Raw genomic sequence first — 230686 nt, forward strand, 5'->3', positions numbered from 1 at the left:
GTCGTTATGTGCTGTTCACCCAACATCTACCCCAAGAGTTCTCCATGGCTCTGTCTCTGAACGGTCAACCGGTCTTGGCCGAAATCCAACAGGAGCATGCGAGCCCCCACAGTCACGATGAGACAGTGGGTTCGGTGGGCCTGCACCTGGCGGGGGATCTGGATCAGGAAAGGTTCGAACGTTGGGTGGTCTCCCTGTTGCGACGCAAGGGTCCCGACATCTTTCGTTTCAAGGGAATCCTGGCCCTGGCGGGTAAGCCTGAGCGCTTCGTGTTCCAGGGGGTTCATATGTTGTTCGATGGAAAGTTCGGTCGGCCATGGAGCAGTGAAATGCGTCAAAGCCAGATGATCTTCATCGGACGGCAGCTGGATCGCGCGGAGCTCGAAACGGGATTGGCCTCATGCAAGGCTTGAGCATGGCAACTCCTGTGGCGAATAGCGCTGAGCTGGCCTGGGCTACAGTCCTGGGTGAAAGCGTTGCCGATATCGCCTGGTTGCCCTCTGGTGAAAGGCTGTTTGCCGGTACCGCGGAGGGTGAACTGTGCGGTTACCAGGCAGACGCGGATTGCAGATTCCGCATCCAAGCCCACCAACGAGGTCTTACACGGATCTCTCCTTGTCCCCTGGGTAAGACAATCGCGACCACCGGTGAGGATGGTGGGGTGCTGCTTTGGTGGGCAGATACTGGTGAACGCATGCAGATCCTGGCGCGAGATCATGATTGGGCCGAGCATCTGGCCTGGTCTCCTGATGGCAAGACATTGGCCGGTGCGGCCGGTTCACGGCTCTATCTTCGCGATGCGGACGGCCGTACCAGCGAACTGGATGGGCATCCGGGGAATGTGGCGGCCATGGCCTGGGCGCCCAAGGGTCGCAAGTTGGCGACCGCCACCAACAAAGGGGTCTATCTATGGAATGTCGGCAGCCGGCAGCCGATACAGGTGTTGAGTTTTCCCGGCGCTGCTGTCTCCCTTGACTGGAGCCACAACGGTCGCGCCCTGGCGGTGGGGACCCAGGATGGTTTCCTCTACATCAGACTGCAGTTAGCCGGTTCCATACCGCGCCAACTCAGCATGAGTGGATATTCCGGCAAGGTCACTGGGCTTAGCTGGCACCCCAAACGTCTTCGTGTCGCCACCTGTGGCGGCAGTGATGTGGTGTTATGGGAACTGGATGCCACCAAGGGTAAACGACACGCGACCCTGTTACGGCGTCACTGTCATACCGTAACCATCCTCACTTACAGTCCTGACGGAAACCTGCTTGCCAGCGCGGATCGCCACGGCAGGCTCTGTATTTGGGATGAGGATGGCCTGGTGGCATTCGAGATGGAACTGGATACTGAGATTACTTCAATGGCCTGGCATCCCGGCGCCCAGCGGTTGGCCGTGGGAAGCGTCGATGGTGTGCTGCGCCTGTTTATCCTGGGGGAGCAGCGATGAGCCCCCTGCCTATTTACTGCTAATCGAGAGAGGAAACCATGAACAAGATCGAGATGACGGAAGCCATCATGACCGCCAAGAGCAAGTCAGGGCTTGGTTGGGAGGCCATAGCGGGGAAGGTTGGATTGGACCCCGTATTCGTGACGTCCGCCTGCCTGGGTATGAACTCGTTGAAATCGGAATACGCCGACAAGCTTTGTGAGGCACTGCAATTGCCGGGTGAGGTATCCACCGCCTTACAGGCCTTTCCCAACAAGAAATGGGATCAGATCGTGCCGACCGACCCGGTTATCTATCGTTGGTACGAAATCGTCGGTGTTTACGGCGAGACCATCAAGGAGATCATCCATGAGAAGTTCGGAGACGGCATCATGTCCGCCATCGATTTCTCCATGAGCATCGATAAGGAGGAGAACCCCGCGGGTGACCGGGTTTTGGTCGCCATGAGCGGTAAATTTCTGCCTTACAAGAGCTGGTAATGCGATTTTTACCGTGTGTGGAATACCTGCACCAGCTGATTTGCAGTGTCGCCGAGCCTCGGTTGGGCGACCCTTGAGAGACATGACTAAGAGGTAATAGATATGCACATCGAACCAGGCGTCGTTCTCGGCGCAAAAATGGCACTTGGCTATGTGACCGCCGCAGGGGCATTCCTGTATGCGGCAAAGCGTTCCCTGAAAACGATTGAAAAGGACGGGCTCGTTGCGCTCGCTATCCGGACGTTCATGGCGACGGTGCTGGTGTTCGGCTTTTTCGAGCTTCTGCCGCACTATCCGGTAGGCGTCTCCGAAGTGCACTTCATCCTTGGTTCGACCCTGTTTCTGATGTTCGGCGCCGCCCCCGCTGCAATTGGTTTGGCCATGGCCCTGATGTTGCAGGGGGTCCTGTTTGCTCCAGCCGACCTGCCGCAATACGGCATGAATGTCACCACCCTGTTGGTGCCGCTTTTCATGATCGATGTGCTGGCACGCCGTATCATTCCAGCGGAGACCGCATATATGGACATTGAATATATGCAGGCGTTCAAGCTATCCATGGTCTATCAAGCGGGTGTCGTGGCTTGGGTGGGATTCTGGGCGGTCTATGGTCAAGGGTTTGGGGCAGAGAATATAGCGCAGATTGCATCATTCAGCGCCGCGTACATATTGGTTGTGTTGTTTGAGCCGTTGGTTGATCTGGCCGTGCTTGCGGCGGCCAAGTCGATGTATCAATTCAAGGACAGCATGCTTTTTCAGTCGCGCCTGTATAAGGCTGCGTGCACGGCGAGCGCAGGATCTTAGACTGCCCCACCCGGGACTGGCGGCGGCATCTTTTATGTTGCCGCCGTCAGCGGGGGTTGTGCTCGATATTTGTCGCTTAAATCCTTATTTGCCTCTGGTTGAGAGTATTGTTAGTGTATGGGGTGTTGACTACCAAATGACTGACTCATCATGGAATCCAGGTATAGGGAAACGCCTGTAAGGGAATCGCTTCATTCTTACAGCCCGCATCGCTTTTTTGATACTAATCATGTATTTGCCAAGTCGGCCAAACGCCGGTTGGCGGTAATTCTACCCTGCTACAACGAACAAGCGGCGATCGCAAGGGTCGTCACGGATTTCCGTCAGGCCCTGCCCGAGGCCGTCATATATGTCTTCGATAACAGTTCGACCGACGGGACGGCGGATAAGGCGCGAAAAGCGGGTGCAATCGTTCGGCAGGTCAACCTGCCCGGCAAGGGCAATGTGGTAAGGCGCATGTTCGCTGATGTGGACGCCGATATTTACATCATGGCGGACGGTGATGCCACCTACCATGCTGCGAGTGCGCCATCGATGATACGGAAACTGTTGCACGATAACCTGGACATGGTCGTCGGCGTTCGCACTCACCAATCCAGTGAGGCGTACAGAAGAGGCCACAAATCAGGTAACCGCTTGCTGACCAGCACGACTACCAGCATATTCGGCAGCGGATTCACCGATATGCTGTCGGGGTATCGGGTATTTTCACGCCGTTTCGTCAAATCCTTTCCCGCCATGTCCCAGGGCTTCGAAATTGAGACTGAGCTTGCCATTCATGCACTCGAGTTGCGTATGCCATGCGGTGAAGTGAGTACACCCTATGGTACCAGGCCGGAAGAGTCGGAAAGCAAGCTACGAACCTATTCCGATGGATTTCGTATTCTCAAAACGATTATCAAATTATTCGCCATGGAACGTCCGTTACGCTTTTACGGTTTGATTGCGCTTGGTTTTATCGTGTCTGCGATTATCCTGGCTGTGCCGATTGTGGTCACCTATTTGGAAACCGGGATGGTACCGAGGTTTCCGACAGCGATTCTGAGCACAGGTTTGGTTATTACGGGAGCAATCGGTTTTATTACCGGGCTCATCCTGGAGACGGTCACCGTGGGCAGGCGGGAGATAAAGCAGCTGCACTATCTGTCCATGCCGCCTGTTTCCAGCATGAGTATGAATGAAGACTAGGCCATGAAACAGTTCGGTATGTTCGCGGTAGCCGGGACCATCGGCTATCTTGTCGATGTCGCTGTGCTATTACTGTGCAACCTGGTTATGGGGCCGCATATTGGGCGCCTTGTTTCATTCAGTGCCGCTGTCGTGACAACCTGGCTCATTAATAGAAAGCATACATTTTCAAATTCTGGGGATGCGCCATTGCGGCGTGAGTTTTCCCGCTATTTCACGACATCGATAGGTGGCGGTGCGGTAAATCTCTTAAGCTATTCGGCGGTAGTGAATGCATTGGATCTTTCGTCGGTCTGGTTGCCACTTGCGGTCGCGTTCGGTTCCCTGTCAGGTATGACGGTAAACTTTCTGCTTGCCAAGCACTTTGTATTTACTTATCCCAAGTAAGTTATGTATGCAAAACTTCAAGAACTTGAGTAGTACAAAGCGCCATATTTTTGTTATCAATTTTACAGGTTTTGTGGTAGCGGTTATCGCCGCTCTGTTTGTTCTCAATGCAAGTTATCCTGGATACCTGAATCCTGATTCCGTCAATCAGCTTACTCAAATCATTACCGGCAAGTTTAATGACTGGCAATCGCCATTCTCAACATTGGCATGGGCGGCGCTGGATACCATAATACCCGGGCCGTTTGGCTTTGTAATATTGGTAAATATGTTGGTATGGGGAAGCATCGCCATATTGACCTATCTTTTTAGTCGACGCATTGGTGCTTGGTCGCTGCTTTTTCTCGCCATCCCCTTTTTGCCCGGGGCGTTCAATCTGTTAGGTAATGTACACAAGGATGTGTTGTTGGCGGGATGGCTATTGTCTGCCAGTGTGTTCGGTTATATGGCACACCAGGATGGTGTGTCGAAGCGTAAAATCATAGTATTTCAGGTGATATCCAATCTTCTCCTGACTGCAGCGTTTCTGACGCGGTTAAACGCGGTTTTTGCCATTCTACCCCTCTTGCTTTACGTTAACCACGGCCTGGGTTGGCGCAGAAATATTCTGCTTGGCTTGTTCCTGTTGTTGATGATGCCTGTGCTGCATGGTGTGCTGCTGAAGCTGACACAAGCGGAGACTTTGCAACCGGGAGACAGTATCAAGACGTTTCACCTACTTGGCCTCTCATATGTTGAAGGCAATAATCTTTTTCCAGGCAAATGGAGTGATGAGCAATCCCAGAAAATAGTCGAGGCGTGTTATACGCCGGTACAGTGGGACACCGCCGCTTTTTGGGGTAAGTGTGGATTTATACATGAGGAACTGAGGCGCCAGAAGATTTGGGGCACTGACAAGTTGACCCACAAGTGGATCAAAGAGATCCTGCGGAATCCAGCAGGGTTTTTTACCGTCATGTCCGCCACCTTTCATAAAAGCCTGTATGATCCCAATTCCCGATCGATGTTTTACAAGCCGGGTAAGAACAAATTGTTCGATTGGGAAGTGAAGACAGACCCGCCGGGAATCACAACCAAATTGGTTCAATATTATGTGACCTCGTCATTGAATGACCGCCTGGGCAGGCCAATCGTATTTGCCATAGCCGCAATACTCGGACTGGGACTATTGACCTGCTTCCGGGGCGTAATTGATGAACATGAACTGTTTGCCATTGCAGTCATGTGCTCCGGGCTGATCAATCTTTTGAGTTATCTTTTGGTGACGGTATCAGCCGAATATCGATACTTCTATTGGTCCGGTTATTCGATATATATTGGTTTTGCGATTGCCGTAATCTCGATTGTTTCAAAAAACAATGATCGACAAGGCTATCTATTTTCCTATCGTATGAAACTGATTGTATTTGCATTGATAGGAATTGCTGTCGGTATGGTGGCTACTGCAGAGAGGCTGCCTGCCATCAAACGTCAAGTCAGTGTGACGCCTATTGATACTAAGCTTGTTACGGTTAAAAACATACGTCGAGCATCTACCCCCAATTGGATGGGTCATCGCATAGATGGTGTCGTGTCAAACCACAATTGGAATATTGACAGGGATGGGTTTTACAATGGGACTATCAGCGATGGTGTTCTTATAACCACGGTGCCCACCCACGGATTGGCAATTGAAATCGAATTCGGAACGGGACGGGAGATGGGAAGAGTACTCGTCGAATCAGGGCAGTTTGAAAAGGTTGTCGATCTATCCTCACCCCCTGCCGGGAGTAAAACTATCTATATCAGACCCTTATCGATGCATGGCATCGAGCAGCACGGTTCGCTATGGATGGGTCCGGCGTCGGCTGTTATATACAGTCTTGCCTCATTTCTTTTCTTGGCTTGGATCGGCAGACAGTTCAAAACGAATCGCCCTTGAGATTCTATTTCACGAGTGGCGAGATGGTGTTTGTGACTGATTCAGATAAAAAAGGGTGCGGCTGAGCCGCACCCTTGTATCTCTTCTGATGAATTGTTTAGCTAGCAATTCATCACACGGTGATAAGACCTGCACCGCACCCTGAGACCACGAGTCTGTTTTGTAGATACAGGCTATCACCGATTCTCTATAAACTGAATGGTATCGGAGTCCCTCCGGCATTACGGAGAGAGGCTGCATGAACAAGGTGAGTGAAGAGAATGAAAGCGATAATTGGCATTGATGTGAGTAAAAATAAGCTGGATTGTCTGTGGTTACGCAGTATCGAACCACGCAAGGTCAAGTCGAAGGTCTTTCCTAATACACCAGCCGGCCATGACCACCTACTCGATTGGTCACAAAAACAGACTGGTCAGCCACTGAGTGGGTTACGCTTTGTCATGGAGGCGACTGGCATCTACCACGAGCGTCTAGCCTACGGTCTGCATGAGCAAGGTGGTGAAGTCGCGGTGCTTAACCCGGCCCAGGTGAGAGATTACGCCAAGGGTATCGCGGTGCACACCAAGACCGACAGAAAGGACTCGCTGGTGTTAGCCTTGTATGGCGCCAAAGAACCCCTGCATCTGTGGAGACCGGAACCGGCAGAGATACGTAAACTCAAAGAGTTACTGTCACGGCTGGAGGCATTGCAAGGCGATATCCAGCGTGAACGCAACCGCCTGGAGAAGGCTTTGTCAGGGATCAGTCATCCAGAGGTTGGGCACTCCATCTCGACCGTGCTCAAAGGCCTGGAGCAAGAACAAAAGCGTCTGGAAGCGATGATCGATGAGCATATCGACACCCACCCCCAGCTGAAAAACGACCAGCAGCTGCTAGAAAGTATCCCAGGCATTGGCCGGACCCTCAGTCGAATCATGATGAGTGTCTACCGTGCCCGGGATTTTGAGCATGCTAGTCAAATGGCCGCCTATCTGGGAGTGGTGCCCATCGAGCATCAATCCGGATCCAGCATCAACAAGCGACCACGACTGTCGAAAGCAGGCAGCGCGAGGATCAGGGCCAAACTCTACATGCCTGCTATCGTGGCCAGTCTACACAACCCGACGGCCAAGGCCTTATACGAGCGGTTGCTCGCGAGAGGAAAATGCAAAATGTCCGCATTAGGAGCCGTTATGCGCAAATTAGTACATCTGTGCTTTGGGGTACTCAAGCACCAGCAAGTTTACTCCCCACAAGCCGCTTTATAGCTACTTGTGGGAGTAAGGGAGAGATGGTATCTACCCATAGCCAAACCTGAACTTGTTAACCAGCCGGCGGGATTGCCCGGTTAAGTCACGGCGGTGGTGTTGTCAGTCCCGAATGACGATCTCCACCCGCCGATTCTTCAATCGCCCGGCGCTGGTGCTGTTGTCGGTGATGGGTTGCGTTTCACCGAGCCCGATCGTGTCGATACGCGATCCATCGACACCGGCCTGCATCAAGGCGTTTTTGACCGAGTTCGCGCGTCGTTCGGATAGATCCTGGTTGAAGGCATCGCTCCCTACATTGTCGGTATGGCCCTCGACGAGCAGGGTCTTGTCCGGATACTCGGCAAGGAAGGAGGCGAGCTTATCGATCGTCGTCATAGCCCCGGGTAGGAGCTCAGTCTTGCCGGTGGAAAAAAGTACATCGCCAAGGGTCAGGACGATGCCGCGTTCGGTCTTCATCGCCTGCAGATCAGCAAGTTCCTGCCGCAACGCCTCCGCTTTGGCAAGCGCGTTTTCCCGCTCCATTAGAGCGGCCTCTTTCTCCCGCAGTGCTTCTGTCTTTGCCTGTTGTTCGAGTTGAACCTCGATCTCCCTTGCCCGCAGCCTCTCCTTGTCTTTGATTTCACCCAGCTCGGTGAGTCTGGCGGAAGCGGCCTTGCGCGCGGCGACCGATTTGGCGATTTCGACGCGGGTCTTCCCGACATAGGCCAGCGAGGTCATATCCTCTTCGGTTTCGGCTTCTGCGGCGCGGCTAATCGCCTGGTTGGCCCGCTCCAGTTCGGTGGGCGCGTAACGCAGCAATTGCTCCTCCTGTTTGGCTTCGGCGTAGGTCTGCTCGGCATCGAGCAGTGCCTGGTTCTTCTGCAGGGTGCCGCAGGCGGTGACGAGTAGCGCCAGGAATGTGGCGGTGATCCAGTTGATCATTGTTCGAGACATTGTAGATCTCCCCTAATCATTGGGTTTGCTTATGGTTTACCTGCTCCTGGCCCGCATGATCTCTTCACGCAACACCTGAATGCTGTTTTCCAATTCATTGACGGCCTTTTCCGCCTCGGCCTTCGAGGCGATGGCCTGCGCCAACTCCGCATCGGCCTGGGCCTCTTCCGCAAGCCTTTTCGCCTCCTCATACTCCTCTTTGGCAATCGCGGTTTCGGCGCGCTTCAGTTTCTGTTTGGCGCGATCGATAGCCACGGGGGCATGCCTCGTCGTCTCTTCGTTTTCAGCGGCCACCAGGGATGTTTTGGCGGCCGCCATCTCCGCAACCGGTTCAGGCGTGGAACTGCAGCCTAGGAGTGCGGTGAAAAAAAGAGCACTGAAAACGGGTAGTGTATGTGAACGCCATAGTCGGGAGGTGTGATCGATCATCATGACAATGTTCCTTTCTTGGTATATGTGGCTGTCCAGCGTGCATATATACATGTTGGATAGGTTCGATTATTAAAGTGAAAGGCTGCTTCGTCAACCTGTCATGTCTGTAACTTTAACTGATGTGCTGGAGTAGTGCATGACAAGCAGGGGGCGCAAGTCTTGGATCAATGTGGGATTCAGCCTGATCAGCACAGCAGCTGGTTGAGGAATCCGCCGGTGATGACGGTGTTTCGTCGCTCTCCGGCCGATAGGGTTTGAGGGCCCTTCGGCTATAATATTTAACGATTTTTAACGATGCGGAGAGAGTGCGACCACCATGCCGGGGTGTTGAGCGGCACCCTGACACGTGGTTTGCAGACGCTGATCACATTCCGATTGCGTCAGTGAAGATCTTTAATCAATGACTCACGGACGCTGGACTCAAGGTCGTCTACCGTATAATCATAGTTTGTATGATCAATACCCGCCGATAGGGCTGCCCCGCCTTTCAAGGCATCAATCATCGGCTGGGTCAGTTCAAAACGGAGAAAATGGACTGCTGAGGTTTTTTCCTCGGTGCTGCGTTCCAGGTCCTCGTTAGCGATAGGTCTGACCTTGTCGAAACCAGTGACCTGTACCCAGATGGCTTTCTCGATGCCGATCAGCCCGGCCAGTGCCTTCTTGCGCTCATCCACATCGTGATACTCCATCATAAATGTCGCCTTCCAATTCATCCCGTCCGGTATCAGCGGATTGTAGACGTCGAGTTCATCCTGAATGCCCTGTTGCTCGAATATCCGTTCGATCCGCAGCATCTCCTGAATCTGGTACTGCATGGTCAGTTCATCCTCGAAATAGAGCGCGGCGTGCGGACCGATGGGAAGGCGGCGACTCTTCTTATGGTCTATCACCTTGGCCCTGAATTGCTGACGAATTCGGGCATACTCCTCGAGGCTGTAGAGGTCGCTGTGTGAAAGATGGGTCATTAATCTCTCCTGTGTAATTTCTCATTTTTACAACCGGCCTTCATTTCCATGCGGCCGGGTTTTGATCGGTTTTGCTGTTGGATCTTGTCGGGTGGCATAAGGCGTCATGGCTACCGATTAGATTATTGTTAACAGGCACTAATGGGCTATATTTCATGAATGCCGGTCCTCTATTCGTGAGCAATGGTCTTGTCAGTGAAGAGGTAGTCTTTCAGCTCCTTGTCGAAACTGGGATCTTGCCGTCTGATCCACTCCAGCACCATGGCGGCATGCTCTTTCTCTTCATCCCTGTTATGGGCAAGGATGGCTCTCAAGCTCTCGTCGCTGCAGGCGTCCACGCGTTGGTTATACCAGTCGACGGCTTCCAGCTCCTCCATCAAGGAGACAATCGCCCTATGCATGTCACGGGTTTCGTCACTGAGTTGTTCCAGGGGTTCATGATAGCCTTCGTTTGACATGATTGACTCCTTGATTGATTAAACACCGTATGCGGTTCGCAACAGGGTAATGGGATGCTCCGAAGCAGTGCCGTCACGCAGGCCGTTTTCGATATGGCGGCCGGCCATCGGGCAGTCGCTGCCGTAGTGGTCGGCCTCAGCCTGTTTGACCCGGTTGACCACGGGTTTGCCGATCTTCATGGCATGCTGATGGAATTCGCTTTTGACAGCATAGGTGCCGTCATGGCCCGAGCAGCGTTCGATGGCGGTGACCTCTGTGTCGGGGATCAGGCTGAGCAGCTCCTTGGTCTTGGCGCCGATATTCTGCACTCGTTGATGGCAGGCGGCATGATAGGCGACCCTGCCAAGCCCCTGTTTGAAGTCGGTCTTCAGAAAGCCGTGCTTGTGACGAATCATCAGATATTCGAAGATATCGAATATCGCCTCTGCAACCTTTTTCACCTCGGGATCATCCGGGAATAACAGCGGCAGCTCCTGTTTGAACATCAATGCGCAGGAGGGGACTGGCGCAACGATGTCCCAGCCGGCATCGACCAGTTTGGCCAGTACCGGGATATTCGCATCTTTAGCGGTTTCCACGGCGTCGAGATTGCCCAGTTCCAGTTTTGGCATGCCGCAACACTGCTCTTTGTCAGCAATGGTGACCGGTATGTCATTATGTTCGAAGACGGCAACCAGGTCCTCACCGACCTGGGGCTCGTTGTGGTTGCCGTAGCATGTGCTGAACAGGGCGACCTTGCCTTTGGTGGTCCCGGCGGGTGTTCCCTCAGCGGCGCTGTTGATTTTTTCAGACAGCCGTTTTCGAAGCGGCTTGGCATGAAATTCGGGTAACTTCGCTTCGGGATGAACACCAAGCGCGTGATCGAGGATCTCGCGAAAGTTCTTTGCTTTGTTAAAACGATTGACGACGCCGGCAACCACCGGGATACCTGCCAGCTTGCCAAGATTGTCGGTACTGGTGAGGACCCGGTCGCGCAGTTTGACTTCGCCATTCTTATATTTGACGGCCTTGCCTCGCAACATCAGATGGGGAAAGTCGATGTTCCAATCATGAGGCGGTACGTAGGGACACTTGGTCATGTAGCAGAGGTCGCAGAGATAGCAGTGATCGACCACCTGCCAATAGTCTTTTTTATCAACACCATCGATCTCCATGGTTTCCGATTCATCCACCAGGTCGAACAGGGTCGGGAAACTGTGGCAGAGACTGACGCAGCGTCTACAGCCATGGCAAAGATCGAACACCCTCTCCAGCTCTGTCATGAGCTTCTCTTCGTCGTAATAGTCAGGATTTTTCCAATCGACCGGATGCCGTGTTGGGGCCTCCAGATTGCCTTCTCTCTGGTTGCTGGGTGCTGCTGCCATTAGTCTGCTCCTGATTGTGACAAAGGGCGGCCCTGAGGCCGCCCATGGGTCATCCCGAACCATGGGCTCAGAATGATGATTGGATATCAGTCCATTTCGTCCAATGCCTTCTGGTAACGGTTTGCGTGGGAACGCTCCGCCTTCGCCAGGGTCTCGAACCAGTCGGCCACCTCGTCGAAACCCTCATCACGGGCGGTCTTGGCCATGCCGGGATACATATCGGTATATTCATGGGTTTCACCGGCGACCGCTGCCTTGAGATTATCGCCGGTCGGGCCGATGGGCATTCCGGTGGCGGGGTCCCCACACTGCTCGAGATACTCCAGATGACCGTGAGCGTGGCCGGTTTCACCCTCTGCAGTGGAGCGGAAAAGAGCGGCAACATCGTTATATCCTTCGACGTCCGCCTTGGCGGCAAAGTAGAGATAACGGCGGTTGGCTTGGGATTCTCCGGCGAAAGCGTCTTTCAGGTTTTGCTCAGTTTGACTACCTTTGAGTTCCATATCTGGTTCTCCGAAATGATGGTTTATTGTGGATAAGTACGTCGAGCCGTACGGCCCTTCGCTGATGACTAGAATAGAGTTAAAATTGATTGGAATCGAGCGGTCTTTTCAATGATATTGATAGATAATGCCTAATAATTTAGGATCAAAATCAGGGGTCGTGGTCAAGTTTGTCCGCCAGGTAGCATAAGGAGCAAGCCCTTGATGCACGCAGGTCAAATCGAGCCTGACGATAACAGGGTGCTCTACTCGGCCTATTCTTTTTTTGTTCAAAGGCTTGGCAATTTGTGGGGTGTGTATTTATACTTTGGCGATGGACTCAAAAAGCAACAGCCCAATGGTGGATCGAGCACGTATCGACAAACTTCTCGATGACCACAACATCAATTTGACGAGGCAACGCCGTCTTATCGCCGACACGCTGTTCGCTCGTCATCAGCATGTTACCGCAGAGCAGTTGTTTGAAGCGGTGAAAAACACAGGCGCCAGGGTTTCTAAGGCCACCGTCTACAATACCCTTGGGTTGTTTGTCAGGAAGGGATTGGTACGCGAGGTCTTTATCGATTCGAGTCGTACCTTCTACGACTCCAATACCAGCCATCATCACCATTTCTATAATGTGGACACAGGCGATCTGATCGACATCAAGGAGCGCCTGGCGCCCCACTTCGTCGACAGTGATCTGCCGGCGGGCACAGCCATGGAGATTGTCGATCTCGTCGTACGGGTAAGAAACAGCTCCTAGGGCCTGTTAACACTAATCCAATACGCCCTGCTGGGGCTATTTTACCGCCACGGAACAAATCCTATCCATCACAGTTGAGACTGCGGACTGATCCGGCAAAACTGTTGATCTGCATCATTGTTTTAGAATTATTCTAATTCTAGTATAAACCCGCCTTTGTTTAGGGTTTTTGGTGTGGCGCAGGAAGCCTATGTCTACAAGTGCCTATAATAATTGAAAAAACCGGAACAATTACCCTATCGATGGAGAGTCAGGTCCGGTGAATGAAGCGGCAAAGGCTTTTCACGGCAGAGGATGGTTACATAAGTATTTCAACTATTGGGTAAAAAGCTATGATAAGCAAACAAATCGTTACGTTTTCACTTATGCTCGGATTTTCGACCTCGATTTTGGCTATGGATGAACCGATACAGCCCATCAAGCCGGTTCAGAATATCAATCTGGGTCAGGTTGAATTGGGTAAAAAGCTCTATTTCGATCCCCGTCTCTCTAAATCAGGATTTATTTCCTGCAACTCCTGCCACAACCTCAGTATGGGCGGCACGGATAATCTTAAGACATCTATTGGACACAATTGGCAGCAGGGTCCCATCAATGCACCGACAGTGCTCAATTCCAGCCTGAATGTGGCCCAATTTTGGGACGGCCGGGCGGCCGATCTCAAGGCACAGGCGGGTGGGCCTATCGCAAATCCCGGTGAGATGGCTTTTACCCATACTTTGGCGATCGACGTACTGACCTCGATCCCTGAATATGTCATGGAATTCAAGCAGGCCTTTGGTAGCGACAAGATCACGATCGACGAAGTCACACAAGCCATTGCGGAGTTCGAGAAAACCCTGGTAACACCGAACTCCCGTTTCGATCAGTGGCTATTGGGTGACAAACAAGTCCTCTCTCAGGATGAAAGGGCTGGTTATAAACTGTTTAAAGAGAGTGGTTGTGTCAGCTGTCATAACGGTGAGGCCGTTGGCGGCAACTCATTCCAGAAGATGGGTGTTGTGGAACCCTACAAGGCCAAGAGTCCGGCAGAAGGATTGAGCGCCGTTACAGGCAAGGATGCGGACCGCTTCAAGTTCAAGGTACCGACCCTGCGCAACGTGGAGATGACCTATCCCTATTTCCACGACGGTGAGGCCGAGACTCTGACCGAGGCAGTAGATGTGATGGGCCGCCTGCAATTGGGCAAGAAGTTCTCCGACAATGAGAACGCCCAGATCGTTGCCTTTCTTAAGACCCTGACAGGTGATCAACCTGCCTTCTTGATGCCGATCCTGCCACCTTCCACCGACATGACTCCGGCGCCTAAGCCTTTTGAGTAACCTGGGATCCGATCAATGCAGTTGACAGGGTTCCTCATAGCCTCAATGGTCTGATTTCATTTGACACCCCCCCTTAGGCAGGGGGGGAATCCATTCGCGTCGATTCTCCTGATTCACTATGTTCGCCACTCAACAGGATGATCTCATTGCTTGGGTATGGCCTGTATCCTGGTGGCGTAGTTTGCTGCTCCGTAGAGGGCGGTTTTGTCATTTAGAATCACCTTCACGGGCATCGACTGCATGATCTTTCGCATGGGTCCCTTGTCGAGGAAGGCCTCCATGAAAATGTTTTCCTGCAGCATGGGCAGGATCCGAGGTGCGATTCCTCCACCCAGGTAGACACCGCCTGTAGCCATGATTTTCAAGGCGTGGTTGCCCGCTTCCCGGGCATAGAGCCGGGTAAATAGTTCCAATGATTTTCGGCACAACGGGTCTGTCGAGTCGAGTGCTGCGTCGGAGATGGCGGGGGCCTTGCCGATTTTCTCCATTTGCTCATATAGCCATGAGGGTGTTGATATATCCTGCTGGTCGAGCAGATAGTCGTAGATGCTCTCCAGGCCCGGTCCGGAGACCAGACGTTCCCAGCTGACATGCCCGTATCTCTTCTGCAAGACCTGGAACAGCCCGAATTCCAACGGCGTGGTTGGACTGAAATCACTATGTCCGCCTTCCGAGGGAAAGGGATGGTATCGCTCTCCGCTCCAATACAGACCCGCTTCACCAAGACCAGTGCCGGCAGCGATGATGGAACGATTGCCAGTGGCCTTGTCAGCTCCGTGACTGAGGGTGAAGAAATCCTGCTCTTCGAGTGTCTCTATACCCCAGGCATTGGCTTCCAGGTCATTGATCAGTCGGGTCTGTTTGAAGTTGAATCGGTCGTTGATCCGGTTTGCGGATACTCGCCATGGCAGATTGGTCGTTTCACACACCTGATTGATCACCGGCCCGGCAATGCCAAAGCAGGCACGATCGACCTCCCCGGTGGATGTGTGTGTCAAAAAACGATGCAGCACGGCCTCGATGGAGTCGTAGGACCGGCTGGGATAGGTCTCTTGCAGAAGCAGGTTTAAAGGTGACTCAGAACTCGACTGATAGAGTGCGAGTCGTGTGTTGGTGCCGCCTATATCGCCTGCCAGTATCTGCATCTACTACCTCTTGTGTCATTACGCAGGGGCAAGAGAATACCCTGCTCCGGCTCAATTCTATACAAATTGGTTGAAATTCGCCCCTTAACGGTGGCTTTTGCCGCCACCGGGTGAGTAAACTAGTCACCATGGATGTTTCACCCATACTCGACCCCCTGAACGATGCGCAACGCGAGGCGGTAACCGCACCTGTAGGCAATCTGTTGGTGCTGGCCGGGGCCGGCAGTGGAAAGACCCGGGTGTTGGTGCATCGGATTGCCTGGCTGCTGGCGGCTGAGGCAGTATCGACCTGGTCGATCCTGGCGGTCACCTTTACCAACAAGGCCGCAAAGGAGATGCGCTATCGTATCGAAGAGCTGCTCGGTCAGCCATTGGGTGGTATGTGGGTCGGTACCTTTCACGGCTTGGCGCATCGCCTGTTGCGCGCGCACTGGAAGGAAGCGGGACTGCCGCAGAGTTTTCAGATCCTCGATTCCGACGACCAGTTTCGCCTAATCAAGCGCCTGCTGAAAAACCTGGATCTGGATGAGGCCCGCTGGCCACCGAGACAGATCCAGTGGTTCATCAATGGCCGCAAGGATGAGGGGTTGCGGCCCCAGCACCTGGATGATGGCGGCGATCCCTATCAACAGCAGATGATCCGTTTCTACAGTGAATATCAGGATGCCTGTGAACGGGGCGGGCAGGTCGATTTCGCGGAGCTGCTGCTGCGCGCCCATGAGCTGTGGCGGGAGAGACCGGATATCCTGCAGCACTATCAACAGCGTTTTCAGCATGTATTGGTGGATGAGTTTCAGGATACCAATTCGATCCAGTATGCCTGGCTCAGAATGCTTGCGGGACCGCGAAACAACCTCTTTGTAGTGGGTGACGATGACCAGTCGATTTACGGTTGGCGCGGTGCCCGGGTTGAGAATATCCAGAGCTTTCAGTCCCATTACGAAACAGTCAGGTTGGTACGCCTGGAGCAGAATTACCGTTCCACCGGCAATATCCTGAATGCCGCCAACGCCCTGATCAACAACAATCCTTCACGTCTGGGTAAGCAATTATGGACGCAGGATGGCGAAGGAGAACCGATCAAACTTTATGCCGCCTTCAATGAGATCGACGAGGCGCGTTTTGTCGTAGAGAGGATCCGGCGGTTTATCGATGAGGGCAACAGCCAATCGGAGGCGGCCATACTCTATCGCACCACCGCCCAGTCCCGTCTGTTCGAAGAGGCGCTGTTGCAGGCGGCTATTCCCTATCGCGTCTATGGCGGTTTACGCTTTTTCGAGCGGGCGGAGATCAAAGATGCCCTTGCCTATCTGAGATTGATCAATAACCCACAGGATGACGGAGCGTTCGAGCGGGCGGTGAATATGCCGCCGAGGGGAATCGGACCCAAGACAATGGATGCCGTACGTGCCCATGCCAGGGATTTTGATTGTCCCCTTTGGCAGGCTGCCTCGGAGCTGTTGCAGGGGGGCGCGATGGCAAAGCGGGCGGCAACTGCATTACAGGGTTTCCTCGACCTGACCGAAGAGCTTCGGGTGAATTGTGCGAACCTTTCACTGCCGGAAACGGTTGAGCAGGTACTGCTGGCCAGTGGACTGCCAAGCCATTTCGACAAGAGCCGCGATGGCAAGGGTATTGACCGCAAGGAGAACCTGGAGGAGCTGGTTAACGCTACCCGCCAGTTTGGCTACGAGGTGGATGATGCCGATGAAATGGATGAGCTGTCCACCTTTCTCTCCCACGCCGCATTGGAGGCGGGCGAGGCCCAGGGGGATCCCTCCGAACCCTGTGTTCAGCTGATGACCCTGCACGCGGCGAAAGGCCTTGAGTTTCCACTGGTTTTCCTGGTGGGTATGGAGGAGGGACTGTTTCCTCACAGCATGTCGGCGGATGATCCGTCACGCCTGGAGGAGGAGCGGCGACTCTGTTACGTGGGGGTAACCCGCGCGATGCGCCAACTCTACCTTTGTCACGCAGAGAGTCGGCGCTTGCACGGCAGTGACAGCTATCCCCTCCCCTCACGCTTTATTCGGGAAATGCCGTCGGAATTAATGTCGGAGGTACGAGCCGGCCCCGCAATCAGCCAACCGATATATGGCAGTCCACCCCACCTGGAGGTTGGCGAGCTGAGCGGATTCAGTCTGGGACAGCGGGTGCGCCACACCAAATTTGGCGAGGGTGTGGTATTGAATGCGGAAGGTCAGGGTCGCAGTGCCCGGGTACAGGTCAATTTCGAGGAGGTGGGAAGTAAGTGGCTGGTAGTGGCCTATGCCAATCTTTCTCCCTGTTGAGATCTGTCTTGTTCGGTAGAAGGGCTAAACTACCCCTTTGTACTTGTCTATAAATGAGGACTGTTTTGACAATTTCCGGCATTGCCGGGGCCGGTCACAGCGCCACCGGGTTATCGCGGGGCACTCTTGTCTGCGACGTCTGAAACGGAACAATGGATGTCATCGGTGATGGCGTTGAATCGTGCGATACCTGGAATCAGCCGGGATATGGTTGTTCATTTTGAATGTTCGATGCTCGATAAATAACATAAATGGAACAGGAGAGAGGTATGAAACGTCGTGAATTTATTAAGCGTGCAGGTAGCGGAACCCTGGCCGTAGGTGCCGGTATGGCAGGTCTCCGGGTCACTGAGGCGAAACCGCAGATCAAATGGAAGATGGTCACCACCTGGCCGAAAAACTTTCCAGGGCTGGGCACCGGCGCCAACAAGCTGGCTGAGGTGATCAATGAAATGAGTGGCGGTCGCATGCATGTCAAGGTATACGGCGCGAAAGAGCTGGTGCCGGCCTTTGAGGTGTTCGACGCGGTTTCGAGAGGTACCGCTGAGATTGGTCATGGCGCCGCCTACTACTGGAAAGGGAAAAGCGAGACCGCCCAGTTCTTTTCCACTGTGCCATTTGGCATGACGGCTCAGGAGATGAATGGCTGGCTCTACTTTGGCGGTGGCCTGGAGCTGTGGCAGGAGCTGTATAAACCGTTCGGCCTGATTCCCGCGCCAGGCGGCAATACAGGTATGCAGATGGGTGGCTGGTTCAACAAAGAGATCAACAGCGTCGGTGATCTGAAAGGCCTCAAGATGCGTATACCCGGACTCGGTGGTGAAGTGCTCAAGCGTGCCGGCGGGACACCGGTCAATCTGCCTGGGGGGGAGCTGTTTACCTCGCTGCAATCGGGTGCGATCGATGCTACTGAGTGGGTCAACCCTTACAACGATTTGGCCTTTGGTCTGTTCAAAGCGGCCAAATATTATTACTACCCCGGCTTTCACGAGCCAGGCACGACCCTTGAGGCAATCATCAATCAAAAGGCCTATGATGCACTACCCAAAGATCTGCAGTCGATCGTCATCAATGCCTGTAAAATAGCCAACCAGGAGATGCTGGCGGAGTATACGGCACGTAATCCGGCAGCCTTGAAGACGCTGGTCGAGAAGCATAAGGTGGATATTCGCGTCTATCCCGGTGACGTACTGGAAACGCTGCGCAAATATTCAAACGAGGTAGTGGAGGAGCTGGCTGCCAAGGATGCCTTTGCCAAGAAGGTGTATGACTCCTACATGAGTTTCCTCAAAGGCTCGCGTGAATGGGGGTCTATTTCCGATTTTGCCTACCTGCAGGCACGCGACAAGGCATAGTGCGACTATCGCAACCAGATTCACACATTAATCTTAATCCCGGCGGCACATCCTGCCGCCGGGGAGGTTGGAAGCAGGCCTGTCGCAATGGAGCGGTCTGAAGCATGTCATCGGATTCTCCGGCGCTTCCAGTCAGTGGTATGTTGAAACTGCCTCCGCTCTCTCTCTATGTCCATATACCGTGGTGCGCTCGAAAGTGCCCCTATTGTGATTTCAACTCGCATCCACAAAAAGGGACACTGCAGGAGAAGGCCTATGTGGATGCCCTGCTACAGGATCTTCGTACGGAACAGGTATCGGTTTCAGAACGACTCGTGCAGAGTGTCTTCATAGGGGGCGGCACGCCGAGCCTGTTTTCAGCGGAAAGTATCAGGCGGTTATTGTCAGGCATGGCAGGGTGTATTTCTTTGGCTGAAGATGTGGAGATAACCCTGGAAGCCAATCCCGGTGCGTTGGAGTCCGAACGTTTGCCCGGTTACCGGGAAGCGGGTGTCAATCGTCTCTCTCTTGGGGTACAGAGCCTGAATCATGAATCGTTGCAGGCCCTCGGTCGTATCCACGGTTCGGATGAGGCCTTTGCGGCTGTGGACAGGGCGGTCCGATGCGGATTCGAGCGAATCAACCTTGATCTGATGTTCGGCCTGCCGTCGCAGACTCCGGAGATGGCTCAGGCGGATCTGACGGCGGCCATCGGATTGGCTCCGGGACATCTCTCATACTATCAGTTGACGCTGGAGCCCAATACACCATTCTACCAATCACCACCCGAACTGCCGGATGAGGATAGTCTTTGGCAGATGCAACAGCAGGGGCATGAGAGGTTGCTGAAAGCGGGATTCGAACAGTATGAGGTTTCGGCATTCTCACGTCCGGGGGAGCGTTGCAGACACAATCTCAACTATTGGCGCTTCGGTGACTATATCGGTATTGGCGCAGGGGCGCACAGTAAAATCACTACCCGGGACGGCGTCATCATGCGGCGTTGGAAAAGACGCCATCCCAATGATTATCTGGCCGCCGGGGCAGGAGCACTGCCGTTCCTTCTGGGCGAGCGGGTATTACGGCCGCAAGACCTGACGGTCGAATTCATGATGAATGCGCTTCGTTTGAAAGATGGCGTGGAGGAGGAGCTGTTCAGCGCAACCACTGGCCTGGCTCTCGATTTCATACGGGAGTCATTGGAAACTGCGATCAAAAAAGGGCTGCTCCACTCCATTAACGGGCGGCTCTGCCCTACACCTTTGGGATTCAGGTTCCTAAATGAACTGGTCCCGATTTTTGAAGTTACCGACGCAACTTAAATTTATCTTTACATACCGGGTGTAAGGTATTAATTTAAGCGGACATCACAAAAATAAGAACTGATTCGGCTAAGGAGTTTTAGCGACCCCTCGTCTAATCTGGATACGCGAGCTGTTACGCAGGGAGCGCATCGGACCCAAAGATCCGATCTGATCACTAAGTCGGAGAAGCGGATTAGTGGTCTTTAGATTCCAGTCCAACTTGAGTATATGGGGGATCCGGCGCTTTCAGCGCCACGACGATGATATGCAACTGAATGGCAAAGTTGCTGCCACTATGGCGGTACTATTTCTATGCCTATTCACAGTGGACGTGTATCTGAATTATCGCCCGATCAGTGTTGGCGGAAATCCCGCAGCGGAATCGGTGGCGATCTCGCCTGCCGATCTACAACTCAATCTCCCACAACAGCAATCCAATGCCGATGAAGTCCCTTCTGCTGGCGTGGGGTCTGGTCCGCAGATAGAAAGCCATGCCAATAAAAACCTGATAGCCATCGTAAAGCAACGCTCCACCTTCTACGCACTGGGCTTTTTGCTTGGCTTGATCCTGTTTTCATGGTTATTGAACAAGAAGTTGCTGTTTCCCATATCACATCTCAAGCAGGTTGCGATGGAGCTTGCCCGAGGCAACTATCTGGCGGCAGCCAATCTGCCGGAGCATGACCAATTATCGCATGTCTCTCAAGCCTTCAAATCCATGGCTGAAGAGATTGCAAAACGCGAAGAGTTGGTGAATCGACAGAAAGCACTCTATGCTGCGCTTTCACAAACCAGTAAGATGATTCTGCGCAATCGATCGCCGCAGGTGCTTTTTGAACGTGTATGCGACATTGCCGTGACATTTGGCGGTTTCAATGCCGCATGGATTGGTGAGGTCAATGAAATAGGTAAAAATATCATGCCTATTGCCAGTGCCGGGATCAATCTGGAGAGTCTCAAGGCCTGCACATTCGATCTAGACCTGACGAATCCACAGGCAGACAGTCCGCTGGCTATCTCAGCGTATGGAAAGTGTCCGTCGGTAATTGATGAAATCGAAGTCGACCCTGGGAAAACGCCCTGGCATCGTTTAGCGCAGCTCAGCGGCAGCCGTTCGGCGGCGGTATTTCCCATCGTCACTAACCAACAGGTGGTTGCGACGCTTACTGTCTACGCCCAGGAGCGCCACTACTTCACCCTCACGATCCATGATCTGTTGGATGAAATGGTGAAGGATCTGGCCTTTGCGATAGAGAATTATGAGCGTACCCAAGCGCATAAGGTGGCACATAAGTCCCTCGAGAAATCCTCCGGCCAGCTTGAAGCGGTAAATAAAAAGATGTCGCTGATACTGGAGTCAACAGGGGAAGGCATATTCGGAATCGATGAGCGGGATGCCTGTACCTTCATCAATAAGGCGGCGGCGGAGATGCTGGGTTATCCCCAGGATGAATTATTGAATCAACAGATTCATAAACGGGTTCGAATGTTCGACGAGGCCGGGAAATCCTTCAATAGCGCAGTACTGCAGCGAGGCGAATCGGTTCGGGTCAAAGATGAATCTTTCTTAAGAAAAAACGAGACGCTTTTTCCGGTTGAGTATTCAACTTACCCGATTAAGGAGGAGGGCCGGTTCAAAGGTTCGGTGACGGTGTTCAGGGATGTTACTTCCACCCGTTCGATGATGCGGGAAATGCGTTTTCTTGCAACCCATGACTCCTTGACCCATCTGTTGAATCGCCATGCCTTCGATCAACGTCTGCGACAGGCATTCGCCAACTGCAGGGATCATGGAATGCAGCATGTATTGCTGTACATGGATCTGGATCAGTTCAAACTGGTAAACGATACATGTGGCCATGTGGCGGGGGATATGATGTTACGCCAGCTCTCTCACCGGCTGCAGCGCACCATCGGAGGCGATGATGTGTTGGCCCGTCTGGGTGGGGATGAGTTTGGTTTATTGATGGAGAATTGCCAGCTTGATCGGGCGCAACGCCTCGCGACCAAGATCTGCAGCGTGGTCAAGGATTTTCGGTTCACATGGGAAGGTAGAACCTTCTCTACCGGAGTGAGCATCGGTATCGTTGCGATAGGACCTAATACGGAAAGTCCCCACAGTGCGCTCAGTTCGGCCGATGCCGCCTGTTATGTGGCCAAGGATATGGGAAGAAACAGGATTCATGTCTTTCAGCCCTACGATGAGGAGATCAAGCGGCAGCAGGGAGAGATGCGTTGGGTGGGCAGAATCGAAAGCGCCATGGATCAACAGCGATTCTCTTTGTTGCAACAACCGATTATGTCCCTGCGCAGCTCGGCGATCGGCGATGAGCATATTGAGGTGCTGCTGCGTATGCAGGATGAGCGGGGCAAACAGATCATGCCGGGTGCGTTTATCCCTGCCGCGGAACGCTACAATATCATGGGAAGCCTTGACCGCTGGGTAATCAGTCATGCCTTCAGGTGGCTGTCGGAAAATCCCCAGCGTTTGGATGAGCTGGGACTCTGTGCCATCAACCTTTCCGGCCAGTCCCTGGGTGACGGCAGTTTGCACGAACATATCTTGGAGCAGTTGCGTAAATTCAACCTGCCTGCGGAGAAGATCTCGTTTGAAATTACAGAAACCGCGGTTGTCAGCCGGCTTGATCAGGCGGCTCGATTTATCAGTCTGTTGAAGCGCCGGGGATTTCGTTTTGCACTGGATGATTTCGGTACCGGTATGTCCTCTTTCTCCTACCTAAAGCGCCTGCCCGTTGATTACCTGAAGATCGACGGTAGTTTTGTTTCAAACATGGTGAATGATCCGGTCGACAAGGCGATGGTGGAGTCGATCAATGAAATCGGTCACCTGATGGGGCTACAGACCATCGCCGAGTACGTGGAGGATGATCAGACCCTGGAGCAACTGATCGATATTGGGGTGGATTATGCCCAGGGTTTCGGGGTTGTGCGTCCGATGCCTTTGCAGATGGCCGGCTCAGGTCCGCTCAATGCAGCCTAGCGCCTGTTCACACTGATCATTTCGGTGCCAGCAGGGTCTCTATCGAACTTATAAAAGTCTCTTTAATTCGCCCGTAGGTCGGTCATCAGTCGATTCGGCACTGATTCATAAAGGCTTCCAATCCTATCTCCTCTGCATAGCCCTTAAGCAATTTGGGTCTTGGTCCCTTTTCCTTGACTTCGAAAACCCGGTCGGGATTGTTCGGTAAGTTACCGTATTTCCCGGCCGGTATCTTTATGGTTGCAGCCGTTTTAGGGATTCGTTGACCCCGGCGTGTGGATCTCTTCTGCGTCGAGGGCTTTGTTTTGGCTTTTGTTTTGTCGGATTTACCCTCGATTTTCTGAATTATGCGGCTGACCCTCTTATAGTTGTGTCGTATATAGGCCTCGAAATTTATACCGTTATCTTTCAGTATCTTATCGATCTGGGTATTGGCGCTGGCAAGCGCCTTCTCGACTATTTCGGCCTTTTTTTGCTCATTTTCCAAGCGTGCAATCTTTGCTCTAAGGCTCTCGATCTCTTTCTTTATGTTCGACATACTTCCAAGCCCTTATAGTGATTTCCAGAAATTCGCGGTCAAAGGCCACATCAACGCAGTGATTCTAAGGTGGCTTTGGGATCAATAGCAAATGCGGCAATGGGGATAGATGCGTGAACGAGAACTATGAACCTGTGGCATGCGCCCACCACGAGACTTATCAGTATGCTGTCATGAGAAAGTTGATGTTGGATCTCAGCTGGCATGATGGGGCGGGTGTGAAGCATCGGGCGAGGGTGTTGCCGATCGATGTTGTGACTCGTGACAGGGCTGAGTTTTTAGTGTTGAAGCAGAAAGATGGGTCGATTGAGTCTGTTAGGCTGGATCGAATTGTAGGGGCATATAGTGTCGAAAGCGGTGAGAGCCTGCTGGTTTGACAGTGTATAGTCAAAATATTGTCATTTACATGGGTATTTCAATATGTCTATGAATTTATTGGAAAAACCCACTTAATTAGTTGCAATATCACGCTATTTCAGGAATTTCCATCGGGGACATAGTCGAGTTGCTGTGATAGCTTTTCCTACATAAGGAAGGATCAGGATTGATTGATGACGCAGCTAAGTAACCGAAACTTGGATTTCGATCGCCTCCTCAAGTTGGCAGAGAGGGATCCGATGCGTTTCGAGAACATGCGCCAAGCAGCCATCGATGATTTTATCTCCACACTGCCGGTAGAGAGGCAGAAACGGATGCGACAGCTGCAATGGCGGATAGACCAGGAACGCAGGAACCGGTCCCCTCTCAGTGCGTGTGTAAAGATCTCCAATATGATGTGGGATCACATGATCGGTCCAAAGGGCTTGTTGGGCTACTTACAGGGAGATGTCAAACTCAGAACCGGTGTAACCAAGAAGGGGTGTAAAATTCTGGATTTTCCGGTCAAGCCATCGCGCCAGTAACGAGACTTGCCTTGGCGAACGACTTGGCATATCATTCCGCTCTTTCCTGCCCCGGGAGGGCAGATCGTCAACGATGTCCTTCTCAATAGAGAGTCAGTCATGAAGCCGGATATTCATCCTCGTTACGAGGAGATCAAAGTCGTATGTAGCTGTGGTAATGAGATCCTGACGCGTTCCACGCTGGGTCAGGAGGAGCTCCATGTAGAGGTATGCTCATCCTGTCATCCATTCTATACAGGTAAGCAAAAGATCGTCGACACCGCTGGGCGTGTGGACAAATTCCGCAGGAAGTACAGCCGCTGATCCAGTACAGTGCCGCTATGTAGTTGCATGGCGTTCCTGATCGATATTTTAAGAAGGGCTCCGCTTTGCGGGGCCTTTTTCCTGTCCACGCTTATCGTCCCCTCCTTTTCCCATGCAGTAAGCTGCTCACCCTGTAGTGCCGGCCTGCTCGAAGTCTCCTCCATCTATGATGGTGATACCTTGCGTCTTGAGGATGGAACAAGGATTCGATTGATTGGCGTGAACACACCGGAACTTGGACAGGGGACAGCTGATGAGCCGAATGCTGAAGAGGCCAAACATCTGCTTGAAATATTGGTAAAGCGGAGCGGCGGTTCCGTCAGGATCTGTATGGATGCCGAACGACGGGACAGATATGGCCGTCTGCTGGCTCACCTGTACGATCATCGCGGCGATAGCATCAATCGTCAGATGTTAAAGCAAGGGGCCGGATATCTGGTCGCTGTCCCGCCTAACCTGAGAAACCATGAGTGCTACAAACATGCGGAAACAGAGGCTCGCAAGGGTGAGAAAGGCGTTTGGCGCTTCCCCATCGGTGATGCATCGAAACTGAATGGGAATGAGACCGGTTTTCATATTCTCAACGGATATATCAAGCGTGTAGGCCAGAGTCGCAGTGGTGTTTGGCTGAATCTTGATGGTGGATTGGCTTTACGCATAACCTGGAACGATTGGGAGGGATTTGGGATCGATGATCCGGAATCTCTCCTCTACACACCTCTCGAGGTGCGTGGATGGATCTATCATCGAAACGGCAACCAGCGGATACGGGTGAGGCATACCTCATCCATTCATTGGCTGGAGCGTGAATGAATCCTTCTCCGGAGCCCGTTATGGGCCACTCCAGCCAGTTGTTTGAGTGGTGTATCATACCGCAATCTCTGAGCGCGTCATGGAAGGCTTGATTGCGGCTGATGATTTCAGCATCTAAGTTAACAATTCTGGCAAGGGAGCATCCATGGCCATACATATCGGAATATTGACCTCTGGCGGTGACAGCCCGGGCCTCAATGCGGCAATCAGGGGTGTCGGCAAGTCGGCCACCAATTTCTACGATATGCAGGTGATTGGTATACGTGATGGATTTCGCGGCCTGGTCGAAAACCGCATCATGCAATTGGACGGCAACACGCTGTCGGGCATTCTCACCCGCGGCGGCACTATTCTGGGTACCAGCCGGGAAAAGCCTCACCGTATGAATTTCAACGGTAAACGTCAGGATATGACCGATGTTATCGTCAAGAATTACCAGGCCCACCACCTCGATGCGCTGGTCTGCATCGGGGGTGGCGGGACGCAGAAAAACGCCTTGCAGTTGATGGAAAAGGGACTCAACATCATCACGCTGCCCAAGACCATCGATAACGATGTGGCACACACGGATACAACTTTCGGCTTCGATACGGCATTGGGTATCGCCACAGACGCCATTGATCGTCTGCATAGTACCGCACACAGTCATCACCGCATCATAGTCGTCGAAATCATGGGGCACCGTGCCGGTTGGCTGGCCCTGGGGTCGGGCCTGGCAGGCGGCGCGGATGTCATTCTGTTGCCTGAGATCGCCTACGATATCGAAAGTGTTGCTGAATCGATCAGGGCTCGAGCTGTTGGCGGCAAGCCATTCAGTATCGTCGCAGTGGCGGAAGGTGCGTTGCCGAAAGGCGAGTCCGAGCAATATCGGATGCTCAGAAAACGGAAAAGTGAAGCCGGCAACAAGCGGGATCGCAAGAACGCGAAAGCGGAGCTGGCCGCGTTTGAGGCTGCCCACGCGAACCATACGGTTACCTTGTCCCGTCAACTTGAAGAGTTGACCGGGCTTGAATCGAGGGTGACCATCCTCGGTTATCTTCAACGTGGCGGCACACCCTCCGCCGCGGACAGGCTACTCGCTACCCGATTGGGAACTGCCTGCACCGATCTGATCTCGGAAGGTGTTTTCGGTGTCATGGTGGCGTCAAAAGGTGAAGTGGCCGTACCCGTTCCCCTGGCAGAAGTAGCGGGCAATAAGAAACTCGTGCCCACTGACCACCCTTGGGTGGTCAGTGCAAAACGGATTGGAATCAATTTTGGGGATAGCTAGAGTCTGTTGGCGCTTTATCAGGTACAACAGACCGGATCGTGTTGCTGTCAACAGGCCCTTGCCGCGGCACTTGTCACTCCAGCATGGAGGAGGCTAAAAGAGCGGTATGAATTTCCGCATCCCATTCATGACCGGACTGACAGTATGTGACATGGCGCCTACGTCATTCGTCATTACACCCACGTTTCGGGTGAGGTGATTCATATTGCCGTTCATACCCTGCACCTGGGTGGTAATGGCTTTCATGTTCTTGTTTGTCTGTGCCATCTGCTGATTCATTTCGGTAACGCCACCTGACATGGCATGGGTATCGTTGCCAATCGATGCAATATGGTGCCTTATCTGATTCATATCGGCGGACATGCTGGTCATGGAGCGTTCCATGATGTGAACCACGTAGAAGAGATAGATCAGGGCGGCGATTGCGATCAAAGTACCCGGCAAGGAAAAGAGCTTTATTCGCTGAATCCTGTACGTCTGCTCCTTCTCTATGGCTTCCAGTCTCTCCAGCAGTAGTTTCTCCTTCTCTTCCGTCTCTGAATGGCTCTGCTCGAAGGCCTGGGTCAGCCGCTCGCTGAACTCCTCGATGATCTTTTCCTGGTGATCTTCACGTTTACGGCTGTCCTTGTGGATCTTATCGAATACCGATTGCAATCCTTGCAGCAAGCCAGGCAGGACACGACTCTCGTTTGATGGCTTGGTTGACTCGACAGTCTGATCCTTCACATTTTTCACAGATACAGCCGACTTTTTTTTAACCGGCTGCTTTTTGGCAGCCGATTTCTTACGGGTGGTTGTAGCACTGGCGCCTTGCTTGGTTTTGGCGGGTGCGGCCTTTTTCTTACTGGATTGACTAGCCATTAGACTCTTCCGGATTTCACGCGAGTAAATTAGTTTATAATAAATATCTAATTTAATCTTGGATTCCCATCACGCTTTTTCCAGGGCCGGTTGGACCAGAGTTAACAGGCTCTAGAGTCACTCATGGCTCCGCCAGCAACCCATCGAGGACTTCGATTACTTCTTTGCTGTCCCAGTTGATGGCTCTGTTCGCGGTATAGCGTATCCGCCCATGCCGATCGATGATGAATGAGCTGGGAAAGCTGAACACCCGCCAGGCCAGGGATGTCAGCCCATTCCTGTCCATCAAAACCGGAAAGTCGACGGGCCTCTCCTCGAGAAATGCCTCTATCTCCTCTGCCGACTCGCGAAAATCGACCGACACTATACTGACATCCTGATTTTTGTAATGGGCCTGAAGTCGGTTCAATGAAGGGATCTCCTCGACACAGGGAGGACACCAGGTCGCCCAGAAATTGACCAGTCTAACCCTGTTGTCTAACCCTTCGATATCGAGGTAAATATCGTGGCTGTCTGCCAGTCGCAAGGGGGGTGCAGGTTTAAGTTGATCTACGGCCGTCAGGGTGTATAGGTTGCCGGTGGGTATCCGTGTCGGTTGCAGTGGTGTCTGTGTCGCGGATTTGGGGTGGCTATCCAGCAGTCTGGCCAGGCTGGGCAGTTGCCCGGGTATTCTGGCAACCATCTTTGCTTCCTGCTCGTCAGGTTCGCCTTCGCCCATGATGAACCAATCCCTTGCCTTTGGCACCAGGTAGACATAGGTGGGTGAACCTGCTTGCCAAAGGGCAGTGACCATTTGCTTCAATCGCCAGCGCTGACTGCCAAGTTCAGGTTGATAGATCACCAATGGCAGATTGGTGACGTTGAGTATTGGGTCCAGTTCCGGTATCTCTCCAGCCATCGGGGCAGCGCCGAACAGGTTGGGATAGAAGAGTATTGCGCCCAACAGTCGTGATGCTTTGCGGGTGCTTTGCCAACGGTTGACGCCCCGTAACAGTGGCAGTGGCATGCGATCGTAGCTGGCGAGCAAGATCTTTTTTGTGGTCTTGCTATGGGCGGCTTGAATGACTGCGGCAACACCCTCTCCATCGAGTGTGCGTACGTTCTCGCTCGAGCGGGGCAGAAAATAGGATTCCAGCAGATCCACGCGCCATATCTCAATTCCGGAATCTGTCAGCTGCTGCAGCAGACTATCGAAGAGAGGGCGAGGCTCGTCATGATCGAGCAGCCAGATCATAACCATATCCCCCGTCGCCTGGTTGATGTCGATAGAGATTTCATTCCCGTGACGATCGGTCACGGAATGTTCGAGGGCGATGATCGTCTGGCTGTTCAATAACAGCAGGAAAAGTATTATCAGGACTCGCATTATGGTGATGTTACCCACGGATTTGTGCTATGTGTAGTCTGTATAAGCATCCGAATGTGTGGTTTTTATGTTGAGGAGGAGAGAACAGATGAACAGGTTTGCAATGGCAGGGTTGCTGTGCTGTATTCCTTTTGCCGCCCTGAGTGCGGTTGTCGGAGAGGAGGTTGTGTACCATCACGGTGATACCCGGATGAACGGCTATCTTGCCTATGATGATGCGATCGGGAAAAAGCGTCCCGGTATTCTGGTAGTACATGAATGGTGGGGTCACAATGCTTATGCGCGTAGCCGCGCAGAACAGCTGGCTGCCATGGGGTACACGGCCTTGGCGGTGGATATGTATGGTGAGGGCAAACAGGCGGACCACCCCAAGGATGCGGGACGGTTTGCCGGTGAGGTGAAAAAGAACATGGAGACGGCGGGTGCCCGTTTCCAGGCAGCGACAGAACTGTTACAGAACCATAAAACGGTAGCCCGGAATGAGATCTCCGCGATCGGCTACTGTTTTGGAGGCGGCATGGTTTTGGAGATGGCAAGGCGTGGTCACGATCTCGATCTGGTGGCCAGTTTTCATGGCAGTCTGCCGACATCCGCACCAGCGGCGAAAGGTGCGGTAAAGGCAGAGGTTATGGTCTTCAACGGCGCGGACGACCCCTTTGTAAAGCCGGAGCATATAGAGGCCTTCATGGCGGAGATGGATCGGGCCGAAGTGAAATACAGCTTTACAAATTATCCTGGTGCCAGGCACTCATTTACCAACCCGGAGGCCGATGATTTTGGTAAGAAATTCGATTTGCCGCTGCAGTACGATGCAATGGCCGACAAACAATCCTGGGGTGCCTTGTCGAAGGCATTGGATGCGATATATGCGAAGTGAGCGCTGACCGTATCAATCCTTTACACACCTTACCCGGCGGCAGATGCTTTCGGCCCTGTTGTTCGCGTGAGTTTCCATATAAATCGCAAAGTGGATTTTTTCCGTGTCGATGGGTTCGCCGCGCTCCAGTGCTGTTAGCACCTCTTCGGGTAAGTGGCGCAACCAGGTCTGGACAAACCGGTTTTGTCCACCCTGAATTTCACAGCGTTCAGCATGGGCAAGCTGGTGCAGTAGTCTGATCGTCAAAACCGGGGCATGAGGGTTGGTCCAGACGTCGACTTGATCCTTGTTGGCACAAAAAATCATTCGACAATCGGTGAAACAACCATTTGTGAGGGCTTTGCTGTGCGCCAATCGGATGTTGCTGAGGTCGATGCCGGAGAAGAATACCGCCAGCTTATCCTGTGAGGCCTGCGGCAGGTGTGCAGGTGCGCCGGTCTGATGTCTTTCAACCTCACCGATGAGTCGTTTAAATTGATCCAGCAATTGTTGATTTTTGGAATTGAACAGTCTGCTTGATGACCTGTTGTGTCTGGGGCGTTCATGCCGCTTGTCGCGGCAGGCTGAAAAGCTTGGGCCGGTGCTGTGGGCAAAGCGTTCAATAACCTCGAATCCCCCGGGACACTCTTTGCGCGAAACGAAACAGGGTAGGCGGTTGGTTTCCCGATAGTCGTTGCAGACAGTAACCGCCATCTGGCGATTGCTGCGCTGTGCGGGCTCTATCTCCGCTTGGCTATTGCCAAAGATAAAGAGGGTCAGGCAGATTGTTGTGATATTCCGGAGGCGCATGGTTCGAATACCGGGTCTGCAAACTGCTAGGACCAAATCCTCAATCGTGAAGCCGGGACAATACACTTTACCCTTCAGCATAGACGCCAAAGGGTGAGATTTCATCTTATGTTCTGGAGGATCGGATAAAAGCCATAAAACGGCTTAGTGATGCATAACCGTCATCATGGTTCGTTGTTCAGTAGCTGACGCATTTCTGCAAAACGCTTGGCTTCATCCTGGTCGGCCTGGGGATAGCGCGGCTCCATCCCCTCCAGCGTTTTGCGGATAATGCGTGCAACCTGCCAGCGCATATAGGGCTTGTCGTCAGCGGGTATGGCATACCAGGGCGCCCAAGGCCTGGAAGTTGCTTCCAGGGTCTGGCGATAGGCATGCATATAGCTGTCCCAATGCTGACGCTCCTCCACATCTTTGATTGAGAACTTCCAGTTTTTTCGCGCCTCATCCAGTCGGGAAAGAAATCGATTGCGTTGTTCATCCTTGCTGACATTGAGCCAGAATTTCAGGATCACGGTGCCGTTCTCCGACAGGTGCCTCTCATATTGGCGTATGGATTCAAATCGTTGCTGCCATAGTTGATCGAGTCCATCCGGAATGTCGATACGCTGTGCTTCCAGGTACTCGGGATGCACCCTGACCACCAGGGTTTCCTCATAATAGCTGCGGTTGAATATACCGATGCGCCCTCGCTCGGGAAGGGCCTGTGTGGTTCGCCATAGAAAGTCGTGGTCCAGCTCCTCTTTGGAGGGCTGTTTAAATGAGAATACCTGGCAGCCACTGGGGTCGACGCCTGTCATTACGGCGCGGATGGTGCTGTCCTTGCCGGCAGCATCCATGGCTTGGAAGAGAATCAGAAGTGAACGTCGATCCTCTGCGTAGAGTCTGCGCTGGAGTTCGTCCAGTCGGTCGATCTCTTTTCCCAGGGCTTTCTTGCAGCCCTTTTTGCCTGGTGCGTCTTCCGGTGGTTCGGTCGTCAGGGTGCTCGGCTTCAGTTGGCCTTTGAACGGAACGAGATAAGGACTCATTACTGGCTTCATTTCTTATCAATCCTGTCGAGTTCTATAAGCAGCGCATAGCGACAACTTGGCTCGGTGCTGCTATAGGCAGTGTGTTTGTGGTGGCTGAGCAGCTATCAAGGTGCAACTTAACGGTCCGCTCGCTGAGCAGCACTCAAGTTAGCAATTCTGCCATAAGGCTTCCCATTTCTGCAGGTGATCTTACCACCTGAGCACCGGCATTTTCCAAGGCCTGGAACTTGGCTTCCGCAGTGCCCTTGCCGCCACTGATGATTGCTCCAGCATGACCCATTCGCTTTCCCGGTGGTGCGGTAACGCCGGCAATGTAGGCAACAACGGGTTTATTGATATGGTTTTTAATATACTCTGCCGCCTCTTCCTCGGCTGAGCCGCCGATCTCGCCGACCATGATGATACCTTCAGTCTGCCCGTCCTCTTGGAACAGCTTCAGGCAATCGATGAAACTTGTCCCGTTTATCGGATCTCCGCCAAGACCGACACAGGTGCTTTGACCGAGTCCGGCGAGTGTTGTCTGATGGACGGCTTCGTAAGTGAGTGTGCCGGAACGTGACATGACACCGACCCTGCCCGGCTGATGGATCGAACCCGGCATGATGCCGATTTTGCAGGCGCCTGGTGTAATGACACCGGGGCAGTTTGGACCGATGAGACGTGCATCATAGGATTTTAGGGCCTCCTTCACCTTCAGCATATCGAGGATAGGTATGCCTTCGGTGATGCAGGCTATTACCCGAATTCCAGCATCCGCCGCTTCAATGATCGCGTCGGCAGCGAAAGGAGGCGGTACATAGATCATCGTGGCATCGGCACCGGTGGTGGCGACCGCATCATGCACAGTGTCAAAGACCGGTCTGTCGAGGTGTGTCTGTCCCCCCTTGCCAGGGGTTACGCCGCCCACCAGCTGGGTGCCATAGGCAATAGCCTGTTCAGAGTGGAAGGTGCCCTGCTTGCCGGTGAAGCCCTGGCAGATAACACGGGTGTTCTTGTCGACGAGAATGCTCATTGTTTTGTTTATTCCTTGCTGATTGATCAGGCTGCTGCGGATACGGCTTTTTTCGCGGCTTCGGTAAAGTCATTGGCAGTGAGAAAATCGAGGCCGCTGGCTTCCAGCATTTCGAGTCCTTGTTGGGCATTGGTGCCTTCCAGCCGCACTACCACAGGCGCCGTGACGCCAATGGTGCGAGCGGCAGTGATAATACCTTCCGCGATCAGGTCGCAGCGGACGATGCCGCCGAAGATATTGACCAGCACCGTTTTGACCTTGGCGTCGGATAGGATCAGCTTGAATGCCTCTGTTACCCTTTCCGCGGTTGTCCCTCCTCCGACGTCGAGGAAGTTGGCGGGTTCGCCACCATGCAGCTTTACCATATCCATGGTCGCCATCGCGAGACCGGCGCCATTTACCATACAGCCGATATTGCCGTCCAGGGTAATGTAATTCAGGTCGTGTATAGCGGCGGCGGCCTCCTTTTCATCCTCCTGTGTGATATCGCGCAATGCCGCCAGCTCCTGGTGGCGGTACAGGGCATTGCTGTCCAGGTTGATCTTTGCGTCCAGGGCCACAAGATCGCCGGATGAAGTGACGATCAGCGGATTTATTTCGATCAGGCTGACATCCTTGTCCAAATAGAGCTGATACAGAGCCATCATTATTTTTGAAAACTGTTTGATCTGGCCGCCTGTCAGGCCGAGGCCGAATGCGAGCTTGCGGCATTGGAAGGGTAGCATTCCGGTTGAAGGATTGACCGTCGTTGTAAGGATCTTCTCCGGAGTTTCCGCGGCGACCTCCTCGATATTCATTCCGCCAGCGGCCGAGGCCATGAAAGTGATGCGTGAACGAGACCGATCCAGCAGGGCGCCCAGATAGAGTTCCCTGGCAATGTCACTCCCCTCCTCCACCAATATCGAATTCACAGGCAGTCCCTGCGGGCCCGTCTGCTTGGTGACCAGGGTCATTCCCAGAATCTCACGGGCGGCCTCTTCCACCTCATCCAGAGAGCGCACCAACTTCACTCCGCCCGCTTTGCCGCGACCACCGGTATGGGCTTGGGCCTTTACGACCCAGATGTCGCCGCCAAGTCCCTGTGCTGCGGTTCGGGCGTCGTTTGGGCTTGAGACGGACTGACCTTGCGGTACAGGAATGCCGTAACTGGCAAAGAGCGATTTTGCTTGGTATTCGTGTAGGTTCATGATGGTCCCTTTGGTGTTTTTTTACTTTTGCTGCCCTCTTATTAGGTTTATGGGCATATAAATCATATTATGAATGGAGAAGTCGGTTTTTTATAGTGCTTTGCACAAAAAATCCAGTTGGTATACGGCTTGGCAGTCAGTTGGTGCAATGAGGGTCAGTGGATTTGTGGCGCAAAATCGTGAATTAACAATCTTGATTTCGAGAATCATTACATTTTCAAATGTAACCATAATAAGGCGATAAATGCTTTTAAGTTCCGATAAATGACAGCAAAAGCTGCCATATTCTGTCTTCGTGCATAATGCCGCCTTAAGCTTTTTTTGAAGCAATAGCCATTGTTTGTTAGGGTACGCCTCCTTATGCCCGATTCTCTGGTTGTTTGTGAGGTGTCTGATAAGCAAATCGAGTCACTGTCGACTGCCGGTGGTTATGGGCTGCATTTTCCAACCATATGAGGGGTCTTGGATCGTGTTATTGATCTCTTGAGGAGACGACTATGCTGCTTAATTCCCAATCAACCAGATCATTGTTGCGCGCGGTAGATTTTGAGTATGCACCACAGCGCTTCACTGTCTACACAGCCCGTGACCTTGGCCGTATCGGTCAGCTGGAGCGCCTCCCCGCTGAGTTGCGTTACGAGATGAAGGTTGTCTCTTCTGTATTGCCGTTTAGGGTCAACGAGTATGTGTTGCGTGAGCTGATCGATTGGGAGCGTGCGCCCGAAGATCCGATGTTTCAGCTGACCTTTCCCCAGCGTGGCATGTTGTCGGATGCGCATTTCAACCGTATGGCGATGGCGTTAGACTCCGGATTGGAAAAGAAGGAGCTGCAGGTGGTGGCCAATGAGATCCGTGCTGAGCTCAACCCCCACCCGGCGGGACAGCTGGAGAATAATCTACCGCGGGACGAATATGGTGAGCCAATCAACGGCCTGCAGCATAAGTATAAGGAGACCGTGCTGTTTTTTCCCAGTCAGGGACAAACGTGCCACAGTTACTGCACTTTCTGTTTCAGATGGGCGCAATTCATCGGCGACAAGTCCCTACGTATTGCAACCACCGAGGCGGAAAAGCTCTACAGCTATCTGCGACACCATCCGGAGGTGACGGACCTGCTGGTGACCGGAGGTGATCCGATGGTGATGAAAAGCAAGCAGTTAAAGGCCTACCTGGAGCCGCTGCTCCACCCCGAGTTCAGTCATATCCAGACGATTCGTATCGGAACCAAGGCGTTGACATTCTGGCCTCATCGCTTCATTTTTGATGACGATGCCGACGAGTTGATTGAATTGCTTCATCATTTGGTATTGGCGGGCAAACATGTCGCCATCATGGCCCATTACAATCACTGGCGCGAACTGGATACTGACGTTGCCCGGGCCGCCATTCGCAGGGTACGGGCTACTGGGGCTGAAATCCGCAGTCAGGGCCCATTGTTAGCTCACATCAATGACAATTCGGACGATTGGGCAAAGCTATGGAATGAACAGGTAAAATTGGGAGTTAACCCTTACTATATGTTTGTGGAACGGGATACCGGCGCTCGTCGCTATTTCGAGGTCCCCCTCTACAGGGCATGGCAGATCTATCGTGATGCGATGAAGCAGGTTTCCGGATTGGGACGCACCGCCCGTGGACCTAGTATGAGTGCCGGCCCCGGTAAGGTAGAGATTCAGGGTGTCACTGAGATCAATGGAGAGAAGGTGTTTGTTTTACGCTTTATTCAGGCGAGGGATCACGATCTTGTGCAGCGGCCCTTTTTTGCTCAATATGATGAAAAAGTCACCTGGTATGATCAGTTGCGACCAGTTCAGGGACAGGCACTACCCTTTCTTGAGGCTGCGCGGTAAACCTGCATAATCACTTCCCCATGGTATTACGGCCATACATTGTCAGGGTGGCCGGTTGTGGATTGGGTTTGTTAAAAAGCAATAGTTATCATTAACATAATCTTGTTGATGAACCCCGTTGGCCTCGGGCTATAATTTTGTCACTTATAAAAATTAGTTATATTTATTTGACTGTTAATTTATACCACATGCGTTGTAGGGTATTGTCGGTTGTTAATGCAATGCACCGATCCTACGCAAGCCTTGAAGTAACTCACGGAGCACAACATGGCGGATAATCGAAAGACCTATACCTTGACGAATGACGAAACCGGGGTGTCGGTAAAGCTACCTGTTCGTGAATCGATCCAGGGTCCCCCGGCAATCGACGTTTCGGCGCTCTACAAAGAGGCCGGGGTCTTCACCTATGATCCTGGATTTATGTCCACGGCGAGTTGCCAAAGCAAGATTACCTTTATTCAGGGTGAGGTGGGTATTCTGGAATATCGTGGCTACCCCATTGAGCAATTGGCCGCTAACGGTGATTTCCTGGAGACCGCTTATCTGCTGTTGAACGGCGAGTTGCCGAACGAAGGTCAGCTGCGGGATTTCAATCAACTGATTAACCGCCACACTATGTTGAATGAGACCCTGACCCACTTCTTCGATGGCTTTCACTACAATGCGCATCCCATGGCAATCATGGTCGGTGTGGTTGGCTCACTCTCCGCTTTTTATCACGATTCGCTGGATATCAATGATCCAGAGTTACGCCGGGTTGCGGCTCACAGGCTGATCGCCAAAATGCCGACCATTGCGGCTGCCAGTTACAAGCATAACGTGGGCGAGCCCTTCATGTACCCACGCAATGAACTCTCTTACTGCGCCAACCTGCTTCACATGATGTTCGCTACCCCCTGTGAAGAGTATGAAGTGGATCCGGTTGCGGAAAAGGCGTTGAATCTGCTTTTTATCTTGCATGCGGATCACGAGCAGAATGCCAGTACCTCCACGGTAAGGCTTGCCGGCAGTTCGTTGGCAAATCCCTTCGCCTGTATCGCTGCGGGTATCGCATCACTGTGGGGCCCCGCTCATGGTGGCGCCAATGAGGCGGTTCTGGATATGCTGAGCGAGATTGGGGATGTTTCGCAAATCGACAAGTATATCGCCAAGGCCAAGGATAAGGATGATGGATTCCGCCTGATGGGATTTGGGCATAGGGTCTACAAGAAGTATGATCCACGTGCCGGCATAATTCGTGAGGTTTGCCATGAGGTATTGGAGAAACTGGCGGATGCGAACAATCCGATGTTCGAGCTGGCTCAGCGCCTGGAAGAGATCGCGCTGAATGATGAGTATTTCATCGAACGCAAGCTCTATCCCAATGTGGATTTCTACTCCGGTATTATCTATCGGGCACTGGGTATACCCAACAATATGTTCACTGTAATGTTCGCCATAGCCCGCACAGTCGGTTGGGTGGCGCATTGGCTGGAGATGATGGACGACCCGAGGCAGAAGATTGGGCGTCCGCGTCAGATCTACAAGGGTTACGCCAGGCGTGATTACGTGCCGCTAAGCGATCGATGATGTAAACAACGCATACTTAGGGCCGGGAGAAGTGTGGTTCAACCGGGAGTATCGACCAGTTGCTGCAGTTGTTTTATGCTCGCGCCCTGAATGGGCTGATTGTCCAGGGGATCCAATGGGTGATTGTGTGGGTTTTGTGCCGGCAGTACGACAAGCTCGAAACCGACGCCATCTGCATTGAAGATAAAACAGGGTACCGATTCCTTTCTGCCGTTACTGAACTGCAACCGGTGCTGCTTTTCCTGCCAGGGTATATGCAGATCACTCAAAGTGAAGAGCAGGTCTTCCGGGGTGTCGGCAAATAAGTGCAGTTTCACACTGCTGTTGCTATCGGCCGTGCCATCAAAAACAGCTCCCACTAACTTGGGATTAAATTGTATCAATGCCTGCATGGCGTTGAGTGCACTGAGGCGAAGTACACGCAGGGTATCAGTCTGCCTTTCACCACGAACCAGACGCTGCTGTTCCCTGAGGGCACTCTCCACCTCCTCGCGGGTAGGTAAAAGCTGGCGTTTAGTGATGCCGTACTTCGCCGCCGCCTTTTGGCAGGCATAAGTGACGTTGTCAGAGCGCAGCTCTGTCAGAATGCGTGCCGCCTCGTATGCGATTAGCCGTTGTAACTCACGTTTTCCTGTCCGCATTGCCGGTTAAAATGGGTCTTCAATAGGGGTTATGTTTGAAGGTGAGACGCTCCCTTCGTTTTGCCCGGTACGGCCCGTATCCGGCAATTTGGGGGCATTGTCTATTTCGAATACCTCGAAAATCGCGTTCGCGTTGCCGACACCCACAGGTTGGCCGGTGTCGACGTCAATCCGCATGGTAACCATCTTTGGCGGCATGTCCGGTATGACCTCTTTGATACCGTTTAGTGCCACTCGCATGTAGTCTATCCAGGCGGGAAGTGCTGCCCGGCCCCCTACTTCTCCACGGCCCAGTGGTTCTACATTATCGAAGCCGAGCCATGTGGTTGTGACCAGGTAGTGGTTGAAGCCATTGAACCAGGCATCACGCTGATCGTTGGTAGTGCCGGTCTTTCCCGCAATATCCATTCTACCAAGGGAGCGGGCCTTGCGGGCTGTGCCTTGCTGAATTACATCGCGCAGCATCGAATGCATCAGATATTGGTTTTGTTCGGTTATGGCGCGTTTGGCACAGCGTGGTATCACGCTTGCCGTCTCTCCATCTGCATTCTCTGTTTCCAATGGTGTTGCTTCCTCGGCGTGTTGGGAAGCTTTCTCGGCCAGTTGTCGCATCGACTCATCGCACACCTGGATCGGGTTTGCCTGATAGAGGACATTTCCCTGATCGTCGCGGATCGAGTCGATGACGTGTGGAGGTACATAAAAACCACCATTCGCCAGTACGCTATAGCCGCCAGCCATGGCGAGCGGTGTAACAGAACCGCTGCCTAATGCCAGTGAGAGGTCGTGAGGCAGATCATTTTTATCGAAACCGAAGCGGGTGGCGTATGTGATGGCATGCTTAATCCCTATCTTGCGCAACAGTCGTATGGAAACCAGGTTGCGTGAGTGCGTTAAAGCATAACGGAGTCGTGTGGGACCAAAAAATTTACCGCTATAGTTTTCCGGACGCCATACGGCCTCTAGGCCGTCATCTTCGAAAACCACCGGGGCATCGTTGATCAGGGTGGCAGGCGTAAAGTCTGCTTCCAGTGCGGCGGAATAGATGAAGGGCTTGAAACCTGATCCAGGTTGACGTTTGGCCTGAGTCACCCGGTTGAATTTGCTGAGATAAAAATCATAGCCTCCGACTAGAGCCATTATCGAGCCGTTGTATGGGGAGACGGAGATTAGTGCGCCTGCTGCGGCTGGAATCTGTGCCAAACGCCAATAGGGATCACCCTCTTCTGGGGTCTCATGGTAGAGGTAGATCAGGTCGCCGACCGAAAGGACTTCATGGGTTTGCTTGGGCGCCTTCTTTTTTATGTCGTGATCGACATAGGCACTTGCCCAGGATAGCCCCGGCCATTCGAGTGTTAACCGCTCGCCCTGAGCGGTTAGGGCCTCTGCGCTCTGCTCGCCAATGGCTGTAACGATGGCCTTCTTCATACTTGTGACTTCCGGCAGCTCCTCAAGCAGGGCGATCAGTTCGATATCTTCCTCGATGTCAGCGATATCGTAATGACCGGCAACTCCGCGATAACCGTGGCGCTTGTCATAGGATTGGATAGCTTGCCGAAGGGCGTGATTGGCTGCAGATTGTAGGTGGCTGTCGATAGTTGTGGTGATACTATAACCGCTGGTGTAAGCATCCTGGCCAAAGCGGCTGACCGCCTCCGCTCGGGCCATTTCCGCAACGTAAGGGGCCTCAACTTCGCTCGGGGTGGTATGGAGCTTGGCGGTTATCGGTGCGGCTTTTGCTGTGTCATACTCGAATTGACTGATATAGTTGAGTTCCCGCATGCGGCCCAGAACGTAATTTCGGCGCACCAATGCCCGTGCCGGGTCGGAAATGGGATTGTAGCGGGATGGGGCTTTGGGGAGCCCTGCGATCATGGCGATTTCAGAAAGCTCAAGTTTTTCTACAGGCCGGCCGTAATAGACTAAGGCAGCTGCACCGACGCCGTATGAACGGTGGCCGAGGTAGATCTTGTTAAGGTAGAGTTTGAGTATCTCCTCTTTGGAGAGCATCCGTTCTATCTTCAGTGCGAGAAATATCTCGTTGAGTTTTCGGGTGTAGGTTTTTTTGCTGCTGAGGAAGAAGTTCCTGGCGACTTGCATGGTGATGGTACTTCCGCCCTGTCTTCGCTCACCCGTGAGCAGAAGCTGTATGGCGGCACGGAGAATGCCTTGGTAGTCTACGCCGGGATGTTGGAAAAAACGGTCGTCCTCGGCGGCGAGGAAGGCGTTGATCATGATCGGCGGGATTTGATCGAAATCGAGTGGTTCTCGACGTTTCTCGCCAAACTCAGCAATGAGTAGGTGGTCGTTACTGTAGATTCGTAGGGGGACCTGTAGGCGGACATCTTTGAGTGTTTCAATGGATGGCAGCTTGGGTTCAAGGTAAAGATAGGCGCCAAAAAGGGTAACGGCACCTATCAATGACAGGCCGAATAAGAAGTAAACGAGGTATCTTAAGAGTCTGTAAAACGACTTCATGCGCTGGTTCACAGAATTAGTTTATCAGGGCAGACCAGAATGGTCCGTATGAAGGTCGATAGTCTAGCAAATAAAATGTGAGCATTATTAGCTCTTTTGTGAAAAAATGTCTTCACAAAAAAATCATTTGCTGCTATATAGTTACTTACTCTATTTAAAGAGAATCCTAGTTAAGTTCTGCGGCATAAGGATTGTTTAGGTAACCGCATGTCACTATTCGGAAGAAAAAAACCGCCTTTGATAGGCATAGATATAAGCTCTACAGCTATTAAGTTGCTGGAGTTGTCCAAAGCTACGGGGCGTAATGGCGCGAGCTACCGGGTAGAAGCCTATGGGGTCGAACCCCTGTCAGGTAACGCTGTCGTCGAAAAGAATATCGCGGAAGTCGATGCTGTTGGTGAGGCGATCCGCGCGGCGGTTCGGCGATCCGGCTCCAGGGCCAAACATGCAGCGGTAGCGGTATCCGGTTCTGCCGTCATCACCAAGGTCATCTCGATGCCGGCGGCCCTTTCCGACCAGGAACTGGAAAGCCAAATTCAGCTTGAAGCCGATCAATACATCCCCTATCCCCTGGAAGAGGTCAACCTCGATTTTGAGGTCATCGGCCCTTCAGAGAAAAATGCCGAATTGGTCGATGTACTGCTGGCTGCATCCCGTAGCGAAAATGTCGACGATCGTGTCGCCGCGCTGGAGCTGGCCGGACTCTCCGCCTCGATCGTGGATGTCGAGGCCTATGCCATGGAGAATGCCTGCTCCCAATTGATGGATCAACTGCCTGAGCATGGTGAGGATCAGACGATTGCCATCGCAGACATCGGCGCCACCACAACTACCCTGAATGTCCTGCACAACAACAAGATTATCTATACCCGGGAACAAAATTTCGGTGGCAGGCAACTGACAGAGGAGATCCAGCGACGTTACGGCCTTTCCATCGAAGAGGCCGGCATGGCTAAACGGCAGGGTGGCCTGCCGGACAACTACGTGCCAGAGGTACTGGATCCGTTCAAAGAGGCCATGGCGCAACAGGTCAGCCGGTCATTGCAGTTCTTTTTCTCCTCAAGTTCCTATAACAGCGTTGATCACATCATCCTGGCTGGGGGCAGCTCATCCATACCCGGTGTCGACGATCTGATTGAGGAGAAGTTGGGGACCCCGGCATCGGTAGCGAATCCGTTTGCCAATATGTCGGTTTCGTCCAGAGTAAAGCCGCAGGCGTTGAGTGCTGATGCACCGGCATTGATGATTGCCTGCGGTCTGGCATTGAGGAGTTTCGACTGATGGCGCGCATAAATCTACTCCCATGGCGTGAAGCGGAGCGCAAAGAGCGCCAGAAGGAATTCGGCTTGATGGTGCTGGCGGGGGCACTGGTAGCTGCCTTTATCGTATTCGGCGTGCACCAGCTCATCCAGAGCCAGATCGATGCCCAGAATGCCCGCAACGCCTATTTGCAGAAAGAGATCGCTGCTGTAAAGAAAGAGATCCGTGAAATACAGGATCTCGACAAAACCAAGCAAAATCTTCTGGCCAGGATGAATATCATCCAGGAGTTGCAGAGTAGCAGACCGCAAATAGTGCATCTCTTCGATGAGGTTGTAACCACGCTTCCTGATGGTGTTTTTCTCGATGAAATCGAACAGAAGGGGAGCAGCGTCACATTTACCGGGCAGGCGCAGTCGAATGCGCGCGTCTCGTCCATGATGCGTAATATCGACGACTCTGAATGGCTGGAAAAACCCGCTTTGGTGTTTATCGAGAGTAGAGAGAAGACAGGCACCGGTTACAGCCAGTTTAAGCTAATGGTGAAGCAAACCTCCCAGAATGCGGAGGTGGAAGAATGAGCATTATCGACGATCTCAATGAACTCGATTTCAATAATGTCGGGATTTGGCCAACACCGATTAAACTCGTCGTGGTCGTATTGGCAGCAGTATTGGTCTTGGTTGCCGGTTATTATCTGATTGTCGAGGATGATATAGCAAGCTTGGAAGGTGTGCAGAAAGAAGAGCAGAAACTACGTGCGGATTTCGCCAAAAAACAGAGAAAGGCAGCCAACCTCGATGCTTACCGAAAACAGCTGGAAGAGATGAAACAGTCTTTCGGTACCATGTTGAGACAGTTGCCGGACAAGACGGAGGTGGCCGAGTTGTTGGTTGATGTGTCCCAGACCGGGCTGGCGTCCGGACTTGAATTCGAGCTCTTCAAGCCGCTGGATGAGGTACCGAGAGAGTTCTACGCAGAACTGCCGATACAGGTCAAGGTGACTGGACAATATCACGAATTTGGCCATTTTATCAGTGGGTTGGCTGCTTTGCCGCGAATTGTGACGATTCACGATATCAAGATAAGCAGGACATCTAAAGATGATGCAAACGCCGATCTGCTGCTTGAGGCGACAGCAAAAACATATCGCTACCTCGATGAAGAGGAAGAAGGTCAATGAGTATGCGTATCCTCAACGACAGAATCCTGGTACTGGTTTCCCTTGTGGCTGCCGCCGCCCTGTCCGGGTGTGCAAATCCTAATCTTGATGAGTTAAGTGGATTTGTTACAGAGCAAAAATCGAAACCACCGGAACGTATAGAGCCGCTACCCGAGATCAAGCAGATAGAGACCTTTATCTACTCAGATACGGGGCGCCGAAATCCGTTTCTTGATGTCTACGGTGAACAGTCTGAAACGGCAAGCGTTGCAGGGAGTGGGGTCAGGCCCGATTTCAATCGGCGTAAAGAGGAGCTTGAGAGCTATCCGCTGGACTCCATTCGGATGGTTGGAACACTGGAGCAAGTCGGGGCCACATGGGGATTGGTGAAGACCAAGGAAGGGACTGTACACAAGGTTAAAAGCGGCAACTATATGGGCCAAAATCATGGTCGTATCCTGCTGATTTCTGAAGACAGAATCGAATTGACTGAGATAGTACAGGATGGTTCTGGTGGGTATATTGAGCGTCAGGCTTCGCTAGCGTTGGCGGAATAGTCAAGAGGAATTCGAGATGAGGGGTTTGCCAATGGCACTCAGACACAATTGGAAAAGTCATTCAGAAATGAGAGCAGCCAGGAGCATGAGGTTCAACGCCGCTATATTGCTCTTGACCCTATGGTGCGCACCGCTGATTGCTTATGCTGAGGCATCTCTCAAATCCATAGAGTTCTCAGCGCTGCCCGGTGACAGGGTTCAAATCTCATTGGGTCTGTCCGCACCAGTCGATGATCCGGTCAGTTTCACGACTGAAAATCCGGCAAGAATCTCGCTCGACTTCACCGGTGTCAGCAACGACCTGGGATATAAAACCAAGGTTATCGGTGTGGGGCCTGCTCACAGCATTACCGCATTACAGGCGGGTAATCGGACCAGGGTCGTTATCAATCTCACTTCACTGGTGGGATATAACACGGAGGTGCAGGGTTCGGATGTACTGATCACTCTCGATGTGAGCAACAAGGGGATCGGATCGGCTCCGGTCTCAAAAGCTCCCTCATCTGTCATGTCATCCAGCGGTGGTACATCGGAGATTCGTACCGACGGTTACAGCATCACCAATATCGATTTTCGACGGGGTGAAGCGGGCGAAGGGCGGGTGATGGTCACATTGACCAATCCCTCAACGCCGGTGGATGTTCGGGAAGAGAGCGGCAAGATCGTTGTCGAGGCCTTCAAGACCGATATCGATGCCTCCCTGGTGCAATCCCTGGATGTCATGGATTTCGCCACACCGATTACCAAGGTAGAGACCAAGCCGGTTGGGGAAAACGTAAGGATCGAGATTTCACCGACCGGTGAGTATGATTACCTGGCATATCAGGCCAACGAGGTGTTTACCGTTGAAGTAAGATCGCTGACGCGTCAGGAAAAAGAGGCGCTGCAAAAAGAGCGCCTGATATTTACGGGCGAGCGGCTGTCGCTCAACTTCCAGGATATTGAAGTCCGTGCTGTCTTGCAGTTGCTGGCTGACTTTACCGGTTTGAACCTTGTGACCAGCGACACTGTCGGAGGCCGAATAACCCTGCGCTTGAAAAATGTTCCCTGGGATCAAGCACTCGATATCATCTTGAAGTCCAAAGGCCTGACCAAGCGACAAATTGACAATGTGATCATGGTGGCGCCGACGGAAGAGGTGGCGGCGCGGGAGCAATTGGAGCTCGAATCACAACAGAAAATCGAGGAGTTGGCGCCGTTGCGTTCCGATTTCATTCAGGTCAATTACGCTAAGGCTGAGGATCTTGCGGCACTGCTAAAAGCTGAGGAAAACCGTCTGTTGTCAGAGCGCGGTAATGTTACTGTTGACGTTCGCACGAATACCTTGCTTGTCCAGGATACAGTAGCCAAACTCGAAGATATCAGGCGCCTGTTGCAGCGACTCGATATTCCTGTAAGACAGGTACTTATTGAGTCGAGAATAGTGATTGCCAATAACGATTTTGCAAAGGACCTGGGTGTAAGATTCGGCGCCAATTTTGATGGGTCGTTTGGCGATAACTTTACCCTCACGGCAGGTGCATTGCCCGGGCACATCGATAATACCTTCGGTATTGCTCCTGGAATAGAAATTAACAGTGACGGGGAGAATCAAGAGGGATTGATGGTCAATTTACCTGTTACCTCACCATCAGGTGGATTGAATTTCCTGGTGGGTAAAGTAGGTACCTATCTGCTTCAGCTCGAGCTGACCGCCATGCAGACAGAGGGCCGGGGTGAGTTGGTATCAAGTCCACGGGTAATTACTTCGGATCAAACTCAAGCCACGATAAAACAAGGTGTTGAAATCCCTTATCAGGAAGCGACATCCAGCGGTGCAACAAAGATAGCGTTTAAAGAGGCTCTGCTTAAACTTGATGTAACTCCCCATATCACACCGGATGACAGGGTTAGAATGGATCTGGTTATTAATAAAGACAACCCAGATTTTTCCAGGGCTGTTTTGGGTGTTCCTCCCATCGATACCAGGGAGATTGAGACGACTGTATTGGTGGACAATGGTGAAACTGTCGTGCTGGGTGGTGTTTTCGAAAGAAATAAAACGAATAATATGGAAAAGGTCCCGTTCTTTGGGGATATTCCTTATGCAGGCGTCCTTTTCAGGCGGAATGAAAGGGTGGATAACAACAATGAGCTGTTGATATTCGTTACACCGAAGATCCTCAAGGAGACATTGACAGTTCGTTGATAGTCTTTCGAAATCAATCAACAAGGCGCACCAGACGGTGCGCCTTTTTTGTTTGGAGTAATTGTAACTGTTTGAGATACTTCGCTATATATTCAATGTTTCCCGTCGCCTGGAAGACTTGAATGCATACACTTTGTTGGGTTGTGTTCGACGAGATAAAAGAGAAGAGTGCAATGCAGCTCTCCTGAACATGAGAAAATGTGTTTTAAAGCGGTCTTATAGCGTTGCAGTCTGCGTCGGGTAAACTATGCGTATACAAAATCTCTTTCTAATCGGTCCAATGGGTGCAGGCAAAACCACTGTGGGCAGACAGCTTGCAGAGTTTTTTCATAAGGATTTTGTCGATTCCGACCATGAGATTCAGCGCAGAACCGGTGTCGATATCCCAACGATTTTTGAATTTGAGGGGGAGAGCGGATTTCGTCAACGGGAGAGTGCCGTGATCGATGAATTGACTGCGCGAGAGGGGATTGTGTTGGCTACGGGTGGCGGTGTTATCATGCGAGAACAGAATCGCAAGCTGCTTTCGGCTCGTGGTTTTGTAGTCTATTTGCACTGCTCGGTCCGTCAGCAATACGAGCGTACCCATAGAGATAAAAACAGGCCGTTGCTGAGTACTCCCGATCCTAAGGGCAGGCTAAATGAGCTGATGGCAGTGCGGGATCCGCTCTACAGAGAGACAGCTGACATTATCGTCAGTACCGAAGGGCGAAATACACAATCGGTTGTTCAGGATATCCGCAAGCTGATTGAAAAGATGAAGCATTGAAGTCAAAGATAGGGTTAATGAATTGAGTAAATGCGAATGTAAAATGGAGGTGGATCTTGGCGAAAGAAGCTATCCGATTTTTGTCGGTGAGGGGATCTATGCCGATGCAAGCTATTACAGGAAATATATCTCGGGCAGCCAGGTTATGGTCGTCACCAATGAAACAATTGCCCCGATCTACCTGGATAAGACAACAGAAGCCCTGTCAGACTACGAAATAAAGACCTGCATACTGCCTGATGGAGAGGAGTTCAAAACACTTGAGATACTTAACCGGATTTATACCGCTCTTTTAAAAGGGCATTTTACGAGAAAATCCACTTTGGTTGCCCTCGGCGGTGGCGTGATTGGCGATATGACCGGTTTCGCTGCTGCGACTTATCAGCGTGGCGTGGATTTTATTCAAGTTCCCACCACGCTGCTATCACAGGTCGATTCATCCGTCGGCGGCAAAACTGGTGTCAACCACCTCCTCGGCAAGAACATGATCGGTGCGTTCTACCAACCACAACTGGTGCTGGCGGATACTTCAACCCTGAATACGCTGGATGACAGGCAACTCTCATCAGGTCTGGCTGAGGTGATCAAATACGGTTTAATCGTCGATGCCGAGTTTTTTATCTGGCTTGAGGAGAACATGGATGCCTTGCTTGCCCGTGATCCGGGGTCCCTTGCCTATGCCATTGAAAGATCCTGCAGGTGCAAAGCGGATGTTGTTGAGGCCGATGAGAAAGAAGCGGGACAACGTGCTTTACTCAATTTAGGACACACGTTTGGCCATGCCATAGAAACAGGTATGGGCTATGGTGAGTGGTTGCACGGCGAAGCTGTTGCTACAGGTATGTGTATGGCGGCGGACCTGTCGAGGCGAGAGGGGTGGATATCGGAGCAATCCTGCGATCGAATTTACCGATTGATAGAAAGGGCTAAACTTCCAATAGTGCCACCCGTTGAACTCTCGGTTGATCGGTTTCTTGAATTGATGGCAGTCGATAAAAAAGTATTGGATGGTCGTCTGCGACTGGTGCTCTTGAAAGAGATCGGCAGCTCTTTGGTAACGGATGATTTTAAGATGCATAATCTGAATGAAACCTTGTCTCAATACGGTAGTTGATAGCCTCTTCAAGGGGGATTTCTGGCATGTCTGACGCCAATGATTTTTTTTCCACAACGGAAGTGAGCGCACGCCTTGATCTGGTGCGTCATTTGATAGAGAACAGTGAGTTGGTTCCGCTGGTCAGAGGACCATCCGGTATCGGTAAGACGTTACTTGCCACGAGGCTCCAGCAGTTGGCGCCGGATAACTGGTCAGTGTGCCATTTTGATGCCGACCCCACCATGCAGCCAGAACGCTTGTTGGCAACCATCGCTCGATGTAGCGGATTGCCTGATATCGCCGGCGAATTACTGCAACGACTCGTGGACAGGTTTGGAATATTGCGGAAGCGGGGGCGGATTCCTGTACTGCTCGTGGATGACGCACATATGTTGCCGCCAACAAGCCTGATTACATTGCTGCGTCTTTTCGAAAGACAACTGGACGGGGTACGTCTGGTCAGTATTGTGTTGTTTGCTGATGAACAGATTGACCTGCTCCTTTCGACCCCTCAATTACAGGTTATGTCGCCCCAGGCTATCCAGGTCATCGACCTGCCGGTGATGACGCGCCAGGAGGCGGCGGCCTATATGCAGTTTCTTCTTAAGAATGAAGGTCTCTCGGAGAATCTGGCCTTGGATGAGGTTAAATTGAACCGAATATACAGGGAGACAAAGGGTAATCCCGGCCTGCTGGCCTCCGCAATCCTCAATGCAGTGGGTGAAAGTGGCAATGAAGAGAGAGAGGGTTCCTATTTAAGCGGTTATAAAAAGCAGTTACTTATCGGTGGCCTACCACTGTTGGTTGTTGTGCTGCTGTTCATTTGGCTGATCTCTTCTCTTATTGAGCCTGAATCCGAGACGCCCCCTGCCAGACAGGTTGAGAATAGGATCGAGCCGCTGCCCGCTCCTGCAGCACTGCCTCAGTCGGAGGCACAGATGCCTGAGGTGACTCAAACAGAAGCGGCCCCCGCCCCGGTGACGGAGAGCGCAGTCGCACAAAACCTGGATGTGAAGTCTCAAGCCCCCGAAAAGACGATTGAATCAAATGAGGAATCGGTAACCACCGCCAAGCTGGATGTTGTAACCGACTCAGTGGTGGAAAACAGCGCATCACCATCCGCCGTTCCTGTACTGCAGGAGAGCACCACAAGCGAAAACAGGGATGAGTTCGCTGCAGTGCAGGGAATAAAAGAAGCGCCTGCAGAAATAGAAGTTGAATCAGTGCAGTTGGCAAAATCGGATCAACCTATCGTGACTGATACGATTGAAATTAGTGACATGCAACAACAATCTGAGACGGCCGGTAGTCAGCCTGTTGATGAAATCAACTCCCAGCCAGTTGCAGAGGGACGGATTACAGATAAAGGAGATGAGTCCAAAACATCAGTGGAACCCCCTATAGCAGCGGTCGAGGAGATGGTTGAGCCTTCGGGGCCAGCGGAAAAGGCGGGCGGGGATGCTGCCACAGTATGGGTTATGTCGCGTTCTCCCGATAACTATACGTTACAGTTGATAGCGGTTGAAAACCTGGCATCATTGAAACGCTATATCGATACAAACAGTCTTACTGGTAAGACCCATACTCTTCAGATGACCCGAAATGGGAAGCCCTTGTATGCACTATTATGGGGCGAGTTTCCGGATCGTGAGAGTGCGCAAAAAGCTGTTTCTGAATTGCCGTCAAGGGTTCAGAAAACAGGTGTATGGGCGCGTAGCTTTGCATCACTGAAACAGTCAATGGCCCAATGATTATATGATTTAGGTTCGTATTTTTATCCAGTTAAGTTTTTTTTGCTGTGTCTTGAACACCACTGTTACTAAGTCCCGCCAATTGTGTGTGATTTTAACTGATTGATATTAATGAAATTATATGCAAGTTTGGCGGTCTTGGTGATTTAGGTTGATTGTGATACGCCTGGATCGATCCTTTAATGGGCGTGATCCGATTCAGAACTAGCTTGAGAGGAGATTCTCAAGTATCCTACGATGTTCTGTGTCTTCGAGTGCTTCGACCGCGACTGCTCCACACTCCTTCAGAGCCTATGACCGGTCGAGGCCACTTGATGTAAGCCAGCGACCTGACGGGTTGCTGTGTACTCCTTGATCAGGTTATTGCATAACCCTCGGTGCGGTGTCAGCCAAACTGGGGCGTGCTAAATGAGGTTTGCGTAATGAGCCAAGGTGCTTTACCACCGAAACAGGGACTATATGATCCCGCCAATGAACATGACGCCTGTGGTGTTGGATTTGTCGCCAATATCAAAGGTGTGAAAAGCCACGATACGGTACGCCAGGGTCTGGAGATACTTGATCGCCTTACCCATCGTGGTGCTGTCGGTGCCGATCCAAAAGCTGGCGATGGGGCAGGTATACTGCTGCAGATTCCCGATGCCTTCTTCCGTGGTGCGGTTGATTTCGAGTTGCCGCCGGAAGGTGACTATGCCATTGGCATGGTTTTCTTACCGCAAAATGCAGCAAGCCGAGACGAGTGTGAAGAGACGATCGAGTCCTTCATCGCAAACGAGGGGCAACGGCTGATCGGCTGGCGTGATGTGCCGGTCAAAAACAGCGGTTTGGGTGAAAGCGTTATTCCCACTGAGCCAGGTGTGCGACAGGTTTTTGTTGCCCGTGGCGATAATTGCAAAGATCAGGATGTCTTCGAGCGTAAGCTGTTTGTAATCCGCAAACAGATCGAGAATCGTATCAGGCAGGCTGAAATGGAGGGAGGGAGCAGCTTCTACTTCACTTCATTCTCGTCCAGGACCCTGGTCTACAAGGGGATGCTTCTGGCAAACCAGGTCGGTGATTACTATCTCGATCTGCAGGATGAGCGCATGCAGTCGGCCCTGGCCCTGGTGCATCAGCGATTTTCCACCAACACCTTCCCGACCTGGGATCTGGCCCACCCATTTCGCATGATTGCGCACAATGGTGAGATCAATACCCTGCGCGGCAATGTCAACTGGATGCGAGCGCGTAAGAATTCCATGGCCTCCGAGGTCCTGGGTGAGGATCTGGAGAAGATCTGGCCATTGATCCCGGAAGGTCAATCCGATTCGGCCTGTTTCGACAATGCCCTGGAGTTACTGGTTGCCGGCGGCTATTCACTGGCCCATGCCATGATGATGCTGATCCCTGAAGCCTGGGGCGGCAACAAATTGATGGATAATCAGCGGCGTGCCTTCTATGAATTTCATGCGGCGCTGATGGAACCCTGGGATGGCCCGGCAGCCGTGGCATTTACCGATGGCCGTCAGATTGGCGCAACCCTGGATCGCAACGGTCTGCGTCCCGCCCGTTACCTGATTACTGACGATGATCTGGTGGTTATGGCCTCTGAGATGGGTGTGCTGGACATTCCGGAAGAGAAAATCGTAAAAAAATGGCGCCTGCAGCCGGGCAAGATGTTCCTCATCGACCTGGAACAGGGACGCATTATCGACGATGGCGAGATCAAAGCCGAGCTCGCCACCGCCAAGCCCTACCAGGATTGGTTGGATCAAACCCAGATCCATCTCGATTCACTGCCTTCGGATGTGGCCCCGATGGCGCCCGATGACGAGGACCTGCTCGATGCGCAGCAGGCCTTTGGCTATAGCCAGGAGGATATAAAATTTCTCCTGACACCGATGGTGTTGACTGGACAGGAGGCGACCGGTTCCATGGGGGCGGATAATCCACCCTCTGTGCTCTCCCTGCGGGCCAAACACCTGTCGACCTATTTCAAACAGAATTTTGCCCAGGTGACCAATCCGCCCATTGATCCGATCCGGGAAGAGCTGGTGATGTCACTGGTCAGTCTGATCGGGCCCAGGCCGAATCTGTTGAATATGGCGGATGCCGGCGATCACATGCGATTGGAGGTCTCACAGCCGGTGTTGACCAATGAGGATCTGGAGCGCATACGCCATATCGAAGACAATACCGGTGGCGCTTTCAGAACCAAAACCCTGGATATCGTCTATCCATCAATGAGCGGTGTCGAGGGGATGAAGTCCGCGCTTACCAGACTCTGTGAAATGGCGGAGCAGAATGTGCGAGAGGGTTACAATATCCTGATTCTGTCTGATCGTCTGGTGGATGCGGACAATGTCGCCATACCGGCACTGCTTGCCACTTCGGCTGTGCATCATCACCTGATACGCAAAGGCCTGCGGACAGAGTCGGGTCTGGTGGTCGAAACCGGTTCAGCACTGGAAGTACACCACTTCGCCACCCTGGCGGGTTATGGCGCAGAGGCGGTCAATCCCTACCTGGCCTTCGATACCATTCAGGCGCTGTTGTCCTCCTTGAGCGAGCCGCTGGCGTTTGCCGAAGCCCAGAGACGCTATATCAAAGCGGTGGGCAAGGGTCTGAAAAAGGTCATGTCCAAGATGGGCATTTCAACCTATCAATCCTATTGCGGCGCGCAGATCTTTGATGCGGTGGGTCTTTCCAGTAACTTCATCGACGCCTATTTTACCGGTACCACAACGACTATCGAGGGTGCCGACCTGAATGAGATCGCCTCTGAGGCGGTAAAATGGCACGACAAGGCCTATGGCGATCAGCTGATATACAAGAAGCACCTCGATGTGGGTGGCGACTATGCCTACAGATTGCGGGGCGAAGATCACAACTGGACACCGGACACCATCGCAAAGATGCAGCATGCGGTGCGCAGTAATGATTGGGACACCTATCAGTCCTTTGCCGATGCGATCAATAGCCAGAACGAGATTCTATTGACGCTTCGTGGCCTATTCGAGTTCAAGCGGCTTGAACAGCCCCTACCTCTGGACGAAGTGGAGCCTGCAAGCGAGATTGTCAAGCGATTCGCCACCGGCGCCATGTCCTTCGGCTCGATCTCCTACGAGGCCCACTCGACCCTGGCCAAGGCGATGAACGCTATCGGCGGTAAATCCAATACCGGCGAGGGTGGTGAGGAACCGGAACGTTTCAATCCTCTTGAGGACGGCAGCAGGAATCCCGAACGATCGGCCATCAAGCAGGTTGCATCCGGCCGATTCGGTGTGACCACCGAGTATCTTGTCAACTCGGATGATATCCAGATCAAGATGGCACAGGGAGCCAAGCCTGGCGAAGGTGGGCAGCTTCCGGGTCACAAGGTCAATCAGCAGATTGCCCGGGTGCGTCACTCCACGCCAGGAGTGGGCCTGATTTCACCGCCGCCTCACCACGATATCTATTCCATCGAGGATTTGGCACAGCTGATTCATGATCTGAAAAACGTCAATCCCAACGCGCGTATCTCGGTCAAGCTGGTCTCGGAGGTGGGCGTCGGAACCGTTGCCGCGGGTGTCTCCAAGGCCCATGCGGACCATGTGACGATTTCGGGTTATGACGGTGGCACCGGCGCCAGCCCACTGACCTCGATCAAGCATGCCGGTTCGCCCTGGGAGATCGGCTTGGCTGAGACCCACCAGACCCTGGTGTTGAACAGGCTGCGTGGGCGTATTTCGGTTCAGGCTGACGGGGGTATGCGGACCGGCCGGGATGTGGTTGTCGCAGCCATGCTCGGGGCTGATGAGATCGGTTTCGCCACTGCGCCCTTGATTGCCGAGGGATGTCTGATGATGCGGAAGTGTCATCTCAATACCTGTCCGGTAGGTATTGCCACCCAGGATCCAGAGTTACGCAAGCGTTTTACCGGCAAGCCTGAGCATGTCATCAACTACTTCTTCTTCGTCGCCGAAGAGGCACGCAGGCTGATGGCGGAACTCGGTTTCAGGACCTGGAATGAGATGGTTGGTCAGAGCGACCGCCTCGATATGCGTAAGGCGATCAATCATTGGAAAGCGAAGGGGCTCGACTACAGTCGTTTGCTTGCCAAACCGCAAGCGGGGCCGGATGTTGCCCTGTTCAACTGCGAAACACAGGATCATGGACTCGACAAGGCCATGGACCTTGAGCTGATCAAACGCGCTCAACCTGCCCTGGAAAAAGGCGAGGCTGTAAAGATTGAGATCGATATCCATAACTACAACCGAACCTTCGGCACCATGTTGTCTGGCAGGGTGGCGGAAAGGTACGGTCATAAAGGATTGCCGGATGACACGATCTATATCAAAGCCAGCGGTACCGCAGGACAATCCTTTGGTGCCTGGGCAGCCAAAGGTGTCACCATTGAGCTGGCCGGAGAAGGCAATGATTACGTGGGCAAGGGCCTCTCGGGTGGGCGCCTGGTAATCTATCCGCCGGAAAATGCCGGTATCGGCAAGGCGGAAGAGAATATCATCGTCGGTAATACCGTGCTTTATGGCGGCATCAGCGGTGAATGTTATTTCCGAGGTGTCGCCGGGGAGCGCTTCTGTGTACGCAACTCGGGTGTCACGGCGGTCATAGAAGGGGTCGGTGATCACGGTTGTGAATATATGACCGGCGGTGTGGTGGTCTGTCTCGGATCTACCGGTCGCAACTTTGCCGCGGGTATGTCCGGCGGTATCGCCTATGTGTTGGATGAAACAGGCGATTTCAGTGAACGCTGCAATATGGCGCAGGTGGAACTGGAGCCGATCGAGGAGGAGGATGACGCCCTCGAAGCCCTGGATCACCAGGGTGGAGACCTGGAGAGCCACGGTCTGGTGGATCTCAGCCGCGATATGACGCGTTACGATGCGTTGCGCCTGAAGCAGCTGATAGAACGCCATCTGCACTACACCAATTCGGAGGTTGCCAAGCGAATTCTCAATAACTGGGATAGCATGCTGCCGAAGTTTGTTAAGGTCATGCCGGTAGAGTATCGACGTGCATTGAAAGAGATGCAGGCACAACACGCCGATGCGACCGCCAGTCAGGGGAGTCATTAGAGATGGGTAAACCAACAGGTTTTAAAGAGATTGTTCGGCAGGACAGGACCTACGCGCCCGTAGCGGATCGTATCATCCACTACAATGAGTTCGTGATACCGCTGAGCGAGGAGAACGTCAGCCAGCAGGGAGCGCGTTGCATGGACTGCGGCATTCCCTTTTGTCATAACGGATGCCCGGTAAACAATATCATTCCCGACTGGAACGACCTGGTCTACCGTGGCGACTGGCGTGCAGCGATCGATGTCCTGCACAGCACCAATAACTTTCCTGAATTCACCGGGCGCATCTGTCCTGCACCTTGTGAAGCTGCCTGTACTCTGAACCTTGATGATGAGCCGGTCACAATCAAGACCATTGAGTACAGCATTATCGAGAAGGCCTGGAGCGAGGGATGGGTCAAGCCCCAGATCGCCGATCACAAAAGCGGCAAGCGTATTGCGGTTGTCGGGTCCGGGCCGGCTGGGATGGCCGCTGCGCAGCAGCTCGCCAGGGCGGGACACGCAGTTGTGCTGTTTGAAAAACAGAACCGGATCGGCGGGCTGTTACGCTATGGCATCCCTGACTTCAAACTCGATAAAAAGGTGATCGATCGCCGTATGGCCCAGATGCGAACAGAAGGAGTCGAGTTCAAGACAAGCATCCATGTGGGTGTCGATATTCCCAGTAAACAGTTGCTGGATGACTTTGATGCGATTCTGTTGACCGGTGGCTCCGAGAAGCCCCGTGACCTGCCGATGCCCGGGCGTGAATTGAATGGTGTTCATTTTGCGATGGATTTCCTGCGCAGTAATAGCCATCGTGTTCAGGGTGATAAGGTGGATAACTTCATCTCCGCAGAAGGCAAGCATGTTGTTGTCATCGGTGGTGGTGATACCGGGTCTGACTGTATCGGTACCTCCAATCGGCATGGGGCGGCTTCGGTCACCCAGCTGGAGATTCTGCCGCAACCCCCTGAAAAGGAGAACAAGGGCACCACTTGGCCGGATTGGCCAAATAAGATGCGCACCTCAAGCTCCCAGGAAGAGGGATGTGAGCGTATGTGGCAGGTTGCCACCAAGGCGTTCCTCGATGACGGCGAAGGTAATCTTGCAGGTGTGCGATGCGTCAAGGTTGAATGGGAAAAGGATGAGAACGGCAGCTGGAAAATGAGTGAAGTCGCCGATTCCGAGTTCGAGCTTAAGGCTGATCTGGTGACCCTGGCAATGGGTTTTGTCCATCCGGTTCATGAAGGCATGATCGAAGAGTTGGGTGTGGAGCTGGACGGTCGTGGCAACATCAAGGCTGATACGGATGGTGCAAACGCCTATAAGACCTCCATCGACGGTGTGTTTGTTGCCGGTGATATGCGCCGCGGCCAATCCCTGGTGGTGTGGGCGATCCGGGAGGGACGCCAGGCTGCAAGAGCTATGGATGAATATCTAATGGGTACCACCGATCTGCCGCGCTGGTAATATCTAGGGCCGATTGGATGAGTGTTAACAGGCCCTAGCTGAAACCCGGTGTTAATGGCGCACGCCGGGTTGCGAAATTTCGTGGAGAGCACTATGCCGAACAGAGAGACCTCCGCTGCCGAGTCGAAGAAACAGACCTGCAACCCACTGGCTCCTTTGCCCCCGCTGGGCATGGATGCAGAGGCCATCTCATTCGATTTCCGCCGTTACTTCGCCCACACACTGGGACGAGACGATCACTGCACGTCCAGTCACTATCCCTATAAAGCCCTGGCGTTAGCGATTCGGGACCGATTGATCGAGCGTTGGAAACGCACCCGTTCCACCTACGAGAACGAAGACTGCAAACGTACCTTCTATCTCTCGCTGGAGTTTCTCATGGGACGTACCCTGAGCAACGCAATTCTCAATCTGGAAGTCAGTGAAGAGGTCAACCAGGCCTTCATCGACTTGGGTATCCATCTGGATGATATTCGCGAGAGTGAACCCGATGCCGGACTCGGTAATGGTGGTCTGGGGCGTCTTGCCGCCTGTTTTCTCGACAGCTGCGCAACGCTTGAACTGCCAGTGCGGGGGTATGGGCTGCGTTATGAATATGGTATGTTCCGTCAGCACATTGCCAACGGCTATCAGATTGAGGATCCCGATCACTGGCTGCGGGACGGCAACCCCTGGGAGCTTGAGCGTCCCGAGTATACACAGCGCATAAAATTTTGCGGCCATACTGAACATATCAACGGGTCCGTACGTTGGGTCGATACCCAGGATGTGCTGGCAGTACCTTATGACCTGCCGGTGCCCGGTTATCGCAATGGCACCGTCAATACCCTGCGTTTGTGGAAAGCGGCGGCCACGGATGAATTCAATCTGGAAGAGTTCAATGCCGGCAGTTATACCGAGGCGGTTGAGGCGAAGAATGATGCTGAGCACATCACCATGGTGCTCTACCCGAACGATGCCAGTGAGAATGGCAAGGAACTGAGGCTGCGTCAGCAGTACTTCCTGGCTTCCGCGAGCATCAAGGATGTCATCCGCGAGTGGAAGGAGAACCATGGCAGCTTCGATGATTTCGCCGACAAGAACTGTTTTCAGCTCAACGACACCCATCCCAGCGTCTCTGTCGCTGAATTGATGCGCCAACTGATGGACGAGCAAGGCCTGTCTTGGGATCGGGCCTGGAAGGTTACCGGCAGCACCATGGCCTATACCAACCATACGCTTCTACCCGAGGCGCTTGAGCGCTGGCCGGTAAAGCTGTTCGAGTGTCTTTTACCCAGGCTGCTGGAGATCATCTACGAAATCAATGCCCGCTTCCTCAGTGAGGTGGCCCTGCGCTGGCCGGGAGATACCGACCGTTTGCGGCGGATGTCGATCATCGAAGAGGGCCAGACGTCGATGGTGCGTATGGCCTATCTGGCCATCGTCGGCAGTTTCTCCGTCAATGGAGTTGCCGCGCTGCATACCGAGTTGTTGAAGCAGGGGCTGTTCCATGATTTCTATGAATTCTGGCCGCAGCGCTTCAACAATAAAACCAACGGCGTCACCCCGAGGCGTTGGCTTGCCGCATGCAACCCGGGTCTGCGCCGATTGCTCGATGAGACAGTAGGCAATGGTTGGATCTCTGATCTGCCGGCTCTCGAGCAGTTGCTAACCCATGCTGAGAATGCCACATTCCAACGCAAATGGCAGCAGGTGAAACGGGAGAACAAGCAGCGCCTGGCGGATTTGGTGAAGATCGATTGCAACGTGAGCTTTGACTGTGATGCCATGTTCGATGTGCAGGTGAAGCGTATCCATGAGTATAAACGCCAGTTACTGAATATCCTCCATGTCATCCACCTCTACAATCGTATCAAGGCGGGTGACACAAAAAATTGGACCAAGCGCTGTGTGCTGATCGGTGGTAAGGCGGCCCCCGGTTATCAAATGGCCAAACTTATCATCAAGCTTGTCAATAGTGTCGCCAGGGTGGTGAACAATGACCACCAGGTGGGCGATCTTCTGAAGGTCGCTTTCCTACCCAACTACCGGGTTTCGGCGATGGAGGTGATCGCTCCGGGTAGCGACCTGTCGGAGCAGATCTCCACTGCCGGCAAAGAGGCGTCCGGTACCGGCAATATGAAGTTTATGATGAACGGTGCAGTGACCATCGGCACACTGGATGGCGCCAATATAGAGATCCTCGAAGAGGTCGGCGAATCCAGCTTCATTCTTTTTGGCCTTACCAGCGAAGAAGTGGAGTCAATGCGCCATCATTATATGCCCAATCGAATTATCGATCAGGACAGTGATTTTAAACGGGTGATGCAACTACTGGAGAGTGGCTATTTCAACCAGTTCGAGCCCGGTATTTTCGATCCTGTTATCGAGTCGATACGCAATCCCTACGATCCCTGGATGACGGCCGCTGACTTCCGTAGTTACATCGACGCTCAGGAAAAGGTGGCAAAAGCCTATCTCGACCAGAGGCAGTGGATCCGTATGAGCATAGTGAATAGCGCAAAGAGCGGCCGCTTCTCCACTGACCGAACAATCCAGGAGTACAATCGGGATATCTGGCGTTTGAATCAGACCTCGATTCCGTCCGAAATCGAAGACGTATAGTGACTGTGTCCGAGCTGCCCTGCTGGATCTATCGTAGCCCGCGCAAGGATGAGATGTACCTGTACATCGCCAGGGAAGATGATTTCTCCTGTGTGCCCGAAGCCCTGTTGCAGCGTTTCGGCAAACCGGTGCAGGTCATGGAGATAACCTTGACTGAGCAGCGAACACTTGCTCGTGAGGATATCAGGTTGGTGATGGCCAATTTGCTTTCCCAGGGTTTTCATCTTCAGATGCCACCTAAGATGGACGTCGATCTCTACGTCGGGGATTGATTCGACCTGCTATCCTGAGTTGATACTTCGTAGTACCATAGTAGAGCGGTAATGGACTCAACGGATTATTTATAAGGAGATATGCCCGCTATGAAAAGCATCATTGCAGTTACCTTTTCTCTATTTTCTATATTATTCACATCTCCATCATGGGCGCTCAGTGCAGTTGAGTATAAAAACCTCACCGATGGTATTTCATCAGATGAGATGATTGTCTACGAATCGACCGGTAAATTGCGCCACATTACTGTGTTTACAGATATTGATTGCGGTTACTGCAGAAAACTGCACAGCGAGGTGCCTGCATTGAATGCATCCGGTGTGGATGTTCGTTATGTCGCATATCCTCGTGCCGGAATTGGATCGGACAGCTTTAAAAAGTATGTCTCTGTATATTGTGCAGACAACCCGAAGAAGGCACTGACTAGCGCTAAGATGGGGATGCTGTTGAAGCCGGCGGATTGTAAAAATCCGGTGGAAGAAAACTACCAGTTTGGAAATAGATTGGCAGTCAAAGGCACGCCAATGATAGTGATTGATGACGGATCGGTCGTCAGCGGTTATTTGTCTGCGCGCAAGCTGTTACGCCGAATGAAGGTTGGCTATGTCTCGCCGCCAAAAGGGAGTGAGATGTTCCCGAAAGTTGCAGCAACCCGTATTTCGCCAGAGCAGTATTTGATAATAAACGAGGCGCACCTGTACACCAGGCCGGATACTCGTATGCAGTCGATGGGTACGATGCAACCCGATGTTGTGCACAAGTTCAGCTTGGAAATTGAAATAGATGGTGAACGATGGTTGGGTTTCAGAAAAGGTGGCAGTCAATACTACACACAAGCAAACAACCTGCGGCTGATTCCAAGTGTAGCGACACAGTCGATAAAATCGAAAAAGTATGCAGCGGTCAGACCTACGGCTTTGTATATTTCGCCAGACAAATCAGCTAAAAAAATGGCTGACATGCCGGCGAGGAGTTACTTTCGTTTCAATCTTGAGGTTAGGAACGAGAACGGACGATGGCTGGGTTTTAGTCGAAACGGAATAAAATATTATGCACCGGCTACTGATCTCGAGGAGATATAATTAATCGAGTGCGAAAGCTCAGCGGGTCTGCTCGACTGACTGCAGAATGCCTATCGACGAAAAAAGTGATAAATACGTTATTCATCTATTTACTCTCGTTGGCTCGGTCCTTACCTGGGTAATAACTTATGAGTATGCATTCCACTGTGATTCGGTGCTTTTAGAGAATGGGTTCAAGAGGCAGCAAGCCCCAGAGGAAGACTTTCACTCTTTTCAGGAATCCGACATTTTGCTGTTCATCGGATATATTTGCTTCCCAGCTATTTTCAGTCGCCATGTCCTGACGGATCGCCTGCGCTACCTGTTGCGCAATCCTCTCATCGCGTATTACGAGTCCTACTTCCGTGTTCAGGTTTGCTGATCTTGGGTCGAAATTGAAGGTTCCGATATAGGTTATACGGTCGTCGATGACCATGGACTTGGCATGCAAGGCAAAGATCGGCACCTCCTTGCCCAGTTGTTCATGGCGATCGATCAGTCGCCGATAGATACCTGGTTTAGATCGGAATTCGTAGATCTTGATGCCGAGATCGAGCAGTCTCTGTTTCTGCTTTTGGTACCCCGAATAGGCCTGGAGATTATCTGTGGATTCGAGGGAGTTTGTGACGATGGCAATTTCGATACCTTTAGCCAACATTTCGGAAAAAAATTCGAAGCCCCCTTCCGGCATGATCAGATAAGGGCTTTCTATCAGAACCTGGCGCTTGGCTTCCGACAATAGATTGATAAGGGAGGTAGTGGTTTGTCCACCGCCATCGAGCTGATGGATTTGGTTGTTTTTGCCGGGTATATCGTGGAGGTAGTCCACACTGGTCCACTGCATCCCGGCAAAGATTTTATCGACGCGCTCACCCATGCCAGTGATGTCATTGCGAACTTCAGGGGCGAAATTCTGCGGATGTTGGGCATATTGGCGTAACCAATCGACATAGTCGTCAATCTGCTTTGCCGTCAATCGCTGTTTCTCCTCAGCCAACAGGATGTCGAGGGAAACGGAAAGCGGACTCCCCCAAAAGAGATTGAAACTCTGTTGTATCTTCGGCAATACGGACCCGACAACCATGACATCCCGGTCACGGAAATTATAGGCATGATCGTAATCGTAATACTCATCGGCCATATTGCGGCCGCCGGTGATGGCTACAGTTTGATCGTAGATCACCACTTTGTCATGCATGCGTTGGTTGGAGCCTCGGAAGTCTGTGATCAGGTGCCAGAGACGGGTCAAAAAACCGGTGCCCACAGAATGCACGGGATTATAGACCTTGATCTGGATGTTAGGATGGGCATCCAGTGAAAGCATTGTCACCGGCTCGGCGTCGATCAAGAGGTCATCGACGATGACCCGTATCCTGGCGCCGCGTTCGGCGGCACTGAGCAGGCTTTCGCTGGCCAAGGTCCCGATATTGTCGGTGCTCCAGATAAAATATTGGACATCGATGGTTTTATCAACAGCTTCTGTAAGCCATGCTCTTGTTAAGAGGGACTCTTCTCCTTTCTCCAGGACGTAAACCGCACTTTTGCCGGGATGCTGCTTTGCAGCCTGAGTCATGATATCCAACATGCCGGCTTGCACGAATGATGTCTGCAGGACCAGTAACAGAAAGCTAAGCAGCTGAGAGATGGACAGCCCAGGGTTTTGTAAAATCTGTTTGAGTTTAAATACCATCCCTGTTATCGCACTGTTTGTCGAATCGACCTCAATCAAAATGGCATCAATAGTGCGGTGGAGGAGGTTCAGTCTCACCAGGTTGCAGCGGTGATGGGTCCAGCGCCTGCAGGCGTTGACGTAGTGTCTCTACGGTTCTGTTGAGGGAATCGATGGTGCGTTGTTGCTCGATAAGGGTTTCACTGAGGGTGTGTATGGCCTGTTCCTGAAAAGCCATCCGACTCTCCAGGTCGATAATGCGGTCGTTCATCTTTGCCTATCTTGGGTAGCGGTCGTCGAGATTGGCCGGGCAGAGTACATTCCGCATGATACCGATCAGCTCCAGTAGCTGATGGTTGCGAATGCGGTAGTAGATGCGGTTAGCCTCTTTGCGCGATACCACGATGTTTTTGTTTCGCAACTGTTCAAGATGTTGAGAGATATTGCTCTGTGACGTACCGGTACGTTCTACGATTTCGCCGACTGAGAGCTCATTCTCCCCCAGCGAGCAGAGAATCTTCCACCGCAACGGATGGGCCATGGCCTTGAGGGCATTGGCGGTGAGCGATGTGTCTTCTTCATCGGTCAGGCGTGGGTCGATTGGCTCGTTCATTGTTTCAAGCTCCTTAGGATGCGTTCTGCACGGCATCCATGTCGCGGATATAACCAGTCATATCCTTTGCGATACATATAATATGGCTGATATTTCCCGTGCTGTCTTTAACCGCGGTACGAGAGAAGAGAATCGGAACACGCCGACCGTCCTTGGCGATGAAACTTGCCTCGATTCGGCTCAGGGCTCCGGTTCGTATCAATGCCTCCAGCCAGGTGCCGAAGAAGGCGCCCGCCTGCTCCTCTGCCTCCTCTTCGAAAACATCGCCGATCGACATTCGCAGAAGATCCGCCTCGCTGTAGTCAAGCATCTTGCAGGCGGCAGGGTTGACGGATTCGATCTCGCCCTCGGGATTGAGCACCAGCAGTGCCTCACCCATATAGGTTATGATATTTTCAAGGTGTTGCTTGGCGGCGGCCAGTTCTGCGGTTCTTTCCGCCACCTTTTGTTCCAGGATTTTGTTGAGTTCCCGCTCTTTTTCGATGAGTCTGAAATAGGTGCTGATCTTATTCAGCAATTGGTTGTCATCGATGGGTTTCAGCAGATAGTCGACACCACCTACCTCATAACCCTTGAGCTGGAACTCTTCGGTCTTGAATGCGGCAGTAAGGAAGATGATTGGGATGTCTTTGGTCTTTTTACGGATTTTCAGCATCGATGCGGTCTGAAAACCGTCCATCTCCGGCATCTGTACATCCAGAATGACAAGGTCGATACCGGGTTCCCTGACTGCGATGTCGAGAGCCTGTTGACCCGATGTGGCCTCCAGAATCTCCACGTCCATATAGCGCTCAACCAGCGTACGCAGGGTGAACAGGTTGTGCGCGTGGTCGTCCACGATCAGGAGTTTGAAACCGGCGTATCTCTTCATTCTGTCTCTATATGCACACTAAAAAGTGCCTGCAGCTTCTCTGGGGAGACCGGCTTGGTTAAAACTTCATCTGCTCCGGCATCCAGGCACAGGCTGCGGTCTTCCGCCGCATTCTTCGCGCTTAGTACGATCACTTTGAGTGTATCGAGCTTCATCTTGTTGCGTATATGCCTGATCGTATCATAGCCATCCTGCTCCAGCATCATGATGTCCATCAAGACAATGTTGAAATCCGGATCATCTTTTAGGGTATCAATGGCCTCTTGGCCGTCATATGCGGCAGTCACCTCAAATCCCCAGCCCTCCAACAACGGTGTAAGAGTAAGCAGGCTCTGCAGATCACCATCCACGACCAGGACGCGTTGATCTGCAAAGGGTGTCTTCGATGGTTCCGCCATTGAAGTGATTGCCAGAGTAGGGATTCTTTCCTGCATCAGCCGCGGCTCCTCCGTCACCTGCAACTCGATCTGATGGGAAGAGAGCAGACTGTGATCGAGCTCCAGCGGCAGGCACAGAGTAAATCTGGCCCCGGATCCTTCTTCGCTTTCCAGGCTTATCTCGCCGCCCAGCAGTTGAGCCAGCTCACGGCTGATACTCAGTCCCAGACCTGTACCGCCGAAACGCCGACTGGTGGAGCCATCCGCCTGCTTGAACGCCTCGAAAATCAGCTCGTGCTTACTCGTGGGAATCCCGACACCACTGTCTTCAACGGCAAAGCATAGGGGATGAAGTTCCACTTCCGGCTGCATAAAAACGCGTACCTTAGCCCCGCCTTGATGGGTGAATTTGAGAGCATTGGAGAGGAAATTCTTCAGAATCTGACGAACTTTGTCCTGATCCGACAGGATGCTCTCCGGCAGCGTAGGTGCATATTCGAGGGAGAGCTGCAGGCCCTTGGCGTCGAACTGGGGTTTCACCATTTCGATAAGGTCTGAAACCAGAGGCTTGATGGGGATCTGCTGCAGACTGATACTTGCTTTACCCGCCTCGATTCGCGACAGATCGAGGATGTTGTCGATCAGGGCCCGCAGATCGCGTCCGGCCTCATGAATGACCTGCAGCTGTCTCGTCTGTTCAGCGGACAGACTCTCGGGCGCCTCATTGAGCATCTTGGACAACAACAGGATGGAGTTGAGGGGGGTTCGCAGTTCATGGCTGACATTGGCCAGGAACTGGGATTTGTAGCGATTGGACTCTTCCAGTTGTCGTGCGTGCTGGCGTTGCGCCCCGGCCTGTTTTGAATGATGCTCCGCGAGTTCAGTCAGCTGCTGCCCCAGCTGTTTTATCTCTTGCGACCCTTTCCAGTTAAACTCTACCGCTTCATCCTCACGCAGGACCCGCCCCACACCATCACGTAGCTTTTGACCGAACTGTTCTGCACGCATGGCGATAAATCGGGCAACGATGAACAGGATAACCAAGGCAATGACTACGATAGTCATGACACGAATGATCAGGACATTGCGGAACTTATGCAGAGGTGAGGGATCGACTGGCCGACCAACCCATAAGGGACCGGAACCTTCGGTGCTGAAGAGCGGTACCCAGATTACCTGTCTGCCCTGACCGCCTTCCCAGAGTGCCAGGCTATTCTTGTCGAAGATTGCCTGCAGGCCGGTGAAGTCCTCAAATGCGCGTTGCTCGGCGCTTCCCTTGAGACGCTCATCCAGGTAAGCGCCATCATTGGTGACCCAAAGTGTGTTGCGGTAGGCGCTGGCCATGCCCCCTACGTCGATATTGACCACCACGGCACCCAATGGAACCACTCGCTCCTGACGGTCGGGCCCGATTATCGGACTGATCATCCGCAGGGTCATGAATCGCCTGGGATCCAAATGGGACACATTGGGGTTAAGACTGATTTTACTGACTGCGACCCGTCCATACTCCTGGAGGATATTGTGTTGAAAAAAATCTCTGGATGGCATATCCGGTTTTTTGATTGTCGGTTCCCACTGTTGAGTCCGGGCATTCAACTCCAGCCAGAAGCGGGGATTGCCTTCAAGATCGAGAAAAAGGATCTGAAATATATCGAGATGGTCGCGAAGGATCTGGTTGATCCATTTGGTGTAGCGTACCCGTGCGTGATCGATTTGCTCCTGTCCCTCTTCCAAGTCGCGTTGTCCCAGGATGAGGCCAGGTTCGGGGAGTTTCGCCAGTAGTCGCAACATCTCGTGACGGCTTGCAAGATGTTCATCGAGATCGCGGAAATCCGCACGCAGATTCTGCAGATAGGCCTTGTGATAGAAAAATTCGAGGCGATCCAGGACAAACGGCAGATTCGTCATTACCATCGCGGTCAAAGGTGCGAAACCAAAGAGAAACAGCAGTATCAGAATCTGAGTGCGAATTTTCACGTGTACGTCATGTTCAGCTGCTAACCAATTAGGGCCTGTTAACACTAATCCAATACGCCCTGCCGGGGCTGTTTTCGTGCCCAGCAAGGCAGAATGAGCGTGGTGTAGTTATTCTACATGAGCGAATGATAACGCCGCTGGGGGCGAAAACAGCCCCAGCCCTTCGGGTTGCGCCCCGAAGGAAGTGCCCTTGGGGTATGCCTGAAAAAGCGCCACTCGGCGTTGCTCGTCGTTCATTTGGAATAACCAAACTTCTCTCCTCGCGCCTTGATTGGTGCTTTTTCAGATACAACAGGGCGTATTGGATTAGTATTAACAGGCCCTAAGTGATCTTCTTCACCTTCTCCAGTACCTGGGTTGCATGACCTTTCGGTTTCACGTCATACAGCGCCTCTCTTATGATACCCGCTTTGTCGATGATAAACGTCGAGCGTAGGATGCCCATTCTTTTCTCGCCGTTTTTCTCCTTTTCCCGCCAGACATCATAGTCGTTGCATACCTCGCCCTCGGTATCCGCCAGCAACTGCACGGTGAGACCGTGTTTATCGCGGAATGCGGCATGGCTGACGCAGTTGTCCCGACTGATGCCTATCACCTGAGTATCCAGCGCGGAAAACTCATCCATCAGGTCCGAGAGTTCCAATGCCTCAATGGTACAACCGGTGGTATCGTCTTTCGGATAGAAATAGATCACCAGGTTCTGGTTACCGAGAAAATGATTGGAATTGATGATATGCATGTCAGCGTCCGGTAACTCAAAGGGTGGTGCTTTATCTCCAGGGTTGAGCATCTATTTTTCCTCTGTTTTATGTTGGTCGTTATATCTGTGTCCTGGCTGGTGTGCCGCTATAGCCCCGCCGTCAGCCGGATGGACATAATGGCAAGATAGTTGACTCCATGGAGCTGGGTCAACTACCGGTATGCAATGACCTGCAGCAGCTTGAGGGTATGCCGGCTGGACGACCGATCAGTCGCTGTTCTCTGACTGTCCATTTTTATCCAAAAGTGGCGCAAATAGCTTGTTCGGCGAGGTACGGGAGGCTTTACTCGGTGCACTGTCAAGGCACATTAAGGTGAATCCCGCAGGTTAATTTCGGTAAACCCATTATCGCGAACGGTAGGAAAAATCGCTGATTCATAGCATAATGTTAAATTAAAGTAGGGTCCTTGATTCCTTGAGCCATTCAAATAACCAAATAAATTGTGGTTATTGTTTCGTTAGTGTGTGGCGGTTTACCTGCACAAGCAAGGAAGCACCGAAATCAGAGAAGGCTAATCCACATGTACGATGACTTTTACAAGCTTGACGGAAAACCATTCCAGCTGACGCCGGATCATAAATTCTTCTTCAACAGTAAGGGACATAATCGTGCCATGGCCTATTTGCGTTACGGTCTTGAGCAGGGAGAGGGGTTTATCGTCATCACGGGGGGCATAGGTACCGGCAAGACCACCCTGGTACGCAATTTGTTCGATGAATTGAGCAGTATGAATGTCATGGCCGCCCAGTTGGTTACCACCCAGGTCGATCCTGACGATATGTTGCGTATGGTCTGTGCCTCTTTTGGTCTGGCTCATGAGGGGCTCAACAAGGCTACCCTGCTGCATAATCTGGAGGCCATAGCACGCGCTCGGCATGCAGAAGGAAAGCAGATGTTGCTGGTGGTGGATGAGGCGCAGAACCTGCCGCCCCGATCGGTCGAGGAGTTGCGCATGCTCTCCAACTTCCAGGTCAACAACAAGGCCTTGGTACAGACCTTTCTCCTGGGTCAGGAGGAGTTCAAACGCACCCTGCAGAGTCCGGGAATGGAACAGGTGAGACAACGTATTATCGCCTCCTACCATCTGGATCCGTTGAGCGCAGAGGAGACGGAAAAGTATATCCTGCATCGACTGCAACTGGTCGGCTGGAAGGAGGATCCCACTTTTGCAGAGGGTGTTTTTCCGATGATTTTCGAGTTCACTGGCGGTGTGCCTCGCCGGATCAATGCGATGTGCGACAGAATGATGCTGTATGGCTGTCTGGAAGAGCTCCATACCCTGGAGAAGGATGCTGTATTGTCGGTGATGCAGGAGCTGGAGCAAGAGGTCAGTTTTGATCCTCCCGGTACCGAAGAGGCAGAGCAGTCACAGCAGCTTGCATCCGTCTCCCCGCTGCATCCGACCGGAGGGGGGGTGAATGGTAATCAGGCGGCGGCAACCCAGCCCTCACCGCAGACCCTGGCCCATGCCGATGAACTGGTTTATCGGATACAAGACCTTGAAAAGGAGATCAGCAGTCTGAAAAAGACGCTGAGAAACGAGCAGAAGCTGCTGCGAAAGGCGATTCTGCTGCAGATGGATCTGGATGAGTATGAGGATCTTGATTAATCAGTGATGGGCACGCCCGGTCTCAGTCCAGGGCGGGTCCGATCATTGCTTCGATAGGTTCGAATCCACGCGCCTCAAGGGCCTCGGCAATATCCTCCCAGCGATAGTCACGATTTGTCTCTTCTGCCTGGGCAATAATGCCTGTTGCGAAGCGGTATGCCTCATTGGTATCGAGATCCTTCGGGACTTTTACCAGCCGAATCTCATCAAAACGTGCACTGGGCAGAACCATATACTTTTCTTTCATATCTGTTCCATACGGTATGGTTATTGCGAACAATGTGCCACATAAATCCCTCATATACTAGGGTCTATTGGATTAGTGTTAACAGGCCCCGTCTGCGCATCGTTGTTGCAAACCGTTTTATTACAACCAGAGAGCGGCATAGAGATTGAGTGCCGCAATCGAACAGAAAAACATCACTAGGCTGTAGTTACCATGCCACTTCAGGCTTGCCAGGCTGTGTTGGCCGTATCGACCCTGCATCGAAAGATTGATGCCGGAAAACGGACTGCATGCGACACCGACCGCCCAGGCGGACAGGAAGGTCATTGCCAGCAGTGTACCGTCGGGCTGTAGCGGTGCCAGGAGGGTACCGAGCGCTGCGATATTTATCACCGGATGAACGCCGACGATCGACGTGATCAGCATAAACAGCAGTGTCATGCTGGCCTCCAGGCCGCCGAATTGACTGAATGGCAACCAGCCACCGAATCCCTGAAAAAGGGCGTTCAGGCCGGCAGCCATGACATTGGCGGCCAGGAACAGGTACAGTTCATTGTGCATTGTGGGTATGTCGTGGGTGATGTGTCGTTGCAGTTGGAGCAACGGTTGTTGACGGCGTGCGCTCACGACTATCAGTGCCAGCGTTGGGCTCAACAGGCAGATGATGCCGAGAATATGCCACTCAGGCCGTAATTGATGTATCAACAATATTGCCAGTGCCAAAACCGCGGGTAGCGCCAATGCCGAGGGGTGCATGGGATAACCGACAAACTCCCTGGGCTGTCGTCTGCTGTAACCGGTGATCATAAGTGCGATAATCGCGAGTGGCATCCCCATCAGCCAGATGCGTTCCAGTCTGGCGCCTGGGGCGTAGGTCATGGCCGCTGCCATTGCCGCAAAAAAGGGAGACCAGAATGCGGCGGCGGAAAATCCGCGAGTCAGTACGATGATCTGCTCACGGTCCAGTCCCGTTTTACCCCGAAGGCGGTCTCCCATGATGAAGACCGAGGAGAGGTTGATGACGGCGCCAAACAGATGAACCCCAAACAGGGTTGACCATACCGCCCTCTTCCCCTGCGGCATTACCCTCTCCGGGTTATTGTCAGGGCGGGTGATCAGGCGAAGAAAGCTGACAGCGGCCAGCATCGACAGCAGTTGGGCGTTGCCGGAAAGCATCATTGCCCAGTCGGGTGTCAGATGCTGTGTCAATCCCCAAAGAAGTCCCATTGAACCGATGCTGATGAGGATGACAATCTGGCGACGGGTATGGGTAGGCAGCTCAGACCAAAGGAGAAACCCCGCGGACCAGGTCAACAGGCCAGCCCAGCTATTGGTAAGTTGAGGCCAGAGGGTGTTGACCGCCGTACAGACAACAGCCGCCAGCAGCAGCCATCCGGCGGTAGAGCGACGACTCTTCATAAAATAAAAGCGAGGGCGATGGGAATCACGATCAAACTTGCCAGATTGCCGAATGCGACCATCGTAGCGACTTCCTGTGGAGATTGATGATAACTCTCAGCCAGCAGATAGTTCATCACTGCGGGGGGCAGAATACTGAATAGCAGCAGGATCTCGCGCATCTGATCATTGGGTTGCAACCAGGTGATGGCTAGCCATGCGCCTATCAGGCCGCTTAGCGGACAAAGCAAGGCGCCTGACAGCCCTGCTCGCCAGTAGCGGAGTTCGATATGGATCAAGCGAACCCCAAGTGAGACCAGCATCAAGGGTATCGCCACCTCTGAAAGCATGACCAGGCCAGGCATGAGTATGCTCGGTGTATGCCAGTCGAAGGCATTGGCCATAACGCCCGCCAGGGTGGCCAGAAAAACCGGATTGCGCAGCAGCTCGGTGGGGTGAATCCGGCCACTGACCAGCCAGATTCCGAGACTGAAATGGAGACTTATGGAAACCACAAAGGCTACAACCGCCAGGGGCAGCAGCTGATCACCAAAGGCCAGCGCCGCCAGGGGTAGTCCAAGATTGCCGGCATTGCTGAACATCATGGAGGGCAACAACACCCTTGGTCGGATACCGAGGAGGCGGGACAAGGGGAAGGAAACGATACCGGAGACGATGATGATCATGAGTGCGCCCCAGGCAATGGTCTTCCACTCCTGAGTGTCGGGGATCTTCTCTGACAGGACATAGAACAACAGGGCAGGCACGAACAACTGCATATTGATACGGTTGACCGAGAGGATATCGGACCCGCAGAGGCGACCATAGATATAGCCAAGCAGAGCTATGCCGAATACCGGCAGTGTCACCTGTAAGATCTGTAGGAATAGCGAAGAATGCATGAGTATTTGTTATTGCCCGGCTTCCAGGCTGTTTGGACTCAAGGCCCTCACTGTTGAGTCAGTCGTCTATTCCTGCTCACGCTTTTTCAAACGATAGGCTAATTGCGGACGGGTGATGCCTAAGATACGCGCCGCTTGGCTCAGGTTGCCACTGGCCTTCTTTACCGCGGTCTCCAGCAGCAGTGTCTCCATCTCTTCGAGACTGGTCGATTGGTCTATCACCTGACTGGCAAGCGATTCAACGTCTCCGCCATCCTTTTCGTTTGAGTTGTTGAACAGCGGGACTTCCGGACTCATGCTGAGACATGGAAACAGGTCTTTGAGATCGATTGCATCCCCCGGGGTGACAATGATAACTCCCCGTTCGATCATATTTTCTAGCTCCCGGATATTACCCGGCCAGTCGTAGTCCTTAAGCGCCTCCAGCGCCTTTTCAGTGATACCGCTGACCCGCTTGCCATGCCGGGCGGTGTACTTTTCAAGAAAACGGGTTACCAGCAGTTCGATATCGTCCTTGCGATCACGAAGCGGTGGGATGATAACCGGATAGATATTTAAGCGATAGTAGAGATCGGAGCGGAATCGCCCGTCAGACACCGCCTCCTGCAGATCCACGTTTGTCGCGGCTACAACCCGTACATCAACCTTGCGGGTCCGGGTATCACCCACCCGTTCTATCTCCCCTTCCTGCAGCACACGCAGAAGCTTGGCCTGTGCGTTCATTGAGAGTTCACCCACTTCGTCGAGGAAAAGCGTACCGCCATGCGCGCGTTCGAAACGCCCGGGACGCGACTGCTGAGCGCCGGTGTAGGCGCCTTTCTCCACGCCGAATAGTTCCGATTCGATCAATTCATCCGGGATTGTCGCGCAGTTGATGGCAATGAATGGGTTTTTTGCCAATGGGCTGATGCTGTGGAGTGCACGGGCGAACATCTCCTTGCCGACACCTGTTTCACCAAGCAGCAACACGGTGACATGACTGTCAGCCACCTTACGCAACATATCGCAGGCTTGTATGAAGGGTTGAGATGCGCCAACCATGTCGCCAATGCCTGTCTCCTCCTGCAGCGAGTCACGTAGATGGTTGACCTCATCCTGTAGCGCCAACAACTGCTCTGCCATCGGATCGGGACGGTAGTAACTACGCTCCTCTTCGGCGTTATCCCACTCTTCGATGGGCCTGCCGATGATGCGGCAGTGGCGATCGCCTTTGGCGCGGCAGTCAACCTCGCGATAGGCGATGAAACGTCCCATAATCTCACTGGTATACCCTGAGGCGTAACCGATCTGGGTCCAGCAGACAGGATCGTGATGAATGCCGAAAAGCTTTAAGTGTTCTTCGGCTTCATGGGAGTTCTCCCAAAGAAATTCACCATAGAAGTGGCGCTGACGGATGTCTATATCGACCTTAATGGGTTTTACGTGCACCACACCTTCCAGGGTGTGCAGGCGAGGCCCCATCATCAACAGCTCTTCATCGGTGGATTCAGGTAACAGTTTACGGGCAAGCTCTGCATCCTTGGCGCCGGATGCGTATCCCATGCGGATAAGGACGCCTCTGGCCCGCTCCATACCCAATGTATCCATGAGCTCTTTACGCAACGCTCCCATAGCATGGGTGTGCATCAATACCATGCGCTGATCGTTGAGCAGAATCGTGCCCGCATCGAATGACAGGTGCAGATTTCGGTCCTCCGAGGGCAGACCGGCAATGCTGATTTGGGATGACATATCTCCTCCGGCCGGTCTCGAGCTGCTTACCGGTATCTGTAGTGGCTAAGCCATCCTCCTTAATGGCGGGCTTGCTAATCTTTCTCGTGTCTGAGTTCTTATGATTCTTATAGTTTGGGTTGTTGTTTTTATCAAATCATAAAATGAAGCGGGCGTAAAACAAATCGATAAAAGATGCGCGTTTTGTTTTTGCACTGACATTGTGCAAAAGCAACATTTATCAAGATACCGCTTATCTATTTGGTTAAATGATCAAATTGGTGAATTGTTTTTGATCTGATGGTGAAATCACCTATCCTCCAATAGCTGCAACAAATCTATAAATACTCATTAAATTCAATGGTGTAGGTGTTTTGGCACAGATTCTGCCCTGTTTTTTTGACCAGCAATAAGGCGGATTTTGCATCAAGTGCGGATCGGCCGGGTTTGAGGAGGAAGTGATGGGAGATTATGTGCCGGACATCGGCAAAGCCTATATCCGAGTGACCGGTGAACGGCTGCACAGGTTTGTTGAGTTCGAGTTTTCCATCAACGATGAAGACCTGACGGTTGAACTGATCCTCCCCTATGACGAGTTCAGGGCTTTCTGCGCGAAGCATCAAGCCACTTTAATACAACGTCCTGATGAGATTGGCAGTGTAGACGGGAACGACAGCCGTCCTGGCCTCTATCGAAATCCAACCCATCCGGATCTGAATCGATAGCTTTCTGGAGGAGCATTCTAACGATGAGTATCGATATAAAAACTGTGAATGTGGAGCCGAGGCGACAGACCTTTGCCCATGTTGCGCGCCGCTTGGGTTCCGATGTGCCGGCATCGCGTTATGAAGAGGGAGTGTACGATGTTCAGGCTACGACGCACTTCCACTATCGTCCCATATGGGGTCCGGAATATTGGACCTTCGATGAGGGGCGTACCGCAATCAGGATGCAGGACTGGTATCTCTTCAAGGATCCGCGACAGTTCTACTACGGCACTTACACAATCGCCCGCGCCAACATGCACCAGACTACGGAGCGCAACTTCGCCTTCGAGGAGAAGCGCGACATGCTGGCCAATATCGACGCCGCCTGGCGGGAGCTGATCGTCAGATATCTGATCCCGCTGCGCCACTATGAGTGGGGCGCGAATATGAACGCCTGTTCCATCAGCGATGCCGGCTATGGCACCGCCATCACATCGGCGGCGATCTTTACCGCGGGGGATCGGCTGGGCATTGCGCAGATCCTCTCCCGCATCGGCATCGTCCTCGGCAGTGGCAACGGTGAGCTGCTGGATGAGGCCAAAACTCAGTGGATGGAGGCGGATGCCTGGCAGGGCGTGCGTAAAGCGGTGGAAGACAGCCTGGTACTGAAGGATTGGTTCGAGGCGATGCTGGCCCAGTTCCTGGTCATGGACGGGTTGGTCTATCCCCTTGTCTACAACCATTTCGACACGCAAGGCCAGAAACACGGTGCGGCGGCCCTCTCCATGCTGTGTGAGTTCATGGTTGACTGGAGTGCCGAACACAATCGCTGGGTGGATGCGGTCGTGAAGGTTGCAAGCAAGGAGTCGGATGAGAATCAGGCCCAGCTCTCCCAATGGTACAGAGCATGGCGCGACACCATGACAGAGGCCCTGACGCCGTTGGCATCTATGGTGCTGGTCGATGGCGCTGAATCGGCAATCGCCGATGTGCGTGAACAACTGGATGTCCGAGCCGGTAAGCTCGGCCTGACCGTATAGGAGGAGGCCGAGATGGCTGGAATAGTATCCATCACCCTGCAAAACAATGACGAGGCTCGTCCCGTGATCGAGTCCATTCTGCATGACAATCCCAGTGCCAACGCCAACTACATGCCAGGTGCGGTCAAGATCGACTGTCCGGAGCGGTTGGTGGTGAAGGCCGAGTCGGTATCCGAGCGCATCGGCCGTGACTGGGACCCGCAGGAGATCCACCTCACCATCGTCTCCATGGGCGGCAGCCTGGATGAGGACGATGACGAGCTGGTCCTCTCCTGGGGCGTGTAACACCGGAGGAGCAAGCTATGACACCCCAACGCAAAAAAAAGCTGAACCTGAAGCAGCGCTATGCGCTGATGACCAGAGGTCTGGACTGGGAGACCAGCTACCAGAAGATGGACGATGTCTTTCCCTATGATACCTTCGAGGGGATCAAGATCACCGACTGGTCGAAGTGGGAGGATCCCTTCCGCCTGACCATGGATGCCTACTGGAAGTACCAGGGCGAGAAGGAGCGCAAGCTCTACGCGGTACTCGACTCGTTTGCCCAGAACAACGGCCAGTTGGGTATCTCCGATGCCCGTTATGTAAATGCCATCAAGCTGTTTCTTACCGGTGTCACGCCGCTGGAGTACCAGGCCCATCGCCACTTCGCGCACCTGGGCCGGCATATTCGGGGTGTGGGTCCGAGAGTGGCGGCGCAGATGCAGTCCCTGGATGAGCTGCGCCATGCACAAACCCAGATCCATACCATCAGTCACTACAACAAGTATTTCGACGGCTTCGCCGAATTCCCTCACATGCATGATCGTGTGTGGTATCTGTCTGTACCCAAGTCGTTCTTTGACGATGCCTGTAGCGCCGGTCCCTTCGAGTTCTTCACAGCAATTTCATTCGCCTTCGAGTATGTGCTGACCAACCTGCTGTTCGTCCCCTTTATGTCCGGCGCAGCCTATAACGGCGATCTGGCCACGGTGACCTTCGGTTTCTCCGCCCAGTCGGATGAGGCGCGCCACATGACTTTGGGCATCGAGGTGATCAAATTCATGCTGGAGCAGCATCCCGACAATCTGCCCATCGTGCAGAAGTGGGTGGACAAGTGGTTCTGGCGTGGCCATAAAATGCTGGGCCTGGTGGCGATGATGATGGATTACATGCTGCCCAAACGCATCATGTCCTGGAAGGAGGCCTGGGAGATCTACTTCACCGAGGCGGGCGGTGCGCTGTTCGAGGATCTCTCGCGTTACGGTCTTCGTGTGCCCAAGTATGCCGATATCGCTACCGATGAGGCGGAGCATATCTCTCACCAGAACTGGGCGATCTTCTATCAATACACCCAGGCGGCGGGTTTCCACACCTGGCTGCCCAGCGATGAGGAGATGGCCTGGCTGTCGGAGAAGTATCCCAATACCTTCGATAAGTACTACCGTCCACGCTTCGAGATGTGGCGGGAGATGGAGGCCAAGGGTGAGCGTTTCTACAACAACGCGCTGCCCCAGCTCTGCCAGACCTGCCAGATACCCATGGGCTACACGGAGCCTGGAGATCCGACCAGGATCGGGTTTCGCAACAGTGTTTATAAAGGCGATCGTTACCATTTCTGTTCCGATGGTTGTAAGGACATCTTCGACAACGAGCCGGAGAAGTTCTCACAGGCCTGGTTGCCCGTACATCAGATCTTTCAGGGTAACTGCGGAGGCGCGGAACTGAGTGACGTTCTCAAGTGGTACCACATGGAAAACGGTACAGACAACATGGACTACACGGGTTCGCCGGACCAGAAACAGTGGGATGCCTGGCAGTCAGCGCGTAAGCGGGTGGCCGGTTAAAGCAACGATAGACGCCTTCCGACACCCGGTTTCCATGGTCTGGATGGCGAAAGAAGATTTTTACAATGAGGAGAGAGTCATGGCTGTTGTCGCCCTCAAACCCGGATACGCGGATGCTGTCGAAATCCGCGACAGAAAAGAGAATTTTCATGGTAACCAGGTGGTATATCTGCATTGGGAGGAGCATCTCAGTTTTTGCGCTGCAACCGCTTTTCCTTTGTCTCCCGATATGCCTTTCGGCGCGCTAGCCGAACAACTGATTCCGCAGTACTACGGCATGCACCCCGACTTTGGGTTGATCGACTGGGATCGTGTGGAGTGGAAGATCAATGGTGAGGTGTCAACGCCTGATATGGGCAAGAGCCTCGCGGAGAACGGTGTCGATCATAAAACCCTTGTCTGTTTTCGCACCCCTGGTCTGAATGGTTACAAGGGGTCCTGTTCATAACACACATCAAGATCCGCAGCTGATGAATGCGGGTCATTAATAGGCAAATCATCACCGTGGTGATCCGCGGTGTCCAAAGGAGGATTGAGTGATGGCGATTAAAGGCGTTTTACGTCCAGGACATATCTCTTTGCGTGTGCTGGATCTGGATGAGGCTCTTGTTCATTACAAGGACCGGTTGGGATTGTTGGAAACGGACCGGGACGATCAGGGCCGTGTCTACTTGAAAGGATGGGATGAACAGGACTGGTTCTCTGTTGTATTGCGTGAAGCGGATACGACCGGGATGGATTTTATGGGCTTCAAGGTCGATAGCAGGGAGACAATGGATGAGCTTGAGGGCAAGCTCAAGGCGTTCGGCTGCAATGTCGAACGTGTGCCGGCCAATGAGCTGAATCACTGTGGCGAGCGGGTACGTTTCGATTCCCCCACCGGTCACATGTTCGAGCTGTATGCGGAAAAGGAAGTGAAAGGCACCGATATGGGGCGGGTCAATCCCGAGCCCTGGCCGGATAATCTCAAAGGCATGCAGGTACAACGTTTCGATCACTGTCTGCTGTATGGCGATGATCTGGATGGCAGCATCAAAATGTTCAAAGAGGTATTGGGTTTCAGTGAGTCGGAGAAAGTGATGGATGGAGAGCTCCAACTGGCCTCCTTCCTCACCTGCGGTATGAAGGCCCACGACCTGGCGCTAATCCGTCATCAGGATAAAGGCAAGCTCCATCATGCTTCATTCCTGCTCGGTTCCTGGGAAGAGGTATTAAGGGCCGCCGATATCATCGGCAAGCATAAGATCTCCATCGATATCGGTCCCACCCGGCACGGTATCACCCGTGGTAGAACCATCTATTTCTTCGATCCCTCAGGCAACCGCAATGAAGTCTTTCATGGCTCTTATGACTGGTATCCTGACCATGAACCCATTACCTGGACAGCTGATGAGCTGGGTGGTGCGATTTTCTATCACGACCAGAAACTCAATGAACGTTTCCTCACTGTAGTAACCTGATCATTTATCTATTTTAACGCAATAAAGCCCCGCTCCTGGGGCTTTATTGCCGTTGCTGTACAGGTAGCAACGGGGATCAACCGGAGTAGCCCGCTTTTTACAAAAAAAAGTGGGCGCTTCATCACCATCGCACTCAGTAACCCGAACCGTGCAACCGGTGTAAATGTGGAAAAGGCCGCGGTATTTCTATTCGCAGCGCAGTCGATTTTTTAATTCTCATGGGATGTGTTAGTTACGATTCGTGACATATATATACGCTACTGCAAAAGCAAGAGCCGAATTTATCTCCTGAACCAACCCTGTTTTTTTTTTCTGGCTGATCTACTATCAAAGAAGATGAAGTTTTTCTGAAAGGAGTTATTTAGTTAATAAACAGGGTCTTATATCAACAAGGATCCAATGATTATTGACCTGCCCATTTGCTGTTAAATCTGTAATGAACTTTAAAGCGCCAGGTCAATTCCTCGTCGGTATCTTGCTGCTGCTTTTCTGTAGTGTCTTGGCAGGAGAGGTGCCGATAAGCGAAAAACAGATTCATCTGCTCTACTCTGATCATCCCGGATTCCCGACACCGCCTGCCGATAATGCATTGGACTATGTAATCGGCCTTGGCGCATACAGGGTTACAGAAGCACCCAAGGTGCTTCTGGACGTCAACGACGTCAAGCATGCCTTGATGCTGGAGGATCGGCCGCACAATACCGGTGTGGCTGAGGCCCTCTCGTTCAGTAATACCATAGATTTTGGCAATCCCTATCGGACCTATTTTCTCTATACCCTGATAGGTCTGGGTGCCTTGTTGGTGCTTGTCTCCATATTGTTTCCATTAGTGAGAAAATATCGGCAACTTAACCGTGCGATCATAAAGCGCGAGCAGCAGTACCGTACTATCGTCGAGAACAGCCATGACGGTATCTTGCAGATCGACGGCGAGGGCAATACAACCTTCGTCAACCACACCTTGGCGGATATGTTCGGATATAAAACCGATGAGATGATGGGCAGATCTTTTTATGACTTCATGGATCAAGAGGCGATCGAGATAGCCCGGGAAAATCTTCAACGGAGACAAAGAGGTATCGCTGAATCTCATGATTTCAGGTTTCGGCACAAAAAAGGACATGACATATGGACCCGAATGAATACAGGGCCCATTAAGGATCGCGATGGAAGGGTTATCGGCGCCCTTGCCATGGTCAGCGATATTACTGAGACGAGAAAGGAGAGGATACAATTAAAGGAGAGCGAGGAAAACTTCCGGCAGTTGACCCATGCCATCCGAGAGGTCTTTTGGCTGGGATCCCCGGATTGGCAAGAGGTTTACTACGTCAGTCCGGGCTATGAGTTGATGTGGGGCAGAAGTTGTCAGAGCCTGTATGACAATGCCGCCAGTTGGGTCGAGGCTTTGCCACGTGAGGATCTTGAACGTGTTGAGCGTTTTCTTGCAGAGCATTTACAGCAACCCTGGGAAGAGCTGCACTTTCCTGAATATCGGGTGATTCGCCCGAACGGTGAGATATGCTGGGTGGATGCCAAGGCATTCGCCATTCACGATGAGTCGGGAAAACCCTATCGTGTCGCCGGTATTGCTGAGGATATCACGCAACGAAAAAACAACGAATTTAAGCTCAATCATCGCCTCGAACTTGAAAAGATGATTGCAAAGCAGGCTTCCATTTTACTGGATACCTCTATTGACGAGCTTGATCAGAGGCTGGCCAGCTTGTTGAAAGAGATTGGTCAATTTTCCAAGAGTGAGCGTGCCTATCTTTACCAGGTCGACAGTGATCTTGCCACCATGTCGAATACCCATGAGTGGTGCGCTGAAGGGGTGGCGGTTCAAACAGGGAAGCTGCAAAAGCTTCCCCTTTCCGATTTCGATTATATGCTGGAGCAGTTTAGCCAGGACAGGCCGCTCTTTGTCGAGTCCCTTGACGATCTGACGGTAGAGGCCGGTGAATTCAGGCAACATCTGGCTGAGCAAGGGATAAAGTCGTTGTTGGCGATGCCTATACGCATCGATCAGGCGCTCATCGGCTTTATCGGATTCAATACCGTTACGGTCAGTTCGACCTGGCAGCAAGAGGATATTCTGTTACTGCATACATTTTCCGACGTGCTGGCCAGTGCCATAAGACGACAACGTACCGAAACCGCACTGCGAGATTCGCGTCGTACCATGCGGGTCTTGCTGGATAATCTCCCGGGTGCGGCCTATCGCTGTAAAAGAGATCAGTATTGGAGCATGATCTTTATCAGTGATGGGATTACTGAAATCACGGGGTATAAACCGTCGGAATTGATTAATGATCAGCTGCTGAGCTATGCCGATGTGATTCATCCGAAGGACAGAGGAATAGTGTCAAAGCAGATAGCGGCTGCAATCGACAAAGGTGTTACCTTCGAAATCGAATACAGGATATTCGATCGCTGGCAGAGAGAGCGCTGGATGTGGGAAAGAGGGGCTCAGGTTGAGTCAAAAGACGGTACTCCTTTGCTCGAAGGTTTTATCTCCGATATAACCGATCGCAAGCAGGTTGAAAGTGCGCTGCAAGCAAGCGAAGACTATCAGCGCCTGATCATGAACTCGACGGCAGAGGGTATTTTCAGTCTTGATGAACACGGTCTCTGCAGCAGTGTAAACCAGGCTGCTCTGGCGCAGTTGGGTTATGGCAGTGAACAGGAACTGATTGGTCAGCCCATGCATCAGCTGATACACCATTCGCATGCGGATGGTTCAGATTATCCAAGCGAGCAGTGTCCTATCTACAAAGCCTTCAACAGGGGCGAACAGATTCATGTGGATAGCGAGGTTTTCTGGCGCAAGGACGGTACCAGCATTCCGGCCGAATACTGGTCGTATCCGCTGATCAAACAGGGGAAAATCCGGGGGGCTGTAGTTACCTTTATCGATATCACTGAACGGAAATTCAATGAAGAGGTGATGGAATCAAGGGTGAAGTTGCATGAATATGCGCAGGGGCATACTGCCAATGAACTACTGGTGTTTGCGCTGGATGTGGCTTGTGAAAAGACCGACAGCAAAATCGGCTTTTACCACTTTCTCGAGGATGACCAGAAAACCCTCACGCTGCAAGCCTGGTCAAGCGAGACGACCGAAAGTTTTTGCCAGGCTGCGGGAGAGGGATTGCATTACGATGTCGATGAAGCCGGTGTATGGGCCGATGCAGTGAGAGAGAGGCACCCGGTTATCCACAACGACTATGCCTCGTTGCCTCATCGACGCGGGCTGCCTGATGGCCACGCCGAGGTCACTTGCGAACTCTGTGTGCCGGTGTTCAGGGGCGACAAGATCGTCGCCATCATGGGGGTGGGCAATCGTGCCCGGCAAAACTACGACAGGCACGATGTGGAGAAGGTGAGCCGGATTGCGGAACTGGCCTGGGATATCGTCGAAAACAAGTTGATTGAAGACCAGCTGGAACAGAATCGCCAGCAGCTCAGTACGATACTTGATACGGTCAAGGAGGCGGTCGCGCTTTGGGATGACCGCGCGAGACTGCGATATGCCAATAGCGGTTTTTTCTCTTTACTGAAGCTGCCCATCGAACTGTGGGGCAGAGAGGCGAGTGTCGGCAAGGCTATCGGTGATTTGGTCCCGCAGGCCTCACCGTTGAAAAATATCGAACCACTACTGGCCCGTTTATTGTCTCGAGGGGAGTCGATTGAAAATCTTCCCATAGAGATTGAGAGAAAAGAGCGGGAACCCATATGGATCGGACTGACGATACATGCGCTTTATGATAGAGGTACTGGTCGAATCACAGGCGCAGTCTCGACCATGTCTGATATCACCGAGCAGAAGAGTCATGAGCATCGTCTGGAGCAGCTGGCCCATTTTGATAATCTTACGCGGCTGCCCAACCGCCTGCTGGCTATTGATCGTCTGCGACAGATGACTGCAAGAGCGCGGCGCACCGGTGAACTGATGGCGGTTTGTTATCTCGATCTGGATGGGTTCAAGGCTGTAAACGATAAATTTGGGCATGAGGCGGGTGATGAACTGTTAAGAGAAACGGCTCAACGGCTGGCCTTATGTGTACGCAACGGAGATACGGTAGCCCGTTTGGGTGGTGACGAGTTCCTGATTCTATTGGCCGACCTGAAGGATCAGCAGGAGAGTCAGCTCATTCTCAAGCGTATTCTGGAGATGGCGACAAAACCCTACACGGTAGCCGAACATGTTCTATCGACAGTCACCGCCAGCATCGGTGTCACCCTGTTTCCCAATGATAATTCGGAACCTGATAAGTTGATTCGACATGCAGACCAGGCGATGTATATGGCAAAGGAGTTGGGTAAGAACTGCTACAAGTTCTTCAACAAGGATTTCGAACAGCGGGTCCGGGCGCAGGAGGAGACACTGGGTGAAATCATCAAAGCCATGGATAGCGATCAACTCATCGTCTACTACCAACCGGTGCTTGATTGTCGGGCAGGCCGAGTTATTGCCGCAGAGGCATTGATACGTTGGGACCATCCCATATTGGGCCTGCTTGAGCCGGCAGAATTTCTGCCGTTGATCAATAAGAGTGAAGTGATGCAGTCGCTCACAGAGCAAGTCATCGATCAGGCGGTCTTACTGATCGAGAACATGCATAGCAAGGGTTCGACGTTCTCAATCGGTATCAATATCTTTCCGGAGCAATGCTTCGATCCGGTATTTTTCAAAAGGCTGCAAAATCGTGTAATGAAATTGGATCAGCATCAACGTTCACTTTTGCAGCTGGAGATTTCCGAGCGGGTCGTCACATCCCATTTCACCCAGACGGAACGGTTTATCGGCGATTGTCTCGAAATGGGCATCGAATGTGTGCTCGACGACTTCGGTGTCGGCGATACCTCGATCCAGCAGCTTTCTCGGCTGCCGGTCAGAGCGATCAAGGTGGATCGTACCCTGACCCAGAAAATGCTTGCCGACGAGCACCAATATGCGTTAATCAAAACCATGTTGAATATGGCCAATGCCTTCAATCGCATGGTGATCGTACAGGGGGTCGAAGAGGAGCGACAGATGGCCACACTACTGTCGTTGGGTTGCAGCCGCATGCAGGGATTTCTTTTTTCAGAAGCGATGTCATCAGAGGATTTCACTCACTGGCTGGCTTTGACAATGGAATCAAAAGATTGGATACGACGCTTCGTAATGACATAGAGGATAGGTGAATGTCTGAAACGAAATACAAATATGAGCCCTTTGTCTGGAGTGATTGGATGTCTACCGGGGTTGAGGTGATCGATACCCAGCATCAGAATCTGTTGAATATGGTGAATGACGCCTACAACAGCATCACCGAGACGACCAGCCCCATGACCTTTCAAAGGATTACCAAGGAACTGCTGAGCTACGCCATCTATCACTTCCAGACAGAAGAGTCATTGATGAAGGAGTATGATTATTTTGGCGAACGATCGGAGGATGCGGCACAGCATATCAAAGAGCATCGTGATTTTTCGGCAAAAATAGTCGCCGTAAGAAAGACATTCAATTCCGGCGATCGGGATCAGATCATTCCAGTACTGGAATTTCTGCAAACCTGGATTGCCAGCCATACCCAGAAAGTGGATATAAAATTGGGGGCATTCATTCAGGCAAAGGAGGCGGAGAGGCCGTCATCAAATACAGATTGATTCGCGCGCCAAGTTTCTTTGCCTGTCAGAAAACATTTTTATGCAATCTCCTGTTCTCTGTGTGCCTCTTCCCGCAGCACTTTCAGCGTGATTTCAGCCGTTCTCATGATGTGTTGCTCGATCGCATCACAGGCTCGCTTGCCATCCCTGGCCAAAGCCGCGTTACGCAGCTCTTTATGTTCCTGGTGCAGGTCACGGGGAATCTCGGTGCTCAGGGCAATGTTTCTGTAGCGTTTGTGTTGATCGTAGAGAATGCCATAGAAGCGGCGCAGCCATTTTGAACTGCAGCCGGCGATCAGCGCTTCGTGAAAATCATGATTGCGGATCTCCCATTCGGCAGGGTCCCTTTCCTCCGATTCTTCAACCTTTTCCAGCTGATAGAAGGCGGCGACAATTCGAGATTCCCAGGCATCATCACCCTGCTCAATGCTCTGACAGAGTGCCTGCTTCTCAAGCAGGATTCGCAGTTGTGTTATGTCTGCCAGATCCGCTTCGGACATCGGGGCGACGCGAAAACCGCGCTGCCCTTCCGCAGTAACGAAGCCATCCGCTGTGAGTCGGCTCAAGGCCTCGCGTAGGGGGCTTGCGCCGACACCGTATGCAGTGCGCAGGTGTTCAATGCGCAGTTTCTCGTCCGGCTGCAATTCACCATGAATGATATCTGACCTGAGCTGCAGATAGGCCTGGTCGGACAGTGTCTTGGCTCCGTTCGGTTCAGCTTGTTCGTTGTAAGTTCTTGCCATAACTGTGTTTTTCCATCTGATGACCTGAATGATATCTGCTCTTTACCCTACCTGCTATGTAGGATGCATGACACTGACTTTTGTCAATATTTTAGTCGAACATAATAAATTTACAAAAATATCGATAATATTCTTGCAAATCGATAAAATATCGCTATTCTTTTGTTTATCGATATTTTGGAGCGATGAATATGGCATACCAACTCACCATCGAGCCAACCGGCGACGAGGTAGAGGTCGATGAGGGTCAAAATATCCTCGATGCATGTCTGCGCGCCGGTATTTGGATGCCTCATGCCTGTTGCCACGGGCTATGCGGCAGCTGCAAGGTCGAGGTGCTTGAAGGAGACGTGGATGTGGGAGACGCTTCAAGCTTCGCTCTGATGGATATGGAGCGTGAGGAAGGAAAGGTTTTGGCCTGTTGCGCCACCCTGGATACGGATACGGTGATCGAGGCGGATATCGACGAAGATCCCGATGCAAGGATCATCCCCGTGAAAGACTTTGAGGCTGAGATCGTCAGGCTCGAAAACCTTACCCATGATGTAAAGGGAATCTGGCTGCAGCTGGATGGCGAGAGTATCGACTTTCAGGCGGGTCAATACATCAATCTGCAGGTTCCCGGCGTCGAGGTGCCGCGCGCCTTCTCGCTGGCAAGCAAGCCGTCCGACGGCAAGCTGATCGAGCTGCATATCCGCCTGGTGCCGGACGGTGAGGCAACACCGATTATCCACAATGATCTGAAGGTGGGCGACAGACTCGGTTTTACCGGACCCTATGGCCGTTTCTTCGTGCGCAAGTCCCGTAACGAGCCGATGATATTCATCGCCGGCGGTACCGGACTCTCGAGTCCCAAGTCGATGATTCTCGACCTGCTGGAATCCGGTTGCACGACACAGATCACTCTTTTTCATGGCGTCAGGGCAAAACGGGATCTCTACGATGACGAGCTGTTCAACACCCTGGCGGATCAACATCAGAATTTTACCTACTACCCTGTGCTTTCACAGATGGAAGCGGGTGACGACTGGAGCGGTGAGACCGGTTTCGTACACGAAGCGGCTCAACACCATTTCGGTAATGGCTTCAGCGGCAATACCGCCTACCTGTGCGGGCCTCCGGTGATGATCGAAGCCGCGATACGCGCCCTCATGCAGGGCCGTCTGTTTGAGAACGACATCTTCACCGAGCGCTTTCTCACCAAAGACGAAGAGAACCGTAAGCGCAGTCCGGTATTCAAGAGGCTCTGACGATGTCCACACAATACGAAATCTATGTGGAAGACAAGGATACGCGTTTTCACTGTGGCGGAGAGCAGCGCCTGCTGCACGCCATGCAGGCGCAGGGGCTCGGGTCGATACCGGTCGGCTGCAAAGGCGGTGGCTGCGGTATCTGCCGCATTCAGATCACTCAGGGCAGGTATGAGACCCGCAAAATGAGCCGTACCCATGTGACAGAAGAGGATGAGCTTCTGGGCTTCGTGCTCTCCTGTCGGGTCACCCCCAAGAGTGATCTCTCCCTTCGGTTGGCACCTAAACCGAAAGAGGGGACATCCGAGAGCGCAGCATAGCGCTCAGTCAAAACGGCAAGCAAGGCACAACATCAACGAAGGCGGGAGAAGTCCCGGCAGGAGGAGATCATGGCAGTGGCAAGTGACGATCATACGGTTCGCTTCATACAGATAACCCTGGGTGAAGTGGGTGTCTCCAGAGACCAGCTGAGTATCGATGGCTTTACAGAGACCGACCATCAGGATAATGCCCGGCATTTTATGAAGAGCTGGAGTGATTTCGATCGCAGTAACAATACCTGGTGCACGTCAGAAGAACAGAACTGAGCATGCCTGAGATAACCATCAATGCAAAAGGCCCGCACTGGCGCTACGCCATGCAGACCAGTGAAGAACTGGCGGATGTGATTGGTGTTTCCGGTGCCTTCGAGGCCGGGGATGATGCCCGCGCAGAGGCTGGTATTGCAGCATTGGGTCTTGCCGCTGAATCGATCGAAACTGCCGAAGCGAACAACGGGAAATCTTAGGAAATTGGTTTAATGACGGTGAACAGAATGAAAGAGGTCAAACATTTCATCAATGGAGAATTTGTCGGATCCGCTTCGGGCAAGCTGTTCGACAATATCAACCCGGCGACGGGACAGAAGATCGGTATCGTGCACGAGGCCGGGGCGCCGGAGGTGGATGCGGCGGTCAATGCGGCACGGATGGCGCTGCAGGGTGAGTGGGGCCGCATGCCGTTGGCAGAGCGGGCCAATCTCCTGCATAAACTGGCCGATGGCATTACCGACCGATTCGATGAGTTCCTCGAGGCGGAGTGTCTCGATACGGGCAAACCGCAAAAGCTAGCCTGCCATATCGATATCCCCCGCGGGGCCGCCAACTTCAAGATCTTTGCCGATGTGGTGAAGAACGTGCCCACAGAGAGTTTCATGCTGGATACGCCGGACGGGCAGGGCGCGCTCAACTATTCACTGCGCAAGCCCAAAGGTGTGATCGCAGTGATAAGCCCATGGAATCTGCCTCTGCTGCTGATGACCTGGAAGGTCGGTCCTGCGCTCGCCTGCGGCAACGCAGTGGTGGTTAAACCCTCCGAAGAGACCCCCTTCACCACAGCCCTGTTGGGTGAGGTGATGAACCAGGTGGGAATCCCCAAGGGGGTGTATAACGTGATACACGGTTTTGGTCCCAACTCGGCAGGTGAGTTCCTGACCCGTCATAAAGGGGTCGACGGTATCACTTTCACCGGCGAAACAGATACCGGTGCGGCCATCATGAAGGCGGCCGCCGATGATATCACCGATATCTCCTTCGAACTCGGCGGTAAGAACCCGGCACTGGTTTTCGCAGACTGCGATATGGACAAGGCGATCGAGGGCACCCTGCGTTCCGCCTTCGCCAACTGCGGTCAGGTCTGTCTCGGAACGGAAAGGATCTACGTGGAACGTACGATCTACGATGAGTTTGTGGATCGTCTGAAGACCGGCGCCGAAACCCTGAAGCTGGGGCAGTGGGATGATCCCGAGACCGACATGGGACCCCTGATCAGCCACCAGCATCGAGACAAGGTGCTCTCCTACTACCGCAAAGCGGAAGAGGAGGGGGCCACTGTCGTCACCGGCGGCAGCACCCCCAACATGCCGGAGGTTCTGGCAGGCGGCGCCTGGGTGCAACCCACCATCTGGACCGATCTGCAGGACGATGCCTCGTGTATCAGGGAAGAGATCTTCGGTCCCTGCTGCCATATCCGCCCCTTCGACAGCGAAGAGGAGGCGATCGCCCTGGCCAACGACACCGATTACGGCCTGGCCACCGCGATCTGGACCGAGAACAGCGCACGCGCCCATCGGGTCGCGGCCCGGGTGGATGCGGGCATCGCCTGGGTCAACTCCTGGTTCCTGCGTGACCTGCGCACCCCCTTCGGCGGCGCCAAGCAGTCGGGTATCGGCCGCGAGGGAGGGGTGCACTCCCTCGAGTTCTACACCGAACTCAAGAACGTCTGTATCAAGCTTTGAGGAGTCATCGATGCTGAACGAACAACGCATCCACGAGCTGGGGGACGAACTCTTCGATGCCCTCAGCCAGCGCCGCATGATCGATCCGCTGACGGAACGGGAAACGGATATTACCATCGAGGACGCCTACCACGTCTCACTGTGCATGGTGAACCGGCGGGTCGAGAACGGAGAATCGATCATCGGCAAGAAGATTGGCGTCACCTCCAAGGCGGTGCAGAACATGCTCAACGTGCATCAGCCCGATTTCGGCTACCTCACCGACCGCATGGTCTACGGCAATGGCGACGCGATGCCGATCAGCAAAGCGCTGATCCAACCGCGGGCCGAGGGCGAGATCGCCTTCATGCTGAAGCGCGACCTGATCGGTCCGGGTGTCAGCAACGCCGATGTGTTGCGCGCCACCGAGGCGGTGATCCCCTGCTTCGAAATCGTCGACTCCCGCATCCGCGACTGGCGGATCAAAATTCAGGATACGGTGGCGGATAACGCCTCCTGCGGACTATTCGTGCTGGGCGACAAGGCGGTCGATCCGCGCAAGGTCGATCTGGCCACCGCCGGCATGGTGGTGGAAAAGAACGGCGAACTGCTCTCCACCGGCGCCGGTGCCGCCGCACTGGGATCGCCGGTCAACTGCGTCGCCTGGCTGGCCAACACCCTGGGCAGCTTCGGCATCCCCCTGAAGGCGGGTGAGGTGATCCTCTCCGGCTCCCTGGTTCCCCTGGAGCCGGTGGTGGCGGGGGACTTCATGCGGGTGGAGATCGGCGGTATCGGCTCTGCCTCGGTCCGCTTCACCTGATCCAACAGAGGAGTTTCGCCATGAGCCGACTCAGTCCTTTACCCACCGACCAGCACGCCGAGCTGGCGGAGCGCTTCGCCTTCTTTGAGAAGACCCTGGGCTTCGTACCCAACAGCCTGCTCACCATGCAGCGCAAACCGAAGCTGGTGGACGCCTTCATCCAGTTCAGCGCCGCCGTCTACGACCCGGACGGGGAGGTCGATCTCGGCTTCAAGCGACTGGTGGCCCATGTGGCCAGCAGCGCCGCCGGCTGCCAGTACTGTAAGGCGCATACGGCGGTGAGCGCCAAGCGTCACGGTATCCCGGTAGAGAAACTCGAGGATATCTGGAACTACCGCAACAGCGAACACTACTCGGAAGCGGAACGGGTCGCCCTCGACTTCGCCCTGGCGGCGGCTTCCCAGCCCAACGACGTCACCGATCAGCTGTTCGATGCGCTGCGCCGGTACTGGAGCGAGGAGGCGGTGGTGGAGATGTTGTCGGTGATCGGCCTGTTCGGTTTCTTCAATCGCTGGAACGACAGCCTGGCCACGCCGCTGGAGGCGGAGCCGTTGCAGACGGCGCAGACCCATCTGACCCAAGGCGGCTGGCAGGCCGGCAAACATATGAGCTAGGGCGGATCAACCGACAGCCCTGTTAAATCGACGAGGATAGGAGCAATGAACAAAATCAACGCAGCCCTGATCGGTTCCGGCAACATCGGCACCGATCTGCTCTACAAGGCACTGCGCAGCGACTGGATCAATCCGGTCTGGATGGTCGGTATCGATCCTGATTCCGAGGGCCTGGCACGGGCCCGCAAGCTGGGTCTGAAGACCACCCATGAGGGGGTCGATGGACTGGTGCCCCATATGCGAAAGGACGATATCCAGATCTGTTTCGACGCCACTTCCGCCTATGTGCACGGCGAGAACAACCGCAAGGTGCAGCAGCAGGGCTCCATCATGATCGATCTGACGCCCGCCGCCGTCGGCCCCTTCTGCGTGCCGCCGGTCAATCTCAAGGACCATGTCGGCAAGCGTGAGCTGAACGTCAATATGGTCACCTGCGGCGGTCAGGCGACCATTCCCATGGTGGCTGCGGTCAGCCGAGTGCAGCCGGTGGCCTATGGCGAGATCGTCGCCACCGTCTCCTCCAAATCCGCCGGCCCCGGCACGCGTAAGAATATCGACGAGTTCACCCAGACCACCGCCGGCGCGGTGGAGAAGGTGGGCGGCGCCAAGAAGGGCAAGGCGATCATCATCCTCAACCCGGCGGAACCGCCTCTGATGATGCGCGATACGGTCCACTGCATCACCGAGGAGGAGCCGGATCAACAGGCGATCACCGAATCGATCGAGGCGATGATCGCAGAGGTGCAGAAGTATGTCCCTGGCTACCGCCTGAAGAATGGCCCGGTCTTCGACGGCAATCGCGTCTCCGTGTTCATGGAAGTGGAGGGGCTGGGCGACTACCTGCCCAAGTATGCCGGCAACCTGGACATCATGACCGCCGCCGGTCTGCGTACCGCGGAGATGTTCGCGGAAGAGATTCTCAACGGTAGCCTGGTACTGGCACCTGAAAAGGCAACCGCCTGAGGGCAAGAACGATGAACCTGAACGGAAAGAAAATCACCATCCACGACATGAGCCTGCGTGACGGCATGCACGCCAAGCGCCACCAGATCAGCCTGGATCAGATGGTCGCCGTCGCCTCCGCCCTCGACGCGTCCGGTGTACCGATGATCGAGGTCACCCACGGCGACGGTCTGGCCGGCGCTTCGGTCAACTACGGCTTCCCGGCCCATACTGACGAGGAGTACCTGCGTGCGGTGCGGCCCCATGTGAAAAGCGCCAAGATCTCCGCGCTGCTGCTGCCGGGTATCGGTACCGTACCGGAGCTGGAGATGGCCGCCGACTGCGGTGTCGATACCATCCGCGTGGCCACCCACTGCACCGAGGCGGATGTCTCTGAACAGCATATCAAGAAGTCATGCGAGCTTGGGCTCGATACCGTCGGCTTTCTCATGATGGCCCACATGGTCGGTCCCGGGAAGCTGGTCGAACAGGCCAAACTGATGGAGGGCTACGGCGCCAACTGCATCTATATCACCGACTCCGCCGGGTACATGTTGCCGGAGGATGTGAGCGAACGGCTGGGTGCCGTGCGCGACGCCCTGCAGCCGGAGACCGAGCTGGGTTTTCACGGCCACCACAACCTCTCCCTTGGGGTGATCAACTCCCTGGTTGCGGTGGAGGCGGGCGCCACCCGTATCGACGGTTCCGCCGCGGGGATGGGTGCCGGCGCAGGTAACACACCTCTGGAAGTCTTTGTCGCCGTGGCCGAGCGCATGGGGGTGAAGACCGGCGTCGATCTGTTCAAGCTGATGGATGTGGCGGAGGATCTGGTCGTACCGATGCTGGACCGCCCCATCCGGGTCGACCGGGATGCCCTGACCCTGGGCTACGCCGGGGTCTACTCTTCCTTCCTGCTGTTCGCCAAGCGGGCCCAGGAGCGCTACGGCGTCTCCTCCCGTGACGTGCTGGTGGAGCTGGGCAGGCGCGGCATGATCGGCGGTCAGGAGGACATGATCGAGGATGTGGCCATGGAGATGGCCAAGGCGCAGGGAGCGAACTGATGGGTACATTGACGCAGGCACAGGTCGCAGAGCTGGCGGATTATCTTGAAACCAGCGAGCTGGAAGCGAAAGACGCCACCAAGATCACCGACCGCTTTCCGGAGATGGATTTCGAGGATGCCTACGACATCCAGTTCGAGATTCGCCGGCGCAAGGAGGAGAGAGGCAACAAGATTATCGGTCTCAAGGTAGGACTCACCTCCCGCGCCAAGATGAAGCAGATGGGGGTGGAGACGCCTGTCTACGGCTTCCTCGCCGACTACTTCGACCGTCCCGACGGCGGTGAGATCGAAACCGATCAGCTGATCCACCCCAAGGTGGAGGCGGAACTCGCCTTCGTCACCAAGGCCCCACTGCGCGGACCCGGCTGCCATATCGGCAACGTGCTGGCGGCAACCGACTATGTCATCCCGGCGGTGGAGGTCATCGACTCCCGCTACGAAAACTTCCGCTTCGACCTGATCAGCGTAATCGCCGACAACGCCTCCTCCTCCCGCTTTGTGCTGGGGGGGCAGATGGCCGATCCGGCGGATGTGGATATGCGCACCCTCGGCGTGGTGATGGAGAAGAATGGTCGGGTGGTCGAGCTGGGCGCCGGCGCCGCCGTGCTGGGCCACCCGGCCGCCAGTGTGGCACTGCTGGCCAATATGCTGGGCGAGCGAGGCGAGGAGATCCCCGCCGGTACCCTGATCCTCACCGGCGGGATCACCGCCGCGGTGGCGATGGAGAAGGGGGATTGCCTCAACGTACGCTATCAGGGGTTGGGCAGCGTGGGTATGCGGTTTGTGTGAGGGGATTGAGAGGAGAGGATGAAAAGATGAACAACGATCACCGATTGCTACCTGGCGGACCAGGGCGAGCTTTCGCATGGCTGGCGCTGGGTCTCCTGATCAGCGCCTGTGAGGCCCCCCTCGATCTGACCCTGGTTGAACGGGAGATCGAGAAGCCGATCTACCGTTTCGATCAATTGAAAGCGGCCGCTTCCAACCATCGCCGGATCATTGCGGTGGGGGATTACGGTACGGTACTCACCAGCCTGGATAAGGGTGAGAGCTGGCAGCGTACTCAATTACCCACGAAGTCGTCGCTGATCTCCGTAGCCAGTTGCGAAGACGGCAGTTTCGCAGCCATCGATACGGTACGTAAGGTGTGGCTTTCCGATGCCCAGGGTAGTGACTGGCGGGCGCAGCAACTGGAAACCATGGAGAGCCCGATGGCGATCAATTGTGATCCACGGGGACGGTTCTGGATTGCCGCCAGTTTCAGTACCCTGATCCACAGTGACGAGAGCCAGGGAAACTGGCGGGAGATATCGCAACAGGAGGATATGCAGTTCACCTCTATCCAATGGCTCGACAAGGACCATGCCGTGGTCGCCGGTGAGTTCGGATCACTCTACTTCACCGAGGACGGGGGGGAGAGTTGGGAGCGTGGCAATGATATCCCCAACGAGTTCTATCCCATGGCGGCCTGGTTCCGCACGCTGGACGAGGGGTGGGTCGCCGGGCTCAGCGGCACCATACTGCATACAGAAGACCGGGGCGAAACCTGGCATCGTCAAAAGTCGGTCAGCAGCGCCCCCATCTATAACCTGATTCCCCAGGGCGACCGGCTCTATGCCACCGGCGACAACGGTACCCTACTACAGTTGATTGGCGACGGCTGGGAGCAGGTGCCCGAGGCCCCGCGCCTCTTCTCCTATCTCATCACTGCCATACCCCAGGGCGAAGAGCGGCTGCTGGTAATGGGGGGGCGCGGGATTATCAGTCCGATAGACACATCATCCGGGGGAGACATCCAATGACCATGCACGCCTTCTCCCACTGGCTGAAAAACATCGATAATCTGGTGTTCCGCTATCCCAAGGTCTTTCTTGCGGTTATCGCTGCGCTGACCCTCTTTTTCGCCATCCAGGTTCCCAGGGTACAGATGTACTCGGATTTTGCCGACCTGTTGCCCCAGGAGCACGAATACATCAAGTTGCACAACTCCATCCGCGATACCTTCGGCGGTGCCAACAATGTGGTGATGGCGGTGGTGGTGGACGAGGGTGATATCTTCAGCCGGGAGACCCTGGCCCGCATCCATCGCATTACCCAGGCGGTGGATAACGTCAGCGGTGTCAACCACAATCTGCTGGCCAGTCTGACCCACCGTACCTCACGCAAGGTATGGCTGACCGAAACAGGAGACGTCAACTCCCAGCCCTACTACGATCCGCTAAAGGATAGCTGGACGGGTGAGGAGCTCAACAGACTGCGCGACGATGTGATGAGCAATCCCCGGGTCTTCGGTCTGCTGGTCTCCCCCGATCTCAAGGCGGCGCTGATCAAGGCCCAGTTTAACGAGGGGCAGTTGAACTATGGTGATATATTCAGTCAGCTGCAGCAGATCCGGGAAGCGGAGAAGGCGGCCGGTGTGGAGATCTACGCCACAGGCCAGCCCATGCTTTGGGGCTGGGTCTACAGCTATCTGGATCAGCTGTTTCTGATCTTCACCACCACGGTGGGGATTATGCTCTTCCTGCTGATTATCTACTTCCGTCGGGCCTATGGCATTTTGCTGCCCATGTTCGGCATCACCATCTCGGCGATCTGGGGCCTCGGTATCCTTTCTTTGCTCGACTACAATCTGGATCCGCTGACCCTGGTGATTCCATTCCTCATATCCGCCAGGGCCATGTCCCATGCCATCCAATTGGTGCAGCGCTTCTATGGCGAGTTGGAGGAGGTGGACGATTCACGCGAGGCGGCCCACCGGACCTTCGACTCCCTCTTTCGTCCCGGCAGCCTGGGTATCGTGTCGGATGCCATCGGCCTGTTGCTGATTGCTTTGGGTTCCGTGCCGATCAATGTGAAGCTGGGGATCTACGCCTCCCTATGGGCGATCTGCGTGGTCTTCACTGTTCTGATCGCTGTACCTTTGATGCTCTCCCTGCTGCCGAAACCGAAACCGGCGGCCAAAAGGCCCGCAGCGGAGGATGCGCTGTTCGGCAGAGTAGCGGCGCTGGTTGCCAACAAACAGGGTGGTTTGATCGTGCTGGGTACCGCCGGTGTGATACTGCTGCTGGGTGCCCAGCTCAGCAGCCGGGTGCAGATCGGTGAGTCGGAGCCCGGCTCACCCATTCTCTACCTGGATCACGACTACAACGTCTCGTCCAAGGTGATCAACGAGCGCTTTCCCGGTTCGGAAGAGCTCTACATCGTGGCCAGGACCGACGAGAAGGGCGGAATGAAGCGCCCGGATGTGCTGCAGGCCATCGAGGCATTCCAGAACCATATGCTGCTCGATCCGGAATTGGGTGGTGCCAAGGCGGTCCCCGATCTGGTGAAACAGGTCAACCGGATCTTCCACTCCGACGATCCCCGTTGGGCCATCATCCCCGATACCGAGGCCTATGTGGGCGGTCTGATGTTCGCCTATATGGCCTCCAGTCCGGTGCCCGGCGCACTCAAGGAGTTTGTCGATACCGATGACCAGGTGGCCAATATCGTCTTCTTCTACAAGGATCATCAGGCCAAAACGATTCGTCGGGCGATCCATCGCGCCAAAGAGTGGATCAACGAGCCTGCGAATCAGGTGGAGGGTCTGCATATCGAACTCGCCGGTGGATTGGTGGGGGTGACCGCCGCCATGAACGAGTCGGCCTATGAGAGCAATATGCTGATCATTCCCCTGGTGCTGGCCTTGATCTTCGTCTTTGTCACCTGGTTCTACATGTCCCTGCATGCGGGATTCATCATGTTCCTGGCGATGATGTTCTGTACCGTCTCCACCTACGCCTATATGGGACTGGCGGCCATCGGCATCAATGTCAATACGGTGCCGATCATCGCGGTGGGCATCGGCGTCGGTATCGACTATTCCATCTACATCATGGACCGGATTCGCGAAGAGACGGCCAAGGCCTCAGGCGATCTGCAGTACGCGGTGCTGCGCGCTATCGCCACCACCGGCAAGGCGATCGGCTTTACCGCCGCCTGCCTGATCGGCGGGGTGATCATGTGGGTGTTTATCTCCGATCTTCGATTCCAGGCGGACGCGGCGCTGCTGCTGGTGGTGATGCTGATCCTCAACGCCCTGGCGGCGATGTTTATCGTCCCCTCCTGGGTGATGATATTCCGCCCGAGCTTCATCGGCAGCGCCCGCTACGATGAAGACGGTGTGCTCTACGCGGAGAAGGTGATCGCGTGAGCTGGTGTGATGAGGCTGGCTGAGCCGTCAACATCTCAGCTTAAAACTTAAAACTCTTCGATCCCTCCTTAATGGCCGGCGTGCAGCTCCGGCCATTTTTTTGCCTTGAATAATTATCGATATAATTATCAATCATCATATGATAAAAGATATTATCGATATTTTTACTATATCGATAACCCCCTTCCTGGCGTCAGAATATTTTCTTTTATTTTCAGTGTCTTGAAAGTTGGCATGCCAGCTGCATAGTGAGTTCTGCACATAGTTATTTTACGTTGTCGGAGGAGGCTAGGATGTTCCTAGATAGTAATAAACAACAACCGGGAAGGATGCATCCGGTCATAGTCGCAGCCCTGTTGCCTGCCGTCATCACTGCTTGTTTAGGTAGTGGTCAGGCGGCGGCCTACACCTCTGAGGATGGCACGCTGCAGGTCAACGGATTTGTCGAAAACGCCACCTATGCGCGCCGCCATGTCGGCCTCAGCAAGATGCGCAATACGGTTCAGATTGAAGGCTCCAAAGACTACGGCGCCAAAGGCTCATTTTCCAATGTCAGTTTTGTCGGCACATTTCGCGCGACCTACGATGCGGTCTACGACCTCAATGACGATCAGTTCGGCAGTGAGGCCGGGGGGGACATCGGGCTGGAATCGATTGGTGGTGCAGGCACCACGCCTTGGGGCGCCTCAGATGTTTCGACCGGCGTTTTGGGTTTCGGTTTCGATACCGGTGAGAATCCTAACGAAGGTTTGGATAATCTTGGCAATGCGCTGCACGATACAGAGGGCGGGGTCGGCATGGGGGTACCGGTACGCCCCTGTGACGTGGATTCACGAGGCTGTATCAAAGATTATCTCGACTTCGATGAGAGTGATCTCAAGTATCCCGAATTCAACGATCGGCTCGATTTCCTGCGTGAGGCCTACATCGATGCCACCATGCCGACCGAGAGTGGCGCCACCTGGAACTTCCGGCTCGGTCGGCAGCAGGTGGTTTGGGGCCGCACCGATCTGTTTCGTGTGCTCGATGTAATCAATCCCGTCGACTATTCGCGGCATAACATCTACGATGAGCTGGAGGATATCCGCATACCCATGTGGATGGCCACCGGCGAGTACCGGATGGGCGCCACCGAGCGGTTCGATGATCTGAACCTGCAGTTTGTCTGGAACTTCGACGAATTCCGTCCCAGCAACCTCGGACAGGGTGGTACACCCTACGCGATTCTCGATGCGGGCAGTTTCTTCCGCGCCATGAAGAACTGCTGGGACAATGGCTGTTCGGTGGCGAATTTTGCCGGCGGCGCCCTGTCCACCGATTTCCCGGCCCATGTGATCGGTATCCGGGATGTGCATCTGCCGGATTGGTCGCTCAGCAATTCCCAATTCGGTGTCAAACTGGAGGGTGACTATCAGGGTCTGGGATTCTCCCTCAACGCCCTGACCTATCGTTCGCAACTACCCTCTCTGCGCGGTGTGGTGGATACGGCGGATAACCCCTTTACAACCGATATCGAGTCACAGAGCTATGACTATCTGATCGCCTTCGATATGCACTTCCCGCGGGTCAACCTTCTCGGTGGCTCCCTGGACTTCTACGTGGATGATATCAAGTCGGTCTTCCGCGTCGAGGCGGCTTATACACAGGGCGAAGAGTTTGCCAATACCCTGCGCCCGGAACTCTATTCCGAGTCTGATGTATTTCGCTATGTCGTCGGTTGGGACCGCCCCACCTTCATCCCCTTTCTTAATGAGCGTCGTGCATTCCTGCTCTCCGCGCAGCTGTTCGGTGAATACCTGGTCGATCACGAGCGGGAGACGATCAACGGTATCGAAGCGGGCATCCCCAACTGGGAAATCAACCATATAGGCACCTTGCTGATAAAGGGCTGGTACAAGAACGACCGGGTCAGCCCGCAAGTCATCATGGCGCATGACTTCAAGGCCCATGCCAGTGTCATCGCACCCTCTGTCGATTGGCTGATCAGCGACAATCTCCGTCTTACCGTCGGCGCCAATGTAAAGGTGGGTGATGGCGCCCAGGAGTTCGATGATTGCCGGGCCTGTAATCCCTTTCCACCGTTTACCGGAGCAGGCGCTCCGGGTGACCTTGCCCTGCGTAACCTGGCGGGTTTCGAACCGCTCGGCCGTTTCCGTTCCGGGCCTATCGGTATGGCCCAGGCCGAGGATGAGTTCCAGGTCACCTTGCGTTATCGCTTCTAAGTTTTTCAATGGAGATTCAAACAATGCGTTTGCTTAACACTATGCTGGCGGCTGGAGTGATACTCGCCGCCACACTGCCTGTCCAGGCTGCAATCAATGAAGATGTGGAGAAGAGTTTCTATCCCTACAAAACCGGTGTGCCGAGCTTCGAGGGATTGAGCGCGGGCCTGGTGATCGATCAGTCGAACGTGGATAAATTCAAGGATGTCCTCGATCCTGCAATGCATGAGTTCATCAGTCAGGGTTGGACAAAAATTACCGTGGGTGAGACCACCTCGTTCGACCTGCATCCCAACTATGTTCAGGCGACCAGAGATGGATTGGGTAAGGTAAAGCTCGGCGAGAAATCGGGTGAGATAGAAGGTTTCATCGCCGGCCGGCCTTTTCCAGAAGAGCCGTCGATGGATGATCCGCGGGCGGGTGAGAAACTGGCCTGGAACTACAAGTATGGCTACAACTGGGGTGACAACGCGGCGATCTATCCCTTCTACTGGAAGTACAAGGACATGAATTCAGGGAAACTGGAGAGAACGATCAAGTTCAATTTTCATTTCCTCAACTATATGCACCGGGTCAACCAGGAGCCGCTACCCGAGATCTCTCCGAATCCGTCCAAGCTGTTTCGTGCAATCTACGTACAGGCGTTGGAACCCTTTGACGTCAAGAATACCCAGCTGTTGATCCACCGCTACGAGAACGATCTGAAGCGCGACAGTGCCTGGCTCTATCTCGGTTTCCAGCGCCGTGTCCGTCGTCTGGCTTCAGGCCAGGTGACCGATGCCTTTCTCGGTTCCGACGTCATGATCGAGGACTTCGAAGGTTACAACGGGCGTATCAACGACATGGAGTGGAACTTCAAGGGTGCCAAAAACATCCTGGTGCCCTTCTACAGCCACAACGACCTGAAACTTTCCGAAGAGCATAAGGAGTCGGACGGTTACCAGTTCGTGGAGATGGGCGACAAGGGTAACTGCTTTCCTCAGATAACCTGGCAGTTGCGCAAGGTCTACGAATTGGAGAACAAACCGAAGGATTCGAACCATCCGATCAGCAAGCGCGTGCACTATATCGATGCCCAGACCTTCACCATTCCCCGTACCCTGACCTATGACCGCAAGGGGGATCTGTGGAAGAGTTGGCAGATCGGTCAGGCGCACCCGGATCATCATCTGCCGAAAAACAAGGGAACCGGTGTGGCGATCGACGACTCCTTCACCATGATTGATGTGCAGGCCATGCACTGCACAACGGGTCAGTTCAAGGGGCAAGTCGATCCCGCATTGAATCCCACCAACAAATTTACCGTACAGAACCTTAGAGCTTCCGGTCGTTGATACCGTGCCTTGCCTGGCGCATCGGCGCCGGGCATTTTTTACCGCTGACTGAGAGCGTGCAGCATGAACCCCGATTCAGCCGACATCTATCTCTATTTCAACTTCCGCAGTCCCTATTGCTATCTGGCAAGTAAAACCATGTGGCGGATATTCGACGAGTACCGTACAAATCTCATCTGGCGCCCATTGGGTGGCTGGGATGGGCGTTCGCCACCGGATGTGGCGGTCAAGAAGCTTCCCATTGCCCGCCAGGATATGGCGCGCTTCGCGCGACGTCTGGGTATCCCGGTCAACCCCCCGCCGAAAACCACCGATCCTACCCTGGCAGGTGCGGGATCACTGTTGGCGGAGGAGAAGGGATTGCTGCGTCCTTATATTGTCGAGGTGATGCGTAAGGAGTGGGCCGAGGGTCAGGATATCGGAGTGCTCGATGTGTTACTCGATGTGGGTAGCGAAATCGGCCTGGACAGGGAGGCGTTGGCCGAAGCGGCTCAGGATCCTGCCCGACAGGCTGTTTTGACGCATAACTGGGAGGAGGCTGAGGAGAAGGGGGCTATTGGGGTGCCCACATTCATTTGTGAAGATGAGATATTCTGGGGGCAGGATCGCATCGATTTTGTCCTGGAATACCTGCGGGAGAGGAGACTGTCCTGTCTATGAACAGGGAGGTCAGACTCTACGACAAACCTGAATGCCCCTTCTGCTGGCGTGTACGCATGGCGCTGCAACGTTGCAATGTGGACTATCAGCATTATCGATATGACGACCCTGAGCATCTGCAAAAGTGGCAGCGATTATCACCCGGAAACACCGTGCCGGTGCTCATGATAGATGAAATCGTCATCACCGAGTCTGCAGTCATGCTTGAATACCTCAATGACAGATATGGTAATCTGCTGCCTGCTTCGGCAAGGGAACGTGCCTTGGCACGGGGACTTGCCCACTATGCCGATGCACAGGTGGGGGAGGCGGTACGCAATCTGGTATTCGAGCGTCGGCAGCGTGAACCGAAAGAGTGGGATCAGGAGGTCATAGCCAGTGCTATGGAAGCCTGGCACCAGGCTCTGCCAAGGTTGGAGAGGGCTTTGGCGGAGACAGACTATTTCGTACCCGCTGCCGGTATACCCGATTATGTTCTGGCAAGTCGTTTCGGTCTCGCCATGGCATATGGCATGCCGCCGCCGCAGACACCACTGCTTGGCGACTGGTTCGCCAGGATGGCCGATCGCAGCGAGTTCCTGGATAGCGCACCCGGCGTGGTGAGAGATGCGCTACGCCGGGGTTGGCAGGTTTTCGATTAGGGGGTGCCTCTGATGGAAAAAAGCGTGGATCCGCCTGTGACCGTGCTGGTCACACGGCGACCCAAGCCGGGCAAGGAGCGGGCGTTCGAGGACTATCTTGCCGGTATTACCCAGGCTGCCTTGCAGCACCAGGGACACATGGGCACGAATATCTTTCGTCCTTCAAAACCGGGCGGGAATTACCGCATCATCTTCAAGTTCGATCGTCGCAGTAATCTTGAGCGCTGGGAGGGCTCCGCTGAACGTGCTGAGTGGCGCGCCATTGCGGAACAGGTCAGCGAGCCCAGGCAGGTTGAAACCATTTCCGGGCTCGAGGCCTGGTTCACCCTGCCGGCCTGCGCGATAAATGTACATCCGCCCAAATACAAAATGGCCCTGGTGGTGTGGATGGGTGTGTTCAGCCTGGTGACCCTGCTGAGCAGCCTGCTCGGTCCGTTGATGTCAGCCTGGCCCAGGCTGTTGCAGACAATCGTCCTGACCGCACTGGTGGTTGTCTGTCTGACCTATGCTGTGATGCCGCTCTTGACCCGGCTTTTCTCAGGCTGGCTCTATGCAAGCAAGGATCAGAAATGATCCTCTGCCACACCCAGGCCGCCCGGGGCTTCCACGCCCTCGGTGTCGGAGAGGCGTATCTTCAGCGACAGATTGTTGCGTGAATCCGCATGGGAGAGCGCCTCTTCCATAGATATCTTGCCCTCTTTGTAGAGCTTGTAGAGGGATTGATCGAAGGTCTGCATGCCGCGTTCGGTGCCTTGTTCCATGACCTCTTTGATGGTGTGAATATCCCCTTTCTGAATCAGTTCGGAGATGTAGGTCGATAACAGCATGATCTCGACCGCGGGGATGCGTTGACCGTTGATACCCTTTACCAGGCGTTGGGATATGACTGCCCGAAGATTGAGAGAGAGGTCCATATACAGCTGGTGATGGGCGCTGTCTGGAAAGAAGTTGATGATGCGATCGAGTGCCTGGTTTGAGTTGTTGGCGTGCAGCGTCGAGAGCGCAAGGTGGCCTGTTTCAGCATAGGCGATGGCGTGCTGCATGGTGCTCATTTCCCGGATCTCACCGATCTGAATCACATCAGGGGCCTCACGCATGGCATTTTTCAGGGCGTTTTCGTATGAGAGCGTGTCGAGTCCGACCTCACGCTGATCGACCACCGACTTTTTGTGGGTGTAGAGATATTCGATAGGGTCCTCAATGGTCAATATATGTCCGGCTATGCTTTGATTGCGGTGTTCGATCATCGAGGCGAGGGTTGTCGACTTGCCTGAGCCTGTCGCGCCGACGACCAGGATCAGGCCGCGGGGTTCCATGATCAGGTCCTTCAGAATAATCGGCAGGTTGAGCTTCTCTACTGGGGGGATCACGCCCTTGATATAGCGGATGACCATCGCTGAATCACCCCGTTGTTTGTAGACATTGACGCGGAAGCGCCCAAGGTTGTTGACGGAAATCGCCAGATTGCACTCGTAAGTGGCTTCGTACTCCTTGATCTGATCATCGCTCATGATGCCGTAAGCGAGTTTCCTGACCTGCCCGCTTTGCATTGGGGAAGACCCTATCGGACGAGTTTCACCTTCGGTTTTCAGGTGGGGGGCGGCACCGGTGCTGAAAAAGAGATCTGAGCCGTTTTTTTGCACCATCAGCTTGAGATAGGGCACGATATCCATTAACTGTTTCCTCGAATCGTTCTTGAAATTCAGTCCGTCGGCGGACGATTAATAATTATGTTCAGCCTTCTCTATCGGCAGGCGGGCCGAAGAATGTAGTCCAGGCGCTAAAATTTACAAAAAAATGGTGTTGTAGTGCTTGCCTGGTGGAACAGAGGTGGTTACCAGGCATGTGAAAGGGCGGTGAAGTACCAAATGCGGGGTACGCAGGGGTGGGATTGTACCAGCTACGCCCTGGCCGCCATGATAGGCGGAAGCGCTTTTGTCAGGGCCTGTCTTTCGGCCATGAATCCACCGCTGATGACGAAACCCAACAGATTTCCGGATTGATCGCGGTAGAGGCAGCGGGTGCCCTCCCTATTCTCATCGCAGAGCCAGCTACCCTGTACCTTGCGATCGGGTGGTGCGACGGCAATCGGGTGGAGTGGGGTCTTGATTATTACCGGCATGGCGGGATAGACCACCTCGGTCGGATCTCCGGTAAGTGTTTTGGCCAGAGCCCGAGCCCCGTGCATGATCGGCATCACATAGGGCAGGTTATAGCCGGAGACCTCGGCACAGTCACCCAGGGCGTAGATCTTCTCGTCGCTGGTCTGCAGCATACGGTTGGCGACCACGCCTCGGGCGACTTCCAATCCGCAGGCTTCCGCCAGCCCTGTGTCCGGATAGAGGCCCACTGCTGACAGGACCAGGTCACAGCTGACACTCGTGGCATCGGTCAGGATCAGGCGGTATCCCGCTCCATCCTGTTCCATGATGCTGGCGGTCTGTTGCAGGCGCCACTCCGCCCCGGCTTGCTGCATGCTGTGTTGCAATGCCTTCGCGGTAAGCGCAGGCAGAAGGCCGCTGATCGGATAGGGGTCCGGGCCGATCAGGGTGACGCGGTAGCCGGAGAGCAGAAGATCGTTGGCGAATTCACATCCGATCAAGCCGGGACCGATGATAGCGATATGGGCGGGTGGAGGGGGGAGTCGCCGGCGGAAACCGGCATAGTCATACAGGCTGTTGATGGTTATGCGTTGTTCGATGGCGTCGCCGCGCATCGCGGGGATTATGGGATGTGCGCCCAATGCCAGTATCAGATTGTCGTATTGCCGCTCGCCGGCATCGGTGATTACTCGCCTTGCTTGGCGATCTATCCGAGTGACACGGCAATCTGTCTCGATACTCAGGCCATGTGTATCGGCCATCTCCCGTGCGCTGGCATTGACCAGCGCCTCGGCCTGCTTGCCGTTTTGCAGGCCGGTCGAGAGCATCGGTTTTGAGTAGAAATCACCCGCGTCGGCGGTGACCATATGCAGTGGAAGCCCCTGGTCATGCACCCTGATCTCCCGTGCCAGGGTATATCCGGCAAGGCCCGAACCCAGTATCAGTACTCTGTCCATGGTTTTTATTATGCTTTCACGCCGGTTGAACCGGCTTACTTACGGCAGTTGCCGCGACATCAAGTATGATGGATCGGACTGGGACTAGGCGACCATTTCCACCATTTCGAAATCAGACTTGCTGACACCGCATTCCGGACACTCCCACTCCTCCGGGATATCCGCCCACCGGGTGCCGGCAGCAATGCCCTCCTCGGGAAGGCCTTCTGCCTCATCATAGACAAATCCGCAAACTATACATTGATACTTCTTCATCTCATTCCCCGGTCAATTACTGAGTCGTCGTAATGGTTTTTCACAAAGATAGCGTCTGTCCAGAGAAGACTCCACCCTGTAAAGATTGGGGAAAGGGATTGCGTGGATTGGTTATGCCGGCGGCCCTAATCTTCGTATTCCGAGGCGCGCCGTGCGTCGCCGAAGACCTTTTCCACCGGATATCGTGCCTCGTTTATGGCGATTTTACGTTCGACGGCTTCAATCAGGTCAATATCGAGACGCTCGGCACAGCGGATCAGGTAGATCAGGATATCCGCCATTTCCAGCGTCACTTCATCGTGCTTTTCCTGAGTCAGATTCATGCTCTGTTCCGGTGTCAGCCATTGGAAATGCTCCACCAACTCCGCACACTCGGCGATCATCGCCATGGTGAGATTCTTCGGATTGTGGAACTGCTCCCAGTTACGGGTTTGGGCAAAGGCCTTTAAACGGCTATTCAGATCATCCAGGCTATCTTTAGGCATTGTCAGGTATCTTTGAAATGAGTGTACGGACATTTAATACCACATGCCGTTGCGGTGCCAGCGTGGGCGGTAGGGGTTGTGAGCGAGAAGATGTCGTATATCGCTGGCGGATAAAACCTCATCTGAAGTCGTGCTGCCCTGATGGGTAAGTGCCATCAATCGCGCTACCCGATCGTCGGTCGGTGGGTGGGTACGCAGGAGAGACGGATCGGGAATACGCGGGCCGGGATGAAGCAGGCGCTCCAGCAGGCGGTGCCGGGGGGGCTCGAGCTTGTTCAGGGCGGAGGCCAGCCCCAGGGGATCTCCGGTCAGCTTTACCGCACCCAGGTCCGCCTCGTATTCACGGCTGCGTGACAGGGCGAGTTGCGCCAGGGCACTCAATGTGGGGGCAACCAGCAGTAACAGAATGGGGATCCAAGGCAGGGTAGTCTGGCCGAACAGCATCAACGGCAGATTGATCAGCAGCAACAGTTGTCCGATCATGGAGAGAAAACCGGTGACACGGCTGGTGAGATCGGCAAATGCCATCAGTCGTGTATCCTGGTTCACCACATGCACCAACTCATGCGCCAGCACACCCGCCATCTCCCGCCATGCCATGCGGCGCAGCAAGCCATCCGAAACGGCGATGGCGGCATTGTGGCGATCGCCTGTGGTGAATGCGTTCATGACATCGGACGGTAGATAATAGAGTTGCGGAATCTGCTCCAGCCCGGCACGCCGGGTCAGCTGTGCCATAAGACGGTAGAGATCCGGGGCCTCATTGGGGGTAAGCCGGCGTGCGCGAAAGAGACGCATTGCCCACTCGGGGGAGGCAACCGGATTGATCGGATACGAAATCAGGATCACCAAGGCTGTTGCAACAGCCAGCGGGAGGCCGCCGAGAAACCAGGCGAGCCAGGCGCAAAGACCACCCAGACTGATGATCAGTAACAGGGATTGCAGTGTATTTTTGACCTTGTGCTGCAGATAGGTGGTCTGTTCCATGAGTGTGTTCCCGAATCGCGGGTTCAGGTTCGATAAAAACAGATAGGGCATAGCCCTGTAAATAGCGTATCACTCAGCTTGCGTTACCGTGAATTGGATAATTGAGGAGTGCGTTTGCGGAAGATGTGCGACAATCCTAGGTTCTGTTCTGTCGTTCAACCAAACTGTAAACAGGTGGAGTCGCGATGCTGGGGATTCACGGATTGCTCACTTGGTTAAGCCATCATGAATACATGATGATGCTGGTCATCCTCTTGATGAGTTTGGCAGGTACGCTGCTGTTTGTCGGCAATCTGTTCGCCATTGTGTATGCCTTCGGTCAGAATATCTGGTGGGGGGTGAGTGTTCTGTTCATCCCGCTCTTCAGCGTCGTTTACTGTATCCGTAATTGGGATAGAGCGGCTTATCCCGGAAAGATGCTTATTGCAGGACTGGCGACAACCAGTCTGACCTATGCCTCGCTTGTTATTTTAGTCCTGCTCTATCCGGTATGACGGCTGAGCATCCATGGAACCTGGTCTGCTCGGATCGCATCAGACAGCACTTAAAACGGGCAGTTATGCTAAGGGGCGGTTGATGCCGCTAAGATCCAGATGAGGGTAGCTGCCCGGCGATCAATTCAATCGTGTTTTGATCCGGATCCCGGCAAAACAGCGCCTCGCGGCCTGAGCGGCTCATCGTATAGTCAATGCCCGCTTGATCCAGCTTGGCACGCATGGCTTTGAAATCATCAACCATGAAGGCGGCATGACGGTCCCGTCCGCCATGTTCCGGACGCTCGGCAAGGGCGTCGGGATTATCCAGCTCCAGCAGATGGATCTGCAGATCACCCACCTTCAGCCAGGCCCCGGGGAAACCCAGATCGGGACGAGCCGGATCGACCTCCAAGCCCAATAGGTCCCGGTAAAAAGCCAACGAGCGCCGGGTATCGGCGATAAGCAGGCTGACATGGTGCAGTCGGATCATCATGATATCAGGTGGCAAGACGCTCTCTGGCACGGGAAATCGCACGGCGTACCTGATTGGGGGCGGTGCCGCCGATATGGTCACGCGCGGCGAGGGAACCTTCGAGGGTGAGGATATCGAATACATCCGCCTCGATTTCACTGGAGAAACGCTGCAACTCCTCCAGTTTCATCTGCGAGAGATCGCGCCCTTCGGCAACACCGAATGCAACCGCCCTGCCTACCACCTCATGGGCGTCGCGAAAGGGAATGCCCTTGCGCACCAGGTAGTCGGCCAGGTCGGTAGCGGTGGCGAATCCCTGCATGGTTGCCTGTCGCATGGCCTCCTTGCGGCAGTTGATGGCGGGGACCATATCGGCAAAAACCTTCAATGACCCCTTCAGATTGTCCACGCTGTCGAACAGGGGTTCCTTGTCTTCCTGATTGTCCTTGTTATAGGCCAGGGGCTGGCTCTTCATCAGGGTCAGCAATGCGATCAGATGACCGAAAATACGGCCGCTCTTGCCCCGAATCAGCTCAGGGACATCCGGGTTCTTCTTCTGCGGCATGATCGACGAGCCGGTGCAGAAACTGTCGGAGAGTTCGATAAAACCAAATTGTGCGGAGGACCAGATGATCAGCTCCTCGGAGAATCTCGACAGATGCATCATCAAAATACTCGCAGCGGCGCTGAATTCGATGGCGAAATCACGGTCCGAGACGGCGTCCAGAGAGTTTTCCGCCGGTCTCGAGAAGCCCAGCAGTTCGGCCGTCATGTGACGGTCGATCGGGTAGGTGGTACCGGCCAGTGCGGCGGCGCCCAGAGGCATCACATTGAGCCGCCTGTTACAGTCGGCCAGGCGCTCCCGGTCGCGCTCCAGCATCTCGAACCAGGCCATCATGTGGTGACCGAAGGATACCGGTTGTGCCGTTTGCAGGTGGGTAAAGCCTGGTAATATGGTATCAGCCTCCAGTTCGGCCTTATCCAGCAAGGCGGTTTGCAAACGGAGAATGGCGTCTCTGATCTGCTCGATTTCGTCTCGCAGCCAGAGTCGGATATCGGTGGCAACCTGATCATTGCGAGAGCGGCCAGTGTGAAGTTTTTTACCGGCATCGCCGATAGCCTCTGTGAGGGCGGATTCGACATTCATATGCACATCTTCCAGGGAGATGGACCAGGTGAAATCTCCTTCTTCAATGCGTTTGCGGATCTGTCCCAGGCCGAGCACGATGGCATCGCGTTCGGCATCGCTCAGGATGCCCTGACGGGCCAGCATGGTGGCGTGGGCGATGGAGCCTTGAATGTCATATTGGTAAAGTCGCTGGTCAAAGCCGACAGATGCGGTGAATGCCTCAACAAAGGCATCGGTCGGTTCATTGAAGCGGCCTGACCAGGGTTTCGTAGGCGCGTGACTGTCGCTCATGTAGGATTGTCCTGAATTTGTAAGCAGGCCGGATTATAGCAGGCAGAGGATGAATGCAGCAGAGTGAGACACAATCTGAAAGGAAACGACCATCGGATTCTGATGGCAGGGTGATCTTTATCCCCAATCTGTGTGCCATGCGGGCCGTATTCGCTGTGGTCGTGATCTGTGAACTGCTTGCCATCCTGTTGTCCCTGGCAGTGACCGAGCGCTTGAGTGGCTTTTTTTCGGTTCTGAGTCTGATCTCGTTACTGGTGCAGTGGATCGGACTGAGCACGGCGGTGTTGATCTGTCTGCTGCGTCCGCATCTCAACAGACTGGGGAATTGGTGGGCAGGCATGAGTGTGTTCCTTATCCTGCTCGGAATGGCATGGCTTGTATCCCACCTGATTGTCTGGATGAACAGCAGCATGCAGCTGGCGATGTTGTCCCATAATCACACCGACCTGATTTGGCGTACCCTGGGTATCAGTGCCATCGTAGGTGTATTGGTACTCCACTACCTCTATCTGCAATATCTGTGGCGGCGGCAGGAGGAGGCTGAGAACAGCGCCCGATTGCAGGCCCTCTACTCCCGCATTCGCCCCCATTTCCTGTTTAACAGCATGAACACCATTGCCAGCCTCACCCGGAGTGACCCTGCGATGGCCGAAGAGGTGGTGGAGGACCTTGCCGATCTGTTCAGGGTTTCTCTCGGTGATGCCAGCCAGCTTTCGAGTCTGGGTAGAGAGCTGGATCTGGCCCGCCAGTATCTCAGTATCGAACACTATCGTTTGGGCGAACGGCTGAACCTTGTGTGGGATCTCAATGACCTGCCGGAACAGGCCAAGATCCCGCCGATGATCATACAGCCGTTGCTGGAGAATGCGGTTTACCACGGTATCGAGCCTGCCGCAAAGGGCGGCACGATCACCATTACGGGCCGTTATCGACGCAATCGGATAAATTTGAGTATCCGCAACACCCTGCCGGAAGCCGATGAACGAAGTCATCGTGAGGGCAACCGATTGGCAATGGAGAATATCCGCGCACGCCTTGCGGGTGTGTACGACTTGGAAGCGAGCTTGACCGAATCGAATATCGATGGAGAGCATCAGGTCAGATTGGCGATTCCGCATCCCTGGTGGGAGTAACAGTGGCTATTGGATGAGTGTGAACAGGCCCTATGGAGGATGGAGCTTTGAAAATATTGGTAGTGGATGACGAGGCCCTGGCAAGACAGCGCCTGGCGGCATTGATCGAAGAGCTTGGCAGCCCCTATCAAATGGTGGGTGAGGCGGCCAACGGGGAAGAGGCACTACAGCAGTTCAAGGAGCAAGGCGCTGACCTGGTATTGATGGATATACGCATGCCGGGGATGGATGGATTGGAGGCCGCGCGGCGGCTGGCTGAAAGCGATCGGCCACCGGCAGTTATCTTCACCACGGCTTATGAGGAACATGCACTGCAGGCCTTTGAATCATCCGCACAGGACTATCTGTTGAAACCGGTACGCCGTGAACGGCTGTTGACCGCGCTGCAACGCAGCCAGCGTGTTACCCGAAGCCAGCTCACTTCCACAACGGTCGAGGAACGTCAGGCCCCAAAACTGCACGCCAGTTATCGGGGCGGATTGAGGACGGTGCCTTTGGATCAGGTGATCTATCTGCGTGCAGACTCGAAATATGTCATGGCCCGGCACGAGGAGGGTGAACTGTTGCTCGAGGAGAGCCTGAAAGGATTGCAGGAGCGCTATGGCGACTGGTTGTTGCGCATCCACCGTAATGCCTTGGTGGTGAGGCGCCATCTGGTGGGACTTGAAAAGGGAAGTGACGGCATTCCGCGAGTCGTCATGCGCGGTTGTGACGAGACACTGGAAGTCAGTCGGCGACACCTCCCTGAAGTGAGGCGTGTGTTGCGGGGGGAGGAGTGACCGGGGCTCATATCCGGCGCGACATAATGAGATCAGGCAAGCTGTGGAAGTGGCTCCCATTGCTATTGGCCTGGGCTTTGTTGCAGCAGTATCCAACGGGTAGCCTGGCCAGCGAGGGTGCGGACGGAGAAACAGAGCAACCGCAAGCCTTACCACTGATTGTGCAGTCCTGTTTTCCATGTCACGGTCCGCAAGGCCAGAGCCACTCCCCGGCGATACCTTCCCTGGCCGGCCTGCCGAGAGATTATCTGCTCAAGGTGTTGCGATCCTTCAGCCATGGCGGCCGTTTTGGCACGGTGATGGGACGTCTGGTCCAGGGCTATGACGAAGGCGACTTCGCAATTATGGCCGACTACTTCAGTCAGCAGTCCTTTACCATTCCCAAGCAGACCACGGACTGGCGCCTTGTCGATCGCGGGCGTGTATTGCATCGTCGCTATTGTCGAGATTGTCATGGCGACCCCGAGACGCCGTCTGAAGCGGGTGTGCCAAACCTGCATGGAGGCTGGATGGATTATTTACGCTGGACCTTATGGGACTATCTGGTGGGGGTCAATCAGGGCGATGATGAGATGGCGGATCAGCTATCCCTGCTTATGCGCAGACATGGCGCCGAGGGTGTTGAAGCGTTGTTGCATTATTATGGGAAGGGGAAACCGTGATTGCCAGCGGCCAGCTGATGATTGATTGCGTGGATCTCTTGCAGGCTTTAGCATAGGCACCCGACTAGTGAGAATGATAATCAGCCGATAGGCACTCCGTTGTACCCGCTCTGAATTTTGAGGCCTCCCATCCATGTCCCAGACGATAACCATCGCCACCCGTAAATCACCTTTGGCCATGTGGCAGGCCGAACATGTCGCCGCTGAATTGAAAAGGGTCCACCCGGATATTCGGGTAGAGCTGATGGGAATGACCACCCAGGGTGACAAGATCCTTGATACCCCACTGGCCAAGATCGGGGGCAAAGGATTGTTTATCAAGGAGCTGGAGCAGGGTCTGATCAGTGGCGAGGCGGATATCGCGGTGCATTCGATGAAGGATGTGCCAGTAGAACTGCCACCGGGGTTGCATCTGCCGGTGATCATGCAGCGCGAAGACCCGCGGGATGCATTTGTCTCCAATCGCTATCAAAGCATCGACCAATTGCCACAGGGGGCTTGTGTCGGCACCTCCAGTCTACGGCGTCAATGCCAGCTGGCTGAAGTAAGGCCTGATCTGGTGATCAACTCCCTGCGCGGCAATGTGAACACCCGTTTGCGTAAACTTGATGATGGGGAATATGATGCCATCATTTTGGCTGCCGCCGGTTTGAAACGCCTGGGTTTCGAGGATCGAATAACCGCCCTGATCGGTCCCGAACAGAGTCTGCCCGCCATCGGACAGGGTGCGGTGGGTATCGAATGCCGGGTGGACGATCCGCGGGTGAATGACCTGATCACACAACTGCACCATGCGGAAACCGCTTATTGCGTGGGGGCGGAGCGGGCCATGAATCAGCGTCTGAACGGGGGTTGCCAGGTTCCCATCGCCGGTTATGCCATGCTGGAATCGGGGAATCTCTGGTTGCGTGGCCTGGTGGGTGAACCTGATGGCAGCCGTATCATCCGCGGCGAGGTCGAGGGTAAAACCCAGGAGGCCCGAGCAATGGGCGAAGGGTTGGCGGATCGGCTGCTGGAGTGGGGGGCTGACGAGATTCTGAAGGCCCTCTATGATACCCACTGAGGGTTGGCGGCGATGTCCGGTTTCCCGATTGGATAAGCATGTCGGATCTTGACTTGAAAGGCAGGGGCATCCTGGTTACACGGGCCGCGCATCAGGCGGATGGCCTGGTAGAGCGGATTCAGACCGGCCAGGGGAGGGCGATTCGCTTTCCGGCACTGGAAATCCTTGCCTGCGAACAACCCGGTCCGGTGCGTGATCTGTTGCAGCGGAACTGGGACGTGATCATCTTTGTCAGTCCCAATGCCGTCATCCATGCCTTGAAATTGTTAGCGGGCAATCGGCTTCAAGCTACCCTGGGGGCGGTCGGACAGGCGACAGCGGCAGTGTTGCGTCAGTCCGGGTATAGTATCGATCTGTTGCCCGCGGATCGATATGACAGTGAAGGTCTGCTGATGCTGGCTCCGTTGCAGGAGATGACGGGTAAAAAGGTGCTGATCGTTCGTGGCGAAGGGGGTCGGGCTCTATTGGGCGAAGGCCTTCAGGCGAGAGGTGCTGAAGTAGGTTATGCTGAAGTCTATCGGCGGGTCAGACCGGCAGTCGACCCTGACCCACTATTGGCGCAATGGCGGGAGCAGATTGATCTGGTGACTGCCACCAGTATTGAAATCATGGAAAATCTTATCACGCTGGTGGGAGAACCAGGCTGGCCCCTGTTACAGCATACGCCACTCCTGGTGATCAGCGAGCGGATGCTCAGGCATGCGGAAAGCAGGGGATTTCAGACCATCCTGCTCGCCGCTGGCGCGAACGATGATGCAATCATGTCGGCGATTCAGAACTGGGTAGAATGTACCTCCTGAATGAGTCTATACGATCAGTTCGAAACGTCAGGACTGGCGTTGCGGGATGGCTGATACGGGAGTTGAGAGCGAGCAGGATATGAGTGAAAAAATCGATGAATCTGGCAGCAGCCAGGCAGAAACTGAGGCGGAATTCACGGATACCATCGAGGGTGAGGTGGAGCGAATCGATGAATCCGCAGGCAGATCCGGCTCCACCCGTCTACCTATCCTACTGGCGGTTGTAGCGCTGTTGACGGTGACAGCCGGCCTGGTGCTTGGCTACCGCTATTGGCTTGACATGAAACAGACCCTGGTCTCACTCAATGATGATCTGGTAAAGGCCAATCAGGAACAGTCTCAATTTGAGCGGCAACTGGCGCAGACACGACAGCATTTCGAACAACAGCAACAGGCGATTGCGGCACAAAAGAGTGCCCTGGAGAAGCAGGCGGAGAGTATCCGGCTGGCAAGGGAGGCATCACAGCAACAGGGCGATCAACTCTACCGCTCGCTGGCGGAGATTCAAACCCGTATGGGCGGCAAGGAGGGGCAGTGGCGGGTCGCAGAGGCCGAATATCTGATGCGTGTCGCCAATCATCGGCTAACCCTCATGGGCGACCCGAACACGGCCATGGAGGCGTTGAAATCTGCGGATGAGCGACTGACTGCAAGCGGTGATCCCGGTTGGTCGGGAGTGCGGGAGAACATCGCAGCTGAGATCACTCGATTGACAGCCCTGCCGAAGGTGGACAGTGCCGGAATCAGCGCCGAACTGAATGCCCTTGCGAAACGAGTTGAAGCGCTTCCCCTGCGGGATGCAGGAATGGTTCAGGGTCCTATCTCGGCTCAGCCGGATTCCTTGCCGGAAATTGCCGATAATGGGGAATTCACACTGCAAAAACTGCTTGACGATTTTTGGCAGGGATTCAAATCGATGATGGTGATACGTCATCATGATCGTCCTGTAAGCGCCATGCTGCCACCCGAGCAGCGCTACTTTCTGCTGCAGAATCTAAGTCTCAAAATCGAGAATGCGAAAGCGGCGATGATGGGACGAAACCAGGCCCTCTATACCGACAACCTGACCAGTGCGGCAGAGTGGGTCGATCACTATTTCCAGGCAACGGCACCTGAAGTGATCGGGTTCAAGTCACAACTGGAGGGATTGGCGGCAAGGGTGATCGCACCTGAGCTGCCGGACATCTCCGGCTCCTTGCGTGCGCTGCAGAAGAGACGGCAAACGATGAACCGGGAGGGTCTCCGGTGAGAACATTGATCGCAGCTTTTCTTGCGCTGTTCGCCGCAGTAGCGATCACACTGCTGGTTAAGCAGGATAACGGTTATATCCTGATCGGTTATGGTCATTGGACCATCGAAGGCAGCCTTGCGCTGTTCAGCCTGGCCATGTTGGCGCTGTTTCTGGTTGCCTATATTGCCCTCAGGACGGCTTCACGAATCTGGCAAATGCCGGAGCGTGTGGCCGAGTGGCGGAGAAAGCGCCGAAGCTTCAAGGCCAGACAGGCCCTGACCCGTGGGCTGGTGGAGCTCGCTGAAGGGCGCTGGAAGGTTGCGGAGAGGCATCTGACACGTAATGTCGCTCAATCCGAAACCCCTTTGCTTAACTATCTGGCGGCAGCCCGCGCCGCTCAGCTGCAGGGCGAACATACCCGGCGGGATGACTATCTCCACCTGGCCCACGAGAGCATGCCCTCGGCCGACGTGGCGGTGGGGCTCACCCAGGCTGAATTGCAGTTGGCTCATCAGCAGTACGAGCAGGCCCTGGCGACCCTGATGCATGTGCGATCACTGTCGCCAAAACACAATTATGTGCTGACCTTACTGAAGAAACTGTATGAGAATCTCGGTGAGTGGAAAAAATTGGAAGAGATGCTGCCGGAGCTGAAACGCCGCAAGGTCATCAACGAATCCGACTACCAGGAGCTGGAGATACGTGTCTATCGCGAGCGCCTGAAGCAGGAATCCTCAACCCTTGAAGGCCTGCTGCAATACTGGTCGCGCATACCCAAGGGCATCAGGCAACTGCAGGAGATATTGCTTGAATATTGCGAATATATGATGGCCCTGGACGCAGGATCCCGGATTGAACCGTTGATAGCCGCCTCTTTGCAGCGCGAGTGGAACAGCGAATTGGTCAACCTGTACGGTCTGATCGAACTTGCCAACCCCTCCCACCAGCTGGAGATGGCGGAGGGCTGGCTTAAGAGCCGCCAGGAGGACTCTGGACTGCTGTTGACGTTAGCCAGGCTCTCCCTGAAGAACAAATTGTGGGGTAAGGCGCGCAGCTATCTGGAAGCCAGTATCGGCATTTCAGCGACACCAGAGTCCTATCAACAGCTCGGTCTGTTGTTGGAGCGTTTGGGTGAAGACGATGGGGCGTTACGCTGTTTCCGCGCAGGCCTGGCCTTGCAACATGCGGAACCGCAGCGGTCCCTGCCACCCATAGGTAGCAGGCCTGTATTGAGCAATAAATCGGTTGTCGACGATGCCGCATACAGTGAGTCTTTGAACACACCTGCAAGATCCTGACCTTGCTTGCTGTAGCAGAATTCATCTTTACTATAATGTTAACTGGTTGTAATTGAGCAAAACAGTTGGTTGAACAACCAGGATTTTTCATATATACCCCATACCTAATAAGGGTTATACATCGATAACATATGACCGTTCAAAAGGAGTTGCACACCAGATAAACAACTGATCAGCATGAGGGCTTCAAGAGCCGTGTACAATAATTGGGTAAAATTAATTGTCTTTTCCCTGTCAATAGTAATGCCCAATGCCAATGCAGGTTGGGACAACGCTGATCTGGAACGTATAGAGGCCATGAACCTGGACCCGGATTATGCACGGGGCAGGGCCGTGTATGAGACTTGTGCGGTTTGCCATATGCCGGAAGGCTGGGGAACCCCGAACGGCGCCTATCCGCAAATTGCCGGTCAGCACCGTTCGGTAGTGATCAAGCAACTGGCCGATATTCGCGCTAAAAATCGCGATAATCCCTCCATGTACCCTTTTGCCATACCTGAAGAGATAGGTGGCGCTCAAGCCATTGCGGATGTGGCTCACTATATCGAATCGTTGAAGATGACAACCGCCACCGGCAAGGGTGACGGCAGTGACCTCGAGCATGGTGAAAAGCTCTACAAACAGTACTGCATTGAATGTCATGGCGAACAAGGTCAGGGACTATTCGAAAAGGCCTATCCGGCCATCCATGGCCAACACTACAACTATCTTCTGCGCCAGCTGATCTGGATACAGAACGGCAAGCGGCGCAACAGCAACAAAGAGATGGTTAAAGTCATCGAGACCTTTGAGGATCGTGACTTCAAAGCGATATCCGACTATGTATCCAGGATGCTGCCGGTTGCAGAGAGGCGTTCCGAGCGTACCTGGAAAGATCGCGGGTTGCAGGAGAGATGAATAATCTCGTGCCACCTGTCGAGAGCGACGGTGAGATTGAAGAGAACGGTTTTTCTGAGCATAAGGAGTTGATACTCAGTTTCCTGATGCTGTTCATTCCGGCCTCCCTGCTGCTGGCCTCGATTTTTTATGCCTTCTCCACCCAGACCGAAAAATATGAACTGCAGACGACACTGATTCGTGAGGAGGCAGCGTTGAACAGCGCCAGCGAATTGACCTCGCTGCTGTTTGAACAGAAGCTCTCGGACCTCATGGTGCTGGCGGAAGGGGAAGTGCTCAGAAGTTACATCCATGATCCGAGCCTGAAGCACTGGATACGTGTCGCACGTGAGTTTTCACTCTTCGCAAGACGGAAACCGAAATATTTTCAATTGCGATACATTGATAACAGCGGCATGGAAGTCATTCGCATCAACAGTGACGACAATGTGCAGGAGATCGTCCCCCAGAGTGAGATGCAAAATAAGGCGGATCGCTACTATTTCAAGGAGGCGATGAAGCTGGCATTGGGTGAGATCTATATCTCTCCCCTGGATCTGAATGTGGAACGGGGCGTGATAGAGCAGCCGATCAAACCTACGGTCCGCTTTGCGACACCGGTATCCGACGGTTATGGGGGAAAGCGGGGTATCGTCATCATCAATTATACCCCGAATGAACTGTTGCAACGGATCGCCGACAATTTCGAAACCCTGCGCGGCAATGCGGTGATGCTCAATAGTCAGGGCCATTGGCTGCAGGGCGTACCCGAGGAGCAATTGTGGGGTTTTATGTATGGTCGTGACGAGACCTTCGCTACACAAAAGCCAGATGTCTGGGCTTCCGTCACCAGCAGCGAAAAAGGTTCATTCTTTACCGACGACGGCGTTTATATATTCAAGAGGGCCTATCCTTTAGTACGCAACAGGCTGGGAACATTGGAAAATGTCGATGAAACGATCGTCCCCTCCCCTAGCAGGGCGGAGAAACGATATTGGATCTTCCTCTCTCATATCTCCAATAGCCTGATTGAAGATCTCACAGCCAAACGCATGATCGTTGCCACCATTACCTACCTGCTGCTGTTTTTGGTTGCCGGGGTAATCAGTGTCCTGTTTGCCAAGAACAGCGTGCAGAAAAAACAGGCCTTCCGGAAGCTTCAGCAATATGCCACCACCGATGATCTCACCGGGCTGGCCAATCGGCGTGAACTGGATAAGGTCGCGTTGCGCGAGTTCAAGCGCGCGACCCGTTTCACCAGACATCTCTCCGTATTGATGCTGGATCTCGACCATTTCAAGTCGATTAACGATACCTATGGCCACAATGTCGGGGATAGTGTGCTGAGGCATGTGGCCGATATCTGCGTCGGTTCGATCCGCGGGCAGGATTTTATGGCCCGTTACGGTGGAGAGGAGTTCACGATTCTGCTGCCGGAAACGAATATCGAGAACGGTAGTAATTTGGCACAGCGGATTTGTGATCAGATAGCCGCGATGCCCTATCGAGAGGGACAGCAGCTGATTTCCATCACTGTCAGTGTCGGCGCCAGTGAGATCGAGGATGGTGATATCGATTTCAACGATCTGTTGAACCGCGCCGATAAAGCGCTCTACGAGGCAAAGAAAAGGGGGCGCAATCAGGTGGTGATCTCAACCGCTGGCGAATTCATCTCGCGCCTTGCAGTGATCAGCGAGTAATCTATTTTATTCCGGGCGCAATAACGGCCTTCAGTTCCTGCGTGCCCGTATGAATGCCCGCCCTGGCCGCCGCATCGAGCAGATTTTCGGCCTGTTGAGACATCTGGTCGCATTCGCCTCTAAGGTGTGATGCCAATAGGCGACCGCGTTCGATATAGAAATCACTCCAGGTGAGTGGTTCGTCCCGGGTGTATTCCGCCAAGGCATCCGCGTAATAGAGCATCCTTTCCGGTTCCGCCTTGTGCAGATAGACCTCAATCATGTTCTGATAGAAATGGAGATAGTTGTGGCTGAGGCTGCCCTGGTCCAGGTAGCGCTGCCCTTCGCGAATCGCATCCTGGCGCTGCTTCTCATTCCTGGTCACGCGCGCCAACACCCCGAGAATATAGGGAGCGATGTGGGTCGGTACGGAATCAAGTGCCGCCCGGTAGGCGCGCTCCAGGTAGTGGAGGCCCTCTTGAATCTCCCCCTTCAGTACCTTGGCTTCACCGATTTGGGCAAGGTTGTCACCATAAAAACGACTGGCACGGAGCTGCTGCGCCAGCTTCAGGCCGAAATGACCGTAACGTTCCGCGGAATCGATATCTTCGGTAAACAGCAACACCAGGCCGAGATTCATATAGGCCGTCATCTCGGCCCTGAGATTGCCATACTCTGCAGCGAGTTTTCCCGCTTCCTGCAGGGTCGCCAATGCTTCGGTTACCGAGCCGGTATAGAGATGGGTCAAACCATACATGGACAGGCTGCCGACTTCCTGGGGCAGGCGCTGTTCTGTCCTCGCCAGTTCCAGGCATCGCTCGAAATAATCCCTTGCCGTCATTATCAGCCCTTTGGCGTAACAGGCATCCGCCATCCCGGCCTGGGCGCGAATCTCAAGCAGCGGGTTGGCGGACTCTCTGGCCAGGGTCTCAGCCTGTTGGTGGGCCTGTAGACACTCATCAGTGCGCGCCAGGGCGAAAAGAATATCACCCCTTCGATAGTGCAGTTCTGTGAGCAAGGCGGTGTTTTGGCTCATCTCCGCCAGGGGTGCGGCATGATCAAGTGTCTCCAGCGCCTGATCCAGTTTGTCCTGTACCGTCAGGCCGGTGGCCCGTCCGATCAATGCACGGCATCGGATTTGGTCATCGCTAGCCGAATCTGCGGCAGCGGCGAAGGCATGGATGGCGGATGAGATTGCGCCTGCCTGGATCAGCAGGTCGCCTTGCAGGCAGTTTAGTTGGGTGCCCAATTGCGCTGATTGCGCAATTTCGGCACCACGGGAGGCCAGCGATAAGGCCTGCTCGAAGTCAGCCATGCGTACCGCCAGCAGGGCCGCCTGCAGATAGGCATCCGCCGCATCCTCACTGCCACCAAAGTCGAGATGCCGGGCATGCAGGGCGGCGTCACGTTGTCGGTACCATGCCGCTGCCCGTAAATGGAGGGCACGCCTATGGGATGCCAGTAATGAGTCGTAGATAGCATCGCGCAACAGTACGTGGACAAAGAGATAGTCCTCTCCCTCGGGTTGCAGCAGACGTTGATTGAGTAGGGCATCGGGTCGATATTCGTTTTTACCGAGTAGCTGGAGCACGGCATCCAGCCTGAATCTTTGCCCCAGCACTGATGCGGCTTGAACGGCCAGCCGGTCCTCATCGGCGAGCAGATCGAGTCTCGACATCACCAGGCTATGGATCGAGTCCGGTACATTCTTCCCCGGATCGGTGGTACCCAGAAGCAGCTGCTCGAGATATAAAGGATTGCCTCCCGAACGGTCGATACATGCGGAGACGAATGCCTGATCCCGGTCGGCGATCTGTTGCGCCAGGTTTCTTGCATGCTCTTTGGATAGTGGGCTTAGATCGAGCGTGGTCAAGGGCGCCCCATGCATAGCGCTGCGCCATGCCGGATCGAGGGGTTCACCTTCGACTCGGGATGTAATGAGCAGCAGGGCCGCATGTCGACTGACACTATCCGTGAGTTCGGCGATATGGTTAAGGGTCGTCTGATCGGCCCAGTGGATATCTTCCACAATCAGCAGTCGCGGGGCCTCCTGAGAGGCATTTGCGAGAATGGATCGGAGGATTTGTTGAGCCCCTCGGCGCTGCGCCTCGTCGCCGATGCTGCCGATAGAGGTGGCCGGTTCCTCATCGATGGTCAGATGAAACAAACGTTGCAGTATGCTTGGGTAGATGGCAGGGTTCCACGCCTGCCCCATTGCCTGCTTTACCGAAGCTTCGATCTCATCAGCCGTGGCACGATTGCTGAGTCCCATTAGTTGACGCAACAGTGAGGGAATGGGTTCTGTCGCTGACTCCATACCGAAGTCAAGCACCAGTGTCCGGTGAGGAATGACGCCCATCTGAACTGCATGTCGGCAGATCTCCCCCACGAGACGTGTTTTACCTATTCCCGCTTCTCCACGAAGCAGATAGGTCTCGCCCGCCAGATCTTCGGTGCAGGCCACCAGGGCGGCGTTGAATTGCCTCAACTCCCGGCTTCGTCCGACGAAGGGGGGCCAGTTTTTATGTTGCGCCTCCCCTGATTTGACTGTCGCGACACGCCATACAGTATCATCCCGTCTTGTCGCCTCGATATTCAGACGAAGACCCAGATAGGCCGGCTCGGTAAGCAGAAGCTCTCCAGGCGCACCTGAGCGCGCCAACTGTTCCGCCTGGGCAAATACCGCTCCGGATACGGCTCCGTCGGGATCGCTCAACACTGATCCTGTGGCGATACCGCACTGAATCCCCAGTTGATGCGGCCAATCACTGGACCGCTCGGTTTTCGTTATCAGTTCGAACACCATTTGAAGCGCTTTTTCACACTCATTGCCATGGGCTTTTTCGAGACCGAAGAGTATGACTATGGCATCCCCATGGTGGTGATGGAGGATTCCGCCATAGCGGTTGATCAGGGGGGGCAGGTGAGCAAGCAACTGCTTGTTCGCCCTGTGCAATTTCTCAGGATCGCCTGCAGCCATCAAATCAAGATAGTGTGCCAGATGGAGATGGGCAACGGCCACCGTGCGCAACAGCTGGGGTTGGGGCTGAGCGGTCTGCTTGGATAATGGTTGCTGCAGGTATGGTTTCCGGGTTGGTGGGCTGTCCGGCTCGACAGCTGCGTTGTCATTGTCATCCCCGCTGCGTTGACGGCGGATATCACTATACAGTTGCTCTGTCTCTGGCTGCGGAGGGAGGCCGAGTTCGCGCATCAGCAAACGCCGGCATTGGCGAAATTGTCGCAGGGCATCGGCGGGCCGGTTAAGCCGGGCATAGAGCTGCATCAGGATGCGGTGGACCTGCTCCTGGAGGGGATCGCTGCCGAGCAGTCTTATCCCCAGACGGATTCCCGACTCAAACTGAGCGGTATCCAGGTAGTGATCCAGCAGTTTAGACATACTGCTGATGGCATGTTCCCGATAGTGGCTGCGTTGGGTCATCAGCCACTCTTCATAGTTGTTAGCGCGGGGGTTGAAGCCTTCCAGGAACTCGCCATTGTAGAGAGATGCCAACTCGATCAGGTGCTCTGGAGACTGCTGATGCTGCAACAGGCCATCGAACGTTCCGGTATCGGTATCGATATGACCGCTTTTAAGTAACACGCTCTCCTGATCGGCAGCAAGCGCATCGGCGTGATCGCCCAATACCTTGCGCAATCCGCTGAGAGCCTGGCGCAGACTGTGCCGGGCTTGGGCATCATTGCTCTCCTCCCACAATAGCAGCGCCAACCTGTCCCTGGGTTGAGGCTTCTCCTGGTGCAAGGCCAGCCAGGCCAGGAGTGCCTTGGCTTTGCGCGACCTCAAATCGACAGCAGTGCCGCTATCGTCAATCAGTTGAAAGCCGCCGAAAAGTGACAGTTCCATACAGGGTTCCCGGTGTTGGCTCTGTTATGTGTGTTTGTTCAATTCAGAGATACTTGCAAGCGTGGGAGGTATCGTCATAGCCATACATGCAGGCCCAAATGAAAAAATAGGTACACGCCCTCAAAAAAAATTAACCATTCGGTTGTTTTTGACGTTCTTTTGACGGATAGCGACCGGCTACTGTGACGCTTGCTAATTAAAGTAGCACATAACGTCTTGGAAAAAGCGTATTTCAACTGACACAACAATGCACCAAAGGAGACAAGTTATGTGCCAACCCGTCAATCTACCCCCCGTCGGCCAGTCAGAATCCAATGACCAAACCGCGATTTTTGCCGAAGAACTATTACAGATACTCAATCATGGAGCGATTGCCTTGATGATTTCCATCGGTCACCGCACCGCACTGTTCGATACGATGGCCAGGATCCCGCCGAGTGATAGTCAGGGGATCGCTGAGTCCGCCGGATTGAATGAGCGTTATGTCCGGGAGTGGTTGGGTGCCATGGTGACTGCCGCTATCGTTACCTATGATGCGGATTCTGGCTGCTATACCCTGCCTCCGGCCCATGCTGATCTGTTGACCAGAGATGCCAGCCCGGACAACGTCGCAGTGTTTGCTCAATACATTCCTTTGCTCGGGCAGGTGGAAGAGGAAGTCATTGATTGTTTTTACAATGGTGGCGGCGTCCCCTACGAACGCTATACACGCTTTCATGAAGTGATGGCCGAGGATAGCGGTCAGACAGTGGTCAGCGCCCTGTTTGAACATATCCTGCCGCTGATCGACGGGCAGCTGTCGCGTCTGGAACAGGGCATCGATGTATTGGATGTGGGCTGCGGCCGTGGTCAGGCGCTGCTGCAATTGGCGAGAGCCTTTCCGAACAGCCGCTTCACAGGCTATGACTTCTCACAGGAGGCCATCGAATGGGCGCGCAAAGAGGCTGACCGGCAAGGATTGAACAACCTTCTGTTTGAGGTCAAGGATGTCGCCACCCTGGATGAACAAAGGGCTTATGATTGGATCGTAACCTTCGATGCCATCCATGATCAGAAATCGCCGGACATGGTACTCTCTGCCATTCATAGTGCGCTGCGTGATGACGGCATCTATCTGATGCAGGACATCAAGGGATCGAGTCATCTGCACAACAATCTTGAACACCCGATCGGACCACTGCTCTACACCCTCTCGACCATGCACTGTATGACGGTTTCATTAGCTCAGAACGGTGCCGGCCTGGGTACGGTGTGGGGCAGGGAGCTTGCCTTAAAGATGCTGAATGAGGCTGGTTTCGATGATATTGTGGTAAAGGAGTTGGATCACGATTTTCAGAACTATTTCTATATCATCCGAAAAATGCCTGGTCAGGTCAGCGATTCATTGAATTGATGGAGCGCTCTTTTCTGCGATGTATGAGTGGTACTAGGGCCTATTGGATTAGTGTTAATAGGCCCTAGCCGAATGGCACTTACTTAAGACGAATTTCAGGATTTTCGTCATTCCGGCGCAGGCCGGAATCCAGGGATCCCGTCACCATCAAGCATTCTGGATCCCCGCCTGCGCTCGTTTTAAGCAAGCCTGAACTGAGACAAGGATGCAATTGCGTCACCGCCGCTTATATCCGGGATAATGACCAGCTCAAGCAGTGTGACGGCTGTAAGGTCGACCTGATGTTCTTCCGTCTCGGATGTGGATCCTTGAGGGCTGAAATTCCATTGCTGTCTGGCGATTTCCTGGAATGATCGTCCACCATCCAGTGAATAGCGCAGCTGATACTGTTGGGTGCGTTGAGTTTGGCGCTCCGTGAACTTGAGCCGAACCAGCCTGATGCTCTGAGGTTCGCTAAAGAGTAGCCGGATGGTCTGCTTCCCGGGTCGGGAGGCACGCCATCCTGAGGTCTCTTTGAACAGCAGTGCCGACTCGATTGGGTGTTCGCTATCCTCAGAGGTTATTTCAACCTCGGCAATCTCATTCAGACACAGCCAGTCCTGGTTGTGAGAGTGGCTATCCTGCAATCTATCCGGGATGATTCGTTTGCGCATCGAAATGACTCCTGAGCACAAGAGTGGGTGTATGGAATAGAGCCCCATGGCATCAGAACTGAAGTTGATAGGCTATTTTACGCCTCGGCGCAAGCGATACAGCGTGTATTCGTCGGGTCGGCTGCAAGTCGACGGGCATCGATTTCCTCCCCGCAGATGAAACAGTAGCCATATTCACCGGCTTCGATTCGACGCAAGGCCCCCTCTATCATCGATTGTTGATGTTGACGCCTCCGAGCGGTTTCCTGTGCCATTTGCTGTGCCTGCATGGCGTCCATGCGGCTGAGACGTCCGACCCGGCTTTGGTCCAGTTCAACGGTCTCTCCCGCCGACCGGGACATTTCATCCACTGCGCGCAATTCAGTTTGCAGTTGCAGCAACCTCTCTCTGATCAGTGTGATTTCATCCGGTGTCATTATATTATCTTAGTTGTCACGGGGTTATTGGGTAAGTGCGTTATCGGTATAGTGTACCTCAAGCATGCTGCCGGCTTGTCCGTCGCTTGCGGATGACAGAATCGAATAAGAGCGCTTCCCCATGAAACGATATCCGATGAAGAGAATACTGGTACTCTGCCTTATCCTGAGCGCCCACAACGCTGAGGCAGATGAAGGGAGTGAAATTGTCGAGGCGATGGAGGAGTATCTCGAGTTTGTCGATTATGGTGGTGCAACCATCTTTTCACAACAGATACCCGCCGAGGATTGGGGTAACTTCTTCGTTGTCGATACGCGCAGTGCGTCCCAGTATGAGCAGGAGCATATTCCCGGGGCGGTCAATATCGAATGGCGTCAGATCCTGGCCCGGCGTTCGGAGTTACCCCGGGACAAGGCGGTACTGGTCTACTGCAATACCGGATCACTGTCGGCTCAGGCCGGTTTCGCTCTCCGCCTGGCGGGCCATGAGAACGTGAGAATCCTGCAGGGTGGGATGCGCGAATGGCAGGCAAGAGGCGGTTTCGATGCGCACGCCCGTGCCATGGATTCAAATCGTTGAACAGTAAAGGACCCTAGGTCCCAGTCTTTTGCCTGGTAGCGGCGGCGCCGTATTCGAACGAATCCGAATAGAGCTCTTCCCCGGCCAGGCCATGGTTGAGAAATGCCTCTTTGCCGGCTTCTATCATCGGAGGCGGACCGCTCATATAGACCTCGTGGCCGCTCAGATCAGGGTGGTCCACGATAACGGCCTCGTGCACCCAACCCGCTCGTCCGGACCAGTCGTCATCAGGTTCTGAAAGCACCGGCGTATAGTTGAAATGGGGGTATTCGGCGGCCCATTTCTCAGGCAGGTTCGGCAGATAGAGATCGCTCTTGGAACGTACGCCCCAATAGAGATGCATAGGTCGTTGGATACCGATCTGGAAAGCGTGCTCTATGATGCCCTTGAGGGGGGCAAAGCCCGTACCGCCGCCCATCAGGATAATCGGTTTGGTTGAATCTTCCCGCAGATAGTAGTTGCCGAGGGGCGCCTCGATACGCATGATGGTCTTCTCCTCCATACCGTTGAAGAGTATGTCGGTAAAGAGACCGCCGTCGACATGGCGGATATGCAGTTCGATAAAATCGTCGTCATGGGGGGCGTTGGCGATGGAGAAGGCCCGTTTGGTACCATCCTGAAGGATAAAATTGAGGTATTGGCCGGCCAGGAACTGAAGGCGCTCTCCCTCGGGCAGCTTCAGGTAGAGTCTGATGACATCTTCGTTGAGTCGCTCAATGCGGTCGATCTTACAGGGCATGGTGCGGACCGGAAGATCCTTTGACTGGACGATCTCTTTGACTGCGATGATGAGGTCAGTGGTGGGAGCCGCCTGGCAAATATAGCATTCGCCATTGCTGTCATCGGCCATCACAGGTGGTTTCCCGTTGGGGTAGTCGACCTGGCCCGCTGCAAGGGTCGCCAGACAGTCGCCACAGAAGCCGTTGCGGCAGCCGTAGGGTAGATTGACGCCCTGCCTGATCGCGGCATCGAGTATGGTCTCACCCGTTTCGACTGAGAATTCGTGGCCGCTTGGCTCAACATGCACTTTAAAACTCATGGGGTAGTTTCTCATTCATGAGTCGATACAATCGGCATAACAATACGTTATCCTCAATCGACCTTCTGTAATTATGGGGTTGGAGTGGAATTCTCTCCTATTTTTGTCAGGAATTAAACCGGGAGTCCATTGGGTTATGGGTGTGGCCATAATTGGTTGCGGTGATATCGGTACCAGGTTGGCGCAGGCATATTCCGCCGAGGGAATAACCGCCACCGGGATCGTGCGCACGCAACAGAGTATCGAAAGACTTGAACGTGCCGGTATCGAAGCGGTTCAGATCGATCTGGATCAGCCTTTCACGGCAGCGAACCTGATTGAGTCTCAGCAGCTATTCTATTTTGCGCCACCACCGCCTCGCGGTCAGCAAGATGGGCGGGTCGGCCGCCTCATCGAGCAGTTTATGGAGGGGCCTTCGCCACAAAGAGTGGTCTATCTGAGCACCAGTGGCGTCTATGGTGACTGCCGGGGGGCATGGGTGGATGAGACTCGCCCGCCTGCCCCGATGGCGGATCGGGCGAAACGGCGTCTCGATGCAGAACTGCGTTGGCGTGCATGGAGTGAACAAACCGGGCGTGAACTGGTGATACTGCGGGTGGCTGGTATCTATGGTCCCGGGAAACTGCCGGTTGAGCGATTGCGTAGTGGCCAACCCATGGTGGCCGAGGAGGATGCCCCCATCACCAACCATATCCATAGCCTCGACCTGGTAAAGATTGCACGGACCGCCATGCAGCGTGGCGCGTCAAGGGAGGTGTACAACGTCTGCGATGGCGTCCCTGAACCGATGACCCGTTATTTCAACCGGGTTGCCGATTATCTCGGCTTGCCGCGGCCACCGGTCATCTCCCTTGAGGAGGCGCAACAAAGGTTATCACCGGGGATGCTCTCCTATCTGAAAGAGTCACGCAGATTGAGCAATCGTAAACTGCTTGAAGAGCTGGGAGTTGTGTTGGACTATCCGGATCTGGAGAAGGGTCTATCGGCCTGTGTATAGATATCGGCGCTTCCTTTGTTCTGATCTCCATACTGATGGGGCTCACGCGGCATCCCTGCCGCTACTGTGAATGATAAGCGTCAACCGCCGGAGTCGTGGGTTGAACTGTAAAATCCGGGGTTAAACCTTCAACCATTTGAACAGCGGATCCCAGAGAATGACATCCTTGTAGACCTGGGACGGGGCCAGCTCGAATATGGCCAGGCCCTTTTCCGCGGAGCGGATATAGTTTTGGCTCTCCCGCAGATGGGTGATAAAGGGGATCTTGAGATGACCCAGGTAGGTCTCAAGGTCGTGGTAGATACGCGTCTGCTCCTTGGCACGGTTGGCGACAATGCCGATACGTGTCTGATTTTTTGAGACCCGGCCGCTGGCCAGCAGTTCGGTGAGGAAGCGGCTGCAGGCGCGCATATCGATGGGGGAGGGAAGCACGGGAAGGATCAGTGTATCCACGCGAAGCAACATTTTATTGATGGCCTTGCCATGCACACCGGCAGGTGCGTCCATGATCAGCAGATCAGTCCCTTTGGCGGGTCTGACCGGCTCGTTCACCGCATTGATGGCCTGGATATCGGGGATGCCTTCGTAATCTTTCCTCGCTTCCAGCCAGTCGATGGTCGACTGCTGCGTATCAAAGTCTGCCAAGGCGACTTTTTTGCCTTCATCGGCGTACCAGGTGGCCAGGTTGGTAGCGATGGTGGTTTTGCCACAACCCCCCTTGGCGTTCATCAACATGATTGTGCGCATTATACTTCCCTACCCTCTTTGTGGATTAGTCTTATCAGGCTTTAGTTTAGTCGATCCCGAGCTGATCCCAAATCTGATCGATGCGTTGCTTGACGCTCGGTGTCATGGTGATCGGCCGTCCCCACTCCCGGTCTGTCTCGCCGGGCAGTTTGTTCGTCGCATCAAGCCCGATTTTGGATCCGAGGCCCGATACCGGCGAGGCGAAGTCGAGATAGTCGATGGGTGTGTTTTCAACGATGGTGGTGTCCCGTGCCGGATCCATGCGGGTGGTCATGGCCCAAATGACATCCTGCCAGTCCCGGGTATCGACATCATCATCGACGACGATCACGAACTTGGTGTACATAAACTGCCTCAGGAATGACCATACCCCCATCATGACGCGCTTGGCATGTCCGGGATACTGCTTTTTCATACTGACAATTGCAAGCCTGTAGGAACAGCCCTCGGGGGGAAGATAAAAATCGACGATCTCAGGAAACTGTTTCTGCAGAATCGGTACGAAAACCTCGTTCAATGCCATACCGAGTACCGCCGGTTCATCCGGGGGGCGGCCGGTATAGGTGCTGTGATAGATCGGTTCCTCGCGATGGGTCAGGCGCGATACCGTGAAAACGGGGAAGTGCTCCACCTCGTTGTAGTAACCTGTGTGGTCGCCATAAGGACCTTCCATTGCCATATCGTCGGGATGGATATGGCCCTCCAGCACGAACTCCGCGGAGGCGGGGACCTGAAGCTCGGAATCGAAACATTTCACCACCTCGGTGCGGCTGCCGCGCAGCAATCCGGCAAAGGCATATTCGGAGAGTGTATCCGGCACCGGGGTCACCGCACCCAGGATGGTGGCCGGGTCGGCCCCGAGGGCGACACAGACCGGGAAGGGTTCTCCGGGATGCGCCGACTGCCAGTCGCGGAAATCGAGCGCCCCGCCGCGATGGGCCAGCCAGCGCATGATAAGACGGTTGGGGCCGAGCAGCTGCATGCGGTAGATACCGAGATTCTGGCGCGACTTGTTGGGGCCGCGGGTAATGACCAGGCCCCAGGTGATCAGCGGAGCGGCATCCTCGGGCCAGCAGGTTTGAATCGGCAGTCGGGTCAGGTCGACCTCGTCCCCCTGTTGTGTAACGGTCTGGCAAGGTGCGTTGCGCAGCTCTTTGGGAGCCATATCGAGCACCTTGCGGAAAACCGGCAGCTTGTCCCAGGCGTCCTTCATGCCCTTGGGCGGATCTGGCTCTTTGAGAAACGCCAGCAGCCTGCCCACTTCCCGCAAGGCGTCGACGCGCTCTTCACCCATGCCCATGGCGACCCGTTCCGGCGTACCGAACAGGTTTCCGAGCAGTGGATAGGGGGAACCCTTGACCTTCTCGAACAGCAGGGCCGGGCCGCCACGGCGCAGGGTGCGGTCGCAGATTTCGGTGATCTCCAGCTTGGGATCCACCTCGGTGTGAATACGCTTCAGATCACCGCGGGATTCAAGCTGTTGAATGAAATCACGTAAGTCTTTGTACTTCATGGGGCCGGCTGTCGATTGTATCTGCCTGAGACATTACCAGAGGCAGCATGGAGGTCAAGCGATACCCGTGATGTGGTGATTGTCGTCGTAAATAACTGCCAAAATTGATGTATGTGGTTGAAAAATCTTGGCGAGACACTAATATAAGAAAAATCTAATATACTTATCGGAGTCCTTACAATGAGGCGTTTACTGATTCCATTAATGTTTGGCCTTGTGCTGCTGCCCGGTTTATCGGCGGTTGAATCGGCCGAGCTCGATACCGTCACCGTGGCAAAACGGGAAGCGGTCAGGGAGTTTTGGCTCGACGGGGTGGTCGAGGCGATCAATCAGACCACACTTTCAGCCCAGACCCGGGGTCAGGTGGAAGAGATCCTGTTCGATGTGGATGACTATGTGGAAAAGGGACAGGTGGTGGTGCAACTGAAAGACACCGAGCAGAAGGCCGGCCTGGATCAGGCCCGGGCCGACCTGAAGGAGGCCGCAGCTCGACTGCAGGAGTCCCGGGATGACTTCAAGCGCACCAAGGATCTTTTCGGACGCAAGCTTGCATCCCAGTCCCAACTGGATAAATCCACCGCTGCGCTGAAATCCGCCAAGGCGCGCAGGGAGGCGGCGGACGCCCGCCTGTCCCAGGCCAAAGAGCAGTTTGAATACACCCGGGTCAAGGCACCCTACAGCGGCATTGTCACCCATCGCCATGTGGAGGTGGGTGAGATCGCCTCCCCGGGGCAGAAGTTGATGAGCGGTATCTCTCTCGACCAGCTGAGAGTCAGTGTGGAACTGCCCCAGAGCCTGATCCCGGTGATACGGGCGCAGGGCAAGGCGCGGGTTCTGCTGCCGAACGGCGAGGCGATTCAGGGAGAGGGTCTGACTATCTTTCCCTTTGCCGACCAGAGCAGCAGCACCTTCAGGGTGAGAGTCGATCTGCCGCAAGGGTTGAAGGATCTGTTTCCCGGCATGTTCGTCAAGACTGCCTTCGTGACCGGCGTCAAGAAGGAGCTGGTGGTGCCGCGTGAGGCCGTGGTCTATCGCTCCGAGGTGACCGCGGTCTATGTGGTCGGTCAAGACCAGCGGATCCGTTTCCGGTTGATTAGGGCCGCAGAACATGCCGTCGACGGCATGCTGTCGATTATCGCCGGACTCTCCGAGGGTGAAGCAGTGGCAACCGACCCCGTGGCCGCTGCCACCTTATTGAAACAGCAGTTGGCGGAGAGTCACGATGAGTAAGCTGGGTATCTCGGGCAGCGTCGCCAAGCGCTTCCTGATCACTGAGATCACGCCTCTGCTGGCCCTGGTGGGGCTGCTGCTGGGGGTATTCGCCGTACTGGTGACGCCGCGTGAGGAAGAGCCGCAGATCAACGTTACCTTTGCCAATGTCTTCATTCCCTTTCCCGGCGCCACCGCCACCGAGATCGAGAACCTGGTGGCGACTCCGGCTGAGCAGGTGCTGTCGGAGATCGACGGCATCAAGCATGTCTACTCCACCTCCCGTCCCGGCATGGCGGTGCTGACCGTGCAGTTTCTGGTGGGCGAGGATCGGGAGGATGCCATCGTAAGGCTCTTCAGCAAGGTCTACGCAAACCAGGACTGGCTGCCCCAGGGGCTCGGGGTGGGACAGCCGATCATCAAGCCGAAGGGCATCGATGACGTGCCCATCGTGACCGCAACCCTCTGGTCGGAGGATCCGGCAATCGGCGCCTACGAACTGGGCCAGGTCGCCCATGCCATCGAGTCTGAATTGAAGCGGGTTCCCGGCACCCGGGATATCTACACCATCGGCAATCCGGACCGGGTGGTGCATGTGCTGCTCGACCCCCAGTCGCTGGCGGGACACGGCATCGATCTGAGCGATCTGCGCACCGCCCTGCAGGCGGGCAATCATATCCGCGACAACATCGAGGTCACCGCAGAAAACCGGGAGCTGCTGGTGCAGGCGGGCACGTTCCTCACCTCGCCCGATGAGATCGGCAGCCTGGTGGTCGGCGTGAGAGAGGGCAAGGCCGTCTATCTGCGGGATGTCGCCGAGGTGGTCCATCGGCCGGATCAGCCCCAGCACTATGTCTGGATGGGGGCGGGTCCGCAAGGGGAGCAGAAACAGCTGCCCAAGGGAGGGAAGTTTCCCGCGGTCACCGTGGTGGTCGCCAAGAAGGCGGGTACCAACGCGGTGGATATCGCCAAGTCGGTGATCAAGCGCTTCGAACAACTGGACGGCATTTTCATTCCGCAAGGTGTGCACGCCACCATCACCCGTAATTATGGCGCCACCGCCGAGGCCAAGGCCAACAAGCTGATCAGCAAGCTCGCCTTCGCCACCCTCTCGGTGGTGGGGCTGGTGCTGCTGACCATCGGTTGGCGCGAGGCGTTCATCGTCGGCGCCGCAGTGGTGGTGACCCTGGCGATCACCCTGTTCGCTTCCTGGGCCTGGGGCTTCACCCTCAACCGGGTCTCCCTGTTCGCCCTGATCTTCTCCATCGGCATCCTGGTGGATGACGCCATCGTGGTGGTGGAGAACATCCATCGCCACCTGCAGATGGGTTCCAGGCATCTGCTGGAGGCGATCCCCAAGGCGGTGGACGAGGTCGGCGGTCCGACCATTCTGGCGACCTTTACCGTTATTGCGGCGTTGCTGCCGATGGCCTTCGTCACCGGGCTGATGGGACCCTATATGAGCCCGATTCCGATCAATGCCAGCACCGGCATGCTGATCTCCCTGGTGGTGGCCTTTGTCTTCACCCCATGGATGACCAACCGGATTCTGGCCAGCCAGGCGGAACGGATCGCCAGCCATGCCCATGAGGAAAACCAGGAGACGGCGCTGAGCCGCTTCTTCAGCCGGGTGATGGCCCCATTCCTCGCGGGTAAACGAGGCAATCGCATGCGCTGGGTGCTGCTGGGATCGATCTTGCTGCTGATCGCCGCCTCCCTCGCCCTGGTGGCGACCAAGTCGGTGGTGCTGAAGATGCTCCCCTTCGACAACAAGTCAGAGTTCCAGGTGGTGCTCGATATGCCGGAGGGGACCAGCCTGGAGCAGACGGCGCGGGTGCTGGATGAGCTGGGGGACTATCTGGGCGGCGTCGAGGAGGTCTCCGACTACCAGGTCTATGCCGGCACCGCCTCCCCCATCGGCTTCAATGGCCTGGTCAGGCAGTACTATCTACGTGAAGGGGCCAACCTGGGCGACATCCAGGTCAATCTGGTGGACAAGCAACACCGTGAACGCAAAAGCCACGAGGTGGCGTTGGCGGTGCGTGGACCACTGCAGACTATTGCCCGGGAGTATAACGGCAATCTGAAGGTGGTGGAGGTACCCCCCGGACCGCCGGTAATGTCGCCCCTGGTGGCCGAGGTCTACGGCCTCGACTACGAGGGTCAGACCGAGGCGGCCTGGGAGGTGCGCAAGGTGTTCGAGAACACCCCGGATATCATCGATGTGGATGACAGCGTGGAGTATCCCTCCGCCAAGTTCGTGGTCCAGGTCGACCGGGCCAAGGCCTCCCGGCTGGGTGTACCCCAGAGTGCGGTGGCGGAGGCCCTGTCAACCGTGCTCGCAGGCGAGGATGCCAGTTATCTCCATGGGGAGAATCTGAAATATGCGGTACCGATCCGGATCGAATACGCTGAAGCCGACAAGGCCGATCTGGATCAGGTGCTCGCCCTGCGGGTACGCTCTCAGAGTGGCAAGCTGGTCCCCCTGTCGGAGATCGTGCAGGTGATCCCGCGGGTCAGGGAGTACTCGATACACCATAAGGATCTGCTGCCGGTGGTCTATGTCACCGGTGACATGGCGGGGGAGACCGACAGCCCGCTCTACGGCCTGTTCGAGATCTCGGATCAGTTGCAGGGCGATGGCGGCATCGAGCAGTGGTTCCTGCGGCAGCCGGAGAATCCCTACGCCTACAGTCTGAAGTGGGACGGGGAGTGGCAGATCACCTACGATACCTTCCGCGACATGGGCATCGCCTATTCGGTGGGCCTGTTGATGATCTACCTGCTGGTGGTGGCCCAGTTCCGCTCCTACCTGGTGCCATTGGTGATCATGGCACCGATTCCGCTCACCGTGATCGGCATCCTGCCCGGGCATGCGCTGCTCGGGGCCCAGTTCACCGCCACCTCCATGATCGGCATGATCGCCCTGGCGGGCATCATCGTGCGCAACTCCATCCTGCTGGTCGATTTCATCAACCAGCAGGTGAGGGAGGGGATGGCACTGGAACAGGCTGTTATCGACTCGGCGGCGGTACGCGCCAAGCCGATTGCCTTGACTGCCTTGGCTGCGATGGCGGGTGGATTCTTCATCCTCGACGACCCGATCTTCAGCGGCCTGGCGGTCTCGTTGATCTTCGGCCTGTTCGTCTCCACGGTGCTGACCCTGGTGGTGATCCCGGTGGTCTACTATGCGGCGATGCGGAATCGGGTCGAGTTCATTCGTGCCGGGGATTCATAGCTGACAGTGGTCCTCCTTATTGGAGGGCCGCATAAGCCGCAAATGGACGCGAATCACCGCAACCTACGCGAATTTTTCTCACTGAAATGAACAACATTTGCGTTAATTAGCGTTAATTAGCGTTCATTTGCGGACTTAAACTCACCAACTCCGCGCATCGAGACGCATATGCAGCAGTGCGGCACTGTCGTCCTTCGGCGTGGTGCGCCGTTCAATGTCAAAAGGCATGAAGCCGAGCGAGGCATAGAGCAGCAGTGCCGGGGTATTGTCGGTGAACACCGAAATGTAGACGGTTGAAGCATAGCGTTCGAAGATCCTGTCACACATGTGACGGATCAGGCGCCTGCCGATACCCTGGCCCCGGTAGGCATCCGATATGACCAGATTGCCGATGAAATACCTGTCGCCGGCAATGCTGGTATAGAGATTGGCGAAACCGATGACCCGTCCGTTGTCCAGCACCACGGTGAAGTCGCTCCGTTCCCTGGCGAGTTTTTCAAGTTGCGCCTTGTCGAAGGGCCAGGTGCCCGACGGGTAAATCAAAAACAACTCCTCAGGCGTGGTGAACAGCCCGATTATCCCTTCGAAATGGGTGTTGTCAGCCGCCGTGATGTCATATTATTCCGCATAACTCATTTTGTATAAGAAGCCGACACTTGATTTCTCGTTCCCACACAGGAGCATGGGAACGAGAAAATAACCGCTCATTATTTCGTGCGCCATAACTTGATCAATGTTATTTTAGTATCCTTGGGATGATTCGCTAAGCATCGCGCTAGGTTTTCAAAGGATATCAAGGAGTCAGATCCGTGCCGAAGGGACTCAAATCCGTCATCGTACTGCTGCTCATGGCTGCAGCGAGCACTACTTTCGCAGTCCATGTCAACCACGACCGCACCGGGCAAGTTGCACTGTTGCCCTATTACACAGTCAACAACAACTTCATCACCAACTTCACGGTGACCAATACCAGCGGTATGTTCAAGGCGGTGCGGGTGCGCCTGCTTGATTCCCGCATCGGTGCGGACCTCTTGAACATCAACCTCTATCTCTCCCCCTACGATGTCTGGAACGCCACCCTGCGCATGAATCCGGATACGGGGCTGCCCAACCTGATCACCGAGGACGAAAGCTGTACCTATCCCGCCAAGGCCGGGCTGCAGGCCGGCATCGACCTGGAAAATCCCTACACCGAGACCACTGACGCGGATCTGACGGAAGGCTATGTGGAGATCATCGAGATGGGGGATATCGCCGATGGTGCCGGACCGGTACTGGATGGGGGGTTCGAGGCCGAGATCGATGCGGGCGGGGTTGCCGACGGAGCGATAAACATTGCTGCCGGTGATCGCTCTATCCCGACGGGATTGTTGCATGATGCTTACGGGCTGCCGGTGGACTGTTCCGTAGTGGCGGATGCCTGGGAAGCGGGTGAGGTAAGTACGAGTTCCATCAATGGCTTCGAGCCGGGTAGCATGGGTACGAGCGGAGTGGCCCAGGACAACGGCGATCCAGCCCTACCCTATGATCACAGCCACAACGCTGGCCTGGTGGCACCGAGCGGAGGCATCAACGCCTACGGTATCCTAATCAACGTGGCCACAGGGGCGGCCTTCGTGCAGGAGGGGGTGCACATCGACCGTTATACGACCGTCGCCCAGCACTACCTGCCCGATGATCCGGTGCACTACCGCCTGCCCTCCCTGGCGTCGGGGGATGTTCGTGAAGCCTACATCACCAATGCACTGGGAGATGGGAAATAAGGCGACACCATGCCATTGACTGAATACGACACCGGCGCGCTGCATGACATCTCGCCGCTGCCGTCGGTGCCGATGGGGTCGAATCCATTGCCGATTGCCATGGTGCTCAGCGCTGATATGGTATCAGGTCCCTATTTTATTGATGAGAGCGTCCTTGGAGAGACAGACATTGTGTTGACCTTTCCAATGCGCAAGCACGGGATCTATAACGGCGGCACCCTCACAAACCAACTGGATCAGAACGAGACGGCTTGTGTGGGTACCTTGGATGACGGTGTCAACGATGGCCGGGAGGTGACCCTCGGCTCGTTAGGGGAGTTGGTTCAGGACTACCCACATGATGGGACTGGTGGGTACTGTACGAATGTAGGTTTTGAACCGGATCAGGATTCGGATGGGGATGTCTCTAGTCAAATAGTCTACTATGACTATGAAGAGCAAACAGCTTCGATGTGTTTTACGGGCTGTGAAATTTCACCAGTCCCCATCGGTTCTGCAATAGCGCATTACGTCATGAACCGCAGTGTCAATGTTAATCGTATCGTCCGAGCGAGTGGTGGCACAATCCCATTGCTCGGTACGTCTTCACCGGGTGTTTTTGAGTTGAATTTTGATGCCGGTTTTGGAGCCGGGTGGATGACTTTCGCTATTAACTCACGTAAGTACATCTATGAAAGCAATCCCGGTATAAGTTCCCTAACCGAAGCCGCAGGTGGTTTGGGCAGCGATCCCAATAACAGCTGGACAGGTGTTCCCGTGATTGGATTTTCCGCTATGGCTGCCGATGTCGGGCCAGCCCAGCTGGGCGAGACGGTTGAGCTGATTCGCAGTGTGAATCGTAATGAGTGACTGCTGCCTCTACATGGGTAGTTTATTTCAAGCGTAAAGCCTCAAGTTGCACCCATTCATCCGGTTGCATATTGGAGATCCGCGCCCAGGCATGCTCGGTTTCATACACAAACAGCCTTTGTCCCTGTTTATAACGTCCGGTGATATTTGACGAGTAGGGCGACTCCTTTGCATTGACCGATTCTGCGGTAACGATATAGACCTTGGGCAGCTTAAGTACGGATCTGCGGATGACAGCGCCCGGTTGCAGTGCAGGATCGTATCTTAATGTGTCACCTTTGCTGCTGGGTTGTGTGTCGATACGGCAGGTCTTGTTGAGTGCAATGCAACCCTTGCCGCAAGGCTTACCCTTGATGCAGTTTCTGGCATGGGCGGAAATCGGTGTGCTGAGGGTCAGAATAGAGACCAGGGTGAGGGCGAGCGTTTGCTTGATATCCATGAGCGAATCCTTTCATTATGGTCGAGCCAAGGCGATCCGGCGATGGCGGGTTATTGAATCGATTTCATGTCGGTAAATAAATCATGCTGTGCACGATAACTGTTGTTAGACTTGCAATCAAATCCTGTCCTGAAATGCCGTCTAAAAAGACTGAACGTTATATCGTTCCCACGCTCCAGCGTGGGAATGCATACGGCAGGTAGGGTATCAGAGAGATATGAGTTCCCACCCAGGAGCGTGGGAACTAGAACAATCTCCATGTCCAAGATAGAGATTGTTTGGCATGCAATCAATTCCTGAAATAATTAGTGATTATTTAATTCGGGTCAGCCCGGTTCGTCTCGCCAAGCATTCGCCGCCACACCCACCGCAATGCCTCGGCGTCGGGGCGCTCGGCGGGGACGCGTTCGGACGGGATCAACGGGCGAATAACGCCTTCCTGTCGGTGACCGACAACGAAGGAGAATATGTAGCGCGGTTCGAAGCCCATGCGTAAATCGGTGATCTCCACTCGACCATCGATCTCCCGCACGCGATAGAAGCCCTTGGTGAACCAGCGCAGGCGCGTCACTGCGGGCGCATCATCGACCGACGAGAGCAGGCTTTCGTCGCTTGAATACTGTTCGAATCGGATCTCGGGCAACGGGTCGAGCAGCGAATAGTAGCCTTCCCGGTAGCCATGCGGCGTCACAGCGACGACGCGCCAGAGCAACAGATTGAATGGTGTCGGCGTCGCTATAAGCCGATCGTACGCAGCGCCCTGGCGTTCCAGTTCACTCTCGGCGATGTCACGAACCTGCGCCTGGATGAAGATGGCGCCTGCGAGATAGACGGTACTCAGGCCAAGGCCGATCCTATTCGCGCGTCGTCCGACGGTTGGCTTGCGCCTGGCGAGCGCAGCCCAAAGCACCCCGACGAGCAGCAGCAGCGTATACAGGGGATCGATAATAAAGATGCTGCCGAGCCCGATCGGCGGCCCCGTGCTCGGCCAGAAGAGCTGTGTGCCGTAGATGGTGGCCGCATCGAGCAGGGCGTGTGTTGCGAGCGCGAGCCACACGAGCAGGGTCCAGCGAGCGATTGACGCACCATCTCTCGCATGCAGGCGTGCGAGCCCGGCACCCAGGATCGGCGCGACGATGGTGTGCGTGACCAGGGAGTGGCTGAAGCTGCGGTGGTGGGTTACGGCCGCCACCGCGTCCGCGTGGGGTATGAGCACGTCGAGATCGGGTATCCCGCCGAATACCGCCCCCCAGAAAAGCGCCTTGCGACCGACACGTGCACCCAGCGTCGCGTGGCCGACGGCCGCACCGAGCAATATCTGAGTGAACGGATCCATACGCGATTTCTCCACGAAGAGGAATGCAAACGGGTAGGAAACGAATTGTGTCTGAGAATCGGAGACTCCGCAATCGAAGAGATTTCGTCTCTTCAGCCATTTACGCGCCGCTCCCTTTTAGTTCTTGCTCATTTGCATTTTAGTTGCGTAGTAATAGCTATACGCCATAAGGATAATCAGAGTAATTGCAAAAAGAAGCAGGGGGAAACTGAAATCGATTGCCCCGTCCAGTGCGAATTTCGTTCTAATTGCCGCGATTAACGCTACGACAAGTATCGTTGGAATCAGAATCCATTTTCGCTCAAGAGGCTTTCTATCGGCTATCAGCAACATCACACCCCATGAAAATGCAATAACGGACGCAAGACCACCCGGATAAACGATTTCGTCTACGCCCATTCTTTCCGGCATCCATGTCAGAATTGCGATTGCAAAATCAGCTAGTGCCGCAATCCAGTAACTCAGTCGCACTAATATTATTTGCTTTAACATCTTTTTCTGGGGTGAGGGAGATTTAAGCTGGATATTATCATTATGGTGCGAATATATCCGTGCGCCTTAACGTTATGGTATTAAAAATGGAGTCGGGACAAATAATAAAACGATAGATGATCGCTTGTTTCTGATCTCGTGTATTTACGGTTTATAAGACGTAGTAAATTATGTCTTACTATGATTTTCCAAAAAAGACCAGAATGAATCACCTTCGATTTCTCCCCGTTTCTCCACGAGATCGGTTTCAATCTCTACCAGGTATTTGTCATAAACTGTCTCTCGCTCGTGTTTCAAAGGTGACGGACAGTAACAGGCTTCAAACCATTCGATTGTGTTTGGGCCGGTGACCTTGGCCTGCTTCATTGATGACACGATCTCTGCGCCATCCGGTTTTTGGTTCGCGACCGTTCCGTCAACTAATACCTGATAAAAGGCCGGAAGCTTATTGAGTACGAATTTTGCTCTGACACGATATTCCATGATTGCCTCATGACATTTTACGTCAGCCGAACAGGTGGAGCGGTAAAGATGGGTATGTCGGCCGAATTGCCAAGTGATATTTGTCAACTGTTCTAAGATTCTAGCGGCAAATTTATATTTATTAATTACATATCTTTCATGGGTTCTCTTAGAAAACAGGTCTGAACGAGTTAAGAGGGGGCGGTGACAAGTGATAATAGATCGTAATCTTAAATATCACTGACCCCATTTATCCGTCTTTTGTTCAAGTGAAAGACCACCTATACCTGCAATCAGGAGTCACTTCATATTAAATATTGTTGTGGTTATCCACTAATTGTTCAATCAGGATTCTTTTAGCTTTGCTAAGATATTGTCTGCTTGGATATACAACGGAAACCGGCAGCGGATTTGGAATGAAATTTTCCAAAATTGATATCAGCTCACCATTCGCAATTTGCTCATGAACTGCCAATTTTGGTAGGTAGGCTATTCCAAGACTTGCGCATGCCATAATCTTTAAGGTCGCGTCATCATTCGCATCGCATTGTCCATCTACTTTGATTGAAAAGTTTCGTTTTCCTTCTCGAAAAAACCAGCGCCGTGGAGATTGTGTCAATGTATTGATGATACAGGTATGTTTTGTGAGCTCTTTTGGATGTTTAGGTTCGCCATGTGTCTCAAGGTATGCCGGACTTGCAATAGCAACTAACGGAAAATACTCTACGACCCGGGCAATGAGATTCGAATCATCAAGCGTCCCAACTCGTAGCGCAATGTCATAGCCTTCCTCAATGAGATTGATCTCACGGTTAACCAAGGTGATGGATAGTGAGACATCGGGGTATCGATGAAGGTAGGGTTTGATGATTTTGTTAAGAAATCGAGGACCGAGGATGGGAGGGGCGGTGAGTCGAATATGGTCCTGAATTTTGTCGTCGCTGCTATTAAGCATTATTAGTTCTTCAACGGTATGAGTAATGGCCTCCATTTTTTGTAGATAACGCCGCCCTTCGTCAGTCAGACTGATGGATCGTGTCGTGCGGTGTAATAGCCGTATACCTAAGTGCTTCTCAAGCTCATTAATCTGCCGACTGACCGCAGAAGGTACCAGATTCAGCTGTTGTGCTGCCTGGCTGAAGCTTTGCTGCCTGCAAACTTCCTGAAATATTTCGATTGATTTGAGTAAGTCCATTGTGCATTAAATCTGAATACTGAATTGATATTTATATTATTTATCATTTTTTGTGACTCATCTACCCTTTTAGTCATCAGATAGATGTTTTTACAGATAACAGGAGATTCCCATGAAAATCTTACTCATTGGCGCAACAGGAACCATTGGACAAGAAGTACAACAACGCCTTGCTGATGGTCACGAAGTCATTCCAGTTGGATTCAAGAATGGCGTATATCAGGTGGATCTGGAGAGCAAAGCATCAATCCAGCATCTATTTGAACAGGCGGGGAATGTTGATGCCGTTATCTCCACAGCGGGCGCGGCTGCCTTTGCGCCGTTGAAAGAGTTGACAGACGCGCAATTTGAGCTGGGCTGGAACAACAAACTCATGGGACAAGTCAATCTTCTAAGAGTAGGCCGGAGCTATATCAAGGAGGGTGGCGTTGTTTTGTTAACGTCGGGCATGCTCGCCAGTGATCCCATTCCAGGTTCTGCCTCAGTGAGTGCTGTAAACGGCGCACTGAATTCGTTTGTAAAAGCAGCCTCCATCGAGCTTGGCGACGAACTGAGGGTCAATGCGATCAGTCCGGTCTTCGTAAAAGAAACCATGGAGATTATGGGCATGGATAGCAGTTCGGGTATGTCAGCGGCAAACACCGCCATTGCATATCAAGTCGCTTTGGAAGGCCAAATGACGGGTGCAGTCATTGACGTCCGTGACTATGTGTAACTTTATGAGAAAAATGTAAATATGGAGCGCTGACGATGAAAATTATCATAATTGGTGCCTCTGGGCGCATCGGAAGTAAGGTCAAGGAAGCACTATTGGTAAAAGGCCATGAGGTTATCCGCGTTGGTTCGCGCTCTGGTGATATTGTGGCTGACTATACCAATGAACAATCTGTATATGAGATGTTTGGTCAAGCAGGAGAGTTTGATGCGCTTATTTCGGTGGCCGGAGGAGACAGTCGATTTAAGCGGTATGCGGACCTGACAGATGATGACTTTCTCTTCGGATTTGAACGAAAGTTCCTATCTCAGGTGCGATTGGTAAGGCTTGGCGAAGGCTGTGCTCGAGATAATGCTTCATTTACTTTAACAAGTGGATTTCTGAGCCATTATCCCAATGAGGCCAGTATAGCGACAGGCCCCTTAAACTCAATGGTCGATACATTCGTTAGTAATGCGGCGCCAGTAATGCCGAGGAATATCAGACTCAATGTGGTAAGCCCCGCACCTATTGTTGAGCCAGGGCATGAGCGGAAAGGATTAGTGACTGCGGCACAGACTGCAGAACGTTATGTTGATGCTTTAGAGGGGAGTTTTACTGGAAAAGTGTTGCGTGTTTGGGGAGGCTTGCCCCATAGTTTTGATTAATTAGGTACGAAAGACCTTTGCTTCATCTGTTAGTTATTCGTGCGGATATTTAGAAAAGAGGTCTGCCCCTGTTTGATCGGTCGTGACATCAGTAATGTGGGCCGGCCCGGCTGCTTTTTCACTATAATTTGATATTAATGCTTCGGCGCAGGGGTGGTGGACACTAAGTTGCCGCCATCCTACTGCAACCGGTCATCGTCATCGTGTCTCATACCTTAAGTATTCGTCTTTGCAGCATAATCAAAATAGTGTAGCAGCTGGCAGCCGCCAGAAGATGTTTGACGGTGTGTCCACTCACTACCTCGCCTGTCATCTGGAATACGGTCACATCGTATGCCTCCGCACCTTTTGCCAGGGTGTACAACACAAGCGCAAAGAAGAGTAGCCCTTGGTGTGTAAAGCGACTGCTAAATAGCGCCATGAAGAAGGGTAAGGTCAGCAGCGGGAAGAACTGTACCCACACGTAGAGTCGTAGGTCCTCGAAAAAGTACCCATAGAGGACACTGCCGATGCCTATAATGACTAGCGGGATCAGCAGACAGGACAAGCGGCGATCGACATACTCGCTCAGGAGTGCCGTGAGGAAACCCATAAATCCAACACTCATCGGCAATCGATCCCAGACGAGGGTCTCGTTACTTGGGCTCCAGTGATAGTAGATCGACCCAACACTCACCAGGCTGACACCGGCAAACAGCACAAGCCACGCGCTATGGCCGGGGCCTGTATGATTTTTCAGGCAGAATGCAATGCCAACTGCACCGACGAGCAGGAAGGCCAGGTTGGAGATCACATCGAAAAAATTCGGGATACCGAAGATGCGGCCCGTATCAACAAAGTGGTGATAGGCCACATCTTGAGGAATCGGATCAATTATCAGTAGCAAGACGAGCGAAAAGAGCAAAAGACACACCAGTACAGTGTGCCTCCAACTGAATTCGTGTGACAGGTTGGTGCTCATCCGAACCTCGATTGAATGTTAAATTCAGCTTACTGTCCGATGCTTGAATTCCTGGCAGTATGTGCTGTGTCTCAACTCTTTCATTTGACACCCTATCATATCGTTCCCACGCTCCTGCGTGGGAATGCATACGACAGGTAGGGCATCAGAGAGAGATATGAGTTCCCAAGCAGGAGCGTGGGAACTAGAGCAAATGGCTTCGTGAACCAGGTTATTTGCTTCGCTTACGAGGCATTTTGCTACACCATCGACAATATTTGCGCCATAAGCCAGATTATTCAACCCTTAAAACAGGCCTGAGCAGGGCATCTTACCCCTGGTACACAGATTGCAAGGCCTATTGAAGCGTATGTCGATTTATTTGCTTGGGCGGGTGAATCTGAAGAATTGTTTATTTTTTTAGTTAAATGGGATCTGCCTCCATAAATATACTGCGTCCTTTTCGAAAATTGGTTTCTTAAAGGATAGATCCGTTTTGTTTTCGGTATTCTTCCTATACACAGCATGCAACTGTGCCGGCATTGGATAAATAGATGCAAAATAACTCAAATCATACTTGTTCAACGCGGCGTAAATCTGATTGGGAAAGCCTGGCCAGGGCTATCTCTGTTGTCATAGGCGTGCGGTTTACCGGGTCAGCCGCTGTGGCCGGCCCTGCCATTGGTCAGTTCGAAGTCAAGAATCTCAACACTGTACCCGGAGAGATTGAGTTCCAATCCCAGAATGCCCATATGTTTGGCAACCCAAAACGTGATCTGAGAAATATCGACGGGGAGTTCGAGTACGACGACAACAGTGTGGCGAATCAGCGCCATGCCCTCGAACTCGAGTTTGGTATTACCCGTCGATTTAAGTCGCGCATCGGTATCGAATACGAGAAAGAGCGTCTGGATGACCCGGATAGTCCTGGGCAGGCGAATGAATTTGGTAACCTGGATTTGTCTGAAATCGGCGCGGAGGTTATTTGGATAGTTGATTCTATCGAAGAGAACGATTGGGGTTTTGGCCTGGTGGCCGAATATGAACATCCGCTGGAGGATGAGGAGGCAAGCCTGTTGCTCGTCGGGCCAATCTATCAAGTAGAAAGGAATGAATGGTGGAGCATCATCAATCTCTATCTGGTGAAACACCTGGGTGGAGATCAACCACGAGACGAGAAGATCGACTTCGCCTATGCGACCCAATTCGGCTTCGAGCTGAATCAGGATTGGCAACTCGCGTTGGAGGCCTATGGAACGGTGGATCGGATTGGTGATACAGGTAGTGCGGGCGAGGAGGCGCAATTGTTTGGCGATCACAATCAACATCGCCTCGGACCTGTGTTTTATTACATTGGAGGCCTGGGAGGTGATCCGTCCGACGAAGAATCATCCGTCTCAATCGGCGTGGGATTGTTGTTCGGTATCAATGAAAACACACCTGATACGACGTTGAAGTGGTCTGTCGAGGTTGAGTTTTAGCGAAAAGAATTGGAAGAACTTGCCGTAGAAAATCAGACTCAACCTGACACTGCAAGTCGCATATTTCGATATCTTCTGACAGACTTAGAATATCTAATGCTGCTATTTCAATCGTTTCAGAAAAATCATAATGTCACATTGTTGCTCAGAACCCGGCTGCAATATTAATCGGCCCAGCAAACACCGCTGTCCGGTCAATGGGATCGAGTACTCGGAGGTATCCGTCAAAACCGTTGCCCACCATGTACACAGACCTTGGCTATTGGACGGTCATACAAAACGATACTATTTCTGTGACGATCCGACTTGCGATGTGGTTTATTTCGGGGACGACGACTCGGTAATCTCGCAAGCACAAGTCAGAACCAGGGTGGGCGTGAAGGACCAATCCGATGATGCAATGCTGTGCTACTGCTTTGGGGTAACTAAGCGCGACGCGGCCAGCGATCCGGGTATAAGGGCGTACATTATCCATCAAACCAAGCTTGGGGCATGCACCTGTGAAACATGTAATCCTGCTGGCGTTTGCTGCCTCAAGACCTTCCCGTGAACTACCGTATGGCTGATCGATAAACGGGACTTCCACCCTAAATATAAATATAGATATTCAGGACATCTGTGTATTTATAAATTGGTAATCTTTGGGGTCGGTGTCTCGCTTATTTTGCTTATTTTTTGGATGAAAAAGCCCTGGCTGACTGTATGGCCTATGTGGATCTCAATCCGGTCAGGGCAGGGATGGCTGAGACACTGAAGCAATCCGAGTTTACCTCAATCACAGAGCGTACTAGCAGGCTCGAACAAGACCGTGATCAGGATAATGAAGTGAACAATCCTAGCAGATTATATCGGTTTGCTGGGAACCTAGTTTATTGGGTGTCCCCAATTATTCGCTATTATTCCTTGATTGTTATGCTTGGGCGCTTGTCATATATGACATCCATGTTGGGCCCGATTTTCAATAGTCCGCTCTTTATGGCTTGGTTACTTATTTCGATGTCAGCTTTCAGTTTGGAACGAGTTTCAGGTGACAATGAAGCGGCTTTTTCTGTATCTATACTCAATAAACCATTTTCATCCAGTTTAACCGGAGGTTTCTCTTCCTGGTCTTCAGGCATAGTGTAATCTGCCGGAAAGACATCTATTTTGCCAGTAAAAGCGTTGACGAGATAGACAATATTATCCTCGCCGGGAATGGCAAACTGATAATTTGGGGTCAGGTTGTCTACATGTACTAAGCCGGTTTTGAGTGTGTAGGCGTGTGGCATCTTCTCCATGAGTATGGACTCTGCATCCATTTGGGATATGGGCGGAAATGATCCCCACTGTTTATCGCTGACGTCGACCATTCGCGCAGGCGCGTAATCCTTGCCGTCGAACTTTCTGTACATGGAAATTGCGATCACGCTTCCGCCTGATATGTGAGGGACTAATAGACTCGATGGGCCTCGTTTGAAGTAATCCTCAACCTGTAAACCTTCGCCTATTGTTGCCTCAGAGTAGGCCTCATGAACGTAGTTTCCGGTAGAGTTCTGCACCATGCCGGGGAATACGGTATTATAAAATTCCGTGGCGTTATTGTGAATGTTAGTCGCGGTTTCGAAAACCTCCGGTAATCCCCCCATTAATAATGGGACTCAAAAGTAGTCACTGTTAAGCGGTCTGAGCCAACTTCTGTATCGGGGTGATTCCCCCTAATGCCATGTTTGGTCGATCATTATTGTAGCGCCATAACCACCGAGTGGCAGTATCCTGTGCATGGGTAATCGATTCAAATAAATGTTGATCCAGCCACTCATGCCGAACAGTCCGATTGAATCGTTCCACATAAGCGTTCTGCTGTGGCTTACCCGGCTGAATATATTGCAACTGAATCCGATGCCTGTTGGCCCATTCAACAAGCTGGCTACTCAAGTATTCCGGTCCATTATCGCAGCGAATGACCTTGGGTTTGCCGCGCCACTCAATGATGCGACCCAGGGTACGGATGACTCTGAGTGCCGGCAATGAAAGATCAACTTCAATCCCCAAGCCTTCCCGGTTGTAATCATCGATCACGTTAAAGGTCCGAAAGCTTCGACCATCTATCAGCCGATCATGCATAAAATCCATCGACCAGACTTCGTTGATCTGCCGGGGCACTGATAACTCATCAGGCTTGTCTCGCTTCAATCGTCGCTTCGGCTTGATCCTCAGATTCAACTCCAGCTCACGGTAGATGCGGTAAACGCGCTTGTGATTGTAGCCGTAGCCCCTCACATTGCGCAGATACAGAAAACACAGGCCAAAGCCCCAGGTGCGATTGGCTGTTGTGAGGCGAAGTAGCCAGTCCGCGATACGGGCATTGTCACCCGATAGCTTCGGCTGGTAACGGTAGCAGGTCTCGCTGATACCAAAAATCTCGCAGGTCAGGCGGATACTCAGCCCGTGCTTCGACAAGGCGTGCTTGGCCATCTCTCGTCGTTGAGATGGCCTTAGTACTTTCCCTCAAGGGCCTCCTTACGGATCTCGGCCTTGAGCCGTTCTTCTGCGTACATCTTCTTCAGGCGCCGGTTCTCCGCCTCCAGTTCCTTCATCCGCTTCATCATCGATACGTCCATGCCGCCATACTTGGCGCGCCAATTGTAAAAAGTGGCATCACTCATACCGTGCTTGCGGCACAGCTCAGCGACCGGAATACCGGCCTCGGCCTCTTTCAGGATCGATATGATCTGGGATTCGCTGTAGCGGGACTTCTTCATTGTAGATTCTCCTTTTCGTAATCATAATTGGAAAATTCTACTTTTGAACCCCGTTATTTTTCGGGGGGATTACCCTCCGTCATGTCAGGTTGGTCCTGGTGTGGTTGATAATCGTCTTCTATACGTCCTGTTTCCTCTCTATTATTCGTTTCCTCGTGTTGAGTAAAAGGTGTTGTTGTCTGAGTTGTCTTCTCTGCTGTGATGTTATCTGGCTTGTGGGTTTTGGTATCAAGACTTTTTACTGAGTTATTGGTATTGAAAAAGAACATACCCGTAATGACAGTTACTAGAGCGAAGAAGATCAGCGACCAAGTGTATTTTAATTTATGCATAGGACTTAGATGCGAATATAATCTGCGACTCCCCGTTCATTAAAGACATCCTGCATTGCTTGAACTAAGTTAGTACCTGTGAAAATCTGATGGCTTGTTTATTGTTGGCGTATATAGTAGTGGCGCTTTTCCCAAGGTAAGGAGGAGCCGGTTTTTTTCCAATAGGTATTCAGTTCAGCCGAAGTATAAAACTGGTTCGGAGAGAGCGCTCGGCCGCCGACTGATTGGGCCTTTTCCGCATTGTATGTAATTATTTTTATGATTTTCTGTATCCAGGTCAGACCGGTAAGGTCGGGAGGGTCGGGGAGAGGGTAGGCCGGCGAATTTAGAATGCTGTCATTAAGATAGAGGCCTCTAAAGATGCATTGACCATGGTCCGTAAGTGTGTCGTCGCAATATATACCTCCTGTGGCCGCATAGTAATGGCCTCCCGCTGACCCAAAGTATGAGTTCCCGTAGATGATCTTTGGCGAACGTATGTAGAAGTTATCAACTATGGCCTCATCTATTGTGTCACTGCCTAATTCTAAGAAATTTCCTCCGAAAAGACCAAGAGCGACAATGCCGGCTTTGAGCTCATTGGTATTAAGGCCGGATGTGTTATCGGTGTTGATCAGGTCGTAGAGACCAATAATGTCGGGTTGTGGCGGCATTCTGCCTGAGCCCTTGAGTCTCTCAAATGAATCTATCATCGATAACACGGTTGCGCCGCACGTGTTATTTGTGGGTTGACTGTAGTGGGGCGTATTCGTGCGATAACCCACGTAGTAGTCAGCATAGCCGCTGATTTCCTTATATGCCGAAGAGGCCCAGTGGGTCTGTTCTTTCCAGACTATGGAGCCTGGCGCAACCTGATAGTTTGCGTTGGCGTTATTAGCAGTAATAAATGAAAAAAATAGTGTGTATAGCAGCGCGTGCTTCTTCATTTCTGATCATCCTTGATTAAAGAGTTCCGTATGTACTGTTCTTAAATTATTACACAGGCTAACTATATCGGATTAAGAATGCAATTCCTAATTTTAGAACTGATTAACACTATTTAAAGACAAAGTGATCAGAGTGAATAGACTATTTGTTGATTGTTGCTTAATTACTAAAACGGTTTGAAAGTTGTATTAAGTGCCTAGTGCTTTCTTAGGTTCAAGATCACTGTTATCCCGTTAACGACTGATACTTTGGGAAAAGGTTAGTAACTTTACCCAAGTCATTCCAGTGTATGCCGGGACCTAGCTTCCAAACCTGTAACAATATCTAGCATGGAATCGATTAAATGTATAAATAAGAATATAAAAATATGCGACACTTAAGACATTCAACTTGCGATCTGTGTTCCCTGGAGTTCGGCATTCGCTGGAATGACAGGCGTTTAATTAATCAAGGGATCTTCGTTGCAGATTTTCATGTTTCACATTATCCTCACCCATATAATACTACTTGACACAACCGGTTATATTAATATTGATGGTGCTAAACGGGCCAGCAGTGGTTCAAGATATGAAGCTCCAGCCTACCATTCAATCAGAATGGGGGTGCCTACTTTTACCAAACCCAAAAACTCGTCCATCTCTGCATTGGTTAATGCAATACAGCCGTTGGTCCAGTTGAACTGTTGGGTTACAGGGGCTAACCAGCCTAGTAAGTTTTTTTGTCCATGGATCATGATAAATCCCCCAGGTGAGACACCCAGTTTTCGAGCGCTGTTTTTATCTTGCTGATTCGGGTAGCTGATATGCATGGCTCGGTAGAAAGAGGAGTCTTCTTTTGTATAGTCGAGAGTGTAGAGGCCCTCCGGTGTCTTTTCGTCTCCCTCCTGCTGCTTGTGTCCTTTAGGGTTTGCGCCTAATGCCACTTGATATTGTTTTATAACTGTTTTTCCCTGCATGAGGAACATACTACGTTCAGATTTATCGACGCGTACCAGATCAACATCTGCTGACAAGCAAGTTGCATAGGTGAGTAAGAGTAGTGCGAAAATTCTCATTTTGGCAGACGTTTGCTGATTTGGGGAGCGGTGCTATATGGGAATAAGATAGACTAACATCTTCTGTAACAATTGATCTCACGGTTTTTACAACATTTGCCAGAAGGTTCAGAAATAGTTTAAAGTTTAAGTTTAATGAGACACCCACCCTAGATTTGAAGCTGCGTAATGTAATTGGTACGCATTAGAGTGGGTGTCTTATTTAGCATTATTTAGCTTCCTGGTACCATGCCTCTGCCTCATACACATAGGCCCGATAAAATTTGAGTCCGAGCTCAGCTAAGGCAACTGGATGGAGGTCTCGGATTCTTTCCCTTAAGTGGTGCCATGGAGGGTTGTACCATTTCCCTCTGTTTTTAAACCGTACTACCTCAGGATCAGTGGGAACTACCTTTGCATCTAAATCCAACAAGATATCAGGCGAGTCAAGATCTATTGTTATTGTCCCGTTTTCTAGCTTTGAAGATATCGAATTTAACTGAAATCCGCGACCACTTTTATCGACTACAGCCATCTTTAGGGGCTTCGTGACAGTCGGAGAAACGCTGTGCATTTCAGCGTTTCGCGCTTGCCTTAAGAACACTAGCAAAGGATCTTTCTTCCTGAGGTCGGTATATGGCTTATGCCATTGTTGGAAACCATTTTTCGTTTTGAGCGTTCTTTCCGTGAACTCCCACGCTCTTTCTATCCTGAATAGAAAATTCTCCCAACATTCCTGAAACTCAGAAAAGTCTCTCGTAGATTTCATGCTTTCAATCGCTTTTTTTGCGATATTCAGATCTTTCTTTGGTGCTGTGAGATTCATAGAAATTTAACAGCTGCTTATGTGGACGTCACACGTATTAGGGGACAGACCACATTTATTCTCTTTTCCGAACTGGTTTGCATTAAAAACGTGGTCTGTCCCCTATTTATGCATTAGGTGCATTATGCGACCGATCCTGACGGCTTCGATTCAGGTATTGCATCTATGAGGATTATACTAGGGTTACCCTGCAATTTAAGCTCCCTTAGGATTCTTAAAGTTTTTTCATGCTCCTCGTCCGTAAAATACAAAATCACTTTAAACGCCGTGCTTGCATCACTCGCTTTTTGATAGATCTCTGCCTGCTTTTCTAAGTTTCTCTTTAGATGAGTATTTTTTGCTAACTTGAATTCTACTAATGACTTGTCAAAGCTTCCGCGTGAAACCTTAAAATCTACGGGCCCGCGCCCATCGTTAACTTCTCTACTCACATCTGAAGGAGTAGCAAACCAAGTTAGTCGAAACAAAATATGCAAGTCACTTTCTCGGCGGATGGGTTCCCCGTGAGTAAAAAATAATCTATGGCCGCCTTTGTTCTCAATTACGTCCTTCAGGAAAAGTATTCGTGCGTGTGTTTCTTCAATTGTATCTGCACCAGTTCGATAGAAATCAGAGGAATTGATTAGTGTTGCTATAAACTCGGTTAATTGGCGTATGTAGAGGGTTTCCACGTCTTTTACTTTTTGTGAACTTACCGAAACAGCTTGATCCCCCAGGTCTTCCTTTAACCGAATAAAAAAATCTACTAATTCTGGATACTTCCGAAGTGCCCTTCCAATCGCCTCCGAAAAATCGGCTGCCCTAGGGTCTTTGGGAAGCATTCGATAAAAATAGTCATTAATTTGAGCCCTTAATGCGTCATTTGGGATAGCATCTACCACATTTTCGAAGTCACTTCTAAAATCTGATTTATTAATCCAGGTATCATCTTTGGTTAGCATGTCCTTTGGAGTAAGTATGACGAAGTCACCTTCATAAAAAGGTAAGAAATACCTCTTTGAACTCCAAGAGCGTGTGTCAAAATTAAAAACTGCTCGATTTATTGTTACTTCACGGCATTTACTTGGGTCAATGTATTGTTGGGCAAAATTCTCAGTGAAGCCGAGAAGATAATCCTTGATTAGGTTAGTGGTGAAATCACTAATATTATCTTTCCCAACCCCTTCTTTAACGAGACAAAGTTTTTCAAGGTGACTGTCTTTGGTGATCTGTTCACTCCCGAAGTTAGAGAATAATGTTTCGAGATTGGCTGAAAGTGCTTTGGCAAAATCGAGGCCAAGGCCTGAACCACTGTTGCCAACAAGGCTAAAACCGAGCCAATTTTGTTTTACTTCAGAAAACATAAACCAAGCCTTCAGGTGACCTATAGTAAGTTTTCCTGAAGTTGCCCTTTCTCTTAGAAAGCGAAGATAAGAAATGATATTGGCGTGAAGCTCCTGGTATTCGGGACGATCAGAATTAAACAGTAGGAATGGATCAACAAAAAGGGGCAGGTCATTTACCAGAGAAATATTAAAAGCACCGTAGGCATCTAGTATCTCGGGGTCCACCTCAAAGACATCTGTGAAGTATACGTTCATGAAGCCGTTCCTATGCACCTAACCGTGTAGTGTTTATCCCTCGTGCGTTTTCCGCATGCGGGATAAACGCCTGTTGGACTAAGCCGACCTTGGGGTGGCTGCCCACTCTCTATTAATAAGAATTTGTTTTTGGCGCCTTGCACCTGAGGGAGATTGGCGTGACAGCGTTCCGTTGCGCTAGGGCTGTTGGGAGCGGTTTTGACCGACCTCCCTGTGGTTCGAGCACGGCTTGCGGCTCCCTTTTGCTCCGATAATAACCTATTTTCAGAGGATTGGCCGCACTTTGACCTCAGCGCTTGAGCTGATCAAGTGTCTGGATGACGCCGACGCTCAGGCTAGGGCATCGTCATCCGCCTTCCATGCGTTGCCATTGCGGCGCTAGTTGCGCGACCACACGCATCGGTCGTTGACAGCAGGGACAGGCAAAACACCAACGGGCCACCTGCTTCTCTGTTTCTGATTCAACCACCGCTTGTAGGCCTGCCTCGGCGATCGCCTTAAGGATGCGGGGCAACTGCCTGGCCCGGCAGGCATTGGCCAGGAAGCCGTAATGGCGGATACGCATCAGGCCCTTGGGTAGTACATGCAGCAGAAAACGCTGGATCAACACATCGACAGACAACTGCATGACCTTCCAGCGCCGGTCCCGGTAGTCTTTGTAGCGCAAGCCAACCTGATCCTGCTCCAAGCCCAGGAGTCGGCGGTTGCTGACGGCAGTGCGGTGGGTGTATCGGGCCAGATAGTCGATGACATGCTCGGTGCGCAGACAGGGCTTGCTGTAGACCACCCAGTCTTGTCCCATCAACCGCTCCAGGATGAGATCGATCTCGCCCGGACGACTGATGCGTGTGAGCTCCCCGCCTTGGGCACAGGCCCGCAATCGGCTGACCATCAGACCGCGAAAGCGCCTTGAGAGCGCACGCACAGGAAACAGATAATCGCTCTTGCTCGGTTTCCACTCGCCTTGCGGGCTCAGCGCGCCGCCCGGCACCAGGCAGTGCAGGTGCACATGGCGTGTCAACGTCGAGCCCCAGGTGTGCAACACCGCGGTCATCCCCAACCCCCCGCCCAAGCGCTTGGGGTCTTCAGCGAAGGCCTGTAGCGTCTCCCAGGTTGTTTGAAACAGCAAGGTCGTGATCAGCTGAGGATACAGTTCGATCCAACCGTTGAGGGTCTCGGGCAGGGTAAACACCAAGTGATGATAGGTTACCGGCAATTGGGCACGCAACTGCTTGTCCGCCCACTGCCGCGAGGCTTGCCACTGACAGTGCGGGCAGTGACGGTCGCGACAGGCATAGTAGTGGTTTTGATGCGCCTGACAAGGGTCACAGGCTAAGCGTACCCCACCCATGGCTTCAGTCCGGCACTGCATCAGATGTGACAATACCTGACAGCGGCGCAGATCGAGACGGTGGTGTTGGCGGTAGGTGGGCAGGTGGCGCTTGAGCAGGGTTTGCAGGTCGATGGCCTCAGCCATCGCGCAGCCCCAGCGCTGCAATCAAATCGGCGCCACGGCGATCGCTCTGACGATCATTGAACACCCAATGTACATAGCGCAAGGTCGATTGGATGCTGCGGTGGCCCAGTTGATACTGCAACTGCTGCACTGCCATGCCGGCCTGCAGTTGATGGGTAGCATAGGCGTGTCTCAAGCTGTGGATGCCACCCACCTTGGTGATGCCCGCCTGGCGCTTAGCCCGTCGGAATACCTTCTGCGGCGTGCTGATCGACAACGCTTCATCGGGATGCTGTTCATTGGGAAACAGCCAGCGCACAGGCTTCTCAACGTGCCAATAGTCACGCAGGTGCTTGAGCAACGTCGGCGACAAGCCCACATAACGGTCCTTACCACCCTTGCCCTGATCGATGCGCAGCAACCCGCGTTCTCCATCGATATGCCGAAGCTCGAGTTTGACCAGTTCACTGACCCGCAGGCCGCAGCCATAACAGGTCAGCAATAGCATATGGTGCTTACGGTTGGAACAGGCATTGAGCATGCGTACGATCTCCGATCGCTGGAGTAACTCCGGGATACGTTGCCTGCGTTTGGGCACCTGAATCTTCACATCGAACGACGCTTGCTGGAGCACTTCGAGATAGAAGAAACGGATGGCATGGCGATAGAGCCGGCAACTGGCATCGCTTAAGTGCCGTTCCTTGACCAGATACAGAAAGTAAGCTTGCAACTCATCCTCACCGAGTTGATCCGGGGGACGCTGATAATAACGGGCCAGATCCTTCACCGCCATCAGATAGCTCTGGTGGGTACGCGGCGAAAATCCACGCACGGTCATGGCGTCTATCATCTGTTCGCGAAGTTGTGTCATCGGTTGACTCCTGTGTGGTAGACCAACAGTGGTCCTTTAGGAGTCTGGTTGATGATGACTCAGGGGTGGGTTGTGAAAGGCCCCGCGAAGCGGTTTAGTTCAACATGTGATTATGCGGACGGCACGAATATTGTGATATGTGGAATAAAGTTCTCATCTCTCTCCTTGTCTGGGAATCAAGAGAAAACTGGCAGATGTCGGTTTGATTTGGCGGAAAACAGCATCCTGCCAGAGAGGATTCCCTTAGTTATCCTTAGGTTATCAGAAGTCACCGTTAAAGCTAAATAGTCAGGAAGCCGGTTCCTGTTCAGCAGGCTGTAGATTGTTCAGGGTGGCAATGGACCTGGTGGAATCCTAGCTATTCTTCTTTGTGAAGCCGCCGCCAAGGCAGACTGAACAGCGATGTGGTCTCTAACGGTGGATTGATTGCGATCTCATAGGCCCGCATAAGGTTCTCCTCCGACAAGACTGCTTCGACTTCGCCGTCGGCGAGGGTGCTGCCTTCATAGAGCAGTTGCAGTCGCTGACAGTAATGGGCGGCAAGGTTGAGGTCGTGCAGGACGACGATGACGGCGTGTCCCGCCTCGCAGTGTTCACTGAGCAGGGTCATGACGTCGAGTTGATGGGCGGGATCGAGGGCGGAGACGGGTTCGTCCGCCAGCAGGATGTCGGGTTCAGTGACCAGGGCGCGGGCGAGCAGGACGCGGGTCTGTTCGCCGCCGGAGAGGGTGTTGAATGCGCGATGCCGCAGGGCGAGCAGGTCGGTCTGGCAGATGACCCGTTCGATCAGCTTTCTGTCCTCTTGCCCGGGGGCCTGCCAGGGTTCCAGGTGGGGGGTGCGACCAAGCGCGACGATCCGCTCCACGCTCATGGGCCAGGCGATCTCGCTCAGCTGGGGCAGGTAGGCAATACGCCGCGCCCGCTCGCTGCGTGGGACCGAGCTGATGGGTGTCCCGTTGAGTGAGAGGCTGCCAGTGTCCGACTCGATCACACCCGCAAGCAGGCGTAGCAGGGTGCTTTTGCCTGCGCCGTTGGGACCGATGAGGCCCAGCATCTCTCCCCGCTCGAGGACGATATCCACGTCCTGCAGGATCGGTTGGTCGTTCCGTGTCACAAAGAGCGACTCGCCGTAGAGCAGACTCATGACCCACGGCTCCTGTGGTGCAGGATCAGCCAGAGAAAGAAGGGGGCGCCGATGAGGGAGGTGACCACGCCGACCTTGATCTCGCCCTGTACCGGCAGCAGGCGGACCCCCATGTCGGCGAGCATCAGCAGCAGTGCCCCGCCCATGGCGCTGGGGATCAGCAGCCGGCTGGGCTGGTAGCCCACCAGGGGGCGCAGCAGGTGGGGCACCACCAGGCCGATGAAGCCGATGGCGCCGGTGACCGAGATGGCTGATCCCACCGCCAGGGCGACGGCGAGAAAGAGGCGTCTTCTCAGATTGGGCAGGTCGGCGCCCATGGAGCTGGCGGTCTCTTCGCCCAGGGTGAGGAGATCGAGGGGGCGGCCCTGTCGCCAGATCAGCAGCCAGCCCAGAATTGTACCGGGCAGCAGAATCCACAGCTCGTTGCGGCTGACATTGGCCAGGGAGCCGAGCATCCAGAGGGCGATCTCCTGCACCGCGTAGGGGCTGGGGGCCAGGTTGAGGAGCAGGGAGACCAGGGCCAGGGCGAAGGCGTTGACCGCCACCCCCGCCAGGATCAGGGTGAGGGTGCCCCCGTCGCGACCGGCCAGGAGATAGACCGTCAGGGTCGCCAGCAGGGCACCCGCCATGCCCCCTAATGGCAGCGCGAAGGCGAAGAGACCGGCGACGCCGAAGTAGAGGGTGATCACGGCACCCAGGGCCGCGCCGCTGGCGCTGCCGACCAGGCCGGGACTGGCCAGGGGATTGCGCAGCAGGGATTGCATCACCGCGCCGCAGAGGCCGAGGGAGGCCCCGGCCAGCAGGGCGACCAGGGTTCTCGGGATGCGCAACTCGGTGAGGATCAGGCTGTAGACGCCGGGCGTTTCGCCGAAGCTCTCCTGCAAGGCCTGCAACAGCGGCAGGGGTTGGCTGCCGATCGTTAGGGAGAGCAGGGCGGTGATGACGATAGCGCCGCCGAGTGAGAGCATCAGCCGGTGTTGTCTGATCGAGGTGATCACACGGAGAACCTGTTTGGTGGGTATGCGATAAGTGATACTGACGGTACCTGCTCGGTCCAGCTCGATAACAGATCTGCAGGGACTATCTTCGTCATCCCGGCGAAAGCCGGGATCCATATACTGCCGCTACCTCCTGGATCCCGGCTTTCGCCGGGATGACGGGATGGTGGAGGGTCGTGTATTGAAGATACGTCGGCTATTTGCATTTAATTGTTCTTCCTCTCTCTTGCCTCACGTAGCAGCGCCACCGCATCGGCCAGCATCGGCCCGGGGCAGATCCAGTACTTGTAGGGTATCTCCACCATGGGACGCTTTGCCAACAGGCGTTTCAGGGCGGGGTGGCGCAGCTGTCTCTCCGCCAGGGAATCCCCCGAGCCGCTATAGGCGGAGTTGAAGATGGTCTCGGGTTGCCAGTGCAGGACTTGTTCCAGCGGCACCGGGGTATAGCCTTCGACGCCCTGCTGTGCCGCCAGGTTGTGCCAGCCCGCGAGTCGCAGGGCTTCGTCCTGCAGGGTGTCGCTACCGCTTGTATAACCGCGGGGTTGTAGAAAGATCGTAGTGGTTGGGTGAGCGGCTTTGGCTGCGCCGGACTGCAATCGTTGCTGCATTTGTTGTATCAGCGATTCACCCCGCGACCTCTGGCCCAGCCGGGCGGCCAGTTGGCGAATGTCCTCAACGATATCCTCGAGGCGGTGACCGAGGGAGAGCTGATGCAGCGGGTAGCCCAGCTGCTCGAAGGTCGTGCGCAGGCGTGGATTGGTGTGGGGGGTGACCAGTATCAGATCGGGTTTGAGACGGATGATCTCCTCGGCCCTGGCATGGTTGAGGGGAAAGGCCGCAGCCGCATCCGCGACGAAGGAGCTGTCGGGATCACGGGAGAGGTAGCTGACCGACGCCACCTGTCGGGGGTCGGCCAGCATCAACAGCAACTGATCGCTGCAGAGGTTCACCGACACCACCCGTTGGGGCGGCTCGGCGGCGACAGCCATACCTGAGATGAGCATCAGCAGTGTGGCGATCGCTTTAATCTGCATAACCTATTCGATGCGGTAGTTCAGGGTCAGCCAAAGGTTTCGCTCCGGTGCCGGGAAGAAGGCGGCGCGTCGGGTGAAGCCGGTATCGAATCCGACAGCGCCGGCATTCGAGTACTGTTTATCGAGCAGGTTATCGATCCGCAGGCCGATGCGCCAGGGGCCGGTGGTGAATTGCGAGCCCAGGTTGACGACGCCGTAGCCGGGCAGCTCTTCGAAACGGTTGCCGAAGTCGCCGCCCAGTACCCGTTGGCTGCTGAAGAGGCCTTCGGCATAGAGATGCCATCTCTGTGACGGGGTCCAGTCAGCGGAGAGACGACCGGTACGGGCGGCCACCAGGGGGATGCGGTTGCCGTCAAAGGGACCGTCCGTGATACTGGGGTCGGTGTAGGTGAGGCTGCCGTTTAGCGTGATAGTGGGCCGGACCTGCCAGCTGCCCTCCAGCGTGGCGCCCTCGCGTCGTGTCTCGTCCAGGTTGATATTGCTGAACTCGGAGGCGTCGAAACTGATCTCGTTATCGAGATCGAGCCGGTAGATCACCAGTTTGGCGTTGAAGCCGGGCCTGCGCCACTCGGCGCCGGCCTCTTGGGAGATACCGGTCTGATTCTCAAGCCCCACCGGTTGACCGAAGACCGGGTTGGTGTGTTCGTCCACGGTGGCGAAGCGAAAATTCTCATCGACACGCACGAACAGGCGCAGAGAATCGTTCGCCTGCAGGCTGACGCCAAGGGCGCCGACGCTCTCGGAGTCGTCCAGCTGATCGACACCGGCGAAGCTCTCGATAGCATTGTCTACCGAGGCGTGACGAAAACCGGCGGTGACCGTGATGCGGTCGTTGGCGGGTAGGGTGACTTGGGCGTAGACGGCATCCACCGATTGATCGAGCAGGGTCGGACCAAAGCTGGTCTGAAGTGCATAGTCGGTGCGCTCCAGGTCGGCGCCGGCGGTCACCCGGGCCTCGCCATTGGCCATCGGGTAGACGCCGATAAAACGGGGATTGAAGCCTTTGACGGTTCTCTCCTGGGTGGCGAGCGAACCGGGGAAGGTGCGAAAGCCGGTTTGGAACTCACGGTCGTTGTCGCGGTGGGTCAGCTCGCCTTCGAAGGACCAGTAGCGGTCCAACTGCTGATGCAGGCCGAACCGGCTGACGTCTGTCTCGGTTTCGCTGAAGTCGCCGGCATAGGCGGCGGCGGACTGCCTGCGGTTTTGCGCAAGCTCATCCGCAAAGAGGGAGCCCGGCAGCTGCTGAAAATGATCGATCCGCTGCTGCTCGAAGAAGAGACCGCCGCGCGCGTATTCATAATCGAGGCGCAGGTTGAAATCGTTGCGATCCGTCTCGTTGTTGTCGCGGTAGTTATCGCTGATACGGCGCTTGGCGGAGAAGCGATAGGCCAGCCCGTTGTCGAGCCGGTTGCTGATGTCGGCATAGCCTTCGCGGCCTTTGTAGCTGCCGGCAGCAATTGCGATGTCGGCGGAGAATGCCTCAGGCTCACGGGTGATGATGTTGACCATGCCGCCCACCGCCTGGTTGCCGTAGAGGGTGCCGGCGCTGCCCTGGACGATCTCGATCCGCGTCACCCGGCGCAGGTCGATGGCGTTGAGATCCGGCGCGGCGATGTCGCTGGGGTTGTTGAGGCGCCGTCCGTCCACCAGGATCAGGGTGTTGGAGCCCGCCGTGGGGCCGAACCCCCGCATGTCGATGGTGGCCTGGCTGCCGTCGCCGTAGAGGCTGTTGATCTGGATGCTGCTACGGGACTGCAGCAGTTGTTGCAGGTTCTGCGCGCCGCTCTGTTCGATCTCATCCCGCTCGATCACCGTAATGCCGGCCGGGGTTTCGATGCTTGTCTGTTCCGTGCGCGAGGCGCTGATGACGATGGTGGGCAGATGCGATGCCGCCAGTAGCGGCAGGTTTGCCGCTAACAATATACCGGCCGTTGACCACCGGCCTTTGTTGGAAAGTTTCACAGTAAGACTCCCGATGACGCACACCCGCGCCGATGGTTGGGTTGAGTGTGTGCAGAGGGAGGAGAGACGGATCAGCGTTGAATGTGCTGGGCGCGTCCCCATGCCGCCCACCGCAACACAGCGAATCGCCCAGGCCGGTATCCGGACTTACAGACTGTTCTCACCCGATACCGCGCCTTCCCATGGTTCGAATCCACAGTGGCCTGTTGCGGCATCTCGTCTGTTTACCGTTGCGGGGGCAGTGCAGGCGTCTCACCTGCTTCCCGTTTACCCCGGCTCGCGCCGGGCACCTGAGGCAGGCGACAAAACTACAGCGATGATACGGTGGGGTCAAGTAGCAGTATCCTTGGGATAGGATGTCTGAAGCATGCTTGAGACAGGGATCTCCCAGGATAACCCGGGATCGGGGCTCCGGCGAAAAGCGGCCATAATATCTTACGATCCCTTCACCCGACACATACATTTGCATAACCCGTCAATCCCTGACCGTACCCTCACAAACCGAGCCATGAGCTATGTAGGATTTCCTTGTGCATTGACCCTAATATGGAACTCCATAAGGCCGAGGAGGACGACGATTAAGCCTTGATAGCAAGCACCCGATGGTTGATTCGTGGATCGTACCGACACCTCTGGGTTTTGAGGTGCGAATGAAATGGCTGGCACAGCAGCATCAGCCTCTGAGTGTCACGATGCCGGGAAGTAAGGTGGGGAATCGTTCTTCTGGTAGAAAAAGTATTAACCATTCACAGGCTCAAATCCCGAGTCACCTGTTTCGCTATGGTCGCCCAATGACCGAAACTGAACTCCAACACCTCGCCACGCAACCTGCCTCTGCGCCGTTTCGGATAAACCTATTCAGCGATCGAGGCATGCTTGACAGCATCCTTACGATCGCGTAATTGTTTAGCTTCCGTTACCAACAACCCTATTCGAAGTATAGATTGTGGTATTGAAAACAGCGGCGAGGAGGGGGGTAATGATTATTTTGGATCCGCCTTTGGACGCTTCTTTATAATTACCATACATCATACAATGCCTAATATATACAATATCCTAACGCTACTGATTTCGTTTGTAATACTGACGGGGTGCAATGATTCCGAGCGCGAGCAAAATGCTTCTGCCGCAACGATATCGGGCCGATTGATCACCAACGTTGTTTCAGATGAGTCATCCACCACCTGCCCCAGTGCTGCGGTAAAGATTTTGGTTTTGCGTGAGGGCGAAACTGTTTCACAAGCCAGCATTACACAGGAATGTGATTTTGAAGTTGATATTCCGGCAGAGACTCCAGTCTCTCTCAGATTCGTAGATGCTTCAGGAAGCGATCTTGGCGTACTTATCTATGGTAATCCTCGTGTCAGTCAGGGGGGAAGGCTGGAGGAGTTCATCGACCAATTCCAACTGCCATTGGGCGCAAATGAAGAAATCGGCAACATCCTTTTGCTGCCGAACCATGCTATAGCGCTTCTCCAACGAAACCCATTGCTTTATCAAGACAGTGATGGTGATGGTGTGGCGGATGCAATGGATGCTGATTTCAAAGTATTTGAATTGATCTCTAATCGAGATGTTGATAACGACGGCATCGAGAATGAGAGTGATAACTGCCCTTATGAATCAAATCTAAGCCAGGAAGATACTAACCAGGATGGCAAGGGTGACGCTTGCTCCATTACGCCAGATATGCCGCTATACGGCCAATTGACTTTGAGCCTGGTCAAAAAATTGGCCACACAGGAAGAAGTCCAGGCAATCATTGATGACCCCACACTTCTGGATTCAACCCTTTTAGGGGTATCTGAAGATGATCCCAATACCATTGTATTTGGACCCATACCACAAGGGGGCAATTGGGTTATCACACAGAATCAGAAGATTATGATTGACCCTGATGGTTATTTTACCCTAGACCCAATAACAGATCCCGGCTCCGGGCTTGCGGTTGTCGTGAGAGAACCAACGGCTGATAAGCCATTGTTTACCTTTCCGCTGCATAAATTGAGCACGGATCCTTTGAACCCAACGGTGATCGACATCAAGGGCGCCTTCCCAAGACCATGTGGCATGGATGGCGATGTTTGTCATAATCCAGATACTGGTGAAAAAAGAGATGCATTACACCAAGCCAAACTTGTAAATACCGATTTGCCCCCGATAATGCCGAATGAAGAGCAAGGTGATGAGGGCGTCTCTGGAAATTGCAAAGAGGATTACAATACGTATCCCTGTTGCTTGGACTACGACGGCCCCCTGGCGGGCCCCGATGCTGAACCACAAACCGATTCAGTGACGGAGGTCCAAGTCTACCTAGGCTCCACCTGCCATGAATCCGTCCTGCACAACTGCTGCACAAATGAGAGGGGAGACTTCGCCTATCGTGCTGTAGAGATCTTAAGGTTATTCTCTGATGAAATCGATGAGTTGTATGAGCCAATCGGGTGTCATGACAATCATAAAAAAAGGAACTGCCAATGGATTGACTATGACACCGACCAGCGAGGCCTTTATTTATCCGCCACGTCTCCAAGCATTATTCAACGTTCCGCGCGATACCAAGAGAATACCCGCCCACAAACAGGTTCACTATATATCGAAAATATCGTTGTAGCCTGCGGAGAAGAGAAAACACTTTACCTATACAACAACACATGCAGAAATGAAACGGTCCTCCACTTTGAACGTAATATCGGCGGCACTGCAAAACTCAACGCCGACGGTGTTGAAAATGAGAGGGAAATTCCCGCAAACGAGCGCGCCAATCCGTTGGTTGTACGACATTACAAAGATGGTGTAGACAGTTTTATCTTTCAACGATCCATAACCTACACAGCGCCATCGGAGGCAGGCTCGGCCGATGCCATTTCAGTACAGGCTGGAGGCATTCATCGACGTGTCAATATCGAAGTGGTTTGTGAAAACACCGTTATAGAGGATTCCCCGCCAGAAGAGGAAGAGGAAGTCACGGAACCGCCACCGGCAACTTCCCCTGAAATTGGTGTCCCTGAACAGACGGCGTTCCTATTCGATCACTACATCGGTGAGTCGCCCTGTCCCCAGGAGATTGGTCAGCTCAATATCGGCAATAGCGGGGATGGCACTTTGACCTGGAGGATTGAGAATACTATCCCATGGCTGGATGTGGTGCCAACAAGTGGCATTGCTCCATCCACCGTATCACTTCGATTCAATTGTAATGTGAGTGGCCCTGGCAATCTCAGTGGGAGCTTTACTATAGTATCGGATAACGCAATAAACAGTCCGGTATCAATTCCTGTGGGCGGGACGGTTCACCAATGAAAAGAGGTAGATGAGTCAGATGTCGCGCCTTCCCATGGTTCGAATCCACAGTGGCCTGTTGCGGCATCTCGTCTGTTTACCGTTGCGGGGGCAGTGCAGGCGTCTCACCTGCTTCCCGTTTACCCCGGCTCGCGCCGGGCACCTGAGGCAGGCGACAAACTACAGCGATGATAGGGTGGGGTCAAGTAGCTATATCTTTGGGATAGGATGTCTGAAGCATGCTTGAGACAGGGATCTCCCAGGATAACCCGGGATCGGGCACACCGGTTTTTCGTGCCAGTACGGCGATACTCAGATTGATGGGCACCAGGTGTATTCCCGATGTTGTGTGGTCGCGGGATAGGGAGAGAATTCTTCCCGGTGTGCCTTCCTCGCACTCCAATATCTCGAAGCCTGTTTTCTCATTCAACAGGGTTTTGAACGTTTCCTGGGAAAAGCGCCAGAAGTCCCAGGGCAATTCGTGCGGCGGCCTCACCGGGTGAGTGGATATATAGAGTAATCCCCCGGTTTTGAGGACCTTGTTGATCTCGATGACCGCCTGCCATGGCATTGCCAGATGTTCGAACACCGATACCGAAAACACGGCGTCGTAGTGCTCGCCGGGAAGAAGCGATGAGAGTGTATGGACGTCTCCAGTCACATCGACGTTTTCGCCCGGATGAATATCCATTCCCGTATATTCGACAGTTGGACTGAATACTTCTCGCCAAACCACGCCGGTCACGTTTCTGGATCCGATCTCAAGAAGCGTCGCCTGCTCCATATCGTTGACCGATTCAATGAAGTGGTTGAAAACCTTGTAGAAGGAATCTCTATTGATTTTTTTCTTAAAGGGAATCAGCAGCCAGCTTAAGCCCGTGAGCAGTGTGGTTGTCATCAGGTAGATGACAAAGCTTGCAATACCGTTTTCGCGAATATACCGAGGGGTCTTTTTAATCTGATTTAGCAGTTTCACGCTGACGCCAATCCCTGAAATAGGCCGTGGTGCGTTTTACTTTTTCGCCCCAACGCTTGAGTATGCGGAGTGCTGATTTCAAGAGGGAAAGCGATGTGGTGATGAAATCCCTTCAAGTGGCCGACTCCGTTCAATTCGTTTTATTATACACCTTCACGGTTCTCGACCCGAATAGCCTTACAACCCGATTCATTCCGAACATTAATATTTCTCGTATCGTGATTATCTATCTCCATGGACTCAACAGTGCCGGCAGTTCCGGCAAGGCGGCGGTGTTGAGCGCATCGCTTCCCGGCATACAGGTCATCAGTCCGACCTATCCTGCCCATACTGCGGCGAAAGCTGTCGAAACGCTCACTCAAACCCTGCGGCCTCTGATGGAGGATGAGAATAATGCTGACGAACCCTCGGTCATGGTGGGGAGCTCCATGGGAGGGTTCTACGGCGCCTGGCTGGCACAGAGGTTGAGACTCCAGCATCTAGTGATGATCAACCCGGCCCTACAGCCCTGGGAACTATTGCAGCAGGTGGTGGGTTGGCAGTACAACCAGGCCTTGGATGATCGTTACTATCTCTCTTCGGAAATGGTGGCCGATACACGGCAATATGCGGTGGAACCAAACCCCGAAGGGGTGCCGACAACCCTGCTGCTCGACAAGGGGGATGAACTGATCGATTACCGCATCGCCGAGGGGATCTATCAGGGGATCGGTGACATTCACTGTTTCGAGGGGGGGAGCCACACATTCGACCACATGGAGGAGGCGGTGGCGATCATCGCTGGGATTCATCGCTCGCTGGAAGAGATTAAGAAGTCCGCGAATGAACGCGAATAAATGCAAATGTTTTTATATACGTACCCACGCGGGAGCATGGGAACTAGGTTTAATGGTGCGGCAAGCCGCACCCTACATGACATTCGCGTTTATTTGCGGACTGGAATCAACCCTCTTCGACGGGTTCGCTGAATGAACAGTCCTTTTGCGGACAGACCTTCTCTGTCCCCTTACGCTTGGTGGTCTTGATGGTCAGCACCGGCCAGCCGCAGTTGGGGCAGGGCTCGGCGACCGGTTCATTCCAGACAGCGTAGTCGCAATCCGGGTAGGTGGAGCAGGAGTAGAAGATCTTGCCACGCCGTGATTTACGCTTGAAGAGGGTGCCTTTGTTGCACTTGGGACAGCTAACGCTAGTATCCTCCGGCTTCTCCAGCGGTTCAATATATCGGCATTTTGGATAGTTGGAACAGCCGATGAATTTGCCGTATCGGCCGCGCTTGATGACCAGTTCAGAGCTGCATTCAGGGCAGCTGCGTCCTTCCACAACCTCCGGCTCTTCCTTCTCGCTGGTGTCCGCGTTCAGGTCACGGGTGTAGTCGCAGGTAGGGTAGTTGGTGCAGCCGATGAAGCGGCCGTGCCGGCCCAGGCGAATGGAGAGCGGTGAGCCGCAGCTGGGACAGGCCTCATCCAGGGCTTCATGGGTGACATCGCTGCGTTTCACATTTTCCTGGGTGTGATCTATCTGCTCCTTGAACGGCCCCCAGAATTTGCTCAACAGCGGTATCCAATCCTCTTCGCCGCGGGAGACGGCATCGAGCTCATCCTCCAGATTGGCGGTGAAACCGTAGTCCACGTAGCGGGTAAAGTAATCGGTGAGGAATCTGTTTACCACACGGCCCACATCGGTGGGTTTGAAGCGCTTCTTCTCCAGTACCACATACTCCCGGTCCTGCAGGGTGGAGATGATGGAGGCATAGGTCGAGGGGCGGCCGATACCGTACTCCTCAAGGGCCTTCACCAGGCTCGCCTCGCTGTAGCGGGGTGGCGGCTCGGTAAAGTGCTGCTCGGGGCGGATCGCCTTCAGGGGTAGCGTCTCCCCCTCCTTCAGCGGCGGCAACAGTTTTTCATCGCTGTCGCTCTTGGCGCCGTCATCGAGCCCTTCCTGATAGACCGTGATGAAGCCGGGTTTGGCGATCACCGAACCATTGGCGCGGAAGACATTGCCCTCGCCGCACTGGAGATCGGCGGCCACCGTGTGGATGGTGGCGTGAATCATCTGACAGGCGACGGACCTTTTCCAGATCAGTTCATATAGCCTGGCCTGATCCTTGGTCATGTGACTTTTGATCTCTTCCGGTATCCGCATTACCGAGGTGGGCCGGACCGCTTCATGGGCCTCCTGGGCATTCTTGGACTTGGTCTTGAAGTGGCGCACCGAGGGGGGCAGTTGATCGCTGCCATAGCGCTTACTGATCAGCTCCCGGATCTCAGCCAGGGCTTCGTCCGCCAGGTGAACCGAGTCGGTACGCATGTAGGTGATCAGGCCGACAGTGCCCTGACCGACATCAACCCCCTCATAGAGCTGCTGCGCGGTGCGCATGGTGCGTTGCGTCGTGAAACCCAGCTTGCGGGCCGCCTCCTGTTGCAGGGTAGAGGTGGTAAAGGGTGGGGCGGGATTGCGTTTGCGCTGTTTCTTCTCGACCTTGTCCACCAGCAGGCCGCCGCTGCCTGCCTGCAACAGCTGTTTTTCAGCAGTCTTGGCGCTGAGTTCATCGGTAATGCTGAACTTCTCCAGCTTTTCACCCCGGTAATGGGTGAGGCGTGCGGAGAAACCCTGTTTCTCTTTTTCAGTATCCGCTTCTATGGTCCAGAACTCTTCCGCCTTGAAGGCCTCGATCTCATGCTCCCTTTCCACGATCATGCGCAGGGCCGGGCTCTGTACACGGCCTGCCGAGAGGCCTCTGCGAACCTTTTTCCATAACAGGGGCGAGAGGTTGAAACCCACCAGGTAGTCAAGCGCCCTGCGCGCCTGCTGAGCATCGACCAGCTCATGGGAAAGCTCACGGGGGTTGGATATGGCGTCATTCACCGCTTTTTTGGTGATTTCGTTGAACACGACCCGGTAGACCGGCTTGTCCTTGAGTTTGCCGCGCTGCTTGAGCAGCTCGGAAAGGTGCCAGGAGATTGCCTCGCCTTCACGGTCGGGGTCGGTCGCCAGGTAGAGGGCTTCAGATTTTTTCAGTGCCTTTGTGATGGCTTGGACATGGCGATCGTTACGCTCGATCACCTGGTATTTCATGGCAAAACCCTTGTCGGGATCGACCGCGCCCTCTTTGGGTATAAGGTCCCTCACATGGCCGTAGGAGGCCATTACCTCGAAGTTTCCACCGAGGTACTTTTTGATGGTTTTTGCCTTTGCCGGCGATTCAACAATAACCAGATTCATCTCTGTTTGGGTCGTTTCAAGGGAAAAACGCGGGACAGTGAACCGTCCCACGCAAAAGAAATCAAGTGTTTTATGTCAGCAGTGATTAATGCAGGAACATAGGGACTTCGTTATAGACCATGTCCTCCATGCGCGCGAAGGCTGCTTCCTGTCCAGGCTGATTCATCAATACCAGTAGAATAATCCATTTCAACTCCTCTTCCGTGATGATGGCGGTATCGAGGGCCAGGGCCCGGTCGATAACGAGCTCACGGGCATTTACCGTCAGTATGTCGTTCTGCTCCAGAAACAGCAGCAAACCACGGGAATCCACATCCAGCCGGGCGGTCTCCTCTGCCGTGAAGACCCTCAGGGAGTGAGATTGGTTGGTATCACCATGCTGAGACTGATCGTTGTTGGCGAGTTCATCCAGCCAATCGAAGGCCTTGTCGATCTCGCTTGCGGGGAAGCCGGCTTGAATCAATTCGTCACGAAGTTCGTGTTGATCCGATGGTGGGGCCTGTTCACCATCCATATAGTTCTCATAGAGGTAGATCAGAATGTCGACCACGTTTTCGTTCATATGCTCTCTCACCCGCTGTGGCGGGATGTCAGTCTGTCTGTGCGGCAGTAGTAGCCGCCGGGAGCCGATGATACATGACCTTCAAGCTCGAGCAACAGCAGCATGGACGAAACTGCCTCCGCGGTCAAACCCGTACGGGTGATTAATTCATCAACCGACACCGGATCATAGCCCAGCGCCTGCACCAGGCGCTGGTAGTCGGCATCCCGTTGCATGATATCAGAACCCTCTGCAGGTGTTTCGGCATCTGTCGGGTTTTCGAGCGTTGCGAACAGAGCGCCCAGTTCCTCGACGATATCCTGGGCAGATTCCACCAGCTTGGCGCCCTGTCTGATCAGGGCATGGCAGCCACGGGCCTGGGGATTGTGAATGGAGCCCGGAATGGCAAATACCTCTCGCCCCTGTTCCGATGAGAGTCTTGCGGTAATCAGTGAACCGCTCTGCAGTGTGGCCTCGACAACCAGGGTGCCGAGCGCCAGGCCGCTGATGATCCGGTTTCGTCGCGGGAAGTTTTCCGCTCTTGCCTGGGTGCCGGGTGGAAACTCGGTGATCAGGAGTGACTGATCGGCAATCTGATGAGCGAGACGCTTATGGCTGCCGGGATAAATCCGGTCCGCACCCGTTCCCATCACTGCAATGGTTGAGCCGCCCTTGAGTGCGCCGCTGTGAGCTGCGCCGTCGATTCCCTGAGCCAGGCCGCTTGTGATACAGAAGCCTGTAGCAGCCAGGCTTCGGGCGAACTCGTGGGCATTCTCGAGTCCGGTGGCGGTTGGATTGCGACTGCCGACGACAGCCAGTTGAGGCATGTGCAGCAGCTGTTTGTCACCGATCAGAAAGAGCAAGGGGGGCGGTGCGTCGATCTGTCGCAGCAGGGTTGGATAGTCCTTGTCGTTGAGGGTGAGGAGTTGATGATTCGGCTCCGCCAGCCACTCCAGGGAGGCTTTTATCCGGCTGCGGTCTTGTGCCAGCAGGGCATCGATGGCCGGATTCGGTATGCCAAGCTCGGCAAGTTCAGTACGCGTGGCGCTCAGGATGGATTGCGGTTCGCCGAAGTGGTTCAGCAGACGCTGAAAATAGCGACTGCCGATACCGGAGGCGAGGCCGACGAGCAGCCAGGCCTCCGGGTCTTGTGAAGAGGTGCCGGTTGTACCATCCATGCTACGCGGCTTGTTCGGATCGATTTATTAAGAGCCCGGTGTGCGTACCCAGTCCAATACATGCAGAGGTTTTGTGGCATCCATGACCAGCGCGAAACTGACCTTCTCGAAGGTGCGAAAGACCATCAGATGGCCGGCCTCTTCCAGCGGCAGCGTGACCTTTTCACCACGGCCTTTGACGATGTCACGGATAGCTTCGCCACCCTGCAGTATGCGCAGCACATGGCCGGCCTCCAGACCCACGTTGGCGCCCTTGTTCAGCACCACCACGTTGTATTGCCCGATCTGGGTTACGCCGTTGAGCACCGAGATGATGCGCCCTTCAATGGGACTCTCAGGCACCCTGGGTTGAAAGTCGATCAGCGGCTCGTCCTCCTGCTCCTTGATCAGGCGGTCGCCGATGATCGCTTCCATGTCGGAAGAGGTAAGCAGCAGCTTGGCGGGATCGCCCGTTCTTTTCAGTTCGGAAGTGCCGACATAGAGGGCTTCATAGCCGAGAACCTCGCCCGTATCAGGATCTTTATAGGGCTTTTCCGGTCTAACCACCGCGTATTGGATGGGCCGCTCCTCCATGATGCTGCGTGCGTAATAGCTGATGCCCGCGCCGCCCACAATATGGTCATCCAGAAAATGGACGATATAGGGCGCCTTTTCCAGCTCATTCTCGTCGACCACATAGGGGCGGGTCAGGAATGGGGCGATGGCATCGATGGGGATGGTCGGAATCGCCTGATCCAGCGGGGTGGCACGGACTCTTGGCGACAGACTGTTTTTGCGGCTCAGTTGGAGTACCGGTCGACCATCGCGATAGGTTAGAACAATTTCGTCACCGGGATAGATCAGATGCGGGTTTGCAATTTGCGGATTGACATACCAGACCTCCGGCCACAGCCAGGGATCCCGTAGAAACATCGATGAGATGTCCCACAGTGTATCGCCCTTGACCACGGTGTAGCGTTCCGGGTGTGAGGGATTAAGTGCGACATGCTCGGCCGCAAGTGCGGAAAAGGAGAGCAGCAGGCCGCTGATGACTCCGATGAGTTTGTTGTTAAGATATGACATAACTATTCCCTTGGGTACGAAGCGGAAAACCTAGCGATCAACTGCGGATATTCTCCCGTGTGTTGTGTTCTATACTCGATGACGATTTTTCGTGAAAAACAGTCTGTGACACTACACTAGTTTCCAGTATGATCATAATGTTAGCGCAATTTCTTGCATTTGTACTATAGATTTTGGAAAAACAGATGGCGATTCTAGACATACTCCACTTTCCCGATCCACGACTGCGCAACAAGGCCAAACCTGTGGCTCAGGTTGACGACTCTATACGTCGGCTGATTGACGATATGCTTGAGACAATGTATCAGGCCCCGGGGATCGGGCTTGCCGCGACCCAGGTCAACGTCGCCAAACGGGTGGTCGTTATCGACCTGTCCGAAGAGAAAAATCAGCCCCTTTGCCTGGTCAATCCGGAGATTATCGAGAAGGATGGCGAAGAGCAGATGGAAGAGGGTTGTCTCTCGGTCCCCGGCATCTACGAAATGGTGAAACGGGCCAACCTGATCCGGGTACGGGCCCTCGGTCGTGACGGTGCCGCCTTCGAAATGGAGGCCGAGGGATTGTTGGCGGTCTGCATACAGCATGAACTGGATCACCTGGAAGGTAAATTGTTTGTGGACTATCTCTCCAGCCTCAAACGTCAGCGGATCCGTAAGAAGCTGGAAAAGGAGAGTCGGCAGCAGGATATCCCCGGCGCAAAAGCCCACCAGGTTATCTGAACACGCTCTGGAGTCCCATCTTGATCCAATATTCATCCGTCCATTCGGGTTTGTCTGAGACACCGGTCCCAAACCTATCAAATCCAACCCGATATTTTGACCAAAGCAGGTCAACCGCTCATGTCTGAGCCACTGAAAATCGTGTTTGCCGGCACGCCGGCGTTTGCCGCCACCGCGCTTGAAGCCCTGCTGACCACGCATCACCAGGTGGTGGCCGTCTATACCCAACCGGATCGACCCGCCGGCAGGGGCAGGAAAGTGCAACTCAGTCCGGTTAAGGAGATGGCCCTGGCAAAGGGTATAGAGGTCAGGCAGCCACAAACATTGAAGGATGAAAACGCACAGTATGAGCTGGCCGGCCTGAACGCGGATTTGATGGTGGTGGTGGCCTATGGATTGTTACTGCCGCAGGCTGTTTTGGATCTCCCCAGGCTGGGTTGTATCAACATACACGCATCCCTGTTGCCGCGCTGGCGGGGAGCCGCGCCGATCCAGCGGGCGCTGTTGGCCGGCGACAAGGAGAGCGGCGTCACCATCATGCAGATGGAGGCCGGCCTCGACACCGGACCGATGCTGTATGCCCTGAAGACGCCGATTCATGACGATGATACCGGTGGTACCCTGCATGACCGCTTGGCGCTGTTGGGCGCGCAGGCGCTGGTGACCAGTCTGCCCGACCTGGCCGATGGCCGACTGCAAGCCGAAATCCAGGATGAACGTCTGGCCAACTATGCCGGTAAACTGGAAAAACAGGAGGGATTGATCGACTGGTCGCGACCCGCTGCAGAGATTGACCGCAAGGTGCGGGCCTTTAATCCGTGGCCCGTGGCCCAATGCCGCTACGACGACAGGGTAATGCGGATCTGGCAGGCGCAGCCATTGAAAGAGGGGTGTGCCGCCAAGCCGGGGGAAGTATTGCGCAGTGGGAAACCCGGCATCGACGTTGCCACCGGCGATGGGGTTTTGCGAATCACCCAATTGCAGATGCCGGGAAAACGTGCCATGTCCGCCGCCGATTTTCTCAATGCCCACTCGATGGATGGCGTGGTATTGGGGTGATGCCGGCAGGCACGGGGACAATGAAATCCGGAGACCCGCGCCTGGTTTCTGCCTTTGTGATTCAGAAAGTGCTGGCGGGGCGTTCCCTATCGGAACTGTTGCCGCAATATCTGGATCAGCTTGAGGACAGTCGTGACAGGGGATTGGTTCAGGCGATCTGTTTCGGGGTGATGCGCAGCTATCTCAAGCTGCATTTTATACAACGCCAATTAATGGCGAAGCCGTTGAAATCGAAGGACCGGGACATCGAAGCCCTGATTTTGATCGGACTTTATCAGCTCCTCTATCTCCGGGTTGGCGACCATGCCGCTGTACATGAAACAGCCGGTGCGGCGAACAAGCTCCGTAAGCGTTGGGCGGTAGGCCTGATTAATGGCGTGCTGCGCAATTTCCAGCGTCAGCGGGAGGGCTTGATCGAAGCCCTTGAGGGTGAGCCGGAGGCACGCTATGCCATGCCGGGCTGGTTGCTGCATGCGCTGCAGACCCAATGGCCTGAGAGCTGGCGGCTACGTGTAGAGGCGCTCAATTCTCATCCGCCCATGAGTCTCAGGGTCAACCAGCAAATCAGCTCCCGCGATGACTATCTCGATCTGTTGCGGAAGAACGGTATCGATGCCGAGCCCATACCCCGGACCGAGAGCGGCATCAACCTGACCAGGGCCATGGATGTGGAGAGCCTGCCCGGCTTTGCCCGGGGTTGTGTCTCGGTACAGGATGGCGCCGCCCAGCTGGCGGCCGGCCTGTTGGATTTACAGCCCGGACAACATGTGCTGGATGCCTGCGCCGCCCCTGGCGGTAAAAGCTGTCATATTCTGGAGATGGAGCCGGAAATCGAATTGACGGCTTTGGACAGCGACGCCGAGCGTCTGCGGCGGGTCAGTGAAAATCTGTCGCGCATCGGACGCCGGGCGACTCTCCAGCAGGGGGATGCCGCCGACCCCGGTGGATCCTGGGCCAGTCAGTGTTATGATCGAATTCTGTTGGATCTGCCCTGCTCGGCAACGGGTGTCATCCGCCGCCATCCGGATATCAAGTATCTGCGCAGGGAGACGGATATCATCAATCTGGTGAAACTTCAGAACAAGATTCTGGACACAGTATGGCGGTTGTTGAAACCGGGTGGTGTGATGCTCTATGCAACCTGTTCAATCCTGCCCCAGGAGAATGAAATGCAGCTGCAGCAATTTCTCAGCCGGCAGGCCGACGCGAAGGAGGATGTGATGGATGCGCCCTGGGGAGAGGCCAGATACGTGGGGCGCCAGATCGCTCCCGGTGAAGGCGGTCTGGACGGTTTTTATTACGCACGTCTGATAAAAAGAGCCACATGAAGAGAGGATCCTACTGGCTGTTGCCGATTTTGCTGATGTTGCCGCTGACGCAGGCGACGGCCTTCACCATCAAGGATGTTCAGATCATACAAGCCGACAACGTCTACCAGTTGAATGCCCGAATCGACTATCAATTAAGTGAACAGGCCCACGAAGCGCTGAATAACGGTGTGCCGCTGACCTTGAAAGTGCAACTTCTCGTGGAGAAGGTATGGCGTGGATTCTGGGAACCGAGCCCATTCACGACCACCTTGAGTTTTCAGATTCGCTACCATGCCCTGACTGAGCTCTATCGAATCGTTGACGGACAGACAGGAGATGAACAGAATTTCGTCACCCAGGATGCGGCGCTGCACGCATTGGGTGAGATCACCAATCTACCCATGGTCAGCCCGGTAAAACTGGCGCCCGGAGAGGCTTATCAGCTACGTTTGCGCGCCGACCTCGACATTGAATCCCTGCCCCTGCCTCTACAGCCGTTGGCCTACCTTGGCAGGGGTTGGAAACTGACGACAGGATGGTCCCAATGGCCCCTTCAACCCTGAGCCGTTTACGTCTGGGAGGGCTCTCCGTCGGCCTGTTGCTGATACTGCTGCTGGTAAGCCTGCACCTGATGAGCAGCGCGGTGCAGAACTCCGCCGACTTGAGCCGCTACTTTGTCCCGCTGCTGATATTCAACCTGGCGGGCATGTTCGTTCTGTTCGTACTGATCACCTACAACTCGATACGCCTGATACGCCAATATCTGAGGCACAGCGCAGGTTCCCGGCTGACCCTGCGCATGGTGTTGATCTTTACCTTGATCTCCCTGCTTCCGGTGGGTGTGGTCTATTACTACTCGTTCAGTTTTCTACAAGGAGGTATCGACAGCTGGTTTGACGTGCAGATCGACCAGGCCATGCAGGATGCGCGGGATCTGGCCCAGGCTTCGTTGTCCCTCAATCAAAGGGTCTGGCTGAAATATACGGAACAGCAATTGCTCAGTATCGCGGACACCTCTGAATCGGCGCTTTCGCTGACTATTGCGAAACTGCGTCAGCAATCGGGTGCGCTGGAGCTCTCGCTCAGCGATCCTGCCGGGCAGATCATTGCCTACTCCAATGCCGTGGCGGATGAGCTGGTGCCGGCCAAACCGGATGATTACATCATGCAGCGGCTGCGCGAGGGCAACAGCTATGTAGGATTGGCGAGGGAGAAGGATGAGTTGATGATTCGGGTCGCGGTGGCGGACCCGCTCGGGCGCCCCTTTATTATTCAGGGGCTCTATCCCGCATCGGAAAGAGTGAGCGCTTTGTCGGAGAAGCTGGAAGTGGCCTATAACCGCTACAAAGAGCTTTCGTTCTTGCGTCAATCACTGAAACGCAACTTCTCTTTGACCCTGTTTCTGGTGTTGATGTTCGCAATGTTGTCAGCGGTCTGGGCCGCTTTCTTCTCGGCCAGGCGCATGGTGGCACCGATAGCGAACATCGCGGCCGGCACCAAGTCGGTTGCCGAGGGGGATTACGATCGGCGTCTGCCCGTCCCAAGGCGGGCGGATGAGCTTGCCTTCCTGGTTGCCTCATTCAATACCATGACCCGCCGCATCCGTCAGGCCAGGGATCAGGCCGCCGAGAGCCAGCGTGAAGTGGAGGGACAGCGCGCCTACCTTGAAACCGTCCTGGCCCGGCTCTCGTCCGGAGTGCTGACCTTTGATGCACAACGTAAATTGCGCACGGCCAATCCGGCCGCTGAAAAGATCCTGAGCATTAATTTGGATAGGATGATCGATCTGCCGGTTCAGGCCTTGGCCCTTGAGTCACCCATTCTGAGACAGTTCGCCGAAGGTTTGGAGGTTCCATTACGCCAGATCGACAAAGAGTGGCGCGGCGAATTGACCCTGTTTGGTGGTGAGGGGCGTAAGGTCTTGATCTGCAGGGCCACGCCTTTCGCCCAGCCCAACGGACGCAAAGGTCATATCGTTTTGTTCGATGACGTAACGGCTCTGATTCGTGCTCAGCGGGATGCTGCCTGGGGTGAAGTGGCGCGGCGTCTGGCCCACGAGATAAAAAATCCGTTGACGCCTATTCAACTTTCGGCAGAGCGTTTGCGCCATAAATATCTCAAGGATATGCCGAAGAAAGATGCCGAGGTGCTCGATCGCGCGACCCATACCATCGTACAGCAAGTAGAAGCTATGAAGAGCATGGTTAACGACTTTTCCGAGTATGCCCGTCCACCGCAAATGGAGCTAAAGCCGATCAAGCCGGATACCCTGATCGGGGAGATTGTGGACCTCTATCGGGGTACTCATGGGGTGGGGTTTGAAATTGACCTGTCGGCCACTAACGCCAGGATAGAGGCAGATCCCTTGCGTATACGTCAAGTTGTACACAATCTTGTCAAAAACGCTGTCGAGGCGTTGGAGGGCAAGAAGCGGGGTAAGGTCTCCCTTGTCTCCAAGGTTCAGAGTAGGGATGACCACCCATACTATGAATTGCGCGTGCAGGATAACGGTCCGGGCTTTGCTGAGGCGATGATTCAAGAGCTCTTCGAACCCTATGTCACAACCAAACCGAAGGGAACCGGATTGGGTTTGGCAATCGTAAAGAAGATTGTTGAGGAACATGGCGGTATCATCTGGGCAGAAAACTGTGATAAAGGGGCCTGTATGGTGGTGCAACTGCCGATGCTGCTGGATTTGGCTCGAGAGAGTGCAACAGAGGAGAGTGAAGTATGAGTCGCGCCTATATCCTGGTTGTGGATGATGAGCCTGACATCCGCAACCTGGTAAAAGAGATTCTACAGGATGAATCCTACGAGGTTGCGATGGCTGAGGATGGGAAATCGGCCCGCCAGGCGCTGCGGGATCGTCGCCCGGAACTGATTCTGCTCGATATCTGGATGCCAGATGTGGATGGCATCACCCTGTTGAAAGAGTGGGGTGAGAATGAGGGACTGCCCTGTCCGGTGATCATGATGTCGGGTCATGGCACGGTGGAGACCGCCGTCGAAGCCACTCGATTGGGAGCCTATGATTTTCTGGAGAAGCCACTCTCTTTGGCTAAGTTGTTATTGACGGTCAATCGCGCCTTGGAGGCGGAACAGCTCAAGCAGGAGAATGTTGGGCTGAAACGCCATATACATGCCGTGCATGAACCGACCGGTAGAAGCCCGGTGATGCAACGTCTGCGTGAGCAGGTAAAAAGAATCGCCCAACACGACACCTGGGTGCTGGTGACCGGAGAACCTGGCAGTGGCCGCGAAACCCTGGCGCGCTATCTCCACTCGCAGAGCGTTCGCAGCGACCGACCCTTTGTGGAGGTCAATGTCAGCTCGATTGTGAAGGGGAATGCCGCACAAGAGTTGTTTGGTAGTGAAAGTGACGGACGTATCCACTACGGACGACTTGAGCAGGCCGTGGGAGGGACCCTGTTCCTGGATGAAGTGGCCGATATGGATCTGGAGGCTCAATCACAATTGGTGGGTGCGCTGGATACCGGTCGTTTCCTGCGGGTTGGCGGCACTGATCCGGTGAGTATCGATGTCAGGATCATTGCTGCTACACAACATAATCTGGAAGAGGCGGTGCAAGAGGGGACATTTCGTGAGGATCTCTTCTATCATCTCAATGTGGTGCCCCTGCATGTGCCGCCATTGCGCGAACATGCGGAGGATGTCCCCGAGCTGCTCAACTTCTATGTGGACTGGTATGTGAACCATGAAAAGCTGCCCTATCGGCACTTTAACGTGGGAGCGCAAAATACCCTGCGCAACCATCCTTGGCACGGCAATGTGCGGGAATTGAAAAATTTGGTGCAGCGGTTACTGATCCTGGGCGCCGGCAACGAGATTTCCCAGGAGGAGGTGGAAGCGGCGCTGGGAGCGCCCGATGTCGGGACTTCCCTGGGTGGGCTGGAATCCCTGGTCACCTTCGATCAACCCCTGCGACAGGCCAGAGAGGAGTTCGAAAAGGTCTACCTGGAGTATCAGTTGCGTCAGCACGAAGGCAATATCTCGCGCATGGCGAAAGAGGTGGGGATGGAGCGGACCCATCTCTACCGTAAATTGAAATCCCTGGAGATCGAGTTTAAGGACAAGCGCTGATTAGAGTCCGCAAATGAACGCGAATAAACGCAAATGTTGTTTAGGGTGTGGTTTGCGGCACCAATCCAACAGGATACATCCTGAAAAATTGATGCTTACCAAATGGAGCGGCAGGCTGCACACTACAGGCTAGAGTAGCGAAGAAAGAGTAGGGTTCCCACGCGGGAGCGTGGGAACGTATATGGACGAAATTATTTACATTTAGTCGTGTTCATTCGCCGACTTTTCTCACCATGCCAGGCGTATATCCCAGTCGTATTGACGTTCGGGCGGCAGTACCGGAGCGCTATCCGAATCGACCGCCTCATAGACATTTACCGCCGGCGTGACATTGGCGTCGCGACCGTGAATGAAGTCCTGATCACGTACTATCGTCATGTAGGCCTTGTTCAGGGTCAGTGCACGTTGCGGGCTTGGGGTGATCAGTTCATAGACATCCGCGGCCAGGACCTTCTCTTCATTGACAGTGTTGTCCTCGTTGAACCACTTCTCGATGATCTCCTCGTTTTCACGGAACTCATTGCCGCCGCCGACAACCTTCAGGTAGTTGAGAATCTCACCCTCCGTCTCGCCGGCACTGGGTGAGTCCACCATGCCCCGCAGGTTGATGTAACCCCAACCGGCCGTACCGGTCACCTTGCGGGGAAAGGCGAAGGTCTGATCGATGGTGCTGCCGATGGTGGTGTGACAGCCCATGCAGAAGGTGGTCTCCTCTTCGCTTTGCTTGCGCAAATGGCCGTCGGCGGCTTCGATGAAACCCAGCACCAGCCAGCCGAAACCGTTATCCAATCCGTTGTCGCCCCGGGAGACGAAATTCGGCAGGTTGCCATCGATTTTTTCCTGCTTCTCGTTGCCATACATCGAAAGCAGCTCCGGTGGCGTATAGAAGGTATGCTTGAGCATATAGCGTACCTCTTTCATGCGGGCGGGAATGGTAATCGACATATCTTCGTCCAGCCCGATATAGCGCACCGTATGCAGGAACTCCACCCCTTCGGGGTAGAGCATTGGCGTGACGCTGACATCCGATGCGTTGCCGACATAGGCATCAGGCCGGATGATCTCGTTGATGATCCCAAGTTGACCATCCCCGTTTAGATCTGTACAGAAGCTGTTTTCGTCCACCGATGGCAGACTGACCTGTTCCAGGTCCTGTATCGTCGCTTCCAGAATCGCCAGATTGGCGGTGTAGGTATCCCGGGAGTAACCGCTGCCGTTGCAACGTTGTTCGCGAAAGGCTGCGGGAAGGCGGACCATGACGTCGTCGGTTGAACCGTTGGTCGGCCAGAAGGTACTGGGCAGGGGTTTATAGTTGAAGGCCACCCAGTGGCTGCCATCGAGTGCGAAGCCCTGTTCATCAAAGGCGTCGGCACCAAGATGCAGGTCTTGAATGACGGGTATCGGTCCCTCCCAGGACTCGCGCTGCAACTGTTCAATCAGGGTCGAATAGTTGTCGGTATAGATATAGTCGATGACCTCCTGATCGCTGATCCGGGAGACCGCCTCGAACCGGTCTTCGAACAGGTTCTGCCAATGATTGCTCACCCCGATCTCCGAGAATGAGTATTCCGCCTGTAATGCCTTGTCATTCATGTAATTCGGGCGGCTGCCGAATGTGTAGGTCTGGTGGCAGGTCAAACAGGGATTGTAAGTGGCTTCATGCTTGGTGTAGCACTGGGGAGGGACTATCGCCTCCAGGTTGTAGACCAGGCCGGTCTCCTCGGGTCTCAGGTTTCCGGCAACTGATTTTTCATAACTGGTTGGAAAAGTGAGTGCCTGATTTTGTGAGTCAGAGTCACTGCCTGAACCGCCACATGCGGTTGCGAGTACAAAGACGATTGGAGAAATGATTGATACAGCACGTTTCATAGATAACCTCCTAAACCAGAAAGGGGGGTGGCATAGGCCACCCCCCCATTCCCTGATTCGACTAACCTGGGCGGCTTTTAGATCGCAGGATCATCGAACACCCAGACCACGTTATTCTCGTGGTTGCCGGTGTCCTCACCGATGAGCACGCGCCCATCGTCCAGGATCAGCAGGTTGTCAGGATTGGAGATGTTATTGACGTTACACTCGTTGACCGAACGGTCAGCGTAGTAGGGTCCGCCAACAATCGCCGGAACCATGGTCTTCACATCAACCTCGCCCTGAGCGTTGCGCATCAGCTGCATGCGGTAGACAACACCGCACTTACCATTGTCGCCGTTCAGCTGAATGGTGCCTACGTCGTCGCTCATGGTCTTGTCGAAGCTGGACATGGCCATGTACATGTAGGCCTGTTCGCCGTCGGCAGCGCCGCCGTTCCACCAGGTTGATGCCAGGCCGTAGTTGATGTTCACGCCTTCCATCTTGCGGAATTCACCGGTAGCGCCCAGGGCGATTGCCGCTTTGCGGCTCTCCAGGTAAGCTACGCGATCGTCGCTGAATGGATTGGAGTCCACAGTGGCGTCTTCGTCACAGGTCAGATCGGTGCTGGTCTTGGACTCGGCCCAGTCGCAGACTTGCTCGTCGGTGATGTAGTTGGCGTCTGCGAAGGTGCCGTCGTAGGAGGCGATTGCCGCTTCTATATCGATTTCACTCATGCTGGCGAGTTCGATCCATTCGATACCCAGTGCGGCCTCTGCGGGATCGTCAACGCCTGCAGCCTGTGTGATTTGCGCGGCATACAGGGTTCCCGCACTCATATCACCGGCAACATCAGCAACGAACTTGAAGAAGACAACACCGGTACCGTCGTCACTCAAGAAGACGGTTCTCTGGTCAGGCATGACAACCGAGTTCTCATGCGAGTAACGGCCCATGGTCTCCAGTTTATTGGCCGTGACATTGGCAACGACTGTATCGGCTGCATTGCCGAGCTCAACAATGTAGCCGTAGCGATAGGGATTCGGCCAGTCGCCGCTGCCGTCGGTGGGATAACCGAAATAGGTCGCCAGAGACTGGGGATTGTCGAAGTACTCATAATCCGGATTGAACCAATCGGCAGTGTCATCGAAGTAGAGTTCTTCTGATGAGAGTGGGGTGTTCCAGGGGCTAACAGTACCGAAGCAGTTAACCCAGGTGCCGCCGACGCTGGAGAAATCGATCATGCCTTCCTGAATGACGGTGGTGTACCCGGTGTCGGCCAGCCCGCCTACCTGGATACGGCTCATGCTGCCTGGACGGTCTTCCCAGTTGCTGTAGACAAGGAAACCACCGTTCCCGTCAGAGATTACGCCATTGAAATCAGGATCGTTGGAACTCTTGATCAGGGTGGTTCCGTCCAGGGCGATGATGTCGCCCATGGCGCTGCCGTCATTCAGTGCGTCGCCCTGCTGAGACAGTACCTGGTAAGAACCGACTGCGGTCATGACCACTTCTTTCTCAGCAGTGGTGACTGGCAGGTCGAGTGCGCCGAAGTTTTCAGGCAGGGTAGAGAAGTCTTGGCCGACGATGACACCCACGGTGCCTTTATCGAATAGTTTGCCGGCAATGTCTGCCGTTGTGTTACTGCTGCTGGGGTGCTGGACATTCAGGAACAGGGTATTGTCGCTGTTCAGGTACATACCGGTGAATTCAGCGCCAAGCGGGGCAGTCGCAAGTCGCTTCAAACCTACGGGGATGAAATTCGTGATACCGTCAGTGCCGTCTACACCGGATTGACCGTCGACACCGTCTTCGCCGTCATCACCGTCGCATCCGGTTAACAGCAGAGTTGAAGACAATATTGCTGCCGCGATAGAAGCTGGCAGGGCTAGATGACGAAATGATTTCTTTTGCAACATAGAATATGCTCCCCGTATAGGCGTAATACTTGTAGGCCGGCAGCATTCTAGGTGGCAACTGTTGCCAAACGGTGTCATACCTATGGCGCTTATATGAATGCTATATTTCAAACAGATATAATGGTGATCGCTAGAACCTATTGGCTTACTGTTAGCAGGACCTAGCACAAGCTGATATTAGGTCTTAAACAACTACACCCGATGAAACAATGAAAATAATTATTCTCGGTGCCGGTCAGGTGGGTCGTTCGGTAGCCAATGCATTGGTCAGCGAAGCGAACGATATCACCGTGGTCGATCAGGATGAGCAGCTGTTGATGGACCTGCAGAACCGGCTCGATCTCGGTACGGTCAGGGGTCATGCGGGCCATCCGGATGTGCTGCGCAGGGCGGGTGCCGAGGATGCGGATATGATTCTGGCGGTCACCAACAGCGACGAGACCAATATGGTCGCCTGCCAGGTTGCCTACACCCTGTTCCATACCCCGACCAAGATCGCCCGGGTGCGGGCACAGGGTTATCTCGATTATCCCCGCCTGTTCGAACAGAGCGCGGTGCCGGTCGATGTGTTGATCAGCCCGGAGCAGTTGGTAACCGACTACATTCTCAAACTGATCGAATATCCGGGGGCCCTGCAGGTGCTCGATTTTGCGGATGGCAGGGTCAGGTTGGTGGCGGTAAAGGCCTACCATGACGGTCCTCTGGTGGGGAATGCCCTCAGCGCGCTGTATGAGCACATGCCGAATGTAGATGCACGGGTCGCCGCCATCTACCGCGAGGGTGAGGTGATAATCCCCAGAGGGGACACCGTGATAGAGGTTAAAGACGAAGTGTTCTTTATCGCCGCGGCGGAGAACATCCGTTCAGTGATGAGTGAGCTGCGCAAGATGGAGAAGCCCTATCGGCGGCTGCTGCTTGCGGGTGGTGGGAATATCGGCAGGCGTTTGGCCTCATCCCTGGAACAGAAATATCGGGTCAAACTCATCGAAAACGATAAAGTGCGGGCAAGAGAGATTGCCGAACGACTCGAATTGACCATCGTCTTGCATGGTGATGCGGCGGATGAGAATCTGCTGTTGGAGGAGAATATCGAGAATACGGATGTGTTCTGCGCCGTGACCAATGACGATGAAGACAATATTCTCTCCGCCATGCTAGCCAAACGTCTGGGCGCCGCAAGGGTGATGGCGCTGATCAATCGTCCCTCATACGTCGACCTGGTGCAGAGTGAAACCATCGATATCGCCATCTCGCCACAGCAAGCCACCATCGGTACCTTGCTGACCCATGTACGGCGCGGTGATGTGGTGCAGGTGCACTCGCTTCGGCGCGGCGCCGCTGAAGCGATCGAGGCGGTGGCCCATGGAGACAGAAGTTCGTCGAAGGTGGTCGGACGTGCCATCGAAGAGATTAAACTGCCCAGTGGCACCACCATTGGGGCAGTCGTGCGGGGAGATGAGGTACTGATCGCCCATCACGATACCATGATCGAGAGTGACGACCACGTCATCTTGTTCCTGGTGGACAAACGAAAAATCCGCGATGTGGAAAAACTCTTCCAGGTCGGTGTGACCTTCCTGTAATCCAGGAAATCGAATATGCATCTTTTTGTGGTTCAACGAATTCTGGGTGTGTTGCTGATGGTTTTCAGTCTCAGCATGCTTCCACCCCTTGGGATTTCGATGATGACCGGTGACGGCGCCCTGGTCGGCTTTACAGATGCATTTATCCTTACCCTGGGGCTCGGATTGGCATTCTGGGCTCCGGTACGCAACCGTCGCCAGGATTTGCGGGTGCGCGACGGTTTTCTCGTGGTCGTGATGTTCTGGGGCGTGTTGGGGCTGACCGGTTCCCTTCCTTTCCTGTTTGCGGAAAACCATGACATGACGGTTACCGATGCGGTGTTCGAGTCGATATCGGGCCTCACCACTACCGGCGCCACGGTCATCGTCGGGATCGATGAGTTGCCGGTCTCGATTCTCTACTATCGCCAGCAACTGCAGTGGCTGGGCGGAATGGGGATCATCGTACTGGCGGTGGCGGTACTGCCGATGTTGGGGGTCGGCGGCATGCAGCTCTACCGCGCGGAGACCCCGGGGCCGGTGAAAGACAACAAGCTGACGCCGCGTATCACGGAGACTGCCAAGGCGCTCTGGTATATCTATCTGGGTCTGACCCTCAGCTGTATGCTGGCCTATTGGTTGGGGGGCATGAAGCCCTTTGACGCCATGGGACACGCCTTTTCAACCGTTGCCATCGGTGGTTTTTCCACCCATGACGAGAGCATCGGCTATTACGACAGCACCCTGATCGAGATGATCGCCGTTATTTTCATGCTACTCTCCGGTGCCAACTTCGCCCTACATTTCCTGGCCGTGCGCAGAAGATCGCTTCGCACCTATTTCGAGGATCCTGAATTTCGTGGCTATATCACCACCCTGGCGATAGTGATCATCATCGTATCCGCCGCGCTCTATTTGATGGGGGTCTACGGGAACTGGGGAGAATCGATCGCACGCGGATTGTTTCAGGCAGTGTCGATCGGGACCACAACCGGGTTCACCACGGCCGACTATTCCCTGTGGCCGGGATTCATATCCATTCTGCTGCTTTTCTCCAGTTTCGTCGGTGGTTGCGCCGGTTCCACCGGTGGCGGTATCAAGGTGATACGTTTTATGTTGTTGATCAAACAGGGTGTGCGAGAGATCAATCGTCTGATCCACCCCAATGCAGAGATTCCGATCCGTATCGGCGCCAAAACCATTCCATGGCGGATTGTGGATGCGGTGTGGGGATTCTTCGCCCTCTATGTGGCCAGCTTCGGCATTATGTATCTGGCCCTGGCATCCACCGGGCTCGATCTGATGACCTCATTCTCCGCGGTGGCGGCCAGTATCAACAACCTGGGACCCGGCCTGGCCGATGTGGGTGCGCACTATGCCAACCTCAACGATCCCGCCAAGTGGATACTCTGTTTCGCCATGCTGCTTGGGCGATTGGAGATCTTTACACTGCTGGTATTGCTGACCCCGGCCTTCTGGCGCAAGTAACCGAATCATCTCTGACTAAAATCTATACAGTGTGGCAATACTCCACCCTAGATTGCTTTCACTGGCTTGGCCGGTGGTTTCAAACAATTGGTTCAGAGTCGGTCTGTGGTCCGGGCGTGATAGGTTGAATCCGGATCTAAAAAAAACCCGCTGCATGAACAGCGGGTTATGGTGGGGTGGTTATGAATCTACCTGGCTGTAGGGAGTTTTTTCATTCGACGACGGAAAAATCCCGCACCCAATAAGCCCAATCCCAGCAACGACAGTGTTGTCGGTTCGGGAACGGAGCTGGTGGGGAATCCAACATGGGCCCTCGACGCTATTGTCAGCGAATAGTCACCATAATAGTTATTGCTGTTATACCCGGACAAGGCCTCACTAAAGGAAAGATAGTAATCAGAAACGGCCAAGATATAACTGCCCGCATTCAATACCGTGCCGATGAAGGAGTTAAGACCCGGTCCACCGTCATCGTTTCGTGTGATGTAGTCTGAGCTGTCGAGATAGCCGTCACTTTCAAATAGATAGACATAGGTGTCGAAGTGCCATGAATTTACGGAAATGCCTGTCCATCCAGGGGCATTCTGGTCAAACAGCGTGTAGGCTACTGACCCTTCTCCATTAGCGGTAATCGATCCTGTCGTATGGATGATATTCGCTGATGTGGCTAAGGGCAGTAGAAGCAAGCATCCTACTAATAGATTGATTGATTTATGCATAGTATTCCAATCCTCGTAAGCTGGTCGTTATGAAAGCCGTGGTCACGCTAGCTTCATCAGCCAAATGAGCATGTTCCATGCCAGCATTGAAAAATATGCATTAAATTCGGGATTTATTGGATTGCGTTCAAAAAGAACACTGGGATTTTGGCGTGATGTGTAAGAATATCCGACATGATTTTCATCAGATATGACCTGGTACGCCCACAACTATCCTAAGCTACCCATGGCTCCGACCAGAATGCCATAGCGTAAAGCCTTGCCGAGCCCAATCAGAAGCGTGGCCGGCACCAGTCTGACACCGCTCCATCCGGCCGCCAAACAGAGCGGATCACCGATCACCGGCAACCAGGAGAACAGCAGTATGGGTGTGCCGTAGCGTTTTACCCGTTGCAATGCCTGTCGTTGCTTCTCATCTTTCAGCCCGCGATCCGGAAAACGACGTGCCAGCCACCAGCCGATAAGCCAACTGCTGAGTCCTCCAAGGGTGTTGCCAAGGGTGGCCACGCTCCACAACAGGGTTGCCTGTGCCGGATTTTGTTGCAGTTCCCACAGCAACATAGCCTCGGAACCCCCGGGCAGGAGGGTTGAGGCAAGCAGGCTGGTGATAAAGAGTCCGACAGGACCACCCGAGAGACTCAGGTTTGACGAAAGATCCAGCATCGGTGGGCCGGGTGGCGTTTGAAATCGTCGGGCAGGGTCTGACGGGTGATCTCCTCACAACCGGGTAGTGATTCCAGGTCGTGATCGATCTTGAAACGGCGCTTGTTGGTTGAGAAGTAGAGCTCTCCGTTTGGTGTAAGCAGTTCCAGGCAGGCGTCGATCAGACGTCGATGATCCCGTTGCACATCGAGGATCTCCAGCATCTTCTTGGAGTTGGAGAAACTGGGCGGGTCGAGGACGATGAGGCCGAACAGCCGTCGCTCACGCACGGCCCTTTCAAGATAGGCGAAGACGTCGGACCGTTCCAATTGATGGTCATCACCGGTGAAACCGTTAAGGGCCAGGTTGCGCCTGGTCCAGGCCTGATAGGTATTGGAGAGATCGACACTGGTGGTGGCCAGGGCGCCGCCCGCCGCGGCGAATACCGAGAAGCTGCCGGTATAGGCGAACAGGTTGAGCATGCGCCGGCCCTCGGCACGCCGGCGTATCATTTCTCGGGTCACTCGGTGGTCGAGAAAGAGTCCGGTATCGAGATAGCTATGCAGATCGACCTCGAATTTCAGTCCACCCTCACTGACCATCAGGCGGTGGCCTGGCTGGCCGGTTTTTTCGTACTGGGCAAGCCCCCTTTGCCGCTGACGAGTCTTGAATGCCAGGGCCTGGCTTGGGATCTGCAAAGACTCGCGAATCGTCTCGCCTATGGCCTGTTCTTCCGCATCAGTCAGTGGTTCCCGGCCTTTGCGGGCAAAGATCTGGGCATGGACTTCACCTTCATACCAGTCAATGGCCAGAGGAAAATCAGGAATGTCCCGGTCATAGAGGCGGTAGCAACTGATGCCGCGGCGGCGTGCCCACTTGCTCCAGTGGCGTTGGTTCTTGCGCAATCGGTTGCCGAAGTCGCCAAGTTTCATCAGTGAGGAATACGCCAGGCCGCCAGGGCGAGGGCGAACCATCCGATGATGAAGGCCGTACCGCCGAAAGGTGTGATCAAGCCCAGGCTGCGCACACCGCTGAGCGCCAGGATATAGAGACTGCCGGAGAAGAGCAGGATGCCGGCCAGAAACAGCCAGCCGGCGATGCTCAGGGCGCGCCCCGGGTAGTGCATGGCGAAGAGTCCTACACCGAACAGGGCCAGGGTATGCAGACCCTGATAGTGAACGGCCTTCTGCCACCATATCATGTGGTCGGGCGGCAGGCGGGCCTCCAGAGTGTGGGCGCCGAATGCGCCAAGTATCACCAGCAGCATACCGCTGACTGCGGCGAGAATCAGGAAGGTGCGCGCCGTCAACTTTTATTCCCCTCGAGTTGCCTGAGCTCCTCGAGAATACCCAGGACTATGGCTTCGGTTTTGCTGTCCAAACGTTTGCAGAGCAGATCAGGATCGCGCTCGCCATTGATCAAAGGGCGGATCACAGCAGCCAGCCGGGCCATGGGGCCATCAACCTTACTCATCTGATCCGCCATCTCGGCGATGATCTGCAATGCCTGGGCATTACCGCTGCCGGCGGCGTGGATCATGGAGGCTAGACCGGGTGCAGCCATTGCCGGGTCGGGTTTTACATTCGGATCAGGCAGGGTGGAGGGGTCTTGCAAACCAAGCAGGATCGCCTCGATGATCACCTGATCCTCCTCGTCCAGACTATTCAACAGCTCTATATCCCGGCGGCCCTGGTCGAAGATCTTACGGATTGCCGCTACAAGCTCGGTCCAGCCATTCTCTATCGCTAAAGCCATGAGTTGCTCGAACTCATCTTTATCATCAGGGTTGGATCCGGTTGTGACGACCTGATTGATAAAGGCGGCATGTACCGCCAGAATCTGCGCTCTCTTGTCCATCAGCTGTTTCCCCCGTTCAATAGCTCCAGTGATTCGTTTGCGATCTCCCTGACATCGGGATTGTCGTCGTCGAGCATTCCGCGCAACGGCTCTATGGCATCACTGGAACGAGTCAGGCCCAGGTAGTGAGCGGCATCGGCACGCAAGGCGGCATCCGGTGATTGTGTCAGTTTCAGCAGGTCGGTTAAGGTTGACTGCCAGAGGGGTGTTCCCTGTAGATCCTCTGCAACAACGCCGATGCCGATACGCGCCACGATGGGAGTGGTGGGGGATCGCAACAGACCCAACAGCTCCGGCATCGCATCGGGATTACGCTGCAACCAGGTGACCGCGGCATGGGCGCGCTGGGTTTCGAACAGGTGGATGAGATAGCTTGCCTTTCCTTCATCCCGATCTGTCATATCGATCCATCGCTCGAGTTCACCGAGTGACAGGACCCCCTCCAACTCGAAGCAGCCGATACGGGTCCAGGGGACGGTCCGTGTACCGAAACTCTGTGCGATCACCGGGTGTTGAATGATATTGACTGCTTCCAGACGGCCGATTCTGCCCTGTTTCAGCAGTTGGCTCAGATTTTGTAAAACCACGGGACAGTGAGCACAGCCGGGGGCCATCAGCAATAGGGCGTCTGGGGCATCTCTCTCGCTCATGTGCACGCTCGAAAATCGGCCACTTTAACCTAAAAGGAGGGTTCTGCAAGTTTTTGACAACTTTAAAAATGGTTAATTAAAACCTGAAAATCCCTGGAATACCCAATCTATGCATATCTCCCTTGGGATAGTCGCCGCTACTCCGCAGTCGTTTCATATTCGGTCAATAAAAAGACCTTATTCAGTATATTGGCATTTTCTTTTTGATAAATAGGGGCTTACCAAACCAAGTAAAACAGTATGTTTTACAAGGGGCTAGGATAATAAGCGGATTTTATACGCCCTCATTAAAAAACTGTTTGGCTAAAGGGGTTGTAAGGCATTAATGTTTGTCGCCCCGAGTCCAGCTTGCGCGCATGCGTGCGATGGAATGCCCGGCTGTGCGGCCTGGCTGAATCGGGTGTGAAACTAGGTTCGGACGCCATCGGGCACGGGCCAGGAGAGATACTAAAGACTGACGCCGGGAATTGTCCGGGTGTGCTTGTAAAAGCTGCGGCATCTCACGGCGTCTGAATCACTGCAGTGAAACCCTTAGGAGATAAACACCATGCCTACATTTGTGCGTACTGAGAAGTGCGATGGCTGTAAAGGCCAGGACAGGACAGCTTGCATGTACATCTGTCCTCATGACCTGATGAAGCTGGATAAAGACGGCTCGGAAACAGGCCATGCCATGAAGTCGTTCAACCAAGAGCCTGAGCAGTGCTGGGAGTGCTACTCCTGCATCAAGATCTGCCCTCAGCAGGCTATCGAAGCGCGTCCTTACGCTGATATCGTACCTCTGGGCGCCTCTGTACAGCCTCTGCGCGGTACCGATTCCATCATGTGGACCATCAAGTTCCGCAACGGTACCATGAAGCGCTTCAAGTTCCCGATCCGTACTACTCCTGAGGGTTCCATCGATCCCTATGGTGGTAAGCCTGCCGCTGATATAGCGAAGATCGGTGAGCCCGGTTTCTTCAATCACAACGAGCAGAACGGCTATCGTGCCGGCGACGCCAGTGAGCTGATCCGTAAATAAATCGGATTCAGACAGATTTTTAGAAACTAACGAAATTTGAGGAATTAAAAATGGCTGAATTCGGAAATCCGGAAGTCGTCCAAGAAGAGGTAGACATCCTGCTGATCGGCGGTGGTATGGCCTGTAGTGGTGCCGCCTATGAGATCGGTCCATGGGTTGAGGCTGCCGGTGGCGACATCAAAGTTAAGCTGGTCGACAAGGCCGCTATGGATCGCTCTGGTGCGGTTGCCCAGGGTCTGTCTGCGATCAACACCTACATCGGTTCTGAGCAGGATCCTGCCGACTACGCCCGTATGGTCTCCAATGACCTGATGGGTATCACCCGCGACGATCTGGCCTATGACCTGGGCCGTCACGTTGATGAGTCCGTTCATCTGTTCGAAGAGTGGGGCCTGCCCATTTGGAAAACTGACGAGAACGGTGAGCGACACGACGGCTCCAAAGGCATGACCTCACTGAAGGACGGCGGCAAACCCGTACGTTCCGGTAAGTGGCAGATTATGATCAACGGCGAATCCTACAAATGGATCGTCGCTGAAGCCGCGAAGAAAGCACTGGGCATGGACAACATCCAAGAGCGTATCTTCATCGTTAAGCTGGTTAACGACAAGAACGACAGCAACCGTATCGCCGGTGCCGTCGGTTTCTCTGTGCGTGAGCACAAGCTGTATGTCTTCAAGGCGAAAGCCATTCTGCTGGCTGCCGGTGGTTGTGTGAACATCTTCCGTCCCCGCTCTGTGGGTGAGGGTCAGGGCCGTGCCTGGTACCCCGTATGGAACGCTGGTTCCACCTACGCCATGGCTGCCGAGGCCGGCGCTGAGCTGACCATGATGGAAAACCGCTTCGTACCGACCCGTTTCAAAGACGGTTACGGTCCAGTCGGTGCCTGGTTCCTGCTCTTCAAATCCAAGGCCACCAACGCTTTTGGTGAAGTCTACATGGACCGCAACAAGGAGATGCTGGACGACTATCCTCCTTATGGTCAGGCTGCCGTTCCGGCATCTTGCCTGCGTAACCATCTGATGCTGAAAGAGATGAAAGAGGGTCGTGGTCCTATCTGGATGGATACCGTCACCGCGCTTGCCAACCTGCGTGAGACCCTGTCTCCTCGTGAGGTTAAGCATCTGGAAGCAGAAGCTTGGGAAGACTTCCTGGACATGTGTATCGGCCAGTGCGGTATCTGGGCGGGTGAAAACATCGAGCCTGAGAAGAAGAACTCTGAGCTGATGCCGACCGAACCCTACCTGCTGGGTTCTCACTCCGGTTGCTGCGGCATCTGGACCTCCGGTCCTGAAGATGTTGGCGCACCTACCGAGGAGACCGAGGCTGGCGTGCCCGAGCACCTGCCTCAGGGCTGGAACTGGGGCTACCGTGGTATGACCACCGTGTCCGGTCTGTTCACCGCCGGTGACGGCGTGGGCGCATCCGGCCACAAGTTCTCTTCCGGTTCTCACGCAGAAGGCCGTATGGCTGCCAAGGCGATGGTCAAGTACGTCATGGACAACAAGGACTACAGCCCTGAGCTGGACACCGATGTTGATTCCCTGATCGAAGAGATCTACCGTCCGGTCCGTAACTACCTTGAGCACAAGGACTACTCAACCGCAATCGATGTGAATCCCAATTACATCACACCGCGGATGCTGCAGTTCCGCCTGCAGAAGGTTATGGATGAGTACGTTGCCGGTGTTGCTACCTACTACACCACCAATGAGCACATGTTGGATCTGGCTGAGCAGAAGCTGGAAATGCTGAAGGAAGACGCTCTCAAGATGCGTGCGAAAGACCTCCACGAGCTGCTGCGTGCTTGGGAGAACTATCACCGCATCCTGACTGCTGAAGCTCACATGAAACACATTCAGTTCCGTCAAGAGTCTCGTTATCCCGGTTTCTACTACCGCATGGATAAGAACTTTGTCGACGAAGAGAACTGGAAGTGCTTCGTGAACTCCATCTACGACAAAGAGACCAAAACCTACAAGTGCTTCAAGCGTGCACATGTAGACATCGTAGATAAGGCTAAGTTGTTCAAGTAATTCTTGACTGTTTAGTTGCTTAGGAGGGTCCGGGTACCGTGAGGTGCCCGGACTTTTCCGTCTTTAATGCATGCTATTTGTGCAGTTTTTAAATGAACACATGTGTACGGTTATACTCTAAAGGCGAACCGTATCTGCAGTCCGCGACTTGGATTAATATTCAGCCGATTTCGATATCGGAGGCAGAGAATGAGCGAAAAATTCGATATTCCTTTCAAAAGCAGTTTCGTACCTGCAGTGCTTGAGCCTGGCGCCAAGATCAAGTTCAACTGTCACAAGGGGGTTTCCTGCTTTAACGCCTGCTGCAAGCATGCGGATATACAGCTCACACCCTATGACATCCTGCGCCTGAAGGATAATCTGGGGATCAGTGTTACGGAGTTTCTCAAGGACCACACGGTACCTTACGAGATGGATAAGGATGGTCTGCCGGGAGTGAAGCTTCGAACCGATAATGAGGGTGCCTGTCTGTTTGTCAATGATGAAGGCTGCAGTGTCTATAAGGATCGTCCGACAGCCTGCCGTTACTATCCGATCGGACACATGGCCATGCGCGAAGCGGGTTCCAGCGAGGACGAAGCGCGTTACTTTCTGATCAGAGAGGATCACTGTAAGGGACATGAGGAGGATAGGGAGATATTGGTCGACGAATACCGTAAAGAACAGGAGGTGGAGGTCTACGATCAGCTCAATCGTGAATGGTTACAGCTGATGCTGAAAAAGAAATCTGCCGGTCCGGCAATCGGTCGGCCCTCGGATACCAGTCTGCAGTTCTTCTTCATGTGCTCCTATGACACAGACCGCCTGCGTCGTTTCGTGCTGAGCGACTCCTTCAAGGCCTCATACGATCTGGATGAGAAGTTTTACCAGACCATGGAGAACGAGGATCTTGCCCTGATGCAGTTCGGCACCCGCCTGTTGAAGCAGGTTCTGTTCGGTGAGGTCACCATTCCGGTGAAAGACAATGCCACTGAAAAGCGTATAGAAGAGCGCAAAGAGATCCTGGAAATGCGCAGAAAGGCGGAGGTCGAACTGCATAAACAGAAACAGGAGCAGCAGATGAAGGATGCGTTGTCCTGAATATCTTGTATTCAGTCCGCAAATGAACGCGAATCAACACAAATAATATCGTTTTCGTTCCCACGCTCCCGCGTGGGAACTCAACTCTCTCCCCCGCTATTCCATCTACCCTATGCATCCCCTCGCAGTGCGGGTGTGGCTTGCCGCAACGATGATTCCCATTCGTACTTTGCGTGACGATGCTTCCGGTGCGGCAAGCCGCACCCTACATTGAGGTCAAAATTTGCGTTGATTCGCGTTCATTTGCGGACAGTTTTTCTTTCATCCACTGTACAGCTGATCCGTTTTCGCCGCCATGATGAAATCGTTGCGATGAAGCCCTTTTATTTTGTGTGACCACCAGGTCACGGTGGTTTTCCCCCACTCGGTCAGCAGGGCAGGGTGGTGTCCCTCATCCTCCGCCAGCGCCCCGACCCTGTTGCTGAACTCGAGGCTGTCTACGAAGTTTTTGAATGGAAAAGTTTTTTCCAATTGCATAATCCCGTTCCGCACCTCGATATTCCAGTCGGGTATGGTGCGTATCAGCTCCGCTAGCTCATCATCGCTGACTTTTGGCGCATCAGCGCGACAGGCCTCACACTTTTCCTCGGTCAACGCTGCCATTGGGCGTTTCCTCTATTCGAATATGTCAGATATAGTTAGGTTAGGCAGGTGTCTCAAGCATTTGTGCATGGCACCTAAGTGGGATTATCATGCAGATTGCCGAGATAGCATACACAGAATCAATAGGGGAAAGCCGTGCTTCAGTGCGGCCTACAGATAAGTGACCAAACGCGCGCTCATCGTCGATGATTCAAAAACCGCTCGACAGGTCTTGTCGGGCAAGCTCTCAAAATATGGAATATCCGTGGTGGCGCTTGAGTCGGCTGCGGCGGCAATCGATTTTCTGTATGAAAATGCACCAGACGCCATCTTCATGGACTATGAGATGCCCGGGATGGACGGTTTTCAAGCCTTGAAGGTCATCAAGTCCAACCCGAATACGGCCGTCATCCCCGTCATGATGTATACCTCCAAGGCGGGAGGTTTGGAAGTCAGCCAGGCAAGGGCGCTCGGGGCGGTCGGGGTATTGCCGAAACAACTGGAAGTGCAGGATCTGGAGGATGTGCTCCGCTCACTGCATCTAATGCCCGACCAGGAGTCCCTGGTACCCGGTTTCGAAGATAGTGAATTGGAGAGTGTGAGAACAGTTCGCCGTCAAAGCAATATTCACTCGATCACTGAACACGAGCGTCGTAAATCAGCAACGGTTGAGCCGGTAAGCCTGCCCATGGATGGTGTATTGGGGCCTTTACCAACAGGCGATGATTCCCTGAAACGGTTCATACGCAAGGAGCAGAATCTGAGTGAAATACGGCTTCAGGAAAAGCTGGAAAAGCATTTTGCCGAGACCCAAAGCGAACTGTATGAGCTGGAAGCGCTGCAAGAGGTGTCGAGATTCCAGGCCAGGAGGGCGCAGATACTGGGGGGATTAAGCCTCCTGTTTATCCTCGTCGGCTTTGCCATCACCTACTATTTCCTGGTGTTATCACCGGCACAAAAAAAAGCGGTTATCGGATCTGACCCTGACAGCGAGGCTATTTACGAGTTGATCAGTGCGCAGAACGAGCAGATTGAACAGATGTCCCGGAAAATTGATGAAACCGGGGTTGGCAGTGCGGCATCACCGGGTTCATTGATTCCGGTTAATTTGATCGAGTGGGCCGCGAACCAGGGGACAGAGTTCGAGTACGGCGAGATTCCCTTTAACGATCAACGGGCCCTCTGGCTGGCTGAACTGGTCGATCAACTCAAGGAGGCGGGTTTTCGCGGTACTATCGAGTTGCGAGCAACCCACGGCAACTATTGTCTGCAGAAAAGTGGGGGGGACGAATATGTCCTGGCCAATGACGGGCTGGCTATCAGCGAATGTCTGTTTGCGGCGGATCACCGTGACAGCAATGACTATGTCAACGGCCAATCTGTCGCATTCGCCAACTATATGAATGTGGAGTTGGCCAGGAGTGGCGGTGAGTTGGAGATTCTGCTTTTCAGCAGTGGCTTCAATGACCCGTTGATACCCTATCCCTCGGTCTATGAGGTGAAGACAGCAAAAGAGTGGAATCGGATCGCCACACAGAATCAGCGGGTCAGGGTCAGTCTCTATAGCAACTTGTGATCTGCTGTACCTCCTGTTACGGCATCTTCACAAACTCTGTCAAAAACGGTTACGGCCTGATCACGCAGTAACGGTTCTACTCGAGGCCCAATTACGTAAATGGGCGATCTTTTCAGCCATCAGAACCGAGAGGGGCCTGGTCTGTTCTATCTCGCTCAGGATATGTGCGGTATCCAGTGACTCTTTTGAAGCATGGGAGGCGTAGAGCGAGGCGACTATGGCCTGTTCTATCTCGGCGCCTGAAAAACCCTCGCTGGCGTCGCGCAACTTGTCTATATCGAAGGCAGCCGGGTCCTGCTCACGCTTGCCAAGGTGGATGCGGAAGATCGCCTCCCGTATCTCGGTATCAGGAAGGTCTACGAAGAAGACCTCATCGAATCGTCCCTTGCGCAGCAGTTCGGGTGGCAGCATCTCGATGTCATTGGCGGTGGCTACCAGAAAAACCCTGGAGTCACGTTCGGCCATCCAGGTGAGCAAGGTGCCGAGAATGCGTTTTGAGGGACCGCCCTCATCATCAGTGGCGAGTCCCTTCTCGATTTCGTCGATCCACAGCACGCAGGGTGCCATGGATTCGGCGGTCTTCAGAGATTCCCGTAGATTGCGTTCGGTTTCGCCGTAGAATTTGTTGTAGAGGGCGGCGAAGTCGAGGCGCAACAGGGGCAGGTGCCAGCTGCCGGCGACCGATTTTGCAGCCAGGCTCTTGCCGCCGCCCTGTACGCCCAGGAGGAGTATCCCCTTGGGAAGGTCGAGTCCGCTCGGCGGTTGTTCCGCCACGAAGATGGTGCGGCGTTGCTCCAGCCAGCGTTTCAGGTTGGCGAGACCGGCCACCTGGCTGAACTTGGCACTGTCGAGTTCGAGGGAGAGCACGCCGGTACTGTCGAGCAGGCGGTACTTTGTTTTGGCCAGGTCATCCAGATCGTTCTCCGTCAGCATGCCGTCGTCATAGATGGCATTGCGTATCAGTTGTCTGGCGTCCCTCAGGCTGAGGCCGGAGAGATTGCTCAGCATGGGCTCGATCACTTCGCGACTTGCCTTGACGTTGCGATTGTTATGGCGTCCCCACTCCCGGATTTCCGCCTGAAGCAGCTGTTTCAAGGCATTGCGGTCCGGCAGCGAGAGCTCGAATCTGGTCGAGAGCGAGCGTAGCTCGTCAGGTATCTCGGCGTTATGGCTGATCAGGACAAGGGTCTGCGACGGGTTTCCCAGCGCGATCTCCTTGAGTTGGCGCAGGGTCAGGGGGTCGTCCAGCCAGTGATGGATATCCATCAGCATATAGATGGCGGGCGCCGTACGGCCAGCCAGCTCGGCGAGTACCCTGGAGGGTTCCTTGATGGTCAGGTGGGTGGTCTGGTTGGTGTGCAGATTGGTTAATCCGCTGGCCACGGTCCAGCGCAGCAGCTGACGACCCAGTTGGGCTGCAAGACGTTCGAAGAGGGTCTCTACCTGCCTTTCGTCATCGCTTTCGATGAAGAGAATGGAGGTACCGGAACTGATGATGAGTTCAAGGTCTTGTAGGTCGCGCATTCCTGTAGCGGTGTATCTCTATTTGTTGCAATTGTTGCTATTTCTGGCTGGACAATTTATCTGTTGGGATGCAACAGTTCAACTCCAATATAACCCGCATCGCGCTGGTTGACATTAGAAATGTAAAGGTTCTTAACGAGCCAATTTATCAAACCAAAAGTGTTGTTTGGTTGGTATTTGTATGTTTAAAAAAATCTCGATAGGATTTTCAGTTTATGCGGAATCTACGATGGGATGTCAGGATTCACTTGGGTAGTATTCTCGATACTCCTGAAACAGCGCTTGTGTATCCGCTGAGTCCTTTAGTTCAGAAAGGAAGCGGGAAACCGAGTCCTCGATAAATAGCTCTTCCTCAGGTTTGGTTTCATGCTCATTATTAGCTCCCATCCATAGGTTGTTCACATCTGTCGATTTGGTTTGGTAGGTAAAAGTAGAAACTATCTCTCCCTGAGCAAAAACATCATAACGAACTTTGAATTCCTTATTTGAAACCACAGGCACTATACCCAGAGTAGACGCCGCGAGCATAAGTGTTGTGAATTGTGTGGAGTCACTTTTCGTGCGATGGAGTTTGAGAATGCGTACCCCTATGGGTAGTCCAACTGCCTCTTTATCTACCCTTGAAAAGGCTTGGTACTTGTTCAGGAGCTGGGATATCGAGGGGATGTTGATATTGGTCACGAGTAGAATGGGTGGATACTTCTCGCCTTTATGCTGATAAGATTTTATCTCATTTGTGACTTGTTCTTCGGCGAAAACACCGGGATTGAATAACAGCGCCAGTGAGGCAGCTAGAGTAATTTTAAACAATAATTTTTGGGAGGCAAACATACAACACATTCCTTTCATATAGTAATTGCTTGGTTCTACTTGTAGCATAAAACCTGATTAGTATATTCCACGGCACGGATGGTGGCGTTTTCAAAGTTCGTCGTTGATTGGTCGGTTTGGTAGGCGACTTGGTTTTTGTAGAGGAACTTTTTCAGCATCGAGAGATCGATGCCAAAATTCGCGTTTTGTGACGATGTGTCGTGCTTTTCAAGCAACATCTTCTGGTTCAGGCTGCTGGTGACCATGCCGACCAAATTTCCCGAGTAGTCTACTATCGCGCTACCGCTGTTACCCGGCTGTACCGGAGCGCTGAACATGAAGGTGCCTGAGGCACCCACCAGCCCTCCAAGTGAACTGACGGTGCCTATAGTCAATGAGGGAGAGTCGGATAAGATGCCTTGCAAGGGATAACCTGTGACGAAAATATTCTTACCTAATATGGCCTCGGACTGTTTGTCTGTGATGTTGACTGCGGGTGTGTCTCTATTATCCGTACTCAATATGGCTATATCCAGCACCCTGCTGTTTTGTTGAATACTTGCCGGAAAGGTTTTGTGTTTGTGACCTATTTCTACAAAAACACAATCCTGAACCACATGGTTTGCGGTCATGATGGTTCCGTCATGATCAAGATAGAAACCTGTTCCAGTTGTAGAGGGCTTTAGGTCTCTTATCAGCTTATTGGCAGGTAGCGGAATGGTTGTGTTTCGAATGGATACGAGTTCGCTTGCTGACAAATTTATCGCTCCCTGCTTGTTTAAAAAGTCGATCAGGCTTTCTTTGACAATTTTAGCTTGGGAGTTGAATACAGCGCTGAAGTCGTTGAATATCGTCATGCCCGAAGAATCTTTAAATTCTCTGGTGTATATCGTGTCACCTTGATTGCTTAATATATCGACTGAAATGGTAGACGCCCAGCGCCCCCATCCATACTCCCAGGTGCTGTTGGTCTTGAATTTGATAAGATAGTGAAAATTGTTTCCTGATTTAAGGTATTCGACTTTTGAGAAAAAATCCTCAGAGACCAGTTTTGCTGCCTCCTTCATGCTGCCGTAGAAGTTAATGCCCTTATCGGGTTTATGCCGGTCGACATAAATCGCCACAGGAAGATTTACGGGTAAGTTGATCGAGGTATCTATTTTAGATCCTGTCTTGATTTCACCTGCTGTTTTTACTGGTGTTGTCTGGCATCCGGTGATTAATAAAACAGTTAAAGCTAGAAATATACGTAACATCCAGGTTGACTCCATGAAGACCGATAAGGATGCCGCCATCTGTATTAACGGTATCCGTGATAATGTGACTATCGTTTGGCGACCTGATTGCATTGGTCGCCAAGACTGGAAGAGTGAAAGGCTTTGTGTTTGATGTTATGTGGGTTCTGGAGGGGAGCTGATGGTTTATTCGCGTGTTTTGCGATGGGTAGACCGCTATTTGAGGTGAAACTCCCTTTTCTCGATATACCATATTGACCTACATCACAACTGAATAACGATTATTTCGCTTCCATAATTACAGGTGTATGGCTCAGCCATATACCCATTTCCTAATGTATTCTCTCCGATACTAACAAAAAACGGCTGGTAATCTCAATTTTAAATAATCATTCTATCGATGGAAGTCGTGTGCTTTAGGGAATATAGTTCCTAATCGGACTCCGGGTTCACCCCGATCCCTATGCTCAATACCGTTTCATACGACCACTCTCTCATCCCAGGTTTTGCGCTTACCTTCGTCACGCATCAATTCGTGATCAATCAAGATTTGGTACGCCAGGCTTACATCCTTGGCGGAGAGTACTTCAAAGGCGTTGACTGTTTCCGGCCATGACCGTGTCCAGCGTCGAGACATTTGCCCATCAGGTTTGAAGGTTGCAGTATTGATTATACGTTCTGAACGTTCCAGACTGTTCGCGCCCAGCCAATTGACAAGAGGAAACTGCATGCGCTTGGGATCATTCTCTATGAATTCAAAATCCACGACGGACGCCAATTCAGGATAACGGGCAGCCAACATGCGAAACATATGCTGGATTAAGGCAATAGTGAAGATTTTCATCTGCACACGGCGTTGACGTCTTGAAGACAGACGCTGTATCAATTTATAGGCATGCAGTATTGCGCGAAGATCGTGAGATAGAAAGCGCTTTAGATATCGGGATTCCAAAACGGCTTCACTCTCCAAATCCAGATAGGAGGTATTTAATCCCTCCCGCGAAAAGATCTGCTCTGCAAGTATGACGGGGTCACTTATATAGAACAGGGCATGACACTGTAATTCCCGCAACAGGGCCTCAGTCGCCAGCAGACCATGCGTCTCTTTCATAATGAGTAAAGCAGGAGGTGTCTTTTTGTTCTCCAATAGCAGTAAATTGTAATTGGTATCCGCAAGATTATTTTCAGCATAAATCCGGTAGACGCGGTTCAAGGGGTGGTCTGCCGTTAACTCCTTATGATATGGAATTGCCAATCTGTCATCATGTGTGGACAGGGTCAGTCTGGGTTCAAACTTTGCGAGCGGATTGTGGATAAAGTGGCTGTTGGGTAATGGTTGTGACAGAAGTTGTGTCAAATGATTAATGCCAGTGCCATTAATACCCAGTACCAAATGAATGTCACCGCCATTGCCCATATAACCCGCATGAGGCATATATTTCTGGTTGATGCGTTTGTTCCACAGGTAGTGGTTGAAAAGCAAGCGTTTGCTTTGTTTGGGAATCTTCTTCATCAGGGATCTCACTGGCTATTGCATCGTCCCTGAAAGTTCGAAAAGAAACATGCTTATGAAATTTTTATCGTATCGATGTCATGGATGATGTGAAGCTGATCGCAAATTATCGACTGATAACAGATAGAAATTAACTAGGTCGTAGTTTTGTGAAAGGTGCATACAAGGAGATCGACCAATTGATATTTGGAAATCCCTAGATAAATTATAGAGATGTTAAACCGGACACCTATTGTTAATTTTCCAATATTGGATAAAACTGGCAGCCTCAAACCACTATCACGTCAACCATATCGATACCGAGCAAGCTTCAGTGTGGAACGATGAGGAGATCATCAAACGTTGGGAACGCCACTTTCGCTCCCTGTGATCATGCAACGCTATCTTGCCAAAGAAGCAATCACACAAGCGGACACGAAACGGTGTCGGAATTACTGACAAAATGGTGTATGCGGCCTTACAGCATCAGTTGGTTTATGATAACCCAGTATTTTAAAAAGTCATTTCAAGGGGTGGCAGGTGCAAGTTACAAGCTGGAGTCGGTTTGTCGAGAACTGGGCTATCAGCGAACGCCGAATCTTGGCGCAGTACTACAGTTGCTCACTAGCGTATTTTATCTAAACCAGAGAGTACCAGGGGATCAGTGTATGCTGAGATGATGGTGTGCCTGATACTGAGAAATTATTCCCATATGGTTTCACTTGGTTTTCGGAAATGTTGTTCTGATCCCCATTTTCATCTTTCACTAAAGAATCCCGCTACAAAGCCGAGTACTAACGGAGAAAGAAGAAATAGCTTGTTTATCAACTATTGAGCCATCAAATTGTGAGAATCAGGAGCTATTCATGGGCGCCGAAACCAAATTCCGCCTGGTGACCAGAAGTGATTTTGACGGACTGGTATGTGCCGTTTTACTGAAACATTTGGAAATCATCGAAGATATCAAGTTTGTCCATCCCAAGGATATGCAGGATGGTAAAATCGACATCTCCGGTAGCGATGTCACCACCAATCTTCCCTATGTTGAGGGTGTCCATCTGGCTTTCGACCATCACTCGTCAGAAATCATCCGCAACGAGCAGCGGGACAATCATATCATCGACCCAGAAGCCCCATCTGCCGCACGAGTGGTTTGGCGCCATTATGGCGGTCATGATGTGTTCCCAAAAAAGTGGGATGAGATGATGGAAGCAGTGGACAAAGGCGATGCTGCTCAGTTTAATATGGAAGAGGTACTCGAACCCAAGGGATGGGAATTACTCAACTTCCTGATGGATGCACGTACCGGCCTTGGCCGTTTCCATGATTTCCGTATCTCCAACTACGCCCTGATGATGGACCTGATAGACGCCTGCAAGGACCACACTATCGATGAAATTATCGTGCTTCCAGACGTGAAAGAGCGGGTCGACCTCTATTTTGAACAGGCTGCAAAATTCAAGGAGCAGATCAAGCGCTGCGCCACTGTACATGAAAATCTTGTGGTACTCGATCTGCGCAACGAGGAGCAGATATGGGCGGGTAACCGCTTTATCATCTACGCCCTCTATCCTCAGTGCAATATTTCCATCCATGTGCTCTGGGGACTGAAACAGCAGAATACCGTCTTTGCGACAGGCAAATCGATCTTCGACCGCAGCTCCACAACCAATGTGGGCGAACTGATGCTCAAATACGGCGGTGGGGGTCATCAGGCCGCAGGTACCTGCCAAGTGGAAAACAGCCAGGCTGAAGAGACCCTGCAAGCATTGATCAAACAGATCACCAGCGACGGCTGAACATCAAGAGACCTCTGATTAATTCTGGATCGTGTGAGTGGTGAGATGAAATGTTACGTATTAGCCTGCTAAATAAGGGTAAGCTGGACGAGCGCCTTGCTCGATGAGCAGTGGGCGACACGGAATATTGAACACTACCTTAAAGATTTAAATTCGCACGCCATTGCTATTTCACCAAAGCAAAAAAAAGCCCGCCTAAGCGGGCTTTCAAAACCGAAGCTGGATCGCCTTATTATTTGTTGGCGATCTCCTCCAGTTGCTTGGCCGGAATTACCTGGCCGTTGAGGGCTGCGTCAGCGGCACTGCGGCCGAAGGCGACGCTCATCAATGTGGTGTAGTAGACCACCGGCATATTGAACTTGGTGCCGTAGGTCTCGTTGATATTGTCCTGATAGATCTCTACATTGGCCTGACACAGCGGGCAGGGGGTGACGATCATATCGGCGCCGTTGTCGTAGGCCGCCTCGATGATGCCTTTGATCATCTCCTGGGACTTCTCCGGTTCGGAGAAGGCGAGGGCGCCGCCGCAGCACTGGACTTTCTTTTCGTAGGTAGGAATCGACTCGGCGCCGACGCTCTCTACGATTTTGTCCAGGTACTGGGGATTCTCGAAGGACTCACCGGCGATGCCGAAGGGGCGGTTGGTCTGACAGCCGACGTAACCGGCGATCTTGCGGGCGGAGAGGGCCAGGCGGGGCAATTCGCCACCACCGCCGTAGCCGATGGAGGCGCCGCAGTAGTTCCAGTCGGGGATCTCGTTGAGCTGGATGTCCAGCTCCTCGCATTTAATCCTCTCGTTTAGCTATACTAGTTTTTCATTTGTTCCGCACATTTTAGTATTTATGCTTGCAATCAATAGGTTATGATTACTGCATGCATGGGTAGTGAGTGTTAAAAGTTACAAGCAAATTACCTTCACTCACTTGAAATAGTCAATTTATGATGCCATAATAATTTACCATATAGGTAAATATATGGAATTATTGATTTGGAAGTCGATTACAAAAATGGAAAGCTCAAGAAGCTTTGCCTGTCTGCCAAGGAAGCTGATAAAAAGCTTGGGCCAAATAGTGGCCGAAAGCTGCGTACCAGACTGTCAGATATCGAAGCCGCATCAAATGTTTCTGAATTGATAGCTGGAAGGCCTCATCCATATACTGGGGATAAAGCACACTTATTTTCTTTAGATTTACATGGTGGAGATAGGTTGTTATTTGAGCCATTGAAAAAACCTCCGCCAAAAAAAGGTGATGGCGGCATTGATTGGTCGAATGTTGAAAGCATATTTATAGTGTTTATTGGAGATCCTCATGAGTAGTCAAGAATATAATTTTACCCCCGATTGGGTTTCACCGCCTGGTGATACAATTCTTGATTTGATGGAGGAGCGCGATTGGAATCAGGTTGAGCTTGCAAATCGACTTGGATTTAGCACAAAACACCTAAATCAACTTATCAAAGGTAAAGTTACCCTTACATACGATACTGCACTAAAGCTTGAAAGAGTGCTTGGTTCTACAGTTTCATTTTGGATGAATCGAGAATCAAAGTATCGACAACATGTCGCAAGATTAGAAGCAGAACAGAATTATAAAGGATGGATTGATTGGCTTGATGATGTGCCAGTGAATGAACTTAAGAAAATTGGAGCGATTGAAAACATTAGAAATATTGATTCCAACAAGCCGATCCTTGTAGAGCATCTGTTAAGTTTCTTTGGTGTTGCATCACCAGATGAGTGGAGGAATTATTACGGCTCTATGTCTGTATCCTTTAGGAAGACAAAGGAAGAGCAAGCTGATAATGGGGCTATATCAGCTTGGTTAAGGTTAGGAGAAATAGAAGCGGAGAAAACTAGTGCTCCGAAGTACAACAGATCAAAATTTGAAAGCGCAATTAAGAGAATACGGGAGTTAACCGTTCAAACTCCTGATGACTTTTACCCCGCATTGTATGAACTTTGTTTGGAGGCAGGAGTTAAACTATTACTTGTCAAACCAATCCCAAAATCACGTGTTAGTGGTGTTGCACGTTGGCTAAATGGACATAGTCCTATTATTCAGTTGTCCCTCTATGGTAAGACTAACGACAAGTTTTGGTTTACATTTTTCCATGAGGTTGCTCACATCCTGCTTCACTCAGATGAAAAAAGTGACATCTATCTTGATAATACTGATTTAAAATCTAAAAATCAGAAAGAGTTAGAGGCTAATGATTGGGCAGGTAGTATTCTTATACCTGAAGAATATCGGTTTGATCTTGTGGGTCTTAGAAGTCACGTTGAAATTCTTGAATTTTCAAAAAGAATTAATATTCACCCTGGAATTGTTGTTGGTAGGCTTCAGCATGAGGGGGTAATTGGCTATAAGTCAGCTTTAAATAAACTAAAGAATAGTTTTGAAATCGTATCTTAATTGAGAGTTGTTATATGCATGATGGCCGAGAAGTTGCAAATTTCGTATTGGATTATGCAGATAAAAATGGGTTGTCGCTGACAAATTTAGGTCTACAGAAAATTATATATTTTTGCCATGTGTGGTTTTTAGTGGCAGCAAAAAAACCACTTATTAAGCAAAATTTTGAGGCTTGGGAATATGGCCCAGTTTTGCCTTATTTGTATAGGTCCTTTAAGGAGTTCGGAGATGAAAAAATAACTGCTCGGGCAACAAAATTAGATCCACATACAGGTAACGAAGTTATCGCTATTATCAATATGGACAAAGTTGAAAAGAGTTTATTAGAAGATATTGTTTCTATTTATTCAAGATTGAGTGTCAATCAGTTAGTAGAGCAATCGCATGTTCCGGGTGGGCCATGGTACAAAGTATGGCACCATGATTCAAGAGTAAATCCGGGAATGCAAATTAATAATCAAGAAATCCTAAATTATTACACTGCAGAAGAGAGACCTTATACACTACAATAGGTTAAATTCATGGCTAAACTCAGAGTTCCTTCAATACAACATTTAGCGAGAAATTGGTACGATTCACCAAAAAAAATAGAGGATGAATTTGTCAAATTGGTAATGAACCCTCCTTCATTTAATTATAACGCGCTGAATGATGTGGCTAGAGATAGTCTGCTTTTTAAAGTGCCTGAAGAGCAAATTGCCAAGGGAATACGTGAGAAAGAAAAGCGTAAGAGAGTGCAAAAAATTCTATTGGAGGTTGTTCCGTTACTCCACGGGTATTTTAGTAACATACAATACGATTTCGTGAATGATGTAACCCCCAGCTTTTATCCAATTGGAAGAGATCTAAGAATTCCGTTTAAGTCTGTCTTTATATACGGTATAGGTGGGCAGATTTATCTTCCATGGTTCATGTTCTGGAAGCAAAATCCACTTGATGAAAAACAGTTGTCATTATTTGTTACGCTGGTTAGGGAGATGCTGCGTCAGGATCCTGAGTTAGATACGGCAAAGTTTGAAATTCTTGACTTCAGTGCGAACAACTCTAATGGATGTCGGCAGCTTAAGGTTATCGATACAGCAGATATCCAAACCTTTAACTCAAATGAAACTAATGAAATGCTTGCCATATTCGCTGAGGGTTTTGAACGTGCAGAAGACAGATTGAAAGAAGTCGATATTCCGAGTAAGCGAAAGGGGGACGAGATTATTGTCGATATTGGTCAGTATAGGCTATGGGATAAATGATTTTACGCAACACTTGATTCTATCTTGTGACTGATTGCACGGAATTGTTTTATGACAAGGATCAAGGTCTGTTTATACTTTATCGGGATTGTGAAGAAGGTCTTTAAATATATCAATGCTTCTTCAAGGTGTTCTGCTAAATATTGAGATTTGAACCCAATGCAGGATTATAGTTGTTTTATATTGCTTAAAAAAACTTTTCATACCTATACAAAATGTATACCGACGATAATAGAGGTTTAAAGTTTGCAAGTCTCTCCAAATACCTCTCAAAGCAAAAAAAAGCCCGCCGAAGCGGGCTTTCAATACTGAAGGTATACCGCCTTATTTATTAGCGATTTCTTCAAGCTGCTTGGCCGGGATGATCTGACCGTTGAGGGCAGCATCCGCAGCGCTGCGCCCGAAGGCGACACTCATCAATGTGGAGTAATAAACCACCGGCATGTTGAACTTGGTGCCGTAGGTCTCGTTGATATTGTCCTGATAGATCTCTACATTGGCCTGACACAGCGGGCAGGGGGTGACGATCATATCGGCGCCGTTGTCGTAGGCCGCCTCGATGATGCCTTTGATCATCTCCTGGGACTTCTCCGGTTCGGAGAAGGCCAGTGCCCCGCCGCAGCACTGGACTTTCTTTTCGTAGGTAGGAATCGACTCGGCGCCGACGCTCTCTACGATTTTGTCCAGGTACTGGGGATTCTCGAAGGACTCGCCGGCGATGCCGAAGGGGCGGTTGGTCTGACAGCCCACGTAACCGGCGATCTTAAGGCCCTCCAGGGGCTTTTTGACCTTGGATTTGATGCCGTCGAAACCGATATCCTCGACCAGCACTTCCACCATGTGGCGGACGTTGGACTCGCCCTTGTATTTCAGGCCTGCCTCGGAGAGGGCGGCGTTGGCGTCCTTGAACATCTGCTCGTCTTCGTGCAGGCGCTCTTTGGCCTCGCGGGTGGAGAGCCAGCAGGCGGCGCAGGTGGCGACGATCTCCTGGCCCGAGTTGTGCTCCTCGGACAGTGCGATGTTGCGGGCGGAGAGGGCCAGACGGGGCAATTCGCCGCCACCGCCGTAGCCGATGGAGGCGCCGCAGCAGTTCCAGTCGGGGATCTCGTTGAGCTGGATGTCCAGCTCCTCGCACATGGTTTGTGCGGAGACTAAATAGTTGGAAGAGGTGGCTCCCTTCTGTGAGGAGCAACCCGGGTAGAATGAGAGTTCTATCTTAGCCATGTCGGTCTGTTCCTCACTTCGCGTCTTTCAGATTGCCTTCTTCGATCTCCTGGGCCTTCTTCACCATGTTCTGGAAGCCGGAGAGATCCTTCACGCTGTGTCCGCCAAAGAATTCCATGGCGTTCATGCGCTTGGCCTTCATCATGTTCTGGCCCAGTTTCTGATTCGCCATGGCGTTCTTGACACCCTGGCCGAAACCGTCCTTGAAGTACATGGAGAGACCGAGTTTCAATTCGTTGACGCGACCCTTCTTCATCAGGTTGTCCCAGAAGATCTGCGAGAACTCTGCGGTGGGCTGCTTCTTCTGGGTCAGGCCGAGACGTTTCGAGTAGACCGCCAGGCCGTGCATGATGTGGGTGATCGGCAGGCCGCGCGGGCAGCGTGCGATGCAGTTGTAGCAGGAGGTGCACATCCACATGGAGTCGGTGCTCAGCACCTCTTCACGCTTGTTGGCGCGGATCATCATGAAGATCTCCTGCGGCGGATGATCCCAATGCTTACCCAGCGGGCAGGAGCCGGAGCACACGCCGCACTGCATGCACATCTTGACCCATTCACCCTCCTCCACATTCGCCTCAACCTCCTTGAGGAAGTTGCTGCGGTACTTTTCAATCATTGCGGTGTTTAAATCACTCATTTTTACTCCCCTTTGTAGGGTGTCCAGGGTGGTTGGCCAAGTCCACCCTACAAAAAGTAAAGTTGTTCAGGCCGTCCTTTCAGCGCAGGGCCTGCCGGGGCAGGCCCTTGTCACCGTCGATTAGAACTTGAACGGACTCAGGCCGATCTTCTCCACGGTCTCCGCCATGTCGTTGATCAACTGGGGCGCACGCTCCACATCGGTGATGGCAACCTCATGCAGGATCACGCGTTCCGGTTCAAGATTCAGCGTATCGAGGGTGTCACCCACCTTGCTCATGCGTTCCGCCGCCATGGCCGAGCCGCGTACAAAGTGGCATTGGTAGTCGTCATCGCGACGACAGCCCATCATGACGATGCCGTCATAACCGTTGTTCAATGCATCGGTAACCCAGGAGAGGCTCACAGAGCCCAGGCAGCGGACAGGTATGACTCGCGCCCAGGGATTGATCTCCACGCCTGCCTGAGCCGCCTGGTCGAGTGCCGGATAGGCATCGTTCTCACAGGCCAGTACCAGAATGCGCGGTTTCTCGTCCCACTCTTCGGGGATCTCGACGTTCTTGATCTGCTGGTTGACGGTCTCCACCGAGTAGTTCTCGAAGGAGATGACGCGCACCGGACAGGCGCCCATGCAGGTACCGCAACGACGACAACGGGATTCGTTGTACATCGGATAGCCTTCCTCGTCCTCGTTGATGGCGCCGAAGGGGCACTCGACGGTACAGCGCTTACACTGGGTACAGCCCTCCTTGCGGAAGCTTGGGAAGGAGAGATCGCCGGAGCGGGGGTGCGCGGCGCGTCCCAGTCCGGCGTTCTCAGCCGCCTGAATCGCCTTCAGCGCCGCGCCGGTGGCATCGTCACGGGCCTGCTGGGCATCCATGGGACGACGCACCGGACCGGCGGCATAGATGCCGGTTCGACGGGTCTCGTAGGGAAAGCAGATGAAGTGCGAGTCGTTGAACCCGTTCTTCAGATGCGGCAGATCGGTGCCCTGACGGTACTGCAGGTTGAGGATCGAGGGCGGCGCATTATCAAGGATCGCCTGGGCCTTCGCCTTCTCCTCTTCATCCTCCGCCTCATCCACCATCAGCTGGGCATAGGGATCGGGACCGGAGTTTGGCTCCATGCCGGTGGCAAGCACCACCAGGTCACAGACCATCTCGGTCTCTTCGTTAAGGATCTTGTCCTCGAATTTGACGGTCAGGCTGTCACCGGGCACAACCTCGGATGCAATGCCCTTGGAGAAGGTGACCATCGCCTGTTGACCGGCGCGGTAGAAATCCTCGCCGCCGGCGCCAGGTGTGCGCAGGTTGTCGAACAGGATGGTGGTATCGCAATCCCCGTTCAACTCTTTGAAGTACATCGCCTGCTTGATGGAGACCAGGTCGGTGACACCGGAGAAATAGGAGAGATGGCCCTCCTTATCCGAACACTGGCCTGCGTTCTGGATGAAGCAGACCGAGGTCACCTCTTTGCCGTCGGAAGGCCGCTTGATCGGACCGCCGTTGGCAGCGACCGCCAGGGCCTCCAATTCGTGGTTGGTGACCACGTCCGCCGATTTGTCATGAGCGAACTCGGGCAGCTGGCTGGCATCGTAGGGCTTCCAGCCGGAGGCCTGGACGATAGCGCCGATGGAGAGAGTCTCGCTGCTGCCGGATTCGGTGGCAACCTCGACACTGAAGCGGCCCGGTGCGCCTTCGGTCTTGGCGAGGGTGCTGTTGAGGTGGACCGTGATCCTGTCGTCGGCCTCGATTGCCTCGATCATGCCGGGTACAGGATTCTCCGCCGGGGCGTCGTAGGGTGAACGGGTCGGGATGACCTTGTAGTAACCGCCCAGTGCGCCACCCAGCTGACCACTCTTTTCCACCAGGTGGACCGGATAGCCGGCTGCCGCGGCCTCGATCGCCGCCGTCATGCCGGTGACGCCGCCGCCCACAACCAGAATGTTCTTGTTGAGGGTCTGCTCGCCGGAGGCGGAAGGCTGTGTCATCGACTTGAGCTCGGCGCAGGCCATGCGGATGTAGTCTTCCGCCATCTCCTGGGTGGTCTCGCTGTTCTCGTCCGTATCGGGACGAACCCAGATGACGCCCTCGCGCAGGTTGGCGCGGGTCAGGGCCACGTCGGTAAAGTTGAAGGCCTCGACTTTGGCGCGCTTGGAGCAAGCGGCGATCATAACGTGGGTGACATCTTCATTGGCGATGTCGTCTTTGATTATCTGCACACCCTCGGCGGAGCAGAGCATCTCGTGTTGTTTGCAGCTCTGCATCTTGCCGTCACGGGTGGCGATGGTTTCCAGCTGACCGGCGTCCAGGCGCTCGCCCAGACCACAGCCGGTGCAGACATATCCAGCAAATTTCTTTTCGTCAGCCACTCTCTTAACCCTCCGTCGCTGCTACGCGATTGACCACTTGGATGGCGCGCAGGGCGGCGCCAGTGGCGTGTTGAACGGCGCGGTTGACATCCAGCGCATCAGACGAACACCCGGCGGCGAAAACACCGCCGTTCTCCGGTGCGGGCTCGATGAAGCCCTCTTCGTTGATCACGATCTCCACCGGGAAGCTCGCCTTGTCGACGCTGGGTTCCATGCCGACGGCCAGGACGACCAGGTCGTGCTCGTTGGCGTAACGGTTGTAACCCTCGGTATCGACACCGTGCAGGGTCGGATTGCCGTTCTCCTTGTTCTCCACTATGGAAGCGACTTTTGACTTGATGAAGCTGACGTTATCCTTCGCCTTGACCTTCTGATAGAAATCCTCAAAACGGTCGATGGCGCGGATGTCGATATAGTAGATGGAGATGTCCACCTCATCCGCCGGGTAGGTGGCCTGCTTCAGGGAGGCCATGCAGCAGATGCGTGAGCAGTGCAGCAGGTGATTCTTGTCGCGGGAACCGGCGCACTGAATGAAGGCCACCGATTTGACCTCTTTGCCGTCCGAAGGACGCACCAGCTTGCCGCCGGTGGGGCCATTGGGATCGGCCATGCGCTCGAACTCGACGCTGGTGATCACGTTGGCGATGCGATCGTAGCCGTAAGGCTGAATCTTATTGGCATCGTAGGGTTTCCAGCCGGTGGCCCAGACGACCGCGCCGGCCTTGAATTCAATGGTCTCTTCCTGCATGTCCAGATCGATGGCGTTGACCTTGCACGCATCTTTTGCCTTCTGGGCATCATCGGTGCCGATGATTGCCGGATCGAGCACATAACGCTGCGGATGGGCCATGCGGTGGGGCAGGTAGGCGCCTTTGCGCTTGCCCATCTCATAGTTGAATTCATCGTCGAATTCAGTCTCCACTGCCTTGGCGCAATCACCGCAGGCGGTGCAGTTCTCATTCACGTAACGGGGGCTGATCTTGACAGTGGCGGTGTAATTGCCCGCCTCACCCTTGATGTCCGTAACCTCGGCCATGGTGATGATGTTGAGGTTCGGGTTCATCTTTGCCCGGCGCTGATTGATCTCCAACCCACAGGTGGGAAAGCAGAGCTTGGGAAAGTATTTATACAGCTGGGTGACGCGACCGCCGACATAGGGGCGCTTTTCAACCAGTACGACCTGCTTTCCCGTCTCAGCGGCCTCCAAAGCAGCGGTCATGCCGCTTATGCCGCCACCGACCACGAGAATAGTCTCATTGGTTGCGATTACTTCCGTCATGGATTTTCCTCCGTTGCGGAATGGCTTTATAAAACTTAAAAAGTAAACTTCTGACAGGTTATTGTTGACTTGCCAGCTTGGTTATTTCATCATCAAGGGTCGCCTATGCCACCCAAGATTCTGGACCCGATACCTTACTCGTCTTCTTGCGCGCCTTCTATATCCCAGCTGGGAATAATCCATCGAATTTTTGAATGAGATGATAGAGTTGGGTTATGGAGTATAAGTCTTTGCTAATGAATAGCGGGGCCGATTGGATGCGTATCAACAGGCTCCAGGTCTTATCTTCCGTAGTTGGAGAAGTGGTGGTGGAAGGTTCTTCTGCCCTCGAGCAGCATCTCCTCGAAGGTCTCCGCGGGCACCGGCGGGCTGTAGAGATACCCCTGACCCTCCTGGCATCCCATTTTCTGCAGTAACGACTGTTGCGCCATGGTCTCGATACCCTCAGCGGTGATTCTCAACCCCAGGTTCTTGCCTAATGAAACAATCGCTTGGGTGATGGCGACGGCATCGCTGTCATGGGGCATGTCGCGGATGAAGGAGCGATCGATCTTGAGTTTGTCGATCGGCAGCTGTTTCAGGTATGAAAGGGAGGAGTAGCCTGTACCGAAATCGTCGATGGCGATGGAGACCCCGAGTTTCTTGAACACATCAAGCACCGGGACCGAGTGTTTCATCTGTCCCATGAATATGCCTTCAGTGACCTCCAGCTGCAGCATGTCCGGCGGGCAGCCGGATTCACCGATGATCTGCTCAAAACGCAGGATCAGGTCGGTCTGCATGATCTGTCTGACCGAGAGGTTGATGGCCATGCGCCCATGAAAGAGCCCCTGTCGATGCAGGTAACGTGTCTGTTCGCAGGCCTCTTTCAGTACCCAGTTACCGATTTCATGGATCAGGCCTGACTCTTCAGCGAGGGGAATGAAACGTGCCGGCGGGATAATGCCGAGACGCGGATGGTGCCAGCGCAGCACTGCTTCCGCACCGGTCATCTCCCCGTTGTGCAAGGATATCTGCGGCTGATAATAGAGTAACAACTGATTCTGTTGCAGGGCACTGCGAAGCTCTGTTTCAAGCAGCAGCCTTTCGAATGCTGTCCTTGTCAATTCCGATGTGTAGTAGCGGTAGCTGTTACGGCCCTGTTCTTTGGCCTGATACATAGCGGCATCGGCGTTTTTCGTCAGGTCCGCCACATCTTTGCCGTCTTCAGGGTAGATGCTGATGCCGATGCTTGTCGTGACATGGAGTTCCCGCCCCGCAATCCTGAAGGGGGCCTTGAACTTTTCCTGGATCTTGGATGCAACCACGGCCGCCTGGCTCGGGTCCTCGACGTTTTCCACCAGGACAGTGAATTCATCACCCCCTAAGCGTGCGGCGGTATCGTCATCGCGCAATATGTTCTGCAGCCGGGTGGCAACCTCTTTCAGGAGTTCGTCCCCCATCGCGTGGCCGAGGCTGTCATTGATGTTTTTGAAGCGATCGAGATCGAGAAACAGCACGGCAAGCTGGCGCTTTTGACGTTTCGCCTGGGCAATCGCGTGTTCCAGGCGATCCTCGAACAGCAACCGGTTGGGGAGATTGGTGAGGGAGTCATGATGAGCCAGATGTTCAAGCTGGGATTGGGTCTGCTTGATACTGGTGATATCGGAGAAGACAGCGACGTAATGGACTATGCTTCCCTGTTCATTTTGTACGCAACTGATGGTCATCCAGGCCGGATAGATCTCTCCGTTCTTACGCTGATTCCAGATTTCGCCACGCCAGGATCCCGTCTGAATGACTTCGTTCCACAACTCATCAAAAAATTCGGGCGAGTGCTTGTCGGAGATTAATATCCGCGGATGCTGCGAGATGATTTCTGTCTCGGAATAGCCGGTAATCTCGCTGAAGGCCGGGTTGACCGAATCGATCATGCCCTGGTTGTCGGTAGTCAGTACACCCTCCATGGTGTGCTCTATGATCTGTACCGCCTGTTGCAGCTTCGCATCCGAATCCTTACGCTGGGTCACATCGGTAAAGACAAGTTGCGTGGCGGGCGCGCCCTCGTGCTCTGCCGGACTGACAAAGACCTCAACCAGAATGATGATACCGTCGGCACGCCTGAATGCAGCCTGGTAGGGCCGGCTGTTGTGATTGCGCAACAGCTTCAGCTGCGATTCCATCAGCTCGGGAGGGCCGTCATGCAAGAGCTCGCTGACGGATTTGTCTATCAACTGTCCCAGCTCGGATACTGCCAGCGTCTGTTTTGCAGCCTTGTTCAGAAAGACGATCTTCTCGTCTTGCAGCAGCAGAATCGGCGTGGGCGAATCATCGACCAGTTGACGATAACGGTTTTCGCTGCGATGCAGTGCCTGTTTGGTCTCTTCGGCTTCGCGGCGTACCGCAGCCTCTTTGAGTTCACGTTCAATCGCAGGTACCAGGCGGGTAAGATTCTTGAAATTAACGAAATCGTTCGCACCCGCCTTCAATAGCGTGACGACTTTTTCTTCACCGATATGATCGGATACCAGGATAAACGGGATATCAAGGTCATGCTTTTGTAGATAGTCGAGACTCGCTTCCGGGGGGCAGTCCGTAATATCCGTTGTCGATAGGATCAGATCCCATTCCTCGGATTGCAAGGCATTCGTAAGGGAATCCAGAGAGTCTATGCGCAGGGTAGATAGATCCAAGCCGCCACGATGGAGGGTTTTACGCAACAGATTATGTTCATATTCGGAGTCTTCGATTACAAGAGCCCGCAGTTGTCCTGACATCAACATTCCCTGAAATGTTTCGTAGATTTGACAAATACAGACAAGTGGTTAGACCTCATTTAAGCGATCAATGGTCCCTGTTTGCAATTGTCAACAGCGTCACCCTCTGCCTTTATGCGGCTTGGCGCAAGTTTAACAACTGTTCCAGTTTGAAAGTATAATCAGTATACCTCTCAGTTGTTGGGTTAACTTGCTGATTGTTGGGCTTTGATGGACCCAAAACTCCTGTTTTGTTGACTGCTTAACACTCTCGATGTGCGAAGATGACGGATAAAAGTCCCTTATAAGCCTATGGTTTATTAGGTTGCGATTATCGTCCGGCCCAGTTAGCTTTTACGGCCGTTATCCAAAATACTTGAAACTTAAACATTGAAACCAGAAGAGTACTATTTCGAAAATGAGCCTTATTATGAACAGGTCAATGACGAGATAGCTGTTTTTGAAGCCGCTTATCTAAATCAGTTGCCTGTCCTATTGAAGGGCCCTACCGGCTGTGGCAAGACCCGTTTCATGGAACACATGGCATGGCGTCTGAAACGTCCTTTGATCACTGTTTCATGCCATGATGACTTGACCGCTTCGGATCTGGTGGGCCGGTTTCTGGTGAAGAATGGCGAAACCGTGTGGGTGGACGGTCCCCTGGCCGCGGCGGTGCGTGCCGGTGGCATATGTTATTTGGATGAAGTGGTGGAGGCGCGTAAAGATACGACGGTTGTCATCCATCCGTTGGCCGACGATCGACGCGTATTACCGATGGAGAAGGTGGGAGAGCTGCTTGAGGCGACGGCGGATTTTTGTCTCGCCATCTCCTTCAATCCAGGTTATCAGAGTGTACTCAAGGATCTTAAACAGAGTACGCGTCAGCGCTTCGTTGCCCTGGAATTTGACTATCCCGAATCGGAACTGGAGAAAAAAATCATTCAGAACGAGGCGGCAGTCGATGCAGAGATGGCGGCCAGGCTGGTTAAGTTTGCCCATATGACGAGAAATCTCAAGGGCAGCGGATTGGATGAGGGGGCTTCGACCAGGTTGTTGGTGCACGCAGCGAAACTGATTGCCAGTGGGGTTGAGCCGGTGGTGGCCTGTCGCGCATGTGTCGCCCAGTCGTTGACGGATGATTCGGATATGCTGGCGGCGGTGAATGAACTCAGCGCCTCTCTTTTCTAGTGTTGTATCTCATCTGATGTTTGACATCAGACGCACACCAAGGCCTCAAGGCGTCACGGCGGTATGAGATCACAACTCGATCAAATGCAGATTCAGTCACTACTCGATGATTACTTCGAGGTTGAATACAGTTTCCGCAATACCCGGAAAATAAGCGAGGAGCTTGCCGGACTGCCAACAGAGGAGCAGGCATATATTCTTGACTGGATAAGACGCACCGCCAGTACCCATATCGAGATTGCCTATCAGTTTGCACAACAGGCGCCCGAGGCGCTTCGACAGATGGACGAGTCGATGATCGAAGCCTGGCTCGTTCAGTCGATGGATCTGTACGATACTTCCGGGCTGCATGCAGCGCTGGCGACGATCAGGGATATGGATGTGTTTGTTGAGCAGGGGCGTGAACGGGCTGCCGGGTCTGTGTTTGATGAGCAGGCTGGTGTATTGCTTCCTTTCGTTCAGGGATTATCCGGCAGAAAGCTGAAGCTTGAAAAGGCCGATTACCTCTATACCGACGGTGAGGTGATATTCCTTCCCGCTGTGATGGCCCATCTGCCGAACGTCCGGGATAATTTTTTACTCTATAAAGCTGCTGTGGCCTATCATTGGGCACAGGTTCGCTTCGGGACCTTCCGCGCCGATTTGATCCCCTATCTGGAGGCGCATCCGACGCCGGAGAGGGCGCTGCGATGTTTTCATGCAGTTGAAACCGTACGCCTGAATGCCTGTATCGAACGGGAACTGCCGGGACTCTTTCGCGAGATGAAGGAACTCTCGAATAAGTTGAATCCAGAGCCGCTCCCGGAAGGGTGGGCAAAACAGGTGGCCTTTCTGCAAACGCGCCAGGCCACAGCGCAAGACTCCCTTGATCTTTGCAAACGTATTATCGGCAATAGGTTGCCGAAGGCAGCTCTTTTTCACGGCCAATTGAAACCGGACCTGGTGCTGGCGGTTATGCTGCGACGGATAGAAAGGGAAAAGGCCAAACTGCGCGTGGCCTTGAAGGCGATCGCCGATGATCTGCAACAGTCAGGCGATGATCAGGAACCGATTGATCGTTTTTCTCTGACACCCTTGGATGATTCCCCGTTTGTGGAGGAGATGCAGTTTGAATTGCAGGTAAACGGCAAGTCAGTCCCGTTCTCTGAAGAGATCAGAAATCTGATGACATCGATTGTTCAGGATCTGGGGGACATCCCCGAAGAGTATCTTACGCCTGCCGGACCTGGAGAGTACGATCTGAAGGACACCGAAGAGGAAACGTTGAAGCCGGAGAAGGTGTGGAGCGGCACCTATCACGAAGACGGCGCTTTTCTCTATCAGGAGTGGGACTATCGGCGCAAACACTATCGCAAGAACTGGTGTGTTGTCAGAGAGATGCCCGTCAGGGAGGAGTACGATGATTTTGTTGCCGGGGTCATGTACAAATATCGTCGTTTATTAGCGGGTCTACGCAAGACATTTGAGGCGCTGCGTGATGAGGACAGGTTACTGAAGCGCCAGGCATATGGCGATAGCGTGGATATCGATGCCTTTGTCGAGGCCTGGGCGGATATGCATACAGGATTGGAGATGACGGATCGCCTTTTTACACGCATGCACCGGGAAGAGCGGAATATCGCGGTGATGTTTATGGTGGATATGTCCGGTTCAACCCAGGGTTGGGTCAACGAAGCAGAACGAGAGGCCTTGATCCTGCTGGCAGAGTCGCTGGAAATGCTGGGTGATCGCTATGCAATCTATGGCTTTACCGGGATGAGCCGTAAGCGTTGTGAAGTGTTTCCTGTAAAAGGCTTTGATCAGCCCTATGATGATGGGGTAAAGGCAAGAATCAGCGCTATGCGTGCCGGAGACTATACCCGTATGGGCGCCGCTATCCGCCACTTGAGTCATCTTCTCAATGAAGTGGAAGCAAGAACCAAGTTGCTGATCACGTTGTCTGATGGCAAACCGGATGACTACAATGACGAATACCGCAGCCAATACGGTATTGAGGATACCCGGCAGGCCCTGTTCGAGGCGAGACGCCAAGGTATTCACGCGTTTTGCATTACTATCGATGAAGAGGGACAGGACTATCTGCCTCATATGTACGGTGCGGCGAACTATACCGTTGTCAACGAGATCGAAAAACTACCTCTGAAGGTTTCCGATATCTACAAAAAAATAACTACTTGATGATTGCGTGGGGTTTGATCCATTGCGGAAGTCATCTTTGTGTATCGATAGAACTCAGTAATTATTTCACCAGGTACTAAATGATTTTCAAGTTGTTTAGATTCACGGTGAATGGTGTGCATTCACGGTAATGGGTTGAATCCACGGGTAGACATCGGCCAAGCCCGGGATGATAAGACTTCGGACAGATGCTGTATCGGAGGTATTCAAATATCAATCTGCTGATATGCTTGATTTTGCGATCAGCAGTAGGCACTCTCACCTGGAGGACGCAAAGACGTTCCAATCACCCTGACGGAGGAGATATGAAAAGAGTATTAATGGCCATTACCACATTGAGTCTGTTTGCTGCATCGGTGCAGGCAGCCCCTGGTTACAACTACCCGGCATCGCGACTACAGGCCCCTGTGTACCAGGAGGTGGGGCCCGATACCCTGTTGCGCGAAGGGATGACGAAACTGCTGAGATTTCTTCGTACATCGGATAGCCCCCAACCACAGCAGATTTCGGCGTTTCTGGAGCGTGAAGTTGCACCCTATTTTGATTTTGCCTATATGGCGACCTGGGCGGCGGGTCCCATGAATCGGCATATGAATGATCAGCAGCGCCAGGCGTTGGCTCAGAAGATTAAAGAGATGCTGCTCGGTACCCTCAGCAAGAGACTCTCAAGCTATGATAATCAGGATGTACGTTTCTTTCGGCCACGGCGGGTCGCTGACAATGAGGTGAAAGTAAGGGTTGGTATTTTGCAGGCCGGCGGTTATCCGGCATCGTTGGATTTTCGTTTCTACCGCAGTGATGCCGGCTGGAAGGTATTTGATGTGTCGGCCAACGGCAACAGTGCGTTGGCCTTTTATCGGCGTCATGTCGCCAATCAGTCACGCGCTCAGGGCGGTAGCAGAAGCTACCGTCGTTAACCGTTTATCAACACAATATAATTGGTTGCCGGACTAAAAAATGACACGGCCCCTTGCCCCGGGGGTAATACGTCAAATGAGTGAACGTCAGAGGTTCGGACGATGGATGATTCTGGCTGCCTGGCTGCTGCTGTTGTTGTTATTGACCCTGTTGTTTTCACAGTGGCTCGATAAGCAGAAAAATCCAAACCGGGATCTCAAGGTCACTACTTATGACGGTGGGAAAGTGGCAGTTGTCCTGCAACGAAATCGTGCAGGACACTATGTTGCACCTGGCCGCATCAACGGTATAGCCGTGACATTTTTGCTCGATACCGGAGCGACATATGTCGCGGTCTCATCCGCTCTCGCGGACAAGGCGGGGTTACAGCGGGGGATAGCGACGCAAAGCAGAACTGCTAACGGTGTCGTGCGCAGTTGGTTGACAAAGATCGATCAACTGCAATTGGGACCGATCGAGATGCGGGATGTGAAGGCTACAATCCTGCCAAGCATGCCGGATGATGAGGTGTTGCTCGGTATGAGTTTTCTCAAGCATCTCAGCTTGAGACAGCAGGGCCGAGAGTTGGTGATATTGCCCCAGTAGTAAAAGTGTGCCGTACATACGGCATTCGGTGGATGGTTTGCTGTAGGTGAGCGAGACTGAATATGTGAGTTGATGCTGCCACTACAGGACGTAGTGGCAGCGGTAAGGCATTAACCGATCTTGTCTTTCAAGGCTTTGAGTGCAGTCACCTTGACGACGGTCTTGGCTGGCTTGGCAGCAATCTTGATGGCTTCGCCGGTAGCGGGATTACGGCCCATACGCGCCTTGGTTCGAGGTTTGATAACCCGGCGTACCTTGATGCCGGTGTCTGGAATGGTAATCTCGCCAGAACCCCGGCGCTGCATATGACGCGTAATCAGCGAATCCAACGAGCCGAATACTGCGGAAACATCCTTTTTCGACAGACCTGTGTCTTCGGCGATAGCGCCGATGATCTGGGTCTTTGTCTGTTTGGTTGCGATTGACTTTAAGCGTGGTGCTGCGACTGTTTTCTTTGCAGCTACTTTTTTCTTTGCTGCTTTCTTTGCAGTCTTTTTGGTGGTTTTTCTGAGGGCCATAGGGTTTGCTCCTTCTTATGAAAATAGTTGTGCGTGTTAAAAATAACACAGATTCTAGATAGTTAAATACGAAAATACAGTTTTTTGTATAGTTTTTTCATGATCTCAGTTAATTTCCCCCTAATTGACGGTAATTCCGCCATGAAGTGACAGATAACTGCAAAGCATGTTTGGCAGCCCGGCTACATAGTAAGCTATGATTGATTCGCTTATCGAGAGAAATGTGTGATCGACCCGATTGAAGTCGATACAGGCAAAATATAGGTGGTTGGTGGTCACGGATGTCAAATTTACGATTTCCGTACTACACAACAACGATAGTCATGCTATATATGTCCATCCCGGTATGATGGGTTCGAGTAGCTAACGGCAGCCTGATTGGACCATTGAACAAAGGATGAATGAATGATGCGACAAATTGTATTTACCTGTCTGTTTATGGCCTGCATGATGACAATCCAAGCCAGAGAAATAGCTGGAATACCGCTGCCGGAGCAGATCGTCAGAGAGGCTGACAATGCCGCATTGGTCTTGAACGGCGCCGGTATTCGTAAGAAAGTATTTTTCAAGATCTATCTGGCCTCGCTCTATCTTCAACAGTCGACAAGTGACATTGCCGAAGTGATCGATGTCGACAGGCCGGCCCGTGTTCAGATGCAGATTCTCTACTCTGAGATTGAAAAAGAGAAATTTGTTGAGGGCTGGAATGATGGATTCAGCGCCAATCTCAGTCCTGAGAAGTTGCAGGCTGTTGGTGATCGTCTCGATCAATTCAATGCCATGTTCCAGACTTTGCAGAAGGGTGACCTGATCAGTCTGGACTACATGCCCGGCAAAGGCACTGTCGTCACAATCAAAGGTGTGGAAAAAGGGGTCATCCCGGGGGGTGACTTCTATCAAGCATTGCTCATGGTATGGTTGGGCGATTCTCCAATCAGCAATTCCCTCAAACAGGAGCTGCTTGGATCTGACTAGGGCCGATTGAATGAGTGTTCACAGGCCGTGGCTGCCGTAGTGGCTATACGGAGAGACTGACGCCGCCACGGCGTTCATCGCCTATACCCATGTGGTTCCCTTTTTCATCCAATACCACGCAGTGGGTTCCTCCGAAAAACAGATTCTTGTTTTGCCAGTGTTGCTGCCTTGGAAATTCGTTTTTCAAGGCTGCGGCAATTGACTCATCGATCCCCGGTTCTATACTCAGCAGCTCGTTTTCGAAATGGATGCGAGGGAAGGAGATGGCCTGTTCCAGGGGCATGCGGAAATCGAGCTGATTGATAATCACTTGCAGTATCGCGCTGCGAATCCGGTTTGAGCCGCCGGAACCCATTACGATCGCCCGTCCTTCATCGGTCAGGATCAGGGTGGGTGCCATCATCGAAGCAAGGCGATGGTTGAGGGGCCATTGATGGAAACCGCCCGGATTCAGGTCCTCTTCGCCCAACATATTGTTCATCATGATGCCGGTGCCTGGTATGACATAGCCGCTCCCTTCCCCATTTGAGAGGGTCATACTGGCGAGATTCCCGTCCGTATCGGCAACGCTGATCTGGGTGGTGCCGCGCGTGGACAATCCACCTTTGTCGAGGCGTTTTCTGAAATGATCACCAATCTCAGGATCGAGGATGCGGTCCATGTTTGAGTGGTGATCTGTTCGCGCCAGCTGAGTTAAGCGCATGATATGTGCGAGGTGTCGTATATGTTTCTCTTTACCTGCGGCCTGAAAATCAAACCTATGGGAAGCCAGTAAGCCGAGGGAGAAGGCGATCAGTGTGCCGCCGAGTGAAGGTAGTGGGTTGGTTGAAATTTGTGCATTGCGGTATCTGTATTGCAGTGGGACGCGCCTGAGAACCTTATAGCCTAGCAGATCATCCATTTGCAGATGGCCGCCCTTATCCCGGCAGTCACCGACCAATTGCCGGCCGGCCTCGCCCTCGTAAAACACCCTTTCCCCCTCAGCCAAAAGTATCTTCAGAAAGTCTGAGAAAGCAGGCAGGCGGTGCCGTTCACCCTCAGAGATCAGGCGTCCAGGGTCCTCCGGAGAGGCGTTGATTGCCATGGCTTCTGGGGTTGCGCGCAAAATAGGGGCTATGATGGTCGTTATCAGGTGTTGAAACGGATTGATGGCTACCCCATCTGCCGCCAGTTCGATTGCCGGTTGAAAGAGCATGTCCAGGGGTAGCCGGCAATGATTCGCATGAATGGCATAAAGACCCTTGATGAACCCCGGAGTGGCTATCGAGCCCATGCCGATGTGGAAGGTTTGGCTGGCGGTGCCGAAATCGGCCTCTATCGGATAGAAGCCAAGCTCACTCTCAGGCAGCATCTGTCTCGGCGTCTGGGCGAAGAAATCGTAGACAAGCGGGTCTGATTGGGCGGGTCTGGCAGTGAGAAATCCCCCTCCGCCGGGGGAGGCGAGCACCGGTTCTGCAACGCAGGCCGCCAGCATGGCGGCCACAACGGCATCGAACGCATTTCCGCCCTCCCGCAATATCTCGCACCCCGCCTTAACGGTTTCATAATGTCCAGCTGCGATGATGCCTTTTACCTGTTTCACATTTCACCTATGCAATGTTACAAATAATTGATCTGGATCGTTGTATCATAACCTTGTTCCAGCTATGGTTTTGCGCTCTTGTTTAGTGCGAACCGGGTCGAGATTCATCCATGTTTAAGGTTAATATACCCATTCAGTTTTGAAATACTGTGCCGTTAAATAGAGGAGCGATGTGACCCCTTCATCAAAGGATCAAAATTCCTGAGCATTGAAAGAATGGCCGTGCCCAACAGTAAAAATGACGACGTCCTACTGAAGAATCTGGTACCTCTGAACACCCTTTCAGAAGATCAGCTTGGACATCTCCTGAGCCAGATCGTGATAGAGAAGGTCAAAAAGAGTGAGTATCTCTTTCGCGAAGGGGATACTGACCATCAGAATGTCTATCTGCTCTCCGGGACAGTGGCGCTGCTTTCCGGGCAGAAAGAGATGGACCTGATCAGCAGCGGAACCCCCACGGCACGCTTTGCCCTGGCGCATCAGCTGCCGAGAAAACATTCGGCACAGGCGAGAACCAACGTCAGTTTTGTACGCATCGACAGTCGTCTATTAAGTGATATGTTGGCCCGTAGTCATAGTGCCAGCTACGAGGTGAAGGATATCGAGCAGCCGAGCAGCGACGATTGGATGACCCTGTTGCTGCAGTCTCCGGTATTTCAACAGATACCCCCCGCAAATCTTCAACGTGTCATGATGCGGATGGAGGAGATCAAGGTTGATGAGGGTGATGTAATTATCAACCAAGGGGAAGAGGGCGACTATTTCTACCTCATCAGTAAGGGTGAATGCTGCGTCACGCGCACCCCTGAAGCCGGTCATGCTCCTGTGGAGCTGGCCAGATTACATGCCGGCAAGGGCTTTGGAGAGGAGGCGCTGATCTCCAACAAATCCCGGGGCAGCTCAGTCACCATGATGACAGACGGCGTGCTGGTGCGGTTGAGCAAAAGAGATTTCATTGAACTGGTCAAACAGCCCCTCTCCAGATCCGTAGATTATGAGCGTGCCTCTGAGATGATCGAAAAGGGTGCGCTATGGCTGGATGTCCGTACCCCAGAGGAGTATGAAGAGGGGCATCTCCCGGGGGCGATCAATTTGCCGTTTTTCTCCCTGCGCTTTCAAGCCTCCAGTCTTACCCTCGATCGGGCCTATGTCGTCTATGGCGAGGAGGTTGGCCAATCCGCGACTGCCGCATACCTTTTGACTGAACGTGGGGCAGAGGTCTTCGTTATCGAGAGCAACTGGGAGCAGATTGCTGAGCTGGCAGGCATGAGCCAGCAAGGGGATGCGGCGGCAACGAACAATGTCATCGATTTCAATCGTGAATCTGAAGAGGATGGCGCCACCGAGAGTACCGGTGTGCCACAATCGGTTGTCGATCGTCTGCAAAATGAGTTGTCCGAAGCCCATCGTCAATTTGAGCAGGAGCTGGAGCAGAGACATACCGAAATCAAACTGTTGCGCCAGGCCCTGGCGGTAGCCAAGAGTCGTATGCAAACAGGCGAGGAGAGCGCAAAGAATGCTCAGGCCTTGCAGCAGGAGGTTGCATCCTTGCGAGAATCTCTGGCGACTGCACAATCCAGGGTTGCAGATGGGGAGAGCCTGGGGGCTGAACGGCAGGACCTGCAGGACCGTGTCGCTGAATTGGAACAGGCCCTTGAGACCGCCCGGGCTGATCTGGACAGGGCCAAACAGAACCATGAAACGGCGTCGCAGCAGAGCGACAGGCTGAACCGGCAACTGGAGCAGCTGCAATCCAGACATGAGGAGAATGAAGGTCGTCTCAAAGAACAGATAACCGAGCTGCAGTTTCAGCTTGAAAATGCCAATGAAAGCCGGCAGGAGACTCAACAGCAGGGGTCTCAGCTCAGCGCTGAGATTGAATCGTTGAAGAGTGAAAACGCCCAGCTGCGGCAAGATGCGGATACCTATCGCAGTCAATCGGCGGAGGAGCGTGAAGTTATTCTCAAGGAGCGGGATGAGCTGCAGCAGCAATACCAGGAGGCTGAGGATCAGCACCAACAGCAGACAGACGAACTAAAGGCAACAAGGGATGAGCGTGACAGGCTGGCGGAGTCACTGGAACAGACCCACCGGAATATGACCGCAGAGGCGGCGGAGCTTGAACAGCAGCTGGAATCCATCCAGCATGAACTCACTCAGGCCCATTCGGAGTTGCAGCAACAGCAAGTTGAACGCCAACAGCAGGCAGATCAACTACAGGCGATCGCGGAAGAGCGTGACCGGTTGAGCGAGTCCCTGCAGCAGACTCAGCAGAGTATGGCTGAAGAGGCGGCGGAGCTTGAACGGAAACTGGAGTCCACCCAGCATGGACTCTCCCATGCACAATCTGATCTGGAACAACAACAAACCGAACATCAACTGGTCGTTTCCGAACTGCAGAATCAGTTACAGGAAACCAACCAGCGATTGGAGCAATCAAGTCAACAGGCGGATAGCCAGATCAGTGGTCTGTTACAGACACAGCAGGAGATAAAACAGCAACTGGAAGCCGCCGATTCAGCTAAAGGCGCTCTCCAGGGCGAGCGTGATGAACTACAAGAGCGCTTCAATCAGGAACATGATCAGGTCAACTCTTTACAGCAGGAGTTGCAGGCGCTGGATGATCGCCGTGCCGGGTTGGAAAAGGAGCTCGAAGCGGTACGCCAGGCAGGCAATGATGCGGATGCCCAGTATGCCAATGCCATGGAGTCCCTGCGTGATGACCTTGAAGAGGCAAGAGGCGCCCTGGATCGGCTCAGGCAGGAGAAACAACAGAGTGACGAGCTGCTGGGTAAACGTGAACAAAATCTGGAGAACTCGGAATCCAGGGTGAAGGAGCTGCAGCAGTCGCTGGAAGAACAGGCGTCTCACCATGCAAGTGAGCTAACCGATCTTCAACAGACGCTGGAATCGCTCGAGCAGGCGCAGCGACAGGCCGAGGAGAGGGAACAACAACTTCATCAGGAGCTGGATGCCTTGCAGGCACAGGGTGATGAGATAACATCCCGTTCCCAGGAGGAGTTGTTTTCACTCAAAGAGCAGTTACAGCAGGCAGCGGCGGATGCCAAGCAGCAAAATGAAAAACGCGTTGAGTTTGAGGCGCGCTTGGAACAGGAACATCAGACCGCACAATTCCTTAAGCACTCCCTGGAGACCGCTGAACAGGCGGTCAATCAGACCAGCAACGAGTTGGATGAGCAAAAGCAGCTGCAGCAATCCCTCGAACAACAACTGAAGGCACTTGAGGAGTCGCTGCAGGATGCTGAGCAGGCGAAAAGTGAATTGCGGCAACAGCAGGATCAGCAGCAGCATGAGTGGCAGGAAAACATCCAGGCCGCAGAAACGCAATTGATCGAAAAGGATCAGCGGATCGAACAGCTTGGACAGGCATTGGAGGAGACCAGGTCAACCCTGAAGGCAGCGGATCAGGCCCGATCCGAGCTGGAGGCCAGCCAACAACAATTGACAACGGACAAGAACGGACTGACACAGCGGCTCGAAGAAACGCAGGCTGAACTGCAACAGTATCGGGAAAGAATTGAAGCAACCCTGACGGATGAGAGACAAACAGTTGAACAACTGCAGCAGGCATTAACGGCTGAGAAGGCGTCCGCTGAGACCGCTGCCGGCTCCTTTGCCGAATTGGAGAAGAGCCACAGGGCCTTGACAGAGGCAAAGGCAACCCTGGAACAGCAGCTGAACGATCAAAACAGTGAGTTGGAGCAACAGCGACAACAGCTAAAGGATCTGGATTCGCGCAGCGAGCAACAGCAACAGCAGGAGAAAGCGCTCTCAGAAACCGTTGAACAGCAACAGCAGGAGCTTGAGGCTCTACAGCAGCAGTTACAGGAACGCCAGCAGGAACTCGAGCAGTTTGAACAGGAGGTCCAGGGACAGGCCGATGCGCATCAGCAACGTGAGCAGGAGTTGAATCAGACCATCGGTCAGCTGCAGAGTGAAATGGACGAGTTGCATATTGCTCTGGCGGCCTCGGTCGAGGGGGCGGAGCAGATGGTTGACAAGCGCGAGCTTCGGGAGGTTAATGAAGCGTTGCGCAAAGCCGAAGAGAAGAATAAGGCGCTTAAGCGTGAGGTCGAGGGTCTGCGCGAGGTCCAGCTGGAGATGGAGAGTCAGCTGAGTGATGATGTGGACAACGAAGTGCATGCACTTCGAGTAGAGTTGGAGTCGGAGAGGAAGAAGAGGGAAAAATCGGAGAAAATGGCGCGCCAGGCAGATGTCCTGCGGCGTGAGCGCGAGGTTCAGGAGACAGCGATTGAAATGTTGGGAGAGGATCTCGAGAGTCTCACCAAGGAACGGGATAATCTGACCAATCAGCTTGCCGAAATGCGCAATCAATACACCGACCTGGTGAATGAGAACGACCAACTCCACTCCGAAATGAGCGGTATGCGGGAGCAGGTTTCCGATTCCAGTCTGGCTGATGACCTGTTTGGGCAGATGGAGACACTGCGGCGCAAGGCCGAGAGCTATGAGCGTGAACGTGATGACGCCAAGGCAGAAGCGAGTAAGATGCGACGCGAAGTGGGTGAACTGCGCAGTGTTATCGAAACCTATGTGGAACAGATACAGGATGTCCAGTCTTTCGGGGTGGATGAGCAGGTGAATGCCCTCCGCACGGAGCTGGATATGGTGCGTCGTCAGGCAGCGGCGGATCTGGAACATATGCGTACCGAGCTACATGCCGCCAAGTCCCGATTGGGTACTTCAGAGAATCGGGATGTCGATGAAGTGGCGGCACTGCAGGCCAGCCGTCAGGAGATGGTCTCCATGCAACAATCCCTGAATGAGAAAGATCATCTGCTGAAGATGTCGCAAAGTCAGTGCCGTTCATTGGAGGATGCCATCGAAGATCGGGATAAAGAGGTCGATCAGCTGAAACGCAAGCTTGAGCTGCTACTGAGAAAAGCCGGTGGTTTGGATCGATCCTCAGAACAGATTGGAAACAGCCGTCTGGTGGATGATTCCTTACTGCTCAATGAAGCCCCGCGGCAATCGCCCACCGATAGCGGCAGTGCGGATTCAGATCCGAAACGAACCTCATTGGGTCGTCTGTTCCGCAGAAAGTAACATGCCCTACTAAGGTTTCGGATCTATAACCATGCGGGTGCTTGCAGTCGGCGGCGCAACCCTTGACAGCATCAATCGTGTTGCTGCCTTTCCGAATGAGGACGATGAACTGCGCGCCGCTGCTCAACGACAGTGTCGCGGCGGTAATGCAACGAACACCTTAGTGGTATTGACTCAACTGGGCCACCATTGCAGTTGGGCAGGGACACTGGGAGATGATGCGGCCAGCCGGTTTATCATGAGCGACCTGCAACAGTATGGAGTTGATACGGAGTGGGTGACGATTCAATCCGGCGGGGTCACGCCAACCTCCCATATCATCGCCAGTGAGGCGACTGGTTCGCGTACCATCATTCATTATCGTGACCTCCCGGAGTATCGAATTGAAGCCTTTGAGAAGATCGATCTCAACAACTATGACTGGATCCATTTTGAGGGGAGAGAGGTGCCGGTTTATGAGGCAATGTTAAGGCATGCCAGATTCACGCCACACTCAGCGACCATCTCCCTGGAGATCGAAAAGCCTCGGGAAGGTATCGAAGGGCTGGCGGCTATGGCCGATGTTGTGATTCTCGCCAAGGCCTATGCATCGTCGCAAGGGTTCGAGCGCGCGCAGGATCTGTTTGATTCAATCCGCTCCCGTGCGGAATCCGCTATGTTGTTCGCAACCTGGGGAGTGGAGGGCGCCTGGCTACAGACCGTTGCTGGAGATACCCTGCATGTGCCGGCATACCACCCCCAGGAGGTGATCGATACCCTGGGGGCGGGTGATGTCTTCAATGCCGGGGTGATAGACGGTTTGCTGGCGGGTTCAGACCCTGCTGCGGTGCTGCGCAGTGCGGTTCGTCTGGCAGGGGAAAAGTGTGGTCGCCGGGGGCTGCACATTGCCTGAGCGCCATGTGGTCTGTGATATCTCATCCCTGGGGGATCCGGGAAGTCGTGGATTCGTCGTTGAGGGTGAGAGTGGCAGTGTGGAGCTATTCGTTGTCCGTCGCGGCGAACACCTGGCTGCGTACAAAAACAGCTGCCCCCATACCGGTGTCAATCTTGAATGGCAACCGGATCAGTTTTTGGATCTCAGTAATAGCTACATCCAGTGTGCGACACATGGCGCCCTGTTCAGGCTCGAAGACGGCTACTGTCTAAGCGGCCCCTGTGCGGGTGAGCTGCTCGAATCCGTTGAGGTGCGGCTTGAAGCGGGGCTGGTTGTGGTGACCCTGGATAAAGAGGGGTAAGCATCCCCTTGCTTTAAGTCAATAATTCCAGATACCCAATAAAAAACCGGGCCTCAAAGACCCGGTTTCATTTAGGGGGTACAGAGAGAGAGTCTCTTATCCCATCAGCTCATTTCGTCAATGAAGGCGTTCAAGTCCGCCAGGACCAACTCGGGCGGAATCTCTCTCTCCGTACTCTGTTCCGGAGTCACCAGTTGGAGTTGCAGTGCTGGAATGGATGCATCAGGCGCAATAAGCTGCAGGGTCTCGCTTGTCAGGCCACTTTCAATGATCTGTCCTGTGCTCATGTCGTAGACTGTCTTCATGTTGCACCTCCTGCACCAAGTGCCAGTGGGGGTTCGTTACTTATTTTAGCGGCGTGGCGCCAACTAACTTTAACAACTCCAGCTCAAATCCGGCTGTAGCAGCAGGATTTTGCATCCTTACAATGACTTACGTAAGAAACAGGAGACTGGTTTCACTATGCAGGTCAGGCGTGGCGTTTTCAACGGTAGGAAAAAAGGGTTGAATGCGTGAGAGCCTCCATCAGTGATGGTGGTTCGCGATGAGTTTAGTCGTTGTCCTCGAGGTGGTCGAGGGGATTGGGTATGATTTCACCTGCCGGGTGGTCCAGATCGACACCATAATCGTCTTTGGAAAGATCATAGGATCCCGACCAATCCTCAGGCGGTGCGATGGGTTTGACCTCCAACGACTCCCAGTCCTCCATATCGTACTCTTCCACGGTACCGTCATAAAACTGGACTTCCACGACACCGTCATCTGGATCGAAGGCCACTACCTCAAGATTATCGCCATCGACAGTTTTAAACCAATCGCCAATACGGATTCTCGGTGAATTCATTGTCCTGGGTCTCCGACTTAATATGGTTTATCCCTGGGGATAATTCGATTATGGCTCTGAACGCGTGTTATTGCCATTGTCATTCTCAATTATTTACAACAATCACACATCTGGCTATGGCGCTGGATTGGGTTGTTGAGTATGGATCGTTTCGATCTCAGCCAAGACCTCTTCGGATAGGGTGATATGGATACTTTCAATATTCTCATCAAGTTGCTCCAAAGTGGTGGCGCCGATGATATTGCTGGTTACAAAAGGTCGGCTTGTCACATATGCCAACGCCATTTGGGCGGGATTAATACCCTCTCTCTTCGCCAGCTCGACATATTTTTGGGTCACCCAATCAGCCTGTGGATTGGAGTATCGGATAAAACGGTCGAAAAGGGTCAAACGGGCATTCGCAGGTCGATGGTCATCGAGATATTTGCCGGAAAGCACGCCGAATGCCATCGGTGAGTAGGCCAGCAGTCCACAGCTTTCTCGATGGGCAATTTCCGCCAATCCGATTTCAAATGTACGGTTCAGCAGATTATAGGGATTTTGGATGCTGACAGCCCTCGGCAGATGATGCTCCTCAGCCAGGCTCAGATAGCGCATCAATCCCCAGGGGGTCTCATTGGAGACACCGATATGGCGTATCTTGCCGGCCTTTTTCAAATCGCCCAAGATCTGCAGGGTTTCCAGGATCGGTGTCATCTCTTCTGATCCAGCCGCCCGGTAACCGAGATCACCGAAATAATTGGTGTGACGGTCCGGCCAGTGGAGCTGATAGATATCAATGTAATCTGTCTGCAGTCGTTGCAGACTCTCATCCACTGCCGCCTCGATGTTGACTCTGTCGAGACGCGGGTTACCGTCTCTCAGATAGCTTAACCAATCCGCCGGGCCGGAAACCTTGGTGGCGATGACCAACCGGTCGCGCTCACCGTGGCGGGCAAGCCAGGTGCCGATATGGCGCTCGGTCAGCCCTTGGGTTTTCGCCTTGGGTGGAACCGGATACATCTCGGCTGTGTCGATAAAGTTAATACCGGCACCTATCGCCCGGTCGAGCTGAGCATGGGCCTCTGATTCGCTGTTCTGCTCTCCATAGGTCATGGTGCCGAGACAGAGTGCACTTACCTGAATGTCAGTGTGGCCGAGCTGGCGGTACTTCACGGGAGTTTCCCCTGTTGATTTGTGGGTTGGAGTGGCGGGCCAAACACCCATTATCGAGGTTTCAGTTAACAGCATAACTGAAATCCGTTTTGTGAAAAGGATAGATTCGCGATGGAGCTTGATGGTGAACTTTTTTCCGACGCCCTGTTGTGGTGGTTTGCCGGCCTGTATGGTGTGGTGCTCCTTGTTGCGCTGCGCCTGGCGCCCTGGGGGCGACTTGCCCGCGACGGGCAGCTGCATGTCTTTCTTGGCGCAATCGTTGCTCTGATTGTGCTCTGGCATATTCGTGCCCATCTGCAACCGGGGATCTCATTCCACCTGCTTGGCGCTACAGTGATAACCCTGATGTTCGGATGGTCTATGGCCATCATTATGGCCAGTATCGCCCTATTGGCCGTCTGTCTGAATGCGGGCATCGGGTGGCAGGGTTATGTAGTCAGCTTTCTGACCGTGGCATTGGTTCCGATCACCCTTTCGCAAATTTCCCTGGTATTGGTACGCAGTTGGCTGCCCAGGCAGTTCTTTGTGTATGTCCTGGGTAACGGCTTTTTTACCGCCTGGCTGGTTGGCTATGCCAGTGGCTATCTGGCGATGCAGCTACTGGTTCTCAGTGGCGCCTATACCATGGCTGAACTGGAAGTCACAGTGATGCCCTTCTTCCCCCTGATGTTTTTCCCGGAAGCCCTGGTCAACGGCTGGGTGATCACCCTGATGGTGGTGTTCTGTCCGACCTGGGTTTACTCCTTCAGCGATGAGCAATATATCCACGGAAAATAGCGTTCCGTTGAGGTATAGTGACGCTTTGATTTCTTCAGTAGCCGTAGCATAGAGGTAAGCCTTTGAGTTGGTGGGGTAAACTGGTAGGTGGTGCGTTCGGTTTCATGCTGGGTGGACCCTTGGGCGCGGTACTGGGTGCCGCCCTTGGTCATCGTTTCGATAAGGGCCTGCAGGGGCTGCCTGACGAGCAGATAAGCTGGGGGCCGGGTGATCAGGAACGGGTTCAGACAGCCTTCTTCACCGCCACTTTTTCCGTTATGGGGCATCTGGCCAAAGCTGACGGTCGTGTCTCCCCGGATGAGATCAAGCTGGCCGAAGCCCTCATGGCGCAGATGTCGCTGTCGAGCGAAATGCGTAAGACAGCGATCCGTCTGTTCAATGAAGGTAAAGCGGAAGGCTTTCCTCTGGACGAAGTGGTGGAGCAGTTTCGACTGGAGTGCCATCGCCGTCAAACCCTGATACAGATGTTTCTCGAGATCCAGATCCAGGCAGCCTATGCAGACAACCGTATGGACAGGGCTGAAGAGGCATTGTTGCTGCATATCTGTTCACTGCTGAATGTTTCCGAATTTACCTTCAGAAGACTGGAACGCATGATACGCGCCCAGTCTCACTATGCCGGTACCGGCAGGGGTGATAGAGCACCATCAAGGACGCAGGGGCTTTCCGTTAAGGATGCCTACGACATCCTGAACATTACACCGGAGGCGACGGATAAGGAGGTCAAGCGGGCCTATCGACGGCTGATCAGTCAACACCATCCTGACAAACTGGTCTCCAAGGGACTTCCCGAGGAGATGATGAAAATGGCGGCACAAAAGACGGATGAGATCAAAAAAGCCTATGAACGCGTAAAACAGGCCAGAGGCATGGCTTAACAGTTAAAGGAGGAGAGATATGACCGATTCCATTGACCCGATTCTTCTCAACTTCATCTATGTGATCTTTGGTGGCGCGCTGACCATTTTCTTCATGTGGTTCGGCTGTAAAGTCTTTAGTCATATTGTGAATTTCAGTATTCCGGATGAGCTGCAGAAGGGGAATATAGCCGTTGGGATTATGATCATGGGCATCTTCATCGGTATCGGTACCGCACTCGGTTTGGTGATAGGGCTAGGTCTGAATTAAGGCCGCTCAACTGTGATTCAATAGATCCGGACACCCCATGTCGACCCCACGCTGGTTGCTGTTGCTGGTTTTGCTGCCTGGCCTGGCCTTTGCCGGAGCGCTCAAGCTCGTCAAGGATAACCACTGGAGCCGTGAATACGACAACTATTTTCGAAAATACACCAAACACTATTTTGGACCGCATATCGACTGGTACTGGTTCAAGGCTCAGGCGATCGCCGAGTCCGGTTTGAAACCGACTGCAAAAAGCCCGGCTGGCGCAAAGGGCATCATGCAGATTCTGCCGGCCACTTATGAAGAGATTAAGGAAGACAATCCTCACTTTACCCTGATCAACGAACCCCGGTGGAATATCGCTGCAGGGATCTACTATGATCGCAAACTCTATCGGAAGTGGAAAAAGGGTTTGCCGACGGAACAACGGCTGGCTTTCGCCCTGGCCAGCTACAATGCCGGCTACGGCAATGTGCTCAAGGCCTATAAAAGAGCCAGGAAGGAACATGGAGAGATCAAGGCATGGCGTCAGGTTGAGTACTATGCCCCCGGTGAGACCCGCTTCTATGTCAGACGGATCAAGGCATTGATGGATGTTGAGTAGGTTGCTATTGGCGCACAGCCTGTCTTAACCATGCAGCGATACGATAGCCTAACTCCTCCTGCATGCCGCTGAAAAAGTGATCGGCGCCGGATACTTCAACCTGACGGTATTTTTTTCGTCCATTCCTTACGGCAATGGCGCGGCGCAGTGGTGCACTGTCGACCACAGAGGGATGGTCACGGCTGCCATAGAGATCGAGTATCGCTGTTTCCGCCCCCTTGATGGCCAAAAACGCCGGATCCTGCTCATCATCGGTGGACATTGCCACTCCGATGGCGGCAATCGCCCCAATCCGGTTGCCTGGCTGAGTCACAAAGTTCATGGCCATCCCGGCGCCCAGTCCATGTCCTATCAGGACCGTCTCGCCGGTTTGTTGCTCAGTCAGGAAATCGATGGCGGCCTGGATGCGCGGCAGACTCAGTTCGATCAATGACTGAATGGTCACAGGGTCAGACGGATCGTCAGTGATCGGTGTTTGAATCGATAGGGTATCCCAACCCCTTTCAGCCAGGTGGCGTCTTAAGGGATTGATGACTTCGTGCCAATCGGCATGGGAGCCGCTGTCATGTAACAAAACGGCACTGCCAAGGCGTTTTACCGAGGACGTTTCCCTGTGAATCGCCAGAAAGCGCACTGATTCGGCTTCAAGCCATACCGGACTGCCTTCAGAGAGCGCCGCCTCCAGCGCTTCCGAAACTCGCTGTTCACGGCTCAGATTGGCGGCAAGCGATATTTCCGCCATGCCGATAAGCAGCAGCAGGAACAGCTGGCGAATAGGAACAGGGGTGATTCTTCTTCGTCTCAGCTTGGTTGTGCAAAGGTAGCGATTCACATGGAATTCCTTAGGCCTTACAACGATCTTAGTGTACCCTCGCTAAAGGTTGAATAGCCATGGGTCCGTCAGAAGCATGCTTGATTGCAGCGTTCTGCCGACTGCGATTGCCGACTATGGATAATGCCCTACAAAGGGGATAGCTGAAAATGGTGGCGCTTTGGGGTAAAGTGGCCTCCTTTTTTTGGGTAATGTGGCGAGAAAATGGGTTTCCCAGGCCACAGCCGGCAGAACAGTAGGAGATGAAAATCATGGCCCGTCAATCCGATAAGATCGCACCGTCAATATTGTCAGCGGATTTCGCCAAGTTGGGTGAAGAGGTGGATAGCGTCCTCGCATCAGGTGCTGAGATCGTTCATTTTGACGTCATGGACAACCATTATGTGCCGAACCTGACCATCGGTCCGCTGGTCTGCGAGGCCCTGCGCAAACATGGCGTCACAGCCGATATCGATGTCCATATGATGGTCAAGCCTGTAGACCGCATCATCCCCGATTTCGCCAAGGCCGGGGCCACCTACATCACCTTCCACCCGGAGGCCTCCGAGCATATCGACCGCAGTCTGCAGTTGATACGCAGCGAGGGTTGTAAATCGGGTCTGGTGTTCAATCCGGCCACTCCCCTGTCCCATCTCGACTATGTGCTCGATAAGGTCGACATGATTCTGCTGATGTCGGTCAACCCGGGATTCGGCGGTCAGAGCTTTATTCCCGCCACCATGGATAAACTACGCCAGTGCCGCAAACTGATCGATGATTCAGGCTTGGATATCCGCCTCGAGATCGATGGCGGCGTCAAGGTCGACAATATCGCCGAGATCAAGG

Annotated in this window: 205 protein-coding genes, 1 pseudogene and 2 riboswitches (2 of these 208 only partly in view); of the genes and pseudogenes, 116 read left to right on the top strand and 90 right to left on the bottom strand. The window is 53.5% G+C overall.

Annotation, left to right across the window (positions count from 1 at the left end; genetic code table 11):
• The 8 genes from AB8516_RS13145 to AB8516_RS13180 all read left to right on the top strand — a co-directional run.
• A protein-coding gene (locus tag AB8516_RS13145; protein WP_369161287.1) for a GTP-binding protein crosses the window boundary here: on the top strand, nucleotides 1-413 show its 3' end. It extends 979 nt beyond the left edge of the window; 413 of the gene's 1392 nt are visible here — the last part of the coding sequence; its start codon lies off the left edge, out of view; it ends in the stop codon at nucleotides 411-413.
• The gene (locus AB8516_RS13150) at nucleotides 401-1441 is read left to right on the top strand and encodes a WD40 repeat domain-containing protein (protein ID WP_369161289.1); all 1041 of its coding nucleotides are present in this window, start codon (nucleotides 401-403) and stop codon (nucleotides 1439-1441) included. Before AB8516_RS13145 ends, AB8516_RS13150 begins: the two co-directional genes overlap by 13 nt.
• 38 nt (nucleotides 1442-1479) lie before the next feature.
• Nucleotides 1480-1920: a cyanase gene (cynS, locus tag AB8516_RS13155; protein ID WP_369161291.1), complete on the top strand. Its 441-nt coding sequence runs from the start codon at nucleotides 1480-1482 to the stop codon at nucleotides 1918-1920.
• A gap of 102 nt (nucleotides 1921-2022) precedes the next feature.
• Nucleotides 2023-2721, top strand: coding sequence for an energy-coupling factor ABC transporter permease (locus AB8516_RS13160; protein ID WP_369161293.1), 699 nt, complete (start codon nucleotides 2023-2025; stop codon nucleotides 2719-2721).
• 150 nt (nucleotides 2722-2871) lie between these two features.
• On the top strand, nucleotides 2872-3909 hold the full coding sequence (locus AB8516_RS13165) for a glycosyltransferase family 2 protein (RefSeq protein ID WP_369161295.1): 1038 nt from the start codon (nucleotides 2872-2874) through the stop codon (nucleotides 3907-3909).
• A gap of 3 nt (nucleotides 3910-3912) precedes the next feature.
• Complete coding sequence (locus tag AB8516_RS13170; RefSeq protein WP_369161297.1) at nucleotides 3913-4296, top strand: GtrA family protein; 384 nt, start codon at nucleotides 3913-3915, stop codon at nucleotides 4294-4296.
• Between the two features lie 7 nt (nucleotides 4297-4303).
• Nucleotides 4304-6217 carry a hypothetical protein gene (locus AB8516_RS13175; RefSeq protein WP_369161299.1) on the top strand — a complete coding sequence of 638 codons (1914 nt, stop codon included), beginning with the start codon at nucleotides 4304-4306 and terminating at the stop codon, nucleotides 6215-6217.
• A gap of 260 nt (nucleotides 6218-6477) precedes the next feature.
• Complete coding sequence (locus tag AB8516_RS13180) at nucleotides 6478-7464, top strand: IS110 family transposase (protein ID WP_369158528.1); 987 nt, start codon at nucleotides 6478-6480, stop codon at nucleotides 7462-7464.
• 102 nt (nucleotides 7465-7566) lie between these two features.
• Here the strand turns inward: AB8516_RS13180 and AB8516_RS13185 are convergent, their stop codons facing one another.
• The 6 genes from AB8516_RS13185 to AB8516_RS13210 form a co-directional block, all read right to left on the bottom strand.
• Nucleotides 7567-8400, bottom strand: a complete 834-nt coding sequence (locus AB8516_RS13185; protein ID WP_369161300.1) for an OmpA family protein — start codon at nucleotides 8398-8400, stop codon at nucleotides 7567-7569.
• Between the two features lie 36 nt (nucleotides 8401-8436).
• Entirely contained in the window at nucleotides 8437-8832 is a 396-nt protein-coding gene (locus AB8516_RS13190) for a DUF4398 domain-containing protein (RefSeq protein ID WP_369161302.1), read from the bottom strand.
• 380 nt (nucleotides 8833-9212) lie between these two features.
• Complete coding sequence (locus AB8516_RS13195) at nucleotides 9213-9797, bottom strand: DUF3501 family protein (protein WP_369161304.1); 585 nt, start codon at nucleotides 9795-9797, stop codon at nucleotides 9213-9215.
• A gap of 170 nt (nucleotides 9798-9967) precedes the next feature.
• Nucleotides 9968-10255: an encapsulin-associated ferritin-like protein gene (locus tag AB8516_RS13200; protein ID WP_069121059.1), complete on the bottom strand. Its 288-nt coding sequence runs from the start codon at nucleotides 10253-10255 to the stop codon at nucleotides 9968-9970.
• An 18-nt stretch (nucleotides 10256-10273) separates the two neighbouring features.
• Nucleotides 10274-11620 carry a heterodisulfide reductase-related iron-sulfur binding cluster gene (locus tag AB8516_RS13205; RefSeq protein WP_369161306.1) on the bottom strand — a complete coding sequence of 449 codons (1347 nt, stop codon included), beginning with the start codon at nucleotides 11618-11620 and terminating at the stop codon, nucleotides 10274-10276.
• Nucleotides 11621-11706: 86 nt separating this feature from the next.
• The gene (locus AB8516_RS13210) at nucleotides 11707-12123 is read right to left on the bottom strand and encodes a rubrerythrin family protein (protein ID WP_108293851.1); all 417 of its coding nucleotides are present in this window, start codon (nucleotides 12121-12123) and stop codon (nucleotides 11707-11709) included.
• 313 nt (nucleotides 12124-12436) lie between these two features.
• Here AB8516_RS13210 and AB8516_RS13215 point away from each other — a divergent pair, with 313 nt between their 5' ends.
• A complete protein-coding gene (locus AB8516_RS13215) occupies nucleotides 12437-12868 on the top strand; it encodes a Fur family transcriptional regulator (protein ID WP_369163281.1) in 432 nt (143 codons plus the stop codon).
• Nucleotides 12869-13263: 395 nt separating this feature from the next.
• On the top strand, nucleotides 13264-14190 hold the full coding sequence (locus tag AB8516_RS13220) for a cytochrome-c peroxidase (protein ID WP_369161308.1): 927 nt from the start codon (nucleotides 13264-13266) through the stop codon (nucleotides 14188-14190).
• A 143-nt stretch (nucleotides 14191-14333) separates the two neighbouring features.
• On the opposite strand, the gene AB8516_RS13225 is transcribed toward AB8516_RS13220, so the two are convergent.
• Nucleotides 14334-15335, bottom strand: a complete 1002-nt coding sequence (locus tag AB8516_RS13225) for a glucokinase (protein ID WP_108293857.1) — start codon at nucleotides 15333-15335, stop codon at nucleotides 14334-14336.
• Between the two features lie 128 nt (nucleotides 15336-15463).
• On the opposite strand from AB8516_RS13225, the gene uvrD reads away from it, so the two are divergent.
• The 4 genes from uvrD to AB8516_RS13245 all read left to right on the top strand — a co-directional run bounded on the left by uvrD (nucleotide 15464) and on the right by AB8516_RS13245 (nucleotide 23265).
• Nucleotides 15464-17626, top strand: coding sequence for a DNA helicase II (gene uvrD, locus AB8516_RS13230; RefSeq protein ID WP_369163283.1), 2163 nt, complete (start codon nucleotides 15464-15466; stop codon nucleotides 17624-17626).
• A gap of 269 nt (nucleotides 17627-17895) precedes the next feature.
• Nucleotides 17896-18981, top strand: coding sequence for a TRAP transporter substrate-binding protein (locus tag AB8516_RS13235; protein WP_369161310.1), 1086 nt, complete (start codon nucleotides 17896-17898; stop codon nucleotides 18979-18981).
• A gap of 104 nt (nucleotides 18982-19085) precedes the next feature.
• Nucleotides 19086-20282, top strand: a complete 1197-nt coding sequence (gene hemW / locus AB8516_RS13240) for a radical SAM family heme chaperone HemW (protein ID WP_369161312.1) — start codon at nucleotides 19086-19088, stop codon at nucleotides 20280-20282.
• 202 nt (nucleotides 20283-20484) lie between these two features.
• Nucleotides 20485-23265, top strand: a complete 2781-nt coding sequence (locus tag AB8516_RS13245) for an EAL domain-containing protein (protein ID WP_369161314.1) — start codon at nucleotides 20485-20487, stop codon at nucleotides 23263-23265.
• 85 nt (nucleotides 23266-23350) lie between these two features.
• On the opposite strand, the gene AB8516_RS13250 is transcribed toward AB8516_RS13245, so the two are convergent.
• On the bottom strand, nucleotides 23351-23803 hold the full coding sequence (locus AB8516_RS13250; protein WP_369161316.1) for a hypothetical protein: 453 nt from the start codon (nucleotides 23801-23803) through the stop codon (nucleotides 23351-23353).
• Between the two features lie 113 nt (nucleotides 23804-23916).
• Here AB8516_RS13250 and AB8516_RS13255 point away from each other — a divergent pair, with 113 nt between their 5' ends.
• From AB8516_RS13255 to AB8516_RS13275, 5 genes are all read left to right on the top strand, one after another.
• Nucleotides 23917-24180 carry a transcriptional antiterminator, Rof gene (locus AB8516_RS13255; protein WP_369161317.1) on the top strand — a complete coding sequence of 88 codons (264 nt, stop codon included), beginning with the start codon at nucleotides 23917-23919 and terminating at the stop codon, nucleotides 24178-24180.
• Nucleotides 24181-24354: 174 nt separating this feature from the next.
• Nucleotides 24355-24705, top strand: coding sequence for a DUF3135 domain-containing protein (locus tag AB8516_RS13260; protein ID WP_369161319.1), 351 nt, complete (start codon nucleotides 24355-24357; stop codon nucleotides 24703-24705).
• Nucleotides 24706-24804: 99 nt separating this feature from the next.
• Nucleotides 24805-25008 (top strand): 50S ribosomal protein L31, encoded by a 204-nt coding sequence (gene rpmE, locus AB8516_RS13265; RefSeq protein ID WP_069121071.1) that lies wholly within the window; start codon nucleotides 24805-24807, stop codon nucleotides 25006-25008.
• A 27-nt stretch (nucleotides 25009-25035) separates the two neighbouring features.
• Entirely contained in the window at nucleotides 25036-25821 is a 786-nt protein-coding gene (locus AB8516_RS13270) for a thermonuclease family protein (RefSeq protein WP_369161321.1), read from the top strand.
• 145 nt (nucleotides 25822-25966) lie between these two features.
• On the top strand, nucleotides 25967-27091 hold the full coding sequence (locus tag AB8516_RS13275; RefSeq protein ID WP_369161323.1) for a 6-phosphofructokinase: 1125 nt from the start codon (nucleotides 25967-25969) through the stop codon (nucleotides 27089-27091).
• Between the two features lie 93 nt (nucleotides 27092-27184).
• Here AB8516_RS13275 and AB8516_RS13280 read toward each other — a convergent pair whose 3' ends face one another.
• Both AB8516_RS13280 and AB8516_RS13285 read right to left on the bottom strand, forming a co-directional pair.
• Entirely contained in the window at nucleotides 27185-27952 is a 768-nt protein-coding gene (locus tag AB8516_RS13280; RefSeq protein ID WP_369161325.1) for a hypothetical protein, read from the bottom strand.
• Between the two features lie 121 nt (nucleotides 27953-28073).
• The gene (locus AB8516_RS13285; protein ID WP_369161327.1) at nucleotides 28074-29318 is read right to left on the bottom strand and encodes a TlpA family protein disulfide reductase; all 1245 of its coding nucleotides are present in this window, start codon (nucleotides 29316-29318) and stop codon (nucleotides 28074-28076) included.
• An 88-nt stretch (nucleotides 29319-29406) separates the two neighbouring features.
• On the opposite strand from AB8516_RS13285, the gene AB8516_RS13290 reads away from it, so the two are divergent.
• On the top strand, nucleotides 29407-30195 hold the full coding sequence (locus AB8516_RS13290; protein WP_369161329.1) for a dienelactone hydrolase family protein: 789 nt from the start codon (nucleotides 29407-29409) through the stop codon (nucleotides 30193-30195).
• A gap of 12 nt (nucleotides 30196-30207) precedes the next feature.
• Here the strand turns inward: AB8516_RS13290 and AB8516_RS13295 are convergent, their stop codons facing one another.
• The 4 genes from AB8516_RS13295 to sucC form a co-directional block, all read right to left on the bottom strand.
• A complete protein-coding gene (locus AB8516_RS13295) occupies nucleotides 30208-30984 on the bottom strand; it encodes a hypothetical protein (protein WP_108293879.1) in 777 nt (258 codons plus the stop codon).
• Between the two features lie 164 nt (nucleotides 30985-31148).
• On the bottom strand, nucleotides 31149-32021 hold the full coding sequence (locus tag AB8516_RS13300) for a PPK2 family polyphosphate kinase (protein ID WP_369161331.1): 873 nt from the start codon (nucleotides 32019-32021) through the stop codon (nucleotides 31149-31151).
• 133 nt (nucleotides 32022-32154) lie between these two features.
• Complete coding sequence (gene sucD / locus AB8516_RS13305; protein ID WP_369161333.1) at nucleotides 32155-33024, bottom strand: succinate--CoA ligase subunit alpha; 870 nt, start codon at nucleotides 33022-33024, stop codon at nucleotides 32155-32157.
• Nucleotides 33025-33050: 26 nt separating this feature from the next.
• On the bottom strand, nucleotides 33051-34211 hold the full coding sequence (gene sucC, locus AB8516_RS13310) for an ADP-forming succinate--CoA ligase subunit beta (RefSeq protein WP_369161335.1): 1161 nt from the start codon (nucleotides 34209-34211) through the stop codon (nucleotides 33051-33053).
• Nucleotides 34212-34708: 497 nt separating this feature from the next.
• Between sucC and AB8516_RS13315 the strand changes: the two genes are divergently transcribed.
• Entirely contained in the window at nucleotides 34709-36061 is a 1353-nt protein-coding gene (locus AB8516_RS13315; RefSeq protein ID WP_369161337.1) for a KamA family radical SAM protein, read from the top strand.
• Between the two features lie 267 nt (nucleotides 36062-36328).
• Nucleotides 36329-37630: a citrate synthase gene (locus AB8516_RS13320; protein ID WP_369161339.1), complete on the top strand. Its 1302-nt coding sequence runs from the start codon at nucleotides 36329-36331 to the stop codon at nucleotides 37628-37630.
• A gap of 38 nt (nucleotides 37631-37668) precedes the next feature.
• On the opposite strand, the gene AB8516_RS13325 is transcribed toward AB8516_RS13320, so the two are convergent.
• Nucleotides 37669-38271 carry a hypothetical protein gene (locus tag AB8516_RS13325; protein ID WP_369161341.1) on the bottom strand — a complete coding sequence of 201 codons (603 nt, stop codon included), beginning with the start codon at nucleotides 38269-38271 and terminating at the stop codon, nucleotides 37669-37671.
• Nucleotides 38272-38277: 6 nt separating this feature from the next.
• Complete coding sequence (locus AB8516_RS13330) at nucleotides 38278-40749, bottom strand: penicillin-binding protein 1A (RefSeq protein ID WP_369161343.1); 2472 nt, start codon at nucleotides 40747-40749, stop codon at nucleotides 38278-38280.
• 207 nt (nucleotides 40750-40956) lie between these two features.
• Between AB8516_RS13330 and AB8516_RS13335 the strand changes: the two genes are divergently transcribed.
• From AB8516_RS13335 to AB8516_RS13395, 13 genes are all read left to right on the top strand, one after another.
• On the top strand, nucleotides 40957-42030 hold the full coding sequence (locus tag AB8516_RS13335; protein WP_069121084.1) for a pilus assembly protein PilM: 1074 nt from the start codon (nucleotides 40957-40959) through the stop codon (nucleotides 42028-42030).
• Nucleotides 42030-42590 (top strand): PilN domain-containing protein, encoded by a 561-nt coding sequence (locus AB8516_RS13340; RefSeq protein WP_369161345.1) that lies wholly within the window; start codon nucleotides 42030-42032, stop codon nucleotides 42588-42590. Before AB8516_RS13335 ends, AB8516_RS13340 begins: the two co-directional genes overlap by 1 nt.
• Nucleotides 42587-43192: a type 4a pilus biogenesis protein PilO gene (locus tag AB8516_RS13345; RefSeq protein ID WP_369161347.1), complete on the top strand. Its 606-nt coding sequence runs from the start codon at nucleotides 42587-42589 to the stop codon at nucleotides 43190-43192. Before AB8516_RS13340 ends, AB8516_RS13345 begins: the two co-directional genes overlap by 4 nt.
• Nucleotides 43189-43728, top strand: coding sequence for a pilus assembly protein PilP (locus AB8516_RS13350; RefSeq protein WP_369161349.1), 540 nt, complete (start codon nucleotides 43189-43191; stop codon nucleotides 43726-43728). The genes AB8516_RS13345 and AB8516_RS13350 overlap by 4 nt, the downstream gene beginning before the upstream one ends.
• Nucleotides 43729-43813: 85 nt before the next feature.
• Nucleotides 43814-45916, top strand: a complete 2103-nt coding sequence (pilQ, locus tag AB8516_RS13355; RefSeq protein ID WP_369161351.1) for a type IV pilus secretin PilQ — start codon at nucleotides 43814-43816, stop codon at nucleotides 45914-45916.
• A gap of 247 nt (nucleotides 45917-46163) precedes the next feature.
• Entirely contained in the window at nucleotides 46164-46685 is a 522-nt protein-coding gene (gene aroK, locus AB8516_RS13360) for a shikimate kinase AroK (RefSeq protein WP_108340123.1), read from the top strand.
• A 43-nt stretch (nucleotides 46686-46728) separates the two neighbouring features.
• Nucleotides 46729-47799 (top strand): 3-dehydroquinate synthase, encoded by a 1071-nt coding sequence (gene aroB, locus AB8516_RS13365; protein WP_369163285.1) that lies wholly within the window; start codon nucleotides 46729-46731, stop codon nucleotides 47797-47799.
• Nucleotides 47800-47825: 26 nt separating this feature from the next.
• Nucleotides 47826-49532 carry an AAA family ATPase gene (locus AB8516_RS13370; RefSeq protein ID WP_369161353.1) on the top strand — a complete coding sequence of 569 codons (1707 nt, stop codon included), beginning with the start codon at nucleotides 47826-47828 and terminating at the stop codon, nucleotides 49530-49532.
• A gap of 422 nt (nucleotides 49533-49954) precedes the next feature.
• Nucleotides 49955-54592: a glutamate synthase large subunit gene (gene gltB / locus AB8516_RS13375; protein ID WP_369161355.1), complete on the top strand. Its 4638-nt coding sequence runs from the start codon at nucleotides 49955-49957 to the stop codon at nucleotides 54590-54592.
• Nucleotides 54593-54594: 2 nt separating this feature from the next.
• Nucleotides 54595-56046 carry a glutamate synthase subunit beta gene (locus AB8516_RS13380; RefSeq protein ID WP_369161357.1) on the top strand — a complete coding sequence of 484 codons (1452 nt, stop codon included), beginning with the start codon at nucleotides 54595-54597 and terminating at the stop codon, nucleotides 56044-56046.
• Nucleotides 56047-56217: 171 nt separating this feature from the next.
• A complete protein-coding gene (locus AB8516_RS13385; RefSeq protein WP_369163286.1) occupies nucleotides 56218-58650 on the top strand; it encodes a glycogen/starch/alpha-glucan phosphorylase in 2433 nt (810 codons plus the stop codon).
• Nucleotides 58650-58922, top strand: a complete 273-nt coding sequence (locus tag AB8516_RS13390; protein ID WP_369161359.1) for a YcgL domain-containing protein — start codon at nucleotides 58650-58652, stop codon at nucleotides 58920-58922. Before AB8516_RS13385 ends, AB8516_RS13390 begins: the two co-directional genes overlap by 1 nt.
• 90 nt (nucleotides 58923-59012) lie before the next feature.
• Nucleotides 59013-60005 carry a thioredoxin fold domain-containing protein gene (locus tag AB8516_RS13395; RefSeq protein WP_369161361.1) on the top strand — a complete coding sequence of 331 codons (993 nt, stop codon included), beginning with the start codon at nucleotides 59013-59015 and terminating at the stop codon, nucleotides 60003-60005.
• Nucleotides 60006-60165: 160 nt separating this feature from the next.
• On the opposite strand, the gene AB8516_RS13400 is transcribed toward AB8516_RS13395, so the two are convergent.
• The 6 genes from AB8516_RS13400 to AB8516_RS13425 all read right to left on the bottom strand — a co-directional run bounded on the left by AB8516_RS13400 (nucleotide 60166) and on the right by AB8516_RS13425 (nucleotide 66284).
• The gene (locus AB8516_RS13400) at nucleotides 60166-61674 is read right to left on the bottom strand and encodes a phospholipase D family protein (RefSeq protein WP_369161363.1); all 1509 of its coding nucleotides are present in this window, start codon (nucleotides 61672-61674) and stop codon (nucleotides 60166-60168) included.
• Nucleotides 61675-61720: 46 nt separating this feature from the next.
• The gene (locus AB8516_RS13405) at nucleotides 61721-61924 is read right to left on the bottom strand and encodes a SlyX family protein (protein ID WP_108289700.1); all 204 of its coding nucleotides are present in this window, start codon (nucleotides 61922-61924) and stop codon (nucleotides 61721-61723) included.
• 6 nt (nucleotides 61925-61930) lie between these two features.
• Nucleotides 61931-62266, bottom strand: coding sequence for a metalloregulator ArsR/SmtB family transcription factor (locus AB8516_RS13410; protein WP_108280044.1), 336 nt, complete (start codon nucleotides 62264-62266; stop codon nucleotides 61931-61933).
• Nucleotides 62267-62279: 13 nt separating this feature from the next.
• Complete coding sequence (locus tag AB8516_RS13415) at nucleotides 62280-63137, bottom strand: response regulator (protein WP_369161365.1); 858 nt, start codon at nucleotides 63135-63137, stop codon at nucleotides 62280-62282.
• Nucleotides 63134-65494 carry a hybrid sensor histidine kinase/response regulator gene (locus AB8516_RS13420; RefSeq protein WP_369161367.1) on the bottom strand — a complete coding sequence of 787 codons (2361 nt, stop codon included), beginning with the start codon at nucleotides 65492-65494 and terminating at the stop codon, nucleotides 63134-63136. The genes AB8516_RS13415 and AB8516_RS13420 overlap by 4 nt, the downstream gene beginning before the upstream one ends.
• 322 nt (nucleotides 65495-65816) lie before the next feature.
• Nucleotides 65817-66284, bottom strand: coding sequence for a peroxiredoxin (locus AB8516_RS13425; protein ID WP_369161369.1), 468 nt, complete (start codon nucleotides 66282-66284; stop codon nucleotides 65817-65819).
• Nucleotides 66285-66775: 491 nt separating this feature from the next.
• Here AB8516_RS13425 and AB8516_RS13430 point away from each other — a divergent pair, with 491 nt between their 5' ends.
• Complete coding sequence (locus tag AB8516_RS13430; RefSeq protein ID WP_108289704.1) at nucleotides 66776-67864, top strand: XrtA/PEP-CTERM system-associated ATPase; 1089 nt, start codon at nucleotides 66776-66778, stop codon at nucleotides 67862-67864.
• A gap of 22 nt (nucleotides 67865-67886) precedes the next feature.
• On the opposite strand, the gene AB8516_RS13435 is transcribed toward AB8516_RS13430, so the two are convergent.
• The 4 genes from AB8516_RS13435 to AB8516_RS13450 all read right to left on the bottom strand — a co-directional run bounded on the left by AB8516_RS13435 (nucleotide 67887) and on the right by AB8516_RS13450 (nucleotide 72121).
• Entirely contained in the window at nucleotides 67887-68111 is a 225-nt protein-coding gene (locus tag AB8516_RS13435) for a hypothetical protein (RefSeq protein ID WP_069121103.1), read from the bottom strand.
• 120 nt (nucleotides 68112-68231) lie between these two features.
• A complete protein-coding gene (locus AB8516_RS13440; RefSeq protein ID WP_369161372.1) occupies nucleotides 68232-69509 on the bottom strand; it encodes a hypothetical protein in 1278 nt (425 codons plus the stop codon).
• Nucleotides 69506-70390 carry an AEC family transporter gene (locus AB8516_RS13445; protein WP_369161374.1) on the bottom strand — a complete coding sequence of 295 codons (885 nt, stop codon included), beginning with the start codon at nucleotides 70388-70390 and terminating at the stop codon, nucleotides 69506-69508. The genes AB8516_RS13440 and AB8516_RS13445 overlap by 4 nt, the downstream gene beginning before the upstream one ends.
• 66 nt (nucleotides 70391-70456) lie before the next feature.
• Entirely contained in the window at nucleotides 70457-72121 is a 1665-nt protein-coding gene (locus AB8516_RS13450) for a sigma 54-interacting transcriptional regulator (RefSeq protein ID WP_369161376.1), read from the bottom strand.
• 440 nt (nucleotides 72122-72561) lie between these two features.
• Between AB8516_RS13450 and AB8516_RS13455 the strand changes: the two genes are divergently transcribed.
• The 8 genes from AB8516_RS13455 (at nucleotide 72562) to AB8516_RS13490 (ending at nucleotide 82785) form a co-directional block, all read left to right on the top strand.
• Entirely contained in the window at nucleotides 72562-72825 is a 264-nt protein-coding gene (locus AB8516_RS13455) for a phenol hydroxylase subunit (RefSeq protein ID WP_069121173.1), read from the top strand.
• Between the two features lie 23 nt (nucleotides 72826-72848).
• Nucleotides 72849-73847, top strand: a complete 999-nt coding sequence (locus AB8516_RS13460) for an aromatic/alkene monooxygenase hydroxylase subunit beta (RefSeq protein WP_108289708.1) — start codon at nucleotides 72849-72851, stop codon at nucleotides 73845-73847.
• A 12-nt stretch (nucleotides 73848-73859) separates the two neighbouring features.
• Nucleotides 73860-74132, top strand: coding sequence for an MmoB/DmpM family protein (locus tag AB8516_RS13465; RefSeq protein WP_369161378.1), 273 nt, complete (start codon nucleotides 73860-73862; stop codon nucleotides 74130-74132).
• A gap of 17 nt (nucleotides 74133-74149) precedes the next feature.
• Nucleotides 74150-75673 (top strand): aromatic/alkene/methane monooxygenase hydroxylase/oxygenase subunit alpha, encoded by a 1524-nt coding sequence (locus AB8516_RS13470; protein ID WP_369161380.1) that lies wholly within the window; start codon nucleotides 74150-74152, stop codon nucleotides 75671-75673.
• 79 nt (nucleotides 75674-75752) lie between these two features.
• Nucleotides 75753-76121: a phenol hydroxylase subunit P4 gene (locus AB8516_RS13475; RefSeq protein WP_369161382.1), complete on the top strand. Its 369-nt coding sequence runs from the start codon at nucleotides 75753-75755 to the stop codon at nucleotides 76119-76121.
• Nucleotides 76122-76212: 91 nt separating this feature from the next.
• On the top strand, nucleotides 76213-77133 hold the full coding sequence (locus AB8516_RS13480; RefSeq protein WP_369161384.1) for a catechol 2,3-dioxygenase: 921 nt from the start codon (nucleotides 76213-76215) through the stop codon (nucleotides 77131-77133).
• Between the two features lie 436 nt (nucleotides 77134-77569).
• A complete protein-coding gene (locus tag AB8516_RS13485) occupies nucleotides 77570-82309 on the top strand; it encodes a PAS domain S-box protein (RefSeq protein WP_369161386.1) in 4740 nt (1579 codons plus the stop codon).
• A gap of 11 nt (nucleotides 82310-82320) precedes the next feature.
• A complete protein-coding gene (locus tag AB8516_RS13490; RefSeq protein ID WP_108289714.1) occupies nucleotides 82321-82785 on the top strand; it encodes a bacteriohemerythrin in 465 nt (154 codons plus the stop codon).
• Nucleotides 82786-82823: 38 nt separating this feature from the next.
• Here the strand turns inward: AB8516_RS13490 and AB8516_RS13495 are convergent, their stop codons facing one another.
• Nucleotides 82824-83528, bottom strand: coding sequence for an FCD domain-containing protein (locus AB8516_RS13495; protein WP_108289715.1), 705 nt, complete (start codon nucleotides 83526-83528; stop codon nucleotides 82824-82826).
• A gap of 191 nt (nucleotides 83529-83719) precedes the next feature.
• Between AB8516_RS13495 and AB8516_RS13500 the strand changes: the two genes are divergently transcribed.
• The 17 genes from AB8516_RS13500 (at nucleotide 83720) to AB8516_RS13580 (ending at nucleotide 100093) form a co-directional block, all read left to right on the top strand.
• Nucleotides 83720-84778, top strand: coding sequence for an NADH:ubiquinone reductase (Na(+)-transporting) subunit F (locus AB8516_RS13500; RefSeq protein WP_369161388.1), 1059 nt, complete (start codon nucleotides 83720-83722; stop codon nucleotides 84776-84778).
• Between the two features lie 2 nt (nucleotides 84779-84780).
• Nucleotides 84781-85098 (top strand): 2Fe-2S iron-sulfur cluster binding domain-containing protein, encoded by a 318-nt coding sequence (locus AB8516_RS13505; protein WP_369161390.1) that lies wholly within the window; start codon nucleotides 84781-84783, stop codon nucleotides 85096-85098.
• Nucleotides 85099-85167: 69 nt separating this feature from the next.
• A complete protein-coding gene (locus AB8516_RS13510) occupies nucleotides 85168-85365 on the top strand; it encodes a hypothetical protein (RefSeq protein ID WP_108289718.1) in 198 nt (65 codons plus the stop codon).
• 2 nt (nucleotides 85366-85367) lie between these two features.
• The gene (locus AB8516_RS13515; RefSeq protein ID WP_369161392.1) at nucleotides 85368-85565 is read left to right on the top strand and encodes a hypothetical protein; all 198 of its coding nucleotides are present in this window, start codon (nucleotides 85368-85370) and stop codon (nucleotides 85563-85565) included.
• Nucleotides 85566-85577: 12 nt separating this feature from the next.
• Nucleotides 85578-87053 carry a 2-hydroxymuconic semialdehyde dehydrogenase gene (locus tag AB8516_RS13520; protein WP_369161394.1) on the top strand — a complete coding sequence of 492 codons (1476 nt, stop codon included), beginning with the start codon at nucleotides 85578-85580 and terminating at the stop codon, nucleotides 87051-87053.
• 13 nt (nucleotides 87054-87066) lie between these two features.
• Nucleotides 87067-87852, top strand: coding sequence for a 2-oxopent-4-enoate hydratase (gene dmpE, locus AB8516_RS13525; RefSeq protein WP_369163288.1), 786 nt, complete (start codon nucleotides 87067-87069; stop codon nucleotides 87850-87852).
• A 20-nt stretch (nucleotides 87853-87872) separates the two neighbouring features.
• The gene (locus AB8516_RS13530) at nucleotides 87873-88466 is read left to right on the top strand and encodes a carboxymuconolactone decarboxylase family protein (protein ID WP_369161396.1); all 594 of its coding nucleotides are present in this window, start codon (nucleotides 87873-87875) and stop codon (nucleotides 88464-88466) included.
• A 45-nt stretch (nucleotides 88467-88511) separates the two neighbouring features.
• Nucleotides 88512-89429, top strand: coding sequence for an acetaldehyde dehydrogenase (acetylating) (locus AB8516_RS13535; protein WP_369161398.1), 918 nt, complete (start codon nucleotides 88512-88514; stop codon nucleotides 89427-89429).
• An 11-nt stretch (nucleotides 89430-89440) separates the two neighbouring features.
• On the top strand, nucleotides 89441-90469 hold the full coding sequence (gene dmpG / locus AB8516_RS13540) for a 4-hydroxy-2-oxovalerate aldolase (protein ID WP_369161400.1): 1029 nt from the start codon (nucleotides 89441-89443) through the stop codon (nucleotides 90467-90469).
• A complete protein-coding gene (gene dmpH / locus AB8516_RS13545; RefSeq protein ID WP_369161402.1) occupies nucleotides 90469-91260 on the top strand; it encodes a 2-oxo-3-hexenedioate decarboxylase in 792 nt (263 codons plus the stop codon). Before dmpG ends, dmpH begins: the two co-directional genes overlap by 1 nt.
• Nucleotides 91261-91286: 26 nt before the next feature.
• A complete protein-coding gene (locus tag AB8516_RS13550) occupies nucleotides 91287-92273 on the top strand; it encodes a YCF48-related protein (RefSeq protein WP_369161404.1) in 987 nt (328 codons plus the stop codon).
• Nucleotides 92270-94663, top strand: coding sequence for an RND family transporter (locus tag AB8516_RS13555; RefSeq protein WP_369161406.1), 2394 nt, complete (start codon nucleotides 92270-92272; stop codon nucleotides 94661-94663). Before AB8516_RS13550 ends, AB8516_RS13555 begins: the two co-directional genes overlap by 4 nt.
• A 293-nt stretch (nucleotides 94664-94956) precedes the next feature.
• Nucleotides 94957-96885, top strand: coding sequence for a DUF1302 family protein (locus tag AB8516_RS13560; protein ID WP_369161408.1), 1929 nt, complete (start codon nucleotides 94957-94959; stop codon nucleotides 96883-96885).
• Nucleotides 96886-96908: 23 nt separating this feature from the next.
• Nucleotides 96909-98219, top strand: a complete 1311-nt coding sequence (locus AB8516_RS13565) for a DUF1329 domain-containing protein (RefSeq protein WP_369161410.1) — start codon at nucleotides 96909-96911, stop codon at nucleotides 98217-98219.
• A 63-nt stretch (nucleotides 98220-98282) separates the two neighbouring features.
• A complete protein-coding gene (locus tag AB8516_RS13570) occupies nucleotides 98283-98879 on the top strand; it encodes a 2-hydroxychromene-2-carboxylate isomerase (protein ID WP_369161412.1) in 597 nt (198 codons plus the stop codon).
• Complete coding sequence (locus AB8516_RS13575) at nucleotides 98876-99520, top strand: glutathione S-transferase family protein (RefSeq protein ID WP_369161414.1); 645 nt, start codon at nucleotides 98876-98878, stop codon at nucleotides 99518-99520. Before AB8516_RS13570 ends, AB8516_RS13575 begins: the two co-directional genes overlap by 4 nt.
• 12 nt (nucleotides 99521-99532) lie before the next feature.
• Nucleotides 99533-100093, top strand: a complete 561-nt coding sequence (locus AB8516_RS13580; RefSeq protein WP_369161416.1) for an antibiotic biosynthesis monooxygenase — start codon at nucleotides 99533-99535, stop codon at nucleotides 100091-100093.
• Here AB8516_RS13580 and AB8516_RS13585 read toward each other — a convergent pair.
• The 5 genes from AB8516_RS13585 to AB8516_RS13605 form a co-directional block, all read right to left on the bottom strand.
• Nucleotides 100084-101193, bottom strand: a complete 1110-nt coding sequence (locus AB8516_RS13585; RefSeq protein ID WP_369161418.1) for a PilT/PilU family type 4a pilus ATPase — start codon at nucleotides 101191-101193, stop codon at nucleotides 100084-100086. The two genes, AB8516_RS13580 and AB8516_RS13585, sit on opposite strands and share 10 nt — an antisense overlap.
• Nucleotides 101194-101420: 227 nt before the next feature.
• Nucleotides 101421-102578, bottom strand: a complete 1158-nt coding sequence (locus tag AB8516_RS13590) for an FAD-dependent oxidoreductase (protein ID WP_369161420.1) — start codon at nucleotides 102576-102578, stop codon at nucleotides 101421-101423.
• 84 nt (nucleotides 102579-102662) lie between these two features.
• Nucleotides 102663-102833, bottom strand: a complete 171-nt coding sequence (locus tag AB8516_RS13595; RefSeq protein WP_369161422.1) for a rubredoxin — start codon at nucleotides 102831-102833, stop codon at nucleotides 102663-102665.
• Between the two features lie 125 nt (nucleotides 102834-102958).
• Nucleotides 102959-103318 carry a nucleotide pyrophosphohydrolase gene (locus tag AB8516_RS13600; protein WP_369161424.1) on the bottom strand — a complete coding sequence of 120 codons (360 nt, stop codon included), beginning with the start codon at nucleotides 103316-103318 and terminating at the stop codon, nucleotides 102959-102961.
• 33 nt (nucleotides 103319-103351) lie between these two features.
• Entirely contained in the window at nucleotides 103352-104305 is a 954-nt protein-coding gene (locus tag AB8516_RS13605; RefSeq protein ID WP_369161426.1) for a zinc metalloprotease HtpX, read from the bottom strand.
• 185 nt (nucleotides 104306-104490) lie between these two features.
• Here AB8516_RS13605 and AB8516_RS13610 point away from each other — a divergent pair, with 185 nt between their 5' ends.
• Nucleotides 104491-104799, top strand: a complete 309-nt coding sequence (locus tag AB8516_RS13610; RefSeq protein ID WP_369161428.1) for a hypothetical protein — start codon at nucleotides 104491-104493, stop codon at nucleotides 104797-104799.
• Nucleotides 104800-104887: 88 nt separating this feature from the next.
• Here AB8516_RS13610 and AB8516_RS13615 read toward each other — a convergent pair whose 3' ends face one another.
• Entirely contained in the window at nucleotides 104888-105274 is a 387-nt protein-coding gene (locus tag AB8516_RS13615) for a VOC family protein (protein ID WP_369163289.1), read from the bottom strand.
• Nucleotides 105275-105278: 4 nt separating this feature from the next.
• A complete protein-coding gene (gene argH / locus AB8516_RS13620) occupies nucleotides 105279-106673 on the bottom strand; it encodes an argininosuccinate lyase (RefSeq protein WP_369161430.1) in 1395 nt (464 codons plus the stop codon).
• Between the two features lie 53 nt (nucleotides 106674-106726).
• Here argH and AB8516_RS13625 point away from each other — a divergent pair, with 53 nt between their 5' ends.
• The 9 genes from AB8516_RS13625 to AB8516_RS13665 all read left to right on the top strand — a co-directional run bounded on the left by AB8516_RS13625 (nucleotide 106727) and on the right by AB8516_RS13665 (nucleotide 116215).
• Complete coding sequence (locus AB8516_RS13625; RefSeq protein WP_369161432.1) at nucleotides 106727-107806, top strand: sensor histidine kinase; 1080 nt, start codon at nucleotides 106727-106729, stop codon at nucleotides 107804-107806.
• 47 nt (nucleotides 107807-107853) lie between these two features.
• A complete protein-coding gene (locus AB8516_RS13630) occupies nucleotides 107854-108585 on the top strand; it encodes a LytR/AlgR family response regulator transcription factor (protein ID WP_369161434.1) in 732 nt (243 codons plus the stop codon).
• A 26-nt stretch (nucleotides 108586-108611) separates the two neighbouring features.
• Nucleotides 108612-109247 (top strand): cytochrome c, encoded by a 636-nt coding sequence (locus AB8516_RS13635; protein WP_369161436.1) that lies wholly within the window; start codon nucleotides 108612-108614, stop codon nucleotides 109245-109247.
• Between the two features lie 133 nt (nucleotides 109248-109380).
• Nucleotides 109381-110310, top strand: coding sequence for a hydroxymethylbilane synthase (gene hemC, locus AB8516_RS13640; protein ID WP_369161438.1), 930 nt, complete (start codon nucleotides 109381-109383; stop codon nucleotides 110308-110310).
• Between the two features lie 38 nt (nucleotides 110311-110348).
• Nucleotides 110349-111110, top strand: coding sequence for a uroporphyrinogen-III synthase (locus tag AB8516_RS13645; RefSeq protein WP_369161440.1), 762 nt, complete (start codon nucleotides 110349-110351; stop codon nucleotides 111108-111110).
• Between the two features lie 46 nt (nucleotides 111111-111156).
• A complete protein-coding gene (locus AB8516_RS13650; protein WP_369161442.1) occupies nucleotides 111157-112359 on the top strand; it encodes a uroporphyrinogen-III C-methyltransferase in 1203 nt (400 codons plus the stop codon).
• On the top strand, nucleotides 112356-113639 hold the full coding sequence (locus AB8516_RS13655) for a heme biosynthesis HemY N-terminal domain-containing protein (protein WP_369161444.1): 1284 nt from the start codon (nucleotides 112356-112358) through the stop codon (nucleotides 113637-113639). The genes AB8516_RS13650 and AB8516_RS13655 overlap by 4 nt, the downstream gene beginning before the upstream one ends.
• Before the next feature lie 243 nt (nucleotides 113640-113882).
• Nucleotides 113883-114536, top strand: a complete 654-nt coding sequence (locus AB8516_RS13660; protein ID WP_369161446.1) for a cytochrome c — start codon at nucleotides 113883-113885, stop codon at nucleotides 114534-114536.
• The gene (locus tag AB8516_RS13665) at nucleotides 114533-116215 is read left to right on the top strand and encodes a diguanylate cyclase (protein ID WP_369161448.1); all 1683 of its coding nucleotides are present in this window, start codon (nucleotides 114533-114535) and stop codon (nucleotides 116213-116215) included. Before AB8516_RS13660 ends, AB8516_RS13665 begins: the two co-directional genes overlap by 4 nt.
• A gap of 1 nt (nucleotide 116216) precedes the next feature.
• Here AB8516_RS13665 and AB8516_RS13670 read toward each other — a convergent pair whose 3' ends face one another.
• Entirely contained in the window at nucleotides 116217-120056 is a 3840-nt protein-coding gene (locus tag AB8516_RS13670; RefSeq protein ID WP_369161450.1) for a BTAD domain-containing putative transcriptional regulator, read from the bottom strand.
• A 268-nt stretch (nucleotides 120057-120324) separates the two neighbouring features.
• Here AB8516_RS13670 and AB8516_RS13675 point away from each other — a divergent pair, with 268 nt between their 5' ends.
• Nucleotides 120325-121449 (top strand): class I SAM-dependent methyltransferase, encoded by a 1125-nt coding sequence (locus tag AB8516_RS13675; protein ID WP_369161451.1) that lies wholly within the window; start codon nucleotides 120325-120327, stop codon nucleotides 121447-121449.
• A gap of 179 nt (nucleotides 121450-121628) precedes the next feature.
• Here the strand turns inward: AB8516_RS13675 and AB8516_RS13680 are convergent, their stop codons facing one another.
• Nucleotides 121629-122102, bottom strand: a complete 474-nt coding sequence (locus AB8516_RS13680; RefSeq protein WP_369161453.1) for a discoidin domain-containing protein — start codon at nucleotides 122100-122102, stop codon at nucleotides 121629-121631.
• A gap of 77 nt (nucleotides 122103-122179) precedes the next feature.
• Nucleotides 122180-122518 (bottom strand): TraR/DksA family transcriptional regulator, encoded by a 339-nt coding sequence (locus tag AB8516_RS13685; protein ID WP_369161455.1) that lies wholly within the window; start codon nucleotides 122516-122518, stop codon nucleotides 122180-122182.
• Nucleotides 122519-122639: 121 nt separating this feature from the next.
• Between AB8516_RS13685 and AB8516_RS13690 the strand changes: the two genes are divergently transcribed.
• Nucleotides 122640-123098: a rhodanese-like domain-containing protein gene (locus tag AB8516_RS13690; RefSeq protein WP_369161457.1), complete on the top strand. Its 459-nt coding sequence runs from the start codon at nucleotides 122640-122642 to the stop codon at nucleotides 123096-123098.
• 13 nt (nucleotides 123099-123111) lie between these two features.
• Here AB8516_RS13690 and AB8516_RS13695 read toward each other — a convergent pair whose 3' ends face one another.
• Nucleotides 123112-124137, bottom strand: a complete 1026-nt coding sequence (locus AB8516_RS13695; protein WP_369161459.1) for a CDP-6-deoxy-delta-3,4-glucoseen reductase — start codon at nucleotides 124135-124137, stop codon at nucleotides 123112-123114.
• Between the two features lie 136 nt (nucleotides 124138-124273).
• Between AB8516_RS13695 and AB8516_RS13700 the strand changes: the two genes are divergently transcribed.
• Entirely contained in the window at nucleotides 124274-125134 is an 861-nt protein-coding gene (locus tag AB8516_RS13700; protein ID WP_369161460.1) for an SDR family oxidoreductase, read from the top strand.
• A 120-nt stretch (nucleotides 125135-125254) separates the two neighbouring features.
• Here AB8516_RS13700 and AB8516_RS13705 read toward each other — a convergent pair whose 3' ends face one another.
• Both AB8516_RS13705 and ubiD read right to left on the bottom strand, forming a co-directional pair.
• A complete protein-coding gene (locus AB8516_RS13705) occupies nucleotides 125255-125881 on the bottom strand; it encodes an AAA family ATPase (RefSeq protein ID WP_108294684.1) in 627 nt (208 codons plus the stop codon).
• A gap of 46 nt (nucleotides 125882-125927) precedes the next feature.
• Nucleotides 125928-127394 carry a 4-hydroxy-3-polyprenylbenzoate decarboxylase gene (gene ubiD, locus AB8516_RS13710; protein ID WP_369161462.1) on the bottom strand — a complete coding sequence of 489 codons (1467 nt, stop codon included), beginning with the start codon at nucleotides 127392-127394 and terminating at the stop codon, nucleotides 125928-125930.
• A 180-nt stretch (nucleotides 127395-127574) separates the two neighbouring features.
• Here ubiD and AB8516_RS13715 point away from each other — a divergent pair, with 180 nt between their 5' ends.
• Nucleotides 127575-128624, top strand: a complete 1050-nt coding sequence (locus tag AB8516_RS13715) for an efflux RND transporter periplasmic adaptor subunit (RefSeq protein ID WP_369161464.1) — start codon at nucleotides 127575-127577, stop codon at nucleotides 128622-128624.
• Nucleotides 128617-131841 (top strand): efflux RND transporter permease subunit, encoded by a 3225-nt coding sequence (locus AB8516_RS13720; protein ID WP_369161466.1) that lies wholly within the window; start codon nucleotides 128617-128619, stop codon nucleotides 131839-131841. Before AB8516_RS13715 ends, AB8516_RS13720 begins: the two co-directional genes overlap by 8 nt.
• A gap of 141 nt (nucleotides 131842-131982) precedes the next feature.
• Here AB8516_RS13720 and AB8516_RS13725 read toward each other — a convergent pair whose 3' ends face one another.
• Nucleotides 131983-132453 (bottom strand): GNAT family N-acetyltransferase, encoded by a 471-nt coding sequence (locus AB8516_RS13725; RefSeq protein WP_369163290.1) that lies wholly within the window; start codon nucleotides 132451-132453, stop codon nucleotides 131983-131985.
• A gap of 197 nt (nucleotides 132454-132650) precedes the next feature.
• Here AB8516_RS13725 and AB8516_RS13730 point away from each other — a divergent pair, with 197 nt between their 5' ends.
• Together AB8516_RS13730 and AB8516_RS13735 are read left to right on the top strand one after the other, a co-directional pair.
• Entirely contained in the window at nucleotides 132651-133604 is a 954-nt protein-coding gene (locus tag AB8516_RS13730; RefSeq protein ID WP_369161468.1) for a hypothetical protein, read from the top strand.
• Between the two features lie 9 nt (nucleotides 133605-133613).
• A complete protein-coding gene (locus AB8516_RS13735) occupies nucleotides 133614-134453 on the top strand; it encodes a hypothetical protein (protein WP_369161470.1) in 840 nt (279 codons plus the stop codon).
• 22 nt (nucleotides 134454-134475) lie between these two features.
• Here the strand turns inward: AB8516_RS13735 and AB8516_RS13740 are convergent, their stop codons facing one another.
• The 5 genes from AB8516_RS13740 to AB8516_RS13760 all read right to left on the bottom strand — a co-directional run bounded on the left by AB8516_RS13740 (nucleotide 134476) and on the right by AB8516_RS13760 (nucleotide 138377).
• Nucleotides 134476-134892, bottom strand: a complete 417-nt coding sequence (locus AB8516_RS13740; protein WP_369161472.1) for a hypothetical protein — start codon at nucleotides 134890-134892, stop codon at nucleotides 134476-134478.
• A 316-nt stretch (nucleotides 134893-135208) separates the two neighbouring features.
• Nucleotides 135209-136228, bottom strand: coding sequence for a metal-dependent hydrolase (locus AB8516_RS13745; protein WP_369161474.1), 1020 nt, complete (start codon nucleotides 136226-136228; stop codon nucleotides 135209-135211).
• Between the two features lie 117 nt (nucleotides 136229-136345).
• Nucleotides 136346-136720, bottom strand: coding sequence for a hypothetical protein (locus tag AB8516_RS13750; protein WP_369161476.1), 375 nt, complete (start codon nucleotides 136718-136720; stop codon nucleotides 136346-136348).
• Between the two features lie 168 nt (nucleotides 136721-136888).
• Nucleotides 136889-137203, bottom strand: a complete 315-nt coding sequence (locus tag AB8516_RS13755; protein ID WP_369161478.1) for a hypothetical protein — start codon at nucleotides 137201-137203, stop codon at nucleotides 136889-136891.
• Nucleotides 137204-137492: 289 nt separating this feature from the next.
• Nucleotides 137493-138377, bottom strand: a complete 885-nt coding sequence (locus AB8516_RS13760; protein WP_369161480.1) for a LysR family transcriptional regulator — start codon at nucleotides 138375-138377, stop codon at nucleotides 137493-137495.
• A 112-nt stretch (nucleotides 138378-138489) separates the two neighbouring features.
• Here AB8516_RS13760 and AB8516_RS13765 point away from each other — a divergent pair, with 112 nt between their 5' ends.
• Both AB8516_RS13765 and AB8516_RS13770 read left to right on the top strand, forming a co-directional pair.
• A complete protein-coding gene (locus tag AB8516_RS13765; RefSeq protein WP_369161482.1) occupies nucleotides 138490-139092 on the top strand; it encodes a short chain dehydrogenase in 603 nt (200 codons plus the stop codon).
• Between the two features lie 35 nt (nucleotides 139093-139127).
• Entirely contained in the window at nucleotides 139128-139739 is a 612-nt protein-coding gene (locus tag AB8516_RS13770; RefSeq protein WP_369161484.1) for a short chain dehydrogenase, read from the top strand.
• 208 nt (nucleotides 139740-139947) lie between these two features.
• Here AB8516_RS13770 and AB8516_RS13775 read toward each other — a convergent pair whose 3' ends face one another.
• Nucleotides 139948-140700: a ceramidase domain-containing protein gene (locus AB8516_RS13775; RefSeq protein ID WP_369161486.1), complete on the bottom strand. Its 753-nt coding sequence runs from the start codon at nucleotides 140698-140700 to the stop codon at nucleotides 139948-139950.
• A 533-nt stretch (nucleotides 140701-141233) separates the two neighbouring features.
• Here AB8516_RS13775 and AB8516_RS13780 point away from each other — a divergent pair.
• The 3 genes and pseudogenes from AB8516_RS13780 to AB8516_RS13790 all read left to right on the top strand — a co-directional run.
• Nucleotides 141234-142160: a hypothetical protein gene (locus AB8516_RS13780; protein ID WP_369161488.1), complete on the top strand. Its 927-nt coding sequence runs from the start codon at nucleotides 141234-141236 to the stop codon at nucleotides 142158-142160.
• Nucleotides 142161-142290: 130 nt separating this feature from the next.
• Nucleotides 142291-142710, top strand: a complete 420-nt coding sequence (locus tag AB8516_RS13785) for a putative iron-sulfur cluster-binding metallochaperone (protein ID WP_369161490.1) — start codon at nucleotides 142291-142293, stop codon at nucleotides 142708-142710.
• A 125-nt stretch (nucleotides 142711-142835) separates the two neighbouring features.
• Nucleotides 142836-142946 (top strand): annotated as a pseudogene (locus tag AB8516_RS13790) (transposase); the annotation flags it as partial.
• Nucleotides 142947-143056: 110 nt separating this feature from the next.
• Here the strand turns inward: AB8516_RS13790 and AB8516_RS13795 are convergent.
• The 13 genes from AB8516_RS13795 to AB8516_RS13855 all read right to left on the bottom strand — a co-directional run bounded on the left by AB8516_RS13795 (nucleotide 143057) and on the right by AB8516_RS13855 (nucleotide 157064).
• Nucleotides 143057-143785 (bottom strand): hypothetical protein, encoded by a 729-nt coding sequence (locus tag AB8516_RS13795; RefSeq protein WP_369163348.1) that lies wholly within the window; start codon nucleotides 143783-143785, stop codon nucleotides 143057-143059.
• A gap of 28 nt (nucleotides 143786-143813) precedes the next feature.
• A protein-coding gene (locus tag AB8516_RS13800) for an IS3 family transposase (RefSeq protein WP_369161491.1) occupies nucleotides 143814-144901 on the bottom strand; the annotation gives its coding sequence in 2 pieces (ribosomal slippage) (nucleotides 143814-144640 and nucleotides 144640-144901; 1089 coding nt in all).
• 53 nt (nucleotides 144902-144954) lie between these two features.
• Nucleotides 144955-145233 (bottom strand): hypothetical protein, encoded by a 279-nt coding sequence (locus tag AB8516_RS13805; protein ID WP_369161493.1) that lies wholly within the window; start codon nucleotides 145231-145233, stop codon nucleotides 144955-144957.
• A gap of 98 nt (nucleotides 145234-145331) precedes the next feature.
• On the bottom strand, nucleotides 145332-146159 hold the full coding sequence (locus AB8516_RS13810) for a hypothetical protein (RefSeq protein WP_369161495.1): 828 nt from the start codon (nucleotides 146157-146159) through the stop codon (nucleotides 145332-145334).
• A 581-nt stretch (nucleotides 146160-146740) separates the two neighbouring features.
• Entirely contained in the window at nucleotides 146741-147214 is a 474-nt protein-coding gene (locus AB8516_RS13815) for a murein L,D-transpeptidase family protein (protein ID WP_369161497.1), read from the bottom strand.
• Nucleotides 147215-147422: 208 nt separating this feature from the next.
• A complete protein-coding gene (locus tag AB8516_RS13820) occupies nucleotides 147423-148019 on the bottom strand; it encodes a hypothetical protein (RefSeq protein WP_369161499.1) in 597 nt (198 codons plus the stop codon).
• 122 nt (nucleotides 148020-148141) lie between these two features.
• Nucleotides 148142-149599, bottom strand: coding sequence for a hypothetical protein (locus AB8516_RS13825; protein ID WP_369161501.1), 1458 nt, complete (start codon nucleotides 149597-149599; stop codon nucleotides 148142-148144).
• A gap of 346 nt (nucleotides 149600-149945) precedes the next feature.
• Nucleotides 149946-151076 (bottom strand): IS91 family transposase, encoded by a 1131-nt coding sequence (locus tag AB8516_RS13830; protein WP_369156879.1) that lies wholly within the window; start codon nucleotides 151074-151076, stop codon nucleotides 149946-149948.
• Nucleotides 151069-151926 (bottom strand): tyrosine-type recombinase/integrase, encoded by an 858-nt coding sequence (locus tag AB8516_RS13835; RefSeq protein WP_369156877.1) that lies wholly within the window; start codon nucleotides 151924-151926, stop codon nucleotides 151069-151071. The genes AB8516_RS13830 and AB8516_RS13835 overlap by 8 nt, the downstream gene beginning before the upstream one ends.
• 358 nt (nucleotides 151927-152284) lie before the next feature.
• The gene (locus tag AB8516_RS13840; protein WP_369161503.1) at nucleotides 152285-153040 is read right to left on the bottom strand and encodes an ABC transporter ATP-binding protein; all 756 of its coding nucleotides are present in this window, start codon (nucleotides 153038-153040) and stop codon (nucleotides 152285-152287) included.
• Nucleotides 153041-153066: 26 nt separating this feature from the next.
• Nucleotides 153067-154185, bottom strand: a complete 1119-nt coding sequence (locus tag AB8516_RS13845; protein WP_369161505.1) for a FecCD family ABC transporter permease — start codon at nucleotides 154183-154185, stop codon at nucleotides 153067-153069.
• 89 nt (nucleotides 154186-154274) lie between these two features.
• A complete protein-coding gene (locus AB8516_RS13850) occupies nucleotides 154275-155102 on the bottom strand; it encodes an ABC transporter substrate-binding protein (RefSeq protein ID WP_369161507.1) in 828 nt (275 codons plus the stop codon).
• A 3-nt stretch (nucleotides 155103-155105) separates the two neighbouring features.
• Entirely contained in the window at nucleotides 155106-157064 is a 1959-nt protein-coding gene (locus AB8516_RS13855) for a TonB-dependent receptor family protein (protein WP_369161509.1), read from the bottom strand.
• A 114-nt stretch (nucleotides 157065-157178) separates the two neighbouring features.
• A riboswitch (cobalamin riboswitch) is annotated at nucleotides 157179-157373 on the bottom strand.
• 837 nt (nucleotides 157374-158210) lie between these two features.
• Here AB8516_RS13855 and AB8516_RS13860 point away from each other — a divergent pair.
• Nucleotides 158211-160367, top strand: a complete 2157-nt coding sequence (locus AB8516_RS13860; protein WP_369161511.1) for a thrombospondin type 3 repeat-containing protein — start codon at nucleotides 158211-158213, stop codon at nucleotides 160365-160367.
• Nucleotides 160329-160528: riboswitch (cobalamin riboswitch) on the bottom strand. (Overlaps the previous gene by 39 nt.)
• 20 nt (nucleotides 160529-160548) lie before the next feature.
• Here AB8516_RS13860 and AB8516_RS13865 read toward each other — a convergent pair.
• Nucleotides 160549-161322 (bottom strand): class I SAM-dependent methyltransferase, encoded by a 774-nt coding sequence (locus tag AB8516_RS13865; RefSeq protein ID WP_369161513.1) that lies wholly within the window; start codon nucleotides 161320-161322, stop codon nucleotides 160549-160551.
• A gap of 101 nt (nucleotides 161323-161423) precedes the next feature.
• Here AB8516_RS13865 and AB8516_RS13870 point away from each other — a divergent pair, with 101 nt between their 5' ends.
• On the top strand, nucleotides 161424-162158 hold the full coding sequence (locus tag AB8516_RS13870; RefSeq protein ID WP_369161515.1) for a YqiA/YcfP family alpha/beta fold hydrolase: 735 nt from the start codon (nucleotides 161424-161426) through the stop codon (nucleotides 162156-162158).
• A 106-nt stretch (nucleotides 162159-162264) separates the two neighbouring features.
• On the opposite strand, the gene topA is transcribed toward AB8516_RS13870, so the two are convergent.
• The 4 genes from topA to AB8516_RS13890 all read right to left on the bottom strand — a co-directional run bounded on the left by topA (nucleotide 162265) and on the right by AB8516_RS13890 (nucleotide 167325).
• Complete coding sequence (gene topA, locus AB8516_RS13875; protein WP_369161517.1) at nucleotides 162265-164544, bottom strand: type I DNA topoisomerase; 2280 nt, start codon at nucleotides 164542-164544, stop codon at nucleotides 162265-162267.
• Nucleotides 164545-164629: 85 nt separating this feature from the next.
• Nucleotides 164630-165106, bottom strand: coding sequence for a DUF494 family protein (locus AB8516_RS13880; protein WP_108289515.1), 477 nt, complete (start codon nucleotides 165104-165106; stop codon nucleotides 164630-164632).
• Nucleotides 165107-165114: 8 nt separating this feature from the next.
• Nucleotides 165115-166263 carry a DNA-processing protein DprA gene (dprA, locus tag AB8516_RS13885; RefSeq protein WP_369161519.1) on the bottom strand — a complete coding sequence of 383 codons (1149 nt, stop codon included), beginning with the start codon at nucleotides 166261-166263 and terminating at the stop codon, nucleotides 165115-165117.
• 27 nt (nucleotides 166264-166290) lie between these two features.
• Nucleotides 166291-167325, bottom strand: a complete 1035-nt coding sequence (locus AB8516_RS13890; RefSeq protein WP_369161521.1) for a LysM peptidoglycan-binding domain-containing protein — start codon at nucleotides 167323-167325, stop codon at nucleotides 166291-166293.
• 185 nt (nucleotides 167326-167510) lie between these two features.
• Between AB8516_RS13890 and def the strand changes: the two genes are divergently transcribed.
• From def to AB8516_RS13920, 6 genes are all read left to right on the top strand, one after another.
• Nucleotides 167511-168044, top strand: coding sequence for a peptide deformylase (def, locus tag AB8516_RS13895; protein ID WP_369161523.1), 534 nt, complete (start codon nucleotides 167511-167513; stop codon nucleotides 168042-168044).
• A 120-nt stretch (nucleotides 168045-168164) separates the two neighbouring features.
• Complete coding sequence (gene fmt, locus AB8516_RS13900) at nucleotides 168165-169103, top strand: methionyl-tRNA formyltransferase (RefSeq protein WP_369161525.1); 939 nt, start codon at nucleotides 168165-168167, stop codon at nucleotides 169101-169103.
• Nucleotides 169104-169123: 20 nt separating this feature from the next.
• Complete coding sequence (rsmB, locus tag AB8516_RS13905) at nucleotides 169124-170431, top strand: 16S rRNA (cytosine(967)-C(5))-methyltransferase RsmB (RefSeq protein WP_369161527.1); 1308 nt, start codon at nucleotides 169124-169126, stop codon at nucleotides 170429-170431.
• Nucleotides 170428-170976 carry a DUF4390 domain-containing protein gene (locus AB8516_RS13910; RefSeq protein WP_369161529.1) on the top strand — a complete coding sequence of 183 codons (549 nt, stop codon included), beginning with the start codon at nucleotides 170428-170430 and terminating at the stop codon, nucleotides 170974-170976. Before rsmB ends, AB8516_RS13910 begins: the two co-directional genes overlap by 4 nt.
• A complete protein-coding gene (locus AB8516_RS13915; protein ID WP_108289508.1) occupies nucleotides 170958-173147 on the top strand; it encodes an ATP-binding protein in 2190 nt (729 codons plus the stop codon). The genes AB8516_RS13910 and AB8516_RS13915 overlap by 19 nt, the downstream gene beginning before the upstream one ends.
• The gene (locus AB8516_RS13920; protein WP_369161531.1) at nucleotides 173144-174514 is read left to right on the top strand and encodes a sigma-54-dependent transcriptional regulator; all 1371 of its coding nucleotides are present in this window, start codon (nucleotides 173144-173146) and stop codon (nucleotides 174512-174514) included. The genes AB8516_RS13915 and AB8516_RS13920 overlap by 4 nt, the downstream gene beginning before the upstream one ends.
• A 228-nt stretch (nucleotides 174515-174742) precedes the next feature.
• On the opposite strand, the gene AB8516_RS13925 is transcribed toward AB8516_RS13920, so the two are convergent.
• Nucleotides 174743-176383, bottom strand: a complete 1641-nt coding sequence (locus AB8516_RS13925) for a hypothetical protein (RefSeq protein WP_369161533.1) — start codon at nucleotides 176381-176383, stop codon at nucleotides 174743-174745.
• Nucleotides 176384-176460: 77 nt separating this feature from the next.
• Nucleotides 176461-178281 (bottom strand): alkaline phosphatase PhoX, encoded by a 1821-nt coding sequence (locus tag AB8516_RS13930; RefSeq protein WP_369161535.1) that lies wholly within the window; start codon nucleotides 178279-178281, stop codon nucleotides 176461-176463.
• A 209-nt stretch (nucleotides 178282-178490) separates the two neighbouring features.
• On the opposite strand from AB8516_RS13930, the gene trkA reads away from it, so the two are divergent.
• Nucleotides 178491-179864 carry a Trk system potassium transporter TrkA gene (trkA, locus tag AB8516_RS13935; protein WP_369161537.1) on the top strand — a complete coding sequence of 458 codons (1374 nt, stop codon included), beginning with the start codon at nucleotides 178491-178493 and terminating at the stop codon, nucleotides 179862-179864.
• 15 nt (nucleotides 179865-179879) lie between these two features.
• On the top strand, nucleotides 179880-181331 hold the full coding sequence (locus AB8516_RS13940) for a TrkH family potassium uptake protein (RefSeq protein ID WP_369161539.1): 1452 nt from the start codon (nucleotides 179880-179882) through the stop codon (nucleotides 181329-181331).
• 188 nt (nucleotides 181332-181519) lie between these two features.
• Here AB8516_RS13940 and AB8516_RS13945 read toward each other — a convergent pair whose 3' ends face one another.
• The 6 genes from AB8516_RS13945 to AB8516_RS13970 all read right to left on the bottom strand — a co-directional run bounded on the left by AB8516_RS13945 (nucleotide 181520) and on the right by AB8516_RS13970 (nucleotide 185199).
• Entirely contained in the window at nucleotides 181520-182050 is a 531-nt protein-coding gene (locus AB8516_RS13945) for a DVUA0089 family protein (protein ID WP_369161541.1), read from the bottom strand.
• Between the two features lie 210 nt (nucleotides 182051-182260).
• Complete coding sequence (locus tag AB8516_RS13950) at nucleotides 182261-182713, bottom strand: YqaA family protein (protein ID WP_369161545.1); 453 nt, start codon at nucleotides 182711-182713, stop codon at nucleotides 182261-182263.
• On the bottom strand, nucleotides 182689-183624 hold the full coding sequence (locus AB8516_RS13955) for a class I SAM-dependent methyltransferase (protein WP_369161547.1): 936 nt from the start codon (nucleotides 183622-183624) through the stop codon (nucleotides 182689-182691). Before AB8516_RS13955 ends, AB8516_RS13950 begins: the two co-directional genes overlap by 25 nt.
• Nucleotides 183624-184001 carry a DUF423 domain-containing protein gene (locus tag AB8516_RS13960; protein WP_369161549.1) on the bottom strand — a complete coding sequence of 126 codons (378 nt, stop codon included), beginning with the start codon at nucleotides 183999-184001 and terminating at the stop codon, nucleotides 183624-183626. Before AB8516_RS13960 ends, AB8516_RS13955 begins: the two co-directional genes overlap by 1 nt.
• On the bottom strand, nucleotides 183998-184549 hold the full coding sequence (locus AB8516_RS13965; protein WP_369161551.1) for a hypothetical protein: 552 nt from the start codon (nucleotides 184547-184549) through the stop codon (nucleotides 183998-184000). The genes AB8516_RS13960 and AB8516_RS13965 overlap by 4 nt, the downstream gene beginning before the upstream one ends.
• Nucleotides 184549-185199 carry a HEAT repeat domain-containing protein gene (locus tag AB8516_RS13970; RefSeq protein ID WP_369161553.1) on the bottom strand — a complete coding sequence of 217 codons (651 nt, stop codon included), beginning with the start codon at nucleotides 185197-185199 and terminating at the stop codon, nucleotides 184549-184551. Before AB8516_RS13970 ends, AB8516_RS13965 begins: the two co-directional genes overlap by 1 nt.
• 547 nt (nucleotides 185200-185746) lie before the next feature.
• On the opposite strand from AB8516_RS13970, the gene aprB reads away from it, so the two are divergent.
• The 3 genes from aprB to AB8516_RS13985 all read left to right on the top strand — a co-directional run bounded on the left by aprB (nucleotide 185747) and on the right by AB8516_RS13985 (nucleotide 189336).
• Complete coding sequence (gene aprB, locus AB8516_RS13975) at nucleotides 185747-186220, top strand: adenylyl-sulfate reductase subunit beta (protein ID WP_069127608.1); 474 nt, start codon at nucleotides 185747-185749, stop codon at nucleotides 186218-186220.
• Nucleotides 186221-186270: 50 nt separating this feature from the next.
• Nucleotides 186271-188256 (top strand): adenylyl-sulfate reductase subunit alpha, encoded by a 1986-nt coding sequence (gene aprA / locus AB8516_RS13980; RefSeq protein WP_069127605.1) that lies wholly within the window; start codon nucleotides 186271-186273, stop codon nucleotides 188254-188256.
• Between the two features lie 189 nt (nucleotides 188257-188445).
• A complete protein-coding gene (locus AB8516_RS13985; RefSeq protein ID WP_108289496.1) occupies nucleotides 188446-189336 on the top strand; it encodes a YkgJ family cysteine cluster protein in 891 nt (296 codons plus the stop codon).
• A gap of 261 nt (nucleotides 189337-189597) precedes the next feature.
• Here the strand turns inward: AB8516_RS13985 and AB8516_RS13990 are convergent, their stop codons facing one another.
• Nucleotides 189598-189939: a 4a-hydroxytetrahydrobiopterin dehydratase gene (locus tag AB8516_RS13990; protein WP_369161557.1), complete on the bottom strand. Its 342-nt coding sequence runs from the start codon at nucleotides 189937-189939 to the stop codon at nucleotides 189598-189600.
• A 160-nt stretch (nucleotides 189940-190099) separates the two neighbouring features.
• Between AB8516_RS13990 and AB8516_RS13995 the strand changes: the two genes are divergently transcribed.
• The gene (locus tag AB8516_RS13995; RefSeq protein WP_369161559.1) at nucleotides 190100-191494 is read left to right on the top strand and encodes a response regulator; all 1395 of its coding nucleotides are present in this window, start codon (nucleotides 190100-190102) and stop codon (nucleotides 191492-191494) included.
• 60 nt (nucleotides 191495-191554) lie between these two features.
• Here the strand turns inward: AB8516_RS13995 and AB8516_RS14000 are convergent, their stop codons facing one another.
• From AB8516_RS14000 to AB8516_RS14015, 4 genes are all read right to left on the bottom strand, one after another.
• Entirely contained in the window at nucleotides 191555-193018 is a 1464-nt protein-coding gene (locus AB8516_RS14000; protein WP_369161561.1) for an AAA family ATPase, read from the bottom strand.
• Between the two features lie 237 nt (nucleotides 193019-193255).
• Nucleotides 193256-193849: a hypothetical protein gene (locus AB8516_RS14005; protein WP_369161563.1), complete on the bottom strand. Its 594-nt coding sequence runs from the start codon at nucleotides 193847-193849 to the stop codon at nucleotides 193256-193258.
• 35 nt (nucleotides 193850-193884) lie between these two features.
• A complete protein-coding gene (locus tag AB8516_RS14010; RefSeq protein WP_369161565.1) occupies nucleotides 193885-195084 on the bottom strand; it encodes a serine protease in 1200 nt (399 codons plus the stop codon).
• A gap of 457 nt (nucleotides 195085-195541) precedes the next feature.
• The gene (locus tag AB8516_RS14015; protein ID WP_369161567.1) at nucleotides 195542-196576 is read right to left on the bottom strand and encodes a hypothetical protein; all 1035 of its coding nucleotides are present in this window, start codon (nucleotides 196574-196576) and stop codon (nucleotides 195542-195544) included.
• A 232-nt stretch (nucleotides 196577-196808) separates the two neighbouring features.
• On the opposite strand from AB8516_RS14015, the gene AB8516_RS14020 reads away from it, so the two are divergent.
• Nucleotides 196809-196946, top strand: a complete 138-nt coding sequence (locus AB8516_RS14020; protein WP_369161569.1) for a hypothetical protein — start codon at nucleotides 196809-196811, stop codon at nucleotides 196944-196946.
• Nucleotides 196947-197421: 475 nt separating this feature from the next.
• Entirely contained in the window at nucleotides 197422-198354 is a 933-nt protein-coding gene (locus AB8516_RS14025) for an exopolyphosphatase (protein WP_369161571.1), read from the top strand.
• Between the two features lie 232 nt (nucleotides 198355-198586).
• Here AB8516_RS14025 and AB8516_RS14030 read toward each other — a convergent pair whose 3' ends face one another.
• Complete coding sequence (locus AB8516_RS14030) at nucleotides 198587-199054, bottom strand: heterodisulfide reductase-related iron-sulfur binding cluster (RefSeq protein ID WP_369161573.1); 468 nt, start codon at nucleotides 199052-199054, stop codon at nucleotides 198587-198589.
• 288 nt (nucleotides 199055-199342) lie between these two features.
• Between AB8516_RS14030 and AB8516_RS14035 the strand changes: the two genes are divergently transcribed.
• From AB8516_RS14035 to AB8516_RS14050, 4 genes are read left to right on the top strand one after another with little or no spacing between them, the layout of a single operon-like run.
• Complete coding sequence (locus tag AB8516_RS14035; protein ID WP_369161576.1) at nucleotides 199343-199672, top strand: killer suppression protein HigA; 330 nt, start codon at nucleotides 199343-199345, stop codon at nucleotides 199670-199672.
• On the top strand, nucleotides 199665-200768 hold the full coding sequence (locus AB8516_RS14040; RefSeq protein WP_369161578.1) for an ImmA/IrrE family metallo-endopeptidase: 1104 nt from the start codon (nucleotides 199665-199667) through the stop codon (nucleotides 200766-200768). The genes AB8516_RS14035 and AB8516_RS14040 overlap by 8 nt, the downstream gene beginning before the upstream one ends.
• A 14-nt stretch (nucleotides 200769-200782) precedes the next feature.
• Nucleotides 200783-201280, top strand: coding sequence for a Panacea domain-containing protein (locus tag AB8516_RS14045; RefSeq protein WP_369161580.1), 498 nt, complete (start codon nucleotides 200783-200785; stop codon nucleotides 201278-201280).
• A gap of 9 nt (nucleotides 201281-201289) precedes the next feature.
• On the top strand, nucleotides 201290-202015 hold the full coding sequence (locus tag AB8516_RS14050) for a hypothetical protein (RefSeq protein ID WP_369161582.1): 726 nt from the start codon (nucleotides 201290-201292) through the stop codon (nucleotides 202013-202015).
• A gap of 324 nt (nucleotides 202016-202339) precedes the next feature.
• Here the strand turns inward: AB8516_RS14050 and AB8516_RS14055 are convergent, their stop codons facing one another.
• The 5 genes from AB8516_RS14055 to AB8516_RS14075 form a co-directional block, all read right to left on the bottom strand.
• Nucleotides 202340-203239: a CoB--CoM heterodisulfide reductase iron-sulfur subunit B family protein gene (locus AB8516_RS14055; RefSeq protein ID WP_369161584.1), complete on the bottom strand. Its 900-nt coding sequence runs from the start codon at nucleotides 203237-203239 to the stop codon at nucleotides 202340-202342.
• A 13-nt stretch (nucleotides 203240-203252) separates the two neighbouring features.
• On the bottom strand, nucleotides 203253-203876 hold the full coding sequence (locus AB8516_RS14060; RefSeq protein ID WP_108291478.1) for a 4Fe-4S dicluster domain-containing protein: 624 nt from the start codon (nucleotides 203874-203876) through the stop codon (nucleotides 203253-203255).
• Between the two features lie 120 nt (nucleotides 203877-203996).
• Complete coding sequence (locus AB8516_RS14065; protein WP_069127563.1) at nucleotides 203997-206246, bottom strand: FAD-dependent oxidoreductase; 2250 nt, start codon at nucleotides 206244-206246, stop codon at nucleotides 203997-203999.
• Nucleotides 206247-206250: 4 nt separating this feature from the next.
• Nucleotides 206251-207525, bottom strand: coding sequence for a CoB--CoM heterodisulfide reductase iron-sulfur subunit A family protein (locus AB8516_RS14070; protein ID WP_369161587.1), 1275 nt, complete (start codon nucleotides 207523-207525; stop codon nucleotides 206251-206253).
• A gap of 281 nt (nucleotides 207526-207806) precedes the next feature.
• Nucleotides 207807-210281 carry an EAL domain-containing protein gene (locus tag AB8516_RS14075; protein ID WP_369161589.1) on the bottom strand — a complete coding sequence of 825 codons (2475 nt, stop codon included), beginning with the start codon at nucleotides 210279-210281 and terminating at the stop codon, nucleotides 207807-207809.
• A gap of 369 nt (nucleotides 210282-210650) precedes the next feature.
• Between AB8516_RS14075 and AB8516_RS14080 the strand changes: the two genes are divergently transcribed.
• The 4 genes from AB8516_RS14080 to AB8516_RS14095 all read left to right on the top strand — a co-directional run bounded on the left by AB8516_RS14080 (nucleotide 210651) and on the right by AB8516_RS14095 (nucleotide 215129).
• Nucleotides 210651-211448, top strand: coding sequence for a CbbQ/NirQ/NorQ/GpvN family protein (locus AB8516_RS14080; RefSeq protein ID WP_369161591.1), 798 nt, complete (start codon nucleotides 210651-210653; stop codon nucleotides 211446-211448).
• Nucleotides 211449-211511: 63 nt separating this feature from the next.
• Entirely contained in the window at nucleotides 211512-213626 is a 2115-nt protein-coding gene (locus AB8516_RS14085; protein ID WP_369161593.1) for a nitric oxide reductase activation protein NorD, read from the top strand.
• A gap of 305 nt (nucleotides 213627-213931) precedes the next feature.
• Nucleotides 213932-214543, top strand: coding sequence for a phospholipid-binding protein MlaC (locus AB8516_RS14090; RefSeq protein WP_369161595.1), 612 nt, complete (start codon nucleotides 213932-213934; stop codon nucleotides 214541-214543).
• Between the two features lie 76 nt (nucleotides 214544-214619).
• Complete coding sequence (locus AB8516_RS14095; RefSeq protein WP_369161597.1) at nucleotides 214620-215129, top strand: TIGR02281 family clan AA aspartic protease; 510 nt, start codon at nucleotides 214620-214622, stop codon at nucleotides 215127-215129.
• Nucleotides 215130-215239: 110 nt separating this feature from the next.
• Here the strand turns inward: AB8516_RS14095 and AB8516_RS14100 are convergent, their stop codons facing one another.
• The gene (locus tag AB8516_RS14100; RefSeq protein WP_069127551.1) at nucleotides 215240-215647 is read right to left on the bottom strand and encodes an HU family DNA-binding protein; all 408 of its coding nucleotides are present in this window, start codon (nucleotides 215645-215647) and stop codon (nucleotides 215240-215242) included.
• 405 nt (nucleotides 215648-216052) lie between these two features.
• Between AB8516_RS14100 and AB8516_RS14105 the strand changes: the two genes are divergently transcribed.
• A complete protein-coding gene (locus AB8516_RS14105; RefSeq protein ID WP_369161599.1) occupies nucleotides 216053-216622 on the top strand; it encodes a chalcone isomerase family protein in 570 nt (189 codons plus the stop codon).
• Between the two features lie 43 nt (nucleotides 216623-216665).
• Here AB8516_RS14105 and AB8516_RS14110 read toward each other — a convergent pair whose 3' ends face one another.
• Nucleotides 216666-218204: a gamma-glutamyltransferase family protein gene (locus AB8516_RS14110; protein ID WP_369161601.1), complete on the bottom strand. Its 1539-nt coding sequence runs from the start codon at nucleotides 218202-218204 to the stop codon at nucleotides 216666-216668.
• 222 nt (nucleotides 218205-218426) lie between these two features.
• On the opposite strand from AB8516_RS14110, the gene AB8516_RS14115 reads away from it, so the two are divergent.
• Genes AB8516_RS14115 through AB8516_RS14125 form a run of 3 tightly spaced genes read left to right on the top strand, consistent with a single transcriptional unit; the run spans nucleotide 218427 to nucleotide 224527 of the window.
• On the top strand, nucleotides 218427-223292 hold the full coding sequence (locus AB8516_RS14115) for a cyclic nucleotide-binding domain-containing protein (protein ID WP_369161603.1): 4866 nt from the start codon (nucleotides 218427-218429) through the stop codon (nucleotides 223290-223292).
• A 31-nt stretch (nucleotides 223293-223323) separates the two neighbouring features.
• Nucleotides 223324-224184: a PfkB family carbohydrate kinase gene (locus AB8516_RS14120; protein ID WP_369161605.1), complete on the top strand. Its 861-nt coding sequence runs from the start codon at nucleotides 223324-223326 to the stop codon at nucleotides 224182-224184.
• Entirely contained in the window at nucleotides 224177-224527 is a 351-nt protein-coding gene (locus AB8516_RS14125; protein ID WP_369161607.1) for a Rieske (2Fe-2S) protein, read from the top strand. Before AB8516_RS14120 ends, AB8516_RS14125 begins: the two co-directional genes overlap by 8 nt.
• 104 nt (nucleotides 224528-224631) lie before the next feature.
• Here the strand turns inward: AB8516_RS14125 and AB8516_RS14130 are convergent, their stop codons facing one another.
• The 3 genes from AB8516_RS14130 to AB8516_RS14140 form a co-directional block, all read right to left on the bottom strand.
• Complete coding sequence (locus tag AB8516_RS14130) at nucleotides 224632-224832, bottom strand: hypothetical protein (protein ID WP_369161609.1); 201 nt, start codon at nucleotides 224830-224832, stop codon at nucleotides 224632-224634.
• Nucleotides 224833-225077: 245 nt separating this feature from the next.
• A complete protein-coding gene (locus tag AB8516_RS14135) occupies nucleotides 225078-225371 on the bottom strand; it encodes a DUF6763 family protein (protein ID WP_108291452.1) in 294 nt (97 codons plus the stop codon).
• Between the two features lie 114 nt (nucleotides 225372-225485).
• On the bottom strand, nucleotides 225486-226526 hold the full coding sequence (locus AB8516_RS14140) for an NADP(H)-dependent aldo-keto reductase (protein WP_369161612.1): 1041 nt from the start codon (nucleotides 226524-226526) through the stop codon (nucleotides 225486-225488).
• A gap of 111 nt (nucleotides 226527-226637) precedes the next feature.
• On the opposite strand from AB8516_RS14140, the gene AB8516_RS14145 reads away from it, so the two are divergent.
• The 4 genes from AB8516_RS14145 to AB8516_RS14160 all read left to right on the top strand — a co-directional run bounded on the left by AB8516_RS14145 (nucleotide 226638) and on the right by AB8516_RS14160 (nucleotide 229029).
• A complete protein-coding gene (locus tag AB8516_RS14145) occupies nucleotides 226638-227303 on the top strand; it encodes an energy-coupling factor ABC transporter permease (protein WP_369161614.1) in 666 nt (221 codons plus the stop codon).
• 62 nt (nucleotides 227304-227365) lie between these two features.
• Nucleotides 227366-228181, top strand: coding sequence for a co-chaperone DjlA (djlA, locus tag AB8516_RS14150; RefSeq protein WP_108291446.1), 816 nt, complete (start codon nucleotides 227366-227368; stop codon nucleotides 228179-228181).
• Nucleotides 228182-228200: 19 nt separating this feature from the next.
• A complete protein-coding gene (locus AB8516_RS14155) occupies nucleotides 228201-228431 on the top strand; it encodes a DUF350 domain-containing protein (protein WP_083220946.1) in 231 nt (76 codons plus the stop codon).
• A gap of 37 nt (nucleotides 228432-228468) precedes the next feature.
• On the top strand, nucleotides 228469-229029 hold the full coding sequence (locus AB8516_RS14160) for a transglycosylase SLT domain-containing protein (RefSeq protein ID WP_369161617.1): 561 nt from the start codon (nucleotides 228469-228471) through the stop codon (nucleotides 229027-229029).
• A 4-nt stretch (nucleotides 229030-229033) separates the two neighbouring features.
• Here the strand turns inward: AB8516_RS14160 and AB8516_RS14165 are convergent, their stop codons facing one another.
• Nucleotides 229034-229861, bottom strand: a complete 828-nt coding sequence (locus tag AB8516_RS14165) for a DUF3530 family protein (RefSeq protein ID WP_369161619.1) — start codon at nucleotides 229859-229861, stop codon at nucleotides 229034-229036.
• Nucleotides 229862-230112: 251 nt separating this feature from the next.
• On the opposite strand from AB8516_RS14165, the gene rpe reads away from it, so the two are divergent.
• A protein-coding gene (gene rpe / locus AB8516_RS14170) for a ribulose-phosphate 3-epimerase (RefSeq protein WP_108291440.1) crosses the window boundary here: on the top strand, nucleotides 230113-230686 show its 5' portion. It continues 119 nt past the right edge of the window; the window shows 574 of its 693 coding nt (coding positions 1-574); the start codon lies at nucleotides 230113-230115; its stop codon lies beyond the right edge, outside the window.

The organism is Candidatus Thiodiazotropha sp. LNASS1, from assembly GCF_964212655.1.
GTDB lineage: Bacteria > Pseudomonadota > Gammaproteobacteria > Chromatiales > Chromatiaceae > Thiodiazotropha.

Bases quoted from the DNA above. Each gene is read 5' to 3' on its own strand.
- AB8516_RS13150 (WP_369161289.1), top strand. From the start codon at position 401: ATGCAAGGCTTGAGCATGGCAACTCCTGTGGCGAATAGCGCTGAGCTG.
- cynS (WP_369161291.1), top strand. From the start codon at position 1,480: ATGAACAAGATCGAGATGACGGAAGCCATCATGACCGCCAAGAGCAAG.
- AB8516_RS13160 (WP_369161293.1), top strand. From the start codon at position 2,023: ATGCACATCGAACCAGGCGTCGTTCTCGGCGCAAAAATGGCACTTGGC.
- AB8516_RS13165 (WP_369161295.1), top strand. From the start codon at position 2,872: ATGGAATCCAGGTATAGGGAAACGCCTGTAAGGGAATCGCTTCATTCT.
- AB8516_RS13170 (WP_369161297.1), top strand. From the start codon at position 3,913: ATGAAACAGTTCGGTATGTTCGCGGTAGCCGGGACCATCGGCTATCTT.
- AB8516_RS13175 (WP_369161299.1), top strand. From the start codon at position 4,304: ATGCAAAACTTCAAGAACTTGAGTAGTACAAAGCGCCATATTTTTGTT.
- AB8516_RS13180 (WP_369158528.1), top strand. From the start codon at position 6,478: ATGAAAGCGATAATTGGCATTGATGTGAGTAAAAATAAGCTGGATTGT.
- AB8516_RS13185 (WP_369161300.1), bottom strand. From the start codon at position 8,400: ATGTCTCGAACAATGATCAACTGGATCACCGCCACATTCCTGGCGCTA.
- AB8516_RS13190 (WP_369161302.1), bottom strand. From the start codon at position 8,832: ATGATGATCGATCACACCTCCCGACTATGGCGTTCACATACACTACCC.
- AB8516_RS13195 (WP_369161304.1), bottom strand. From the start codon at position 9,797: ATGACCCATCTTTCACACAGCGACCTCTACAGCCTCGAGGAGTATGCC.
- AB8516_RS13200 (WP_069121059.1), bottom strand. From the start codon at position 10,255: ATGTCAAACGAAGGCTATCATGAACCCCTGGAACAACTCAGTGACGAA.
- AB8516_RS13205 (WP_369161306.1), bottom strand. From the start codon at position 11,620: ATGGCAGCAGCACCCAGCAACCAGAGAGAAGGCAATCTGGAGGCCCCA.
- AB8516_RS13210 (WP_108293851.1), bottom strand. From the start codon at position 12,123: ATGGAACTCAAAGGTAGTCAAACTGAGCAAAACCTGAAAGACGCTTTC.
- AB8516_RS13215 (WP_369163281.1), top strand. From the start codon at position 12,437: ATGGACTCAAAAAGCAACAGCCCAATGGTGGATCGAGCACGTATCGAC.
- AB8516_RS13220 (WP_369161308.1), top strand. From the start codon at position 13,264: ATGGATGAACCGATACAGCCCATCAAGCCGGTTCAGAATATCAATCTG.
- AB8516_RS13225 (WP_108293857.1), bottom strand. From the start codon at position 15,335: ATGCAGATACTGGCAGGCGATATAGGCGGCACCAACACACGACTCGCA.
- uvrD (WP_369163283.1), top strand. From the start codon at position 15,464: ATGGATGTTTCACCCATACTCGACCCCCTGAACGATGCGCAACGCGAG.
- AB8516_RS13235 (WP_369161310.1), top strand. From the start codon at position 17,896: ATGAAACGTCGTGAATTTATTAAGCGTGCAGGTAGCGGAACCCTGGCC.
- hemW (WP_369161312.1), top strand. From the start codon at position 19,086: ATGTCATCGGATTCTCCGGCGCTTCCAGTCAGTGGTATGTTGAAACTG.
- AB8516_RS13250 (WP_369161316.1), bottom strand. From the start codon at position 23,803: ATGTCGAACATAAAGAAAGAGATCGAGAGCCTTAGAGCAAAGATTGCA.
- AB8516_RS13260 (WP_369161319.1), top strand. From the start codon at position 24,355: ATGACGCAGCTAAGTAACCGAAACTTGGATTTCGATCGCCTCCTCAAG.
- rpmE (WP_069121071.1), top strand. From the start codon at position 24,805: ATGAAGCCGGATATTCATCCTCGTTACGAGGAGATCAAAGTCGTATGT.
- AB8516_RS13270 (WP_369161321.1), top strand. From the start codon at position 25,036: ATGGCGTTCCTGATCGATATTTTAAGAAGGGCTCCGCTTTGCGGGGCC.
- AB8516_RS13275 (WP_369161323.1), top strand. From the start codon at position 25,967: ATGGCCATACATATCGGAATATTGACCTCTGGCGGTGACAGCCCGGGC.
- AB8516_RS13280 (WP_369161325.1), bottom strand. From the start codon at position 27,952: ATGGCTAGTCAATCCAGTAAGAAAAAGGCCGCACCCGCCAAAACCAAG.
- AB8516_RS13285 (WP_369161327.1), bottom strand. From the start codon at position 29,318: ATGCGAGTCCTGATAATACTTTTCCTGCTGTTATTGAACAGCCAGACG.
- AB8516_RS13290 (WP_369161329.1), top strand. From the start codon at position 29,407: ATGAACAGGTTTGCAATGGCAGGGTTGCTGTGCTGTATTCCTTTTGCC.
- AB8516_RS13295 (WP_108293879.1), bottom strand. From the start codon at position 30,984: ATGCGCCTCCGGAATATCACAACAATCTGCCTGACCCTCTTTATCTTT.
- AB8516_RS13300 (WP_369161331.1), bottom strand. From the start codon at position 32,021: ATGAAGCCAGTAATGAGTCCTTATCTCGTTCCGTTCAAAGGCCAACTG.
- sucD (WP_369161333.1), bottom strand. From the start codon at position 33,024: ATGAGCATTCTCGTCGACAAGAACACCCGTGTTATCTGCCAGGGCTTC.
- sucC (WP_369161335.1), bottom strand. From the start codon at position 34,211: ATGAACCTACACGAATACCAAGCAAAATCGCTCTTTGCCAGTTACGGC.
- AB8516_RS13315 (WP_369161337.1), top strand. From the start codon at position 34,709: ATGCTGCTTAATTCCCAATCAACCAGATCATTGTTGCGCGCGGTAGAT.
- AB8516_RS13320 (WP_369161339.1), top strand. From the start codon at position 36,329: ATGGCGGATAATCGAAAGACCTATACCTTGACGAATGACGAAACCGGG.
- AB8516_RS13325 (WP_369161341.1), bottom strand. From the start codon at position 38,271: ATGCGGACAGGAAAACGTGAGTTACAACGGCTAATCGCATACGAGGCG.
- AB8516_RS13330 (WP_369161343.1), bottom strand. From the start codon at position 40,749: ATGAAGTCGTTTTACAGACTCTTAAGATACCTCGTTTACTTCTTATTC.
- AB8516_RS13335 (WP_069121084.1), top strand. From the start codon at position 40,957: ATGTCACTATTCGGAAGAAAAAAACCGCCTTTGATAGGCATAGATATA.
- AB8516_RS13340 (WP_369161345.1), top strand. From the start codon at position 42,030: ATGGCGCGCATAAATCTACTCCCATGGCGTGAAGCGGAGCGCAAAGAG.
- AB8516_RS13345 (WP_369161347.1), top strand. From the start codon at position 42,587: ATGAGCATTATCGACGATCTCAATGAACTCGATTTCAATAATGTCGGG.
- AB8516_RS13350 (WP_369161349.1), top strand. From the start codon at position 43,189: ATGAGTATGCGTATCCTCAACGACAGAATCCTGGTACTGGTTTCCCTT.
- pilQ (WP_369161351.1), top strand. From the start codon at position 43,814: ATGAGGTTCAACGCCGCTATATTGCTCTTGACCCTATGGTGCGCACCG.
- aroK (WP_108340123.1), top strand. From the start codon at position 46,164: ATGCGTATACAAAATCTCTTTCTAATCGGTCCAATGGGTGCAGGCAAA.
- aroB (WP_369163285.1), top strand. From the start codon at position 46,729: ATGGAGGTGGATCTTGGCGAAAGAAGCTATCCGATTTTTGTCGGTGAG.
- AB8516_RS13370 (WP_369161353.1), top strand. From the start codon at position 47,826: ATGTCTGACGCCAATGATTTTTTTTCCACAACGGAAGTGAGCGCACGC.
- gltB (WP_369161355.1), top strand. From the start codon at position 49,955: ATGAGCCAAGGTGCTTTACCACCGAAACAGGGACTATATGATCCCGCC.
- AB8516_RS13380 (WP_369161357.1), top strand. From the start codon at position 54,595: ATGGGTAAACCAACAGGTTTTAAAGAGATTGTTCGGCAGGACAGGACC.
- AB8516_RS13385 (WP_369163286.1), top strand. From the start codon at position 56,218: ATGGATGCAGAGGCCATCTCATTCGATTTCCGCCGTTACTTCGCCCAC.
- AB8516_RS13395 (WP_369161361.1), top strand. From the start codon at position 59,013: ATGAAAAGCATCATTGCAGTTACCTTTTCTCTATTTTCTATATTATTC.
- AB8516_RS13400 (WP_369161363.1), bottom strand. From the start codon at position 61,674: ATGGTATTTAAACTCAAACAGATTTTACAAAACCCTGGGCTGTCCATC.
- AB8516_RS13405 (WP_108289700.1), bottom strand. From the start codon at position 61,924: ATGAACGACCGCATTATCGACCTGGAGAGTCGGATGGCTTTTCAGGAA.
- AB8516_RS13410 (WP_108280044.1), bottom strand. From the start codon at position 62,266: ATGAACGAGCCAATCGACCCACGCCTGACCGATGAAGAAGACACATCG.
- AB8516_RS13415 (WP_369161365.1), bottom strand. From the start codon at position 63,137: ATGAAGAGATACGCCGGTTTCAAACTCCTGATCGTGGACGACCACGCG.
- AB8516_RS13425 (WP_369161369.1), bottom strand. From the start codon at position 66,284: ATGCTCAACCCTGGAGATAAAGCACCACCCTTTGAGTTACCGGACGCT.
- AB8516_RS13430 (WP_108289704.1), top strand. From the start codon at position 66,776: ATGTACGATGACTTTTACAAGCTTGACGGAAAACCATTCCAGCTGACG.
- AB8516_RS13435 (WP_069121103.1), bottom strand. From the start codon at position 68,111: ATGAAAGAAAAGTATATGGTTCTGCCCAGTGCACGTTTTGATGAGATT.
- AB8516_RS13440 (WP_369161372.1), bottom strand. From the start codon at position 69,509: ATGAAGAGTCGTCGCTCTACCGCCGGATGGCTGCTGCTGGCGGCTGTT.
- AB8516_RS13445 (WP_369161374.1), bottom strand. From the start codon at position 70,390: ATGCATTCTTCGCTATTCCTACAGATCTTACAGGTGACACTGCCGGTA.
- AB8516_RS13450 (WP_369161376.1), bottom strand. From the start codon at position 72,121: ATGTCATCCCAAATCAGCATTGCCGGTCTGCCCTCGGAGGACCGAAAT.
- AB8516_RS13455 (WP_069121173.1), top strand. From the start codon at position 72,562: ATGGGAGATTATGTGCCGGACATCGGCAAAGCCTATATCCGAGTGACC.
- AB8516_RS13460 (WP_108289708.1), top strand. From the start codon at position 72,849: ATGAGTATCGATATAAAAACTGTGAATGTGGAGCCGAGGCGACAGACC.
- AB8516_RS13465 (WP_369161378.1), top strand. From the start codon at position 73,860: ATGGCTGGAATAGTATCCATCACCCTGCAAAACAATGACGAGGCTCGT.
- AB8516_RS13470 (WP_369161380.1), top strand. From the start codon at position 74,150: ATGACACCCCAACGCAAAAAAAAGCTGAACCTGAAGCAGCGCTATGCG.
- AB8516_RS13475 (WP_369161382.1), top strand. From the start codon at position 75,753: ATGGCTGTTGTCGCCCTCAAACCCGGATACGCGGATGCTGTCGAAATC.
- AB8516_RS13480 (WP_369161384.1), top strand. From the start codon at position 76,213: ATGGCGATTAAAGGCGTTTTACGTCCAGGACATATCTCTTTGCGTGTG.
- AB8516_RS13485 (WP_369161386.1), top strand. From the start codon at position 77,570: ATGAACTTTAAAGCGCCAGGTCAATTCCTCGTCGGTATCTTGCTGCTG.
- AB8516_RS13490 (WP_108289714.1), top strand. From the start codon at position 82,321: ATGTCTGAAACGAAATACAAATATGAGCCCTTTGTCTGGAGTGATTGG.
- AB8516_RS13495 (WP_108289715.1), bottom strand. From the start codon at position 83,528: ATGGCAAGAACTTACAACGAACAAGCTGAACCGAACGGAGCCAAGACA.
- AB8516_RS13500 (WP_369161388.1), top strand. From the start codon at position 83,720: ATGGCATACCAACTCACCATCGAGCCAACCGGCGACGAGGTAGAGGTC.
- AB8516_RS13505 (WP_369161390.1), top strand. From the start codon at position 84,781: ATGTCCACACAATACGAAATCTATGTGGAAGACAAGGATACGCGTTTT.
- AB8516_RS13510 (WP_108289718.1), top strand. From the start codon at position 85,168: ATGGCAGTGGCAAGTGACGATCATACGGTTCGCTTCATACAGATAACC.
- AB8516_RS13515 (WP_369161392.1), top strand. From the start codon at position 85,368: ATGCCTGAGATAACCATCAATGCAAAAGGCCCGCACTGGCGCTACGCC.
- AB8516_RS13520 (WP_369161394.1), top strand. From the start codon at position 85,578: ATGACGGTGAACAGAATGAAAGAGGTCAAACATTTCATCAATGGAGAA.
- AB8516_RS13530 (WP_369161396.1), top strand. From the start codon at position 87,873: ATGAGCCGACTCAGTCCTTTACCCACCGACCAGCACGCCGAGCTGGCG.
- AB8516_RS13535 (WP_369161398.1), top strand. From the start codon at position 88,512: ATGAACAAAATCAACGCAGCCCTGATCGGTTCCGGCAACATCGGCACC.
- dmpG (WP_369161400.1), top strand. From the start codon at position 89,441: ATGAACCTGAACGGAAAGAAAATCACCATCCACGACATGAGCCTGCGT.
- dmpH (WP_369161402.1), top strand. From the start codon at position 90,469: ATGGGTACATTGACGCAGGCACAGGTCGCAGAGCTGGCGGATTATCTT.
- AB8516_RS13550 (WP_369161404.1), top strand. From the start codon at position 91,287: ATGAACAACGATCACCGATTGCTACCTGGCGGACCAGGGCGAGCTTTC.
- AB8516_RS13555 (WP_369161406.1), top strand. From the start codon at position 92,270: ATGACCATGCACGCCTTCTCCCACTGGCTGAAAAACATCGATAATCTG.
- AB8516_RS13560 (WP_369161408.1), top strand. From the start codon at position 94,957: ATGTTCCTAGATAGTAATAAACAACAACCGGGAAGGATGCATCCGGTC.
- AB8516_RS13565 (WP_369161410.1), top strand. From the start codon at position 96,909: ATGCGTTTGCTTAACACTATGCTGGCGGCTGGAGTGATACTCGCCGCC.
- AB8516_RS13570 (WP_369161412.1), top strand. From the start codon at position 98,283: ATGAACCCCGATTCAGCCGACATCTATCTCTATTTCAACTTCCGCAGT.
- AB8516_RS13575 (WP_369161414.1), top strand. From the start codon at position 98,876: ATGAACAGGGAGGTCAGACTCTACGACAAACCTGAATGCCCCTTCTGC.
- AB8516_RS13580 (WP_369161416.1), top strand. From the start codon at position 99,533: ATGGAAAAAAGCGTGGATCCGCCTGTGACCGTGCTGGTCACACGGCGA.
- AB8516_RS13585 (WP_369161418.1), bottom strand. From the start codon at position 101,193: ATGGATATCGTGCCCTATCTCAAGCTGATGGTGCAAAAAAACGGCTCA.
- AB8516_RS13590 (WP_369161420.1), bottom strand. From the start codon at position 102,578: ATGGACAGAGTACTGATACTGGGTTCGGGCCTTGCCGGATATACCCTG.
- AB8516_RS13595 (WP_369161422.1), bottom strand. From the start codon at position 102,833: ATGAAGAAGTATCAATGTATAGTTTGCGGATTTGTCTATGATGAGGCA.
- AB8516_RS13600 (WP_369161424.1), bottom strand. From the start codon at position 103,318: ATGCCTAAAGATAGCCTGGATGATCTGAATAGCCGTTTAAAGGCCTTT.
- AB8516_RS13605 (WP_369161426.1), bottom strand. From the start codon at position 104,305: ATGGAACAGACCACCTATCTGCAGCACAAGGTCAAAAATACACTGCAA.
- AB8516_RS13610 (WP_369161428.1), top strand. From the start codon at position 104,491: ATGCTGGGGATTCACGGATTGCTCACTTGGTTAAGCCATCATGAATAC.
- AB8516_RS13615 (WP_369163289.1), bottom strand. From the start codon at position 105,274: ATGATGATCCGACTGCACCATGTCAGCCTGCTTATCGCCGATACCCGG.
- argH (WP_369161430.1), bottom strand. From the start codon at position 106,673: ATGAGCGACAGTCACGCGCCTACGAAACCCTGGTCAGGCCGCTTCAAT.
- AB8516_RS13625 (WP_369161432.1), top strand. From the start codon at position 106,727: ATGCAGCAGAGTGAGACACAATCTGAAAGGAAACGACCATCGGATTCT.
- AB8516_RS13635 (WP_369161436.1), top strand. From the start codon at position 108,612: ATGAGATCAGGCAAGCTGTGGAAGTGGCTCCCATTGCTATTGGCCTGG.
- hemC (WP_369161438.1), top strand. From the start codon at position 109,381: ATGTCCCAGACGATAACCATCGCCACCCGTAAATCACCTTTGGCCATG.
- AB8516_RS13645 (WP_369161440.1), top strand. From the start codon at position 110,349: ATGTCGGATCTTGACTTGAAAGGCAGGGGCATCCTGGTTACACGGGCC.
- AB8516_RS13650 (WP_369161442.1), top strand. From the start codon at position 111,157: ATGGCTGATACGGGAGTTGAGAGCGAGCAGGATATGAGTGAAAAAATC.
- AB8516_RS13660 (WP_369161446.1), top strand. From the start codon at position 113,883: ATGCCCAATGCCAATGCAGGTTGGGACAACGCTGATCTGGAACGTATA.
- AB8516_RS13665 (WP_369161448.1), top strand. From the start codon at position 114,533: ATGAATAATCTCGTGCCACCTGTCGAGAGCGACGGTGAGATTGAAGAG.
- AB8516_RS13670 (WP_369161450.1), bottom strand. From the start codon at position 120,056: ATGGAACTGTCACTTTTCGGCGGCTTTCAACTGATTGACGATAGCGGC.
- AB8516_RS13675 (WP_369161451.1), top strand. From the start codon at position 120,325: ATGTGCCAACCCGTCAATCTACCCCCCGTCGGCCAGTCAGAATCCAAT.
- AB8516_RS13680 (WP_369161453.1), bottom strand. From the start codon at position 122,102: ATGCGCAAACGAATCATCCCGGATAGATTGCAGGATAGCCACTCTCAC.
- AB8516_RS13685 (WP_369161455.1), bottom strand. From the start codon at position 122,518: ATGACACCGGATGAAATCACACTGATCAGAGAGAGGTTGCTGCAACTG.
- AB8516_RS13690 (WP_369161457.1), top strand. From the start codon at position 122,640: ATGAAACGATATCCGATGAAGAGAATACTGGTACTCTGCCTTATCCTG.
- AB8516_RS13695 (WP_369161459.1), bottom strand. From the start codon at position 124,137: ATGAGTTTTAAAGTGCATGTTGAGCCAAGCGGCCACGAATTCTCAGTC.
- AB8516_RS13700 (WP_369161460.1), top strand. From the start codon at position 124,274: ATGGGTGTGGCCATAATTGGTTGCGGTGATATCGGTACCAGGTTGGCG.
- AB8516_RS13705 (WP_108294684.1), bottom strand. From the start codon at position 125,881: ATGCGCACAATCATGTTGATGAACGCCAAGGGGGGTTGTGGCAAAACC.
- ubiD (WP_369161462.1), bottom strand. From the start codon at position 127,394: ATGAAGTACAAAGACTTACGTGATTTCATTCAACAGCTTGAATCCCGC.
- AB8516_RS13715 (WP_369161464.1), top strand. From the start codon at position 127,575: ATGAGGCGTTTACTGATTCCATTAATGTTTGGCCTTGTGCTGCTGCCC.
- AB8516_RS13720 (WP_369161466.1), top strand. From the start codon at position 128,617: ATGAGTAAGCTGGGTATCTCGGGCAGCGTCGCCAAGCGCTTCCTGATC.
- AB8516_RS13735 (WP_369161470.1), top strand. From the start codon at position 133,614: ATGCCATTGACTGAATACGACACCGGCGCGCTGCATGACATCTCGCCG.
- AB8516_RS13740 (WP_369161472.1), bottom strand. From the start codon at position 134,892: ATGGATATCAAGCAAACGCTCGCCCTCACCCTGGTCTCTATTCTGACC.
- AB8516_RS13745 (WP_369161474.1), bottom strand. From the start codon at position 136,228: ATGGATCCGTTCACTCAGATATTGCTCGGTGCGGCCGTCGGCCACGCG.
- AB8516_RS13750 (WP_369161476.1), bottom strand. From the start codon at position 136,720: ATGTTAAAGCAAATAATATTAGTGCGACTGAGTTACTGGATTGCGGCA.
- AB8516_RS13755 (WP_369161478.1), bottom strand. From the start codon at position 137,203: ATGGAATATCGTGTCAGAGCAAAATTCGTACTCAATAAGCTTCCGGCC.
- AB8516_RS13760 (WP_369161480.1), bottom strand. From the start codon at position 138,377: ATGGACTTACTCAAATCAATCGAAATATTTCAGGAAGTTTGCAGGCAG.
- AB8516_RS13765 (WP_369161482.1), top strand. From the start codon at position 138,490: ATGAAAATCTTACTCATTGGCGCAACAGGAACCATTGGACAAGAAGTA.
- AB8516_RS13770 (WP_369161484.1), top strand. From the start codon at position 139,128: ATGAAAATTATCATAATTGGTGCCTCTGGGCGCATCGGAAGTAAGGTC.
- AB8516_RS13775 (WP_369161486.1), bottom strand. From the start codon at position 140,700: ATGAGCACCAACCTGTCACACGAATTCAGTTGGAGGCACACTGTACTG.
- AB8516_RS13780 (WP_369161488.1), top strand. From the start codon at position 141,234: ATGCAAAATAACTCAAATCATACTTGTTCAACGCGGCGTAAATCTGAT.
- AB8516_RS13785 (WP_369161490.1), top strand. From the start codon at position 142,291: ATGTCACATTGTTGCTCAGAACCCGGCTGCAATATTAATCGGCCCAGC.
- AB8516_RS13795 (WP_369163348.1), bottom strand. From the start codon at position 143,785: ATGGGGGGATTACCGGAGGTTTTCGAAACCGCGACTAACATTCACAAT.
- AB8516_RS13805 (WP_369161493.1), bottom strand. From the start codon at position 145,233: ATGCATAAATTAAAATACACTTGGTCGCTGATCTTCTTCGCTCTAGTA.
- AB8516_RS13810 (WP_369161495.1), bottom strand. From the start codon at position 146,159: ATGAAGAAGCACGCGCTGCTATACACACTATTTTTTTCATTTATTACT.
- AB8516_RS13815 (WP_369161497.1), bottom strand. From the start codon at position 147,214: ATGAGAATTTTCGCACTACTCTTACTCACCTATGCAACTTGCTTGTCA.
- AB8516_RS13820 (WP_369161499.1), bottom strand. From the start codon at position 148,019: ATGAATCTCACAGCACCAAAGAAAGATCTGAATATCGCAAAAAAAGCG.
- AB8516_RS13825 (WP_369161501.1), bottom strand. From the start codon at position 149,599: ATGAACGTATACTTCACAGATGTCTTTGAGGTGGACCCCGAGATACTA.
- AB8516_RS13830 (WP_369156879.1), bottom strand. From the start codon at position 151,076: ATGGCTGAGGCCATCGACCTGCAAACCCTGCTCAAGCGCCACCTGCCC.
- AB8516_RS13835 (WP_369156877.1), bottom strand. From the start codon at position 151,926: ATGACACAACTTCGCGAACAGATGATAGACGCCATGACCGTGCGTGGA.
- AB8516_RS13845 (WP_369161505.1), bottom strand. From the start codon at position 154,185: ATGGATCCCGGCTTTCGCCGGGATGACGAAGATAGTCCCTGCAGATCT.
- AB8516_RS13850 (WP_369161507.1), bottom strand. From the start codon at position 155,102: ATGCAGATTAAAGCGATCGCCACACTGCTGATGCTCATCTCAGGTATG.
- AB8516_RS13870 (WP_369161515.1), top strand. From the start codon at position 161,424: ATGAAATCCCTTCAAGTGGCCGACTCCGTTCAATTCGTTTTATTATAC.
- topA (WP_369161517.1), bottom strand. From the start codon at position 164,544: ATGAATCTGGTTATTGTTGAATCGCCGGCAAAGGCAAAAACCATCAAA.
- AB8516_RS13880 (WP_108289515.1), bottom strand. From the start codon at position 165,106: ATGAACGAAAACGTGGTCGACATTCTGATCTACCTCTATGAGAACTAT.
- dprA (WP_369161519.1), bottom strand. From the start codon at position 166,263: ATGGATGGTACAACCGGCACCTCTTCACAAGACCCGGAGGCCTGGCTG.
- AB8516_RS13890 (WP_369161521.1), bottom strand. From the start codon at position 167,325: ATGTCATATCTTAACAACAAACTCATCGGAGTCATCAGCGGCCTGCTG.
- def (WP_369161523.1), top strand. From the start codon at position 167,511: ATGGCGATTCTAGACATACTCCACTTTCCCGATCCACGACTGCGCAAC.
- fmt (WP_369161525.1), top strand. From the start codon at position 168,165: ATGTCTGAGCCACTGAAAATCGTGTTTGCCGGCACGCCGGCGTTTGCC.
- rsmB (WP_369161527.1), top strand. From the start codon at position 169,124: ATGAAATCCGGAGACCCGCGCCTGGTTTCTGCCTTTGTGATTCAGAAA.
- AB8516_RS13910 (WP_369161529.1), top strand. From the start codon at position 170,428: ATGAAGAGAGGATCCTACTGGCTGTTGCCGATTTTGCTGATGTTGCCG.
- AB8516_RS13915 (WP_108289508.1), top strand. From the start codon at position 170,958: ATGGCCCCTTCAACCCTGAGCCGTTTACGTCTGGGAGGGCTCTCCGTC.
- AB8516_RS13920 (WP_369161531.1), top strand. From the start codon at position 173,144: ATGAGTCGCGCCTATATCCTGGTTGTGGATGATGAGCCTGACATCCGC.
- AB8516_RS13925 (WP_369161533.1), bottom strand. From the start codon at position 176,383: ATGAAACGTGCTGTATCAATCATTTCTCCAATCGTCTTTGTACTCGCA.
- AB8516_RS13930 (WP_369161535.1), bottom strand. From the start codon at position 178,281: ATGTTGCAAAAGAAATCATTTCGTCATCTAGCCCTGCCAGCTTCTATC.
- trkA (WP_369161537.1), top strand. From the start codon at position 178,491: ATGAAAATAATTATTCTCGGTGCCGGTCAGGTGGGTCGTTCGGTAGCC.
- AB8516_RS13940 (WP_369161539.1), top strand. From the start codon at position 179,880: ATGCATCTTTTTGTGGTTCAACGAATTCTGGGTGTGTTGCTGATGGTT.
- AB8516_RS13945 (WP_369161541.1), bottom strand. From the start codon at position 182,050: ATGCATAAATCAATCAATCTATTAGTAGGATGCTTGCTTCTACTGCCC.
- AB8516_RS13950 (WP_369161545.1), bottom strand. From the start codon at position 182,713: ATGCTGGATCTTTCGTCAAACCTGAGTCTCTCGGGTGGTCCTGTCGGA.
- AB8516_RS13955 (WP_369161547.1), bottom strand. From the start codon at position 183,624: ATGAAACTTGGCGACTTCGGCAACCGATTGCGCAAGAACCAACGCCAC.
- AB8516_RS13965 (WP_369161551.1), bottom strand. From the start codon at position 184,549: ATGGACAAGAGAGCGCAGATTCTGGCGGTACATGCCGCCTTTATCAAT.
- AB8516_RS13970 (WP_369161553.1), bottom strand. From the start codon at position 185,199: ATGAGCGAGAGAGATGCCCCAGACGCCCTATTGCTGATGGCCCCCGGC.
- aprB (WP_069127608.1), top strand. From the start codon at position 185,747: ATGCCTACATTTGTGCGTACTGAGAAGTGCGATGGCTGTAAAGGCCAG.
- aprA (WP_069127605.1), top strand. From the start codon at position 186,271: ATGGCTGAATTCGGAAATCCGGAAGTCGTCCAAGAAGAGGTAGACATC.
- AB8516_RS13985 (WP_108289496.1), top strand. From the start codon at position 188,446: ATGAGCGAAAAATTCGATATTCCTTTCAAAAGCAGTTTCGTACCTGCA.
- AB8516_RS13990 (WP_369161557.1), bottom strand. From the start codon at position 189,939: ATGGCAGCGTTGACCGAGGAAAAGTGTGAGGCCTGTCGCGCTGATGCG.
- AB8516_RS14000 (WP_369161561.1), bottom strand. From the start codon at position 193,018: ATGCGCGACCTACAAGACCTTGAACTCATCATCAGTTCCGGTACCTCC.
- AB8516_RS14005 (WP_369161563.1), bottom strand. From the start codon at position 193,849: ATGTTTGCCTCCCAAAAATTATTGTTTAAAATTACTCTAGCTGCCTCA.
- AB8516_RS14010 (WP_369161565.1), bottom strand. From the start codon at position 195,084: ATGTTACGTATATTTCTAGCTTTAACTGTTTTATTAATCACCGGATGC.
- AB8516_RS14015 (WP_369161567.1), bottom strand. From the start codon at position 196,576: ATGAAGAAGATTCCCAAACAAAGCAAACGCTTGCTTTTCAACCACTAC.
- AB8516_RS14025 (WP_369161571.1), top strand. From the start codon at position 197,422: ATGGGCGCCGAAACCAAATTCCGCCTGGTGACCAGAAGTGATTTTGAC.
- AB8516_RS14040 (WP_369161578.1), top strand. From the start codon at position 199,665: ATGAGTAGTCAAGAATATAATTTTACCCCCGATTGGGTTTCACCGCCT.
- AB8516_RS14045 (WP_369161580.1), top strand. From the start codon at position 200,783: ATGCATGATGGCCGAGAAGTTGCAAATTTCGTATTGGATTATGCAGAT.
- AB8516_RS14050 (WP_369161582.1), top strand. From the start codon at position 201,290: ATGGCTAAACTCAGAGTTCCTTCAATACAACATTTAGCGAGAAATTGG.
- AB8516_RS14055 (WP_369161584.1), bottom strand. From the start codon at position 203,239: ATGGCTAAGATAGAACTCTCATTCTACCCGGGTTGCTCCTCACAGAAG.
- AB8516_RS14060 (WP_108291478.1), bottom strand. From the start codon at position 203,876: ATGAGTGATTTAAACACCGCAATGATTGAAAAGTACCGCAGCAACTTC.
- AB8516_RS14070 (WP_369161587.1), bottom strand. From the start codon at position 207,525: ATGACGGAAGTAATCGCAACCAATGAGACTATTCTCGTGGTCGGTGGC.
- AB8516_RS14075 (WP_369161589.1), bottom strand. From the start codon at position 210,281: ATGTCAGGACAACTGCGGGCTCTTGTAATCGAAGACTCCGAATATGAA.
- AB8516_RS14085 (WP_369161593.1), top strand. From the start codon at position 211,512: ATGAGATCACAACTCGATCAAATGCAGATTCAGTCACTACTCGATGAT.
- AB8516_RS14090 (WP_369161595.1), top strand. From the start codon at position 213,932: ATGAAAAGAGTATTAATGGCCATTACCACATTGAGTCTGTTTGCTGCA.
- AB8516_RS14095 (WP_369161597.1), top strand. From the start codon at position 214,620: ATGAGTGAACGTCAGAGGTTCGGACGATGGATGATTCTGGCTGCCTGG.
- AB8516_RS14100 (WP_069127551.1), bottom strand. From the start codon at position 215,647: ATGGCCCTCAGAAAAACCACCAAAAAGACTGCAAAGAAAGCAGCAAAG.
- AB8516_RS14105 (WP_369161599.1), top strand. From the start codon at position 216,053: ATGATGCGACAAATTGTATTTACCTGTCTGTTTATGGCCTGCATGATG.
- AB8516_RS14120 (WP_369161605.1), top strand. From the start codon at position 223,324: ATGCGGGTGCTTGCAGTCGGCGGCGCAACCCTTGACAGCATCAATCGT.
- AB8516_RS14130 (WP_369161609.1), bottom strand. From the start codon at position 224,832: ATGAAGACAGTCTACGACATGAGCACAGGACAGATCATTGAAAGTGGC.
- AB8516_RS14135 (WP_108291452.1), bottom strand. From the start codon at position 225,371: ATGAATTCACCGAGAATCCGTATTGGCGATTGGTTTAAAACTGTCGAT.
- AB8516_RS14145 (WP_369161614.1), top strand. From the start codon at position 226,638: ATGGAGCTTGATGGTGAACTTTTTTCCGACGCCCTGTTGTGGTGGTTT.
- AB8516_RS14155 (WP_083220946.1), top strand. From the start codon at position 228,201: ATGACCGATTCCATTGACCCGATTCTTCTCAACTTCATCTATGTGATC.
- AB8516_RS14160 (WP_369161617.1), top strand. From the start codon at position 228,469: ATGTCGACCCCACGCTGGTTGCTGTTGCTGGTTTTGCTGCCTGGCCTG.